This is a genomic window from Natronococcus sp. JC468 (genome assembly GCF_012163165.1).
In the GTDB taxonomy this organism is placed as follows: domain Archaea; phylum Halobacteriota; class Halobacteria; order Halobacteriales; family Natrialbaceae; genus Natronococcus; species Natronococcus jeotgali.
The window spans coordinates 1-216,274 of sequence record NZ_JAAVUO010000001.1 but is presented as its reverse complement, the minus strand read 5'-3'; the positions used below and the strand labels follow the sequence as shown (position 1 = coordinate 216,274).

The 216,274-nt window shown below is 68.1% G+C and carries 230 protein-coding genes, 9 tRNA genes and 4 pseudogenes (1 of these 243 cut by a window edge); 118 read left to right on the top strand and 125 right to left on the bottom strand.

What is annotated here, in order from left to right; all coding sequences use genetic code 11:
• The 3 genes in view from GWG54_RS01205 to GWG54_RS01195 are tightly spaced (at most 5 nt apart) and all read right to left on the bottom strand, a layout consistent with a single transcriptional unit that may run on beyond the window.
• Positions 1-8: the 5' end (the start) of a translation initiation factor IF-2 subunit alpha gene (locus tag GWG54_RS01205; protein ID WP_167936033.1), read on the bottom strand. It extends 793 nt beyond the left edge of the window; 8 of the gene's 801 nt are visible here — the first part of the coding sequence; the start codon lies at positions 6-8; the stop codon falls past the left edge of the window.
• Positions 5-178, bottom strand: coding sequence for a 30S ribosomal protein S27e (locus GWG54_RS01200; protein WP_015319889.1), 174 nt, complete (start codon positions 176-178; stop codon positions 5-7). The genes GWG54_RS01205 and GWG54_RS01200 overlap by 4 nt, the downstream gene beginning before the upstream one ends.
• 5 nt (positions 179-183) lie before the next feature.
• Positions 184-465, bottom strand: a complete 282-nt coding sequence (locus tag GWG54_RS01195) for a 50S ribosomal protein L44e (protein WP_008427216.1) — start codon at positions 463-465, stop codon at positions 184-186.
• A 121-nt stretch (positions 466-586) separates the two neighbouring features.
• Here GWG54_RS01195 and GWG54_RS01190 point away from each other — a divergent pair, with 121 nt between their 5' ends.
• A complete protein-coding gene (locus GWG54_RS01190; protein ID WP_167936032.1) occupies positions 587-853 on the top strand; it encodes an HAH_0734 family protein in 267 nt (88 codons plus the stop codon).
• A 328-nt stretch (positions 854-1,181) separates the two neighbouring features.
• Positions 1,182-1,256: transfer RNA gene (locus GWG54_RS01185), tRNA-Met, on the top strand.
• Positions 1,257-1,531: 275 nt separating this feature from the next.
• Here GWG54_RS01185 and GWG54_RS01180 read toward each other — a convergent pair.
• From GWG54_RS01180 to GWG54_RS01130, 11 genes are all read right to left on the bottom strand, one after another.
• Positions 1,532-2,050, bottom strand: coding sequence for a hypothetical protein (locus tag GWG54_RS01180; RefSeq protein ID WP_167936031.1), 519 nt, complete (start codon positions 2,048-2,050; stop codon positions 1,532-1,534).
• 73 nt (positions 2,051-2,123) lie between these two features.
• Complete coding sequence (locus GWG54_RS01175) at positions 2,124-2,558, bottom strand: hypothetical protein (protein ID WP_167936030.1); 435 nt, start codon at positions 2,556-2,558, stop codon at positions 2,124-2,126.
• A 2-nt stretch (positions 2,559-2,560) separates the two neighbouring features.
• Complete coding sequence (locus tag GWG54_RS01170; protein WP_167936029.1) at positions 2,561-3,901, bottom strand: ABC transporter ATP-binding protein; 1,341 nt, start codon at positions 3,899-3,901, stop codon at positions 2,561-2,563.
• Positions 3,898-5,253: an ABC transporter ATP-binding protein gene (locus tag GWG54_RS01165; RefSeq protein WP_167936028.1), complete on the bottom strand. Its 1,356-nt coding sequence runs from the start codon at positions 5,251-5,253 to the stop codon at positions 3,898-3,900. Before GWG54_RS01165 ends, GWG54_RS01170 begins: the two co-directional genes overlap by 4 nt.
• Positions 5,253-6,989 (bottom strand): ABC transporter permease, encoded by a 1,737-nt coding sequence (locus tag GWG54_RS01160; protein WP_167936027.1) that lies wholly within the window; start codon positions 6,987-6,989, stop codon positions 5,253-5,255. The genes GWG54_RS01165 and GWG54_RS01160 overlap by 1 nt, the downstream gene beginning before the upstream one ends.
• Positions 6,986-8,044 carry an ABC transporter permease gene (locus GWG54_RS01155; protein WP_167936026.1) on the bottom strand — a complete coding sequence of 353 codons (1,059 nt, stop codon included), beginning with the start codon at positions 8,042-8,044 and terminating at the stop codon, positions 6,986-6,988. The genes GWG54_RS01160 and GWG54_RS01155 overlap by 4 nt, the downstream gene beginning before the upstream one ends.
• A 151-nt stretch (positions 8,045-8,195) precedes the next feature.
• Positions 8,196-9,980 carry an ABC transporter substrate-binding protein gene (locus GWG54_RS01150; RefSeq protein WP_167936025.1) on the bottom strand — a complete coding sequence of 595 codons (1,785 nt, stop codon included), beginning with the start codon at positions 9,978-9,980 and terminating at the stop codon, positions 8,196-8,198.
• Positions 9,981-10,336: 356 nt separating this feature from the next.
• Positions 10,337-10,903, bottom strand: a complete 567-nt coding sequence (gene hpt / locus GWG54_RS01145) for a hypoxanthine/guanine phosphoribosyltransferase (protein WP_008427226.1) — start codon at positions 10,901-10,903, stop codon at positions 10,337-10,339.
• Between the two features lie 150 nt (positions 10,904-11,053).
• A complete protein-coding gene (coaBC, locus tag GWG54_RS01140; RefSeq protein WP_167936024.1) occupies positions 11,054-12,268 on the bottom strand; it encodes a bifunctional phosphopantothenoylcysteine decarboxylase/phosphopantothenate--cysteine ligase CoaBC in 1,215 nt (404 codons plus the stop codon).
• 74 nt (positions 12,269-12,342) lie between these two features.
• Complete coding sequence (locus GWG54_RS01135; protein WP_167936023.1) at positions 12,343-14,478, bottom strand: IucA/IucC family protein; 2,136 nt, start codon at positions 14,476-14,478, stop codon at positions 12,343-12,345.
• A complete protein-coding gene (locus GWG54_RS01130; protein WP_167936022.1) occupies positions 14,475-15,218 on the bottom strand; it encodes an NAD(P)/FAD-dependent oxidoreductase in 744 nt (247 codons plus the stop codon). The genes GWG54_RS01135 and GWG54_RS01130 overlap by 4 nt, the downstream gene beginning before the upstream one ends.
• Positions 15,219-15,351: 133 nt before the next feature.
• On the opposite strand from GWG54_RS01130, the gene GWG54_RS01125 reads away from it, so the two are divergent.
• Entirely contained in the window at positions 15,352-15,873 is a 522-nt protein-coding gene (locus tag GWG54_RS01125; RefSeq protein WP_167936021.1) for an SRPBCC family protein, read from the top strand.
• 256 nt (positions 15,874-16,129) lie between these two features.
• Complete coding sequence (locus GWG54_RS01120; protein ID WP_167936020.1) at positions 16,130-16,591, top strand: response regulator; 462 nt, start codon at positions 16,130-16,132, stop codon at positions 16,589-16,591.
• A 30-nt stretch (positions 16,592-16,621) separates the two neighbouring features.
• Here the strand turns inward: GWG54_RS01120 and GWG54_RS01115 are convergent, their stop codons facing one another.
• Positions 16,622-17,689 (bottom strand): M42 family metallopeptidase, encoded by a 1,068-nt coding sequence (locus tag GWG54_RS01115; protein ID WP_167936019.1) that lies wholly within the window; start codon positions 17,687-17,689, stop codon positions 16,622-16,624.
• 166 nt (positions 17,690-17,855) lie between these two features.
• Here GWG54_RS01115 and GWG54_RS01110 point away from each other — a divergent pair, with 166 nt between their 5' ends.
• The 3 genes from GWG54_RS01110 (at position 17,856) to GWG54_RS01100 (ending at position 20,451) form a co-directional block, all read left to right on the top strand.
• On the top strand, positions 17,856-19,022 hold the full coding sequence (locus tag GWG54_RS01110; protein ID WP_167936018.1) for a beta-ketoacyl synthase N-terminal-like domain-containing protein: 1,167 nt from the start codon (positions 17,856-17,858) through the stop codon (positions 19,020-19,022).
• Positions 19,022-19,417, top strand: coding sequence for a Zn-ribbon domain-containing OB-fold protein (locus tag GWG54_RS01105; RefSeq protein WP_167936017.1), 396 nt, complete (start codon positions 19,022-19,024; stop codon positions 19,415-19,417). Before GWG54_RS01110 ends, GWG54_RS01105 begins: the two co-directional genes overlap by 1 nt.
• 179 nt (positions 19,418-19,596) lie before the next feature.
• Positions 19,597-20,451 carry an NAD+ synthase gene (locus tag GWG54_RS01100; RefSeq protein ID WP_167936016.1) on the top strand — a complete coding sequence of 285 codons (855 nt, stop codon included), beginning with the start codon at positions 19,597-19,599 and terminating at the stop codon, positions 20,449-20,451.
• Positions 20,452-20,524: 73 nt separating this feature from the next.
• Here the strand turns inward: GWG54_RS01100 and GWG54_RS01095 are convergent, their stop codons facing one another.
• The 3 genes from GWG54_RS01095 to GWG54_RS01085 are packed head-to-tail and all read right to left on the bottom strand — an operon-like array spanning position 20,525 to position 23,050.
• On the bottom strand, positions 20,525-21,514 hold the full coding sequence (locus tag GWG54_RS01095; RefSeq protein WP_167936015.1) for an alpha/beta fold hydrolase: 990 nt from the start codon (positions 21,512-21,514) through the stop codon (positions 20,525-20,527).
• Positions 21,515-21,560: 46 nt separating this feature from the next.
• On the bottom strand, positions 21,561-22,637 hold the full coding sequence (gene meaB, locus GWG54_RS01090) for a methylmalonyl Co-A mutase-associated GTPase MeaB (RefSeq protein ID WP_167936014.1): 1,077 nt from the start codon (positions 22,635-22,637) through the stop codon (positions 21,561-21,563).
• Positions 22,634-23,050 (bottom strand): cobalamin B12-binding domain-containing protein, encoded by a 417-nt coding sequence (locus GWG54_RS01085; protein ID WP_167936013.1) that lies wholly within the window; start codon positions 23,048-23,050, stop codon positions 22,634-22,636. Before GWG54_RS01085 ends, meaB begins: the two co-directional genes overlap by 4 nt.
• A gap of 231 nt (positions 23,051-23,281) precedes the next feature.
• Between GWG54_RS01085 and GWG54_RS01080 the strand changes: the two genes are divergently transcribed.
• The gene (locus GWG54_RS01080; RefSeq protein WP_049893227.1) at positions 23,282-23,953 is read left to right on the top strand and encodes an HD domain-containing protein; all 672 of its coding nucleotides are present in this window, start codon (positions 23,282-23,284) and stop codon (positions 23,951-23,953) included.
• Between the two features lie 41 nt (positions 23,954-23,994).
• On the opposite strand, the gene GWG54_RS01075 is transcribed toward GWG54_RS01080, so the two are convergent.
• Positions 23,995-24,669, bottom strand: coding sequence for a LysE family transporter (locus GWG54_RS01075; RefSeq protein WP_167936012.1), 675 nt, complete (start codon positions 24,667-24,669; stop codon positions 23,995-23,997).
• A gap of 50 nt (positions 24,670-24,719) precedes the next feature.
• Positions 24,720-25,022 (bottom strand): hypothetical protein, encoded by a 303-nt coding sequence (locus GWG54_RS01070; protein ID WP_167935825.1) that lies wholly within the window; start codon positions 25,020-25,022, stop codon positions 24,720-24,722.
• Between the two features lie 138 nt (positions 25,023-25,160).
• On the opposite strand from GWG54_RS01070, the gene GWG54_RS01065 reads away from it, so the two are divergent.
• Positions 25,161-25,793: a TlpA family protein disulfide reductase gene (locus GWG54_RS01065; protein WP_167936011.1), complete on the top strand. Its 633-nt coding sequence runs from the start codon at positions 25,161-25,163 to the stop codon at positions 25,791-25,793.
• Positions 25,794-25,901: 108 nt separating this feature from the next.
• Positions 25,902-26,573 (top strand): alkyl hydroperoxide reductase, encoded by a 672-nt coding sequence (locus GWG54_RS01060; protein ID WP_167936010.1) that lies wholly within the window; start codon positions 25,902-25,904, stop codon positions 26,571-26,573.
• Positions 26,574-26,606: 33 nt separating this feature from the next.
• Here GWG54_RS01060 and GWG54_RS01055 read toward each other — a convergent pair whose 3' ends face one another.
• Both GWG54_RS01055 and GWG54_RS01050 read right to left on the bottom strand, forming a co-directional pair.
• A complete protein-coding gene (locus tag GWG54_RS01055) occupies positions 26,607-29,135 on the bottom strand; it encodes a DNA topoisomerase I (protein ID WP_167936009.1) in 2,529 nt (842 codons plus the stop codon).
• A 207-nt stretch (positions 29,136-29,342) separates the two neighbouring features.
• The gene (locus GWG54_RS01050) at positions 29,343-33,167 is read right to left on the bottom strand and encodes a glycoside hydrolase family 97 catalytic domain-containing protein (RefSeq protein WP_167936008.1); all 3,825 of its coding nucleotides are present in this window, start codon (positions 33,165-33,167) and stop codon (positions 29,343-29,345) included.
• A 226-nt stretch (positions 33,168-33,393) separates the two neighbouring features.
• On the opposite strand from GWG54_RS01050, the gene GWG54_RS01045 reads away from it, so the two are divergent.
• From GWG54_RS01045 to GWG54_RS01030, 4 genes and pseudogenes are all read left to right on the top strand, one after another.
• Positions 33,394-34,323: a sulfide-dependent adenosine diphosphate thiazole synthase gene (locus GWG54_RS01045; protein ID WP_167936007.1), complete on the top strand. Its 930-nt coding sequence runs from the start codon at positions 33,394-33,396 to the stop codon at positions 34,321-34,323.
• A gap of 125 nt (positions 34,324-34,448) precedes the next feature.
• Positions 34,449-34,901, top strand: a pseudogene (locus GWG54_RS21255) (GAF domain-containing protein); the annotation flags it as partial.
• Between the two features lie 269 nt (positions 34,902-35,170).
• Positions 35,171-37,141 (top strand): annotated as a pseudogene (locus GWG54_RS01035) (PAS domain S-box protein); the annotation flags it as partial.
• A gap of 55 nt (positions 37,142-37,196) precedes the next feature.
• Complete coding sequence (locus tag GWG54_RS01030) at positions 37,197-38,087, top strand: NAD(P)-dependent oxidoreductase (RefSeq protein WP_167936004.1); 891 nt, start codon at positions 37,197-37,199, stop codon at positions 38,085-38,087.
• Positions 38,088-38,117: 30 nt separating this feature from the next.
• Here the strand turns inward: GWG54_RS01030 and GWG54_RS01025 are convergent, their stop codons facing one another.
• Positions 38,118-38,429, bottom strand: a complete 312-nt coding sequence (locus GWG54_RS01025) for a hypothetical protein (RefSeq protein WP_167936003.1) — start codon at positions 38,427-38,429, stop codon at positions 38,118-38,120.
• Positions 38,430-38,516: 87 nt separating this feature from the next.
• On the opposite strand from GWG54_RS01025, the gene GWG54_RS01020 reads away from it, so the two are divergent.
• Positions 38,517-39,284: a DUF7001 family protein gene (locus tag GWG54_RS01020; RefSeq protein WP_167936002.1), complete on the top strand. Its 768-nt coding sequence runs from the start codon at positions 38,517-38,519 to the stop codon at positions 39,282-39,284.
• A gap of 17 nt (positions 39,285-39,301) precedes the next feature.
• Here GWG54_RS01020 and GWG54_RS01015 read toward each other — a convergent pair whose 3' ends face one another.
• Entirely contained in the window at positions 39,302-42,361 is a 3,060-nt protein-coding gene (locus GWG54_RS01015; protein ID WP_167936001.1) for a PAS domain-containing protein, read from the bottom strand.
• Positions 42,362-42,489: 128 nt separating this feature from the next.
• On the opposite strand from GWG54_RS01015, the gene GWG54_RS01010 reads away from it, so the two are divergent.
• A complete protein-coding gene (locus GWG54_RS01010; RefSeq protein WP_167936087.1) occupies positions 42,490-42,900 on the top strand; it encodes a thioesterase family protein in 411 nt (136 codons plus the stop codon).
• Here GWG54_RS01010 and GWG54_RS01005 read toward each other — a convergent pair.
• Positions 42,897-43,583 carry a class I SAM-dependent methyltransferase gene (locus tag GWG54_RS01005; protein WP_167936000.1) on the bottom strand — a complete coding sequence of 229 codons (687 nt, stop codon included), beginning with the start codon at positions 43,581-43,583 and terminating at the stop codon, positions 42,897-42,899. The two genes, GWG54_RS01010 and GWG54_RS01005, sit on opposite strands and share 4 nt — an antisense overlap.
• 1 nt (position 43,584) lies before the next feature.
• Positions 43,585-44,484 carry a thiamine-phosphate synthase family protein gene (locus tag GWG54_RS01000; RefSeq protein ID WP_167935999.1) on the bottom strand — a complete coding sequence of 300 codons (900 nt, stop codon included), beginning with the start codon at positions 44,482-44,484 and terminating at the stop codon, positions 43,585-43,587.
• Positions 44,485-44,606: 122 nt separating this feature from the next.
• On the opposite strand from GWG54_RS01000, the gene GWG54_RS00995 reads away from it, so the two are divergent.
• Positions 44,607-44,960 (top strand): hypothetical protein, encoded by a 354-nt coding sequence (locus GWG54_RS00995; RefSeq protein ID WP_167935998.1) that lies wholly within the window; start codon positions 44,607-44,609, stop codon positions 44,958-44,960.
• Here the strand turns inward: GWG54_RS00995 and dcd are convergent.
• Positions 44,957-45,559, bottom strand: a complete 603-nt coding sequence (gene dcd / locus GWG54_RS00990; RefSeq protein ID WP_167935997.1) for a dCTP deaminase — start codon at positions 45,557-45,559, stop codon at positions 44,957-44,959. The two genes, GWG54_RS00995 and dcd, sit on opposite strands and share 4 nt — an antisense overlap.
• 104 nt (positions 45,560-45,663) lie before the next feature.
• Between dcd and pth2 the strand changes: the two genes are divergently transcribed.
• The 11 genes from pth2 to GWG54_RS00940 all read left to right on the top strand — a co-directional run bounded on the left by pth2 (position 45,664) and on the right by GWG54_RS00940 (position 51,292).
• Positions 45,664-46,002: a peptidyl-tRNA hydrolase Pth2 gene (gene pth2, locus GWG54_RS00985; RefSeq protein ID WP_167935996.1), complete on the top strand. Its 339-nt coding sequence runs from the start codon at positions 45,664-45,666 to the stop codon at positions 46,000-46,002.
• Between the two features lie 51 nt (positions 46,003-46,053).
• Positions 46,054-46,725, top strand: a complete 672-nt coding sequence (locus GWG54_RS00980) for an alpha/beta hydrolase (protein WP_167935995.1) — start codon at positions 46,054-46,056, stop codon at positions 46,723-46,725.
• Positions 46,726-46,803: 78 nt separating this feature from the next.
• Positions 46,804-46,932 carry a hypothetical protein gene (locus GWG54_RS21120; protein WP_280842081.1) on the top strand — a complete coding sequence of 43 codons (129 nt, stop codon included), beginning with the start codon at positions 46,804-46,806 and terminating at the stop codon, positions 46,930-46,932.
• Between the two features lie 82 nt (positions 46,933-47,014).
• Complete coding sequence (truD, locus tag GWG54_RS00975) at positions 47,015-48,439, top strand: tRNA pseudouridine(13) synthase TruD (RefSeq protein WP_167935994.1); 1,425 nt, start codon at positions 47,015-47,017, stop codon at positions 48,437-48,439.
• Between the two features lie 73 nt (positions 48,440-48,512).
• The gene (locus tag GWG54_RS00970; RefSeq protein ID WP_167935993.1) at positions 48,513-48,929 is read left to right on the top strand and encodes a zinc ribbon domain-containing protein; all 417 of its coding nucleotides are present in this window, start codon (positions 48,513-48,515) and stop codon (positions 48,927-48,929) included.
• Positions 48,930-48,977: 48 nt separating this feature from the next.
• Positions 48,978-49,706 (top strand): DUF2103 domain-containing protein, encoded by a 729-nt coding sequence (locus GWG54_RS00965; RefSeq protein WP_167935992.1) that lies wholly within the window; start codon positions 48,978-48,980, stop codon positions 49,704-49,706.
• A 121-nt stretch (positions 49,707-49,827) separates the two neighbouring features.
• Positions 49,828-50,034 (top strand): hypothetical protein, encoded by a 207-nt coding sequence (locus tag GWG54_RS00960; RefSeq protein ID WP_167935991.1) that lies wholly within the window; start codon positions 49,828-49,830, stop codon positions 50,032-50,034.
• A gap of 48 nt (positions 50,035-50,082) precedes the next feature.
• Positions 50,083-50,340, top strand: a complete 258-nt coding sequence (locus GWG54_RS00955; protein WP_049893229.1) for a 50S ribosomal protein L37 — start codon at positions 50,083-50,085, stop codon at positions 50,338-50,340.
• A gap of 20 nt (positions 50,341-50,360) precedes the next feature.
• Entirely contained in the window at positions 50,361-50,495 is a 135-nt protein-coding gene (locus GWG54_RS00950; RefSeq protein ID WP_008427306.1) for a DNA-directed RNA polymerase subunit P, read from the top strand.
• Between the two features lie 6 nt (positions 50,496-50,501).
• A complete protein-coding gene (locus GWG54_RS00945) occupies positions 50,502-50,774 on the top strand; it encodes a KEOPS complex subunit Pcc1 (RefSeq protein WP_167935990.1) in 273 nt (90 codons plus the stop codon).
• 47 nt (positions 50,775-50,821) lie between these two features.
• Positions 50,822-51,292, top strand: a complete 471-nt coding sequence (locus GWG54_RS00940) for a DUF2243 domain-containing protein (RefSeq protein WP_167935989.1) — start codon at positions 50,822-50,824, stop codon at positions 51,290-51,292.
• A gap of 23 nt (positions 51,293-51,315) precedes the next feature.
• On the opposite strand, the gene GWG54_RS00935 is transcribed toward GWG54_RS00940, so the two are convergent.
• Positions 51,316-52,419, bottom strand: coding sequence for a hypothetical protein (locus GWG54_RS00935; protein ID WP_167935988.1), 1,104 nt, complete (start codon positions 52,417-52,419; stop codon positions 51,316-51,318).
• Between the two features lie 119 nt (positions 52,420-52,538).
• Here GWG54_RS00935 and GWG54_RS00930 point away from each other — a divergent pair, with 119 nt between their 5' ends.
• Together GWG54_RS00930 and GWG54_RS00925 are read left to right on the top strand one after the other, a co-directional pair.
• Positions 52,539-52,940, top strand: a complete 402-nt coding sequence (locus GWG54_RS00930; protein ID WP_167935987.1) for a prefoldin subunit beta — start codon at positions 52,539-52,541, stop codon at positions 52,938-52,940.
• A complete protein-coding gene (locus GWG54_RS00925; RefSeq protein WP_167935986.1) occupies positions 52,941-53,189 on the top strand; it encodes a DUF3194 domain-containing protein in 249 nt (82 codons plus the stop codon).
• A gap of 158 nt (positions 53,190-53,347) precedes the next feature.
• On the opposite strand, the gene GWG54_RS21115 is transcribed toward GWG54_RS00925, so the two are convergent.
• The gene (locus GWG54_RS21115) at positions 53,348-53,470 is read right to left on the bottom strand and encodes a hypothetical protein (protein ID WP_280842080.1); all 123 of its coding nucleotides are present in this window, start codon (positions 53,468-53,470) and stop codon (positions 53,348-53,350) included.
• Positions 53,471-53,552: 82 nt separating this feature from the next.
• Here GWG54_RS21115 and GWG54_RS00920 point away from each other — a divergent pair, with 82 nt between their 5' ends.
• Positions 53,553-54,584, top strand: coding sequence for an LLM class flavin-dependent oxidoreductase (locus GWG54_RS00920; protein WP_167935985.1), 1,032 nt, complete (start codon positions 53,553-53,555; stop codon positions 54,582-54,584).
• 10 nt (positions 54,585-54,594) lie between these two features.
• Here the strand turns inward: GWG54_RS00920 and GWG54_RS00915 are convergent, their stop codons facing one another.
• The 3 genes from GWG54_RS00915 to GWG54_RS00905 all read right to left on the bottom strand — a co-directional run bounded on the left by GWG54_RS00915 (position 54,595) and on the right by GWG54_RS00905 (position 57,102).
• Positions 54,595-54,789: a hypothetical protein gene (locus tag GWG54_RS00915; protein WP_167935984.1), complete on the bottom strand. Its 195-nt coding sequence runs from the start codon at positions 54,787-54,789 to the stop codon at positions 54,595-54,597.
• A gap of 166 nt (positions 54,790-54,955) precedes the next feature.
• Positions 54,956-56,641, bottom strand: a complete 1,686-nt coding sequence (locus GWG54_RS00910; protein ID WP_167935983.1) for a bacterio-opsin activator domain-containing protein — start codon at positions 56,639-56,641, stop codon at positions 54,956-54,958.
• Complete coding sequence (locus GWG54_RS00905) at positions 56,638-57,102, bottom strand: response regulator (RefSeq protein WP_167935982.1); 465 nt, start codon at positions 57,100-57,102, stop codon at positions 56,638-56,640. The genes GWG54_RS00910 and GWG54_RS00905 overlap by 4 nt, the downstream gene beginning before the upstream one ends.
• 809 nt (positions 57,103-57,911) lie before the next feature.
• Here GWG54_RS00905 and GWG54_RS00900 point away from each other — a divergent pair.
• The 10 genes from GWG54_RS00900 (at position 57,912) to GWG54_RS00855 (ending at position 63,730) form a co-directional block, all read left to right on the top strand.
• A complete protein-coding gene (locus GWG54_RS00900; protein WP_167935981.1) occupies positions 57,912-58,298 on the top strand; it encodes a hypothetical protein in 387 nt (128 codons plus the stop codon).
• Between the two features lie 80 nt (positions 58,299-58,378).
• Positions 58,379-58,849, top strand: a complete 471-nt coding sequence (locus GWG54_RS00895; RefSeq protein ID WP_167935980.1) for a hypothetical protein — start codon at positions 58,379-58,381, stop codon at positions 58,847-58,849.
• A 45-nt stretch (positions 58,850-58,894) separates the two neighbouring features.
• Positions 58,895-59,998 (top strand): glycosyltransferase, encoded by a 1,104-nt coding sequence (locus GWG54_RS00890; protein ID WP_167935979.1) that lies wholly within the window; start codon positions 58,895-58,897, stop codon positions 59,996-59,998.
• 54 nt (positions 59,999-60,052) lie between these two features.
• Entirely contained in the window at positions 60,053-60,400 is a 348-nt protein-coding gene (locus GWG54_RS00885) for a hypothetical protein (protein ID WP_167935978.1), read from the top strand.
• A 118-nt stretch (positions 60,401-60,518) separates the two neighbouring features.
• Positions 60,519-60,797, top strand: a complete 279-nt coding sequence (locus GWG54_RS00880; RefSeq protein WP_167935977.1) for a ubiquitin-like small modifier protein 1 — start codon at positions 60,519-60,521, stop codon at positions 60,795-60,797.
• Positions 60,798-60,873: 76 nt separating this feature from the next.
• Entirely contained in the window at positions 60,874-61,638 is a 765-nt protein-coding gene (locus GWG54_RS00875; RefSeq protein ID WP_167935976.1) for an AzlC family ABC transporter permease, read from the top strand.
• The gene (locus tag GWG54_RS00870; protein ID WP_167935975.1) at positions 61,628-61,945 is read left to right on the top strand and encodes an AzlD domain-containing protein; all 318 of its coding nucleotides are present in this window, start codon (positions 61,628-61,630) and stop codon (positions 61,943-61,945) included. The genes GWG54_RS00875 and GWG54_RS00870 overlap by 11 nt, the downstream gene beginning before the upstream one ends.
• A gap of 44 nt (positions 61,946-61,989) precedes the next feature.
• Positions 61,990-62,256: a hypothetical protein gene (locus tag GWG54_RS00865; protein ID WP_008427342.1), complete on the top strand. Its 267-nt coding sequence runs from the start codon at positions 61,990-61,992 to the stop codon at positions 62,254-62,256.
• Positions 62,256-62,627 carry a hypothetical protein gene (locus GWG54_RS00860; RefSeq protein WP_167935974.1) on the top strand — a complete coding sequence of 124 codons (372 nt, stop codon included), beginning with the start codon at positions 62,256-62,258 and terminating at the stop codon, positions 62,625-62,627. Before GWG54_RS00865 ends, GWG54_RS00860 begins: the two co-directional genes overlap by 1 nt.
• A gap of 53 nt (positions 62,628-62,680) precedes the next feature.
• Positions 62,681-63,730: a sodium:calcium antiporter gene (locus GWG54_RS00855; RefSeq protein WP_167935973.1), complete on the top strand. Its 1,050-nt coding sequence runs from the start codon at positions 62,681-62,683 to the stop codon at positions 63,728-63,730.
• A 211-nt stretch (positions 63,731-63,941) separates the two neighbouring features.
• On the opposite strand, the gene GWG54_RS00850 is transcribed toward GWG54_RS00855, so the two are convergent.
• Together GWG54_RS00850 and GWG54_RS00845 are read right to left on the bottom strand one after the other, a co-directional pair.
• Positions 63,942-64,136, bottom strand: coding sequence for a DUF1328 family protein (locus GWG54_RS00850; RefSeq protein ID WP_167935972.1), 195 nt, complete (start codon positions 64,134-64,136; stop codon positions 63,942-63,944).
• A gap of 84 nt (positions 64,137-64,220) precedes the next feature.
• Positions 64,221-66,080: a bacterio-opsin activator domain-containing protein gene (locus tag GWG54_RS00845; RefSeq protein WP_167935971.1), complete on the bottom strand. Its 1,860-nt coding sequence runs from the start codon at positions 66,078-66,080 to the stop codon at positions 64,221-64,223.
• A gap of 120 nt (positions 66,081-66,200) precedes the next feature.
• Between GWG54_RS00845 and GWG54_RS00840 the strand changes: the two genes are divergently transcribed.
• Entirely contained in the window at positions 66,201-66,386 is a 186-nt protein-coding gene (locus GWG54_RS00840; RefSeq protein ID WP_167935970.1) for an HVO_0649 family zinc finger protein, read from the top strand.
• 165 nt (positions 66,387-66,551) lie between these two features.
• Complete coding sequence (locus tag GWG54_RS00835; RefSeq protein ID WP_167935969.1) at positions 66,552-67,652, top strand: archaeosine biosynthesis radical SAM protein RaSEA; 1,101 nt, start codon at positions 66,552-66,554, stop codon at positions 67,650-67,652.
• A gap of 4 nt (positions 67,653-67,656) precedes the next feature.
• On the opposite strand, the gene purQ is transcribed toward GWG54_RS00835, so the two are convergent.
• Together purQ and purS are read right to left on the bottom strand one after the other, a co-directional pair.
• Positions 67,657-68,337 (bottom strand): phosphoribosylformylglycinamidine synthase I, encoded by a 681-nt coding sequence (gene purQ / locus GWG54_RS00830; RefSeq protein ID WP_167935968.1) that lies wholly within the window; start codon positions 68,335-68,337, stop codon positions 67,657-67,659.
• A gap of 59 nt (positions 68,338-68,396) precedes the next feature.
• On the bottom strand, positions 68,397-68,648 hold the full coding sequence (gene purS, locus GWG54_RS00825) for a phosphoribosylformylglycinamidine synthase subunit PurS (protein ID WP_005554115.1): 252 nt from the start codon (positions 68,646-68,648) through the stop codon (positions 68,397-68,399).
• 507 nt (positions 68,649-69,155) lie between these two features.
• Between purS and GWG54_RS00820 the strand changes: the two genes are divergently transcribed.
• The gene (locus GWG54_RS00820) at positions 69,156-70,373 is read left to right on the top strand and encodes an orc1/cdc6 family replication initiation protein (RefSeq protein ID WP_167935967.1); all 1,218 of its coding nucleotides are present in this window, start codon (positions 69,156-69,158) and stop codon (positions 70,371-70,373) included.
• 423 nt (positions 70,374-70,796) lie between these two features.
• On the opposite strand, the gene GWG54_RS00815 is transcribed toward GWG54_RS00820, so the two are convergent.
• Positions 70,797-71,870 carry an ATP-binding protein gene (locus GWG54_RS00815; protein WP_167935966.1) on the bottom strand — a complete coding sequence of 358 codons (1,074 nt, stop codon included), beginning with the start codon at positions 71,868-71,870 and terminating at the stop codon, positions 70,797-70,799.
• 143 nt (positions 71,871-72,013) lie between these two features.
• On the opposite strand from GWG54_RS00815, the gene GWG54_RS00810 reads away from it, so the two are divergent.
• Entirely contained in the window at positions 72,014-72,217 is a 204-nt protein-coding gene (locus tag GWG54_RS00810; RefSeq protein WP_167935965.1) for a hypothetical protein, read from the top strand.
• A 123-nt stretch (positions 72,218-72,340) separates the two neighbouring features.
• On the opposite strand, the gene GWG54_RS00805 is transcribed toward GWG54_RS00810, so the two are convergent.
• Positions 72,341-73,657 (bottom strand): acetamidase/formamidase family protein, encoded by a 1,317-nt coding sequence (locus tag GWG54_RS00805; protein WP_167935964.1) that lies wholly within the window; start codon positions 73,655-73,657, stop codon positions 72,341-72,343.
• 198 nt (positions 73,658-73,855) lie between these two features.
• On the opposite strand from GWG54_RS00805, the gene GWG54_RS00800 reads away from it, so the two are divergent.
• Both GWG54_RS00800 and GWG54_RS00795 read left to right on the top strand, forming a co-directional pair.
• Positions 73,856-74,263, top strand: coding sequence for a DUF2267 domain-containing protein (locus GWG54_RS00800; RefSeq protein ID WP_167935963.1), 408 nt, complete (start codon positions 73,856-73,858; stop codon positions 74,261-74,263).
• Between the two features lie 69 nt (positions 74,264-74,332).
• Positions 74,333-74,500: a hypothetical protein gene (locus tag GWG54_RS00795; RefSeq protein WP_167935962.1), complete on the top strand. Its 168-nt coding sequence runs from the start codon at positions 74,333-74,335 to the stop codon at positions 74,498-74,500.
• Here GWG54_RS00795 and GWG54_RS00790 read toward each other — a convergent pair.
• Together GWG54_RS00790 and GWG54_RS00785 are read right to left on the bottom strand one after the other, a co-directional pair.
• Entirely contained in the window at positions 74,497-75,501 is a 1,005-nt protein-coding gene (locus GWG54_RS00790; RefSeq protein ID WP_167935961.1) for a formyltetrahydrofolate deformylase, read from the bottom strand. The genes GWG54_RS00795 and GWG54_RS00790 overlap by 4 nt on opposite strands.
• Before the next feature lie 242 nt (positions 75,502-75,743).
• Entirely contained in the window at positions 75,744-76,763 is a 1,020-nt protein-coding gene (locus tag GWG54_RS00785; protein ID WP_167935960.1) for a phosphoribosylaminoimidazolesuccinocarboxamide synthase, read from the bottom strand.
• A 183-nt stretch (positions 76,764-76,946) separates the two neighbouring features.
• Between GWG54_RS00785 and cofH the strand changes: the two genes are divergently transcribed.
• Together cofH and GWG54_RS00775 are read left to right on the top strand one after the other, a co-directional pair.
• Positions 76,947-78,320 carry a 7,8-didemethyl-8-hydroxy-5-deazariboflavin synthase subunit CofH gene (gene cofH / locus GWG54_RS00780; RefSeq protein ID WP_167935959.1) on the top strand — a complete coding sequence of 458 codons (1,374 nt, stop codon included), beginning with the start codon at positions 76,947-76,949 and terminating at the stop codon, positions 78,318-78,320.
• Positions 78,321-78,452: 132 nt separating this feature from the next.
• Positions 78,453-78,722 carry a hypothetical protein gene (locus GWG54_RS00775; protein WP_167935958.1) on the top strand — a complete coding sequence of 90 codons (270 nt, stop codon included), beginning with the start codon at positions 78,453-78,455 and terminating at the stop codon, positions 78,720-78,722.
• Between the two features lie 2 nt (positions 78,723-78,724).
• On the opposite strand, the gene GWG54_RS00770 is transcribed toward GWG54_RS00775, so the two are convergent.
• From GWG54_RS00770 to GWG54_RS00755, 4 genes are all read right to left on the bottom strand, one after another.
• Positions 78,725-78,967: a hypothetical protein gene (locus tag GWG54_RS00770; protein ID WP_167935957.1), complete on the bottom strand. Its 243-nt coding sequence runs from the start codon at positions 78,965-78,967 to the stop codon at positions 78,725-78,727.
• 221 nt (positions 78,968-79,188) lie between these two features.
• Positions 79,189-80,370, bottom strand: a complete 1,182-nt coding sequence (gene cofG, locus GWG54_RS00765) for a 7,8-didemethyl-8-hydroxy-5-deazariboflavin synthase subunit CofG (RefSeq protein ID WP_167935956.1) — start codon at positions 80,368-80,370, stop codon at positions 79,189-79,191.
• Positions 80,371-80,437: 67 nt separating this feature from the next.
• The gene (gene cofC, locus GWG54_RS00760) at positions 80,438-81,082 is read right to left on the bottom strand and encodes a 2-phospho-L-lactate guanylyltransferase (RefSeq protein WP_167935955.1); all 645 of its coding nucleotides are present in this window, start codon (positions 81,080-81,082) and stop codon (positions 80,438-80,440) included.
• Between the two features lie 102 nt (positions 81,083-81,184).
• Positions 81,185-82,090 carry a complex I NDUFA9 subunit family protein gene (locus GWG54_RS00755; protein WP_167935954.1) on the bottom strand — a complete coding sequence of 302 codons (906 nt, stop codon included), beginning with the start codon at positions 82,088-82,090 and terminating at the stop codon, positions 81,185-81,187.
• A gap of 106 nt (positions 82,091-82,196) precedes the next feature.
• On the opposite strand from GWG54_RS00755, the gene tmk reads away from it, so the two are divergent.
• Both tmk and GWG54_RS00745 read left to right on the top strand, forming a co-directional pair.
• On the top strand, positions 82,197-82,811 hold the full coding sequence (gene tmk, locus GWG54_RS00750; RefSeq protein WP_167935953.1) for a dTMP kinase: 615 nt from the start codon (positions 82,197-82,199) through the stop codon (positions 82,809-82,811).
• 84 nt (positions 82,812-82,895) lie between these two features.
• Complete coding sequence (locus tag GWG54_RS00745; protein ID WP_167935952.1) at positions 82,896-83,942, top strand: thiamine pyrophosphate-dependent dehydrogenase E1 component subunit alpha; 1,047 nt, start codon at positions 82,896-82,898, stop codon at positions 83,940-83,942.
• A 52-nt stretch (positions 83,943-83,994) separates the two neighbouring features.
• Here GWG54_RS00745 and GWG54_RS00740 read toward each other — a convergent pair whose 3' ends face one another.
• Positions 83,995-84,225, bottom strand: coding sequence for an Lrp/AsnC family transcriptional regulator (locus GWG54_RS00740; RefSeq protein ID WP_008427392.1), 231 nt, complete (start codon positions 84,223-84,225; stop codon positions 83,995-83,997).
• A 113-nt stretch (positions 84,226-84,338) separates the two neighbouring features.
• On the opposite strand from GWG54_RS00740, the gene GWG54_RS00735 reads away from it, so the two are divergent.
• Together GWG54_RS00735 and GWG54_RS00730 are read left to right on the top strand one after the other, a co-directional pair.
• Complete coding sequence (locus GWG54_RS00735; RefSeq protein ID WP_167935951.1) at positions 84,339-85,040, top strand: TrkA family potassium uptake protein; 702 nt, start codon at positions 84,339-84,341, stop codon at positions 85,038-85,040.
• Positions 85,040-85,270, top strand: a complete 231-nt coding sequence (locus tag GWG54_RS00730) for an Lrp/AsnC family transcriptional regulator (protein WP_008427396.1) — start codon at positions 85,040-85,042, stop codon at positions 85,268-85,270. Before GWG54_RS00735 ends, GWG54_RS00730 begins: the two co-directional genes overlap by 1 nt.
• Positions 85,271-85,355: 85 nt before the next feature.
• On the opposite strand, the gene GWG54_RS00725 is transcribed toward GWG54_RS00730, so the two are convergent.
• Together GWG54_RS00725 and GWG54_RS00720 are read right to left on the bottom strand one after the other, a co-directional pair.
• Positions 85,356-85,883, bottom strand: a complete 528-nt coding sequence (locus GWG54_RS00725; RefSeq protein WP_167935950.1) for a DUF5813 family protein — start codon at positions 85,881-85,883, stop codon at positions 85,356-85,358.
• 173 nt (positions 85,884-86,056) lie between these two features.
• On the bottom strand, positions 86,057-87,070 hold the full coding sequence (locus GWG54_RS00720) for a bifunctional oligoribonuclease/PAP phosphatase NrnA (RefSeq protein WP_167935949.1): 1,014 nt from the start codon (positions 87,068-87,070) through the stop codon (positions 86,057-86,059).
• Between the two features lie 140 nt (positions 87,071-87,210).
• Here GWG54_RS00720 and GWG54_RS00715 point away from each other — a divergent pair, with 140 nt between their 5' ends.
• Positions 87,211-87,840, top strand: a complete 630-nt coding sequence (locus GWG54_RS00715) for a TetR/AcrR family transcriptional regulator (protein ID WP_167935948.1) — start codon at positions 87,211-87,213, stop codon at positions 87,838-87,840.
• A 45-nt stretch (positions 87,841-87,885) separates the two neighbouring features.
• Here GWG54_RS00715 and GWG54_RS00710 read toward each other — a convergent pair whose 3' ends face one another.
• The 5 genes and pseudogenes from GWG54_RS00710 to gpmI all read right to left on the bottom strand — a co-directional run bounded on the left by GWG54_RS00710 (position 87,886) and on the right by gpmI (position 94,600).
• Complete coding sequence (locus tag GWG54_RS00710; protein WP_167935947.1) at positions 87,886-88,644, bottom strand: dimethylallyltranstransferase / geranyltranstransferase; 759 nt, start codon at positions 88,642-88,644, stop codon at positions 87,886-87,888.
• A 138-nt stretch (positions 88,645-88,782) separates the two neighbouring features.
• A complete protein-coding gene (locus GWG54_RS00705; protein ID WP_167935946.1) occupies positions 88,783-90,066 on the bottom strand; it encodes an O-acetylhomoserine aminocarboxypropyltransferase/cysteine synthase family protein in 1,284 nt (427 codons plus the stop codon).
• 198 nt (positions 90,067-90,264) lie between these two features.
• Positions 90,265-92,271 (bottom strand): annotated as a pseudogene (locus tag GWG54_RS00700) (alkaline phosphatase PhoX); the annotation flags it as partial.
• 244 nt (positions 92,272-92,515) lie between these two features.
• Positions 92,516-92,938, bottom strand: a complete 423-nt coding sequence (locus GWG54_RS00695) for a hypothetical protein (RefSeq protein ID WP_167935944.1) — start codon at positions 92,936-92,938, stop codon at positions 92,516-92,518.
• 87 nt (positions 92,939-93,025) lie between these two features.
• The gene (gene gpmI / locus GWG54_RS00690) at positions 93,026-94,600 is read right to left on the bottom strand and encodes a 2,3-bisphosphoglycerate-independent phosphoglycerate mutase (protein ID WP_167935943.1); all 1,575 of its coding nucleotides are present in this window, start codon (positions 94,598-94,600) and stop codon (positions 93,026-93,028) included.
• A 100-nt stretch (positions 94,601-94,700) separates the two neighbouring features.
• Between gpmI and GWG54_RS00685 the strand changes: the two genes are divergently transcribed.
• Positions 94,701-95,972: a DNA double-strand break repair nuclease NurA gene (locus GWG54_RS00685; RefSeq protein ID WP_167935942.1), complete on the top strand. Its 1,272-nt coding sequence runs from the start codon at positions 94,701-94,703 to the stop codon at positions 95,970-95,972.
• Here the strand turns inward: GWG54_RS00685 and GWG54_RS00680 are convergent.
• Positions 95,969-96,298: a hypothetical protein gene (locus tag GWG54_RS00680; RefSeq protein ID WP_167935941.1), complete on the bottom strand. Its 330-nt coding sequence runs from the start codon at positions 96,296-96,298 to the stop codon at positions 95,969-95,971. The genes GWG54_RS00685 and GWG54_RS00680 overlap by 4 nt on opposite strands.
• A 336-nt stretch (positions 96,299-96,634) precedes the next feature.
• Here GWG54_RS00680 and GWG54_RS00675 point away from each other — a divergent pair, with 336 nt between their 5' ends.
• Positions 96,635-97,117 carry a hypothetical protein gene (locus GWG54_RS00675; protein ID WP_312854242.1) on the top strand — a complete coding sequence of 161 codons (483 nt, stop codon included), beginning with the start codon at positions 96,635-96,637 and terminating at the stop codon, positions 97,115-97,117.
• 91 nt (positions 97,118-97,208) lie between these two features.
• Positions 97,209-99,017 (top strand): ATP-binding protein, encoded by a 1,809-nt coding sequence (locus GWG54_RS00670; protein WP_167935940.1) that lies wholly within the window; start codon positions 97,209-97,211, stop codon positions 99,015-99,017.
• Between the two features lie 27 nt (positions 99,018-99,044).
• On the opposite strand, the gene GWG54_RS00665 is transcribed toward GWG54_RS00670, so the two are convergent.
• On the bottom strand, positions 99,045-99,650 hold the full coding sequence (locus GWG54_RS00665) for an alpha/beta hydrolase (RefSeq protein ID WP_167935939.1): 606 nt from the start codon (positions 99,648-99,650) through the stop codon (positions 99,045-99,047).
• A gap of 100 nt (positions 99,651-99,750) precedes the next feature.
• On the opposite strand from GWG54_RS00665, the gene GWG54_RS00660 reads away from it, so the two are divergent.
• Entirely contained in the window at positions 99,751-100,569 is an 819-nt protein-coding gene (locus tag GWG54_RS00660; RefSeq protein ID WP_167935938.1) for a PspA/IM30 family protein, read from the top strand.
• 78 nt (positions 100,570-100,647) lie between these two features.
• Positions 100,648-100,983: a hypothetical protein gene (locus GWG54_RS00655; RefSeq protein ID WP_167935937.1), complete on the top strand. Its 336-nt coding sequence runs from the start codon at positions 100,648-100,650 to the stop codon at positions 100,981-100,983.
• A 16-nt stretch (positions 100,984-100,999) separates the two neighbouring features.
• Here GWG54_RS00655 and GWG54_RS00650 read toward each other — a convergent pair whose 3' ends face one another.
• Together GWG54_RS00650 and GWG54_RS00645 are read right to left on the bottom strand one after the other, a co-directional pair.
• Complete coding sequence (locus GWG54_RS00650; RefSeq protein ID WP_167935936.1) at positions 101,000-101,509, bottom strand: FxLYD domain-containing protein; 510 nt, start codon at positions 101,507-101,509, stop codon at positions 101,000-101,002.
• Positions 101,510-101,620: 111 nt separating this feature from the next.
• Positions 101,621-102,196: an HPP family protein gene (locus tag GWG54_RS00645; protein WP_167936086.1), complete on the bottom strand. Its 576-nt coding sequence runs from the start codon at positions 102,194-102,196 to the stop codon at positions 101,621-101,623.
• Between the two features lie 133 nt (positions 102,197-102,329).
• On the opposite strand from GWG54_RS00645, the gene GWG54_RS00640 reads away from it, so the two are divergent.
• The 4 genes from GWG54_RS00640 to GWG54_RS00625 all read left to right on the top strand — a co-directional run bounded on the left by GWG54_RS00640 (position 102,330) and on the right by GWG54_RS00625 (position 105,748).
• The gene (locus GWG54_RS00640) at positions 102,330-102,881 is read left to right on the top strand and encodes a halocyanin (protein ID WP_167935935.1); all 552 of its coding nucleotides are present in this window, start codon (positions 102,330-102,332) and stop codon (positions 102,879-102,881) included.
• A gap of 161 nt (positions 102,882-103,042) precedes the next feature.
• Positions 103,043-104,116, top strand: coding sequence for a hypothetical protein (locus GWG54_RS00635; protein WP_167935934.1), 1,074 nt, complete (start codon positions 103,043-103,045; stop codon positions 104,114-104,116).
• Between the two features lie 96 nt (positions 104,117-104,212).
• Positions 104,213-105,250, top strand: coding sequence for a hypothetical protein (locus tag GWG54_RS00630; protein ID WP_167935933.1), 1,038 nt, complete (start codon positions 104,213-104,215; stop codon positions 105,248-105,250).
• A gap of 48 nt (positions 105,251-105,298) precedes the next feature.
• Positions 105,299-105,748, top strand: a complete 450-nt coding sequence (locus tag GWG54_RS00625) for an AAA family ATPase (protein WP_167935932.1) — start codon at positions 105,299-105,301, stop codon at positions 105,746-105,748.
• Between the two features lie 12 nt (positions 105,749-105,760).
• On the opposite strand, the gene GWG54_RS00620 is transcribed toward GWG54_RS00625, so the two are convergent.
• Entirely contained in the window at positions 105,761-106,687 is a 927-nt protein-coding gene (locus tag GWG54_RS00620) for a hypothetical protein (RefSeq protein WP_167935931.1), read from the bottom strand.
• 149 nt (positions 106,688-106,836) lie between these two features.
• Between GWG54_RS00620 and GWG54_RS00615 the strand changes: the two genes are divergently transcribed.
• On the top strand, positions 106,837-107,610 hold the full coding sequence (locus GWG54_RS00615; RefSeq protein ID WP_167935930.1) for a sulfite exporter TauE/SafE family protein: 774 nt from the start codon (positions 106,837-106,839) through the stop codon (positions 107,608-107,610).
• Positions 107,611-107,613: 3 nt separating this feature from the next.
• Here GWG54_RS00615 and GWG54_RS00610 read toward each other — a convergent pair whose 3' ends face one another.
• The 5 genes from GWG54_RS00610 to GWG54_RS00590 all read right to left on the bottom strand — a co-directional run bounded on the left by GWG54_RS00610 (position 107,614) and on the right by GWG54_RS00590 (position 111,884).
• Positions 107,614-108,654 (bottom strand): dipeptide epimerase, encoded by a 1,041-nt coding sequence (locus GWG54_RS00610; RefSeq protein ID WP_167935929.1) that lies wholly within the window; start codon positions 108,652-108,654, stop codon positions 107,614-107,616.
• Complete coding sequence (locus GWG54_RS00605) at positions 108,651-109,667, bottom strand: DUF1611 domain-containing protein (protein ID WP_167935928.1); 1,017 nt, start codon at positions 109,665-109,667, stop codon at positions 108,651-108,653. Before GWG54_RS00605 ends, GWG54_RS00610 begins: the two co-directional genes overlap by 4 nt.
• Before the next feature lie 97 nt (positions 109,668-109,764).
• Positions 109,765-110,478 (bottom strand): uridine kinase, encoded by a 714-nt coding sequence (gene udk, locus GWG54_RS00600; protein WP_167935927.1) that lies wholly within the window; start codon positions 110,476-110,478, stop codon positions 109,765-109,767.
• An 81-nt stretch (positions 110,479-110,559) separates the two neighbouring features.
• The gene (locus GWG54_RS00595) at positions 110,560-111,471 is read right to left on the bottom strand and encodes a Vms1/Ankzf1 family peptidyl-tRNA hydrolase (protein WP_167935926.1); all 912 of its coding nucleotides are present in this window, start codon (positions 111,469-111,471) and stop codon (positions 110,560-110,562) included.
• A 29-nt stretch (positions 111,472-111,500) separates the two neighbouring features.
• Complete coding sequence (locus tag GWG54_RS00590; protein ID WP_167935925.1) at positions 111,501-111,884, bottom strand: DUF5802 family protein; 384 nt, start codon at positions 111,882-111,884, stop codon at positions 111,501-111,503.
• 388 nt (positions 111,885-112,272) lie between these two features.
• On the opposite strand from GWG54_RS00590, the gene GWG54_RS00585 reads away from it, so the two are divergent.
• The 3 genes from GWG54_RS00585 (at position 112,273) to GWG54_RS00575 (ending at position 115,009) form a co-directional block, all read left to right on the top strand.
• A complete protein-coding gene (locus GWG54_RS00585; protein ID WP_167935924.1) occupies positions 112,273-112,902 on the top strand; it encodes a hypothetical protein in 630 nt (209 codons plus the stop codon).
• A 66-nt stretch (positions 112,903-112,968) separates the two neighbouring features.
• Positions 112,969-113,637 carry a metalloregulator ArsR/SmtB family transcription factor gene (locus GWG54_RS00580; protein ID WP_167935923.1) on the top strand — a complete coding sequence of 223 codons (669 nt, stop codon included), beginning with the start codon at positions 112,969-112,971 and terminating at the stop codon, positions 113,635-113,637.
• Between the two features lie 211 nt (positions 113,638-113,848).
• Positions 113,849-115,009 (top strand): VIT1/CCC1 transporter family protein, encoded by a 1,161-nt coding sequence (locus tag GWG54_RS00575; RefSeq protein ID WP_209438196.1) that lies wholly within the window; start codon positions 113,849-113,851, stop codon positions 115,007-115,009.
• Between the two features lie 35 nt (positions 115,010-115,044).
• Here the strand turns inward: GWG54_RS00575 and GWG54_RS00570 are convergent, their stop codons facing one another.
• Both GWG54_RS00570 and GWG54_RS00565 read right to left on the bottom strand, forming a co-directional pair.
• Positions 115,045-115,524, bottom strand: a complete 480-nt coding sequence (locus tag GWG54_RS00570) for a hypothetical protein (RefSeq protein WP_312854241.1) — start codon at positions 115,522-115,524, stop codon at positions 115,045-115,047.
• A 312-nt stretch (positions 115,525-115,836) separates the two neighbouring features.
• Positions 115,837-116,394: a DUF456 domain-containing protein gene (locus GWG54_RS00565; RefSeq protein WP_167935922.1), complete on the bottom strand. Its 558-nt coding sequence runs from the start codon at positions 116,392-116,394 to the stop codon at positions 115,837-115,839.
• Positions 116,395-116,517: 123 nt separating this feature from the next.
• Between GWG54_RS00565 and GWG54_RS00560 the strand changes: the two genes are divergently transcribed.
• The 3 genes from GWG54_RS00560 (at position 116,518) to GWG54_RS00550 (ending at position 118,970) form a co-directional block, all read left to right on the top strand.
• Positions 116,518-116,715, top strand: coding sequence for a hypothetical protein (locus tag GWG54_RS00560; RefSeq protein ID WP_167935824.1), 198 nt, complete (start codon positions 116,518-116,520; stop codon positions 116,713-116,715).
• A gap of 76 nt (positions 116,716-116,791) precedes the next feature.
• Positions 116,792-118,039: a Glu-tRNA(Gln) amidotransferase subunit GatD gene (gatD, locus tag GWG54_RS00555; protein ID WP_167935921.1), complete on the top strand. Its 1,248-nt coding sequence runs from the start codon at positions 116,792-116,794 to the stop codon at positions 118,037-118,039.
• A gap of 1 nt (position 118,040) precedes the next feature.
• Positions 118,041-118,970, top strand: a complete 930-nt coding sequence (locus tag GWG54_RS00550; protein ID WP_167935920.1) for a GNAT family N-acetyltransferase — start codon at positions 118,041-118,043, stop codon at positions 118,968-118,970.
• A 36-nt stretch (positions 118,971-119,006) separates the two neighbouring features.
• Here the strand turns inward: GWG54_RS00550 and GWG54_RS00545 are convergent, their stop codons facing one another.
• Genes GWG54_RS00545 through GWG54_RS00530 form a run of 4 tightly spaced genes read right to left on the bottom strand, consistent with a single transcriptional unit; the run spans position 119,007 to position 122,260 of the window.
• On the bottom strand, positions 119,007-119,528 hold the full coding sequence (locus tag GWG54_RS00545; protein ID WP_167935919.1) for a GNAT family N-acetyltransferase: 522 nt from the start codon (positions 119,526-119,528) through the stop codon (positions 119,007-119,009).
• The gene (locus tag GWG54_RS00540) at positions 119,528-119,806 is read right to left on the bottom strand and encodes a ubiquitin-like small modifier protein 1 (RefSeq protein WP_167935918.1); all 279 of its coding nucleotides are present in this window, start codon (positions 119,804-119,806) and stop codon (positions 119,528-119,530) included. The genes GWG54_RS00545 and GWG54_RS00540 overlap by 1 nt, the downstream gene beginning before the upstream one ends.
• Positions 119,807-119,837: 31 nt before the next feature.
• Positions 119,838-120,986 carry a TrkA C-terminal domain-containing protein gene (locus GWG54_RS00535; protein WP_167935917.1) on the bottom strand — a complete coding sequence of 383 codons (1,149 nt, stop codon included), beginning with the start codon at positions 120,984-120,986 and terminating at the stop codon, positions 119,838-119,840.
• On the bottom strand, positions 120,983-122,260 hold the full coding sequence (locus GWG54_RS00530) for a potassium transporter TrkA (protein ID WP_167935916.1): 1,278 nt from the start codon (positions 122,258-122,260) through the stop codon (positions 120,983-120,985). Before GWG54_RS00530 ends, GWG54_RS00535 begins: the two co-directional genes overlap by 4 nt.
• A gap of 153 nt (positions 122,261-122,413) precedes the next feature.
• Between GWG54_RS00530 and GWG54_RS00525 the strand changes: the two genes are divergently transcribed.
• On the top strand, positions 122,414-123,613 hold the full coding sequence (locus GWG54_RS00525; protein ID WP_167935915.1) for an NAD-binding protein: 1,200 nt from the start codon (positions 122,414-122,416) through the stop codon (positions 123,611-123,613).
• 36 nt (positions 123,614-123,649) lie between these two features.
• Here GWG54_RS00525 and GWG54_RS00520 read toward each other — a convergent pair whose 3' ends face one another.
• Positions 123,650-125,068, bottom strand: a complete 1,419-nt coding sequence (locus tag GWG54_RS00520) for an HPP family protein (RefSeq protein ID WP_167935914.1) — start codon at positions 125,066-125,068, stop codon at positions 123,650-123,652.
• A 68-nt stretch (positions 125,069-125,136) separates the two neighbouring features.
• On the bottom strand, positions 125,137-125,772 hold the full coding sequence (gene deoC, locus GWG54_RS00515; RefSeq protein ID WP_167935913.1) for a deoxyribose-phosphate aldolase: 636 nt from the start codon (positions 125,770-125,772) through the stop codon (positions 125,137-125,139).
• Between the two features lie 70 nt (positions 125,773-125,842).
• Here deoC and GWG54_RS00510 point away from each other — a divergent pair, with 70 nt between their 5' ends.
• From GWG54_RS00510 to GWG54_RS00485, 6 genes are all read left to right on the top strand, one after another.
• Positions 125,843-126,823, top strand: coding sequence for a ribose 1,5-bisphosphate isomerase (locus GWG54_RS00510; protein WP_167935912.1), 981 nt, complete (start codon positions 125,843-125,845; stop codon positions 126,821-126,823).
• Positions 126,824-126,889: 66 nt separating this feature from the next.
• Entirely contained in the window at positions 126,890-127,705 is an 816-nt protein-coding gene (locus GWG54_RS00505) for a DUF63 family protein (protein WP_167935911.1), read from the top strand.
• A 37-nt stretch (positions 127,706-127,742) separates the two neighbouring features.
• Positions 127,743-128,639, top strand: coding sequence for a carbohydrate kinase family protein (locus tag GWG54_RS00500; RefSeq protein ID WP_167935910.1), 897 nt, complete (start codon positions 127,743-127,745; stop codon positions 128,637-128,639).
• 185 nt (positions 128,640-128,824) lie between these two features.
• A complete protein-coding gene (locus GWG54_RS00495) occupies positions 128,825-129,121 on the top strand; it encodes a HalOD1 output domain-containing protein (protein ID WP_167935909.1) in 297 nt (98 codons plus the stop codon).
• A gap of 108 nt (positions 129,122-129,229) precedes the next feature.
• Positions 129,230-129,958: a nucleoside phosphorylase gene (locus GWG54_RS00490; RefSeq protein WP_167935908.1), complete on the top strand. Its 729-nt coding sequence runs from the start codon at positions 129,230-129,232 to the stop codon at positions 129,956-129,958.
• A gap of 111 nt (positions 129,959-130,069) precedes the next feature.
• Entirely contained in the window at positions 130,070-130,663 is a 594-nt protein-coding gene (locus GWG54_RS00485) for an amphi-Trp domain-containing protein (protein WP_167935907.1), read from the top strand.
• Between the two features lie 42 nt (positions 130,664-130,705).
• On the opposite strand, the gene GWG54_RS00480 is transcribed toward GWG54_RS00485, so the two are convergent.
• Entirely contained in the window at positions 130,706-131,431 is a 726-nt protein-coding gene (locus GWG54_RS00480; RefSeq protein ID WP_167935906.1) for a DUF547 domain-containing protein, read from the bottom strand.
• Positions 131,432-131,546: 115 nt separating this feature from the next.
• On the opposite strand from GWG54_RS00480, the gene GWG54_RS00475 reads away from it, so the two are divergent.
• The gene (locus tag GWG54_RS00475; protein ID WP_167935905.1) at positions 131,547-132,563 is read left to right on the top strand and encodes an AI-2E family transporter; all 1,017 of its coding nucleotides are present in this window, start codon (positions 131,547-131,549) and stop codon (positions 132,561-132,563) included.
• A gap of 58 nt (positions 132,564-132,621) precedes the next feature.
• On the opposite strand, the gene GWG54_RS00470 is transcribed toward GWG54_RS00475, so the two are convergent.
• Positions 132,622-133,671, bottom strand: a complete 1,050-nt coding sequence (locus GWG54_RS00470) for an SDR family oxidoreductase (protein ID WP_167936083.1) — start codon at positions 133,669-133,671, stop codon at positions 132,622-132,624.
• Between the two features lie 148 nt (positions 133,672-133,819).
• Here GWG54_RS00470 and GWG54_RS00465 point away from each other — a divergent pair, with 148 nt between their 5' ends.
• Both GWG54_RS00465 and GWG54_RS00460 read left to right on the top strand, forming a co-directional pair.
• On the top strand, positions 133,820-135,073 hold the full coding sequence (locus GWG54_RS00465) for a tRNA (N(6)-L-threonylcarbamoyladenosine(37)-C(2))-methylthiotransferase (protein WP_167935904.1): 1,254 nt from the start codon (positions 133,820-133,822) through the stop codon (positions 135,071-135,073).
• A gap of 44 nt (positions 135,074-135,117) precedes the next feature.
• Complete coding sequence (locus GWG54_RS00460; protein ID WP_167935903.1) at positions 135,118-135,354, top strand: glutathione S-transferase N-terminal domain-containing protein; 237 nt, start codon at positions 135,118-135,120, stop codon at positions 135,352-135,354.
• Positions 135,355-135,373: 19 nt separating this feature from the next.
• Here the strand turns inward: GWG54_RS00460 and GWG54_RS00455 are convergent, their stop codons facing one another.
• From GWG54_RS00455 to GWG54_RS00445, 3 genes are all read right to left on the bottom strand, one after another.
• The gene (locus GWG54_RS00455) at positions 135,374-135,784 is read right to left on the bottom strand and encodes a cupin domain-containing protein (protein WP_167935902.1); all 411 of its coding nucleotides are present in this window, start codon (positions 135,782-135,784) and stop codon (positions 135,374-135,376) included.
• A gap of 102 nt (positions 135,785-135,886) precedes the next feature.
• Positions 135,887-136,753 carry a mechanosensitive ion channel family protein gene (locus GWG54_RS00450; RefSeq protein WP_167935901.1) on the bottom strand — a complete coding sequence of 289 codons (867 nt, stop codon included), beginning with the start codon at positions 136,751-136,753 and terminating at the stop codon, positions 135,887-135,889.
• A 76-nt stretch (positions 136,754-136,829) separates the two neighbouring features.
• Positions 136,830-137,366 carry an HIT domain-containing protein gene (locus tag GWG54_RS00445; protein WP_167935900.1) on the bottom strand — a complete coding sequence of 179 codons (537 nt, stop codon included), beginning with the start codon at positions 137,364-137,366 and terminating at the stop codon, positions 136,830-136,832.
• Positions 137,367-137,615: 249 nt separating this feature from the next.
• Here GWG54_RS00445 and GWG54_RS00440 point away from each other — a divergent pair, with 249 nt between their 5' ends.
• Positions 137,616-137,816 carry a hypothetical protein gene (locus GWG54_RS00440; protein ID WP_167935899.1) on the top strand — a complete coding sequence of 67 codons (201 nt, stop codon included), beginning with the start codon at positions 137,616-137,618 and terminating at the stop codon, positions 137,814-137,816.
• Here the strand turns inward: GWG54_RS00440 and map are convergent.
• On the bottom strand, positions 137,813-138,709 hold the full coding sequence (gene map, locus GWG54_RS00435) for a type II methionyl aminopeptidase (protein WP_167935898.1): 897 nt from the start codon (positions 138,707-138,709) through the stop codon (positions 137,813-137,815). The genes GWG54_RS00440 and map overlap by 4 nt on opposite strands.
• Before the next feature lie 227 nt (positions 138,710-138,936).
• Entirely contained in the window at positions 138,937-139,902 is a 966-nt protein-coding gene (locus tag GWG54_RS00430) for an isoaspartyl peptidase/L-asparaginase (protein ID WP_167935897.1), read from the bottom strand.
• Between the two features lie 288 nt (positions 139,903-140,190).
• On the opposite strand from GWG54_RS00430, the gene icd reads away from it, so the two are divergent.
• The 3 genes from icd (at position 140,191) to GWG54_RS00415 (ending at position 143,640) form a co-directional block, all read left to right on the top strand.
• Positions 140,191-141,453 (top strand): isocitrate dehydrogenase (NADP(+)), encoded by a 1,263-nt coding sequence (gene icd / locus GWG54_RS00425; protein WP_167935896.1) that lies wholly within the window; start codon positions 140,191-140,193, stop codon positions 141,451-141,453.
• Between the two features lie 576 nt (positions 141,454-142,029).
• Positions 142,030-143,130, top strand: a complete 1,101-nt coding sequence (locus GWG54_RS00420) for a polysaccharide deacetylase family protein (RefSeq protein ID WP_312854240.1) — start codon at positions 142,030-142,032, stop codon at positions 143,128-143,130.
• 81 nt (positions 143,131-143,211) lie between these two features.
• Complete coding sequence (locus GWG54_RS00415; protein ID WP_167935895.1) at positions 143,212-143,640, top strand: GNAT family N-acetyltransferase; 429 nt, start codon at positions 143,212-143,214, stop codon at positions 143,638-143,640.
• A gap of 18 nt (positions 143,641-143,658) precedes the next feature.
• Here GWG54_RS00415 and GWG54_RS00410 read toward each other — a convergent pair whose 3' ends face one another.
• Both GWG54_RS00410 and GWG54_RS00405 read right to left on the bottom strand, forming a co-directional pair.
• The gene (locus GWG54_RS00410; RefSeq protein WP_167935894.1) at positions 143,659-145,038 is read right to left on the bottom strand and encodes an NRAMP family divalent metal transporter; all 1,380 of its coding nucleotides are present in this window, start codon (positions 145,036-145,038) and stop codon (positions 143,659-143,661) included.
• Positions 145,039-145,119: 81 nt separating this feature from the next.
• Positions 145,120-145,458 (bottom strand): cupin domain-containing protein, encoded by a 339-nt coding sequence (locus tag GWG54_RS00405; RefSeq protein WP_167935893.1) that lies wholly within the window; start codon positions 145,456-145,458, stop codon positions 145,120-145,122.
• A gap of 105 nt (positions 145,459-145,563) precedes the next feature.
• On the opposite strand from GWG54_RS00405, the gene GWG54_RS00400 reads away from it, so the two are divergent.
• Positions 145,564-146,088, top strand: coding sequence for a DUF5817 domain-containing protein (locus GWG54_RS00400; protein ID WP_167935892.1), 525 nt, complete (start codon positions 145,564-145,566; stop codon positions 146,086-146,088).
• A gap of 117 nt (positions 146,089-146,205) precedes the next feature.
• Here GWG54_RS00400 and GWG54_RS00395 read toward each other — a convergent pair whose 3' ends face one another.
• The 3 genes from GWG54_RS00395 to GWG54_RS00385 all read right to left on the bottom strand — a co-directional run bounded on the left by GWG54_RS00395 (position 146,206) and on the right by GWG54_RS00385 (position 148,693).
• Positions 146,206-146,886, bottom strand: a complete 681-nt coding sequence (locus GWG54_RS00395; protein WP_167935891.1) for a TrkA family potassium uptake protein — start codon at positions 146,884-146,886, stop codon at positions 146,206-146,208.
• A 136-nt stretch (positions 146,887-147,022) separates the two neighbouring features.
• Complete coding sequence (gene hmgA / locus GWG54_RS00390; protein WP_167935890.1) at positions 147,023-148,249, bottom strand: hydroxymethylglutaryl-CoA reductase (NADPH); 1,227 nt, start codon at positions 148,247-148,249, stop codon at positions 147,023-147,025.
• A gap of 48 nt (positions 148,250-148,297) precedes the next feature.
• Positions 148,298-148,693: a hypothetical protein gene (locus GWG54_RS00385; protein ID WP_167935889.1), complete on the bottom strand. Its 396-nt coding sequence runs from the start codon at positions 148,691-148,693 to the stop codon at positions 148,298-148,300.
• 117 nt (positions 148,694-148,810) lie between these two features.
• Here GWG54_RS00385 and GWG54_RS00380 point away from each other — a divergent pair, with 117 nt between their 5' ends.
• The 5 genes from GWG54_RS00380 to GWG54_RS00360 all read left to right on the top strand — a co-directional run bounded on the left by GWG54_RS00380 (position 148,811) and on the right by GWG54_RS00360 (position 156,962).
• Complete coding sequence (locus GWG54_RS00380) at positions 148,811-150,379, top strand: amidohydrolase (RefSeq protein ID WP_167935888.1); 1,569 nt, start codon at positions 148,811-148,813, stop codon at positions 150,377-150,379.
• Between the two features lie 153 nt (positions 150,380-150,532).
• The gene (locus GWG54_RS00375) at positions 150,533-151,510 is read left to right on the top strand and encodes an LLM class flavin-dependent oxidoreductase (protein ID WP_167935887.1); all 978 of its coding nucleotides are present in this window, start codon (positions 150,533-150,535) and stop codon (positions 151,508-151,510) included.
• A 64-nt stretch (positions 151,511-151,574) separates the two neighbouring features.
• On the top strand, positions 151,575-152,255 hold the full coding sequence (locus GWG54_RS00370; RefSeq protein WP_167935886.1) for an RNA 2'-phosphotransferase: 681 nt from the start codon (positions 151,575-151,577) through the stop codon (positions 152,253-152,255).
• A gap of 69 nt (positions 152,256-152,324) precedes the next feature.
• Positions 152,325-153,818 (top strand): aldehyde dehydrogenase family protein, encoded by a 1,494-nt coding sequence (locus tag GWG54_RS00365; RefSeq protein ID WP_167935885.1) that lies wholly within the window; start codon positions 152,325-152,327, stop codon positions 153,816-153,818.
• Positions 153,819-153,887: 69 nt separating this feature from the next.
• Positions 153,888-156,962, top strand: a complete 3,075-nt coding sequence (locus GWG54_RS00360; RefSeq protein WP_167935884.1) for a PAS domain S-box protein — start codon at positions 153,888-153,890, stop codon at positions 156,960-156,962.
• A gap of 272 nt (positions 156,963-157,234) precedes the next feature.
• Here GWG54_RS00360 and GWG54_RS00355 read toward each other — a convergent pair.
• The 5 genes from GWG54_RS00355 to GWG54_RS00335 all read right to left on the bottom strand — a co-directional run bounded on the left by GWG54_RS00355 (position 157,235) and on the right by GWG54_RS00335 (position 160,576).
• Positions 157,235-157,318, bottom strand: a tRNA-Leu gene (locus tag GWG54_RS00355).
• A gap of 76 nt (positions 157,319-157,394) precedes the next feature.
• Positions 157,395-158,513 (bottom strand): AI-2E family transporter, encoded by a 1,119-nt coding sequence (locus GWG54_RS00350; protein ID WP_167935883.1) that lies wholly within the window; start codon positions 158,511-158,513, stop codon positions 157,395-157,397.
• An 81-nt stretch (positions 158,514-158,594) separates the two neighbouring features.
• Positions 158,595-158,933 (bottom strand): ferredoxin, encoded by a 339-nt coding sequence (locus GWG54_RS00345; protein WP_167935882.1) that lies wholly within the window; start codon positions 158,931-158,933, stop codon positions 158,595-158,597.
• Positions 158,934-158,965: 32 nt separating this feature from the next.
• Positions 158,966-159,925 carry an oxidoreductase gene (locus GWG54_RS00340; RefSeq protein WP_167935881.1) on the bottom strand — a complete coding sequence of 320 codons (960 nt, stop codon included), beginning with the start codon at positions 159,923-159,925 and terminating at the stop codon, positions 158,966-158,968.
• 132 nt (positions 159,926-160,057) lie between these two features.
• Positions 160,058-160,576 (bottom strand): peptidylprolyl isomerase, encoded by a 519-nt coding sequence (locus GWG54_RS00335; RefSeq protein WP_167935880.1) that lies wholly within the window; start codon positions 160,574-160,576, stop codon positions 160,058-160,060.
• A 99-nt stretch (positions 160,577-160,675) separates the two neighbouring features.
• Here GWG54_RS00335 and GWG54_RS00330 point away from each other — a divergent pair, with 99 nt between their 5' ends.
• Positions 160,676-161,647, top strand: coding sequence for a succinylglutamate desuccinylase/aspartoacylase family protein (locus GWG54_RS00330; RefSeq protein WP_167935879.1), 972 nt, complete (start codon positions 160,676-160,678; stop codon positions 161,645-161,647).
• Between the two features lie 34 nt (positions 161,648-161,681).
• Here the strand turns inward: GWG54_RS00330 and GWG54_RS00325 are convergent, their stop codons facing one another.
• The 5 genes from GWG54_RS00325 to GWG54_RS00305 all read right to left on the bottom strand — a co-directional run bounded on the left by GWG54_RS00325 (position 161,682) and on the right by GWG54_RS00305 (position 168,071).
• On the bottom strand, positions 161,682-162,443 hold the full coding sequence (locus tag GWG54_RS00325) for an SDR family NAD(P)-dependent oxidoreductase (protein WP_167935878.1): 762 nt from the start codon (positions 162,441-162,443) through the stop codon (positions 161,682-161,684).
• Between the two features lie 116 nt (positions 162,444-162,559).
• The gene (locus GWG54_RS00320; protein ID WP_312854243.1) at positions 162,560-162,868 is read right to left on the bottom strand and encodes a DUF5518 domain-containing protein; all 309 of its coding nucleotides are present in this window, start codon (positions 162,866-162,868) and stop codon (positions 162,560-162,562) included.
• A 256-nt stretch (positions 162,869-163,124) separates the two neighbouring features.
• Positions 163,125-164,192: an anthranilate phosphoribosyltransferase gene (locus tag GWG54_RS00315; RefSeq protein WP_167935877.1), complete on the bottom strand. Its 1,068-nt coding sequence runs from the start codon at positions 164,190-164,192 to the stop codon at positions 163,125-163,127.
• 160 nt (positions 164,193-164,352) lie between these two features.
• Entirely contained in the window at positions 164,353-164,787 is a 435-nt protein-coding gene (locus GWG54_RS00310) for a universal stress protein (protein ID WP_167935876.1), read from the bottom strand.
• 53 nt (positions 164,788-164,840) lie between these two features.
• Positions 164,841-168,071 (bottom strand): FAD-binding and (Fe-S)-binding domain-containing protein, encoded by a 3,231-nt coding sequence (locus tag GWG54_RS00305; protein ID WP_167935875.1) that lies wholly within the window; start codon positions 168,069-168,071, stop codon positions 164,841-164,843.
• A gap of 695 nt (positions 168,072-168,766) precedes the next feature.
• On the opposite strand from GWG54_RS00305, the gene GWG54_RS00300 reads away from it, so the two are divergent.
• The gene (locus GWG54_RS00300) at positions 168,767-169,930 is read left to right on the top strand and encodes an acyl-CoA dehydrogenase family protein (protein ID WP_167935874.1); all 1,164 of its coding nucleotides are present in this window, start codon (positions 168,767-168,769) and stop codon (positions 169,928-169,930) included.
• A gap of 64 nt (positions 169,931-169,994) precedes the next feature.
• Here the strand turns inward: GWG54_RS00300 and GWG54_RS00295 are convergent, their stop codons facing one another.
• Both GWG54_RS00295 and rdfA read right to left on the bottom strand, forming a co-directional pair.
• Entirely contained in the window at positions 169,995-171,959 is a 1,965-nt protein-coding gene (locus GWG54_RS00295; protein WP_167935873.1) for an archaea-specific SMC-related protein, read from the bottom strand.
• Between the two features lie 70 nt (positions 171,960-172,029).
• Positions 172,030-172,656, bottom strand: a complete 627-nt coding sequence (rdfA, locus tag GWG54_RS00290; protein WP_167935872.1) for a rod-determining factor RdfA — start codon at positions 172,654-172,656, stop codon at positions 172,030-172,032.
• Positions 172,657-173,096: 440 nt separating this feature from the next.
• On the opposite strand from rdfA, the gene GWG54_RS00285 reads away from it, so the two are divergent.
• Complete coding sequence (locus tag GWG54_RS00285; RefSeq protein ID WP_167935871.1) at positions 173,097-173,438, top strand: hypothetical protein; 342 nt, start codon at positions 173,097-173,099, stop codon at positions 173,436-173,438.
• Positions 173,439-173,546: 108 nt separating this feature from the next.
• Here the strand turns inward: GWG54_RS00285 and GWG54_RS21250 are convergent, their stop codons facing one another.
• Both GWG54_RS21250 and GWG54_RS00275 read right to left on the bottom strand, forming a co-directional pair.
• Positions 173,547-174,224, bottom strand: a complete 678-nt coding sequence (locus GWG54_RS21250; RefSeq protein WP_167935870.1) for a DUF502 domain-containing protein — start codon at positions 174,222-174,224, stop codon at positions 173,547-173,549.
• A 61-nt stretch (positions 174,225-174,285) separates the two neighbouring features.
• Positions 174,286-174,951: a peptide-methionine (S)-S-oxide reductase MsrA gene (locus GWG54_RS00275; RefSeq protein WP_167935869.1), complete on the bottom strand. Its 666-nt coding sequence runs from the start codon at positions 174,949-174,951 to the stop codon at positions 174,286-174,288.
• Between the two features lie 115 nt (positions 174,952-175,066).
• Here GWG54_RS00275 and GWG54_RS00270 point away from each other — a divergent pair, with 115 nt between their 5' ends.
• Entirely contained in the window at positions 175,067-175,966 is a 900-nt protein-coding gene (locus GWG54_RS00270; RefSeq protein ID WP_167935868.1) for a polysaccharide deacetylase, read from the top strand.
• 33 nt (positions 175,967-175,999) lie between these two features.
• Here the strand turns inward: GWG54_RS00270 and GWG54_RS00265 are convergent, their stop codons facing one another.
• From GWG54_RS00265 to GWG54_RS00245, 5 genes are all read right to left on the bottom strand, one after another.
• Positions 176,000-177,202, bottom strand: coding sequence for a carboxylate--amine ligase (locus GWG54_RS00265; RefSeq protein WP_167935867.1), 1,203 nt, complete (start codon positions 177,200-177,202; stop codon positions 176,000-176,002).
• Positions 177,195-179,105 carry an asparagine synthase-related protein gene (locus GWG54_RS00260; protein ID WP_167935866.1) on the bottom strand — a complete coding sequence of 637 codons (1,911 nt, stop codon included), beginning with the start codon at positions 179,103-179,105 and terminating at the stop codon, positions 177,195-177,197. The genes GWG54_RS00265 and GWG54_RS00260 overlap by 8 nt, the downstream gene beginning before the upstream one ends.
• A gap of 362 nt (positions 179,106-179,467) precedes the next feature.
• Entirely contained in the window at positions 179,468-179,716 is a 249-nt protein-coding gene (locus GWG54_RS00255; protein WP_167935865.1) for a hypothetical protein, read from the bottom strand.
• Between the two features lie 393 nt (positions 179,717-180,109).
• Positions 180,110-180,183, bottom strand: a tRNA-Ile gene (locus tag GWG54_RS00250).
• 68 nt (positions 180,184-180,251) lie between these two features.
• Complete coding sequence (locus GWG54_RS00245; protein ID WP_167935864.1) at positions 180,252-180,839, bottom strand: FxsA family protein; 588 nt, start codon at positions 180,837-180,839, stop codon at positions 180,252-180,254.
• 106 nt (positions 180,840-180,945) lie between these two features.
• On the opposite strand from GWG54_RS00245, the gene GWG54_RS00240 reads away from it, so the two are divergent.
• Both GWG54_RS00240 and GWG54_RS00235 read left to right on the top strand, forming a co-directional pair.
• A complete protein-coding gene (locus tag GWG54_RS00240) occupies positions 180,946-182,586 on the top strand; it encodes a DUF255 domain-containing protein (RefSeq protein WP_167935863.1) in 1,641 nt (546 codons plus the stop codon).
• A gap of 79 nt (positions 182,587-182,665) precedes the next feature.
• Positions 182,666-183,469, top strand: a complete 804-nt coding sequence (locus GWG54_RS00235) for a TrmB family transcriptional regulator (protein WP_167935862.1) — start codon at positions 182,666-182,668, stop codon at positions 183,467-183,469.
• On the opposite strand, the gene mptA is transcribed toward GWG54_RS00235, so the two are convergent.
• Positions 183,466-184,392 (bottom strand): GTP cyclohydrolase MptA, encoded by a 927-nt coding sequence (gene mptA / locus GWG54_RS00230; protein ID WP_167935861.1) that lies wholly within the window; start codon positions 184,390-184,392, stop codon positions 183,466-183,468. The two genes, GWG54_RS00235 and mptA, sit on opposite strands and share 4 nt — an antisense overlap.
• 265 nt (positions 184,393-184,657) lie before the next feature.
• Here mptA and GWG54_RS00225 point away from each other — a divergent pair, with 265 nt between their 5' ends.
• The 3 genes from GWG54_RS00225 to GWG54_RS00215 all read left to right on the top strand — a co-directional run bounded on the left by GWG54_RS00225 (position 184,658) and on the right by GWG54_RS00215 (position 187,433).
• On the top strand, positions 184,658-185,578 hold the full coding sequence (locus GWG54_RS00225) for a DNA polymerase beta superfamily protein (protein WP_167935860.1): 921 nt from the start codon (positions 184,658-184,660) through the stop codon (positions 185,576-185,578).
• Between the two features lie 394 nt (positions 185,579-185,972).
• Entirely contained in the window at positions 185,973-186,749 is a 777-nt protein-coding gene (locus tag GWG54_RS00220) for a DNA-directed RNA polymerase subunit epsilon (protein WP_167935859.1), read from the top strand.
• A gap of 51 nt (positions 186,750-186,800) precedes the next feature.
• Entirely contained in the window at positions 186,801-187,433 is a 633-nt protein-coding gene (locus GWG54_RS00215) for a DsbA family protein (RefSeq protein ID WP_167935858.1), read from the top strand.
• Here GWG54_RS00215 and GWG54_RS00210 read toward each other — a convergent pair whose 3' ends face one another.
• Positions 187,434-188,258 (bottom strand): NAD(+)/NADH kinase, encoded by an 825-nt coding sequence (locus tag GWG54_RS00210; protein WP_167935857.1) that lies wholly within the window; start codon positions 188,256-188,258, stop codon positions 187,434-187,436.
• 117 nt (positions 188,259-188,375) lie between these two features.
• Here GWG54_RS00210 and GWG54_RS00205 point away from each other — a divergent pair, with 117 nt between their 5' ends.
• Positions 188,376-188,621, top strand: coding sequence for an amphi-Trp domain-containing protein (locus GWG54_RS00205; protein WP_167935856.1), 246 nt, complete (start codon positions 188,376-188,378; stop codon positions 188,619-188,621).
• Positions 188,622-188,795: 174 nt separating this feature from the next.
• Here GWG54_RS00205 and GWG54_RS00200 read toward each other — a convergent pair.
• A tRNA-Gly gene (locus GWG54_RS00200) sits at positions 188,796-188,866 on the bottom strand.
• Between the two features lie 258 nt (positions 188,867-189,124).
• On the opposite strand from GWG54_RS00200, the gene GWG54_RS00195 reads away from it, so the two are divergent.
• A complete protein-coding gene (locus tag GWG54_RS00195; RefSeq protein WP_167935855.1) occupies positions 189,125-189,919 on the top strand; it encodes an NAD+ synthase in 795 nt (264 codons plus the stop codon).
• A 13-nt stretch (positions 189,920-189,932) separates the two neighbouring features.
• Here the strand turns inward: GWG54_RS00195 and GWG54_RS00190 are convergent, their stop codons facing one another.
• A complete protein-coding gene (locus GWG54_RS00190; RefSeq protein ID WP_167935854.1) occupies positions 189,933-190,460 on the bottom strand; it encodes a GNAT family N-acetyltransferase in 528 nt (175 codons plus the stop codon).
• A gap of 67 nt (positions 190,461-190,527) precedes the next feature.
• Positions 190,528-191,226 (bottom strand): enoyl-CoA hydratase/isomerase family protein, encoded by a 699-nt coding sequence (locus GWG54_RS00185; protein WP_167935853.1) that lies wholly within the window; start codon positions 191,224-191,226, stop codon positions 190,528-190,530.
• Positions 191,227-191,286: 60 nt separating this feature from the next.
• Between GWG54_RS00185 and GWG54_RS00180 the strand changes: the two genes are divergently transcribed.
• The 4 genes from GWG54_RS00180 (at position 191,287) to GWG54_RS00165 (ending at position 192,899) form a co-directional block, all read left to right on the top strand.
• Positions 191,287-191,964, top strand: a complete 678-nt coding sequence (locus GWG54_RS00180; RefSeq protein ID WP_167935852.1) for a hypothetical protein — start codon at positions 191,287-191,289, stop codon at positions 191,962-191,964.
• A gap of 74 nt (positions 191,965-192,038) precedes the next feature.
• Positions 192,039-192,110 (top strand) — tRNA-Thr (locus tag GWG54_RS00175).
• A gap of 161 nt (positions 192,111-192,271) precedes the next feature.
• Positions 192,272-192,343, top strand: a tRNA-Thr gene (locus tag GWG54_RS00170).
• 139 nt (positions 192,344-192,482) lie between these two features.
• Positions 192,483-192,899 carry a universal stress protein gene (locus GWG54_RS00165; RefSeq protein ID WP_167935851.1) on the top strand — a complete coding sequence of 139 codons (417 nt, stop codon included), beginning with the start codon at positions 192,483-192,485 and terminating at the stop codon, positions 192,897-192,899.
• Positions 192,900-193,189: 290 nt separating this feature from the next.
• Here GWG54_RS00165 and GWG54_RS00160 read toward each other — a convergent pair whose 3' ends face one another.
• From GWG54_RS00160 to GWG54_RS00150, 3 genes are all read right to left on the bottom strand, one after another.
• On the bottom strand, positions 193,190-193,504 hold the full coding sequence (locus tag GWG54_RS00160) for a hypothetical protein (RefSeq protein WP_167935850.1): 315 nt from the start codon (positions 193,502-193,504) through the stop codon (positions 193,190-193,192).
• A gap of 49 nt (positions 193,505-193,553) precedes the next feature.
• Positions 193,554-195,050: an amidase gene (locus GWG54_RS00155; protein ID WP_167935849.1), complete on the bottom strand. Its 1,497-nt coding sequence runs from the start codon at positions 195,048-195,050 to the stop codon at positions 193,554-193,556.
• Positions 195,051-195,166: 116 nt separating this feature from the next.
• On the bottom strand, positions 195,167-195,406 hold the full coding sequence (locus GWG54_RS00150; RefSeq protein ID WP_167935848.1) for a PRC-barrel domain-containing protein: 240 nt from the start codon (positions 195,404-195,406) through the stop codon (positions 195,167-195,169).
• A gap of 140 nt (positions 195,407-195,546) precedes the next feature.
• Here GWG54_RS00150 and GWG54_RS00145 point away from each other — a divergent pair, with 140 nt between their 5' ends.
• Positions 195,547-195,816 (top strand): CDGSH iron-sulfur domain-containing protein, encoded by a 270-nt coding sequence (locus GWG54_RS00145; protein WP_167935847.1) that lies wholly within the window; start codon positions 195,547-195,549, stop codon positions 195,814-195,816.
• Positions 195,817-195,831: 15 nt separating this feature from the next.
• Here the strand turns inward: GWG54_RS00145 and GWG54_RS00140 are convergent, their stop codons facing one another.
• Positions 195,832-196,146, bottom strand: a complete 315-nt coding sequence (locus GWG54_RS00140) for a hypothetical protein (protein ID WP_167935846.1) — start codon at positions 196,144-196,146, stop codon at positions 195,832-195,834.
• A gap of 48 nt (positions 196,147-196,194) precedes the next feature.
• Positions 196,195-196,947, bottom strand: coding sequence for an SDR family oxidoreductase (locus GWG54_RS00135; protein WP_167935845.1), 753 nt, complete (start codon positions 196,945-196,947; stop codon positions 196,195-196,197).
• Between the two features lie 160 nt (positions 196,948-197,107).
• Between GWG54_RS00135 and GWG54_RS00130 the strand changes: the two genes are divergently transcribed.
• The 4 genes from GWG54_RS00130 (at position 197,108) to GWG54_RS00115 (ending at position 200,592) form a co-directional block, all read left to right on the top strand.
• A complete protein-coding gene (locus GWG54_RS00130) occupies positions 197,108-198,355 on the top strand; it encodes a sulfite oxidase (RefSeq protein WP_167935844.1) in 1,248 nt (415 codons plus the stop codon).
• A 102-nt stretch (positions 198,356-198,457) separates the two neighbouring features.
• The gene (locus tag GWG54_RS00125; protein ID WP_167935843.1) at positions 198,458-199,387 is read left to right on the top strand and encodes a replication factor A; all 930 of its coding nucleotides are present in this window, start codon (positions 198,458-198,460) and stop codon (positions 199,385-199,387) included.
• On the top strand, positions 199,388-200,023 hold the full coding sequence (locus tag GWG54_RS00120) for an RPA family protein (RefSeq protein ID WP_167935842.1): 636 nt from the start codon (positions 199,388-199,390) through the stop codon (positions 200,021-200,023). It abuts the gene before it with no gap.
• Between the two features lie 161 nt (positions 200,024-200,184).
• Positions 200,185-200,592, top strand: a complete 408-nt coding sequence (locus GWG54_RS00115) for a ribbon-helix-helix protein, CopG family (RefSeq protein ID WP_167935841.1) — start codon at positions 200,185-200,187, stop codon at positions 200,590-200,592.
• Here the strand turns inward: GWG54_RS00115 and GWG54_RS00110 are convergent, their stop codons facing one another.
• Positions 200,593-201,048, bottom strand: coding sequence for a DUF5814 domain-containing protein (locus GWG54_RS00110; RefSeq protein WP_167935840.1), 456 nt, complete (start codon positions 201,046-201,048; stop codon positions 200,593-200,595). It lies immediately after the preceding gene.
• Positions 201,049-201,510: 462 nt separating this feature from the next.
• On the opposite strand from GWG54_RS00110, the gene GWG54_RS00105 reads away from it, so the two are divergent.
• Positions 201,511-201,582: transfer RNA gene (locus GWG54_RS00105), tRNA-His, on the top strand.
• A gap of 454 nt (positions 201,583-202,036) precedes the next feature.
• Here the strand turns inward: GWG54_RS00105 and GWG54_RS00100 are convergent.
• The 4 genes and pseudogenes from GWG54_RS00100 to GWG54_RS00085 all read right to left on the bottom strand — a co-directional run.
• Positions 202,037-202,204: pseudogene (locus GWG54_RS00100) on the bottom strand (cupin); the annotation flags it as partial.
• 31 nt (positions 202,205-202,235) lie between these two features.
• A complete protein-coding gene (locus GWG54_RS00095) occupies positions 202,236-203,081 on the bottom strand; it encodes an aldo/keto reductase (RefSeq protein WP_167935839.1) in 846 nt (281 codons plus the stop codon).
• 146 nt (positions 203,082-203,227) lie between these two features.
• Positions 203,228-203,617 carry a hypothetical protein gene (locus GWG54_RS00090; protein ID WP_167935838.1) on the bottom strand — a complete coding sequence of 130 codons (390 nt, stop codon included), beginning with the start codon at positions 203,615-203,617 and terminating at the stop codon, positions 203,228-203,230.
• Between the two features lie 207 nt (positions 203,618-203,824).
• Positions 203,825-203,898, bottom strand: a tRNA-Phe gene (locus tag GWG54_RS00085).
• A 212-nt stretch (positions 203,899-204,110) separates the two neighbouring features.
• Between GWG54_RS00085 and GWG54_RS00080 the strand changes: the two genes are divergently transcribed.
• Entirely contained in the window at positions 204,111-204,557 is a 447-nt protein-coding gene (locus GWG54_RS00080; RefSeq protein WP_008421671.1) for a hypothetical protein, read from the top strand.
• Positions 204,558-204,742: 185 nt separating this feature from the next.
• On the opposite strand, the gene GWG54_RS00075 is transcribed toward GWG54_RS00080, so the two are convergent.
• Together GWG54_RS00075 and GWG54_RS00070 are read right to left on the bottom strand one after the other, a co-directional pair.
• A complete protein-coding gene (locus tag GWG54_RS00075) occupies positions 204,743-205,333 on the bottom strand; it encodes a universal stress protein (RefSeq protein ID WP_245242719.1) in 591 nt (196 codons plus the stop codon).
• A gap of 174 nt (positions 205,334-205,507) precedes the next feature.
• Positions 205,508-205,581: transfer RNA gene (locus GWG54_RS00070), tRNA-Val, on the bottom strand.
• Between the two features lie 60 nt (positions 205,582-205,641).
• On the opposite strand from GWG54_RS00070, the gene GWG54_RS00065 reads away from it, so the two are divergent.
• Together GWG54_RS00065 and GWG54_RS00060 are read left to right on the top strand one after the other, a co-directional pair.
• On the top strand, positions 205,642-206,139 hold the full coding sequence (locus GWG54_RS00065) for a DUF192 domain-containing protein (protein WP_167935837.1): 498 nt from the start codon (positions 205,642-205,644) through the stop codon (positions 206,137-206,139).
• Between the two features lie 60 nt (positions 206,140-206,199).
• Complete coding sequence (locus tag GWG54_RS00060; protein WP_167935836.1) at positions 206,200-208,143, top strand: ABC transporter ATP-binding protein; 1,944 nt, start codon at positions 206,200-206,202, stop codon at positions 208,141-208,143.
• Here GWG54_RS00060 and GWG54_RS00055 read toward each other — a convergent pair.
• Positions 208,140-208,484, bottom strand: coding sequence for a hypothetical protein (locus tag GWG54_RS00055; RefSeq protein ID WP_167935835.1), 345 nt, complete (start codon positions 208,482-208,484; stop codon positions 208,140-208,142). The genes GWG54_RS00060 and GWG54_RS00055 overlap by 4 nt on opposite strands.
• A gap of 114 nt (positions 208,485-208,598) precedes the next feature.
• Between GWG54_RS00055 and GWG54_RS00050 the strand changes: the two genes are divergently transcribed.
• Positions 208,599-209,336 carry a creatininase family protein gene (locus tag GWG54_RS00050; protein ID WP_167935834.1) on the top strand — a complete coding sequence of 246 codons (738 nt, stop codon included), beginning with the start codon at positions 208,599-208,601 and terminating at the stop codon, positions 209,334-209,336.
• 27 nt (positions 209,337-209,363) lie between these two features.
• Here the strand turns inward: GWG54_RS00050 and GWG54_RS00045 are convergent, their stop codons facing one another.
• Both GWG54_RS00045 and GWG54_RS00040 read right to left on the bottom strand, forming a co-directional pair.
• Complete coding sequence (locus tag GWG54_RS00045) at positions 209,364-209,873, bottom strand: DUF5790 family protein (protein ID WP_167935833.1); 510 nt, start codon at positions 209,871-209,873, stop codon at positions 209,364-209,366.
• A 128-nt stretch (positions 209,874-210,001) separates the two neighbouring features.
• Entirely contained in the window at positions 210,002-210,364 is a 363-nt protein-coding gene (locus tag GWG54_RS00040) for a dihydroneopterin aldolase family protein (RefSeq protein ID WP_167935832.1), read from the bottom strand.
• A gap of 93 nt (positions 210,365-210,457) precedes the next feature.
• Between GWG54_RS00040 and azf the strand changes: the two genes are divergently transcribed.
• The gene (gene azf, locus GWG54_RS00035) at positions 210,458-211,216 is read left to right on the top strand and encodes an NAD-dependent glucose-6-phosphate dehydrogenase Azf (protein WP_167935831.1); all 759 of its coding nucleotides are present in this window, start codon (positions 210,458-210,460) and stop codon (positions 211,214-211,216) included.
• Here the strand turns inward: azf and GWG54_RS00030 are convergent, their stop codons facing one another.
• The 3 genes from GWG54_RS00030 to GWG54_RS00020 all read right to left on the bottom strand — a co-directional run bounded on the left by GWG54_RS00030 (position 211,217) and on the right by GWG54_RS00020 (position 213,979).
• Positions 211,217-211,834 carry a DUF309 domain-containing protein gene (locus GWG54_RS00030; protein WP_167935830.1) on the bottom strand — a complete coding sequence of 206 codons (618 nt, stop codon included), beginning with the start codon at positions 211,832-211,834 and terminating at the stop codon, positions 211,217-211,219.
• Between the two features lie 273 nt (positions 211,835-212,107).
• Complete coding sequence (locus GWG54_RS00025) at positions 212,108-213,208, bottom strand: aminopeptidase (RefSeq protein ID WP_167935829.1); 1,101 nt, start codon at positions 213,206-213,208, stop codon at positions 212,108-212,110.
• 51 nt (positions 213,209-213,259) lie between these two features.
• Positions 213,260-213,979: a queuosine precursor transporter gene (locus tag GWG54_RS00020; RefSeq protein WP_167935828.1), complete on the bottom strand. Its 720-nt coding sequence runs from the start codon at positions 213,977-213,979 to the stop codon at positions 213,260-213,262.
• 412 nt (positions 213,980-214,391) lie between these two features.
• On the opposite strand from GWG54_RS00020, the gene GWG54_RS00015 reads away from it, so the two are divergent.
• A complete protein-coding gene (locus tag GWG54_RS00015) occupies positions 214,392-214,667 on the top strand; it encodes a PadR family transcriptional regulator (RefSeq protein ID WP_008421659.1) in 276 nt (91 codons plus the stop codon).
• Positions 214,668-214,832: 165 nt separating this feature from the next.
• A complete protein-coding gene (locus GWG54_RS00010; RefSeq protein ID WP_167935827.1) occupies positions 214,833-215,390 on the top strand; it encodes a type 1 glutamine amidotransferase domain-containing protein in 558 nt (185 codons plus the stop codon).
• Position 215,391: 1 nt separating this feature from the next.
• On the opposite strand, the gene GWG54_RS00005 is transcribed toward GWG54_RS00010, so the two are convergent.
• The gene (locus tag GWG54_RS00005) at positions 215,392-215,856 is read right to left on the bottom strand and encodes a type IV pilin (RefSeq protein ID WP_167935826.1); all 465 of its coding nucleotides are present in this window, start codon (positions 215,854-215,856) and stop codon (positions 215,392-215,394) included.
• Between the last annotated feature and the right edge of the window lie 418 nt (positions 215,857-216,274).

Here is a 216,274-nt window from a genome sequence, read left to right as displayed (position 1 = left end):
TATTTCATCGTGACTCGACTGTTTCGAGGATCTCGTGGTCGATTTCGGCCTTGCCGCCGGTCGGTCGCGCCAGCGTCGTCCCGCAAACGGCGCAGGCGACCTCCGAGGAGGCCTTGCCGAAGACCGTCTGTTCGTTCTCGCAGTCACCGCAGCGGACCGAGTAGAAGTTTCCTGCCATTGTGATCACTCCTGGAACTCGATTCGGCCGGCGCGCCATCCCTCGCGGAGGTGGGCCTTACCGCACTCGTTGCAGCGGTACTTGAGGTCGGTCTTCTTGGTGGGCTTTTCGCCGCCGGGAACCTTCGAGAAGCGACCGGAGTTGCCGATCGTCGCGGTGTTGCGCCGGGTGCGGCGAGCGTCCCACTTCATGCCCGAGGACCGACCGGTTCGGGACTTCTCGACCTCGTGCTCGTGGTGTTCGTTGCAGTGCGGACAGTACGTATTGAATCGGCGTGGCATCTGCATCGTTATCTCACTTGGCGTGGCCTACGGCAGCGCCGTTTAAAACCCGTTTGGTTCGTCCTCGTCGTCGGGCGGTCCCTCGACCTTCGAAGCGTTTAATCCCCTCTCGCGTAAACCTTCCCGCATGAAGCGTCTCATCATCCACGGGGATCCCGGCATCCGGAAGGGGGCCATCGTCGACTACGACGGGACCGAGGTGGTGTGTTTCGCCGTCAGCCGTAACGGCGAGTGGCACGGCCCCGACGAGGTTCAGCTGTGGTGTACCGTCGGCGTCGAATCGGAGTTCGAGGACTTCGAGAAGCGAAACTTCACGCCCCACTTTCTCGACGTCGACCGCGTCGACGCCGAAGACGTCGAGGTCGTCCGTCCGAAGGCCGACCTCGAGGTCTGAGCCTCGAGCCGCGGCGATCCCCCGTTCTGATCAGCCACGAGTCCCGACTCCGACGGCGACAGTCCCCGTCGAGGCGCTTCGAACGCGGGCCGACGCTTGCTCTCGGCGAGCCGGTTCGCCGCGCTCTGGCAACCGGCGACGCATCGACCCTCGAGCGACGGCTCCGACGTCCGCTACTCGAGGACGGGCTCTCCGAACGGACGGCAGCTCGTTCGGGACCGGACTCGAGGGCCACCGTGCCCAGACGGCCCGCACGAGTCGACGACAGAAACCCACATACGGCGTCCGAATCACAACCCTTAACTAGCGGACCGCGTTACGAGGAAGTAGCGGGATGGGATAGCCAGGAGATTCCGGCGGGCTCATAACCCGCAGACCGGTAGTTCAAATCTACCTCCCGCTACTTCTCAGGGATTCGACGACGAACGACGAGCACGGCGAGAAGCGAGTCCGGAATCCCCGAAAGCCGTACAGAGTAGATTTGAACCGAGGTAGTCACAGCGTCCGAGCGAAGCGAGGACGACCGTCTCCCTGCGGTTCCACACCTCCCTGCCGTTATTTTCGAGGGGCTCGACGACGGCCCACGAGACGGAACGAAGCGGATCCGGAACCCCGAAGAGCGTTCCTCCCACCCGCTACCGTTCGGGTGTCTCGACGGGAAGCGAGCGTCGCTCGGCCCTAGGCGTCGGGAAGCAGCGGTTCGTACTCCTCGTGTTCGAACGAGCCGAGGTTGGTGCCGTCGATCGTCTTCCAGTGCGTGTAGAGGACGCCCTCGTCCCTGGCGGCGGTGATCATCCCGCGTGCGAGCGCCAGGTCGTACCGCCCGGCGATCAGGATCGATCGCTCGGCGGACGGATCGATGAGTTCCGTGACCAGGTACACGTAGCCGCCGATCGAGGCGCCGTAGGCCAGATACTCGGTGAACGCTTCCTCGTCGTAGGTCTCGGCGAACTTGTCGGCGTCGTTGTCGGGAACGACGTGCACCAGTCCGAATCGGTCCGGGTCGCCCGTATCGCGACTCACGGTGTCGGTCTGTGCGGCCCGGACGGTGAGGACGTCCCACCCGTCGTCGCGGCGCTGTCGGGCAATCGCGTCCATGTCCTCGAGGGTCTGTTTCCAGGCCTCGGTCTGGGCACCCGTGGGATCGCGTCGGCGTTCGGTTCGCGGGTCGCGGGCGCGCGCGTCATCATTCTTCATATGCTATCGTCCTTCATATGCTATCGTCCGAGGGAAGGCGGTTAACTTTTTTCCGAAGCGTCCTGGCGAGCTCTCAGGCGACGCCGAAGACGACCTCCATCAGCAACGACAGCAACAGAACCAGCAGTCCCCCGAGTAACAGCTTGCCCGCGGTCGACAGCCGTCGTTCGGGACGAGGCGGCGCGGTCCACCTGGCGGGAGGCAGCGCTCGAGCGACCGTCTGAAACCGCGTCGGCGGGCCGCCGGCCGTCGGATCGCCTCGCGTCCGGGGATCGGCGTCGACGTCGTCGGGCGAGGACGGCCAGAGCCGAACCGTTCCGTAAGCCAGGAGGAGCCACCCGATCAGAAAGAGGAGCGTCTTCGCGCGGACGAGTCCCCCGCCTGTCGCGACGCTGAGCACGAGGCTTCCCGCCCCGGCGAACAGCGCCACGGCGAGGGCGTAGGCGAGGCCGTCGGCCCAGATCCGGCCCCGTCGGCGCAGTCGGTCCCTCGAGTCGGCGTCCGGCATCGCTACCGGTGGCGCCGGTCGAGGACCGCACCGGGAGAGCGGTACCCCTCGTCGTGGCGGTGACAGTAGCTGCGGTGTTCGCCGTCGCCGGTCGAGTAGTACTCGGGCGTCTCGGCCTCGCAGACGCTCCCGAAGGCGTCGTGGTACACCGCGAGCGCCTCGTCCTCGTCGCGGTTTCGGGCGTGGGTCTCGATCTCGTCGAGGGCGGACTGCACGTCCGGCGGAACCTCGAGGTCGCCGAACAGGTCGTCGTACAGCTCCTCGATCGAGCCGAAGCGAGTGTCCTTGCCCACGGCGGCGCGGACGCGCTCTCGCACCGACAGCTCCGCGCGTTTGCGCTCGCTGAGGGTGTTTTTCAGCGCGTTGAGGCGAGTCCACAGCTCGTCGTCGAGCGCCCGGAACTCCTCGGGGCGGATCCGGGTCGGACACCGCGTGCTGAACGGACACCCCGACGGCGGATACCGCGGGTTCGGCGGCGTTCCGTGGAGCGTGATCCGCTCCCGGTCGCTTGTCGGGTCGGGTTCGGGGATCGCCGACAGCAGGGAGTGGGTGTAGGGGTTCGAGGGGTTCGCGAACAGCTCCTCGGTCGGGCCGATCTCCATGACGTTGCCGAGGTACATCACGGCGACGCGGTCGCAGATGTGTCTGACTACCGAGAGGTCGTGCGCGATAAAGAGGTACGTCAGCCCGAACTCGTCCTGGAGGTCCTCGAGCAGGTTGATGATCTCGGCCTGCACGGAGACGTCCAGCGCCGAGACTGGCTCGTCGAGCACGACGAAATCCGGCTCGAGCGAGAGCGTCCGGGCGATGCTGATCCGCTGGCGCTGGCCCCCGGAGAACTGGTGGGGGTAGCGGTAGTAGTGTTCGCGCTGGAGGCCGACGGTGGCCAGCAGCTCCTTGACCCGCTGGCGCCGTTCGCGCGGGGTCTTCCAGTCGTGCACGTCGAGGGGCTCGCGGACGATCTCGCCGATCGTCATCCGGTCGTTGAGGCTCGACTCGGGATCCTGGAACACCATCTGGGCGTTCCGACGCCACTCCTGAAGTTCCGACCCGTCGAGTTTCGTGACGTCGACGCCGTCGAATAGGACGTCCCCGGCCGTCGCCTCCTCGAGCTGGAGGAGCGTCCGACCGAGGGTCGTCTTCCCGCAGCCGGATTCGCCGACGAGGCCGAGCGTCTCGCCGCGGCGAATGTCGAAGCTCACGCCGTCGACGGCCTTGACCGGCGTCCCGCCGAGCAGCCCGCCCTCGTCGTAGTAGGTCTTGAGGTTCCGGACGGAGATCATCGCGTCCTCGTCGCTATCGGTCGATACGTCGGCGTCCGAGTGGATCGTTTGCTGGCTCATTCGGTATCGCCTCGAGTTTCGGTATCGGCCCGGCGTCGGTGTCTGGCGACCGCCTCCGCGGTCGGCAGCTCCTCGGGGTAGAGCAGACAGGCCGCGGTGTGATCGGTCGCACCCTCCTCGACGGGGACGGAAGCGGGGTGGACCGCCTCGCAGTCGTCGAACGCCTTCGGGCACCGCGGCGCGAACCGACAGTGAGTCGCCGGCTGGTTCGGCGTCGGCACGTTCCCCTCGATGGTCTGCAGTCGATCGCCCTCCTGGCGTCCCGGGATCGACTGCAACAGCCCCCGGGTGTAGGGGTGTTTCGGATCCGCGAACAGGTCGTTCACGCCCGCGGTCTCGACGACCTCGCCGGCGTACATGACGTTCACGCGGTGGCTGATCTCCGCAATGACGCCCATGTCGTGGGTGATGAACATCATCGCGAGGTCTCGCTCCTCCTGCAGTTCCGCGAGCAGGTCGAGGATCTGGGCCTGGATCGTGACGTCCAGCGCTGTCGTCGGCTCGTCGCAGATCAACAGCTCCGGCTCGCAGGCCAGCGCCATCGCGATCACCGCCCGCTGGCGCATCCCGCCGGAGAACTGGTGGGGGTACTCGTTGACCCGCCGTCTGGCGTCGGGAATGCCGACGTCCTCGAGCAGTTCGGCGGCCTCGCGGGTCGCGGCCTCGCCGCGAAGCCCCTGGTGGAGACGAAGCGCCTCCTTGATCTGGTTGCCGACGGTGTAGACGGGATTGAGGCTCGTCAGCGGATCCTGAAACACCATCGCGATCCGTCCGCCGCGCATGCGCCGCTGGGCCTCGTCGTCGAGCCGCGTGAGCTCGACGAACCCGTCCGCGATCGAGGACGGCGACTCCGGGGAGCCGTCCGTGACGAACACGCAGTCGTCGTCGCCGACGCCGAGGGCGTCGCCGTAGCCCGCCGCCACGACGTCCTCGAGGGGCACGTCGTCGGCCCGCTCGTAGCCGAGGTCGGTCGGGCGGACGTCGACGGCCGCCCGGGCGAAGAAGTCGTTCGGATCGTACTCGGCTCGCAGCGACTCGAGGTCGACCGTTCGGTTCGGGAACGCCTCGGCGTACTCCCGGACGGTCTCGACGTGGCCGAATCGGATGCTGCTGCCCTGGAGGATCCGGCCGGGCGAGTCGATCAGCCCCATGATCGAGCGGGCGGTCACGCTCTTGCCCGAACCGCTCTCGCCGACGATGCCGACCGTCTCGCCGGGTCGGATGTCGAAGCTGACGTCGTCGACGGCCCGGATCGTCTCCTTCTCGGTGAAGAAGGCGGTCTGCAGGTTCCGGACCTCGAGGATCGGTTCGTCGCGTTCGGCCGTGATTCGGGGAGATTGTTCCAGAGACATCATCCACCACCTCCTGCCGCCGCGGCACCGGTGTCGTCCGTGTTGGCGTCGCCGGCGGCGGCCTCGGGATCGATCGCGTCGCGAAGCCCGTCGCCCAGGGCGTTGAACGCGGTGACCACGAGGACGATGACGAGACCGGGGATCGTCGCGACGTGCCACGACGACGTGGAGACGAACGACTGGCCGTCGCTGACGAGTCGGCCCCACTCGGGGGTGGGAGCGTTGATACCCAGCCCGAGGAACGAGAGAGCGGCGGTGAAGATGATCACGCCGCCGAGGAGCAACGAGCCGTAGATCATGATGTACCCCGCGATGTACGGGGCCATGTGTTTTCGCATCGTGTTCGCCGGCGTCTGCCCGTAGCTCTTGGCGGCGTCGACCCACTCCTCCTCGGCGACCTGGAGCGAGGGGCCGCGGATCGACCGCCACATGCCGGGCCAGTAGACGAACGCGAATATCAGCCCGAGGAGGACGCCGCCGTTGAGCGGTTCCGCGAGCACGTGGTTCCCCTGGTCGAAAATCACCGACAGCATCATCACGAGGAGGAACGCGGGGATCGAGATGATCGAGTCGCTGGCGATCACCGTCAGCACGTCGACGATCCCCTTGTAGTACGCCGTCAGCAGCGACATCGTGACGGCGATCAGCCCGCCGAGACCGATGGCCAGCAGGCCGATGACGAGCGAGGTCTGGGCGCCGTACGCGAGGTGGGTGAGCATGTCCTGTCCGTTCGGCGTCGTTCCCAGCGGCGCCCAGCGGTCGTACTCGTCGTAGCTCATCGGGCCGACCGTGTTCTGCCCGTCCGACTGGGTGTCGAGGTTCGCGTTTCCGATCGTCGTCGTGGCGACCTCGCCGTCCTCGAGGTACTCCACCTCGTAGGAGTACGGCGAGTAGATGTTCTCCTCGGCGGGGACCGGGCTGACGGCGGGCGCCCAGAGCGCCGTCGCGATGAACAGCACGACGACGACCAGTCCGAACAGCCCCCAGTAGTGGCCGCGAAACCGATCGAACGTGTCGTCGCGCGGCGTCCAGTCGACCTGTCGGTACTGGGTCCGGAAGATCTCGTACCCCTTCCAGACCCACCCGATCAGGGCGAGGGCGTACCCGTAGACCAGGAGGACGCGAATTCCCCACGCGACCGCGGGCGAGAGGCCGAGGAACGTTCCCTCCCAGCCGCCGTCGGGCGTTCGGTGGCCCCGGTTCGAGACGACTTCGTGGTCGGTGATCGTCGGGAGCGACGACAGCAGGTCGAACGGAGCCGCAGCCGCGGTTCGAACGAGCCCCCCGACGGGCGTAAACACGAACAGGACGGCGAGGACGGCCAGAGCGGCCGTCACCGCCGCCCGCTCGAGGAGGGCCATCGTTCGAGGACTCGCGCCGAAGTCGAACCGATCCGCGGCGCTCCAGGGCGCGAGCCCCACGAGCAACGAGGCCACGCCGAACAACAACAGCAGCGACAGCGCGTCGCCGACGAGGTACTCGGCGATCGGAACCGTCGCGTCGGCGACGTTGCCGCCGATCCAGCGCGGGATCCCGGCGATCACGCTGACGGCGAACCCGACGGCCGAACCGAGACCGATGATCCACCCCGCGATCCGGCCCAGCTCGAGCGCGAGCAGGACGGCCGCACCCGCGAGCCAGAAGAGGGCGGGACCCGGGTTCTCGGCGATTCGTTCGCGAAGTACGGTCTCTTCGGAATTCGGTTCCCCCGTCTCGGACGTGATGCTCGTGCTCATCGTTCGTACCCCACTCGCGGGTCGATGATCGTGTACAGGAAGTCCTGGACGATGTTCAGGAAGATGATGATCAGCGTGAAGATAAACAGCAACGCGCCGGCCAGGGGAAGATCACCCTGCACCATCGCGCGGAAGAAGATCCTGCCGAGACCGTTGATGTTGAATATCGACTCGACGATGACCGAGCCGCCGATCAGCAGGAACGCCTCGTTGGTGATGACCGGAACCAGCGGGATGAGCGCGTTTCGGAAGACGTGTTTCCAGACGATAGCGCGACTCTTCAGTCCCTTCGCCCTGGCGGTCTCGACGTAGTTCGAGTTGATCGTCTCGAGGATCGCCGTCCGTCCGATGCGCAACTCGGCCGCCATCGAGGCCGAGCCGAGAACCAGCGCCGGTGGCAGGATCAGCTTGACGTCGACGGCGAGGGCGCTCCAGTCGACCCCGGTCGGGAACGGGACGGCGCCGAACGAGTTCGACCAGGAGAGAAAGTCCAGGCTCGGCGTCCCGGTGATGCTCCTGATCTCCGGGCCGAAGGTGTACCAGTCGAAGCCGAACCACCCGCCGCCCTGGGTCTGGCGCAACACGGCGAGCAGGATGATACACAGCCAGAAGTTCGGCATCGCCTGCCAGAGGATGCCGCTGACGGAGGCGGTGTAGTCGCTCCAGCTGTTGGGTCGAAGCCCCGCGTAGAACCCGAGCGGGATGCCGATGAATAGCGGAAGCAGGATGGCCCAGAAGCCGAGCCAGAGCGTCGGTGGCCCCGAGTTCATCACGATCGTCGTCACTTCCCAGTCGGCGTACACGACCCAGGACTGGCCCAGGTCGAGAACCAGGAAGTCGGTGACGAAATCGACGTACTGCTCCCAGAGGGGGTCGTTGAGGCCGAGTCGCTCCCGCATTCGTGCGGCCTCCGCGCCGGACGCCTCGGGACCGAGCCTCGCGGCGACGGGATCGACCGGTCCCATCCGCAACAGGACGAAGATGAACGTCATGACCAGAAACAGGACCGGGATCGACAGCAGCAGTCGTCGGAAGAAGTAGCCCCACCGGCTCATGGCGCATCACTAGCAATTCTAAACACGTTTCGAGTATGAGTTCCCATTCTTACACTCACCGTTGATTTTCTAACGGAATCTAAATATTTCGCTTCGGACCGTCCGCAGAACGGACGATCGGTCGGACTGTTCGTCGTACGGAGCCGATCCGTCAGGCTTCCTCGTCCAAGTTGGCCTGCCAGTCGAGGTAGTACCCGGTCGCCGAGTTCGGCATCTCGGAGGTGTTGGTGTTTTTCGGCTCGAACCCGAAGTGACCGTACGCGACGTCCGGCCAGCTCCAGACCCACCCCAGCGAGTACATCTCGAGGTCGCCGTCCTCGCCGCGGTCCTGCAGCGTCGAGAACTGCGTGGAGTTGTTGTTGATCTCGACGGGGAGGTCGCCGAGCTTCTGGCGGATCAGTTCGGCCATCTCGGCGTACTCGGGGGCGGACTCGTAGGTGGCGGCCGTCATCTCGAACGGATCGTCCGAGGTGTAGTCCGTCTCCTCGAGGACCTCTCGAGCGCCCTCGATGTCGGTCTCGTTGACGCCGTAGGGCCACTCGTCGACCCACTGGTCGTAGCCGTCGTCGCCGGTCGGCCACATCCGCGGCGGGGTGAAGCTGAAGGCCTCGAACCCGCGCTCGGAGAGGACGTCCTGGATGAGTTCCTCGTGGTTGACGACGTACGCGATCGCCTGCCGGACCGGGCGGGGGACGTTCGTGACGTTGAACGCGAAGTAGTACGTCCCCAGCTCGGGGACCGCGAGGTAGTTCGTCTCCTCGTCGTTCTCGAAGGGACCGTAGGTGCCGACCTCCCGTCCCATGTCGTCCTCCTCGGCGTCGATCAGCTCGGGATCGTACTGCGAGGTCGGGATGTCGAAGACGTCCGCGTTCTGCTCCATCGCGTAGGTGAACCGCGACTCGGGGTCCTCGTTGATCTCCCAGTGGACCGACTCGACGCTCGCGGCGGTGCCGTGGTAGTTATCGTTGCGGACGACCCGCATCTCCTCGCCCGGCGTGAACTCGTCGAACTGGAAGGGACCGGTCCCGTTGGCCATCCCGGTGCGGAACTCGTCGTGGTCGACCTCGCCATCGTACCCCTCGACGTCGCCGACGATACCCTCGGGAACGATGGCGAACCCGTCGTAGGTGAGGACGTCGAGCACCGCCGGGTTGGGTTCCCGGAGAGTCAGCTCGACGGTCCGGTCGTCGACGGCCTCGACCCCGATCGAGTCGGGGGCGACGCCGCCGTCCTCGCCCTCCTCGTACTCGATGCCCAGCCCCAGCGGCGTGTCGAGGATGAAGTTCGCTCGTTCGCTGTACTCCGATTCGGCGAGTCGGCGGAACGAGTAGACGACGTCGTCGGCCGTCAGCTCCTGGCCGTCGTGGAACTGGACGCCCTCCTTGAGCGTGAACGTCCACGTCTGGCTGTCCTCGGAGGTCTCGACCCCCTCGATGAGCTGGTTTTCGACCTCGGCGACCCCGTCCGGGTAGTGGGTCAGGGTCTCGTAGAGCTGGGTGATGACCACGCCCGACGCGGTGTCGGTCGACATGATCGGGTCCAGCTCGTCGAAGCTGCTGTTGAGGAGGTTCAGCTCGCTGTCGCCCTCGAGTTCGACTTCGTTGAACTGCTGGTGGTGGCTCCCGAGTGCGCCGTGTTCGGGGATATCGACGTAGTCGTACCAGAAGCGTTCGCCCTTGCTGTGGTACAGCGGGAGCAGGACCATGTCGTCCCGGACGGCCTCTTCGATCTCGACGTAGGCCTCGTTGCGCGTCTCCTCGGCGTCGGGACCGGGATTGTCGACGACGGTCTGCCAGGCGGCCTGGGCCTTGTCCGCGTGTTCGCTGACCTCGTAGTCGCTACTGCCACCGTTGTCGTCGTCCCCGTTCTCGTCCCCGAGAAGGGCCGAGCATCCAGCGAGTCCGACCGTCGCGCTTCCCCCAAGAAGCCCGAGCATCTTCCGTCGCGACCGATCTACACCTTGGTTATCCGAACTATCGGACATAGGTACCTATTCCCAAACCAGAATCATATATCTGTCGACCAACGCGGGAGAGCGGTCGCCCCACCGACCGCCGCTGGCGGGACGTGAACTCGTGTCGTTGCACCATGATCTTTCATGTGGAAAGCTAATATATATATGTATTGTTTCGTGACGACGCAATACTTACCCCGTCCACTTCGACGGTCTCGATCCGGGTAGCCGTCCAGAAGGGGAGCAATTCCGGGACGGTCGTTGGAGAGCGTCCGACCTCCCGTGAAACAATAGAGAACGTGACTGGAGTTGTCTCGGGGCGGATCGCCCCGCGTAACTTAATCTCCCTCTTCGTCGACGATGACGACCTCGCCGTCGACGACGTCGACGTTGATCAGCGTCTTGACGTCGTAGCCGGCGTCGGCGACCTTGTTCTCGCCGCCGGCCTTCTTGATCACCGCGACCGTGTCGATGACCTCCGCGCCGATCTCGTCGAGCGCCTCGAGCACCGCCGCCAGCGTCCCGCCCGTCGAGAGCACGTCGTCGAGCACGAGGACGCGTTCGCCCTCACGGACGTCGTTGATGTACATCTCGTTCTCCGAGTAGCCCGTCTCCTGGAAGATCGCGACCTCGTCGTCGAGGCCGTACTGCCGTTTCCGGATGACCGTCAGGGGGATGTCGGTCATCAGCGACACCGCGGTCGAGATGTGGATCCCCATCGCCGCGGGCGTGACGATCCGGTCGACGTCCTCGAGGTCGGCCTTCCGGATGATACGGATGACGATCTCGCGAAGCAGGCCGGGATCGAGCTTCGGGACGCCGTCGCTGATCGGGTGGACGAAGTAGTGGTAGCCGTCTTTCTCGATGATCGGCGCCTCGAGGAGCGACCGCTTCAACTGGTCCATGTCGTGGGTCGGACGGTGGGCGAGTAAAAGTTGACGATACGCGACGGACTCGAGACCGATATCGGGCCGTTTCGGGCCTCTCCGGCCGAGATCGGCCACTGTGACCGAACCGCACGTCGCGACGAGTCCGGAGCCGACCCAACCCGACGGTCAGGTGGCGGGATCGGCGTCCCCGAGTTCGACCGCGAGCGCGTCGGCGACCTCGACGGCCAGCCCCGTCTTGGAACCCTCGTAGGCCCGCGCCGCGTCGTCCTCGACCAGCAGCGCACGGGTTCGATCCGATCCCATGACGCTCGCGTCGTTCGCGACCACGAAGGCGAGGTCGGCCCGCTCGAGGGTCTCCCTGGCGCGGTCGACCATCGCCTCGTCGTCGCCGGACGTCTCGGTCTTGAAGCCGACGATCGACAGGTCGGGACGATCGGCGCGGATCTCGTCGATGAGCTTCGGCGTCGGCTCGAGCTCCAGGGTCAGCTCTCGTCCGGAGCGGATCTTCTCGGGGCTGGACTCGAGAGTGTAGTCGCCGATGGCGGCGACCGAGACCAGGGCGTCGGCGTCCTCGCAGGCCGCCGCCGTCGCCCCGAGCATCTCGCTCGCGCTTTCAACCCGGCGAACGTCGATCCCGGGGATCGACTCCCAGTCCGAGCCGCCGCCCGCCTCGAGCGCGTGCGGGCCGACGACGCCGTGGACCAGCGTCACGTCGGCGCCCCGGACCGCACAGGCCCTGGCGACGGCCCGGCCCATCTTCCCCGACGAGCGGTTCGTTAGCACCCGAACCGGGTCGATCGCCTCGCTGGTCGCGCCGCTGGTGACGACGACGCGGCGGTCCGCGAGCGGGCGGGTTCCGGCCGCGCGAGCGACGCTCGCGGCGATCGCGTCTTCGCTCGCGATCTTGGCTTTCCCCTCCTCGAGCCGGGGCTCGACGAAGTCGACGCCCCACGCCTCGACGGTGTCGATCGCCTCGAGGACGCCGGGGTGGTCGTACATCGGCTCGTGCATCGCGGGAGCGATCACGACCGGGGTATCGGCGCCGAGCGCCGTCGTCGCGCAGGTCGTCACGGGCGTGTCGTCGACCGCGCCCGCGATCTTGCCGACGGTGTTCGCCGTCGCCGGCGCGATCAGCAAGACGTCGGCCCACCCCTCGTAGCCACAGAGCTCGACGTGCTCGACACTGCCAGTGATCTCGGTGACGACGTCGTTCTCGGTGGCGAACTCGACGGCCCAGGGGTGGACGATTCCCCGAGCACTGTCGGTCATCACCCCGCGAACCGCGGCGCCACGGCGCCGCAGCTCGTGGGCCAGCTCGACCGTCTTGACGGCTGCGATCGACCCCGTCACTCCGAGCGCGACGTTGACTCCCTCGAGCATGTGACAGATACTCGCTCCCGGTGCGTGTTAAGCGTAGCGAGGCGTCACGACGGGATCGCGGGCACGGCCCCGACTCACGGCACGATTCGGTCCCGGCCCGCCGCAGCGAGCGGGTTCGAGATCTCGCTGGTCACGTACTCGTGGCGCTTGCCCCGCAGGCGCATCGCGGTCAGGGCCTTGTGAGCCGTCGGCTGCTCGAGCAGCGCCGCCCGATCGCGGTCGAGTCGCGCCGACGGAGCCGCGTCCTCGGCCCGCAGCCCCTCGAAGGCCCGATCGCACCGCTCGCGGACCAGGGTCCAGCAGTCCCGTTCGTCGACGGGGGTTTCGCGGGCGACCGTCGCGACGAGCTCCGCCAGGTGGTTCTGGAAGAGCGCGTAGTAGAGCTTCCGGTAGAGGGCCGTCTCGTCGGCGGCGTCGACGTCCGAGTCGGGGTAGGGATCGACCGCGAGCCCGCGGTCGGCGAGACGATCCCCCGAAACCCGAATGCCACCGAGGTCCCGAACCAGCGTCGCGACCGGTTCGGGGCCGTCGAAGACGACCAGGCTGTTCTGGAGGTGGCTCTCGAGGGCCACGCCGTACGCCGAGAGCAGGCGCAGCTGCTCGGGGACGACGACCGCGACGTAGCGCTCGAGGAAGGCACGCGCCGCGTCGGCGACGGTCGCCGCGCCGATCCGCTCGCCGTAGCGCTCGAGCAGCTCGCGGACGAGCGGGCGCCCGGTCGTCGGGACGTCGGCGACGAGGCTCGAGGCGACCACGGGAACGCCGTCCTCGGGGACGAGCGGGTGCGCGGACGGGTTCTTCCGCAGTAGCCCGGAGAGGTGACGCGCGTCGTCGAACGCCTCGCCCTCGGGGTGGGGGCCGCCGGGCGGGGAGTAGCAGGTCGCCGCCGGCTCGGCGAGCAGCCCCAGCTCGTCGAGCGACTCCCGGCGCTCGATCGCGCGAACGACGTCGGTCACCTGCGGGCCGTTCGTCACGGCGTGGGGCGAGAGAGTTCGCACGACGTTGGTGGTCTGGACGGGGATCGCGAGCTTGAGGTGGGGCAGCGGGCCGTCGGCGGTGCGATCGGTCGCGTAGGGGACGACCGTTCGGAGGTTGAGCTGGGGCGTCGCCGGCGTCGCGTAGTCGGGGATCGGGACGACCCGTCCGTCCTCGATCGGGTCGGCGTAGCGGTCCGGGATCGTCCGGTGGAACTGCATCGGGTGGACGGGGACGACGGCGTACTCCTCGCCGGCCCGCCCCGCGGGAACGGCCCGTTCGAGCGCGCCTTCGAGACCGTCGAACGTCGCGTACAGGCGGTCGGTCAGCCGACCGCGCTCGCTCTCCGACGCTTCCGCGCGGGTCTCGAGGGCGTACTCCCGGTCGACGCCGACGAACCGCAGATCGATCCGCTCGGTGAACTCGGGCGCGTACGCCAGCCCGTCGGCGGCGGTCATCCCGCGTCGGATCTTGCCGGCGGGGTGGAACGGGTGGCCGTCGGTGACGATCCGCTCGAAGGCGGTCGCGGCGTCGGCGCTCGGGACGCCCCTCGCGAGGGCCTCGAGCGGCGACTCGACCGCAGGATCGACCCGCTGGTCGATCTCCCCCGCGAGGACGGGCGTCGCCAGCCGCGCCAGCGCGAGGTTGGCGACGCTTTCCGCGAGCTCGGCGCGGATCCGCTCGGCCTGGTCGGCGTCGACGAACACGCCCTCGCCGGAGAGCAACGGGACGAGGTCGACGGGATGGGCGAGTCTCCCGCCGTTCTCGCCGTCCCGTCCCGCAGCCGTCGAGGACCACCGGTACGTCGGGCCGACGAACCGGAACCGGTCGTAGCCGTGTCTCGCCGCGATCGGCGCGATCAGCGCCGTCTTCGAGGACGGAAACGGGAGCACCGCGAGGCGACGACAGCCGTCGGGGTCGACGAGCGATCGGAGCCGATCCCCGGTCAGCGCCTCGAGGGGCGACGGCGCGTCGGGAACGGCGGGGTTCGCCGGATCGACGAACGCGGAGTCGGGAAGTCCCGTCGGACGCCCGCGAAGCAGCCCGCGAACGAGCCGACGACAGATCTCCCGGCGCGCGTCCGGAAGCGCCGCGAGGTATGCCGCCTCCGCCGGCGTCCCGAGGTCGTGCTCGTGCGTTCGCGCGTACGCGGTCGCGGCGCCGAGAGTCTCTCGCTCCGCGCTCGTTCGAAGGCGTATCGGCTTGCCGTCGACCCGACGGCGACGGGAACTCACGATCGGTCCCGCTCGACGCTCGGGTGCATCGTCGGGCGCTCCGCCAGCGGCTCTGAGAGCGCCTCGAGCATCGTCTCCCGGGCCCGCTCGTCGCGTCGCCGCCGTTCCTCGTCGTCGATCTCCTCGCAGCCCGGCGGCACCTCGCGGCCCCGCCCCGTGAAGTAGCCCTCGGGGACGACCCAGTCCTGGTAGAAGTTGACGTCGGCGTCGTGGATCACCGCGAAACCGACCTTCGCGCCGTGGCCGGCCGCGACGATCGCCTGGTGGGGCTCGCCGGCGATCCGGCCCGCCGCGTAGATGCCGTCGACGGCGGTTCGGCCGCCCTCGTCGACGCTGACGAAGTGTTTGTTCCCGCGCTGGATCCGACCGACGTCCAGCGGAACGAGGTAGTCGCTGTCGGCCCAGGAGGCCGCGATCACCCGCCGGGCCTCGAGGGGCTCCCCGCCGTCGGTTTCGAGGACGAACCCCGCCTCGAGGTTGTCCTCCGCGACGGGTTCGACGCCCGTCACTCGGCCGAGCTCGAATGTCGCGCCCGCGTTCCGGGCCTGTTCGCGGGTGAGCTGCAGGTACCGACGGGCGTCGATACCGTCCGGAAACCCGGGGTAGTTCTCGAGGCTGGCGTTGCGCGCGAGGATCGACTCGCCCCCGTCGACGACGAGGGTGTCGAGTCCCGCACGGGCGGTAAGGATCGACGCGGCGAGGCCGGCGACGCCCCCGCCGACGATACAGACGTCTCGCATGGATCGGCGTTGTCCTCCCGGGGTATAGAAGATTGCCACGCAGTCCTCGGTTGCCGGACTCCGGCGCGGTCGGTCGCGACGCGCGATCCCCCGAATGGGAATCCTTACTACCGATCCCCGTCTTAGCCAGCCCGTGGACAGGATCCTGCTCAGCACGGTCGCATACCGCCCCCCGGAGGAGGTGTTCCCGTACGTCCGGTCGTTCGTCGACTACCCGCGGTACACCGACCACCTGCGGGAGGTGCGCGTCCGCGGCGACGGCGACGTCGGCTCGGTCTACGACCTCGAGCTCGCCTGGTGGAAGCTCAACTACACCGCCCGATCGAAGGTGACGGCGATCGAGGCGCCCGAGTCGCTGCAGTGGCACCTGCTCAACGACGTCGACGCTCGCGGCGAGTGGCGCGTCGAACCCGAACCCGAGTCGGCGCCCGCCGAGGCCAAAGCCGCCAGCCGGATCTACTTCGACGCGACCTACGATCCCCACTCGGCCGACGAGAACGCGCTCGCGTTGCCCCGGTTCGTCTCGCTTGACTGGGTCGTCCGGAAGGTCGAGCCCAAACTGCTCAACGAGGCCGAGACCGTCGTCGAGCGACTGGTCGCCGACATCGAGGGCCGGCGACGCGACGTGGAGCTTACGGTCCACGAGATGCCCTGACCGCACCGAATACGCCGGGCGTCCACTGCGGGTTCGGAGACGTCGAAAGCCCGACGGCGATCCCGGTGTGCGTTTCGAAGCCCGCAAGGGCACATAAAGACGTTACATAGGTAGCCCGCATGCTCTGGGAGACCGGTCTGTTTCGCTCGAGTATGGGACGAGCAAGCGAGCGACGGCCGGAGTCGGACGTGCTGCGTATTTCACCCGAAAAGCTGTCGGTAACCGCCGTGAGCTCGCCGCCCGCACTCGAGGAGCGATGACCGACGACGGGACCTCGGAACGTGCCGCCTCCCCCGAGGAGGTCGACATCCTGCTGGTCGAGGACAACCCCGGAGACGTTCGCTTGCTTCAGGAAGCGCTCGCAGTCACCGACATTCCACACCGGCTCCACGTCGTCACTGACGGCGACGAGGCCATCGAGTTCGTTTACCGATGCGGCGAACACGCCGATTCCCCCCAGCCCGATCTGGTCTTACTGGACCTGAACCTTCCGCACACGGACGGCCACGAAGTGTTGAACGAGCTCAAGACCGATCCGGAGCACAGCCGACTCCCGATCATCGTGCTCTCGAGTTCGAACGAGGAGGGGGACGTCCGGCGGGCCTACGCCGCCGGCGCCAACGCCTACCTGACGAAACCGATCGAGCCCGACGAACTCGTCGAGCGCGTCGAGCTGATCGAGACGTTCTGGTTCTCGCTCGCGCAGCTCCCCGACTGAACGACGGTTCCGGGACCGGTACGGTCCGTCTCAGAGGGCGTACTCGTGGTCGCCGTCCTCGGTCTCGAGGAACGCCTCGAGGAGGTCGATCGTCGCCGCGACGTCGTCGACGTGGGCGGTCTCGGTGACGGTGTGTAGATAGCGCGTCGGGACCGAGATGGCACCGACGGGTTTCGCGCCGGCGGTGTTCTGGAAGCCCGCGGTGTCGGTGCCGCCCGCGGGCAGGATCTCGAGCTGGTGGTCGATGTCGCGTTCCTCGGCGACGGCCCGCATCCGGCGGTGGACCTTCGGGTTCGTGATGACGCTCGAATCCTTGAGCTTGATCGCGGTCCCCTCGCCGAGTTCGGTGACGTAGTCGCCGTCGTCGAACTCGGGGAGGTCGTTGGCGACGGTGACGTCGAGCGCGACCGCGAGGTCGGGATCGACGTCGACGCCCAGGGCGTTGGCGCCCCGCAGCCCGACCTCTTCCTGAACCGTCGCACAGAAGTGAATCGTCGCGTCGGGGGCCTCGAGCCGGCGCGCGGCCTCGAGCATCGCGAACAGACAGACCCGGTCGTCTAAGGCCTTCCCCGTGATCGTCTCGCCGACGCGTTCGGTGGTCTGGGCCATCGTGACCAGATCGCCCCGCGAGATCCGTTCGTCGGCCTCCTCGTAGGGGAGGCCGACGTCGACGGCGACGTCCTCGACCTCGGGAGTCTTCTCCCGTTCCTCCTCGTCCAGGGTGTGAGGCGGCGGGGAGCCGATCACGCCCGGTACGTCGCCGTCGTCGGTGTGGATCGTCACCCGCTGGGCCTTGAGGACGCGGGCGTCCCACCCGCCCAAGGCGTCGAGTTCGACGAAGCCGAACTCCCCGTCCTCGCCGCGGACGTTCCGGACCATGAACCCGATCTCGTCCATGTGGGCCGCGACGGCGACCGAGTACTCCGATCCTCCCTCGAGCGTTCCCACCACGTTGCCCATCGCGTCGATTCGGACGCGATCGACGCTGTCTTCCAGTTCCTCGACGACGAGTTCGCGCACGCGGTCCTCGTAGCCGGGGACGCCGCTGGTCTCGGTCAGTTCCTCGAGAAGTTCGGTGTCGAACGGAACGGAACCCATGCTCGAACGTGCGACCGAATCGGTGATAAGCGCGCGGAAACCGCTCGACGCACGGCGTCGAATTTGAACTCGGAACGGAATAAATCTCCCGTTTCGACGCTCCCGCGCCGTCGACGTTGAGATATTAACCGCGGGGTATTAACCGATCCGTCTACAAGGGGTGTGTATGTCTGACGTACGTGTCGCAGGTGCCGGGCTGACCCCGTTCGGTCACAGCCCCGATCGGACGAGCCGGGACCTCTTCGCGGAGGCGACCGTTGCCGCCTTCGAAGAAAGCGGCGTCCCCAGAGGGGACGTCGACGCACTGTTGTACGGCAACTTCATGGGAGAGCTCTCCGAGCACCAGGGCCACCACGGCCCGCTGATGGCAGAGGCCGCGGGGATCCAGGCGCCGGCGACCCGCTACGAGTCGGCGTGTGCCTCGAGCGGGACCGCCGTTCGTGACGCCGTCATGCGGATCCGCAACGGCGAGGACGACGTCGTCCTCGTCGGGGGCGCAGAGCGGATGACCAACCTCGGCACCGCGGGCGCGACCGAGGCCTTAGCGATCGCGGCCGACGATCTCTGGGAAGTACGGGCGGGCATGACCTTCCCCGGCGCGTACGCGCTGATGGCCCAGGCGTACTTCGACGAGTACGGCGGCGAACACGAGGATCTCGCCCACATCGCGGTGAAGAACCACGAGAACGCCCTGTCCAACGAGAAGGCCCAGTACCAGAGCGCGATCGAGATCGAGGACGTCCTCGAGGCGCCCCCAGTTTCGGAGCCGCTCGGACTGTACGACTCCTGTCCGATCTCCGACGGCGCCGCCGCGGCCGTGCTGGTCAGCGAGGCCTACGCCGAGGAGCACGGCCTTGACGCCCCGATCTCGATCTCGGGGACGGGACAGGGCGGCGACCGGATGGCCTTACACGACCGCGAGTACCTCGCCCGCTCGCCCGCCGCCCGCGAGGCCGGCGCGGAGGCCTACGCCGACGCGGGCGTCGACGCGGCCGACGTCGACGTCGCCGAGGTCCATGACTGCTTTACGATCGCGGAGGTGCTGGCGCTCGAGGCGCTCGACCTCGAGCCGGTCGGCGAGGGGATCTCGGCAGCCCGGGACGGCCGAACCACGGCCGACGGCGAGACGCCGATCAACCTCTCGGGCGGGCTGAAGGCCAAGGGCCACCCCGTCGGCGCGACGGGCGTCTCCCAGATCGCCGAGCTCACCGACCTGCTTTCGGGCGCCCACCCCAACAGCGAGTTCGTCTCGGACGCGACGACCGGGGTCGCGCACAACGCGGGCGGAACGGTCGCCAGTGCCACGGTTCACGTCCTGGAGGTGAACGAGTGATGGCTGACGACGGTTCCGAGGTTCAGGACGCAGGCTTCGACGAGTGGCTCGACGCCGCCGAGGAGGGCGCGGCCTACTGTCTCGAGTGTCCCGAGGGCCACGCCTCGCTGCCGCCCCGCCGGGTCTGTCCGGACTGCGGCGCGACCGACCTCGAGGAGACCGCCCTGCCCGACAGCGGCGAGATCGAGACGTTCACCGTCACCCACGTCCCGACGCCCGCCTTCGAGGAGGACGCCCCCTACGCGACGGCCGTCGCCGCCTTCGGTCCCGTCCGGCTCACCGGCCAGGTCGTCGACGTCGACCTCGAGACCGTCGAGACCGGGCTCGAGGTCGAACTCGAGATCGCGGTCTCGGAGACGACCGGCGAGCGCGTCCTCGGGTTCGGTTCGGTTTAATCAGGTCGCCGGCCCCGGCCGTACCGCGCCGTCACCCGGGTACTCGCCCGATCCGACTCGAGACGGATCGCCGCGCGGATCGGGAATGATAGTTCACTCGAAATCGGGCAGATTAGCCCCTGATCTGCGAGCGAAAGCGCATAGCTTTTCAGTCACACGCCCGGGTATTCGGTACTCACATGGAAGACCGCTACGAGCAGACGCAGGACGAGATCAACCCCGTAGACCTCCGGTTTTCGAAGGACGAGATGGAGGAACAGGTCGATCACCTGCTCGAGTTCATCCGGGACCGCGTCGACGCGATGGACGCCGACGGCGCGGAGATCGCCCTCTCGGGCGGCATCGACAGCACGGCGACGGCCTACCTCGCCGCCGAGGCGCTGGGCGCCGACAACGTTCACGGCGTGCTCCTCCCCAAGGAGGTCAACCAGGATGAGAACATGAGCGACGCCGAACGCGTCGCCGAAGAGCTGGGCATCGACTACGACGTGATCGGGATCGACTCGATCATGGAGGAAGTCTTAGCGCAGGGCGACGCCCAGACCGAGAACCCCTCCGAGGACGAGTGGGAGGGCCGCTACGTCGGCAACACCAGCGCCCGCGTCCGGATGACGCTGATCTACCTGCTGGCCAACCGCGAGAACCGGATCGTCCTCGGCACCGGGAACCGCGCCGAACTCGCGACCGGGTACGTGACGAAGTACGGCGACGGCGGTGTCGACTGTAACCCGCTTGCCAACCTCTACAAACAGCAGGTCCGACAGGTCGCGGCCCACATGGGCGTCGACGAGTCGGTCGTCCAGAAGACGCCGACCGGGGGAATGGTCGACTACGGCACCGACGAAGAGGAGATGGGCATGAGCTACGACACGCTCGACGCCGTCCTCGCGTTCTACGTCGACGGCAACCTCCCCGCGTCGGTGACGGCCAGGCTGACCGACACTTCGGTCGAGGCGGTCGAGCGCATCCAGGAGTTCCACGACGAAAGCGCCCACAAGCGGTCGCCGCCTGCGGAACCGGAGCCGCTGTTCTGAGGTCTTCTCGTCTCGAGTCGCATCCTCGACTTCGCACTCGACAGCAGTGGCGTCCTCGCGCGTCGGTCGTCCGTCAGGTTTCGAGATCGGAGTCCGAACCGACCCCGGAGCTCGAGCCGACGTCGGAGTCGACGCCGAGTTCGCCCTCGAGCAGCTCGGTCGTCAGGTACTCGACGAACTTCTCGGGGTGTTCGGCGTGGGGGAGCTGGGTCGCGTAGTCGATGACGACCAGGTCCAGGTCCGCCGCGTCGGCGAGGGTTCGTCCCTCCCGCAGCGGGACGAGCTCGGCGTCCCGTCCCCAGACGAGCGTGGTCGGCGTCTCGAGGGCGGCGAGTTCGGTCTGGAGGTCGAAGTCGGGATCGAGCGTCCCCGAGGCGAAGGAGGCGGGCGCGTAGCGAGCGCCGGGCTGGTGGGCGCTCGTCCAGGCGTACTCGACCTCCTCGTCGATCCGATCGGGGTCGTAGTAGCCGTCCCGGTCGTAGAAGTACCGGATCGAGGGCTTGCTCGCCAGCAGGTTAAAGAGGGTCGTCCCGACCACGGGCGAGCGGATCAGGGTGCGCAGCCACGGTCGCTCGTCGCCGGTGTCGGCGGTCGGTCCGATCAGGACGAGGTGGGCGAACTCGCTCTCGTCGGCGGCGTCGACGGCGAAGGCCCCGGTCAGCGAGGACGCGACGACGATCGGCTCGTCGGTGACGTCGGCCGCGAAATCGCGGATGAAATCGGCGTACAGTCCCGCGGAGTAGACCAGCGGCGGGCGCTCCGAGCGCCCGAATCCGGGCAGGTCGACCGCGACGACGCGGTAGTTCTCGGCCAGCCGTTCGACGATCGGCTCGAACTCGTAGCTGCTGGCGCCGGCGTGGATCCCGTGGAGCAGCAACATCTCTTCGTCGTCGGGGTCGCCGGCGACGGTGTAGCTCGCCTCCATCCCGCGCCAGCGGTAGGTGCGTTCGATCCCGGCGAGCCGGTGGTCGAACTCGCTGGCGCGGCGTTTCAAGAGCCGATTCCCGAGCGCGGCCGCCCCGACGGTGCCGAGGAGACCTCCGAGAACTGTTCGGATTCGCATACGGACCCGTACCGCGGCGAACGCCTTAGACCTGCGGTCGGCACGGCTACGGGTTCCGGGTCTCGAGCTCCTCGAGGCAGTCCGCGACCGGCGCGAGCACCTCGGCGGAGATCGTGTAGGGGTCGGTCTCGCCGTCGGCGACCGCGGTCGCCAGCTCGTCGATCCCGCCGGCGTCCTCGAGTTCGTCCTCGAGCATCGCGTGGACGTCCTCCCGGAGCAGCGTTCGGATCTCCTCGGCGTAGCGCTGGCGGGCCTTCTCCGCGCGGGCGCCCGAACCGACGAGGAACTCCCGGTGGGCCGCGAGCTCGTCGATAAAGTCGTCGACGCCCGTGCCGTCGGTGGCGACGGTCTCGACGATAGGCGTGGTCCACGTCTCGCGGTCGTCCCCAGTCGACTCCTGGGCCGCGACCGCGGAGCCGCCGCCGTCGCTCCCCGCACCGGGGCCGTGGTGGCCACCCCCGCCGAAGCCGCCGCCGGAGTCGAGCTCGATCATCTCCCGGAGTTCCTGGACGGTGCGGTCGGCGCCCGGACGGTCGGCCTTGTTGACGACGAAGACGTCCGCGATCTCTAAGATGCCCGCCTTCAGCGTCTGGACGTCGTCGCCCGATCCCGGAGGAACGAGCACGGCGACCGTGTCGGCGGTGCGGACGATGTCGATCTCGTTTTGCCCGGCGCCGACGGTCTCGATGATAATCTTGTCCTTCCCGAAGGCGTCCATCGCCTTGACGGCGTCCGCCGTCGCCGTCGAGAGTCCGCCCAGGGTGCCGCGAGCGCTCATCGAGCGCACGAAGACGTCCATGTCGCCGACCGTCGACGCCATCCGGATGCGATCGCCGAGCACCGCCCCGCCCGTAAACGGCGAGGACGGATCGATGGCGATGACGCCGACGGTCTCGCCGCGCTCGCGGTAGGTCTCGGCGAGCTTGTCGACCAGCGTCGACTTCCCCGCGCCGGGGCTGCCGGTGATTCCGATGACCTCGGCCTCGCCCGTGTGGGCGTACAGCTCGGAGATCAGCTCCCGGTAGCCCGGCGAGCGGTTCTCGATCCGCGAGATGACCCGCGCCAGCGCCCGGTGTCTCCCCTCGAGCAGCTCCGCCAGCAGCGTCTCGTCGTCGTCGTTCATCGGTCGGGCGCGTTCTCGCGGACGAACTCGATGGTCTCTTCGATCGACGTCCCGGGGCCGAAGATGGCCGAGACGCCCTGCGCTTCGAGTTCGGGGCGGTCCTCCTCGGGGATCACGCCGCCGACGAGCACGAGGGTGTCCTCTGCGGCACCGTACTCCTCGAGGCCGTCCATGATCTTCGGGACGAGCGTGTCGTGAGCGCCCGAGAGGATCGAGATCCCCAGTACGTCGACGTCCTCCTGGACCGCCGCCTGAACGATCTCCTCGGGGGCCTTGTGCAGCCCCGAGTAGATCACCTCGAACCCGGCGTCGCGGAACGCGCGCGCGATCACGTGCGCGCCGCGGTCGTGGCCGTCGAGGCCGACCTTCGCAACCAGACACCGGATCGACTCCTGCTCCTGTTCGCTGCTCATACCCACACCTTCCCGATCCGACTGTTTGACTTTAACGGAAGTTCCTGCAGATTTCGCCGCCCGTCCCGTCAGCGACTCGTGCGGCTCGAAAATCGGACCGCCGGGCCGACGCCGAGCGCGACGGAATCCGAGGCCGTGGCAACAATTAGCATTCGAAACCAAAGGCCTAAGAGCGAAACCGGCTTACATTCACCCAATGACTATCGTACATCTATTGCGGAGGGATCTCTCATGGGCGTTGAAATAAAAGAAACCAGAGTAACCGACGCCGAGTTCGAGGAGATGCGGGAGTTCGTCTTCGAGTATCTCGCCGCCAGCGTCGAGAAAGAGGAGGAGGGCGGTCGGATGCGCTGGTACCCCTGGCACTCCGCGGAGTACCGGCACAACCACATCCTCAACGTCGTCGACCTCGCCGAGGAGATCGCGCGCAAGGAGGGTGCCGACGTCGACATCACCCGCGTCGCCGCGGTCTTTCACGACGTCGCCAAACTCGAGACCGACCAGGATCTCCACCCCGAAGCCGGCGCCCGCGTCGCCCGGGAGTACCTCGAGTCCCGCGCGGAGTTCCCCGACTCGTTTATCGACCAGGTGTGTCGCGCCGTCGAGCAACACGCCTACCAGGGCGACCTGACCGACCTCTCCCTCGAGACCCAGTGTCTCATCGAGGCCGACCTGCTCGACAAGATCGGCGCCAACGGCACCGCCCTCATGCTGTTGCGGATGGGCTACGAGGCCCGGACCCACATGGACACCGACGAGATGGTCGACCGCGTCCTCGAGCGCGGGTACGACGCCGCCTCGCGGGTACAGAGCGACACCGCCGAGGGGATCGCCCACCAGCGGCTCAAGCGCGTCAAGTGGTTCCGCGAGTGGCTCGAGGACGAGATCGCGGCGATGGGCTGACACGGCGGCGACCGCCGGAGCCAGGTTCCGCGCGTCGCGAGTCAGACGATACCCGCCGCCCCCACCGCGAGGAAGACGACGCCAAAGCCCGCCAGGACCAGCGCGCTGCCCGCGGCGACGATCGGCGCCAGCGCGTCGACGCGCCGTCCGGCCGACACCAGTCCGGCAGGGTAGGCGACGATCCAGAGTGCGATCCCGCCGAAGAAGCCGACGAGCAGCGCCGGCGACCCGGTCTCGACGACGAGCGCTCCCTCGAGCGCGGCGCCGACGGCCGGGACGTGCGCGAGCACGTCCAGCGTCCCCGGCCGCAACAGGCCGACGCCGGCGGTGAGCCAGAACCCGATCTGGTAGGGGTTAGTCAGCGACAGCGCGAACGTCTTGCGGAATCCGGTCGACGCTCCGCGGCCGCCGTCGGTGAAGGAGTTCGCGGCCCGGGCCTCCCGCACCGCGCCGACGGCGAAGTAACACATGAGCACCCCGCCGAACAGGTAGAGGACGGGACGGGCCAGCGGGTAGCGGTCGATCACCGCGACGACGCCGGCCAGCGTCAGGACGAAAAAGAGGACGTCGGCCAGCATCGCGCCCAGTCCCGCGCGAAATCCGGCCGTCCACCCGCGGACGACGCTCTCCTCGGCGATAATCGCGTTCATCGGGCCGGGGGGCGCCGCGAGCGCGATGCCGAAGACGACCCCGGCGAGGACGGTTGCGACTGACACGGTCTGGTCTCGAATCCGCGGCCGACCGTGAAAAGCGTCGCGTTCGACGGTTACTCGAGGGCGCCGGGAACGATCCGGCAACCGCACGGCGAGGCCACTCCGTCGGTCGGTCCGGTCAGGGTCACCGTCGCGATCGACCGCCCGCAGACGGGACAGTCGGGAAGTGTCGACGCCGCGTCCGGTCCGTCTCGGGTCATCGTCGGCCCCGTTCCGGCGCGGTCGGTCGCCGCGGAGGTGGCCTCGAGCGCGTCGTGGGATCGCGTATCATGGCTGGAAGCGGGCCCACTCGGAGTCGGACTTGAGTCGGCACTCGGTCCGACGTTCGCCCGCAGCGGGTTATTTCTACTGGCCATTATCAGCGGTTGGGGCTCGCCGACGCGAACCGACCGCCCCTCGGTTCTTTGTCGTCGACGTGGTACGGACGGTATGGATAGACGCCGCAACCGCGCGCCGACGGCCGGCATCGACCGACGGAATCGGACGGAGGATCGATGGGAGTGAAACGGCGCCCCCTGCTCGCGCTCGGCTGTTCGAGCGCGCTCGTCGGCTGTCTCGACGGCGGCGGAAACGACGGGGAGGCCGGCGGCGACGCGGCGCCGAACGGAGACGCCGCGTCACCCCCGTTCGAGTTGCGGACGGTCGACGCGCCGGGCAGCGAGGACGGCGAGGCGACCGTTCCGGGCGCGGGGCAGGTGACGTTTCTCAACCCGACGCGGACGCTGTGTCCCACCAGCGAGGGGCTGATCGGAACGATCGGCGACGCCAGAGCCGAACTCGAGTCCCGGTACGAGGTCGGCCCGGACGGCGACGTCCGGTTCGTCTCGCTGGTCGACCCCCGATCCGGTCCCGACCCCACCCCCGAAGAGCTGGGCGAGTGGTGGGTCGAACACGGCGGCGAGTGGACGATCGGCATCGACGAGGAGGGTTCGATCAACGACCACTACGAGGTCAGCGGGTTTCCGACGGTGCTAGCCCTCGACGCCGACGGCGAGGCCCACTGGCGCGACACCGGCGGCACCGGCTCGAGCAACATGGTCGACGGGATCGAGCGCGCGCTCGAGGCCGAGCCCGAAACGCCGGCTCCTCGAACCGAGGACGACGGCGCGAACGGGTCGGCGGACTGACCGAACCGGAGAACCCTTTTCGGTCCGACCCGTAGGGAGGCGTATGAACTCGGATCGCGTCCGTCGACCGATCGCGGGCCGCGCTCGCTCTCGAGGGGTGACCGCCCGGTGAGACGACGCGACGTCGTCGCCGGGATCGGCAGTCTCGGCGCGCTCGCGGGCGCGGGGTCGGTCGTGCGCTACGGCCTCCCGTCGATCGACGGCGGTACGGCCGCCGCGGACGACGACGAGGACGAGGAGGTCGAGGAGTGGCCGATGGAGGTCGAGACGATCGAGGCCCGGGGGAGCGAGGCGGGAACGATGACCGTTCCCTCCGAGAACGTCATGGTGCTCATGTTCTTCGTCAACGGCTGTGGCAACTGCCAGGCCCAGACGGGACGGGTCGCCGACGCCAGGGCTCAACTCCGGGACGATCACGGCGATGCGGTCAGCTTCCTGTCGCTGACCTACGACTCCAGAGAACAGATTCCGCCCGACGAGCTCCGCGAGTGGTGGGAGACCCACGGCGGGAACGGCTACCTGAGCTACGACGCCGCCGATCCGATGCACGAGTACGCCGCGGTCGGCTACCCCGTCACGATCGTCATCGACCCCGACGGCGAGGAACACTGGCGGGACACGGGGATCACCGACGGCAGCCGGATCGTCTCGGCGGTCGAGGACGCGCTCGAGGCGACGGCGGCCGACGCGGAAAACGAATCCGCCGAGAACGGGACGGACGGAGCGGGCGAACCCGGCGCCGACGGGACCGGGGAAAACGGCTCCGACGGCACGAACTGATCGCCTCGAGCGATCGAGCGAAGCGAGCCGCGGCTACGCCTCGGCCTGCCAGCTGCGGACGCGGTCGGCGCTGACGCCGTCGACGTCGTCGGCGACCGCGTCGGGATCGGCGTCGGTCAGGTCCTCGAGGCTCTCGATACCCGCGTCCTCGAGCTTCGCGGCGGTCTTGGCCCCGACGCCCTCGAGGCTCTCGAGGTCGGAGCCGTTCTCGCGGGCCTGGAACTCCCGGTAGTTACAGATCGGACACCCGAGCTCCCAGGGCTCGTCGCCGCTGTGGACCACGAGTTCGGGGAGGTCGTGGTCGTCGCAGCGCTCGTCGGTGACCTCGATCTCGCCGCGGCGGGGCAGGGGCAGCGAGTACTCGCAGTCGGGGTAGCGCGTACAGCCCACGAGCCGGGAGCCGCTCCGGAGGGTCTTGACCGCGAGCTCCCCGCCGTGCTCGTCGCCGCAGTCCGGGCACTCGCCCAGAACGGGCCCCTCGCCGGCCTCGTCGGCCTTACACAGCGGACAGCCGTGGACGAACGTCTGACGGCCCGCGAGCATCTTCACCCCGTTGAGCCCGTGTTCGTCGCACTCCGCGTCCATGATCAGCGGCTTGCCCGTCGAGGGCAGCGGCAGCGTGTACTCGCAGTCGGGGTAGCCGTCGCAGCCGATGAAGTAGGAGCCGTGGCGGCTCTGGCGCACGAGCAGGTCCTCGCCGCAGTCGGGACAGGGACCCAGGCGCTTGTCGTCTTTCAGCGACTTGCGGAGGTGATCGCCGATCTCCTCGCGCGAATCCGCGAGGTTCGCGAAGATCTCCTCGAGCATCTCCCGGGACTCGTCGGTCACGTCCTCGAGGTCGGCCTCGCCGGAGGCGATGGCGTCCATGTCGGCCTCGAGCTGGGCAGTCATCCCCTCGCTGACGACCCGATCGGCGTAGTTCTCGGCGGCGTCGACGACCGCCATCGCCAGTCTGGTCGGGCGCGGCGGATCGCTCTCGATGTAGCCGCGGTCGTAGAGTTTCTCGAGCGTGTTGTGGCGGGTCGACTTCGTTCCGAGCCCGAGATCTTCCATCGTCTCGATCAGCCGCGACTGGCCGTACCGGCGGGGTGGCTGGGTCTCCTTTTCCTCGCACTCGATGTCCTCGATCGTTAGCCGTTCACCGGTCTCGACGTCGGGGACGTAGTTCTCCGAGGTGTTGAAGTACGGGTAGACGTCGTGATAGCCCGGCTCGACCAGGCGCTTGCCGTTTGCCTTCAGGCGGGCGTCGTCGACCTCGGCAACGACCTTGAGGTGTTCCCACTCCGCGGGGTCGGCGACGGTCGCGTAGAACCGGCGGACGACCAGCTCGTAGAGCTCCCACTCGTCGTCGTCGACGTCTCCGCCGCGGGTCGGAATCTCGCCCGTCGGGTGGATCGGCGGGTGGTCGGTCGTCTCCTCGTCGCCCTCCGTCGGGCGGATCTCGTCGGCCTCGAGCAGCGAGTCGGCCGAGTCGCCAAGCGTCGAGTGGCCGACGAACGCCTCGAGCAGCTCCTCGGGATCGAGGTCGTCGGGGTAGACGGTGTTGTCGGTTCGGGGGTAGGTGATGTAGCCGGCGGTGTAGAGGTCCTCGGCGATCGACATCGCCCGCTTGGCCGAGTAGCCGATCGCGCTGGCCGCGCGGATGAACTGGGTCGTGTTGAACGGGGCGGGCGGGTCGTCGGTGCGGGTGCGGCGGTTGACGTCGACGACCGTCGCCGCGTCGCGACTCGAGAGGGTCTCGTAGACCTCGTCGGCGCGGGCCTCCTCCCAGACGCGCTCGGCCTCGTTGTCGTCCTCGTCGCGGTAGAAGTACTGGGCCTCGAAGGTCGTCTCGTCGTCTCGCGGTTGCTCACCGCTCGACGTTTCCGAGGCGTGTTGCGCCTCGCTCTTTTTCAGGTCGGCGAACAGCTCCCAGTAGGTCTCGGGATCGAACGCCTCGATCTCCCGCTCGCGGTCGACGATCAGCTTCAGCGTCGGCGACTGGACCCGCCCGACCGAGATGAAGTCGTCCCCGAGCTGGCCGGCCGATAGCGAGAGGAATCGCGTGAGCGCGGCGCCCCAGATCAGGTCGATGATCTGGCGGGCCTCGCCCGCGGCCGCGAGGTCGAAATCGAGGTCGTCGGGCTCCTCGAAGGCGCTTTTGACCTCGTTCTCGGTGATCGAGGAAAAGCGCACTCGGCGGATGGGGACGTCCGCGTCGACCTCACGGACGATGTCGTACGCTTCCTTCCCGATGAGCTCGCCCTCGCGGTCGTAGTCGGTCGCGATCGCGACCCGTTCGGCTCGGCGCGCGAGGATCCGCAGGGTGGCGACGATGTCCTCTTTCGTCGCGGTCTTTTCGACCTCCGCGTCGATGAGCTCGACGGGCTCGACGTTCCGCCAGTCCGAGTACTCCGCGGGGAAGTCGACGCCGACGACGTGGCCCGACAGCCCCACGCAGCGCTTGCCGCCCCACTCGTAGACGTTGACGCCGTTCTCGCGAGTCGAGTCGTAGGTGCCGCCGGAGAGGATGTCGGCGATCCGTCGAGCGGCGTTGTCCTTCTCGGTGATTATCAGTTCCACCGCCGATCACCTCGCGGCTCGAGCGACGGCTCCGGAGCGACGGTCGCGGTCATGATCGCCCGGTACGGCTGAGGATCTGATAACGCTTTCGGCGAAACCCGCAGCCAGCGCGGGTGTGCGTGCGATACGCGGGCGTTTGCGCTCGCGCGCGAGGAGGTGTCCGGTTCGCCGCGCGCCGGCGAACGAGTCCGGTGCGGCGACCTCGCGCTACAGCGGCGTGAACGGGAGCGACGCCGTCGACTCCGCGTCGTAGTCGAGGGCCGTCGATTGGTCGACGTCGGGCGGCGTCAGCACGTCGACGATCCGCGGGGCGTTCCCGACCGCCCCCTCGCGCGCACCGCCGAAGACGAACGGGCCGCGTTCGGGTTCGACCGGCCGGAAGACCCCGCGGTCCTCGGAGCCGACGACCGGGACGACCTCGGCGTTCTCGAGGTCGAATCCGCCGCCGAGGGCCGCCTTTTCGACCGACAGGATCGCCGTCCCCTCGTCGAAATCGACGAGCGTGTCCGGCGATCCCAGGTCGTTGCCGTCGGCGTCGACGACCGACGAGCCGAAGCCGCTGGCGGCGACGCGGTAGTGCCACTCGGCGTCGAACGCGACGGTGAGTTGCAGGTCGCCGAGTTCGGTCGTCCGCCCGCCCTCGAGGGACGGATCGCGGAGGTAGACCGCGAAGTAGTGGGGCGAGAACTCGCCGCCGAAGGTGTCGTAGAGTTCGTCGACCTCGAATACGAGGCGGTACTCGCGCTCCGTCTCGTAGACGGCGAACGACTGCAGGTCGAACGCGCCCTCGCGGAAGTCGTCGCTGGTCGGATACGTGTACTCGCCGGGGCCGTGGTCGTCCCCGCTCGGATCGTCGAACTCGGCGACGAGGTCGCCGGGCGAAACGGTGACGGTGGCCGACTCGAGGACGCGTTCGCTGTCGGGGTCGCGCAGGACGACCTCGTAGTCGCCGGGCGTCGTGATCGCGTACCCGAACTCGACGGTCTCGTCGGACGCCCCGGGCGGGAGGCGGACGTTGTCGAGGGCCGCGCGGTCGCCGTCGACCTCGATCGCGACCGTCGTCCCGCCGACGAACGCGCCGTCGTTGGCGCCCGTCGCCGTGACGAACGGGTCGCCGAGCGTCGCCTCCTCGTCGATGGCGTACTCGAGGTCCTGGGTCGGACGCTCGTAGGTCGGGAGGTCGCGGCGTTCCCGGCCCTCGGCGGGGCGCAGCCGGATCGCCGTCCCGCCGCTGCGGGCCATCGACGCGAGGATCGTCGTGCTCGGATCGACGACCGCCTCGTCGATCCTGACGGTTTCGGGGTCGGCCTCGTAGCCGCCGCCGATCCCGTCCGAGTAGAGCTCCGCGACGTACTTCGGACCGCGGGGACCCTTCCTGCGGCCCGCCTCGCCGGACTCGCCCGGCGCGAGGAACTCGAGCGGAACGTCGACCGCGCGTCCGCCCTCGTCGGTCATCGCGCCGACGTACCACTCCTCGCCCGCTCGCCGAGCGGTGACGGTGTAGTCGCCGACGGCGGCGTCGACGACGACCGTCTCGTCCCAGCCGGCCGCGGGAACGGACTCGAGGAACGCGAACTCGGGTTTCGCGTCGACGTTCTCGTTCTCGGGCGTGTAGCCCTCGTACTCGGCCGGAACCGGGGACGGTTCGCCGGCTTCGGTCACCCCGATCGTGTTGAGGTTGAACCCGCCGACGTCGCCCTCGAACGCGTCGCCCGAGTCGTCGTAGTGGAGTTCGATCGCGACCTCGTTGTCACCCTCTGCGAGGTCGATCTCCGTCGTGAACACCTCCCACCGGTCCCAGTAGTCGGTGAACTCGGGCGAGACGGTCGTCGTCTCGTCGTTGACCCGAAGCGTCGCCCGCGGCGCGCCGGCCTCGAGGACGCGCTCGGCGTTGTCCTCGGCGTCGGCCGCGTAGCGCAGGTGGAGGTCGTACGTGCCGGCGTCGACGTCGCGGACGGTAAACGAGACGGACGAGCCGGAGGGAACGCGGTTCGGGTCGACCGCGACGTAGTTCGTTCCGAAGGCGTTTCGCCACTCGTCGAGGGTGACGAAGCCGTCGACGTCGCCCGAAGGGGCCTGCAGACACTCGCCGACCTCGAGGGTCTCGTCGACGTAGGCTTCCATTCGATCGGCGGCCATCTGCAGTCCGCTCAGATACGTCGGGTACATCGCGAGCTGTTTCGCTCGCGTCGTCTGGACCCGATCACCGCGGTCGTCGGTGAACGTGAGATCGAAGATGCCGGGCTGAAAGCTAACCGGGCCGGCCAGGTTGCGGGTGAACGGCAGCGTGACGTGGTGGGACGGGTCGAGGGTCGAACTGAGCTGATCGAAGCCGTCGAACTCCTGGGCTCGCACGACCTCCCGGTTGGCGACGTTCGGATAGGTCCGGAGCTCGCCGGTCGGCTTGATCCCCTCGTGGATCTCGAGGAGCTGGCGGTTGGCCGCGGCCGCCTCGATGACCAGCCGGTGGTGGTTGACCGCCAGCTGGTTGTGCTGGTTGTGGGTCGGCTCGGAGCCGTCACCCTCGATACCCAGCCCCGAATCGGAGACGTAGCCGTTCTTGATCGAGTGGATGCCCACGTCCTCGTACTGGGCGAAGATATCGTCCTCGAGTATCTGCTCCTCGTAGTTCGGCAGTGCCCCAGCCGTCTCGTTGTGCATCGTCATCTCGACGTCGCTCTCGAGCGAGCGCCCGTACTCGGTGACCTCGCGGACGTCGAAGTCGGGATAGGAGTCGTCGACGCCGAACTCGAGGCCGGTCCCGTCGCCGGGGTAGGTGTCCCACCCCTGGTTCCACCCCTCGACGAGGACGCTATCGATACCGTTTCGATCCGCGAACCGCATGTACCGCTTCATCCGCTCGGTTCGGGCGCCGTGTACGTAGCCCGCCGGATCCTCGCCGGCGTCCGCGAGTTCCTCGTCGGACCGGTACTCCCAGTTGGCCGACCCCGCGATCATGGTCCACCAGATGCCGACGTACTTCCGGGGTTCGATCCAGCTCGTGTCGGGCTCGCCGTCGACGGTCGGAAGGACCGATTCGTCGAGCTCGGGGCTCAGAAGCGGAATCAGCTGGGATTCGATCAGGTCGCCGGGCCGCCGACCGATCTGGATCGTCCGCCAGGGCGTCGCCGTCGGCAGCTCGAGCGACGCCTTCGTCCCGTCCGGCAGCGGCGTCAGCTCCGTCGCGAACGTCGTCCCTCCGTCGTCGGATCGGGGCGCGAGCGTCGCGGCGGCGTAGTCCTCCAGGTCGGCCTCGTGAACGCTCAGGTAGGCGTCGTCGTCCGTCCGGACGGTAAGGGGCGTGTGCGCCCCGCGTTCCATCGACGTCCCCGTCGGTCGGGTCTCCCGCTCGCCGCCCGGAACCTCGCTGAGGGGCGTCTCGGCGTACTCCTGTTCGAACCGCGGGTTGGTGACCTCGTTGTCGATCCACCAGGCGGTGTAGTCCCCGGCGAAGGCGACCTCGGTGTTCTCCGAGGTGACGACGGCCCGCTCTCGGTTGCCCTCGAAGCTCTCGTCGAGGACCGTCCGCAGTCCCACGCCGTCGTCGAACGCCCGGATCTCGAGGTTCGCCGACCGACCCGGGCCCTCCGTCTCGGTCAGGCCGACGACCAGGGACTCGTAGGGCGCGCGAACCTCGTCGAACGCTCCCCAGACCGGGTCCCACGCCTCGGTCGCGGACTCGCGCTCGGTACCGGTGACCTCGAGGGCGGCGCCGTCGCCGTCCTCGCCCGCGCCGAACGTCGGCTGGTTTCGAAAGTCGAACCCGATCGCCGAGGGTTCGACGTAGGTCGTCCCGTCGACGGCGATCTCGTAGGCGGGGACGCCGTCCGAGGCGTCGACGGTGATCGAGATCGATCCGTCGGGCGAGGTGACCCGCTGGACGGGGCCGTCGTCGTCGTTCGCCACTCGAGCGGCGGCCCCGTCCGGAACGGTCCGGACGTACGCCGCGGCGGCCAGCGCGCCCGCCGCCCCGGTCAGGAACGCCCGTCGGTCAGAAGGGAACAACGATTGTTGTGATCGTTTCTCACGCATTGTACTCGCCCTTCTCATCTATTATTATAAATGTGGGTGCTTGATAGAATGGGGCGCGAGCGGCGACGGACGAGGTCGGCGAAACGACCGCGCTCGCGGCCCAACGACGCTCTACGGCGTTCGACCACGTCAGCGGCGAGGTCCTCGCCCGCCGCGAAGCCTCGGATATCAGCTACCGAACAGCTCCCGGTACGCTTTTCACTACTCGATGTTACCACCTAGTTGTATGAGCGAGTTCGATCAGTTCAGCGACGTCGGCGAAGCGGACGTCACGCGCGCGATCGGCCAGGAGTGGACCGAGGAGTTCATGGACTTCTCGGACTCAGACGTCATCGTCGTCGGCGGGGGTCCCTCCGGGCTCACCGCCGCGAAGGAGCTCTCCGAGCGCGGGATCAAAACGATGGTCGTCGAGAAGAACAACTACCTCGGCGGGGGGTTCTGGCTCGGCGGGTTCCTGATGAACAAGGTCACCGTGCGCGATCCCGCCCAGGGGATCCTCGAGGAGCTCGAGGTCTCCTACACGGAGTCCCAGGACAGCGAGGACCTCTACGTGGCGAACGGCCCCGAGGCCTGTTCGGGGCTGATCAAGGCCGCCTGCGACGCGGGCGCGAAGATGCAGAACATGACCGAGTTCACGGACATCGTCATCCGCGAGGACCACGCGGTCTCGGGGATCGTGATGAACTGGACGCCCGTCCACGCGCTGCCCCGCGAGATCACCTGCGTCGACCCCATCGCCGTCGAGGCCGACCTGGTCGTCGACGCGACGGGCCACGACGCGATGGCCGTCAAGAAACTCGACGAACGGGGCGTCCTCGACGCGCCCGGTATCGGCGACGCCGAGGCTCGAGCAACGGGGATGGACCAGACCGGCGACGACAGCTACGGCGCGCCGGGCCACGACTCGCCGGGCCACGACTCGATGTGGGTCGGCAAGAGCGAGGACGCCGTCGTCGAGCACACCGGACTCGTCCACGACGGGCTGATCGCGACGGGGATGGCCACGGCGACGACCTACGGGCTGCCGCGCATGGGGCCGACGTTCGGCGCCATGCTCGTCTCGGGCAAGCGCGCGGCCCAGGAGGCCATCGACGAACTCGGCGTCGACGCCGACCCCGTCGACGTGACCTCGCGGACGACGCCGGCCGACGACTGAGACGGAGCGCCGTCCGCTACCGTCTTTCGTCCGTCGTCGGGCGCTCGTCGTCCGATGACGGTCGGAACCGCGGTGATCCGAACGGCACAGATTTTATATTTCGGGTACGGTTACCGTAGACGAGAATGGAGTCGCCCTCGCCGAGCGGTCCCGACGTCCGCACGCAAACGCGGCGACAGGAGATCGTCGCCGACCTCGGACAGCGAGCGCTCGAGACGGACGATCTCGAGGCGCTGCTGGACGAGGCGACGGACGCCCTCGTCGAGGGGCTCGCGATCGAACGCGCGGCCGTCCTCGAGCGCCGCCCCGCCGGCGAGGCGCTGCTCCGGGCGGGCGTCGGCTGGCGGGACGGGCTGGTCGGCTCGGCGACGGTTCCGGCGGGCGCCGAGACGTTCGTCGGCGAGGCGCTTCGACGCGAGGAGCCGTTCCTCCTCGAGGACGGCCGCGGCGAGAGCCGCGTCGATCGTCCCGAACTGTTCGTCGATCACGGCGTCGTCGGCGGGATCGGCGTCCGGATCGGCCCCGCCGAGGAGCCATGGGGCGTGCTGGGGGCGTACGCGACCGATCCCCGGTCGTTCTCCACCCACGACGCCAGCTTCGTCCGCAGCGTCGCGGCCGTCCTCGGATCGGCGATCGAGAACGGCCGGACCCGCCGGCAGTTCGAGGACACCTACGGTCGCATCTCGGACGCGTTTTTCGCGCTCGACGAGGACTGGGAGTTCACCTACCTCAACGAGCGGGCCCACGAGCTGATCAATCCCGACGGCCGGGAGCTCGTCGGTCGGAACGTCTGGGAGGCGTTCTCCGCGGCCCTCGAACGGCAGTTCAAACCGAAGACGAGCGGGCGATGTACGAACAGGAGACCGTCTCGTTCGAGGAGTACTACCCGGAACCGCTGGACAGCTGGTTCGAGGTGCGAGCCTACCCCTCCGAGACGGGGCTGTCGGTGTACTTCCGCGACGTCACCGAGCGCACGGAACGCGAGCGCGACCTCGAGCTGTTTCGCACGCTGCTGGACCACTCGAACGATATCGTCCTGGTTATCGATTCGGAGACGGGACGGCTCCTCGACGCCAACGAGACGGCCTGTCGTCGCCTTGGCTACGACCGAAACGAGCTGCTCGAGCTCGCGGTCCCCGATATCGAGCGGCGGTTCGCCGACGTCGAGGCGTGGCGCGACCACGTCGCGGACGTCGCCGTCGCGGACGGCATGACGATCGAGGGGGTTCACGAGCGGGCCGACGGAACGACTTACCCCGCGGAGGTCAACGTCAGCTACGTCGGCGTCGACGACGGCTACATGATCGCCGTCGCCCGCGACATCACCGACCGCAGGCGACGCGAGCGACGGCTCAGGGAGTCCCAGCAGCAGTACCGAACCCTCGCCGAGAACGTCCCCAACGGGATCGTGACGCTGTTCGACGACGACCTGCGGTACACGCTCGCGGCGGGACGAACCTTCGACACGCTGCCGGTGTCGCCGACCGAGATCGAGGGTCGGTCCGTCCGGGAGGCCTGGCCCGACGGGGTCGCCCGGAGCCTCGAGGGGGCCTTCCGGACTGCCCTCGAGGGCGACTCCCGGGAGGTCGAACTCGAGTACGCCGACCGGGAGTGGATCGTCCACGTCGTCCCGATCACCGACGGCGACGGCGGCGTCTTCGGCGGGATGACCATCGCCCAGGACATCACCGAGCGCAAGGAGCGGGAGCGTCAGCTCCGAATGCGCGAGCGACGGCTCTCGACGCTGATCGCCAACGTCCCCGGAATGGTCTACCGCTGCGAGGACGAGCGCGGCTGGCCGATGACGTTCGTCAGCGACGCCTGCGAGGACCTCACCGGGTACGACCCCGACGCCCTCGAGAGCGGCGAAGTGAGCTGGGGCGAGGACGTGATGGTCGAGGCCGACCGCGAGCAGCTGTGGGACGCGGTCCACGAACGGGCGTCGAAGGGCGAACCGTTCTCCGAGACCTACCGCATCGAGACCGCCGCCGGCGACCGTCGGTGGGTCAGGGACTACGGTCGAGCGCTCTTCGACGACGAGGGCGAAATCATCGACGTCGAGGGGATCATCGCGGACGTCACCGACCGAAAACGCCTCGAGGAACAGCTCAAGGAGCGACGCCGTCAGCTCGAGGCGTCGAACGAGCGCTTAGAGCAGTTCGCCTACGCAGTCAGTCACGACCTCCAGGAGCCCCTGCGGATGATTACCAGCTACCTCGGATTGATCGAGAGCCGCTACGGCGACGAGCTCGACGCCGACGGCGAGGAGTTCCTCGAGTTCGCGGTCGACGGGGCCGAGCGCATGCGGACGATGATCGACGGCCTGCTGGCGTACGCCCGGGTCGAGACCCAGGGCGAGCCGTTCGAACCCGTCGCCCTCGACGCGGTCGTCGACGACGTCCTCGCGGACCTGCAGCTCCGGATCGAGGAGAGCGACGCCGAACTCGAGATCGAACCGCTCCCGCGGGTCCGCGGGGACGCGGATCAGCTCCGGCAGGTGTTCCAGAACCTCCTCGAGAACGCGATCACCTACAGCGGGGACGAACCGCCCCGGATCCACGTCGACGCGGACCGACGGGACGACGAGTGGGCCGTCTCGGTCGGCGACGAGGGGATCGGGATCGATCCCGAGGACCAGGATCGGATCTTCCAGGTGTTCGACCGCCTTCACTCCGCCGAGGAGTACGAGGGGACGGGCATCGGGCTGGCGCTGTGTCGACGCGTCGTCGAGCGCCACGACGGCGAGATCGCCGTCGACTCCGAGCCCGGCGAGGGGGCGACGTTTACGATTATGCTGCCCGCGATCGGCGGCGAGTGAGCGCGCTCGAGCGGGAATCCCCACGGTTTTTCCCTGCGGCCGACTCGACTCGAGCATGCGCGTCGTCGTCACCGGTGCGACCGGCGGTATCGGAAGCTGGATCGTCGATCACCTCGCGGGCGAGGACCACGAGGTCCTCGGCGTCGACCTCGAACGTCCGCCCGGCGAGCGGAAGAACGCCGCCTTTCTCGCGGGCGATCTGACCGACCAGGGAACCGCCTGGGAACTGATCGACACCGCGGATCCCGACGCTGTCGTCCACTGCGCGGGAATCCCGGCGATGGGGATCCGTTCGGGCGGCGAGACCTTCGAGACGAACGTTCTCAGCACCTACCACGTCCTCGAGGCCGCCGGGCGAGCGAACGCGGAGGTCGTCTGGACCTCGAGCGAGAGCACCTACGGGATGCCCTTTGCGGCGACGCCCCCGCTGCCGGAGTACCTGCCGATCGACGAGGCCCACCCCAAGCGCCCGGAGGATCCCTACGGCACCTCGAAGCTCGTCGGCGAACTGATCGCCGAACGGACGGTCCGGGCGTTCGACGTCCCCATGACGTCGATCCGCCCCTCGTGGGTGAGCTACCCCGGCAGTCGGCAACTCGCCGAGGTTCGCGAGGCGTTCGACCCCGAGACGGCCGATCGGAGCGGGAACTACTGGTCGTACGTCGACGTCCGCGACCTGGCCTCGCTGGTCGAGGCCGCCCTCGAGGCCGACCGCGAGGGCCACGAGGCCTACCTCGCGGTCGCGGCGGAGAACTACCTCGGCAGACCCACCGCGGAGATGATCGAGGCGGTGTTCGGCGACCTGCCCGCCGACTGTGCGCTCGAGGGCGAGGAGTCGGCGTTTACGACGGCGAAAGCCCGCGAGGAGCTCGGCTGGGAGCCCGAGCACACCTGGCGGGAGGCGGAACAGGAGCCCTCCCACGCCCCGTCGTTTCTGGACGGCTGACGCGAGGGCGAGCCCGATCGCTCGAGACGGCTACCGGGGACTGGACCGTCCGGTTCGGCGGTCGTCGTCGCCCGCGTCTTGGTCGTCGCGGTCGTCGCGGCCATCGCCTTCGGCGGGTGGTCGCTCGTCGTCGTAGACGTCGACGTGGTGGACCGCGCTCGGCGAGAGCAGGCGATCGCCCTCGAGCTCGAGCCAACCGTTGGCGTGGACGACCACCGGTCCCTCGTAGAGGGGCTCGTCGCTCTCGCGGTCCTCGTAGACGACGGCCTCGTGGTAGGCTCGCGTGAGAGGGTTCAACCCGTCGGAGAGGATCGATTCGTTCGAAACCGGCGGTGGAAACATATCCGGAACGTGACCGAGAGACGACATAAATCGATCGGCGGTCGCGGGACCGTAACTGATTCACTCCGTGGTACGACTAGGTAATACATGGTCGAGCAGATTCTGTGCTACCGGGCGCCGACGACGGTCGTCGACGTGGACGCGATCGCGGACTGGCTCGAGGACCGCGTCGAGGCGTCGGTGTCGGTCCGGGATCGGTTTCTCGACGTCCACCGCGACGGGAAACTCGCCGAACGGTTCGCCGAGGCGCGGGTCACCTCGCCGTACGACCGCGAGACCGGGAACACGATGCTGGGAACGGTCCGCTACGAGGAACGCGCCCTCGAGCGCCCCGAGAGCGAGGGGGGCGTGCTCTACGACGGCAAGCAGGTCCAGCGGGCGTTAAACAGCGCGCTGCCGCCCGAGGAGCGCGGACTCGAGACGCTGCACGTCGCCGTCCTCGATCGGGCGATCGGGACCTGGGGCGACCACGACGGGCGCTGGCACAAGCGGGTGAGCATCCTCGGCCAGCCGGCGCTGCTCTCCGTGCCGGGGCTCTACGAGGCGCCCGCCAAGCCCGAGGAATACTACAAGGAGAAACAGCGCCACTCGCTGCTGTCGGGCGACGCCCCGCCACGGGAGGTCCTCGAGAACCGCGTCGAGGGCGAGTTCCTGGTCGAGAACGACCCGCGGACGACCGAGGCGCTGAAGGGGTACGCGCTGCAGGCGTCCGACTTCCTCGAGACGGGCGAGCCGTTTTGCGACCGCGAGGGGTGTCGGCTCTTCGACGCCCACTACCACGGGGACCTGATCGCGGCCCAGCTCCGCGAGCCCGAGTTCTGCAGCGAGCACGCGCGGCGGTACGACCGGGCGTGAGCCGGACTCGCGGTCCGCTACTCGGCCGCGGGAAGGGTAAACGTGAACGTCGTTCCCTCGTCGGGCTCGGAGTCGACGGTGATCTCGCCGCCGTGGCGCTCGACGACGCGCCGACACAGCGCCAGCCCGATCCCCGTCCCGTCGTGTTCGTCGCGGCTGTGGAGTCGCTGGAACACCTCGAAGACGCGCTCCTGTTGCTCGGGATCGATGCCGATTCCCTCGTCCCGGACCGCGATCCGCCACCTCGAGCCGTCGCGCTCGGCGTCGATTCGGACCCGCGGGGGGTCGTCGCCGCTGTACTCGATCGCGTTCTCGAGCAGGTTCTGAAACACCTGCCGGAGTTGCCCCTCGTCGCCCTCGATCCGGGGCAGCGACGCGGTCGTGATCTCGGCGCCGCTCTCCTCGATCCGGAGCCGGAGATCGGCGAGGACGTCCTCGAGGACGGCGTCCAGATCCACGGGTTCGAAGGGGTCGCCCTGTGTTTCGACCCGGGAGTACGCCAGCAGGCCGTCGATCATCTCGCGCATCCGTTCGGCGCCGTCGACCGCGTACTCGATGAACTCCTCGCCGTCCGCGTCGAGTTCCTCGGCGTACCGGTCCTCGAGGAGCTGAAGGTAGCTGGTAATCATCCGCAACGGCTCTTGGAGGTCGTGACTCGCCGCGTACGCGAACTGCTCTAACCGCTCGTTCGAGGCCTCGAGCTTGCGCTGGTACTCCCGGCGCTCGGTCACGTCCTGGACGACGAGCATCCCTTGCCGGGCCGAGCCGGTCGTTCTGACGGGGATCGTGTGCGCCCACAGCTCCCGCCCGGCGTAGCTCACCTCGAACGTGTTCTCCTCGCCCTCGAGCGCGGCCTCGAAGTACGGCTCGACGGTTTCGACGATCTCGTCGGGATAGCGCTCGTAGATCGTTTTCCCGACTGCACTCTCCCGATCGATGCCGAGGTCGGCGATGAGGTTGCCGCCGGCGGCCGTATACCGCAGGTCGTCGTCGAACAGCGCGACGACGCCGTTCGGGAAGTTCTCGGCGAGGGTCCGGTACCGTTGCTCGCTCTCCTCGAGCCTGCGGCGATACCCCCGACGTTCGGTGACGTCCGTCTGCGTGAGCACCCCGCGGACGACTTCGCCGCTCTCGTCCGTGATGGGCATCCCGTGAACGAGCACCGTACGTCGCTCCCCGTCGGCGGCCTCGATCTCGATAACGTCGGGATCGAGGATGGTCTCGCCCTCGAGGACGCGGCTCATCGTCCACTCCTCGGGCTCGATCGGCTCGCCGGTGTCGGCCCACCAGCCGTCGTAGCGCTCGTAGTCGGCGACGGTCTCGGCGTCGAAGACGTCGCCGCCCCAGATCTCCGCGGCGGCGTCGTTGGCCTCGACCAGCCGTCCATCGGCCTCCGCGACCACGACCCCGACCGGGAGCACCTCGAACAGCGTCTCGAGCTGGCGCCGTTGCTCCGCGAGTTGGCGCTCGACCCGCTTTCGTTCCGTAATGTCGACCAGCGCGCCGGGGAACGTAACCGGGTTTCCGTCGGCGTCGCACTCGACGCGGCCGCGGGCGACCACCCACCGGAACTCGCCGTCGGCGTCGCGGACGCGGTACTCCGCCTCGTACTCCCCGCAGCTCTCGAGGGCGGCCTCGATCCTGCGTTCGACCCGCTCGCGGTCGTCCTCGTGGATCGAGTCGACGAACGCCTCGAGGGCTACCCCTTCCCGGGCCGCGTCGGGATCGATTCCGAACTGCTGTGCGAACGCGGCGCCCGTGACGAGTCGATCGTCCACGACGTGCCACTCCCACGTGCCGACCGCACCCGCCTCCGTCGCTGCCTCGAGCTGGGCCTTCGCCTCTCGGAGGGACCGTTCGCGGTCCCGCCGATCGGTGACGTCCTGGGCCATCGCCATCCCGGAGACGACGCTCTCGTCGTCGGTCACCGGAACCGTATGGACTCGCCAGTTCCGACCCGCGTACTCGAGTTCGACCGTGCTCTCCGCCCCCTCGAGCGTCGCCCGCAGCTTCGGCTCCAGCGCGTCGGCGACGGCTCCGTCCCCGATCTCCCGGACGTGTTTCCCCTCGAGGTCGTCGGCCTCTATCGGGAGGTTCTCGAACGCCCGGCCGGCCGCGAGCGCGAACTCGAGGTCGTCGTCGAACAGCGCGACGATCCCGTTCGGGAACGACTCGGCCAGCGTCCGGTAGCGCCGTTCGGAGCGCTCGAGGTCGCGCTCGCGTTCCGTGCGCTCGGTGACGTCGCGGAAGTACACCGACAGCCCCGTCTCGGAGGGGTAGGCTCGCACCTCGAACCAGCTGTCCAGCGGCTCCGGATAGTACTCCTCGAACGTGACCGCTTCCGCCTCGGCCATCGCGTGCTCGTAGCGGGGTTTGAACTCCCGGCGCTCCGCCTCCGGGAACGCCGCCCAGACGGGTTTCCCGAGCAGCTGCCGGCCGTCGGGGTTGATCAGCTCCTCGGCGCGGTCGTTGAGGTAGGTGAACTCCCAGTCCTCGTCGAGCGCGAAAAAGGCGTCCGAGATTCGACCGTGGATCTCCTCGAGTTCGGAGCGCCGGTGCTCGCTCTCGATCGCCGACGCCAGCACGTTCGCGACGCTTTTGACGAAGTTCGCGTCGTAGGGCGTGAACGCGCGCGTCTCGGTTGCGTGCACGCCCAGCACCCCCCACGGCTCCTCGGGCGAGCCGACGACGACGCTGATCCCGCTGACGACGCCGTGGTCGACGAGCAGGTCGGGACCCGAAAAGCGCTCCTCGCCGCGCAGGTCGTCGACGACGACGGGCTCCTCCGACAGCAGCGTGTACCCCGCCTGCGAGTCCGTATCGGTGGGGACTGTCGCCGAGCCGATCAGTCCCGCCCGCCAGCCGACGCCCGCTCTGAGCACGAGCGCGTCGTCGGAACGCAGTTCGAGCACCTTCGCGTACTCGGCCTCGAGCGTGTCGGCGACGGCGGTCGACGCCTCCCGGAACAGCCGATCAAGGTCGTCCGCCTCGAGCGCGCGCTGACCGAGGTCGGCGACGACCTCCTGCTGTCGTATCCGACGCCGGAGCGCCGCGTCCGTCTCGGGAGCCGAATCCATGATAACCTCGCTACTAGCGTGGTGTGCGTAAGCCCTTCTATTTGCGGCCTCCCCGATCCCGCCGACGATCGGTCGCGGTGCCCGCACGAACCGGTGTCTACTTCTATCCGACTCCTGAAAAACCGACGATGAGCGAGGAGTTTACGAGGGAGGTCCCCGTCCGGTTCCGCGATCTCGACCCGCTGAACCACGTCAACCACGCCGTCTACGCGAGCTACCTCGAGTCGGTCCGGATCGACTACATCGAGGCGGTGCTGGGCCAGCGGCTGCGCGAGCTGTCGTTCGTGATCGCGAACCTTGAGCTCTCCTACCGACGGCCGATCGAGTACGGCGACGAGCCCGTCGTCGCGCTGTGGGTGACCGACCTCGGTGAGACGAGCTGTACGATGGCTTACGAGATCCGGGTCGACAGCGAGGTCGCCGCGACCGCCGAGACCGTGATGGTCCACACCGACGGCGAGACCGGAAAACCGGCGCCGATCGACGAGGACGTCCGCGAACGGATCCGCGAGTACGAGGGGCTCGAAACGCCGACCTAAGCGCCGTCGCCGATTCTGCCACCTGTCAGCCGAACGACGCCGAAGATGTGCGTCTCGTCGGCGACCGCCCGCGATCGCTCCCGGAGCCTGGCGTGGGCCGCGTCGATCTTCGCGTCGAGGCGCAGGTGGGGGTCGTCGTCGTAGCGCAGCTTCGTCGTCGGCGGCGTCGACAGGACGACGATCGCCCGGAAGACGGCGTTGACGGGCGGGGCGTACCACGCGTCGCTCCGAGCGGCGTTGGCCAGTACGACGTGGCCGTCGGGACCGACGAGGTCGCACCAGTCGTCGACCGCCCCCGCGGGGTCCTCGAGCATGCCGACGACGAACGTCGCGAGGACGGCGTCGACGTCTCCGCGGACGGGCGGTCGGGTCGCGTCGCCGCGGACGACGTGGACGTTGTCGTACGCCGCGGTGAGCTCGCGGGCCCGCTCGAGGACCGGTCCGGTGAAGTCGATCCCGATCACGGTCCCCTCGGGACCGACCTGCTCCCGGAGGGAGGGGAGGTTCGCGCCCGTGCCACAGCCCATCTCGACGACGGTGTCCCCGGGCTCGAGCCGGCAGGCGGCCGCGGCCCGCCGACGGAGCGCCGGGACGCCGGGCGTTCGGCGCGCGATCAGGTCGTAGAGCCGGGCCCAGCGGCCGTAGAACTCCCGTGCGTCCTCGCCGCTCGTGCTCGCCGACATGTTAGAGGAGCGCCCGGACGCTGTCGGCGACCGACTCCGCGTCGGACCCGAGCACGTAGATCAGCGGTTCGATTCCCATCCCGCCGGTCTGGTAGAGCACCGTCGCCGACGGCTGGTCGTCGATGGCCGCGCCGACGCTTTCGTCGACGTCCCCCGACTCGTCGAACTCGGCGGTGACGTGGCCCCGCTCGGACAGTTCCTCGAGCAGGTCCGGGTCGTAGGCGACGTTGATCGCCGCCGCGGCGTCGGACCCGTGGTGACGCGCCGAGAGCAACACCGTCGCGACGTGCTCGGAGACGCCGAACTCCGGGCTCGTGGGGACCGTCGCCCGCCCCTTCACGTCGAAGATCCGGCCCGGGACGCCCGCGACGTCGTCGACGCCCTCGGCGTCGGGCGTGCAGGCGACGAGGTTCGAGCCGACCGCGGGGATCAGGGTCGCAAAGCCGCTGGCGTTCTCGAGGATGCCCAGCCCGCGCCGCAGCGAGGACAGCACCCGCTCGCTGGTCCGGAGCTCGCTCTCGGGGTCGTGCACCCGGAAACTCGAGCCGTGGTCGGCCAGCTCGGGGACGGCCTCCTCGTGGAGCTGGGCGAGCAGGTCGCTGCCGCCCTCGAGCTCGCGGATCAGCACCTCAGTCTCGATTAGCGCCTGCACGGGCGTCATGTCGCCGTCGGCCAGTCCCTCGCCGAGCTCGTCGACGAGGGCGGTGACCCGCTCGTCGTCGGCGATGCGGTCGTTGACCGTCACGTCCCCGTGGGCGTACTTCGAGACGGCGCTCTGACTGATCCCCAGCACCGTCGCGACCTCGCTCTGGGTGAGTCCCCGCTCCCGGAGCTCGCCGGCCAGCAGCGAGCGGAAGGTCGGCAGGAACTCGTCGACGACGATCTCTTCGACGAATTGCATCTCGTGAGTGGGCAGACGCGCGCCGCGGAAATAACTTCCCAGGTCGGTCGACGGACGATCGACGAGACCGACGGCGCCGCGTCGCGGACGATTTATCCCGTCGTCGACGAAACCCTCACCCGATGACCGACCAATCCATCGGGCTCGTGATCGGTTCCGGGGTCGCGACGTTCCTGATCGTCGGCGTCGCCGTCGGCGAACTCCTCGGCCACCAGTTCGGCATCACCCCGCTCGTCGGGGTCCCCGTCGGCGGACTCGCCGGCGCCGTCGCGGTCGCCAGCGTCGCGACCGGGCTCGCCGAGTCGACTCCGCCCCGCCAGCGCCGGCTGACCGGGGGGTTCGCCGGGTTCACGATCGGGTTCGCGATCGGCACCGCGCTGGCTGGCGCCGTCCTCAGCTTCGATCTCAGCTCGGCGGTCGCGATCGGCGCGGCCGTCGGGATCGTGCTGGGGGTCGTCGCCGCCGATCGGGTCTAGTCCTCGCGCTCGAGCTGGTCGCCGCCGAACTCGTCGTCGCTCTGGATGCGCGAGGCCTGGGGGCCGCGCTGATCCTGATACTTCGAGCCCCGGTCGCTCCCGTAGGGTCGTTCCGCAGCCGTTTTGAGTTCGGTGAAGGTGAGCTGGGAGATCCGCATTCCGGGGGTCAGGGCGACGGGCGCGGTCCCGAGGTTCGAGAGCTCGAGGGTGATCTGCCCGCGGTACCCGGGGTCGCAAAGCCCCGCTGTGGCATGGACTACCACAGCAAGTCGTCCCAGAGAAGAGCGACCCTCGACGTGAGCGATCAGGTCGGCGGGGATCTCGACGCGTTCGTGGGTCGTCCCCAGCACGAAATCGCCCGGATGGAGGATAAAGTCGTCGCCGTCGTCGACGACAGTCTCGGTGACGTACTCGTCGACCTCGTGTTCGGCGTCGGGGTGGATACAGGAGATGTTCGTCCGCTGGAACTCGAGGAACTCCCGGCCCAGTCGCAGGTCGACGCTGGCGGGCTGGATCTGCAGTTCGGGATCGTCGAGGGGGTCGACGACGAGGTCGCCGTCCTCGAGGCGTCTGAGAATATCGGCGTCGGAGAGGATCATAGGCGAGCCGACGAACGGTGTGGGTGTAAACGGTTCGACTTCGGTCGACTCGAGGGACGCGGGCTTTCGCCGCGGCTATAGGGATCGGTCCCGTTCGCTCGGGTATGAAACAGGCCATCGTCGCCCGTACGGACATCGGAATGGGACAGGGGAAACTCGCCGCGCAGGTCGCCCACGCCTCCTTATCGGCTTACGAGAAGGCCGACAAGCGAACCCGCGATCGGTGGAAGTCGGGCGGCCAGAAGAAGGTCGTCCTCAAAGGGGAGAGCGAACGACAGCTCCACGAGCTCTCCGAAATCGCGGAGAGTCGCGGCCTGCCCAACGCCGTGATCCGCGACGCGGGTCACACCCAGCTCGAGTCGGGTACCGTCACCGCGCTGGCGGTCGGGCCGGGCGACGAGGACGTCGTCGACCGCGTCACGGGCGAACTTTCCCTGTTCTGACTGGATCGCCGGCTCGAAAACCCCTTTTCGGCTGGAGCCCGTCGATCGGGTATGACCGACGACCCCCACGGCGGACAACCGATCGAGCGGGCCGGGGCCGACCTCGAGGAGGCAGCTGCGGCGGTCGTCCTCGTCCACGGCCGCGGCGCCCGAGCGCGAGGCATGCTCGGGATCGCCGACGAGATCGGCCGCGACGACGTCGCCTACCTCGCCCCGCAGGCGGCACGACGGACCTGGTACCCCGAGTCCTTTCTCGCCGAGATCGAGTCGAACCAGCCCCACCTCGAGTCGGCGCTCGGGCTGCTCGAGGACGTCCTCGAGGAGGTGACGACCGACGACGGCGACGGGAGCGTCCCCCTCGAACGGACGGTGGTGCTCGGGTTCTCCCAGGGCGGCTGTCTCGCGACGGAGTACGCCGCCCGGAACGCCGACCGCTACGGCGGCGTCGTCGCCCTGAGCGGCGGCCTGATCGGGCCCGAGGGGACGCCGCGGGAGTACGAGGGCTCGATGGACGGGACGCCCGTCTTCGTGGGCTGTGGCGATCGGGACCCCCACATCCCCGTCGAGCGCGTCGCGGAGACCGCCCGCGTCTTCGAGGACCTCGAGGCCGACGTCGAGAAACGGATCTACGAGGGCGTCGGCCACACGGTGCTCGCGGACGAACTCGAGTACGTCCGCGGGCTCGTCGCCGACGTCGCCGGGCGACCTGGTACGGACGGTTAGTTTCTTATATACCAACTGCTGATCCAAAACAACGGGGTGCGGTATTGATCACTGCAGGGGCGGTAGGTACCGGAAACGATGAACGCTCGGTGTCCGGAGTGCAGCGACGGTCTGGGAGAGCTGGTCGGAAAGAGACGGGACGACGGCGACGTCTCGGCGGACTTCGAGTGTCCGGGCTGTGGCCACGAGTGGAACGTTACGCTGTAGCGGCCCGGGAATCGGCGGCTGCATCGCCGGCCCTTGAGAACGAACCGATTTATCCGCGGCGTTCGAACCGTCGTCAACGAGCATGCGCCCAGCCCACCCTACAGAGCAGGCCGTCGGGATCGACCGCTACGTCAGCGACGCCGACGGCGTCGGCGGCCGCCTCCGCACCGCGGACGACCACTTCCGCGTGCGCGAACTCGAGCGCTTCGACACCGAGTCCCTCGAGGCTTCGACCGACGCCTACCCTCACCTCGTCTTCCGGGCGACGCTGCGGGGGTGGGACACGAACGACTTCGCCTCCCGCGTTTCGGACGCACTGGGGATCTCCCGCGAGCGCGTGAACTGGGCGGGCACGAAGGACAAGTACGCCGTGACCACCCAGCTGTTCTCGGTCTACGGCGCCGAACCGGCGGACCTGCCCGACGTCGACGGCGCAGACCTCGAGGTGCTGGGTCGGGCGGGACGGAACCTCGAGTTCGGCGACCTGGCGGGCAACGGCTTCGAGATCGTCGTCGGCGACCCGGAGCGCCCGGAAAACGCCGAGACGATCACCGACGAGTTGTGCGAGTTCGGCGGGCTCGAGGGCCGACGGGACGGAGACGGGGGCGAGGAGACGGCGACGCCGATCGGCGTCCCCAACTTCTTCGGCCAGCAGCGGTTCGGCAGCCGGCGCCCGGTCACTCACAAGGTGGGCCTCGAGATCGTCCGCGAGAACTGGGAGGGCGCCGTGATGGCCTACCTGGGGAACCCAACCGACGCGGAGCCCGAGGGGACGCAGGAAGCGCGGGCGTTCGTCGACCGCGAACTCCGACGGAGTTCGGATTCTTCGAGCGGGGAGCGACGCGACCCGGGAGAGGAGACGAGAGACTGGCAGGCGGCCCTCGAGCGGATCCCGAACCGCCTGCGCTACGAGCGCTCGATGTGTCACGCGCTGGCCGAGTGCGACGGGGAACCCGGTCCCGAGGAGTTCCGGACGGCCCTCGAGCGGGTGCCCTCGAACCTCCAGCGGCTGTTCGTCCACGCCGCGCAGTCCTACGCCTTCAACCGAATGCTGAGCGAGCGCCTCGAGCGCGGGCTCCCGTTCGATCGGCCCGTCGCGGGCGACGTCGTCTGCTTCTCCGATTCGGACGCTCCCGACGAACTCGTACTCCCCGACACCGATCGCCTCCAGCGGGTCGACGAGCGTCGCGTCGACGCCGTTACCCGCCACTGCGAGCGCGGCCGAGCGTTCGTCACCGCGCCGCTGGTCGGCACCGACACGGAACTGGCCGACGGCGAGCAAGGCGAGATCGAACGCGACGTGCTCGAGGAACTGGCCCTCGAGCCCGGGGACTTCGACCTGCCGGGGGAGTTCCACTCGACGGGAACCCGCCGGGCGATCCTGGTTCGGACGGACCTGGGGCTCGAGCGCGAGCCGCTGACGCTTTCCTTTTCCCTGCCGAAGGGGTCGTATGCGACGGTCGTCGCGCGGGAGTACCTGAAGGTCGATCCCGTCGACCTGGGCTGACTCCTCGACGGCCCCGCCGGAATCGGCCGGTCGCGCCTGACAGGCTTTTGTCCGCTCGAGCCCTCCCTCGAGTATGCGAAGCGAACGCCTGCAGCGGGAGATCGACGACCTCGTCGCGCGGGGGTGGACGATCGAGGACGAGGGCCGAGACAGGGTCGTCATGGTCGACCGGGAGTTCGGATCGGTCGGCTCCCACGTCCTGGTCGCGGTCCTGACGATCTGGTGGACGATGGGGATCGGGAACGTCCTCTGGGGGGCGTACAACTACGTCGCGAACTCCCGGCGCCAGGTCCTCTGGGAGGGGCGAACTCGGTGTCCGTCCTGCGGGGCCGACGCCGGCGAGGACGCGGCCTACTGTCCGTCCTGCGGGACCGACCTCGAGACCGCGGCGGCGGAGCCCGGACCGACGTGTCCGAACTGCGGGGCGGTCGCCGACGAGGGGGCGCGGTACTGTCGGGCCTGCGGAACCGAGCTGCCCGCCGGGTCGTAGGCTGGGCGAAAACGCGGCCGTTTTACACGCGCCCCGCGAACCGCGGGTATGGAGTGTCGCCACTGTGGCTCGCCCCTCGAGAAACCCGGCGACTTCTGTCTGCGCTGTCGGGAGGAGAACACCGCGGCAATCGTGCTCGAGGCGGACCGCGAGCGGGCGACGCTGACGATGCTAGCCGAGGAGGACGCCGACGATCCCGTGATCGCCGAGACGACGATCACCACCACGCCCGAAGACGGCGAGAACGAGGTCGTCGAACTGCGGAACTTCGCGGGGCTGCTGGCCGACGAGATCCGACGCAAGCGTCCCGACGAGGTCTACGCCGGCGGCGAACGGGACGTCGTGCGCGCGGTCAGACGCGACGTCCACCACCCCTTCTACCGGATCGACGACGACGATGCCGTCGAGGCGGTCCTCGAGCGCCGGGGGAATCGGGCGCTCGAGGTCGTCGAGACCCCGCCCGCCGAGAAGATCGGCGGCAGCCACTCGACGCTGATCGGCGGCCGAACCGGGATGCGGGCGATCCGAACCGTCGCGGGCCACCCCCACGTCAAGAAGGTCATCCCGGGGCCGATCGACGCGGGCGGGAAGGGCTCGCAGTCGGGGCTGCGAGCGAAGGTGACCCGCGCCGACGACGGCGGCAACGTCCGGATGCTCATCCGGAACGGCTCGAGCGTTCAGGAAAACAGGATCGTCACGACCGCCCCGAACCGGGAACTCGGCGAGCGGATCCGCGCCGATCTCAACGACGTCCTGACCGACGCGGAGTTTCAGTGAGCGCTCGCATCCCTCGTTCGGCCCTCGAGTAGGGAGATCAGTGTCGTCGCTCCGAGGAAGCGACAGGCGCTGCTGGTTCTCGGGCCCTTATCAGGGCGAGTGTAATTAGATATAATTAGCCATGCTCGAGCGAGCCGATGCGGTCCTGGCTGCGATCCCGCTGCTCGCGGTGAGCGGTCTCGCCCTCCGGACGGCGATCGCGGTTTCGGGGGTCGGAACGGGACTCCTCGCCGCGCCGCTGGCCCCGGTCGGTCCGTTCGCGGCGCTCGCGTTCGTCTTTCGCGAACTGGTCGCCGGCCCCGTCGCCGAGCGCTCCGCGGACGAGTAGTCGCGACTCAACAGGTTTAAGAATCCAGTAGCGATAGGTAGCGGTACTATGGGTAATCAAGAAGTCGGCAGCGCGGGCCGTTTTGGCGCACGCTACGGTCGCGTCGCTCGGCGCCGCGTCAGCGAGATCGAAGACGACATGGAAAACGCCGAGGTCGACGGGGACAGCGTCACCCGCGTCGGTACCGGCATCTGGAAGAACGAGGAAACCGGCGAGGTCTTCACCGGCGGCGCCTTCCGACCGGAGACCCCCGCGGGTCGCACCGTTCAGCGCTCGATTCGCGCCGCGCTGGCCGAGGACGAATAACGCCCTCTCGCTCGCTACGCATGAGTTACAAGTGCTCCCGCTGTAAACGCGACGTCCAGCTCGACGAGTACGGCGGCGTTCGGTGCCCCTACTGCGGCCACCGCGTCCTCCTGAAGGAACGCAGCCGCGACGTCAAGGAAGTCGGCGTCCGGTAGCGAACCGTGGCCGCCCACGGCGCGACTCTCGAGTTCGAGTACGACGGGCCGGCTCGAGCCCGCATCGTCGCCGACTCGGTCGCCCGCGAGGTCGGCGAGATCGACGACGAGCGCTCGAAGACGGCGATCGGTCGCGAGGACGCCGTCGTTCGCATTGAGATCGAGGCCGCCGATCCGGTCGCGCTCCGCGCGGCGTTGAACACCTGGCTCTCGCTGATCGACGTCGCCGAACGGGCCGCGGACGTCGGCGACGGAATCGGCCGGAAGACGGGAACGTAGCAGTCGTCGGCCGATTACTTTTCACCGCGGTCCTCGAGGACGCTACTATGAGCGACGCGCGACGCCGCCTCCTGCTGGCGGGCGGAACGATCGGGTTCGGGTTCGGCGCCGCCATCGACACGGTGGTCTTTCACCTAACCTTTCAGACCCACCACCTCCTCTCGGGGTTCTACGATCCGTACAGCCTCGACGGCCTGCGGACGAACGTGATGTTCGACGGGCTGTTTCTGGTGTCGAACTTCGCGATCATGATCGTCGGCTTCGCCCTGCTCTGGCGACTCGTCAACGGCGCCGACCGTCGGTTCTCGACGCGGTCCCTCGCGGGGGCGATCGTCGTCGGAGCGGGCGTGTTCAACGTCTTCGACGGGGTCGTCGACCACTACGTGCTCGACTTGCACAACGTCGTCCACGGCACCGAGGCGTGGAATCCGCCGTGGGTCGTCATAAGCGTCGTCATGCTCGCCGTCGGATACGTCTTGCTCCGGGGCGCGGACGACTATGCGGCCCGAACCGGCTGATCGCGCTCGCCGCCAACCGTCGACTACTCGAGGGCGACTCCGACCGTCGCGGGCTCGAGGTCGAAAAACGCCGTCTCGTACCCCTCGTGGCGCGAGAGCTGCGGCGCCGCGTCGACGATCACGGCCAGTTTCGGGGCGGCCTCGAGAACCGTTCGGTCGACCGCGGCGCCGTAGTGGTGGCCGCGATCGGCCTCGAGACGCTCTTCGAGAGCCGTCCGCTCCCCGAACTCCGCTTCCCGAACCGGCGCGACCGACAGCCCCGCAAACGGGACCGAGAACCCGTTGTATCGGGTGCGTGCGGTCGCGACGACGTCGGCCTCGCCGCCCGGCCCGTCGACGCCGACGCCGAACTCGAGGTCGCCGCTGCGGGCGGTACCGAGCCACGCGTCGACGGTATCCTCGAGCGCCGGTTCTCGGCCGTCCCCGTGGCCGTCAGCGCCGCCGTGATCGCCGTGGTCGTCGCGGCCGTGCCCCGACCCGCGATCGTGGGCCATCGGCTCGACTGCGCCCGGCTCGCCGCGGCCCTCGTCCTCGTCGATCAGCCGGCGCCCGAGCGACTCGATCTCCGCGGCCGCGTACTCGAACTCGACGTCGACGGTCCGGGACCGCTCGAGGCGGTCGGCGATCGCGCCGGCGGTTTCGACCCTCGTCGGTTCGATCCGGACCGTCGCGACGTGGGGACCGTCCTCGCCGAGCGCGGCGTTGTCGCCGTAGTGAAACCCCATCCGCTGGGAGAGCATCGGCCAGAGGGTGCGCTCCTCGACCAGCTCCCCGCGGCTGCGGATCGTCGTCGACACCGACGTCGGAACCGCGAGTCCGGTCTCGAGATCGGTGACCGTCGCCATCAGGTGGACGGCGTGGTGGTCCCGAACGTCCGCGCGCGCCCGTTCCGCGTCGGTCACCGTCCAGAAGGAATGCGGCTGGGTCGCCGTCAGCGTCACCGCCAGGCCGTCGGCGGTCGCGGTCCCGAAGGTGGCCATCTCGTCGACCTTCGGGGGGACGTAGACTCCCTCGGGAGGGTCGACGACGAGCTCGCGCCAGGCGTCCTCGCGCTCGAGGGCGTCGAGACAGCCCGCCGACAGCGACAGCGAGAGGGCGCCGGCCGTGAGCACGTCTCGGCGTCGCATTGCCGGACACAGGCCGACGGGCGGGATAGGCGTCACGGTTGCAGCCTCAACGGAGCGCGTCGGTTCGCGATCGAACGACAAAGCTTGGCTTTATCAGTCCGGAGGGCGACGGTCGAGACATGCAAGGAAACCTGCCGCCGGAAGCACAGGAGAAGATCGAGCAGCTCCAGGGTCTTCAGGAGACCGCACAGGAAGTCGCCGTCCAGAAACAGCAGGCCGAGACCAACCTCGAGGAGGCCGAGAGCGCCCTCGACGAGCTCGACAACATCGACGAGGACACCACGATGTACCGAAACGTCGGCGAGCTGTTCGTCGAGACCGACTACGACACGGCCGAGGACGACCTCGAGGAGAAGGTCGACTCCCTCGAGATCCGCCTCGAGACCCTCGAGAAGCAGGAGGAGCGCGTCCAGGAGCAGTTCGAGGGCCTACAGGACGAGCTCGAGGAGCTGCTCGGCGGCGCGGGCGGCGGCATGGGCGGCCCGGCCGGTCCGGGCGGTCCCGGCGCCGGCGGCGCGTAAATGCCAAACGAGGAGCCGACCGACGAGGAGATCGTCCAGACCGCCTCCGACGCGGCGGAGGGGCTGATCTTCTCCCGGTACAAACAGTCCAACGTCCGCGACTGCGACGTCACGGTCAGCTTCGAGGACGGCGTCCTCGAGGTCGACGTCTACCTCAACGCTCCCGAGGGCGCGGCCGACCCCGATCAGGTCGCCGACGACGCGGCCCTCGCCGCGCGCGAGGCCGTCGACGAGCTGTTCGCGGAGTGACGTTCGGACCGATTCTTTCGACCGTCGAACCGGCACAGCGCCCCGCTTCGCGCGATCCGTGCCACCTCACCGCACGTCCAACCGAGTAGCGGGTCGCCTGCGAACGGCCGCGTTCGCCGACCGCCGTCCTCGCGCGTAGCCGCGGGCACGGCGCCTCCTCAACGGCCCGGACACGCCTTCAGCAGGTGCTCGCGGTAGATCGGCGCGGGAACGCGCGAGCCGCAGCACTCGCACTCGAGTCGCTCCGCGTCGGGGCGGTCGGCGTCGGGTCGGTCTGCCACGGGCGGTCGTACCCGCTCCGGGACGGTAGTCGTTTCGCCGCCGACCGAACGGTTATTCAGCCCGCGTCCCCGACCGTCCGTCGTGAACCTCTCGATCGTCGATCTGGCGCCCGTACGGGACGGGGAGAGCGCGACCGAAGCCTACGAGCACACGACCGAACTCGCTCGAGTCGCCGAGGAGCTGGGCTACGAGCGGTTCTGGGTGGCCGAACACCACGGGCTGGCCGACTCGATCGCCAGCACCACGCCCGAGGTGCTGATCGCCCACCTCGCCGCCAACACCGACGAGATCCGGGTGGGCTCCGGGACGGTCCTGTTGAACCACTACAGCCCGTTCAAGGTCGCCGAGACGTTCGCCTCGCTGGACGGGCTGGCGCCCGGCCGGGTCGACCTCGGGCTGGGTCGCGCGACGGGGATGCCCGAAGTCGACCGCGCGCTCGGCACCGAGCGCAGAAAGCGCAACCCCGACCGGGATCACGCCGAGAAGATCGAGGCCGCCGCGAGCCACCTCTACGACGGCTTCGAGGCGGGCCACCCCTACGCCGACATCCAGCTTCCGCGTTCGGACGGCGACGTCCCCGAGATCTGGGTGCTCGGCTCGAGCCCCTCGAGCGCCGAGATCGCCGGCGAGCTCGGGCTGCGGTACTGTTTCGCGGCGTTCATCCGACCACAGCTCGCCGAACGGGCCTTCGAGGTCTATCGAAACACCTTCGAGCCCTCCGCGTTCGGCGCCGGTCCCGACGAGCCGACGGGGATGCTCGCGGTAAACGCCGTCTGTGCGGAAACCGACGAGGAGGCGGCTCGCCTCCGCTCGACGGCCGAAGCCTCGTACAAGCGGATGCAACGCGGGGTCGTCGGCTCGTTGCCGCCGGTCGAGGAGGCCATCGACGAACTCGGCGGCGTTCCCGAGCCGACGCCGAACCCGCTCCCGGACGGTGAGTGGCCTCGCTCGATTTCGGGGAGTCCGGAGACGATGCGGGACCTGCTCGAGGGGCTCACCGACCGGGTCGGCGTCGACGACGTGATCGTCCAGAACCTCATCGCGGACCACGACGCGGTGCTCCGATCGCACGAGCTGCTCGCGGAGGCGGCCGCCCTCGAGAACGCGGGCTGAGCGGGCGGCGTTACCAGTGGGCCAGCACGTTGAACAGGTCGACGCCGACCGCGAACGGTAGCAGTACCAGCGTCGCCGCGTACACGAGTCCGACCAGCAAGGTATCCCGGGTGCTTCGATCCGGGAAATCGTCGGACGACAGCGAGTAGTGCACCGCGCTGAGCAGCTTCGTCGTTTCTTCGAACACCTGTTCGGTTCTGTTCATCGTCGGCGCTCACCCCCGTGACGGGATCTCATAACGACACTCACGACGGTATCGACGGTCGATCAAGATAACTGTATCTATTACAGTGCGGATTCCCGAGAGAACTCCCGCAGTTCGGATCCGCCGACGGAGCGCACCGCGAGGGGGTCGAACCGCGGCCGCGAGATCACTCGCCGAAGACGGAATCGAAGAACTTCCGCTCGGAGGTCCGCAGGTGCTGGTTGAATGTCGCGGGCGAGATACCGAGGCGGTCGGCGATCTCCTCGCCGGTGCTCTCGCGGGGCCAGTCGAAGTAGCCCGCGAAGTAGGCCGTCTCGAGGGCGGCGCGCTGTTTCTCCGTGAGGTCGCTCTCGAGGACCGACTCCGAACCCGACTCCGAGCGGTCGCCGCGCTCGGTCGTCCGCTGGGCGAGGTAGGTGACGTCGGAGCGGTGTTCCTTGAGCAATTCGATCATCTGGCGGGTGTCCCGGCCGCGGGGGAGTTCGACGACGAACCGGAACTCCCCGTCGTCGATCGTCGCCGACTCGACCCGGCCGCCGTGGGTGGCGATCGTCTCGAACAGCGAGACGGCGGTGGGGGCGACGAGTTCGAACTCGAAGTAGTTCTTCCGGGCCGAGAGGACCCGCGCCTCGTCGAGTCCGTCGGTCTCCTCGATCGTCTCGAGGAACGTCTCCTGGTCGACGTCGGTCGCCGACCCGTAGACCAGCAGCGTCTCGTCGCCGTGGATCATCCGGTCGAACCGGATCGTACACGACTCGGCCGTCGAGAGGGCGATGAGTTCGGGGGCCATCTCCTCGATGCGGAACTCGAGTTCGATGACGGCGTCGCTGACCAGCGCGTCCTTGCGCTCGATGGCGGTGATCGCGTGAGCGATGACGTCGCCGATCCGCGAGAGGATCGTCGCCTCGGCGTCGGTAAACGAGCGGGGCGACTCCGAGTAGACGTTCAACACGCCGTAGACGAGGTCCTCGTGGACGATCGGGATCGCGATCGACGACCGGTAGCCCCGGTCGCTCGCGGCGTCGCGCCAGGGGTCGAACGTCTCGTCGGTCCGGGTGTCGTCGGCGACCTGAACCTCGCCAGTTCGGATCGCGGTCCCGGCCGGGCCCTGCCCTTGCTCGTCGTCCTGGTCGGCGGAGACCTCGATCTCCTCGAGGTAGCCGTCCTCGACGCCGGCCGCCGCCGCCGGTTCGATCCGGTCGCTACCGGGGTTGACGCTGCCGAGCCAGGCGAACCGGTAGCCGTCGTCCTCGACGAGGCGGTCGCAGACCTCCTGTTCGAGCTCCGCGCGAGTCTCGGTCGTGATCACCGCGTGGGTGATGTCGTTGCCGATCCGGTTGAGCCGGTTGAGCGCCTCGAGCTGTTCGCGCTGGCGGCGGCGCTGTCGTTCCTGGTGGGCCCGCTCGATCGCGTGGTGGATCGTCCGGATCAGCAACTCGTCGGTGACCTCGTCCTTGACGAGGAAGTCCTGGGCGCCGCTTTGAATCGCCTGCACGCCGACCTCCTGGTCGCTGACGCCGGTGAAGACGACGATCGGTGCCTCGGCGGCGACGTCGCTGACCGTCTCGAGGGTGTCGAGCCCGCGGCTGTCCGGAAGGTTGAGATCGAGCAGGACGAGATCGGGCGGCGAGGACGACAGCGTCTCGAGGCCGTCCTCGAGGCGATCCTCGTGGATCACCGTCGGCGCCTGGCTCGTCGACTCGTCGGGGTTGACCCGCTGGGTGAGTTCGGTCGCGTCCCGGAGCATCTCCTGGATCAGCCGGGCGTCGCCGGGGTTGTCCTCGATCAACAGCAACTCGAGGGTGCCGCCGACGTCGGCGTCGTCGGCCGCTCCGGAGACGGCGTCGTTCATCGGTCGTCACCCTCCGGCGGGAGCCGAACCACGGAGAACCAGAACTTCTCGAAGGCCCGGACGGTCTCGATGAACTCGTCGGGATCGACCGGTTTCGTCAGGTAGGCGTTGGCGTGGAGCTCGTAGGATCTGGCGATGTCCTCCTCGGCTCGCGAACTCGTCAGGACGATCACCGGGATCGACTGCAGTTCGGGGTCGTCCTTGAGCTCGGCGAGGACCTCCTCGCCATCCTTGCGCGGGAGATTGAGATCGAGCAAGATGAGATCGGGTCGCGGGGCGTCCTCGTACTCGCCTCGCTGGTGGAGAAAATCCAACGCGTCGCTCCCGTCCGAAACGGTGTGCAGGTCGTTGTCGATCCGACCCTGCTTGAACGCCTCTCGGGTAAGACGGACGTCGCCCGGATTGTCCTCGACCAGGAGCAGCTGGGCCGGTTCGGGAGTGTACTGTCCTGACTCGCTCATTGCCGTTCGGTTCGTGCTCGACGGTCGTCTCTGCTTCGGTTTCGCGGGGGGAGGGCTCGATCCGACGCGGCCCGCGAGGACCAGCGCCGGTCGGCGTCCGGCGTCGCGGAACCCGCCGCGAGACTGCGGCGGGCACAACTGTTCGGAGACAAGGTTACCTGTCCCGTTATCGGTGGAGACAGATATACGTGCGGGCTGCATGGGCGCATCCACCCGCGTTCGAAACCGGGCGCACTCGTCGGCCACACCTGGACCGGTCGGGAGCGCGGTCGTCGCGGCGACGGCGAGACCGAGAACCGGTTCCGTATCGTGGGATGCGATGTATCGCCGTCTCGAGACCCGACCGGACCGTCGGGTGCAACCGTGCCGTCGCTGCACACGGGCCGGGGCGGAAACCCGACGTTCCTCGCTCGCGTCGCCTCGGTCGCCACCCGGGAGTCGACGCTCTCGAGGTCCGGGCTCGTCGGGGATCACGAACAGCGCGGGTGCGGAACCTGCTTCGATCACGGCGAGGAGGACCCCTCCGGCGGCGCTGCGATTTGGCAACGCACGCACCCACGATCCGAGACGGAACGGAGAGTGCGGGTTCCGAACCCGTCGGGGCTCGCGGCCGGTTTCGATCGCGAGAGACGAACGGCGGGCGGCGTCGCTGAAAGCGCGACTCGAGAACGACCCGCGCTCGGTAGCTCGAGAGAGATAAATCATACACCGCGATAGCAAACGTAACGCCGGTTCGACGGGAACCCGTCGAGGGAGCGGCCACGGTGTCGGCTAGTGGTTTCATACCGGTCCCGTTCGTACGGTCGCCCATGGACGAGATCTCACTCGGCGTACCGGAACCGCTGCTCGACCGACTCCCGGAGGAGGACGACGCCGCCGCGGCCGATATGCAGGAGGCGGTTGGCGGGTGGGAGCAACAGCTCAACCGCGTCCTCGAGGAGTCCGCGGACGAACGCGAGGCCGCGGGCCGCGTCCTCGAGTCGATCGACCGCTTCGAGGAGCGCTACCGGACCTACGACGAACTGGTTCCCGAGCTGCGGGCGTGGGGACAGTCGCCGATCTACGCGATCGCGTGGCGGACGCTGTACGCCGACGTCGTCGCCCAACTGTACGAGCACGACGACCTCGGCGAGCACTTAGAACAGGAGCGAAACGCGCGGCTGGTCGAGGACGGAATTCGGCTGCAGGACCTCTAGGAAGGGCGGATCTCGCCCTCGAGCCCGCCTCGGCTGGGCGTCCCACAAGGGCTTTCACCCGGGCCTCGCTACCTGCAGGTGTGGCAGCGACCGACGACTCCCGCCAGCCGCTTGACCTGACGACGCGTCTCCGCCGCCGCGTGCTCCCGACCGTGCACCGCATCAAGGAGCCGCTGGGCGGGTTCGCGACCTGCACCCAACACCCCGACGAGTACGTCGGCACCGTCGACCGGACCGTCTCGGAGTTCCGGACGGATCTCGAGGCGATGTCGTTTACCCCCGAACCCGTCGCCTCGCTGAAGGTCCACCGCGACGGCCGCCTCTCGGCGGGCAGCTGGGTGCGTCGGCGGTCGCCGCTCTCGAGCCGGCAGCTCCACGTCGCCCTGTTCAGAGCGGGCGGCGAGCGCCTCGAGGTGTTCGCCCACAGCGAGTACTCCTGGCTTCGCCACCCCTACAGACACTACACCGCCGAGGGGTGGGATACCGAGGCCGGCGTTCGCCGGATGCGGTCGCTGCTGTCGGCCCGCGGCGTCGCCTTCTCGATCGAGTGACCGTCGGCGGAACCGATTTGTCCGCGGCCGGGAAACCCTCGCTCGATGGCCGACACCGTCGCCGCGTTCACGGACCTCTACCGTCCGACGGTAAACGGCGTCGCCTCGACCGTCGCGCTCTGGCGCGAGCGGTGGGGTCGTCGCCGGGGCTCGATGGACGTCGTCTTTCCCGAAACGGAGGGGTACGTTCCCGAGAGCGGGGAGTACGCGGTTCCGAGCGTCGAGGCGCCGCTGTACCCGCGGTACCGCCTCGGGCGCCCGATCGCTCCGGAGGGCGTTCCGGTTCCCGACGTCGTCCACGTTCACACTCCCTTTACCGTCGGCGTCGCGGGCGTTCGGTTCGCCCGGGCGAACGGCGTTCCCGTCGTCGCCTCCTACCACACGATCCTCGACGAGCGCGTCTCGGATCGGGTTCCTGACCTCCTGGTTGAACCGGGACGGCGGCTCTGCCGGGCCTACGAGCGGGCGTTTTTCGCCCGCGCCGACCGCGTCGTCGTGCCGACGTCGTTCGCCCGCCGCCACCTCCTCGAGTCGGTCGGCGCGGACGCCGACGTCGCCGTCGTCTCGAACGGGATCGACACCGACCGCTTCCGGCCGACCGACTCCGAACCCCTCCGGGACCGCTACGGGCTTCCCGACGGACCGCTGCTCGGTTACACGGGACGCCACGGCCCCGAGAAGCGACTCGAGGAGGCGCTCGACGCCGTCGCCGGGACCGACCACACCCTGGTGCTGGCCGGCGACGGTCCCGCCCGGGAGAACCTGGAGGCCCGCGCGGCGGAGACGAACGCCGACGTCCGCTTTCTCGGCTTCCTCGAGCACGCGGAGCTGCCGGCGTTCTATTCGGTCCTCGACGCGTTCGTCTTCCCGAGCCCGGTCGAAACCCAGGGGCTGGTCGCGCTCGAGGCGACGGCCTGCGGGACGCCCGTCGTGGCCGCTGACGCGGGCGCGCTCGTCGACAGCGTCATCGAGGGCGAGACGGGCTACCGCTACGAGCCGGGCGACCTCGAGGCGTTCCGGCGGGCGATCCGCCGAACGCTCGCCGAGAGCGATCGCCTGTCGGACCTCTGTCGGCGCCGTCGCGCGATGCTCTCGGTCGAACACTCCCTCGAGCAGCTGGCGCGGGTCTACGAGGACGTGCGTCGGTAATCGGTACGCGAACGCACCCCAAGCGTTCAAATCCCGTGGCTCGGTAGAACGGGTATGGAGTTCGCCGTCTCCCGACAGGGAACGACGCTCGTCACGTTGCACGGAGGAAGCGATACGACCGCCCGCGAGGACGCGGTCGCCCAGCTCGAGGAGACGTTCGAGTCGCTCGCGGCCGAGGGACCGCTCGTCGACTGGGCGATCGAGGACGCGACGGTCCGGGAACACCCGACCGCGCCGTTCGATCCGTACACGATCGCCGTCGCGTTCGACGTCGTCGTTACCGTGGAAGCGGCGGACGCCGAGGAGGCAGGCGAACGCGGCGCCGAGGCGATCGACGCGGCGCTTTCCGAGGCGGGGGTCGAGTCGGTCACCTACCGGTCCTCACCGACGGCGTCGGCCTGAGAGGACCGCCGTCCCGGGTTCTCGACGCAGCCGCGATCCGGACCGCGGTCGCACCGGGACCGACGGAGACTGTCGGTGCGAGAGCCGGACTTATGGTCTCGGCCTCCGACCACCCCGTATGGAACTCGATCTGCGATTCTTCGCAACCTTTCGCGAGGCGGTCGGCCAGAAGGAGCGGACGTCCTCGTTCGAGAACGGGGCGACGGTCGGCGACGTCTTGGGCGAACTCGAGTCCGAGTACGACGGCCTCGAGGGACAGTTGCTCGAGGACGGGGCGATCCGCCCCCAGCTGAGCGTGTTGAAAAACGGCCGCGACGTCGTTCACATGGACGGTCCCGACACCGACCTCGAGGACGGCGATACGCTGTCGGTGTTCCCCCCGGTCGCCGGGGGGTGACCGACCCGACGCGGCCGGGAAATCGGGGACGGTTTCGAGAGGGACTTATACGCCGTTCCCCGAGTCTCGAGTGGTGATGGAGACCGATTCCGAGACGGACTCGAGCGACGGCGACGCCGTCGGGAACGGCGACGCGGCCGGCGATCGCGGCGCCGAACCCGTGACCTTCGGCCGGGAGGGGATCCGCGAAGGGCTGATCACCTGCGTTCCCGTCGCCGTCGGCGTCGGCGGCTACGGGGTGGCCTTCGGCGTGCTTGCCGACCAGGTCGGGTTGAGCGTCGCCGAGGCCGCGCTGATGAGCGCCGTCGTCGTCGCCGGCGCCTCCCAGATCGTCGCCGTCGAGCTGTGGGCCGACCCGATTCCGATCGCCGCGATCGTGATCACGACGTTCGCGATCAACCTGCGGTACTCCCTGATGGGGGCGGCGCTCCAGCCCTGGTTCAAGCGGCTCTCGGCCGCGAAGGCCTACGGCAGTCTGTTTTTTATGGCCGACGAGAACTGGGCGCTGACGATGCGGGACTTCCGGGCGGGAAACAGGCGCGGCGCCTTCCTGCTCGGCAGCGGGATCGCGGTCTGGACCTTCTGGGTCGGCTCGACGGTCGTCGGCGTCCTCGCGGGCGGGGCGATCGGCGAGCCCGCACGGTACGGGTTCGACTTCGTCCTCGCGGCGGTGTTTCTCGCGCTCGCGGCCGAGCTCTGGGAGGGCCGCTCGTCGCTGGTCCCGTGGCTGGCGTCGCTTGGCACCGCGCTGGTCGCCGCCGAACTGTTCCCGGGTCGGTGGTACATCCTGCTGGGCGGGTTCGCCGCCGCGCTCGCGGAGGTGATCCGCCGTGGTCGGTGACGCGCTCTCGCTCGAGCCCGTCGTCGTCGGCGTCGTCCTCGCGATGGCGGTCGTCACCTACGCGACCAAGACCGGGGGGCTCTGGCTGCTCAATCGGATCGAGACGAGCGAGCGCCTCGAGGCCGCCCTCTCGGTGCTGCCCGGCGCGATCGTGATCGCCGTCCTCGGACCGGAGCTGGCGTCGGGCGGACCCGCCGAGTGGAGCGCGGGCGTCCTCGTGGTCGCGGTGATGTGGCGCACCGAGAGCATCCTGCTGGCGCTGTGTACGGGGGTCGCCTCGGTCGTTTTGCTCAGGGGACTACTCTGAACCGCGAGGATGCGTTTATTTTCCCGGCGGTCCAACGGAGGGGCATGGCAGAACGAACGCGGGTCGAGCGCTCCTTTCGGGGCATCTCCGAACGGCTCGCGAGGCGGTACCTGACGAACCTCGGCGGGGAGCGGGTCGACGAGGAGACCGTCTCGGGCGAGGGCTGGACGGCGACGCTCTCCTCCGAGACCGTCGGTATCGGCCCGTCGCTGACGCTGACGGAGGTGACGGTCGTCTTCGAGGGCGACCCCGACGCGCTCGACGGACTGATCGACGACTTCGCCCAGAAGGCGATGCGCGCGGGCGGCTGATGGCGGGGGAGCCGATCGAGGGGCAGATCCTGTTGCTCGCCGCCGCGAAGTCGAGCGTCACGCCGACCCGGCTTCCCGATCTGGTCGACGTCGCCCAGGAGCACCTGGCGGCCGAGCGCGAGCGCTACCGCCGCGAGTACGAGCGGCTGTACGACGACGGCGACCTCGAGGCCTTCGCCGTCGAGACGGGCCACTGGGCGGAGCTGGGCGCCGAACTCGGACTGGGCGACCGCGAGCTGTCGGCGGTCCGTCGGGCCCACGAGGAACAGCTGTTGCGCATCGGCCGACGCACCGACCGCGAGGACGAGTTCGAGACCGCCCTCGAGATCCGCGACCCGGTGGTGATCGGGACCGGGGCCGAGAGCGGGTAGCTCCGGGAGAACCAGTCGGCGAGTTAAGTGGGTCGACGCCGTACCGGTCGGTCATGACCGCGACCGGAGTCGGCGTCGGGCTCGCCGCCGCCCTGTTTCTCGTCGGCGTCGTGCTGGTGATCTGGTGCGTCGAGGTCTTCATCGAGGCGGTCGCCCGGAGCGCGGTCGCGTTCGGGATTTCCGGGTTCTTCCTCGCGGTCGTCCTCGCCGGGATCGACCTCGAGAACGCCGTGCTCGGGCTGACCGCGGCCGGGGTCGCGCTGCCCGATCTCGCCCTGGGGACGGTCTTCGGCGAGGCGCTGTTCGTCCTGACTGTCGCCGTCGGACTCGCGGGCCTGCTCGTCCCGTTCGAGCCGCGGGTCCCGCGGGCGTACCTGGGATTGCTGCTGGCCGTTCCGATCCCGGCGTTCGTGATGTCGCTGGACGGAACGATCGGTCGCACTCAAGGAGCAGTGCTCCTCGCGGCCTTCGTCCCGCTTTTGGCGGCGATCTTCTGGCGCGAGCGTGTGTCGGAGACGGCGTACCTGCTCTCGGGGGAGGTCGCGGAGGTTGTCGACCGGGAGGACCCGCACGCGGCCGATCTCGAGGCCAACGGCGGAGCGGGCGAGCGAGCGCGGGAAGCCGAGGACGGCGGGCTCGAGCTCCCCGACCTCGAGGACCGGAGCGGGCCGTTCGCGCTCGGGGTCGCAGCCCTGGCGACCGTCGGACTGACCGCCGGCTCGCTGCTGACGGTCGTCAGCGCGGAACGGCTCTTCGTCGCGGCCGGAATCTCGGGGCTCGCGTTCGGGGCGACTGTGCTGAGCTTCGTCGCCTCGATCGAGGAACTGGCGCTCACCCTCGAGCCGGTGCGGCGGGGGCAATCCCACCTCGCCGTGGGCAACGTCGTCGGGAGCACGGTCTTCTACCTGACCGCGAACGTCGGGCTGATCGCGCTCGTCCGGCCGATCGACGCCGGCGGGGCGGTGCTGACGGTTCACTGGCCAGCGCTCGCCGCGGGGCTGCTCGTCGTGACGGCGATGCTGGCGCGGGGTCGCGTGACCCGCGCCGGCGGCGCGGCGCTGCTCGGGCTCTACGTCCTCTACTGGATCCTCAACTACGTTTAGCGGCGAGCGGGGACGGCGCCTCAGTCCGTCAGGCGCCGTGGACGGAGTCCTCGAGCGCGCCGACGGCCTCGAGGTGAGACTGGCCGAGGGAGCGTCATATCCTCTCGGTGGCGACGAACTCGACGGTCTGGGTCTCGCCCTCCCCGCTGGCGAAGCTCGACCGAGCGTCGGTGTTGCACGCGGCGGTCTCCCCGCCGCTTGCGAACGTCGGTTACAGCAGGAGCGCGATCACCGCGAGGACGATGAAGATCAACACGAAGATGCGCGCGATCTCCATCGAGACGCCCGCGACGTCACCGGCGCCGACCGCGGCGGCGACGAGCGCGAGGACGAAGAAGACGACCGCCCAGTAGAGCCAGTCGACGCCGCCGAGCTGGAGCGGGACCGCGGTTGCGAGTTCGTGCATGTCAGCCCTTCCCACGGCGGTGCGCATAAACGTCGGTGCCGGCGCGTGCCGATTCGGGTCGGTCGCGCCTCGAGCGGACGGTTCTCACTCCTCGCCGAAGAACGCCCCACAGAGCTTGGCCTCCGCCCCGCGAAGGTGTTCGTGGAAGGTCGGCCGCGAGACGCCCATCGTCTGGGCGAGCTCCTCGCCGGTCGTCGGGCGGGGCCACTCGAAGTAGCCCGCGAGGTACGCGCGCTGTAACGCGGTGAACTGGCGGTCGGTGAGCGACTCCTCGAGCCGGGAGGCGAACTCCTGTCGGGACCGTCCCTCGCTCTCGCGCTGGCGGAAGGAGACGACGTCGGTGCCGTCGTACCGGTCCTCGATCGCCTCGACGACCGAGCGGACGTTCGCCGACCGGGGGATCTCGAGGGCGAGCCGGGCGCCGCCGTCCTCGCTCTCGATCGATCTAGTCCGGACCCCGCGCTCCGAGAGCCAGCCGACCGGGTCGGTGTCGTCGGAGAGTTCGATCAGGCAACTCCCCTCGTGTTCGACTACCACCTCGAGGGCGACGCCGGGGAGTTCGGCCGCGGCCGCCCGGAGCTCCTCGCCGGTCGCCCCCGCTGCCGTGAACAGCGACGCCGTGCCGTCGCCGGTTCGGTGGACCGAGCGGCGGTACTCGAGGCGGGCGTCCGTCGCCGCCGTCAGCGCGACCGGGGCGAAGGACGGGTCCGCGAGTTCGATCTCGACGGCGACGACGGCGTCGGTCGCGAGCGTACGGCTGGTCTCGCGGGCGTTGACGCCGCTGGCGACCGCGCGAGCGAGCGCCGAGAGGATCACCGACTCGCGGTCGTCGATCGCCCGGTCGCGGTCGGTACAGACCGTCAACACGCCGTAATCGATCCCGTTGTATCGCAGCGGGAACGAGGCGTGGGTGGTCTCCCGGTCGCTATCGACGGCGACGGCACCCGTCTCGAGGGCCGCCGGGGCGGTGTGGTCGTCCCCGACCGAGGACGCCTCGACGGAGACGCCGGCCCGTTCCCGGATCTCGATCGCCTCCGTCGCCGGATCTCGCTCGCCGATCCAGGCCCCCTCGTAGGCCTCCTCTGCGGCGATCCGCTCGCAGACCGCGGCCTCGAGCTCCGGGCGGGAGGTCGACCCCGCGACGACGTCGGTGACGTCCTGGATCAACCCCTCGACGCGCTCGAGGATGTACTCTAGCTCCTCGGTCCGGCGCTCGAGCTCGAGTTCGGCCTCCTTGCGGGCGGTGACGTCGTTCTGGAAGCCGACGTAGTGGGTGACCTCGCCCGCGTCGTTGCGAACCGGAGCGATCGTCACCTCGTTCCAGAAGGCGGTCCCGTCCTTGCGGTAGTTCGTGAGCTCGACCGTGACGGGTCGTTCCTCGTCGATCCCCGTGCGCATCTCGGCGACGGCTTCGGGATCGGACGCCTCGCCCTGCAGGATCCGACAGTTTCGACCGACGACGTCCTCGTAGTCGTAGCCCGTGATCTCCTCGTAGGCCTCGTTGATGTAGACCAGCGGGTTGTCCTCCCGGTTCGGATCGGAGATCGTGATCCCGACCGGCGCCTCGTTGATCGCCCGGTCCTTGACCGTTCGATCGCTGGCCGGCGGCTCCTGCTCGCCGAGTCGCTCGAACGCGAGCGTCGCCCCCTCCTCCCCGCGGTGGACCCGCACGTCGTACCCCGCGGTCTCGAGGGGGACGTGTCTCGCCGTTCCGACCGTCGTCTCCGTCAGCGCCGCCTCGATGGGGGCCCAGTGGGACCCGAGAACCGGTTCCGGCTCCCGCGGAAGGGTTCCCTCCGAGAGGTCGAACTCGTGTCGCGCGGCCTCGTTCGCGAACGTGATCGCTCCGTCCGCGACCGCGAGGACGGGGTCGACGAACCACTCGAGGGCGGCCGCAGCGGACGTCCCGCCCTCGGGCTCGTGAGTCTCGCTGACGCTGTCCATATTGAGTCGTACGAAGGCGACCCCTAAGAACCATGTCGTCGGAGCGGCCGAACGTGTAAGCGAGAACGTATAACCGAACCCGTAATGAACGTTATACCGTTCCGTGATAGATGTTGTCATATGTCAGTGTATCAGTCACCCTTCGAACGGCTGCGGGAGAAGTTCGACGACTCGGAGCTGAAGTGTCGACACTGCGGCTACCGCGACGACGGCGGCTGGAACGTCTCGACGAGCGGGGATCGGGTGCAGTACCGGTTCGTCTGCTCGTCGTGCGAGGCCGTCGAAACCAGGGAGATGCGACTCTAGCCCTCGAGTAACGTTCGTCGACTCGAGTCCCGAAAAAGAGCGGCGCCGCCAACTCGACGGGGTCGAGCCTTCCGAACGGGGCATCGTCGGCCCGCTCCCAGACGAACATCGTCGACCCGCTCCCAGACGAAGGCGCTTTAGGTGCCGGAGCGCTTTCCTTTCCCAATGAGTCACCCCACGCCCGACGTCTACGAGCAGGGCAAGGGCATGGACGCCCACAACCAGGTCATGCGCGAGATCCGCTCGCGCAAGGAGGCCAGCTACGACCCCCACGAGCCCACCCGCGTCTGGCTCGACGAGGACAACACCCCCGACGGCGTCAAGCGGAGTCTGACGATCATCTTGAACACCGGCGGCTGTCGGTGGGCCCGCGCCGGCGGCTGTACGATGTGTGGCTACGTCGCCGAGAGCGTCGACGGGGGAAGCGTGAGCCACGAGGCGCTGCTGGATCAGATCGACGTCTGTCTCGACCACGAGGCCGAAAACGGGGACGAGCCCGCCGACCTGATCAAGATCTACACCTCCGGGTCGTTCCTCGACGAGCGCGAGGTCGGCGCCCGCTCGCGGCGGGCGATCGCCGACACGTTCGCCGACCGCGAGCGGATGGTCGTCGAGTCGTTACCCGACTTCGTCGACCGCGAGAAGATCGCCGACTTCACCCGCCACGGCGTGGATACGGACGTCGCGATCGGGCTCGAGACGGCGACCGATCGGGTGCGCCACGACTGCGTGAACAAGTACTTCGACTTCGCGGACTTCGAGGACGCCTGCGCGGAGGCCGCGGCCGCGGACGCGGAGGCCGGCGGTGACGCCGACGCGGGGATCAAGGCCTACCTGCTGATGAAGCCGCCCTTCCTCACCGAGTCCGAAGCGGTCGCAGACATGATCTCCTCGATCGAGCGCTGCGCCGACGTCGAGGGCTGTCACACCGTCTCGATGAACCCCTGTAACGTCCAGCGCTACACCATGGTCGACGACCTCTACTTCGAGGACGGCTACCGGCCGCCGTGGCTCTGGTCGGTCGCACACGTCCTCCGCGAGATGGTCGACGTCGACGCCATCGTCGTCTCCGATCCCGTCGGCCACGGTTCCGATCGCGGTCCGCACAACTGCGGGGAGTGCGACGACCTCGTTCAGAAGGCGATCAAGGACTTCGACCTGCGCCAGGATCCCTCGGTGTTCGAGCAGGTCTCCTGCGAGTGTGAGCGAACCTGGGAAGTCGTGATGGAGCGCGAACGCAGCTTCAACCAGCCGCTGACGCGCTGACTCGCTAGGCCGTCTCGAACCCGCGCAACACGCCCTGTCCGTCCGTCGGGCCGACGTCGGGCAGCGTCGCGCGCTCGGGGTGGGGCATCAACACCGCGACGGTCTCGCGCTCGCCGAGGACGCCCGCGACGTTGTGCTTCGAGCCGTTCGGGTTCGCCGCGGCGCGTGGCTCGCCGTCGGCGTCGCAGTACCGGAACAGCACGCGCCCGTCGTTCTCGAGGGTCTCGAGGCGGTCGTCGTCGATCTCGTAGCGTCCCTCGCCGTGAGCGATGGGCACCTCGATGACCTCGCCTTCCTCGTAGGCGGCCGTCCAGGGCGTGTCCGCGCGCTCGACGCGCAGGTGGACGCGCTCGCACTGGAACCGGGCGCTCTCGTTCGTGGTGAACGCCCCCTCGGTGAGTCCGGACTCGCAGCCGATCTGGGCGCCGTTACAGATTCCCAACACCGGGGTGCCGGCGGCGGCCGCCTCCCGGACCTCGGCCACGATCGGCGAGCGCGCGGCCATCGCGCCCGCTCGCAGGTAGTCGCCGTACGAGAACCCACCCGGGAGGACGACCCCGGTCGCGTCGGCGGGAAGGCCGTCCTCGTGCCAGACGATCTCGGCGTCGATCCCGAGGTGGGCCAGCGCGCGTTCGGCGTCGCGGTCGCAGTTCGAGCCGCCGAATCTGACGATCGAGACCGTCACAGTCGCCACCCCACGGTGTTGCGACCGACGGTCTCGATCGTCGTAATAGAGACGGTCATCTACCGCTCGTCGACCTCCACGTCGTAGTCGTGGATGGTCGGGTTCGCGAGCAGTCGCTCGGCCATCTCGTCGGCCCGCTCCCGGGCGCCGTCTGCGGAGTCCGCCTCGAGGTCGATCTCGAAGCGGTCGGCCGAGCGCAGCGCCTCGAGTTCGAAACCGAGCCGCTCGAGGGCCTGTTTCGTGGTCTCGGCCTCGGGGTCGAGGACGCCGCGTTTGAGTCGAACCGTCACCGTCGCGGTGTAGGCCGTCATTACTCGATACCCCGCATCCGTGATCAAAAACGCTTTCGGCTTTCGTTCGGAATCCACGTTCGTGGATACTCGAGGGTCGGACGCGGGACCTGCGGATGGCGGACGCGGCGCCGACGGATGGGGTCGAGACCGCTGGCGGGCCGAGAGCTTGAGTCCGGAACTGAGAGTATCGGTTCTCCACCCCCTCCCCCCACTGTGTCCAGTGTCTTCGGGGGAAGGGACGGAGGGTCGATTACCGTTCGGCGTCTCGTAGCGTTCGACGACGCCGTCGCTGGTCGATTTGAAGGCCGTTCGGACGATACATTCACCAGATAATTAAAACCCCCTGTTTCTAGAGAACCGTCCGACCTCCACCCCCTCCCCTACCCTCGCCTCGTTTCGAGACACTGGACACAGTGGGGGGAGGGGGATGCGGGACGGCGGGCTGACAAAAGACACACTGGACGCACTGGACGCACTCGACACGGTGGCTTTATGACGGTCGACGGGCGTGCACGAAGTATCGGAATGGGATTGTTTCAGCCAGACACCGAGATCTTCCGGCACCGGGACGCGCTTCGCGAGGACTACCAGCCGGAGGAGATCATCGGTCGCGATCAGGAACTCCAGCAGTACATCTCCGCGCTGCAGCCGGTTATCAACGGCGACCAGCCCGCGAACGTCTTTCTGTACGGAAAAGCTGGCGTCGGCAAGACCGCCTGTACGCGCTATCTCCTCTCGGAACTCAAGGCGGACGCGACGGAGTACGGCGTCGATCTGACGACAGTTCGGACCAACTGCGAGGACCTGAACACCAGCTACCAGGTCGCGATCCAGCTGATCAACGAGCTTCGACCGCCCGACGACCAACTGAAGCCGACGGGGTACCCGCGGCGTCAGGTCAACGAGTGGCTCTGGGAGGAACTCGACGCGATCGGCGGTACTGTCGTCATCGTCCTCGACGAGGTCGATCACATCGAGGACGACTCGCTTCTCTACCAGATCCCGCGAGCCCGCGCGAACGGCAACCTCGAGGAGTCGAAGGTCGGGATCGTCGGCATCTCGAACGACTTCAAGTTCCGCGAGAGCCTGAGTTCGAAGGTGCAGTCGAGCCTCTGCGAGAAGGAGATCCAGTTCCCCGCCTACGACGCCAACGAGCTCCGGGCCATCCTTCGCCGGCGGGCTGAGGTCGCGTTCTACGACGACGTCGTGCCGACCGAGGTGATCGCGAAGTGTGCGGCCTTCGGCGCGAAAGACGCCGGCGACGCCCGCCAGAGTCTCGACCTGCTGATGGAGGCGGGCGACGTCGCCGTCGAGCGAGGGGTCGAGCGGATCACCGAGGCCCACGTCGACGAGGCGCGGGCGTCGCTCGAGCGGAGTCGTATCGTCGACGGCGTTGCGGGGCTTACCCAGCAGGGCCACCTCGTCCTCTACGCGCTGGTGATGCTCCACGAGGAGGGCGAGACGCCGACGCGAGCCCGCGCCATCCAGGACCGCTACGAGATCGTTTGCGACCGGGCCGCGGCCGACTCGCTGGTTCCGCGACGGATGCGGGATCACCTCAACGAGCTCGCGATGCTGGGGATCGCGAGCCGGGTTGAACGGAACAAGGGCGAGGTGGGCGGACGGTACTACGAGTACTCCCTCGATACGAACCCCGACCTGCTGCTCGAGGCGCTCGACGAGACGGTGGACGTAGTGGGAATGACCGAAGCGATCGAAAATCGTCTCGAGCGCGGCGCATGAAAAACCGTCTCGATTGCGGCACATGGAAAACCGTCTCGAGCGCAGTGTATGAAAAACCGTCTCGAGCGCGGCGCATGATCGATCCGCGTGCCGATCTCGGGCCGAATCGGCCCGAACCGTCGATCGGTCCCGAACGCGCGCTCGTCCGCTCGCTCGAGCTCGGACACTGGACGCAATGGGGAGGGAGGGAGCGTTCGAGATCGCTCGCGAACGGGTCGGGAGACACTGGACACCGCGGGGGCGGACCGGATTCGAACCGCTCGAGGCCGGACCCGAAGCACTGAACGCGATTTCCCCCGACACCGGACGCGGTACGATTTCCCAGGACACTGGACGTGGTGGGGTGTGTGCCTCGTTCTCGAGGACACCGGACGAAGTGGGGGGCGCCGGACGGGACCCTGACGTATCGATCGTCGACGATACTCAGGCGTCGGGTAGCGTCACGAAAAACGTCGATCCCTCGCCGGGCTCGGACTCGACCTCGACGGTGCCGCCGTGGCGCTCGGCGATGCGCCGACAGAGCGCGAGCCCGATCCCGGTCCCCTCGTACTCCTCGCGGCTGTGGAGCCGATCGAAGACGTCGAAGATCCGGTCTTGATCCTCCGGATCGATCCCGATCCCGTTGTCGCTGACCGCGACGATCCACTCGCCGTCGCTCTCCTCGGCCTCGACGCGGATCCGCGGAGGCTCCTCGCCCGAGTACTTGATCGCGTTCTCGAGCAGGTTCTGGAACAGGCGCCGGAGCTGGCTTCGATCGCCCTCGATCGTCGGCAGCGACTCGACCGTGAGCTCGCCGCCCTCGTCGTCGATCGCCACCTGAAGATCCGCGCTGACCTCCTCGAGAACCGTCTCGAGGTCGACGGGCGCGAACGGATCGCCCCGGGTCTCGACCCGGGAGTACTCGAGCAATCCCTCGATCATGTCCCGCATCCGCTCGGCGCCGTCGACGGCGAACTCGATGAACTCTCGGCCGTCGTCGTCGAGTTCGTCCTCGTAGCGGCGCTCGATCAGGCCGAGGTAGCTCGTAATCATCCGCAGCGGTTCCTGAAGGTCGTGGCTGACCGCGTAGGCGAACTGCTGGAGGCGCTCGTTGGACTCCTCGACGCGCCGTTCGTTCAGCTTGCGCTCGGTGATGTTCCAGTGGGAGACGATCGCGTACGGCTTGCCCTCGTAGGTCGTCCGCTTGACGCGCAGCTGAAACCACCGCTCGGAGTCCGGCGAGTGACAGGGGTACTCGAGCGTGAACCGTTCGCGCTCGCCCTCGAGCACCGCCCGGATTCCCTCGACCGTTCGATCGGCATACCGACTGTCGTTGTCCGCACAGCCCTCGAGGTAGTTGTCCCCGACGCTATCGACCGGCGGCTGGAGCTCGTTCTCCTCGGCGAAGGACTTCCACGCCTCGTTGGTGCCCAGGATCGTCCCCTCGCCGTCCAGAACCGCAATGTTCGGCGTGAGATTGTCGAGGACGTGCGACCCGAGCCCCTCGGATATCTCCATACGAACGAATCCGGCTGCGGGTGTAAATGCCGTTCGATCGTTCCGCTCTCCCGCCGAGACGACCGGGCACGGTCCGCGCCGGCGAGACCGGTCGCGAAGGACAACGCTCATGAGACCCGATACGAAACGGACGGCCGAGAGTAATGACCCTCGCCACAACCGGAGGACTCATCGCGGGCGTCGTCCCCTTCGGGATCACGACCGTGGTGATCGCGATGCTGGGGATATTCATGACCGCGATGGTGTTGCTCGCCGTCGCACCGCTGATCTCCGAGAACTGGACCGCACAGCTCGGCACCCCCTCGAGGAGCGACCGCGCGACCGTCGAGACCAACGAAGCCGATTGACCGCCGCGGAGGACTCGAGTTCGCGGCACCGAGGCCCGAGTTCGCAACGTCGGAGCTCGAGCCCGCGACGTCGGGAACCGCGTTCGGACTCGTCGTCCGTCCGACCACGGAGCCTTCGGCGCCCTACCGTTCGAGCCCGTCGTACCGGTCCCGGACCAGGTGAGCGATGCCGCGGTCCTCGAGGACGTCCATCGGCGCGAGCATATCGAGCTGGACGACGCCGGGCAGCCGACCGATCTGGACGCCGCCGGTGAACGTACACCGCGAGCGGACCTCGCCCTCGCTCATCTCGAGCAGCTTGCCGGCGCGGTCGAAGGCGTTCTCCGTCGCGTCGTTGATCGTCGCGCCCGTCCCGACGACCTGAATCGGGCCCATCTTCTCGAGCAGGTCGACGCCGTGGTCGTCGGCCAGGCCGCGTCCCGCCTCGATCTCGTCGTCGCTGTACGGTTTGCTGATGAACGGCAGGTCCTCCTCGTTGGGCAGGAGGATCGGGCCGTCGATCTCGAGACCCTTGATCACCTCGACGTCCATCTCGACCGTGCCGCTGACGTCGGTCGTGTGCAAGGAGAGTTCGCCGTCGCCCTGGTTGGCGTGGAGGTCGCCGACGTAGACGCCTGCGCCGTCGACCTTGACGGGGCAGATCAGCGTCGCGCCTGCCCGAACCTCGGGGATGTCCATGTGGCCGTCGGTGCGGGCCTCGAGGTCGGCCTCGCTCTCGAGCCCCCAGTCGTGGTCGGTCTCGAGCAGGAACTGGCCGAAGTCGCCCGCGTTGTGGGAATCGGGTAGCTCCACGGACGGCGTCGTCCCGACGTTGCCGACGAATGGTCTGAGCCGACCGAGCGTGCCCGGCATCTCCCCGGGCGCGTACAGCAGGATCGGGTGCTGCCGGGAGTTCTCGGGGATGTCCATCAGCTCCGCGGCGTCCTCGGCGAGGTCGTGTGCCGCGTCCTCGTCGACCGTGATCCCCACCGTGCGATCCTCGTCGAAGACGACGGTGTAGCCGTACTCGAAGCCGAAGGAGGAGGCGTTGGCGCCACACTCCGCACAGCGGATCGCGCCCTCGCCGGTGCCCTCGACGATCGATTCGGGCCACTCCGTCCCGCACTCCGGACAGCGGTGGTCGACGAACGGATCGTCGCCGAACGCCTCGGTTCGCTCGCGCATCGAGCCCGTACTCGTCGCAACGCTCGTCACCTCGACGTCGCGGATCGTCAGCGCGACGGCGTCGCCGACCTCGGCGTTCTCGACGCGGATCGGTCTGGTCACCTCGTGGCCGCCCCGGAACTCCGGCGTGATCATCGGCCCCCAACAGCCCGGCGGCGTGTACGTCTCGATCCGTCCGCCGTCGGCGACGGTGCCCGCCCACTCCTGGTCGGGGCCGACGAGCCCGAGCGTGTACTGGTCGACCGACAGCTCCTGTTGGACCTCTCGCTGTGCCATGAGTGTACGTATCTCATCGGAGCACATAAACGCCGCAGTGGCACGCGCGTCAGTACCCCCGAATCGACGGCCCTCGGCGTGACGATGGGGTCCGCCGACGCCGCCCTCGAGTCGCCGTTCGTCGACGGCGGGGGCGTCCGTCGAGTGCTTGCATCTGAGGGCCGAACCCCGATACCGCTCACCGTGTAACCCTCGTCCATGCAGGAAAACGAGTTCTACAGGCTCGTACAGGAGGCGAGTCACCTCGAGACGATCGATCGCGCGCAGGTCGCCACCGAGGCCGTCCTCAAGACGCTGGGCGAGGCCGTGACGGGCGGCGAGGCCGAGGACGTCGCCGCCCAGCTCCCCTCGGAGCTGGCCTCGATCGTCGAGGACGCCGATCACGACGGCACCGGGTACGACCGCGAGGAGTTCGTCGAACGCGTCAGCGAACACCTCCAGGGAACGGACGTCGAGGACGCCGACGCCGAGCAGTTCGCCGACGGAGTTACCGACGCCATCGCGGCCACGCTCACGCAGGGCGAGCTCCAGGACCTGAAGGCCCAGCTCGACGGCGACCTCCACCCGCTGTTCGAGGGCGTGGCGGTCGACCCGAGCGACGTCTAACGGTGATTGGGCCGGCCGATACCGCCGCAACGGGATCGTTCAAGTAACTGCATCCTATTTTGGGGATCGATGGCTGGTTCGAACGACGAGGGCGCGCCGGCGTGTCAGGCCTGCGAGGACCCGGTGACAGAAAACGGCGAGCGTCGGGTCGTAAGCGTCGTCGAGAACGGCGAGGCGGTCCACTACGAGTTCTGCAGCGTCGACTGTCGCGAGGCCTGGGGCGGGGCGCCGAACTAGTTCGCCGGCGGCTCGGGCTCGGTCTCTCGGTCGGCGTCCTCGCTTTCTGCGTCCGTCGCATCGTCGACGGCGTCGACGATTCCGTCGATCGGTCGGTCCGGCGTGAGCTCGTCCACCTCGTCGGGAAGTCCCAGCTGGTAGTCGTGTTCGCCCTCGCGGACGCTCGTCCGGCCGCGGTGGACCGAGACGTCGCCGTTCAGGTGGAGCCGAACCGCCTCGAGTAAGGCGTCGGCCTCGAGGGGCTGGCCGCGGCGTTTGATGTCTGCGAGGTCGGCGTCGTCGGGGACGTCGAACGCGCGCTGGGTGATGATCGGCCCCTGGTCGAGGTCGGTGGTCACGTAGTGGGCGGTGACGCCCGCGACGCGAACCCCCTCCTCGAGGGCCTGGCGGTAGGCCTCGGCGCCGGGGAAGGCGGGCAGCAGCGAGGGGTGGACGTTGATGATGCGGTCCTCGTAGCGAAAGACCACGTTCGGTCCGAGGATCCGCATGTACCGCGCGAGGACGATCAGGTCGACGTCGTACTCCGCCAGCACCTCGAGCAGCCGCTCCTCGTTTTGCTGGCCGTTCTCGTCGCCGACGTCGTGGAACGGAATCCCGTAGCGCTCGGCGAGGGGCTCGAGGTCGTTGTGGTTGCCGATGACCACGCCGATGTCGGCGCCGAGCTCGTCGTTCGTCCAGGCCTCGAACAGCGCCTCGAGGCAGTGGCTCTCGCTGGTTCCGAGCACCGCGATCCGCTGGGTCTCGCGGTCGGCGGGGAACCGGACCTGCACGTCGAGCCCGAGGTCCTCGCCGAGTTCGTGGAGATCCGCCCGGAGCGTCGCCTCGGTACAGACCATCTCCGCGGTGTCGACGGCGAGGGTCATCCGGAAGACGCCGTCCCGAACCGCCTGGTCTACGTCCTCGATGTTGGCTCCGCGCTCGAAGAGGAGGCTGGTCACGCGGGCGACCAGTCCGGTGTCGTCGTCTCCGATCACGGTGATCTCGGTCAGGTCGGTCGTCATCGCGGCCACCTCCGCTCGAGCGGTCGTCGAGTCATCGGTATCGGTTCCAGTTTCCGACCGGCTAAAAGCGCCGCGACTCGTCGTTCGTGATCGTTGCTGTCAGTTGTGTCGAGGACGGACGGTCGTCGACGACTGGCGCTCGAGCGCGGTCGCACCGATGTCGATCGCGCTCGTCGCTCCGGGTCGTCAGCCTGCTCGCGAGGACCGCGTCTTCGGTCGAGTTCGAAAGCGAAAAACGGCGTCTACAGCCCCTGCACCGAGCCGATCGCGCTCGAGAGCGGCGGCGCGTCGAAGACGTCCAGCCCGGTGTAGGTGTTGGTGCCGGCGCAGTACATGTTTCGAGCGGTCTTCAGGACGCGGTCGTCGAGCGGTTTCGGCTCGATATCACAGAGCGATTTCCAGTCGGCAATATCCTCCTGTTTCGCCCGGGCCTTCGCGGCCTCGACGGCCTGGACCCACTCGGGCTGGGTTCGCTTGTGGTACTGGCGAAGCACCTCCTTCGAGAGCTGGGTCGCCCCGTAGCTGAAGCGGTTCTCGTCGAACGTGCCGACGACGTCGGCGACACCGATATCGCCCTCGTAGTAGAGACACTCGATCTTGCCGTCCTGGTGGACCAGTTCGGTCTCGGCGGCCTGCTCGGTGATGACCGCGTTGACCTCGAGGGCCAGCTCCTCGAGCTCGTCGAGGTCGGCCTTGCCGGCGATCGCGTCGGCCTCCTCGCAGTCGAGCTGGCGGTCGGTCTCCTCGTACTTCGTGGTGAACTCGACGATCGGTTCCTCGAGGTCGACGGGTTCGTCGGGCCACGCCTCGAACTCGAGGCCGTGGTCGGCGGGCTCGGTGCGCCGACGCAGGCTCGAGCCGACGGGCACCCGGTTGCGAAAGACGATCTCGAGGGGGATCAGGTAGTTCTCGCCCGCGGCCTCGTGGTAGCTGTCGTAGTCGTACTCCAGGCCCTCGTTGGGCAGGTCGGGCACCTGGGTCAGGTCGATCGCCATCTGCCAGGGCGGACGGGAAGCCTCCTCGAGCGAGCACACCTCGCCGTTCTCGACGATGCCGCGGTAGTGGGTCGGGATCCCCGCGTCCTCGAGCAGCTCGAAGTTAAAGGCGCCCATCGTACAGAGGCTGGCGCCCTTGTCGGGGATCTGGTCGGGCATCTTCCCCCAGTCGAACACCGAGTAGTCGTCGGTAAAGACGAACGAGCCCGTTCCGAGGCTGTCGGCGGTGGCCTCCTCCTGGACGTGAAACTCCTTGACGCTCGTCATCCGAGACACCTCTGGGCAGCCGGGCGGCCGCGGTTCATGTATTAGTTGCGGAGGCCGGACGGTAAGAAGGTTTCAGTATCCGGCCGGCTCGGGGCGATCGGAGCCGAACCGCCACGGTTCTCTCGGCGCGGTCGCTCCCCGGGACCACCACCCTTTTCTCGCTGTACGGGCATCGATACGTCGATGGAGCGACCGGTGACCGAGGACGACCTCACGTTCGATCACGTTCCCGAGACCGACCAGTCCTTCGAGAACGCCCTCGCGAAGGCCCGCGACGGCGACCGCCTCTCGGTCGACGACGCGATCGAACTGCTGACGACGGGCACGGACAGCGAGGGGATCGACCGCCGACGCAAGGAGCGGGTGCTCGAGGCCGCCGACCGCCGCCGGGCCGAGGACGTCGGCGAGGAGGTCACCTTCGTCGCGAATCTGAACAACAACGTCACCACCGCCTGCAACGTGGGCTGTCTGTTCTGTAACTTCAAGGACGCCGCCCACACCTTCGAGAGCGAGTACGAAGCCGAGACGGCCGGGTTCACGAAGACGCCCGCCGACTCCCGCGAGATCGTTTCCGACGCGGTCGAACGGGGCATCTACGAGGTCACCTCCGTCTCCGGGCTCCACCCCGCGTTCGCGCTCGACGACGAACACCTCGAGATCCTCCGGGCGCATCCCGAACCCAAGGAAGTCAACTTCAAACCGCCCGAGCGGTACGAGACCGATCCCGGCACTTACGTCGACCAGCTCGCGGCGATGAGCGTCGACGGCGTCCACGTCCACTCGATGACTCCCGAGGAGGCCTACCACGCCCGCCGCGGGACCGACTGGTCCTACGAGGAGGTCTACCGCCGGCTGCACGAGGCCGGCCTCGATACCGTCCCCGGCACGGCCGCCGAGATCCTCGTCGACGAGGTCCGGGAGGTGATCTGCCCGGGCAAGATCGGCACCGACGGCTGGCTCGAGGCGATGGAGGCCGCCGCCGACGTCGGCCTCGGACTCACCGCGACGATCATGTACGGCCACGTCGAGAACGAGGCCCACCGCGCGATGCACCTGAAACGGGTCCGCGACCTGCAAGAGCGCGTCGACGGCGCGATCACGGAGTTCGTCCCCCTCTCCTTTATCCACCAGAACACCCCCCTCTTCGAGCACGACGTCGTCTCCGGCGGCGCGAGCACCGACGAGGACGAACTCCTGATCGCCGTCTCGAGACTGTTCCTCGACAACATCGACCATATCCAGTCCTCGTGGGTCAAGTACGGCGACCAGCAGGGCCTGAAGATGCTCTCCTGCGGCGCCGACGACTTCATGGGAACGATCCTCTCCGAGGAGATCACCAAGCGCGCGGGCGGCGAGTACGGCGAGTTCCGCTCGTTCGCCGACTACGTCGATCTGATCGAATCGATCGGTCGCGTTCCGGTCGAGCGCTCGACCGACTACGAGCAGCGGCGGATCGTCGACGGCGACGAGTCGCCGATCGGTCCCGAACTGGGGCCGAAGGCGGACGGCACGCCGCTGCTCACCCGAGACGAGCGGACGGTTCCCGCCGACGACTGATACGGATCGTCGTAACGTTTCACCGGCGATCACATAGACGGTACAGCGATCACGGCAAAGAATTACGACGGACCGCATGACCGCTCGAGAGCGTCGCGTACGCTTTTGGGTTCGCCGCGCGTGCTAACAGACGTGAATCACCTCGTTCCGTCCGGCGACGACGCCTGGCACCTGCCGAACCACGCCCACCTCGTCGTCTACGAGCCCGCGGACGGGCGCGGACTGCTCACTATCTACGACTGCGGAGCGACCCAGGGGCCGCCGAAGGCCCAGCTTCTGGGAACACTCGAGACCGTCGCGGCCGACGCCGCGACCGAACCGACCCCGACCGGTCGCGTCGTGAGTCTGCGCGAGGCGGCGACGCTCGAGCGGATCGGCGAGGATCGCTACCGGATCGCCTGATCTCACTTCGCGCCGCGGGCGACCCTCGGTTCCTCGCCCTCGCGCTCCTCGAGTTCCACCGACGGCTCCTCACCCGCCGTGCGGGCGACCGCGAGCGCGAGCGCGGCGACGCCGATCAGGACGATCGTACCGCCGAGGACGGAGACGAGCGAGAACCCGCCCGCGAAGAGGCTGCCGACGAGGATCGCTGCGCCGACGGCGAGGGCGAGAAGCGGTGCGCCGAACGCGATCGTGTCACTGTGCATACGACAAGTACGGCTCGAGAGAGCATATACCCCTCTCCGTCCGATCGGGTGCCTGTCACGTCTCGAGCCCGACGATCGGCCGATCCACACTCTGGTGCCACCATCGTGACGCGTACGAAGGAACCGGCGACTCCATCTCGACGCCCCCGTTGGCGAGCGGTCCGTGGCGCCGCCGGGAGCGGTCTTCTCCGGCGCCGACGGTTCCGGAGAGCGACGGAACGCTACTCGAGCGCCGTTCCCCGAAGCACGCGCCGATACCGCTGGCCCGTCGCGTCGTCGGCCTCGAGCGCCGCCCGGATCGTCGGCGAGATCCACTCGCGGTCGGCGTCCTCGTTCCGGCGGCCCGTCGCCCCCGCGGTTCCGTCGGCCGCCGCGCCGTCGAACCCCTCCGTTCGCAGGTCGCTGGGAAGGAATCGCTCGTAGACGGGCAGGCGCTCGTACAGCGGGATGCCCGCGTCGTCGGCGATCTCCTCGAGTTCGCGCAGGGCGGGCCAGCTGTAGTCGGGGTTGATGTGGTCGTCGGTGATCGGCGAGACCCCGCCCAGGTCGTCGACCCCGCAGTCGATCAGCTCGCGGGCCGGGGCGAGGTTAGGCGGTACCTGCACCGAGATTTCGTCAGGTAGGGCGACGCGGGCCATCGCCGTGGCTCGGCGCATCGTCTCGAGGGAGGGACTCCCGTCGGACCAGCGCTCGTTCTCGGCGACGGGCTGGACGATCACCTCTTGGACGTGGTCGTACCGCTCGTGCAGTTCCTGGATCGCGAGCAGGCTCTCCGCGCGGTCGCGCCAGTCCTCGCCGATTCCGACGAGGATCCCCGTCGTAAAGGCGACATCGAGTTTCCCGGCGTTCTCGATGGTTTGCAGGCGCTGGCCCGGTTCCTTCCGTCGGGGACCCGCGTGGGCGCCGACCTCGGCCGTCGTCTCGAGCATCACGCCCATGCTGGCGTTGACGTCCGCCACTGTCTCCATCTGCTCGAGCGTCTGGTCGCCCGGATTCGAGTGGGGGAGCAGGCCCTCCTCGAGGGCGACCTCGCAGGCCGCCCGCAGGTAGTCGTGGATCGAGTCGTACCCCCACGCCTCGAGCTGGGCGTGGATCTCGGCGTAGCGGTCGTCGGGGTCGTCGCCGAAGGTAAACAGCGCCTCCGTGCAGCCGGCGTCGGCGCCGCGTTCGCAGATTTCCCGGACCTCCTCGAGGGAGAGCAGCGAGGCCTCGCCGGGCGGGTCGAAGTACGTACAGTAGGTGCAGGTGTACCGACACGCCGTCGTCAGCGGGACGAAGACGTTCCGCGCGAAGGTCAGCTCCCGCGGCGCGGCGACGTCCTCGGGGGTAACCGCGAGCAGTCGCTCGACGGCCGCGTCGTCGATCTCGAGGGCGACGCCGTACTCGCTCGCGCCGGGGATCATCACCCGAAACTGTCGGTCCCGAGTACATAAGCACTTCACGTTGCCGCGGCCCGATCCGAGCCGGCCGTCAGTTCGAGGCCGCGTTCCCGGCTCGAGCGACGCCGACGCGTCCGCTCTCCGCGTCGAGCTCGAACCCCAGTTCCCGGAGGACGGCGGGGGCGCGGTCGGTGCCGTGGACGAGCACCTCGACGAGGTCGGCGGGCTCGTCGACGTCGGTCCCGAGCCGGAAGGAGTCGACGACCGCGAGGTCGGCCCCGATCTCGGCGGCGATCTCGCGGTGGTCGAGGAAGGAGCCGCCGTGGTAGTCCACCCAAAACTCGGGGTGGCGAACGACGAGGGCGTTGGTCCCCGCGCCGCGGCCGGGGGCGATCGCGACGTCCCCCGCGGCGGCGAACAGGTCCTCGAGCGCGTCGGGGGTCGCCAGCGCGAGGTCGGCCATCACGACGGCGACGGGGTCGTCCCCCCGGGCGGTCGGCAGTCGTGCGTTGACGGCCGGGGAGAGCGGGCGGTCGTCGACGACGACTCTCGCTCGCGGCGTCTCGAACGCCAGCGGCGCCGTCGAGAGGATCGTCGGCTCGCCGCCGGCGGCGTCGACCGCGGCCACGACGTCGCGCAGCATCGCCCGGGCGAACGCCGTCCGCTCGTCGGCCGAGAGGACGCTCTCGAGGCGGGTTTTGGGCGCGTCGGCGGCGAACGGAACGAGGACGCGCATTCGGCTACCGTTGCCCGCACGCGCCCAAAAGCGCGTCGGAGCCCGGCGGGGGGTCGTGATCGTGCCGAGGTCGGTCGCCCGGTTCTCGCGCCGTCGCTTCCCTCAGTTCGCCGTCGGCGCCTCGACCTCGAGCCCGAGGTGCTCCCGGAGCGTCCTCAGGTCCTCGAGTTCGACGCCGAAGGCGGTGACGTCGTTGTCCGCGAGGGTGTTGTCCATCTCGAGCGAGCGGGCCTGGTCGGGGCCGAAGGGGATGAACGGAACCGACTTCGCGGCCGTCAGCCCGAGCTTCGCGAGCTCCATCGGAATCGGGACGACGGTGACCGACTTCCCCTCGGCCTCGTAGGCCAGTTCGGTGACGTCGGCCAGCGTCGCGACCTGCGGGCCCGCGAACTCGTAGGTCTCGCCGACGCAGGCGTCGTCCTCGAGGACGTCGGCGAGCATCGGGACGAGATCCCCGATCCAGATCGGCTGGAACCGGGTCCTTCCGCCCCCGGGCAGTCCCGTCACGTACGGCGTCGTCAGCTCCTTCGTAAAGTCGACGAACTCGCCGCCCTCGCCGAAGACGACCGATGGACGGACGATCGTCCACTCGAGGTCGGACTCCCGGACGACCGTTTCGGCCTCGCCTTTCGCGCGGATGTACTCGGTCGCGCCGTCGGGGTCGGCCCCGAGCGCGCTCATCTGGAGGAACCGGTCGACGCCCCGTTCCTCGCAGGCCCGCACGAGGTTCTCGGTGCCGCGGAGGTGAACCTCCCGGTGGCTGGTCCCCTCCGGGGGCTCGTACAGCGGCGACAGCGAGACGAGGTTGACGACGGCGTCGTGGCCGTCGACTTCCTCGACGATCGAGTCGTAGGCGCTGGCGTCGCCCATCGCCTGGTCGATCCCCGGCGGGAGGTCGGCGTCGTCGGGGCTCCGCGAGAGTGCGGTCACGTCGTGGCCTCGCTCGTGGAGTTCCGTACAGAGGTGCGTTCCGATGAAACCCGTTCCGCCGGCGACGAGAACGTTCATACCACCACTAGGTCTCTCGACGGGCAAATAGGGGACGGCGACACTGTAAGGGTCGCCGGCCTCGCGGGTTCGTCAGAGCCATGTGTCCGCCCCGGCCAGTTCGAGTATGCTCGTGACCCTCGAGGGACTGGACGGGAGCGGGAAGACGACGGTCTGGGAGGCCTTGCGGGACGGCTACCCCGACGCGACGTTCACGACCGAACCCACCTCCGGCGAGACGGGGTCGTGGTACGGCGAGGCCGTCTACCGCTCGATCGCCGACGAGGACGCCGACCCGCTGGCCGAACTCTTCCTGTACACCGCCGACCACGCCGACCACCTCACGCGGGTGATCGAACCCGCCCTCGAGCGCGGCGACCTCGTCATCTCGGATCGCTACTCGGACTCCCGGTACGCCTACCAGGGGGCGACGCTGGCCGCGGACGGTCGGATCACCCGTCCCCTCGAGTACGTCGTCGGGATCCACAGCGCCTTTTCGATCGAGCCCGACCTGACGATCTACCTCGATATCGATCCGGAGACGGCCGCGGCTCGGGCGGGAGCGACCAACAAATTCGAGCGCGCCGAGTATCTCTCGAGGGTGCGGGACAACTACGAGCGCCTGATCGAGCGCGACCCCGACCGGTTCGTCCGGATCGACGCCACCCAGTCGCCGGAGGTCGTCCTCGAGCGCGTCGAGGACGCCCTCGAGAACCGGCTCGACGCCCGCGACGAGGACTGACAGCCTGCGGGAGCCGGGGACGGTATCGTCGCGGACGTCTCGGCCACCACAATCGCTTTCAGCGTCCCCTTCGAGGGAACGCGCATGCACCGCGTGATCGGCGAAACGTCCCTCGAGGAGAGTCGCGTCTCCGTCGAGGAGGCCCTCGAGATCTACCGCGACGTGGTTCGTGCGCGTCGGTTCGACGAGCGGGCGCTGGCCCTGCAACGGCGCGGCTGGATGAGCGGCTACCCGCCCTACAGGGGGCAGGAGGGCTCCCAGGTCGGGGCCGCACATGCCCTCGCGACCGAGGACTGGCTCGTGCCGACGTACCGATCGAACGCGATGCAACTCGCCCGCGGAGTTCCGATGAGCGACGTCCTGTTGTTCCGTCGCGGGTACCCCGAGTACGCCTCCGACCACGACCTGAACGTCTTTCCCCAGGCAGTGCCGATCGCGACCCAGATCCCCCACGCCGCGGGGCTGGGGATGGCCGCGAACTACGGCGACTCCGAGGAGGCGATCTGCTGTTATCTCGGCGACGGCGCCACGAGCGAGGGCGACTTCCACGAGGGGCTGAACTTCGCCGGCGTCTTCGAGGCGCCCGTCGTCTTCTTCTGTGAGAACAACGGGTGGGCGATCTCGACGCCCAGAGAGCGCCAGACCGCCAGCGACACCATCGCGCGGAAGGCCGAGGCCTACGGCTTCGAGGGGGTTCGGGTCGACGGCAACGACCCCCTCGCCGTGCGGGAGCTGGTCGCGGCCGCCCTCGAGCGCGCCCGCGAGGGCCGCCCCGTCCTCGTCGAGAGCCTGACCTACCGCCAGGGCGCCCACACGACCAGCGACGACCCCTCGCAGTACCGCGACGAGCCCGCGGAGCTGCCCGACTGGCGCACGGCCGACCCCCTCGAGCGCTACGGCTCGTTCCTCCGCGAGGAGGGGGTCCTCGACGACGACGCCGTCGCGGAGATCGAGGACGAGGTCGAGGCGGAACTCGAGGCGGCCGTCGAGATAGCCGAGTCGACGCCCGAACCCGAGCCGGGGGAGGTGTTCGACCCGGTCTACGCGGAGCCGACGCCCCGGCTCGCCGAGCAGCGGGCGCGTCTCGAGGAATTCGCCGCCCGCGAGGACGGACGCGACCTCGAGCGTTGAACCCGCGGCGTGACGGTCCCGGCGTGAGGGCGATCGGCTCCGCGGATCGCGGTCAGTCCATCGCGATGTAGGTCTTCGTGTCGGTCACGCCCTCGAGACCCTGCACGTCCGAGGAGACGGCCTTGAGGATCTCGTAGACCTCCTCGGTGTCGACCTCGGCGATGATGTCGTAGTTGCCCGCGACGATGTGGGCCTCGGCGACCGACCCGAGCCCCCGGATCGACTCGAGCAACCCCTCGGACTTTCCGGCGGCCGTCTTCACCATGATGAAGGCGTGAACCATCTCTCGCCGGTGTGGTACTCCGTGCCACGACTAAAGCCTTGCGTCGGCACCCGCCCGAGTGGTATGGGTAACCAGGGCAAACTTATTGGCGGGGGCGGGCGTACCCTCCGCTCATGCGGTTCGTGATCATCGGCGCCGGACGGGTCGGCCTGCGCACAGCGCGTGTCTTGCGCGAGGAGGGACACGAGGTGACCGTTATCGAGCGCGACGAGGCGACGGCACGGCGCGCTCGGAACGAGGAGTTTTCGGTCGTCGAGGGCGACGGCTCCCGCGAGACGGTCCTCGAGGAGGCCGGCGTCGGCGAGGCCGACGCGGTGGGCGCGCTGACAGGCGACATGAACGTCAACTTCACGGCCTGTATGATCGCCAAACACCACGGCTGTCGGACGGTCATGCGCATCGACGAGGCCTACCGTGAGGGGATCTACCGCAAGTACGCCGAGGAGGTCGACGAGATCGTCTACCCCGAGCGACTGGGCGCGATCGGCGCGAAAAACGCCCTGCTGGGCGGGACGATCCGGGCGATCGCCGACGTCGCCCCGAACCTTCAGATCGTCGAGCTCACCTTCACCGACGAGGCGCCGATCAACGGCTACTCGATCAGCGAGCTCGAGCTGCCGGCCGACGCGACCGTCATCGCGTTCGGCAAGCGCGACCGCCCGCTGGGGATCCCCTCCGAGGACGAGTCCCTCGAGACCGGCGATCGGGTCGTCGTGCTGGCGGATTACGAGGTGTTGAGCGAGGTCAGACAGCTGATCGTCGGCGAGCCGGCGACTCGCGCGGCGGCGAACGCGGGCGCGGGAGGTGTCAACTGATGGTTACGGCGTACGTCATGATCAAGGCGAACACGGGCGAGGCGGACCGACTCAAAAACAGCGTGCAGTCGATCGAGGGCGTCGAGGCGGCCCACATCGTCGCAGGCGACGTCGACATCATCGCGAAGGCGGCCGTCGACACTCCCGCCGCGGTCAAGAAGATCGCGGCGACGGAGATCCAGGGAATCAACGGCGTCGAGGACACCCAGACCTACATCGCGATGGATTGACGGCGCCGCGGCCGAACCGGCGCCGTCGGCTCTCCTCGCGGCGTTCGAGCGCAGCGTCGATCCCGCGCTCGCCGCGTCGCCGACGCTACATCGGCGTTCCGCCGCGCTCGCCGTCCTCCGCGGCCTCTCGGCCACGACTCTGGGCGTTCTCGAGCAGCGTCGCCGCGGGCCCGCGGTACTCGTAGCCGGGGATCAGCCCCTGGGCGTAGGTGCCCTCGACGTACTCGACCAGGGCCTTGGCGTCCGCGACGCCCTCGGCTGCGTCCCGGGCGACGTACTCCAGTGTTACCCGCACCGTCTCGCCGTCGCGGTCGACGGTCGGCTCCTCGCGGGCGTTCGTGTGCGCGACGGTGAAGGCGTCCGCGAGTCGCCGCTCGAGGGTCTCGAACCAGCCGTCCTCGACGACCTGGGCGACCGTCTCGTCGGCGACCGCCGCGTCCAGCGCGGGCAGCGAGACGGTAACGCGGAACCGTCCGTCGCCGTCGCCCTCCGCGTCGCTCGCGGTCGCCGTCGCCTCGAACACCGTCGTCGTCAGCTCGTAGCCGTCCTCGCTCTCGGCGAAAGCGTCGTGTCCCTCGAACTCGCGCTCGACGGATCGGGGAAGCTCACTCATTACCGACACGAACGGGTCTGGGCCGAAAGGGCGTTGCGCTTCGCGCGGGTCGGCGGCGGTTCGCTCGAGCGGTCGGCTCGGCGGTATCGAACCGGAAGCGGTCGCTTCGACCGCTCCCCGGGGCCGTAGCGTGGGGTTCTCGTCCCTCGAGGTTCCCGTCGCGGACTCGTCGCTCACGCGTCGGGGTCGGCGTCGTCCGCGATCGACTCGAGGAACCGACGACCGACGCGGTTCCGAATCCGGTCGACGAGCGCGGCCTCGTCCTGGGTCGCGTTGGCGACGTCGCCGAGGGGCAGCTTTCCCCCGGCCATGTCGTCGTGGCCGCCGACGTCGCCCCGATCGCCGAACAGGCGGGTGAGCGACGCGCCGAGATCGAGCTCCCGTCTGGTGGTTCGACCGCTAATGTGGATCTCGTCTCCGACGATACCGCTGACGAAGACGGTATCGACGCCGTCGACGTTGAGGAGGAGGTCGGCCCCCTGCGCGAGCGCGACCCTGTTCTCGAGGCGACCGATACAGGAGACCAGACAGGAGCCGCGCCGGGTCCGGTTGCGGATCACGTCGCCGAACGCGTCGACGCTGTCGGGCAGAAACGAGACGCCGTAGAGCTCGCGGAGCCGCTCCCCGTCCGCGCGCTCGTGGAGGGAGGCGGCGACCGCGTACTCCCGATCGGTCGGCTGGCGGTAGAAATCGAGCCGTTCGCGGTGGATACCGAACAGCAGCGCCGAGGCGATCCGCGGCGTGAACTCGATCCCCGACTCCAGGAAGTACTCGGCAAGGATCGTCGCCGTCGCGCCGTAGGACTCGCGAACGTCGACCGCGTCGGCCGGGATCGCCCCCTCCGAGGGGTGGTGATCGATCACGATGTCGATGGGTGTCTCCGCGGGAACCGAGTTGTGCTCGCCGGGGACGGAGTGGTCGACGAACGCGACCAGGTCGTTGGCCGCGAGCCTCGCGTCGCCGTAGCGACGGGGCGTGACGTCGAACAGTTCGACGAAGGCGCGGTTCTGCTGGTGGACGATCGACCCGCCGTACAGGATGTCGACGGTCTCGACCCCGCAGGTCCTCGCGAGCGACTCGAGCGCGATCGCCGACGCCAGCGAGTCCGGGTCCGGATCGTCGTGACAGACCACGGTGAGCGACGAGGCCGATCGCAGCCGGGTGAGCACCGCGGCGGCGTTCGACATACCCGGGAGTTGGCGCTACGGCAGTGTTAACAATTGTCGTCTGCTCGGTGAGAGTCACGGTGAGCGGGACCCGGCGAGACGTCGCCACAGGCGACCGAGAGATCCTGAAGTATTTAGGAACCATCGACGATTCGTTCGCTATGGGCGGAACCTCCGGTGGGAAACGGTCGACAACCCTCGGTGAGGACCTCGACGAGACGACCGCGGCGATCATGGATGCGGTCTACCGAGCGCTGTCGCGAAACGGGTACCCGGCGACGACGATGTCCGAGATCGCCGCGGAGTTCGAGAAGAGCAAGTCCCTGCTGTACTACCACTACGACAGCAAGGAGGAGATCCTGAACGACTTCTTCGCCCACCTCTGTGAGCATCTCGAGACGACGCTGGTCGAGGACCGCTACGACGACCCCCGCGAGCAGCTGCTGGCGCTGATCGACCGGCTGCTCCCCGCGGAGATGGACGACGAGGAACTCCGGTTCCGCCGGGCGTTTTTCGAGATCCGTTCGCAGGCCCCACACAACCAGTCCTATCACGAGCAGATCGAGCGCTCCGACGAGATCGTCCTCGAGGCGCTGACCGAGACGATCCGCCGCGGGGTCGAGGAGGGGCGGTTCGTCGACGTCGATCCGGAGCGGGAAGCCGAGTTGCTCTTCTCGACGAGCTACGGAATCATGGAGCGGGGCGTCACCCTCGAGGACCGAGGGATCATCGAACGGAACAGGGCGACGCTGCGCGACCGCATCGACCGCTGGCTGCTCGAGGAGGAGTGACGCCGTTCGCGGCCGACGCGTCGGAACGACCGGAGAAGCCCCGCCCTACGCGATCGGATCGGCCGGCTCCCGATCGAGGTGTGTCTCGAGCACCGCCGACAGCTGGTTGCGAACCGACGCTCGGGCGGCCGGTGGACACGCCTTGAGCAGCGGGTCGATCGGTCGGGATCGATCGGTCGAGTCCCGCGTCCGGTCGGTCGAGAGTCGGCTCTTGGGGCGGTGGCGCCGGACAGAGAAGCCGACCCTGCTACCCCGTCGGGCCAGCTCCCGACGCGAGTCGACGCCGGTAAGCAGTGCCGCGAGTTCGGCCGCACACCCGGTGAGCGCGCCGATTCGGCGCTCGTCGGCGGGATCGAGCGCGTCCGGGTCGATCCCGGACGCCGCGAGCAGCGACTGTCCCTCCTGGACCGACCGGGTCGCCTCGACGAGGGCGCCGAAACAGCGCTCGACCAGCACCGGCTCGGCGTCGAACTCGGTCGCCAGCTCGAACGCCTTCGACTCGAGGAGATCCCCCGCCAACACCCCCTCCGTCGGTAGCGTCCCGGACCGGCGAAACCGCTCGATTGCGCGTCGGTGGAGACGCGTCTGCAGGGAAATCAGCTCGAGCGACGCCGCCAGCGGGATGACGTCCTCGAGGGACCGATCGCAGTCGAACCCGTCGACCAGCGCCAGGAACACCTGGCCCCGGAACCGCGAACGGTCCGACTCGAGCGATTCCTCGGTGGCTCGATCGAACGCGTCTGGCAGGCGGGTTCGGAGCGCGCTCTCGATCGCCGCCCGTCGCCGCGCAATCGTTCGTCTCATGCGTATCCTCGGCGTCCGCTACCGGACTCGAACCCGAGTCCGCCTCCGTCCGGCGGAGGTGTCGGGATCGTACTGACTGAACGGTTGTTCAGGGCGCGTCATAAGCATTGTGGACGCTGGTACGCGCCCGGACTCGACTCAGACCGCCTCGATCGCCCGATCGAGATCGGCGATCACGTCCTCGACGTCCTCGATGCCGACCGAGAGGCGAACAAGGTCGTCGGTGACCCCGCTGGCGAGTTTCTCCTCTTCGGATAGCTGCTGGTGGGTCGTGCTCCCGGGGTGGATGATCAGGGTCTTCGCGTCGCCGACGTTCGCCAGCAGGCTCGTCAGCTCGACCTCGTTACAGACCGTCTCGGCCGCGTCGTACCCTCCCTCGAGCCCGAAGGTGATCATCCCGCCGTACCCGCCCTCGAGGTACTCGCTGGCGTTCCCGTGGGTCTCGTGGCTCTCGAGTCCCGGGTAGGTGACCCACGCGACGTCGGGGTGATCCTCGAGGTACTCCGCGACGGCCATCGCGTTCTCGCAGTGTTTCTCTATGCGCAGCGGGAGGGACTCGAGTTTCTGTAGCGTGACCCAGGCGTCGAACGGCGACTGCTGGTTGCCCAGGTCCCGCAGCCCGCGGGTGCGGGCGGCGATCGAGAACGCCTGCTCGCCGAACGTCTCGGAGAAGTTGACGCCGTGATAGGCGGGGTTGGGCTCGGTGAGTTCGGGGTAGTCGCCCTCCGGCCACGGGAACGAGCCGCCGTCGACGAGGACGCCGCCGACCGTCGAGCCCGCGCCGTGGAGCCACTTCGTCGTCGAGTTCCAGACGAGGTCGGCGCCGTGCTCGAGCGGGCGACACAGAGCGGGCGTCGCGAAGGTGTTGTCGACAAAGAGCGGGACGTCGTTCTCGTGGGCGATGTCCGCGATGCGCTCGAGGTCTGGGGTGACGAGCGCGGGGTTACCGATCGTCTCGAGGTGGACGAACGCGGTGTCGTCGTCGATCGCGTCGGCGTAGGCCTCGTAGTCCAGCGTGTCGACGAACTTCGTCTCGATGCCGCGTTTCGCGACGGTGTGGGTGAGGTAGGTGTAGGTGCCGCCGTACAGCGACGACGAGGAGACGATGTTGTCCCCGACGTCCGCGAGAATGAAGGTCGCCAGATCGAACGCGGCCATCCCCGACGACGTCGCGAGCGCACCGACCCCGCCCTCGAGGGCCGCGATGCGCTCCTCGAGCATCGCGTTGGTCGGGTTCATAATCCGCGAGTAGATGTTGCCGAACTCCTCGAGCCCGAACAGCGCGGCCGCGTGCTCGGTGTCCTCGAACTCGTAGGACGTTGTCTGGTAGATCGGCGGCGCCCGCGCGCCCGTGGTCGGGTCGGGTTCCTGGCCCGCGTGGACGCTGTTCGTGGCGAATCGTCGGTCGGAATCGTCTCCCATACCCGCCCCTTCTCAAGTCGAGGTGGTAAATTGCTAGCTCGAACGGGTTCGGCCGACGACCGTCGGCCGTCCGTTCACCGAACCCGACAGGGGGGGTACTGCAGTCGAGGCGACCGTCGGTTCGAGCGTGAGCCGGAACTCACGACCGCGGCTCGGGACTCAACACTCCCGTTCGCGGTCGGCGCTGCTGGAGCCTCGAGCCGCGGGGTCGTACACCCAGAGGGCGTCGTTGGGGTACGAGCGCCCGAAGCTTCCCTTGTCCTCGCAGAGCAACACGCGGCCGTCCTCGAGGACCAGCACGTTGTCGACGTTGATCAGCGAGGCGTCCTGCAGCGACTCCGGCGCGCTCGCGTTCGGGCCGACCACGGCGGGCTCGAGCCGGGAGACGTCGTAGTCGTCCTCGAGTTCGGCGCGGTAGACGACGCCGCTGTCGACCTCGTCGAACCGCAGGTCGCCGTACTCGTCGGTCATGGAACCGCCCAGCGACGAGATCCCGAAGTAGATGGGGTCGCCCGGCTCGGCCTCGTCGTGGGAGTCGATCCCCTCGGCCTTGTTGAACTCGACGCTGGCGCCGATCTCCTTGGCGGCTGCGCGGGTCTCGAGGAAGGGGACCCGACGGAGCTCCTCGTCGACGCCGTCGGGACCGCACCGCTCGTACTGGTCGGCCCACTCGACGACCTCCTCGTCGGTGATGTAGTCCTGATTGCCGTCGACGGCGACTCTCTCGTCGGCCTCCGCGAGGGCGGCCTCGAGGTCGTCCTCCCAGTCGGTCTCGGCGTGGGTCTCCAGGTAGTCGACTTGCGTGACGTCGTCGTAGTCGGCGATCCAGAACTCGACCTCGGCGTTGCTGGCGGTCCCGAGCGCGAGCCACTCGACCTCGAGGTCGGTGGCGCCGACGGGACCCTTCCCGACCGGGGTCGCCTGCATCGCGTACAGCGTCCCGCGGACGTCCGTCGGATCGTCGTACGACGGGATCGGCTCGTCGGCGACGAACTTGTAGATCCCCTTCGCGCCGCCGTCCGAGGCGAGGTAGACGGTGCGCTCGTCGGGCAGCACTTCGGGACACTCCCAGGCGGCCCGTCCGAAGACGTGGTGTTTGGCGGGCACCGGCTCGTCGGCGGTCGGCTCGGTGATCTCGATGATCTTCCCGTACCGGTAGCGGTTCGGGAACGCCTCGTCGCCGATGGGCTCGAGCGTGTCCTCGCCGTCGTCCTGGTCGACCGGGTCCGCGCCAAGGTGGTAGGCGAGCTTCTCGGTGCCGGTGTTGGCCCACAGCCCCATCGGCGTCCAGGCGTCGTCGCCGAAGATCTCCGCGAGGGCGTCCTCGAGGTCGGCGATGTTTGGACGGTTCCAGAACTCGCTGGCCCCGCGCAGCCCGACCCCGCTGCCCGCCTCGACGATCTCGCGGACGGTGTGGATCCCGTTGACCCGCGGGTGGCCGTACTCCTCCTCGGCCGACAGCGGCGTCTCCCAGGGGCTCAGGTCGCCGTAGCAGTTGATCTTCGTCCCGCCGATCTCGCGGAACGCGTCGGTGTTCTCGAGCTCCATCGCGTTCTCGGGGTCGGCCTCCCAGCGCCCGCTCTCGCGGCTGAGCGGGGTTCGGGTGATCGCGCCGGGGCGGGTCTCGTTGTTCGTAAAGAGGTAGCCCTCGGTTCCGTCCTCGTTCGTCGAGACGAAGAAGTTCATGTCGGTGACGCCGCCGACGCCCTCGTAGCTCTCGTCGACGACGTCGGCGACGTCCTCGCCGTCGGGCGTCTGGGGATGCCCGAACCGCTCGGTGCCGCCGTTTATCGGTTCGCCCTCCTGAACGAGCAGTCGGTACTCCCCCGCCGCCGAGAGCACCTTCCCCTGCTTCTCGGTCGTCCGCGGGGGCTCGAGGTCCTCGAACTCGTCGGTCTCCCCGTCGAACGTAAACTGGAAGTCGTCGAAGACGCCGACCCCGCCGCGGTCGAACGGTTCGGGGTTGTCCTCGCTGGGCGCCTGCAGGCTGTAGAGCAACTCCCCGGTCTCGAAGACGAACGGGCCCGTGACCTCGGCACCTCGAGCCGTCGTCGAGAACCGCGTGATGTCGCCGTCGACGTACGGCGCGTGAGGCGTCTCGTGCTCGTCGTCCCCCGCGGTCGCGCCCGCCGTTCCCAGCGCCCCGACTCCGAGCGCCGCCGCCGTCGACGATGCCATCAGCGTCCGCCTGGTGTATTCGACCATTGCGTTCGGTTCGGGTTTCCGTTATTATTTCAAGACTTATATGAGGGGACTAGCGTCTTACGGGTTCGTTCGGACCGAACCCGAGCCCTCTGTGCGGTACTGTCGGGTATATAGCTCGCCGTTCGGCCGAATCCTGACACCGATACGTCTCGACGGTCGACGCCGTCTTCGGCGTCACGGCCGGAGAATCGGCGCGCTACCCGGGGCCGTCTCGGACGCGAAAAGAAGCGGTCGTCGCGGCGCGCTACTCGAGGTCGGCCTCTTCGGCCCGCCGACGGATCTCCGCGGCCCGGTCGCGGACCCACGAGCAGTAGCGCTCGATCTCGGTCGGCGTCGCGCCGTAGAAGGAGGCGACCCAGTTGACGTCGGCCCAGGGCATGGTGTGGAGGTAGGCCGCGAGCGTGTCCTTCCCGGCCTGGACCACCTCCGGGGGGACGCCGCGGGTCCCGGTGTCGGCCTCGACGAACCCGTTGACGTCGAAGTAGACGTCGGCGTACAGGCGGGCGTCCTCGAGGTCGTCGAACGCGATCGTCGTGTGTTCGGGCGCGTCGAACCGGTACCGGGTATCGGTCTCCCCGTCCCCGTCGACTTCGATGATGCTGACGTCGAGGACGTAGGCGTCGACGACCGTGCTATCGGGTTCCGTCGGCGTGTCGGACGTAGCCATGGTCTCCGTTTCGACGGGGAACGGTCGAACTATTGAACGTTCATATGAGGGCTATAGTCCCCTCCCGAGCGGTTCGTAGCCGACCGGTCACTCGAGCAGGCTCTCGCCGGTCATCTCCGGTGGCTGGTCGAGCCCGATCAGCTCGAGGATCGTCGGGGCGATGTCGGCGAGGGTGCCCCCCTCCCGGACCGTCCGTCCGCCGCCGGTACCGTCCGGCGCGACGTAGACGAGCGGCACCTCGTTGTAGGTGTGGGCGGTGTGGGGCTCCGCCTCGGTGCCCATGTCGTCGGCATTGCCGTGGTCGGCAGTGACGAGGACGTGCGAGCCGGCCGCCTCGAGGGCGTCGACGAGCCGGCCCAGCTGGGTGTCGACGGCCTCGACGGCCTCGATCGCGGCCTCGTAGTCGCCCGTGTGGCCGACCATGTCGGGGTTGGCGTAGTTGAGCACGAGCACGTCCGGATCGTCGGACTCGACGGTGTCGATCGCCGTGTCGGTCACCTCGGGCGCGCTCATCTCGGGCTGCAGGTCGTAGGTCGGGACGTCCAGGCTCTCGACGATCTTCCGAACTTCGCCGTCGAACTCGATCTCCCGGCCCCCGTTGAGGAAGTAGGTGACGTGGGCGTACTTCTCGGATTCGGCGATCCGCAGCTGGGTCCTGCCGGCGTCGGCGAGCACCTCGCCCAGCACCTGTGCGGGCTGGTTCGGCGGGTAGGCGACGGGGAGGTCGAAGGTCTTGTCGTACTGGGTCAGCATCACGACCTCGGCGTCGGGCGGACTGGTCGGGAACTCGTCGGCCCAGTCCTCGCTGCGAATGTCCGCGAGCATCCGCGTGAGCTGTCGGGCGCGGTCGGAACGGAAGTTGAACCAGACGACCGAGTCGCCATCTTGCAGCGCAAGATGGCTGCCAGCTGAGCTGTGCGCAGCGCTGTCCCCGTCCTCGAGGGCGGGCTGGTCCGCGATAACGGTCGGCTCGACGAACTCGTCGGTCTCGCCGCGATCGTACGAGTCCTCGACCGCCTCGAGGGCCGAGGCGGCCTCGTAGTCGGCCTCGCGCTCGACGATCGCGTCGTAGGCCCGCTTGGTTCGCTCCCAGTTCTGGTCCCGGTCCATCGCGTAGTACCGCCCCGTAACGGTCGCCACGTCGCCGGTGCCGTGCTCGTCGACGACGTCCTCGAGTTCGGCCAGGTACTCCCGGCCCCCGGTCGGCGACGTGTCGCGGCCGTCGGTGATCGCGTGGGTGACCGCCTCGACCTCGCGGTCGCCGGCCAGTTCGATCAGCGCGTGGAGGTGTTCCTGGTCCGAGTGGACCCCGCCGTCGCTGACGAGGCCGACGAAGTGGACCCGACCGTTATTTTCTCGAGCGCGCTCGAAGGCGGACTCGATCGCGGCGTTCTCGCGAAAGGAGCCGTCGGCGATCGAGTCCGACACTCGAGTGTACTCCTGGTAGACGACCCGGCCGGCGCCGATGTTCAGGTGGCCGACCTCGCTGTTGCCCATCTGGCCGTCCGGCAGGCCGACCCGTCGGCCGGCGACCTCGAGCCGGCCGCTCGCGCCCGCGGTCGAGAGCCGGTCGAACGCCGGCGTCTCCGCGGCTTTCACTGCGTCGCGTCCCGTATCGTCGCCGAGCCCCCAGCCGTCGAGGATGATCAGCGCAGCGTCCATACTCGAGGGCTGCGTCGCCCGGCGTAACTACTTATCGCTGTCGGCCAACGTCGCGGCGCCGACCGCGGGATATTTGACAGTGGGGCGGAACGCCACTGGCATGACCCTCGATCCCGTCCACTTCGACGGCATCGCCCAGCTCGCGGGACGGATCGACCACGGCGCCGACGAGCGCGACCGCCGCGCGTTCGCCGAGACGGTCTGGGAGCAGTTCCTCGACCCGCTCCGCCAGGACGGACGGGTCGTCCTCGAGCCGATCGACGAGCAGTTCCGGCGGCTGGTCGACTGCGAGGACGTCGCCCTGATCGACCCCCCGTTCCCGACCGAACACGGCCTCGACGCGGGGACGATCAACCCGACGCCGTTCAAGAACGGCCTCGTCATCGACGTCGCCCAGGCGGCGATGAGCGCGACCCCCAGCGACCTCGAGCTCCACCGCTCGCGGACCGCCGTGATGACGGTTCACTCGAGCGACGCGACCGCCCGCGTCGAGAACGACGACTGGGACCGCTTCGACGAGGGGACGAGCAAGCGGCGGGTGATCCGGGTGGGCCGCCTCGATCGGTTCGCCGAGGGGATCGTCCACGCGCTGGCGCTCTATCTCGCCGAGAGCGAACACGCCCACGAGCACGCCGATGCGGTCTCTGACCTGCTCGTCCTCGACGGCCCGATCTACCCGCGCGGCCTGTTGCGCTGGGCCGACCAGCACCCCGACCTCGCCGACTTCCTGCTCGAGGATCCGCGACCGACGACGGTGCTCGAGAACTACGTCCGGCTGGTCGAGCGGTTCGTCGAGCGCGGGGTCCCCCTCGTGGGGTTCGTCAAGAATCCGGGGACGAAGGCACTCACCCGGGCGGTGCGGGAGACGACCGACGCGAGCGCCCCCTGGACCAACGACGCCGCGATGTTCACCCGCCTGCTCGAGCGCGGCGAGTACGTCGACGACGTCGACGGCGAACGCTGGGAGCGGGACACCTCGGCGCTAACCTACACGAACTGGTTTCGGTCGCGAGCCGGCGTCGATCGCCCCCTCTCCGCGGAGGGCGACGCGCTCGGGGTCGACCGCGAGCTCCCCCGCGAGGCCTACGAGGTCACCTTCTTCGTCGTCTACGATCCCCGCGACGACCTCCTCTATCGGATCGAGGCCCCCTACGCCGTTACCCGCGACCCGGAGACCCGCCAGCGGCTCGCTCGGCAACTGCTCCAGGACGTCGCTGTCGCCCACGGCCCGCCGACGATCGTCGGCAAGGCCGACGAGCTCGCCCGGATCAGCAACCCGGAGAAACGGTCGCTGCGCGAGACCCTCGAGGAGCGTTTCGAGACGAGCCGGGATCGCAGCTACGACGAGCACCGCTGGCTCGAGGAGGGTTAGGGCTCCCGTTCGACCTCGAGCTCGACCGACTCGGGATCGACGCCGATCCTGGCGAACTGCGTGCGAACGTGTTCTCTGGCCGCCTCGAGGGCCTGCTCGCGGGTGTCGAACCCGCGGGGCATCGGCGACTCGAAGGCGAGGTGCACCTCGCGGTCGTCGATAACCTGCACGCTGCCGCCGCTGTCGACCTCGTAGAACTCGTCGCAGACCCAGACGTACGCGGCGTCCTCGTCGGGTGCGCCCCGGAACGAGGGGGATCGCTCCCCGCGTTCGTACACCGTTCCGGTGAGCTCGGTTCCGCCTGCGCGACCGCGCACGATAAACATGTGTCAAACTACGGTGCCGAGACGCAAAAAATCCCCGCACGCGGCGGCCTTTCCCGTCGCGATCGTCCGAAACGACGGATCGAGACCGTCCCCGCGAACAACGCCGAGAAACGGGTTTTGGGTTTTCCGGCGTCGACGGACCGATTTGTCGGTCACTCCGAAAACATATCGGATCTATAACCCAAACTGTTTCGGGGCCGGGTTTATTCCTCCAGCAGTGCTACCGTTCGATAATGAGTTCGGACGCACAGGTCAGCGGCGACGCGTCACGAGGGGGGGGTAGCAGGGGTTTCTCAGGAGTGGTACGACGCCCTTCGCCATCCGAGACGACTGCACGTGCTTACGGCGCTCGAGGACGGCGCGTGCACCCTCGCGGAACTCGTCGACGCGGTCGCCTCGCGGGAGTCCGCCGATCGGGGAGCGACCCGAATCGAACTCGTCCACAACCACCTGCCGCGGCTGGCCGATCACGGAATCCTCGAGTGGGACGGCGAGACCGCCTCCCTCACTCTCGAGCGCTCGCCGCCGGTCGCAGAGCTCTCGGCGCTGCTCGAGGACGGCGACCCTGCCGGCGAGCGCACGCTCGAGGTCCTCGTCCACCCGGTCCGGACGCGGCTGTACGCCGTCCTCTCGGAGTTCGATCGTCCGATCTCGATCGAGGCGCTGGCCGGGGAGCTCGTCGATCGCGAGATCGGCTCGTTCACGGATCACTCGGCGGCGCGGCTCGCGCTCCACCACGTCCACCTCCCCGCGATGGTCGACGTCGGCGCCGTCGAGTTCGACCCCCGAACCGGGACAGTCCGGGGTCCGGGGCGGTAGTCGGCGACCGTTCGACAGACGCCCGAGTATTTTCCGAACCTGCTCACGCCGGAGGGAAACGCGTTTGTAGACGGCCCCTCATTGCCGTGTTATGACGGATCTGGGTGATTTCAGCGAGTTCGACGCCGGTGGGGACGCCGATTCGACGGCCGAATCGAGCGCGTCGCCGACCGAGAGGTCGACGGACGTCGACGGGTTCGAACCCGCGAACGTCGAACCGCGGGGCGAGGACGTCGGCATCGGAACGATCTGTGTCTCCCAGGGACTGCGCATCGCCGAGGACGAAGAGGAGACGTCGCTGCGAGCCTACGTCACCAGCGGCAACCGCTCGTCGGTCCGGATCGGCAGCTACCTGGTCGCGCCCTACCCCGACGGCGAGACGCTGTTCTGTCGGATCACTGGACTCGAGTACGCCCAGCAGTACCACGCCGACGACGCGACCGAGATCCACGCCCGCCGCGCGATGCGCCGGGACGACGTCGACGAGGCCGACTACAAGTTCGTCGCCTCGCTCGAGCCCGTCGCCGTCCTCTACGAGGAGGGCGGCGAGCTCAAACGGCGGATGACCGACCGCGTCCCCAAACCCCAGACGGTCGTCGGGCAGGCCAACGACACGGCCGAGATCAAGACGGGGCTGAAGATCCCCGAGGACGGCGTCTTCCTCGGGCACCTCTCGGTCGGTGGCGAGACGGTCCGCACCGCCGCTTCGCCGCCGACGATCGACTACCGACTGAAAGACGACTACGAGGCGGGCGATCCGCTGGTCTTCCGACACACCCTGGTCGCGGGCGGGACGGGGTCGGGGAAGACCCACGCCGCGAAGAACGTCCTTCGGCAGTACCTCGCCGACGAACGGCGGTATCCCATGGAAGACGGACGGACGGTCGGCCCGGCCGTCGTCCAGTTCGATCCGCAGGACGAGTACGCCCAGATGCACGACGACAACCCCGAACTGGACGGCGAGTTCGCCCGTCGGCTCGAGCGCGAGGGAGTCGCCCACGGCGGCGTCGACGATACGACCGCGTTCGTCCCGAAGGTGGGGGATTCGACGTACTCCGCGGGCCACCACCGCGCCGAGTGCGTCGAGTTCACCATCCCGTTCTCGATGGTCCACGACAACCCGTTCCTCGTCGCCGGCAGCGGGCTCAACGACAACCAGTACGGCGCGCTCGTGAGCGTCCTCCTGCCGCGGTTTCGACGGCAGTACGGCGCCGACGGCACCTACGAGGAGTTCACCTCGTTCCTGGACGACCCCGCCCTGCGCGAGGAGCTAGACGAGTCGGGGCGGGTCCACGAGGCCACCTTCGACGCCGTCCGGCGGCGCGTGCTCGGGTTCGGCCACGTCTTCGACCAGGACGCCCGCCCGATCACCGACCTCGTCCACGAGTTCGTCCGCCCCGGCGGACTGACCGTCGTGCCGACCTACCACGTCTCGGACTCGCGGGCGACCGAGACGGTCGTCCTCGCGCTGTCCTCGCTGTTGATCGACCAGAAGCTCTCGAACGACCCAACCTACGAGCGGATCAAGGAGACCCCCCTGATCCTGGGGATGGACGAGGCTCACAACTTCCTCACCGACGCCGACAGCGTCCAGGCGGGCAAGGTCATCTCGAAGTTCACCGAGGCCGCAAAGCAGGGCCGGAAGGAACGGCTCGGCCTCTTTCTCATCACGCAGGACCCCCAGGACATCGACGACGCCGTCTTCAAGCAGCTCAACACCACCGTCGTCCTCAACCTCGGCGACGAGGACGCGATCAAAAGCGTCAACATTCCCTCGAGCCTCGAGTCGAAGGTCCCCTACATGGAGAAAGGGCAGATGGTCGTCTACTCGCCGGACAACTCCGAGCCCGTCGAGCTGATCGGCCTGTCGAAGTGCGTGACCCGACACGGACGGGACTGACGGCCGCCCGCGCCGACGGACCGGGGGTCAGGCCGTCGCGAACCGCGCCACGAAGAACTCCCGAACGGCCCGGGCGATCTCCTCGCGCGTTCCCAGGAAGAAGTGATCCGCCGCCAGCCCGACGACCTCGTCGCCGCGCTCGCGGGCCCGCTCGAGAACGGGCTCCCAGTCGGCGGTCGTGTCGCGCTCGCCGTACACCACCAGCGCCGGGGCCTCGAGGGCGGCGAGCGCGGCGACCGCGTCGAGGTCCGGGCCGAGCGACGCGGTCGGCGCTAGCGCGGCCACGCCCGCGATCGGTCGCTCGAGGTCGGCGGCCGCCAGCAGCGCCTGGGAGGCCCCGAAGCTGTAGCCGAACAGCCCGACCTCGTCGTAGCGGTCGTCGGCCCACCGGACCGCGTTGCGGACGTCCTCGCGCTCGCCTCGGCCCTCGTCCCACGCGCCGTAGTCGAACCGCAGGCAGGCGATCCCCGCCTCGCGAAGCGCCTCGCTGGCGGCGACCAGTCGCTGGTCGCTGCGGGAGCCGCCGTGTTGGGGGTGGGGCGGGCAGGCGATCACGACGGACTCGGTCTCCGCGTCGGGCTCCTCGAGTCGACCCCGAACGTCGCGACCGCCGGGGATGGGGACGTCGCTCATCGGCGGCGGTTCGCCGCGGACGGTAATCAAGGCTGTTCACTCGATCGGCCGACTGTCGCTGATGTGATGTTTTTAAGGCCGGGGAACCATACGTAAGGACATGGGCATCCTCTCTCGGACCTCCTACGTCATCCGCTCGAAGATCAACTCGGTGCTCAACCGGGCCGAGGACCCGACCGAGACCCTCGACTACTCCTACGAGCAGATGCGCGACCAGCTCCAGCAGGTCAAACGCGGGATCGCCGACCTGACGACCCAGAAAAAGCGCCTGGAGATGCAAAAGAAGCGCCTCGAGGAAAACGTCGAGAAGCACAACGACCAGGCCCGTACGGCCGTCCAGCGCGACCGGGAGGACCTGGCCCGGCGCGCCCTCGAGAAGAAGAAGACGAAGATGACCCAGATCGAGGATCTGGAGGGGCAGATCTCGAAGCTCCAGAGCCAGCAGGACAACCTGATCGACCAGAAAAACGAGCTCCAGAACCGCATCGAGGAGTTCCGTACGAAAAAGGAGACGATGAAGGCCCGCCACGAGGCCGCCAAGGCCAGCTCGACGGTCTCGGAGGCGATGACCGCAACCGGAGAGGAGTTCGAGGACGTCGGCCGCGCCATCGAGCGCGCCGAGGAACAGACCGAGGACATGGAGGCCCGCGCGGCCGCGCTCGACGAGCTCCAGGAAAGCGGCGCGTTCGAGGACGTCCTCTCGGACAAGGACCAGATCGACCGCGAGCTCGAGGGCCTCTCGACCGACAGCGGCGTCGAGGCCGAACTCGAGACACTCAAGTCGGAGGTCGGCGGGGGGGACGTCGACGAGGCGGACGTCGCCGAGGCCGAGGAGGACGTCGAGGAACTCGAGGCACAGGTCGACGACGACGAGATCGACAGCGAACTCGAGGAGCTCCAGGAAGAGGAGAACTCGTAGGTCGACCGCGCCGACGGCGTTTTTTCGCGGCTGCAACTGGGGGGAACAGCTACCACCCAGCGCGTGATAGGGGTCCGTATGGTGGCAGACGTGGAATTCGACTCGCTCTCGCTGACCGAGCAGCTCGTTCTGGCGGCCGTCGCCGACGCCCACCGGAACGACGAAACACCGGCCCAGACCCACGAGATTCGCCGCACCTGTCGGACGCGGGCGGCCGACCTCGAGGGAGACCTCGTCGGGACCGTCACCGAGGCCGACGTGATGCGATCGCTGTATCGCCTCGAGGACGAGGGGGTCGTCGAGGAGGTCCGGCCCGACGAGCGCTCGCCGACGGGGAAAGGACGGCCGGCGTACGAGCTCGCCGGGAGCGCGGCGGCGGTCTACGAGGGGATCGCCGACCGGTTGATCGAGTAGCCGTCCGAGCGCGAGCCTACGACGCCGGCGTCCCGAGGACGGCGACGTCGTACTCGGCGATGTCGGACGGCGAGAGGAGCACGACGACCATAAACTGCCAGCGTTCGCCGGCGTCGAGGTCGCCGACGGTGTCGGTGTACAGTCCGAGCTGCTCGCCGCCGTCGGTGTAGAACCGGGCCCTGACCTCGGCGACCTCGACGCGTTCCTCGCGATCGTTCTCGACGGTCCCCTGGACGGTCGCGCCCCGGAAGCCGTCCTCGAGGACGAACTCGTGGGACGCGATCGAGAGCGAGTCCAGCGGCGTCACGTTCGTGTTCGGTTCGCTCTGAGCGATCTGTCCGGCCGCGGACGTTTCCGAGGCGTTCCGGCTCCCGTTGGTGACGTTGCCGACCTCGCCGCGCTCGTAGGTGGGGTTGCCGCTGCTGACGCCGTCGTCGTCGCCGAGACAGCCGGCGACGGAGGCCACAGCCCCGGTCCCGAGCGAGGCGAGCACGGCGCGTCGGTTCCGCCGCTGATCCCCGGTCATCGGTTCCCCCTCCGCAGAAGTCCATCCCGTCGGGGGGTGCTGCAGTCGATCATGGTAGCATCGACGGCGCGGCCGCATTTCAACGTGAGCCTTGCTCGGTCGAGTTCCGGACTACTCCGCTCGGGCGTCCCGCGGGACGAAGCCGAACCGCTGGGCCAGCGGCGAGATGACCCTGTCGTGGAGGTACCACAGGACGGCGACGGCCACGACGATGACTGCCGAGTCCGCGAGCCCGCCCATCAGCCCCAGCGCGATGATCAGGGTCGTCGCACACGCCGCGGCGTGGTTCGTCTTCGTCAGCAGCATCGTCGTCGTCGTCAGCATCATCGCCAGCGTTGCGCTCGCCCAGAGGTAGACGATTTCGACACTGAACGCGGGGTCGGGTCTGGCGAACACCACGTACGAGCTGGCCTGGTTGCCGACCAGCGCGTAGGCGATCAACCCGCCGACGACCGCGACGGTGTGCCCGCCGATGACGTGGTACGCGCCCTCCGCGCGGGGCTGTTCACCGGTCGCGATCAGGTACGCCGACGGTCCCAGGCTCGGGAACAGAAACGGTCGGCCGGTCGCGAGCGCGATTATCCCCAGCACGGTGAAGTGGAGAAACACGTTGACGGTCGCGCTGTACTCGTCTTTGAGATAGAAGTCGTTTTCAGACCCGTCGAGCTCGAAGTCTAACCCCAGCAACGTGAGCCGAACATTGCAGCGGATCACCAAAAGCGCACCCGCTGCAGATTCTTTCTATATCATACCACATGAACTAATGGTGGCTCCGGCCCGAGACCGGGCGCTTTAGCACCTCGACCTCCAAGCGTCTCCGATGAGCGGACGGCAGTCGACTCGTCGGCAGTTGCTGGCCGCCGGAGGAGCGGTGCTCTCGGCCGGCGTCGCGGGGTGTATCGAAGGCAAGCTCGGAGGCGACGATCCGCTGCTCGGCGATCCGAAACCGTACCTGGAGGTCGAACTGACCGACGGAGCGGACGGGGCCCGTATCGACCCCCCGATCGCCCACGTCGTCGCCGGCGGGACCGTCGAGTGGACCGCCGAGAGCGGCTCCCACGAGGTTGCCGCCTACCACCCCGAGACCCACGGCGACCAGCGGCGGCTGACCGACGGCGCCGATCCCTGGCGAAGCGCGGTCACCCCCTCGAGTCCGTTCGAGCGCGTCTTCGACGGCGAGGGTGTCTACGACTACGCGTGTCCGGCCCACGAGGACCGCGGCGCGGTCGGGACCGTCGTCGTCGACCTCCCGGCCCCCGAGAACGAGCCCGGCCTCGAGCACCCCTCGGAGGCGTACCCCGACGCGGCGAGCGAGGCGCTCGAGGCGTACAACGAACGGGTGCGGAGCGTGCTCGCCGACGCGCACGGCTAGGTCTCACCCCCGCGGGCCGACGGGGAGCCGGCCCCGATCCCGGCCTCGCCCTCGCTCGAGGGTCGGCGCCGCGAGCTTCTCTCGGGCCCGGACGGCGTCGTACGTCTTCGACGGGCCCTGCAAGGCGGTCCGTTTTCATCGCTCCTCTCGAACGCCCGAACATGGGGTCCGTCGACAGCGACGAGACGTTGGACTCGTACGGAACGGACGTCAACCACCAGAACAGCGCCGTTCGTCGAATCGTTGACTGGGTGTTGTTGCAGGGCAACCGCATCGTCATCACCGCCGCGCTCACCCTCGGCGTGTTCGCGCTCCTGGTGGGGCTGCGTAGCCTCGGCCTCGTCGCGTTCGTCAACAGTAACTCGCTCACGCGGATGGTCGGCGGCATGATCGCGGGAACGTTCTCGCTGATCACCCTCGTCGTCTCCGTCAACCAGATGATCCTCTCGCGGGAGTTTCGCTCGGCCGACGAGTTCCGGAACCGGCTGGAGGGAGTCATGGAGTTCCGACGGGATATCGAGGACGCGACGGGCGTTCCCGCCACCCCGGCGGCGCCGGCGGGACAGCTCGAGCTCCTCGTCGAGGAGATCGACTACCGGGCGGACCGAATCCGGGCGGCGGTCGCGGACGATCCCGACGGAACGGCCCGGAGACGGGTCGAGCGGTTCGTCTCGAGCGTGCAGGAGAGTACCGACCGAGCCGAGGCGACGCTCGATCGGGCGCGGTTCGGCTCGTTCAACGCCCTCTCGTCGGCGATGGGGTACGACGACGCCTGGCAGATCTACGCCGCGAGACACCTGCGCAACGACCACGGGGACGAGCTGTCGGACGCCACCCGCGAGGCGCTCGAGGAGCTGATCGAGTCGCTGAAGCTGTTCAACACCGGGCGAGAGCACTTCAAGACGACGTACCTGCAGCGGGAGCTGACCCGCCTCTCCCAGCTGACGATCCTGTTGGGGATCCCGGCGGTGCTGGCGGCGTTTCTCCTGGGACTGCTGTACGGCGGCCTCGGCGGGCCGACGGTCGGTCACTCCGCCGCGCCGATCGTCGTCAGCGGCCTGATCGCGGTCGTCTTCTCGCCGCTCGCGTTGCTGTCGGCGTACATCCTCCGGACGGCCACCGTCGCGCGCCGGACCGCCTCGATCGGCCCGATGCTCCCCCAGAAGAATCCCGACGAGGGACCGTTCGAGGTCGACAACGATCGGGACGCGCAAGTCGAAACCGATGCCGACTGAGACGGGTTACTGGAGGTCAGTTCCGGCGGGAACCCGACGCTGCTCGCCGCCGGCCGTACGTATTTCCCGGCCGTCGCCGTACCGCGGCACGAACCGATGAGCGACAGCGGTACCCAGCCCGCCGACACGGTGGTCGAACGGAGCTCGAACTCGAGATGGACGCTGTGGCTACTGCTGAACGGAAACCGGTGGTTCGTCACGATCCTGCTCGCCGCGTTCGCGTTCGTCGGACTGCTCGCGATCAGCCAGGTGAGCCCGGTCTCCCTACGGGGGCTGATGGGAACAAAGGAGCCGGTGCACTTCCTCTTCCAGGCGCTCGTCACCTCGCTGATCACCGGCGTCACGCTCGTCCTGACGATCAACCAGCTCGTCCTCTCCCAGGAGCTGGGCGCCGTCGACGACCAGCGCGAACGCCTCGAGGGCTCGCTCGAGTTCCACGAGGACGTCGAGGACGTGATCGACGCCCCGATCAGCCCGCCCGACCCGGCGTCGTTCCTGCAGGCGATCATCGACGCCTCGCAGGATCGGGCGCTCGAGTTCCGCGAGGCCGTCGCCGACGGTCACGACGAGGAGCTCGAGGAGCGCGTCGACGAGTTCGTCGACAACGTCGCGGGTCACGCCGACGCCGTCCACGAGCGGTTAGACGGCGCACAGTTCGGCACCTACGACGTCGTCAGGTTCGCGCTCGACTACAACTACTCCTGGAAGATCTTCCGCGCACGGCGGCTTCGGAACGCCTACGCCGATTCGTTTACCGACGAAGCCCGCGAGGCTCACGACCAGTTGCTCGAGTCGCTGAAGCTGTTCGGCCTCGCCCGCGAGCACTTCAAGACGCTGTACTTCCAGTGGGAACTGATCAACCTCTCGCGGGCGATCATGTACGTCTCGGTACCCGCGCTGGTCGTGGCGATATCGATGATCGCCTTCTTCGACGCCGGCGCGGTGATGGGCGCCGTCCTCGGGGTCGACGCCCTCGTCTGGGTCGTCGTCACGGCCGCGACGATCTCGCTTGTCCCCTTCCTCCTGCTGGTGGCGTTCGTCCTGCGGCTGGGGACGATGGCCAAGCGGACGCTGGCGATCGGCCCGTTCATCCTCCGAGAGTCGAACCGCGACGAGGAGATCGAGTGGGACTAATCGGCTCGAATCCGAGCACGTTACGTCGGCGAACCCGTACTCGCGGCCGTGATCGTCGTCATCTGCGGTCCGCCGGGGGCGGGTAAGACGACCGTCGCGACCCGCGTCGCCGACCACCTCGAGGCCCGCGGCGAGTCGGTCCGGCTGGTACACTCCGACGAGTTCTCGAGGCGTACCTACGAGCGCCTGTACGCGCGGGTCGCAGGGGGCCCGACCGACGCGATCCGCCTCGTCGACGGCACCTTCTACCGCCGCGAGTGGCAAGCGCGGTTCCGATCCCTCGGCGACGTTCGGTTCGTCCTCGTGACCGCGAGCCTCGAGACCTGCCTCGAGCGCAACCGCCGCCGCGAGGACGCGATCGACGAGCAGGGGGTCCACGTCGTCTACCGGGAGTTCGAGGCGCCCGAGGCGGATCTCGAGCTCGACACCGACGAGCTGTCGGCCACGGAGGCGAGCGAGCAGCTCCTCGAGGCGCTCGAGCGGTGGCGCTCGGCGTAGCGGGCTGGACGGTTACAGTCCGAGCCCGTCGGCCAGCGAGAACGACTCGGGGAGTCGATCCGGAACCGCCTCGTCGGGGAGCGCGTCCCAGCCGAGTTCGTCCTCGCCCGGCTGCGAGTTGGTCTCGAATCCCGGGTCGTCGGACGGTTCGCGCTCGCGGTACTCGGGCGGCGGTCCGTCGTGGGCGTAGACCCCCTCGGGGTGGTCGACCGTCCAGACGTGCAGCATGCAGGGCGTCCGGCAGGGGGGCGCCAGCTCGCCATCGCGGTAGGCGTCCTCGTAGACCGTCCGGTAGTACCACCAGGCGAGCCTGCCCGGCGTGCCGGCGTGGTAGTGCCACGGCGAGCAGCGGTCCGAATCGCCGTCGGGGTGATGGTCGTGGTCGTCGGGTCGATGACCGTCGTCGTCTTCGGGCGGCCCGTTCCAGCCGTCGTCGCCGGCCTCGTACACCGCCGGCGGGGAGATCGGCTCGTCGCCGCGGGTCGCGACGAACATCACGCCGATCGAGCGCCAGGAGTCGTCGTCGACCAGCACGGACTCCGGACGTTCCGGATCGAGGACGGCGTCGTCGCCGACGTACTCCGGATGCAGCCAGTGGGAGTAGCCGCCGTCGTCGCCGTCGAGGGTGTCGAAGTACGGCTTGAAACCGGCCTCGAGCAGGGCGCCCGCGTCGGGGTATCGGTCCTCGAGGGTGTCCGCGACGGCTTCCCGGAGCTCGATCGTGGCCGGGTGGTCGTCCGCACACCCCTCCATGCTCGAGCCTGCGCAGTGGCCCATGCTCGGTCGGAGCGTCGCGTCGGGACACCGCCCCGAGAGCATCCCTCGAGTGCCCTCGCCGGCGGCTTCCGCGGTACCGACGGTCGAGAGCGCGACGGTGCCCGCGCTGGTACGTAGCAGCCCTCGTCGCGAGACTCTCGGATCGCCATCGCTGTCTTCCATGGCAGAATTTCGCACGGGATGTGCCCTGTTAAACGATGTTGGCTGTCGCGGCGACTGTCGCCGATCCGAACTTGCGCGTTCCGAGGCGGTCGCGGCGGGACTCGATCCGGAGACGTTTCAGACGAGGCGATCGTACCCGACGAACCGAGATGATCCCCGTCCCGCTCGAGATCCTTCTCGCGTTGCTGCTCGTCGCCCTGCTGTCGGGCGTGGGCTGTACGACCGTCGGCGCGGGCGGGATCTTCGTGACGATCGCGCTCTACCTGCTGACGCCGCTGTCCTCGGCCGAGGTCGCGGGAACCGCCCACGTCCTGTTCGTCCTCGTCGGGGTGATCGGCGTCGTCGGCTACGCGCGTTCGGGCGAGCTGGTCGGCTCGGAGGGGCGGGCGCTGGCGACGGTGCTTGCCACCTCGGGTGTGCTCGGCGCGCTGGCCGGCACCGTCCTGAACGCGTTCGTCTCGCGGCGACTGTTCGGCGTCCTCCTGGGAGTTCTCCTCGTCTGTACCGGCGCCCTGCTTGCGTACCGGCGACTCCGGGGGCTGCCCTCGCTGGCGGCCGTCGACGCGAAGACGGGACGAGGACGGCTCGTCTTCGCGGGGGTCGGCCTCGCGCTGGGTACCGTCGCCGGCCTGGTCGGCGTCGGCGGCCCCGTCCTCGCGGTGCCGGCCCTCGTGTTGCTGGGCGTGCCGATGCTGGTGGCGCTAGGGATCGCGCAGCTCCAGGCGATCTTCATCTCGGGATTCGCCGTCGGCGGCTACTACCTGCAGGATTCCGTCTCGGTCGCGCTCGCGGGGCTGCTCGCGCTCCCGATCGTCGTCGGCGCCGTCGCGGGCTGGCTGGTCGCCCACCGGGTCGATCCCGCCCGGCTCGAGCTGGCCCTGGGGATCGTCCTCGTTCCGACCGGAATCTACCTGATGCTCTGAGCGCTACTCGAGGACGGCGCCCGTTCCGGCCCGCTCGAGTCCGGCGAGGTCGATCTCGCCGCCGGGCATCGCCACTCCCGAGTACGGGTCCTCGTCGAGCAGCAGCGAGCCGTCCAGGTCGGCGTAATCGAGCAGCGGCGCGAGGTGGCAGGCCGCGGCGATCGAGGCGTTGGACTCGGTCATGCAGCCACACATCACCTCGAGACCGTGGGCGCGAGCCGCGTGGATCATCCGTTTGGCCTCTCGCAGGCCGCCACACTTCATCAGCTTCAGGTTCGCGATGTCACAGCGGTCGGCGATCCGCGGGACGTCCTCGAGGGTGATACAGGACTCGTCGGCCGCGATCGGGAGCGCGGATCGCTCGTAGACGAACCGCAACCCCTCCGGATCCTCGGCGGCGACGGGCTGTTCGACGAACTCGAGGTCGAACTCGGCGAGGCGGTCGATCTTCGACACCGCCTCGCGGGGCGTCCAGGCCTCGTTGGCGTCGACGAACAGGTCGACGTCGGGCGCGACCGATCTGATCGTCCGGACGATCTCGACGTCGCGGTCGGTGCCGAGCTTGACCTTCAGGCGAGAGTGGCCCCGCTCGAGCGCGGTTTCGGTCTTCTCGCGCATCGTCTCGGGGTCGTCGAGCCCGATCGTGTAGGAGGTCTCGAGCGCCTCGTCGGGATCGAGTCCCCAATAGCGATACAGCGGCACGTCGAGGCGCTTGGCGACGAGATCGTGGACGGCGACGCTGACCGCACAGCGGGCCGCGGGATTTCGGTTGACCGTCTCGCGCATGCGGCGCTCGATCCGCGAGAGCTGGTGGGGGTCGCCGACGTCCTCGACGACCGCGAGCAGTTCCGGCAGCACCGCGGCGACGGTCTCGGGCGTCTCCCCGTAGTGGGGCGACGGTCCCGCACCGCCGACGCCGACGGTGCCCTCGTCGTCCTCGATTCGGACGGTGACGACCTCGGCTTCCGTCGCCGTTCCCCGCGAGATCCCGAAGGGGAACTCCAGCGGGAGGGTGTGGCGTTCGAACGCGGTCTCGAGGCTCATTCGAGCAGCGCCTCCAGCAGATCGTCGGTGCCGAAGCGGATCGGGTCGGCAGCGGGGGCGTCGATCGCGTCGGCGTACTCTCCGACCGCGTCCCGGGCCGCGTCGCCGTCCTCGAGACCCGAGGTATTGAGCGCGCCCGCGGTGACGGTCGCGTCCGAGACGGGGTCGGCGAGGTCCTCGTAGAGGTCGACGTAGCTCGGGATCGAGGGCAGGGAGAAGGACTCGTAGCCGTGGATCGCCTCCTTGCCCGCCTCGTGACAGAGCACGAGCTGGTCGGCCATCGAGCCGTGGAGGATGCCGCATGTGACCGCCGAGTAGGCGGGGTGGACGATGCTGCCCTGGCCCTCGACGAAGAGGTAGTCGTGCTCGTCGCCCTTCTCGAGGATCATCTCCTCGACCGCGCCCGCGGTGAAATCGGAGACGACGCGGTCGATCGGGTTGCCCCAGCCCTCGATCATGATCCCGGTCTGGCCCGTCGGGATCACGGCGGCGTCGTAGCCCGCGTCGCGGGCGTCCCGGGCCAGCTCCATCGAGACGGTCATCTTGCCGACCGAGCAGTCGGTGCCGACGGTGAGGACGACCTCGGCGTCGACGTCGCCGGCAGCGCCCTGGCTGACCGTCAGGTCCTCGTCGGGTTTGCGGACGTCCCACAGCTCGCAGTCGTTCTCCGCGGCGAGCGCCGCGAACTCCTCGTCCTCCTCGAGGAAGTAGTGCAGCCCCGAGATAACGTCACAGCCGCGCTCGAGGGCGGTGCGGACGTCGTCGCGCCAGCTCTCGTCGAAGCCGCCCCCGATGGGGGCGATCCCGATCAGCAGGGCGTCGACGTCCCCGACCTCGTCCATCCCCGCGACGATCGGGGCGTCCTGCACGTCGGGGACGTGATCGGCGACGCGGTCGCCGGCGCTGTCGCGGTCGAGGACGGCTTCGACGTCGTAGTCGGCGTATCGGAGCACTCCCAGTGCGGTCTTGGCACGACCAGGGAACTTCTCGTGGGCGAGGATCGCGATCTGCATACGGAGCCATCTGACGAGCGATCACTTAACCATAGAGATCTCGGCGGAGTAACTGGGGACTGACGACACCCCGTCGGGAACGCGGACGGTCGGCGTCTCAGTCGTCGGGACGGCTCGAGGACTCGACGTCGACCCGCGTCGGGCGGTCCTCGCCGACCTCGAGGGGGAACGCGCGGTCGTCGGCGTCGGGGTCGCCGGGGGAGAGTTCGGCTTCGACTTTCTCGACCAGCAGGTCGACGGCCATCCGGTTGGCTCCCTCGGGGATGATGATGTCGGCGTTTTTCTTCGTCGGGGCGACGAACTGCTCGTGCATCGGCTTGACCGTCTCGAGGTACTGGTCGATGACGCCCTCGAGGTCCCGACCGCGGTCGATGACGTCGCGTTCGATCCGCCGGAGGATGCGGACGTCGGCGTCGGTCATCACGTACACCTTCAGGTCGAGCATCTCGAGGACCTGCTCGTCGAACAGCGAGAGAATGCCCTCGAGGACGATCACGTCGGAGGGCTCGACCCGCACGTGCTCGTCCCTGCGGTTGTGGATCTCGAAGTCGTACTGGGGCATCTCGACGGGCTGGCCCATCAACAGACTGTCGAGTTGCTCGCGAAGCAGCTCCCACTCGAAGGCGTCGGGGTGGTCGTAGTTGACCTCGGCGCGCTCCTCGTACTCGAGGTGGGAGAGGTCCTCGTAGTAGTTGTCGAGCGGGATCCGCGTGACGGCCTCGCCGACCGTCTCGGCGACGGTTCTCGACACCGTCGTCTTTCCGGCGCCCGTGCCGCCGGCGATGCCGATGACGAACGACGGGATACTCATCACTCGAGTGTCGAACGGCGCAGTAATGAATGCCCTGATGTTCGCCCGGCTCGGCGGTCAGGACCGCCACGCACGCGGCGTTCAGACGACCGTCAGCGTCGTCGTCCAGAACGACCGACGGGCGTCCTCGAGGGCCGCCTTCGGATCGCCCGTAGCGTCGACGGCGGCGGTCGCCGCAGGCTCGAGGTCGGCCTCCTCGACGAGCGCGTCGACGACGCCCCGCTGGCCCACGACGTAGAGCCGTTCGACGTCCCGATCGGCGAGGGCGTCCCGGCAGCGCTCGAGGTGGTCGTCGATCTGGTCGTCGCGGATCCGTTCGAAGCGGGCTTGGGAGAACCCGCCCTTCGAGTGGTTGCCCTTGACGTCGCTGTCGAAGCCGCGGTAGTCGACGCGCTCGTCGCCCTCGTAGACGCCGAGCGCGAACAGGTCCGCCCGCACGAGCGCGAGGGCGTGGCGCCCCGTCGGCAGGAACCACTCCCGCTCGAGGTCGAACCGGTCGTCCCAGGTCGGTTCGAGGGCCGGGTCGACGGGCGACTCGAGCGCGACCGAGACGAGGCCGGCGTCGTCGATACAACACAGGCAGGGGGCGGCGTCCTCGAGCAGGGCGATCCGGTCGTCGAGTACGTCCGCGAGGACCTCGCGGACGGTGCCGGGGACCTCGTCGTCGACGCTCGCGGTGAGCGCCCCTTCCGAAGCCGTTCGGATCGACCGCAGCCGTTCGAGTGCCTCCTCGAGGCGGGCCCCGCGCAGGTCGACACGCCGGCGAACGGTCAGGCCGCCGTCGTCGGCCTCGACCCGTTCGAGCTCGCCCTCGAGCTGGGCGATGCGGTCCTCGAGGCGGTTCCGTTTCTCCTCGGCGTCCTGTCGGGCCGTCACCGCCGCCGATCGGCGCTCAGATTCGGCCTCGTAGCGCTCCCGCAACCGTTCGTTTGCCGCCTCGAGCTCGTCGATGCGCGCCTTCAGGGAGGCGCGGCCGAGCAACTCGTCAAGCATCCGACCGAACACGGGGAGCGGGAGTACTTCTAGGTTCCGGCGCCGGGATACTCACCGGGGTCGAAGTCGGTCGGATCCCAGCCGGCGAAGCTGAGCAACCGCTCGGCCTGTTCGCGGCGCGCGAGCAACACCTCCCGGAGCGACGGGGGGCTCCGAACGTCCGTGTTCTCGAGTACCGACTCGGGGAGGGCGAGCGTGTTCGCCGGCACCGACGAGTCGCCGTGCACCGGGAAGTGCTGGGACTCGAGTTTCATCACCAGCGGGGCGTCGAGCCGTTCGACGCCCTCGCCGGACGTGTACACCTCCTCGTTGAGTCGCTCGTGCTGTTCGTCGTGGATGAGGGCGCGGGGGTGGTCGGTCGGGGTGACGTAGAGGCGACCGAGGTAGTAGCTCCGGGAGAACACCTCGAACATGTCACTAGGTACCAGGGAACGAGGACGTATAACCTTTCGGCCGACGACGCCCATCGTGTCGGCAGCGCAATCGACAATCGGTCGTTTCCGACGGTCGGACGACCGGTCGCTCAGCCACAACAGTTCATAACGCCGACGATAAGCGCCGCGAAAACGGCCCCGATCGCGGGTAAGACTCGGGTTTTCGACGATGAACGGTTTGAACGATCGGGCAGGGAGGGGCTCGGGACGCGCCGTCGCCGACCACTCGTCGGACGCCTCCGGGCGCTGCAACGCCCCGGCTAAACTCGGCGTAAACCCCCGGCCAGTTTCGAACGGCGCGATCGGGGGCGTAAACGATCCGAACGAAGGTCCGATTTTTTAGGCCGATCGACGGTCGGGTACGGTGATGAACTCCGCACGGTCGGTTCCCCTCCTCGTTGCGATCCTCCTCGTCGGGCTGGCGGTCTCCCCGGTCGCCAGTGGGACGTTCGCCAGCGCCGGGGTCGACGACGCATCGAACGAACAGCGCGAGGCCGACGTCGAACGGGGTGTCACCGCCTTCATGCAGTCGAGCGCGGCGGACACCGCGACGACCGTCGAATCCGAGATGTTCGAAGCGAGGTACGAGGCCGCTGACGACGAAACCCGGGAGCGACTCGTCGACGAGCGGGTGGACGAGCTGGCGGCCCGGTACGAGACCCTCGAGCGCGAGCGCGAGCTACTCCGGGACCGGGGCGACGAGCTCTCGACCCCGCAGTACCAGGCCCGAATGACCCGGTTGACCGTCGAGATCGCGGCCCTGGAGCGCTCGATCGCACAGACGAAACCCGTCGCCGCCGACAACGAGGTCGGGGTCGATCGCCTCGAGTCCCTCGAGTCGGACGTTGCCGCCCTCGGCAGCGAACAGATCGCGGCCGTCGCGACCGAGGTCGTCGGCTTCGAGCGGTTCCTCGAGGCGGGCGATGAGAACGGGACCGCTGACTGGAACGAGAGCGGAACCGAAACGCCCCCGGTCGGTGAGGCAGACGCCGAGTAGCCGCGTTCCCGGAACGAGGGGGGAGAGGACACGCTTTTCAGCGACGGCGCACAACCTCTCGTACGAATGGACTCCGCCGCCCTGTTGGACCTTCTCGGAAACGAAAACCGGAGACGCATCCTCCGACTGCTCGCGAGAAAACCGTGCTACGTGACCGAGATCTCCGAGTACCTCGGCGTGAGTCCCAAGGCGGTGATCGAACACCTGCGCAAGCTCGAGGAGGCGGGGCTGATCGAGAGCCGCGTCGACGAGCAGCGCCGGAAGTACTTCCACATCGCGCGCAACCTCCGGCTGGAGGTGAGCCTCTCGCCGTACGGCTACGTCAGCAAGAGCGCCTACCCCGCCAACAGCAGCCTCGACATCGCGACCTGCCGCCACCTCGAGATCGACGTCTCCTGGAACGAAACCGACGACGTAGCGGAGCTGCTGGCGACCTTAGAGCAGCTCGAACAGCTCGAAAACGAGCTGTCGCTGGCCCAGCGGTGGGTCCAGCGCCAGGTCTGCGACGTGCTCGACCACATCTCCGAGTCGGTCGGCTCCGGCCCCGAGAGCCGGATCTACGCCGACGTCCTCTCGAGCGTCCGCTCCGAGCCCAAATCCGTCACCGAACTCGGCGAGGACGTCGACGCCCCCCGGGAGGTCGTCGCCGAGATCCTCGAGTTGCTGGCCGACGAGGGGATGGTCCGGCGGACGAGACGCGGCTGGGAACTGGTCTCCGAGTCCGAGGAGTCGTAGCGGATCGCCGAACGGTAGCGCGCTTTGTTCTCGAGAAACCCCGTGGAACACCCGCTTGATGTAGGTGGATGGGGTAACGCTGGAGAACGTAACCTATCCAGCTTCTGTCAGCAAGAACGTGCTGGACAGAGGATACGTTCGGTACACACGTGAGCTTCTCTCGTTACGAGTTAGGGACGGTTTTGTTGAACGGTCTGGCCTCTGCACTACTATGTCCGTTCACCACGAAGAAGACTTCCTGATGGGGAATCAAAAGACCATTTCGCGTTACCAGCAAAATCGTCAGGACGAGGTCGATAGCGCGGCAGTCTACCAGGCGATGGCCGAAGCAGAATCACATCCTCAGCTCACAGAGGTCTATCGGCGGTTAGCCGAGACAGAATCACAGCACGCTGATTTTTGGGCTGAGAAGCTTCGCGAAGAGGGAGTAGAGACATCCGATATCCAACCAATGGTCCGAGCCAGAACCCTTGCCTGGTTAGCTCGACGATTCGGTCCCGCTTTCATTCTGTCGACGATGCGAACCGGGGAATTAATCGGTGGGCAAGGCTATGCGTCGCAACCAGAGGCAAGGAGGAGCGGGCTCCATGTAGATGAGCGATCACACGATCGGCTGTTAGCAACTATAGAGGAGGTACCAGGGCGGGGAGCCGAAGGCAACGTTTTAGTCCGATTAGAGGGGCGACACCGTGCAACGAGTGGAAACGCTCTCCGAGCAGCGGTACTTGGTGCGAACGATGGACTCGTCTCCAACCTCAGTCTTGTAATGGGTGTCGCGGGTGCAGCGCTGCAATCAACGACGATTCTCATTACAGGGCTCGCGGGACTGATCGCCGGCGCAGGGTCGATGGCAATGGGCGAATGGCTCTCCGTACAGAGTTCCCGAGAGCTGTACCAACATCAGATCGAGGTCGAAGCCGAAGAACTCGCCGAAATCCCTGCCGAAGAGAAACAGGAGCTCGCACTCATCTATGAGGCCAAAGGAGTACCAAAAGAGCAGGCCGAGGTGTTGGCTGCACAATTGATTGCCGACGAAGAAACTGCACTCAACACGCTCGCTCGCGAAGAACTCGGAATCGATCCAGAGGAACTTGGCGGATCGGCGTGGGAAGCCGCTGGTGCGTCGTTCATTCTCTTCGCTCTCGGTGCGATCGTGCCTGTTCTTCCGTTTTTCTTCGTGACCGGGAGAGTGGCAGTTGGCGCAAGCCTGGCATTAAGTGCATTCGCTCTCTTTGTGATCGGTGCGGGAATCACGCTGCTGACCGGGCGAAATGTTTTGTATTCTGGGCTTAGGCAGGCCGGCATTGGACTCGGTGCAGCGATCCTGACATACGGGGTTGGCGGTCTTATTGGAGTGACAATTGCCGGGTGAGAGAGCAGCGCCTTCTGATACGGTCCTTGCAGTGTCTATCTTCCACGCCAACTCCAGAGAGCAAGCGCGATAAGCGCGATCGCAAGGACGGTAATAAGGAACCATTCTCCAATCTCCCAATAGTTAAACTCACGCGTAGTGACCCATTCTGTCTGTTCAATTAAAAACAATATAAGTAACAGAAGACCAAATAACGATGCAATTGCTACACCAATCCCTTCCCGGATTGCCCATTTGAACTCCTCAATATCTGCCTGGGTCGCCTCAGACGGAGATGGAGAAGCGTCAGATGTATCAGTCGATGGGGTAGCAGTACTGGTCCACGGCGTTCCAAGATACCCAACTACGTATGAGAGGACGACCGCAGCAACCATTACGATAGCAAACGTGAGAACTCCGGAAACCATGGTTGATGGTGCGAGCAGGACCGTAATAACAGCGGCACCAACAGTTGCTCCACTAAGCATCACCAGGAACCGTCTAAGTGGTGTATTCATAAGGATGCTGTAGTCCACACAACGCTATAATTCTATCATCAGAAGAACCAACTATTAGCATGAATAATATCCGTTTGTTCAATAATAACCCCACAGACTTTTTCAATTGCGTTGTATGACATATGAAAAGCCGACACCACTCACGTTCTATTAACTATGGCCAAGAAGAGAGACTGCTGGTGTATTTATATCAGGGAATAGTGTCGATATTTTGGCAGGGATCTCAGTAGTACGTTCGCACTCTCCGCGTAACGGTTCGAACGACTCGAGTGCGGATCGAACGACGCGTCCGTCCGACCGGTTTCGCTCGCTCGAGTTCTCCGAGCCCGCTCACTCGAGCTCTCGGAACAGTCCGTTCCGGAGGTCCCGGCCGAAGTAGTAGCCGACGAGACAGGCGACCAGTCCGGCGGCGACGCCGACGGCCAGCACCGCCCGTCCCGAGCCGGCGACCGCCAGCACCGCGTTGCTCGCCACCGCGGCGATCCCGCCGACGACGGCCCCGGCCGCGCCCACCTCGAGGTAGCGCCGCTTCGAGGTGGCGAGCCCGACCGCGAACGCGACGGCGAAGGTTCCGACGAGTTCGCCGGCGATCGGGACCGCCAGCCCGCCCGCGACGAGCCCGACGCCGAGCGCGGCCACGAGCGCGAGAAACCCCTTCGGCGAGAACCGCGCACCGAGCGAGGGGCGGGGAAGCGACGGCAGCCGCGACCGCGACGAGGCGTCCTCGGCCGTCCCCGCGTCCGTCGACGTCGCGGCGGACGCGTCCGCGCTCGAGTCGACCTCCGCGTTCGGCTCGGAGAGCAGCCGCTCCGTCTCCTCGAGGAGGTCGTCGGTCGACCGCTCCCCGCGATCGGTCGCCTCGGCGAACTCGTCCGAGCGATCGCTCATACGCGAGTGCAAGCTCCCCGACACCATGGCCTTTTCCCACGCGACGCTCCCGCCCCCGTTCACGCGTCGGATCGACGGCTCCGACGGGCGTTCTTTTTACTCTCGCCGACGTAGCGGGTGTCAGTGACTACCGAGCTGATCGTCTTCGGAATGCTCTCGATCGCTCTCGGGGGCGGACTGTTGTACGTCGGTCGCCACCTCTACCCGCGGCTCGATCTCTCCCGCGACGACCTGCGCACCGTTCGACTGCTGACGGCGATCATCGCCGGCGTGCTCGTGTTGATGGGGGTCGGGCTCGTCGCGGTCGGCCTGGCGACGTAGCCGTCCCGTTTCGGCGCCGCCGTCGCCCTGACGGCGAAAGCGTGCCTTCAAGTCCAGCGCCGCGCAACGAGGGCACATGAACCCAGGCGACCGCGTTCGCGTCGATCGCGCGGACCGCAGCTACGAGGGCGTCCTGTTGCCCTCCAGCACCGACGAACAGTTCGTGGTGAAACTCGAGGGCGGGTACAACGTCGGGGTCGACCGCGAGGCCGCCGCGGTCGAGGTCCTCGAGGAGGACGTCTACGAGATCGACGGCTCGGCCGAGGAGGGCGAGGACGGCTCGACCGTCGAGTTCGACGAGGAGCTGCCGACGATCGCGCTGATCTCTACGGGAGGGACGATCGCCTCGACGGTCGACTACCGCACCGGGGCGGTGACGGCGCAGTTCGACGCCGAGGACGTCCTCCGCGCCGTGCCCGACCTGGCGGGCCGGGCGAACTACCGCGGACGGGTCGTCGCTAACATCCTCTCGGAGAACATGGAGCCCCCGATCTGGCAGGACCTCGCCGAGGCCGTCCGCAAGGAGATCGAGGCGGGCGCCGACGGCGTCGTCGTCATGCACGGCACCGACACGATGCAGTACTCCGCCTCCGCGCTCGCGTTCATGCTCGAGACGCCGGTCCCGATCGTCTTCACGGGCAGCCAGCGCTCGGCGGATCGGCCGTCCTCCGATAACGTGATGAACGCCGTCTGCGCCGTCGAGGCCGCCAAGAGCGACTGCGCCGAGGTCCTGGTCTGCATGCACGCCACCGAGAGCGACGACGTCTGCGCGCTCCACCGGGGGACTCGAGTGCGGAAGAACCACACCTCCCGGCGGGACGCCTTCGAGACGGTCGGCGCCGAGCCGCTCGGCAAGGTCGACTACGAGACGGAGGAGGTCACCTTCGGACGCGAGCATCAGGAACGCGGGGGGGTGGACCTCGCGCTCGAGTCCTCCCTCGAGGACGACGTCGAACTGCTGAAGTTCACGCCCGGGATGGATCCCGCCTTCCTCGACGTCGCCGCGGGCAGCGAGGGACTGGTCCTCGAAGGGACCGGACTGGGCCACGTTCACACCGATCTGATCCCCCGCATCGAGGAGCTGATCGAAGACGGGACGACCGTCGTCATGACCAGCCAGTGTCTGGAGGGGCGGGTCTGCGACCGCGTCTACGACACGGGTCGGGACCTGCTCGAGGCGGGCGTGATCGAGGCCGGCGACACCCTGCCTGGCACCGCGAAGGTCAAGCTGATGTGGGCGCTCGAGAACGCCGACTCGGTTCCGGAGGCGATGGAGACGTCGCTGGCTGGCGAACTGCAGGCGCGGTCGACTCCCTGGAACTGAGATGGCGCTCGGGATCGAGATCCGACGGGCGACCCACGACGATTACGAGGGCGTCAGATCCTTCACCGAGGACCTCTGGGCGGATCGGGGCGGCGACTACATCCCCGAGATCTACCACGAGTGGCTCGAGGACGACGACGAGCCGAAGAAGACGTTCCTCGCGGACGCCGGCGACGAGGTCGCGGGGATCGTCCAGGCGGCGATGGTCTCGCCCGACGAGGCCTGGTTCCAGGGAATGCGGATCAACCCCGACTACCGGCGCCGAGGGCTGAGCGGTCGGCTCAACGAGGCCTGCTTCGAGTGGGCCCGCGAGCGGGGGGCGACCGTCGGCCGGGTCATGATCTTCTCGTGGAACGCCGCCTCGCTGGGCGCCGCCCGAACGAGCGGGATGGAGCCGATAACGGAGTTTCGCTTCGCCCACCCCGAGCCCGATCCGGACCGTCGGCGTCCGGACCCGGTCTCGAGCGATCCGGCGGCAGCCTGGCGCTACTGGACCCACAGCGACGCCCGCGATCACCTCCGGGGGCTCGGCCTCGCCCCCGAGGAGACGTGGGCGGTGCGCGAACTCGACCGCGAGGACTTCGAGCGCTTCGCCGACGAGACGGCCGTCTTCGCCGTCGCTCGCGAATCGGGGACGGCGGGCGCCTCCGTCCGGATTCGAAGCACCGACCGCGAGACCGACGACGGCGGGACCGAGACGTGGGCCGAGTACGGCGTCGCCGCCTGGGACGACGTCGACGCGGCGCGGTCGCTGTTCGGCGCGATCGCCCGGGACGCCGCCGAGATCGGCGCGGATCGGACCCGCGTGCTGCTCCCCGAAACCGCCGAGTACGTCAGCGATGCCTCCTACGCGGGGGCGCCGATCGCCGAGGAGCCCGACTTCGTCCTCGGGATCGACCTCGCGTCGGGAGGCGGCGAGAGCGGGGAGTAACGGTCGCGACTCGGGGACGGCTCGAGCGCGGCGCGGTCACGCGTCCTCGACTGCGACCGCCATCCGACGGCGGACCGTCTCGAAGCCGCGCTTCTCGTAGAAGGCGATCGCGCGCTCGTTGTCGACGTCGACCTCGAGCGCGAGCTCCCCGCAGCCGACCGCTCGCGCCCGTTCGGCGGCGCGCTCGAGCAGGTCGTCGGCCAGCCCCGTTCCCCGGTACGGCTCGCGAACGTAGATATCGCCGACGACCAGCCGATCGGGGCGGTCGAAGACGGACGGACACTCGTCGACGTCGGTCGCGACGAACCCCGCGAGGACGTCGTTTTCCGCCCCGTCCGTTTCGGGGCCGTCGGCTCCCGGGTCGTCGACGGCGAGCCACGTCCGGTGGCCGTCGGTCGCGAGGCGCTCGCGGCGAAACGGGACCTCCTCGGCGACGAGGTCGTCCTCCGCGAGCGCGTGATCGTCGACGATCGCCTCGAGGTCGCGGTGGTAGGGCAGCCACAGTTGCCTGACGAAGCGGCGAACGGCGTCGTCGGCGCCGAGACGGCGAAGCTCCATCAGCCGCCGCTGACGGGGGGAAACAGCGCCAGCTCGTCGTCCGCCTCGAGGTCGGTCTCGAGGCCCCGTTCCTCGACGAGGACGTTCGTTCCGTTGCGCAACACGTTGATCTGGGAGCGCAACTCGCCGTCCTCGAGCACGCGGTCCTCGAGTTCGGGTCGATCCTCGAGGAGCTCCTCGAGGGCGTCGCCGACGGTGTCGCCGGCCCCGGCCTCGACCGCGACGCGTTTGTCGCCCGCCCGCTCGGCGAGATCCGCGAACAGCTTCCACTCGGTCATGGGTGGCGCTATCCGCGCCGCGGGCAAGTAGCTACCGCTCCGGGAGCCGGCGCAGGGCGTCCGGACGGCCGAGGACGTGCGCGACGTCGCCGGCCGCGAGACGGTCCCCCTCCCCCGGCAGCGCGAGGACGTCGCCGTCCCGCTCGATCGCGAGCACGAGGGCCGGCAGCGAGCCGACCGCGGCGCCCTCGAGCGCGCCGCCGGCGTCGACGGGGACCGCGGCGACGGTCTCGTCGGCCGCCCGGAGCGCGGAGACGAGCTCCCGCTCGGCGTCGGCCGTTTCCGGCAGCGTGACCAGCCGGTGGTCGGCGTCGCTCCCGAGCGCCCGAGCGTCCTCGCGGTCGAGCGCGACGGTCGCGACGTCGGCCGCCGTCCCCCGCAACTCGCCGTCCGCGACGCGTCGGTAGTCGTCTCCCGCTCGGGCCCAGATCCGGACGGCGTCGCCCGGCGCGGCGTCGGCGGCGGGATCGCCGCGAACCGCGACGGCGACCCTGCCCGGCGCCAGCGTGGGCCCGATCCCCGTCGGGCGGCTCCCCAGCGCGAGGTACTCGACCTCGCCGTCGGCCGCGAGGTCGACGTCGACGTGGCCGACCCCGTAGTCGCGCTCGAGGCGGGTCGCGAGCCGATCGCGGAGCTGATCGACGGTCAACCCCCGCGGAAAGCGGAGGGTCTGCCCGGCGAGGGCGGCCTTCGTCGCCGCGTCGACGGGGTCGTGGCCGTCGGCGTCCTCGATCGACTCGGGAAGCTCCACGGCGATCACGCGGCCGACCGACCGCACGAGCTGTCCCACGTCGTCGATCGTCCCCGGGGCGACGCCCGCGAACGCGCTCCGGGCGAGGCGATCCCCGATGCGACGACCGCCGTCGGCCGCGATCGCGCTGCCGACGAACGCGGCGACGGTGTAGATCGCGGTCTCGGTCTCGAGTAGCGGCGTCGTGCCGAGGATCGCGTCCTGCAGCGCCGTCTTCGTGTTCAGCCAGACCGCGACGGCGGTCACGCCGATCAGGATCCCGATCCCCTCGGCCAGCTCGTCGGCGCTGTACCACCGAAAGAGGGCGGCCGCGGTCCCGGCCGTGCCGAACGCCAGGAGGGCGAACCCGAGGAGCCGAACGAGGGCGTCGAACAGCGCGTCGGCGAGGAGTTCGGTCCGGGCGGCCTGTTCGACGACGGGCTCGATCACGGGCGATCACCGCGACTCGAGTCGTCGGTCTCCGGGTCGGCTCCGCCCGCGGGCGCCCGTTCGGGAGCGACGACAAACGCCTCGTCGCCCGGCTCGAGCGGGCCGTCGAGACCGGGCGCGAACCGCCAGGGCTGGCCGCGCCCGTCCCCGCCGCGCTCGCGGTCGCGAACCGCGAGCACCGCCCCCTCCGACGGGTCGATCGCGTCCGGCGGGCCGAGCGCGTCGGGGGCGACGCGTCGGACCGCGTAGCCGGCCCGCTTGAGCAACGCGAGCGCCTCGAGGTCCCGGTTCGTCCCGCGCGAGCGAACGACCAGCCGAGGCGTCTCCGCCCGGAGCAGCGGTCGCACGCCGCCGTCGTCGACGACGACGGTGACGCGGCCGCTTCCGCCGGCGCTCGCCCTCGCGCCCCCGGTCGCGGCGCCGTCGTCGTCCGCGGGTGCCGCTCCCGGCTCTCCGTCGCCGGACGACGTTTCGGCGACGGCGTCGTCCCCGCCGGGGTCGGTCTCGCGCTCGCCGTCGAGGTCGGTCCCGACGCTCAGCACCGTCCCCGGGACCGACCGCGCGGCGGTTTGAACGGTCACGTCGTCCCCTCGAGCTAGCCCCGTCGGAACCAGCGCTGCGATCGACACGGCGCGTTTCCCGTCGGGCACCCGACGCGAGAGGCCGCCGACGGGCGGCGCCGCGGTGATCGACGCGCGGGCCCGTTCGTCGAGCGAGACGGCGACGTCCGCGAGGTCGTGGTCGGTTCGTAGCCGCTCCTCGAGCCGGCGCTCAAGCTCCGAGAGCGGCAGGTCCGCCGGGAGCCGCCAGGAGCCGTCCTCGAGCGCCGCGCGGACGGACGACGGGAGCGGCGGGTACCCCTCCATATCGCGGATCTCGCCGGTCGGTCGGATCGTGACCCGCCCGGCGGCCCCGACGAACTCGATCACGTCGGCCGAGAGGGTGCGTCGGCGGAGCCGGGAGAGCGAGAGCCGCCGGGGAAGCTCGGCGCCGAGCCTGTCGCCCTGGTTGTGTGCGTACAGCGCGAGCATCAGGACGACCAGCACCGCGACCAGCAGTCGGGGAGACTGGGCGATGGTCGGTTCGACGAGTCCCAGCAGGCCGCCCTGCACGCTGGCGATCGACAGCGCCAGGACGAGAACGCCGAAGCCGGGAAGCGACACGCCCGTGACGTACCGGACGAGAAACCCCAGCCCGCCCGCGACGAACGCGGGGACGATCCCGGTCAGGAGGCCGAGGTAGAGCCCGAGCAGTACTTCGACCGGAAGCGACATTACCGGCCGATCGGCGGGAGCCGTTAAACAGGTACCGGCTCGCCCCGGACCCGGCCGGGACGACGAGCGATCGCCGACGAACGGGTCGGGAGCGGATCCCGTCGACGGGCGCAAACGACGGCGCTTAAGCCGTCCCGCCCCGGACCGACGGTCATGGTCGGCGCGCGCATCGTGGATCGACTGCCCGACAACTGGCGCTGGGTCGTGACGACGCGGGCGTCGGTCGTCCTCGCGTTGCTGATCGCCCTGCTCTCGGTCGCGACCGGAATCGTCAGGATCGATCAGCAGGCCGCCGACTTCGGTCCCCTCGCGCCCCACGTCCCGGTCGCCGTCCAGGACGCCGTCGGTTTCACCGGCGCCCTGACGGGGTTTCTCATGGTCGGCAGCGCGCTCGCGCTGCGGCGACGGCTGCGAGCCGGCTGGTGGGCGACGGTGTTGTTGTTGCCGCTGACGGCGATCCAGGGCCTCCTGCAGGCGAGCCCGTACTCGCTACCGCTGGTCATGCTCTCGGCGTGTGCCCTGCCGACCCTGTTGCTCACCCGGCGACAGTTCGACCGCTCGCTCTCGCTGACGACGACCCAGATCGCGGCGGGGGCAGCGCTGGTCGGCGTCCAGGCCTACGGGACCTTCGGCGCCTACGCCCTGCGCGAGCAGTTCGACGGGATCGACCACCTGCTCGATGCCTTCTACTTTACGCTGATCACCTCGAGCACGGTCGGCTACGGCGACATCGGCCCCGCCACCGAGGTGGCGATCCTCTTTACGATGTCCGTCGTCGTGCTGGGGGTCGCCAGCTTCGGTATCGCCGTCGGGGCGCTGGTCGGGCCCGCGATCCAGGCGCGCATCTCGAAGACCCTCGGCATCATGACAGACTCAGAACTCGACCTGCTGGACGACCACATCCTCGTGCTCGGCTACGGGGACCTGACCGAACCGATCGTCGACGAACTCCACGAGGCGGGCCGACAGTTCCTGGTGGTCACCCGGGACCCCGAGGCCGCGAGCGCGCTCGCCAACCGCGACATCCGCGTGCTGACGGCCAACCCGAGCGACGAGGACCCCCTCCGGCGGGCCCGGATCGAAAGCGCTCGGGCGGTCCTCGTCGCGACAGACGACGACGCCCAGGACGCGCTGGCGGTGCTGACCGCCCGCGAGCTCCGACCCGACGTCCGGATCGTCACCGCTGCCACGGACCGCGAGAACAGCCGCAAGCTCGAGCGCGCCGGCGCGGACGACGTGATCAGCCTCTCGGAGCTGGGCGGCCACCTGCTGGTCCGCTCGGCGCTGGGCGAGGACGAGTCTCCGATCGTCTCGCGGCTGCTCGAGGACGAGCAGCCGTCGGGTGCGAACTGACCCGACGGCGTCCGCATCGATCGGGTCCGACGCCAGCTACCGACGGCGACCGCGGTGGACGATGGCAACGTCGCTCTCGAGGTCCCCGAGTTTGCGAAACGTCGGCGGCGAGACGAACCGCGAGGCGGTCGACCGGTCGGTACTCGAGCCGATGAAGACCACGTCGTACCGGGACGCGACCCGCGAGAGGTAGTCCTCGACCGGTTCCGTGACGACGTGGGTCTCGAAGGGGCCGGAGAAGGCGTCGACGAGGTCCGCGAGCGTGGTCTCGGCACTCCGTCGGTGCGACTCGTGATCGATACAGGTGGAGACGCTGACCGGCCGCCGGGAGTCGGCGATGCGCAACGCGAAGTCGACCATCGCGCGGGCAGTGTCGCCGGCGCCCCGGACCGCGACGAGACTCCGACGCCACCGGCTGCGCCCGTCGCTCGAGCGGAAGGCGATGACGTCGATCTCGCTGTCGAACAGGCCCGTAATGAACGCCGAGAGCCCGCCCCGGTCGCTCTCGGCGTAGGGGGCGACGATGAGATCGCAGTTGTTCTCCCGTGCGGTCCGGAGAACGAGCCCCGACGAGCCGCGGTCGCCGGCCGCGACGACGACCTCGCAGGGGACGTCGTACGCGGCCTCAAGGTCGGCCGCGAGGGATTCGGCGGTTCGCACCGCGTCGTCGGCGCGCTCGAGAGGTGCCGCGTCGGCCTGGCCGGGGTCGCCGCTCTCGACGGGGTCGCCGTCGCGTCGTTCGCTCGCCTCGGAGACGACGTCGAAGAGGACGACCTTCCCGGCCTCGTGGGCGCCGGCGAGCGCGGCGGCGAAGCGTGCGACCGGTTCCGCGTCCGGGCCGCCCACCGGGACGAGCACGTGGTCGTCGCCCTGGGTCGTCTGGTAGAGGTACTGCGCTCGCGCCTCGTAGACGCGGTCGCGCCAGACGACGAACGCGGCCGCGACGAACGAACTCGAGACGGCGATCCCGAGCACGTACGCCAGCTGGGCGTTTCCGGTGACCAGCACGAGCAGCGCGGTCGAGAACGCCGTCGGCTCCTCGAGGTCCAGTGCCCAGGTGGCGGTCCCGGTCAGGAAGACGCCGAGCGCCGCGCCCGTCGCGCTGACCCCGTCGCCCGCGGTCGCGACCGACGCGACGGCGAGCCAGCCACAGAGCGCGCCGACGGTCATCCCGCCGACGAACTTCCCCGGCGTGGAGTACCGACCCTCGGGGTCGGCAAAGAGCGTGTACGTCCCGGACGCCAGGGGCGGAAAGAGGAGAAACGAGACGGCGGCCGTCGCGTTCGAGAGCCACGTCACCGCGGCGATCAGCAGGGGAACGAACACGACCACCGAGAAGTGCAGGAGGCTCCCGGTGCGTTCGATCCACCGCAAGAACGCGTCGAGTTCGCGCCGTTCCAGTCGCCGCAGCCGGTTCGCGAACGCGCGGGCCCGGGCCCGCAGCCTCTCGAGCATGGGATCCGTTCACTGGGGGAAGACGAAAGCCGTTTGGATCGGCACTCCTCTCGAGGATCTCGACGGGGCTACTCCGGCGCCCCCTGGAGGATCGCGACGCCGCTCGAGGCGCCGATGCGCTCGGCGCCGGCCTCGAGCATCGCCATCGCCTCCTCGTAGCTGCCGACGCCGCCGCTTGCCTTGACCGGGAGGTACTCGCTCATCAGTTCGACGTCCGCGACTGTGGCGCCCCCGTCGGCGAAGCCCGTCGAGGTCTTGACCATCGCCGCGTCGGCCTCGAGGGCGGCCTCGCAGGCGCTGCGTTTCTGCTCGTCGGTCAGCAGCGCCGTCTCGACGATCACCTTCACCGGGATCGGGACGGCGGCGACGAGTTCGGCGAGCTCGTCCGCGACGGCCTCGCGCTGGCCCGCCTCGAGACGGCCGACGTTGATGACGACGTCGAGCTCGTCGGCGCCGGCCTTCCAGGCGAGGACCCCCTCCCGGCGTTTCACGTCGGGGTCGTTCTGGCCGTGGGGGAACCCGATCACGGTCGCGAGGGTGACCTCGGGCGCGTAGTCGGCGGCGTGGCCGACGGCGTACGGCGGGATGCAAGCGTTCATGCCGTAGTCGGCGGCGTCGTCGAGGACGGCCTCGACGTCGGCGATCGTCGTCTCGGGGCCGAGGACGGTGTGGTCGATCAGCGGCGCGAGTTCGTCGCGGTCCATACCGGACCGACTCGCCGAACGGTCAAAAATCCGTCCGATCCCTTATTTGGGTCCGGGGGCTACTCCCCCTATGGTCGAGGACCAGCCCGACGTCGCGGCCGTCGTCGAGGCGACGGCCGACGACATCGCGACGATGGAGATCCGCGGCGCGGCGGCGATCGGCGACGCCGCGGCGGAGGCGCTCGCTACCCAGGCCGAGCGCTCGGAGGCGGCGACCCCCGCGGCGTTTCGCGACCAGCTTCGCGCCGCGGCCAGGGAACTGTACGAGACCCGGCCGACGGCGGTGAGCCTGCCCAACGCGCTCCGGTACGTCCTCCGAGGGATCGAGGGCGAGACCGTCGAGGAGCTCCGGGAGTCGACGATCGCCAGCGCCGAGACGTTCCGGACCGACCTCGAGCAGGCCCAGGAACGACTCGGCGAGGTCGGCGCGAACCGCCTGCGGGACGGCGACGTGGTGATGACCCACTGCCACTCGACGGACGCGCTGGCCTGCGTGGAGGCGGCCCTGGACGCGGGCAAGCACGTCGAGGCGATCGTCAAGGAGACCCGGCCCCGAAAGCAGGGTCACATCACGGCCGAACAGCTCCGGGAGTGGGACGTGCCCGTGACCCTGATCGTCGACAACGCGGCGCGGCGCTACCTGGACGACGCCGACCACGTGCTGGTCGGCGCCGACAGCATCGCGGCCGACGGGAGCGTCATCAACAAGATCGGGACCAGCGGGCTGGCGGTCAACGCCCGCGAACGGGGTGTCCCGGTGATGGTCGCCGCTCAGACGATCAAGCTCCACCCCGACACGATGACGGGCCACACCGTCGAGATCGAGATGCGCGACGAGTCGGAGGTGCTCTCGGAGACGGAGTACGCCGACATCGCCGGCGGCGACCGGGCCGACGACGGCCTCGCCGTCGAGAACCCCGCGTTCGACGTCACGCCGCCGCGTCACGTCGACGCGATCGTCACCGAGCGCGGCCAGTTCCCGCCCGAGAGCATCGTCACGCTCATGCGGGAGCTGTTCGGCGAGACGACCGGCGAGCCCTGGGAGGTCTGACGGCGGCGACGCCCTCGAGCGCACCGGATCGGAAACGGTTAGTCGCTGCTGTGTGCCAACTCGGATATGGTGCTTCCCGAGGGGTTCGCGCTCCCGCCCTGGCAGCTGCTCGTCCCGCTCGCGCTGGCGGCCGTCGGCGTCGGCGCGGCGCTGCGGTCGCTGGACCCTCGCGTGACCGATCGGACGGTGCTCGCCTTTGCCCCCTGGATGGTGTTCGGCTCGAGCCTGCACGTCCTCCACCGCCTCGAGGCCTATCCCGCGGACGTCGCCGTGCTCTTCGGCACGCCCGGCGTCTACGTCGTGACTGGGATCGTCGCCGGCGCCGTCTGGATCGGGGGGATCGCCCTCGAGCGAACCGGGCTCGGGATCCCGAGCGAAGCCCCCGTCGCCCTCCTCGGCACCGTCGGGTTCGTCGGTGCCGCGGCCGCCGCCGTCGCCGTCCAGGGCGGGTTCGGCGACGTCTTCTGGCCGCTGCTGTCGGTGGGTCTGGCGGCGCTCGTGACCGCCGTCGCCTGGGCCCTCCTCGAGCGTCGGTACGCGGAGGTCGCCGCCGTCACCGGCGCGACGGGCGCGCTGGTCGTCTTCGGCCACGCCCTCGACGGGACCTCGACGGCGATCGGCTACGACGTCCTCGGCGCCAGCGAGGAGGTCCCCCTCTCGACGGCGATCCTCGAGGTCGGCCGGGCCCTGCCGACCGCGGAGTACGTCGGCGGGGGGTGGCTGTTCGTCCTCGTGAAGGTCGCGCTGGCGCTGGTCATCGTCGGCCTGTTCCGGGAGTACATCGAGGACGCGCCCCGACAGGGCCGGACGCTGCTGGCGCTGCTCGCCGCGATCGGGCTCGGCCCCGGCGCGCACAACGTGGTGCTCTTTCTCGTTACCTAGATTTTTTGCACCCGACGCCCTCTGTTGAACGTCTGCTATGGTTACGGTCCTCACTGCGGGACACGTCAACTGGGACGTGACACTGCGAATCGATCGGTTCCCGGTCGCCGACGGCGAGGCGTCGATCCGTTCCCAGCGCCAGTCCGGCGGCGGCAGCGCCGCGAACGTCGCCGCGACGCTCGCCGGACTCGAGGTCGACGTCGGCCTCATCGGGAGCGTCGGCGACGACGACAACGGACTGCTGGCCCGCCGCGAACTCGAGGAGATCGGCGTCTCGATCGACGGCGTACGGATCGTCGAGGACGCCGAGACGGCGGTGAAGTACCTGCTGGTCGAGGACGGCGGGGAGGTCGCCGTGCTGGGCAACGACGGCGTCAACGAGGCCGTCGGGCCCGCAGACCTCGAGCCCGAGCGGATCCGGGCGGCGAGTCACGTCCACCTGACGAGCCAGCGCCCCGACACCGCCGCCGAGATCGCGACGACCGCCAGCGAGGCCGGCGTCACCGTCAGCTTCGACCCGGGACGGCGGCTGGGCGATCGGGACTACGGCGACGCGCTCGCGCTCGCGGACGTGCTCTTTCTCAACGACCGCGAGGCCGAGGCGATGCTCGAAGCGGAGTACAGCACCTCGCACGTCGAGGACCGCCTCGTCGTCGTCAAACACGGCGCCGACGGCGCCCTCCTCCACGCGCCCGACGGCGATCACGTTCACCCCGGGTTCGAGGTCGAAACGGTCGATACCGCCGGCGCCGGCGACGCCTTCGCGGCCGGCTTCATCGCGACGCTGCTCGAGGGCGAGCGCGACGGCGAACGCGACCTCGATCGGGCCCTCGAGTACGCCAACGCCTGCGGCGCGCTGACGGCCGGGCGCGAGGGCGCGCGCAACGTTCCGTCGGCGGCCGAAGTTACGGCGTTTCTCAGGGAGCGCCACTGACGGGATGATTTATGATGCCGGGTATGATAGAACGCAGATAGGTGTCTGACTCACGAATGACGGTCGACTGACGAGCGGACGACGTTCACGTACGGCGGTTCTCACGGGCTGTTTCCCGGCGGTACCTATTTGTCGAGCGCCGTTGGCCAGGCGTCTAGGGAGTCACGGCGACGTGACTGAGAGACATGAACGAACGAACGACAAACACCCCCTCTGGATGCGAGTTCGGTCAGCGCGTCCAGTACGACCGAGACGACAACGAGCCGCCGAGTATCGCCGTCGCGACGGCGCTCGCGACGTACCACGGCGAGGACGTCACCGACTCCAGCGTTCGGCTGTACGATTACATCGATCCCGAAGCGCTCGACTCGCTGTTCGTTCGCACCTACAAGGGCGGCGAACGATCGAACGGAACCGTCGTCTTCGACGTCGGCGAGGCGACGGTCACCGTGCGCCGAGACCGCGTCGAGGTGACCGGGTAACGACCGATCGGCCGCTCGAGCGTCGACGGGGAGATCCGGGGGTGGTCTCGACGGCCGCGCGGAGTCGGCCTCGAACCTTTTTTCTCGTCGCCCGCGGAACGCGAGCCCATGGCAACGCAACCGCACCTGCTGGTCGAGGAGGGAGACCTGACGGACGTCGCGCTCATCCCGGGCGATCCGGGGCGAGTCGATCGGATCGCCGATCACTGCGACGAGGCCGAGACCGTCGCCGAGAACCGCGAGTACAAGATCGTCAACGCCACCTACGGCGACCGCGAGCTGACGATCTGCTCGACGGGGATCGGCTGTCCCTCCGCGGCGATCGCCGTCGAGGAGCTGGCCAACGTCGGCGTCGAGACGTTCATCCGCGTCGGCACGACGGGCGCGCTCCAGTCCGACATCGAGATCGGCGACATGATCGTCGCGACCGGGGCCGCGAAAAACGAGGGGACCTCGAAGCGCTACGAGGATGCCGAGTACCCCGCCGTCCCCGATTACGACGTGCTCTCCTCGCTGGTCGAGTCGGCCGAAGCGAACGGCGAAGACGTTCACGTCGGCCCGATCGTCTCCGACGACGCCTACTACGCCGAGACCGACGACCACGTCGCCGACTGGGAGGACGCGGGCCTGCTCTGCGTCGAGATGGAGGCCGCCGCGGTCTTCACGCTGGCCCGTCGGCGCGGGCTCAACGCGGGCGCGATCTGTACCGTCGACGGCAACCTCGTCGAGGGCACCCAGAAGGGAACCGACACCGAGGACGACGAACTCCCCGAGAAAGCGAAAAACAACGTGGGGCGAGCGATCGACATCGCGCTCGAGGCGACGACGGAGCTGTAGTCGGTACCGATCGCGACGGCTTTCGGCTCCCGATATCGGCCTTTCGACTCCAGCCACCGAACCGACGACCGCCGGCGAAAACGCTACTCCGACGGGCGTCGTACGGACCGTATGGCAGACACGTCGTTCGAACTCGAGCGCGCCTACGACCGAGGGGATCTGGCCGCCGTCTTCCGCGAGTTCGCGGACGCCCTCGAGGCCGAGACCGCGGTCGAACTGCACACGCCGGAACGACACCTCCGCGTCGACGTCCCCCCGCGAGTCGTCGCCGAACTCGAGGTCGAACACGAGGACGCGGTAACGGAACTCGAGTTCGACCTCGAGTGGGACGACCCCGAGGGGACCAGCGTTCGCGTCTCGGACGCCGAACCGGAGGGCGACCCGGAGACCGACGACGCCGGAACGGAGGCCGATCCGGCGGCAGCGACGATGCCGCCCGAGGCAGTCGCCGGGGACGCAACGTCGGACGCGGCCGACGGGGAGCGTACGGACCCGACGACGCCGGAATCCGAGCGACGGAGTCGCTTCGAGATCTACCGGGACCGGGCCGACGAGTGGCGCTGGCGGCTGGTTCACTGGAACGGGAACATCATCGCCGATGGCGGCGAGGGGTACGCCTCCCGGTCGAACGCCGAACGGGCGGCGCGGGGCGTCATGCGGAACGCGCCGACCGCGCGGATCGAACGCCGGGACGAGGACGCGTAGGGGCGGCCCCGCGTCCCCGATCCGGAGCCGAAGGCGCGGCGATCAGTCGTCGACGAGCTCCTCGAGCTCGAGGCGGTCGCGACTGGCGGGGCGTTCGTACTCGAGCGAGGGCGACGCTTCCTCCGGGATCGCGTCGTACGTCCGCAGGAAGGCGAGAACGCCCCGTCCGCCGCCGAAGTCGCCGCGGTACCGACGGAAGAGCCGCGGCACGGTTGCGCGGTCGTCCTCGGGGTCGTAGCTGACGGTTTCCTCGAGGTACCAGCGGATCGCGATGTCGAGGTCCTCGTCGACGTCGGTCCCCGAGTAGACGGCGATCGGCGGACAGCGGTCGCCGCCGCGGCTCAGCGCGAAGTGGATCCGGGGATCGCACTCGGCGAGCCGAAATCGGCGCTCGAACCGCGACGGGAACGGCCGCGGCACGTACCCGAGGCCCCAGGGGTGTTTCGACCGCCGAAGCATGCCGTGTTGAATGTCGTTGAGGCTCAGCCAGACGCCGCCAACGGGGATCCGATCCCGGGCGAAGAACCGCCAGCGGTCGACGGGGCCGCCCTCGAGGAGCTCGGGTGACTCCTCGAGGAGCAACTGGGCGTAGGCATTGTAACAGTTGAGCCAGAACGCGAGCCGTCGCTCGCGACTCGAGAGCGCTCGCTCGAGCCGGGACCGCTCGAGCGTCGCCAGGCGCGTTCGCAACCCCTCGGGGTCGCCCTCGGTCTTGACCGTGTAAAGAAGATCGGCGGATAGCGAGAGGGGATCGAGCTGGGTCGACATCCGGGTGTGGCTTGGCGAAGCAGCTTCTTGAAGCCGTGTTGCGACTGGCTACGACACTCCGTCCTCGGAATATGTCGGGTTCGGATTTATCGTTCCGACGAGTGATACACGAACCGTGAATCGTAGCAAGGGGTATCTCCTCGTTCTCGTCACGTTGTTCGCGTTCCTCAGCTGGCAGCTCATCGCGCCGTTTCTCCAGTACGTGCTCCTGGCGGTGTTGCTCGGGTTCGTCCTCTTTCCGCTCCAGGAGCGCCTCGAGAAGCGGGTCTCGCCGACGATCGCCGCGTTCTCGCTGATCCTGCTGGCGATCGTGGGCTTTATCGTCCCGTTCGCCCTCGTCGTCGCGGTGGCGGCCGGGGACGCGACGGCGATCGTCCAGAACGTCGACCAGGAGTCGCTGCAACTCTCCGTGGTCGAGAGCTGGATCGCGGAGCAGACAGGGATGAACGTCGACCTCGCCTCGCGGCTCTCGGACGCCGCACAGCAGGCCGGATCGGTCGCCCTCGAGCAGGCGACGACGTGGTTCGGCACGGTCACCCACGCGCTGGTCGGGTTCGGACTGGCGCTGTTCCTGCTGTACTACTTCCTCAGGGACGGGACGAAGCTGCTGGACTGGATTCGGAGCGTGACGCCGCTACCGGCCGACGTGCAGGACGACCTCTACCGCGAGCTCGACGAGGTCATGTGGGCAGTGCTGGCCGGCCACGTGCTGATCGCGATGATCCAGGGCGCCATCGCCGGGATCGGACTGTTCGCGGTCGGCATCCCGAACGCCGCCTTCTGGACGTTCATCATGATCGTGCTCGGGCTGATCCCGCTGATCGGGACGTTTCTGGTCTGGGGGCCCGCCGTCGGCTACCTCCTCGTGACCGGCGAGCCGATCCTGGCCGTGGCGCTGCTCGTCTACAGCACGGTCATCGTCGGCATCTCCGACGACTACCTTCGGCCCGTCGTCGTCGACCGCTACGCCGAGATCAGCCCCGCCGTGATCCTGATCGGGGTCCTCGGCGGCGTCTACGCGTTCGGCGTCATGGGGCTGTTCTTCGGCCCGGTCGTCGTCGGCGCGTTCATCGCCGTCGTCGAGGTCGTCGACGACAACTACGAGCGACTCGAGGAGTCGGACCCGACGTAGACGACGTCGACACCTCGGTCGGAGCCCGAACGGCGTCGGCAAGCCCGTGTCGAACGCGCTACCGGTCCCCGCCCCGAAGGACTCTGTACCCCGCGTACGCGAGCCCGACGAGCCCGACCCCGAGCGTCGCCGTTCCGGGCGTGCGTCCGTGCTGTCGCAGCCTGGTGTAGAGACTCGACTCCGCGACGTACCCCTCGTAGTCGCCGCGTTCCTCGAGGTTGCCGGCGGGCTCCTCGAGTCCGCTCTCGGCGTCCGGCCGCCGCGGCTCGTCCGTGCGCTGCTGGGGGCCGAAGACGGCCTTCATCAGCGTATCCATCAGCTCCGGCGCGTACGTCCCGAGCAGCGTGAACCCCTTCCCCCCGCCGCCGACGGTGACCTCCCGCTGGGGGTGTTCCGCGGCGTGGAGAATCGCCCGCGCGACCGCGTCGGGCGCGTACACCGGCGCCGGTATCGTCGCCGCCTCGTCCATGTAGTTTTCGGCGTGTTGCGGATAGGGCGTGTCGATCGCGGCCGGCTTGACCAGCGTCACGTTCACGGGCCTGTCCGCGTCCTCGAGTTCCATCCGCAGGGCGTCGGTGAAGGCCTTGACCGAGTGTTTCGACGCCGAGTAGCTGCCCTGGAGGGTAATCGACCGATCGGAGACGATGCTGCCGACGTTGATTATCGTCCCGCCCGCTTCGAGGACATCGAGGGCCTCGAGCGAGCCGTACAGCAGCCCCCAGACGTTGGTGTCGAACTGCTCGCGCATCCGTTCGACGGGAATCTCCTCGAGGCGGCCGTAGATCGAGACCGCGGCGCCGTTGATCCAGGTGTCGACGCCGCCGTACGTTTCCTCGGCAACGCGGGCGATCTCGCGGACGTCCTCGCGGTCGCCGACGTCGGCGACGACGTACGTCGCGTCGCCGCCGTCGCTCTCGATTTCAGCGACGGCCTCGCGCAGGGCGTCCTCGCTGCGGGCCGCCAGGACGACCCGCGCGCCCCGCTCGGCAGCCGTCCGCGCGGTCGTCAGCCCGATCCCCGAGGACGCGCCGGTGATCACGATCACCTGCTCCTCGAGCGGTTTCGGTTCGGTCTCGGTCTCTCGTCCGCCGGTGAGTCGTCGAAGCATCGGTACCGTCCCAACGAGGACGATTGGTTTGCGCTCGAGGCCTGTATGCGCGTGCACGGCGTCGCTCGAGCGCCGCGTCGGGGACTGACGAGACCGACCCCGATCCGTCGGGCTTTTGGCTCGCGGGATCCGAACGGTGGTAACGACGATGGCCCGGTATCACATCGAGACGTACGGCTGCACGTCGAATCGCGGTGAGAGCCGCGAGATCGAGCGACGGCTCCGCGACGCGGGCCACCACCGGGTCGAGGGCCCCGACGAGGCCGACGTGGCCATTCTGAACACCTGCACGGTCGTCGAGAAGACCGAGCGCAACATGCTCCGACGGGCCGAGGAGCTGGCCGACGAGACCGCCGACCTCTACATCACGGGCTGTATGGCCCTGGCCCAGGGCGAGGAGTTCGCCGGTGCCGGCGTCGACGGCGAAGTGCTTCACTGGGACGAGGTACCCGAGGCGGTCACGAACGGCGAGTGTCCGACGACGACCCCCGACGCCGAGCCGATCCTGGACGGCGTCGTCGGCATCCTCCCGATCGCGCGGGGGTGTATGTCCGACTGCTCGTACTGTATCACCAAGCGCGCGACGGGCAAGATCGACTCCCCTTCGATCGAGGAGAACGTCCGCAAGGCCGAGGCCCTGCTCCACGCCGGGGCGAAGGAGATCCGCATCACCGGCCAGGACACCGGCGTCTACGGCTGGGACGAGGGCGAGCGCAAGCTCCACCGCCTGCTCGAGGAGATCTGTGCCCTCGAGGGGGACTTTCGGGTGCGCGTGGGGATGGCCAACCCGAAGGGCGTCCACGGCATCCGCGAGGAGCTCGCCGACGTCTTCGCCGCGAACGACGAGCTGTACGACTTCCTGCACGCACCCGTCCAGTCCGGTTCGGACGACGTGCTCGGCGACATGCGCCGCCAGCACCAGGTCTCCGAGTACCTCGAGGTGATCGAGACCTTCGACGAGGCGCTGGAGTACTGGACGCTGTCGACGGACTTCATCGTCGGCTTCCCGACGGAGACCGATCACGACCACGCCCAGTCGATGGCGCTGCTCCGGGAGACCCGCCCCGAGAAGGTAAACGTCACCCGCTTCTCGAAGCGCCCCGGTACCGACGCCGCCGAGATGAAGGGACTGGGCGGGACGATCAAGAAGGAGCGCTCGAAGGAGATGAGCGCGGCCAAGCGCGAGATCGTCGGCGAGGCCCACGAGGCGATGGTCGGCGAGGTCCGCGAGGATTGCCTGGTCGTCGAGGAGGGCACCGCCGAGTCGGTGAAGTGTCGGGACTCGGCGTACAGACAGCTCATCGTCCAGAACGCCGGCGACTACGGCCTCGAGCCGGGCGACTTCGTCGACCTCGAGGTCACCGCCCACGAGACGATGTACGCCTTCGGCGAGCCCGTCTGACCCGTCACCGACGCTTTTCCCGTCCCCGTCCGTACCCCCAGGCGATGCTCGAACTCTACCGACTCGAGGGCTGTCCGTACTGCGAAACCGTCGCCGACCGTCTCGAGGAACTCGATATCGACCACGAGAGCGTCTGGGTCGAGGCGCTCCACTCCGAGCGCGACGAGGTAAAGCGGGTCTCGGGCCAGCGCGGGGTTCCCGTCCTCGTCGACGAGCGCCGCGGCGTGACGATGGCCGAGTCCGAACGCATCCTGGAGTTCCTCGAGTCGACGTACGCCTGAACCGCGACCCAGGCGCCCGTCACTCGCTCTCGCCGTCGAACTCGTCGGGGTCCCGTCCGGGGTCCTCGACGTTCGGCGCGCCGACCGCGAGGACGATCCCCTCTCCGTCGCCGACGTTGCGGTGGCCGTGGCCGACCTCGGGTCTCGCCAGCCAGAACGCGCCGGCCTCGACCTCGCGGCGCTCGGTCTCGCCCGCACGACCGAGCGTTAGCTCGAACTCCCCCTCGAGGGCGAAGTACAGCTCCTCCTGCTCGGCGTGGGCGTGGTACCGGATCTCCTCGCCGGGCTCGAAGTACCAGAGCTTGAGCTGGACGTGCTCGCTCGGGAGGAAGTCGTCGATCGCCCGCATCTGCAGGTCCGAGGGCACCTCGTCGATCTCCGAGAGGTCGGTCAGCGGGACGTCGTCGGTGTGAACCACCTCGTACTCCATAGCGTGCCCGTTCGGGACGGGGAGGGGAAAAGCGTCCGGTCGACCGGTCCGGCTTGCTGGTTCTCCAGCGCGCGAGACCGACGGGCGAACCGGTGCGCTCGGTTACGGCTCGGGGTCGGCCGGAGTCGTCCTCGAGACGACGCCGATCTCGCCTGCGATCTCCTGGGGGCCCGTCCGTCCGAGATCGACGCCGGCATCCTCGAGGCGGGCGACGACCTCGCGGGCGTACTCCGAGCGGACGCGGCCGTAGGTCACGCGGTCCGGGTCGCCGATCCACAGCGAGGCGACGACCTCGACGGTCTCGTCGAGCTCCGTGATCCGGACGGTCGGCTCGGGTCGCTCGAGGACGTCCGGGTGATCCGCCGCGGCGTCCGCGAGGATCCGCGCGACGGCGTCGAGGTCGTCGTCGTAGTCGACCCGTACCGGAACCGTCAGGCGGAGCCGACCGTTGAGAACGATGTTCGTCACCGCGTTCGCAGTCAGCTCGGAGTTGGGAACCGCGATCACCTCGTCGTCGAAGGTGCGGACCCGGGTCGATCGGAACCGGATGTCCCTGATGACGCCCTCCCGGTCGTTCCAGCGGATCCAGTCGCCGATGTTGAACGTGGGATCGGTGACGATGAAGACGCCGCTGACCAGGTTCCCGACCACGTCCTGGGCCGCGAAGCCGAGCGCGACGGTCGCGCCGGCGACGAGGATCGCCATCCGATCGAGGAGGAACTCGAGGCCGGCCACCCAGAGCCCGACCGCGACCGCGACCGCGATCACGCCGGCGGCGGCGAGTCGCTCGATCCCCTCCTGGAGGGTGCGCTCGGTCCCCCGGTAGTCGAGCGCGAGCCCGAGCAGCGGCAGTCCGCCGAACCGCCCGCCGGCGTACACCAGCGCGAACGTCACCAGGAAGGTCCCGAAGTTGTCGAGCAGCGAGAGGTACGCGCCGAACAGTTCGTCGAGCGAGGTCAACCCCGGCACGGGGACGGGTTCGGTCCCGTCCCCGACAAGCGTTCGGCCGGCACTCGCGGCGACGGGACCTCGAGTGAGAGCCGTGTTACTCGACGACGACGGCGCCGCCGTCCTCGGGGACCGTGGCCCCCTCCTGGTCGGCGAAGGCCTCGCGGACGCGGTCGTAGGTGTCCTCGAGGGCCTCGACGATCACGGAGGTGTCGCCGATGACGGGCATGAAGTTGGTGTCGCCCTCCCAGCGCGGGACGACGTGGGTGTGGAGGTGGTCGTCGATCGATCCGCCCGCGCCGTCGCCCAGGTTGAGCCCGGCGTTGAACCCGTCGGGCTCGAGGGCCGTCTCGAGGGCGTCGAAGGTGCGTTGTTTCAGCCGGGCGTGATCGAGCAACTGTTCGTCGTCGAGGTCGCCGTACTCGCCGGTGTGCGCGTCGGGGATGACCATCGCGTGACCGGGGTTGTACGGGTAGTTGTTCAGCAGGACGAACGCGCGCTCGCTGCGTGCGACGACCAGGTTCTCCCGGTCGGCGTCGTCCTCGGTGAACGCACAGAACACGCAGCCGTCGTCGGGACGCTCCTCGTCGCGTCTGACCCACTCGATCCGCCACGGGGCGAACACTTGCCTCATACCGCAGTCCACTCGAGGGATCCCTATAGGCGGATCGGACGACGACGAGCGCCGTTCGAGCGTCGAACCACGGCCTCGCGGTTGTATGACGATCCCGGTCCGCGATAGCCGTTCGGACGAGTCCCGCGTCGGCGAGCGCCGTCGGGCGATCTCTGCGGCTCGTTCGGACTCGTTCATCGAATCCAACACATCAGCTTACTTTTCGAAACGATGCGGAGGTTTAAGATGTGCTGCGAGAATGGAAGCGTAATGGCAACGACAGACGACTCGTTCAACGGGCTGACCGAACACTGCCAGAACTGCGGCCTCGAGACGCCCCACGAAGTGACGGTCCAGCTCCGAACCGAGAGCCGCAAGGAGGAGAACGCGCAGTTCTCGCGTGAGCCCTACCGCGTCGCCGAGTGCAAGCGCTGTGGCGCGCGGACGAGCCAGCGGATGAACAACGCCTAGGCCGTCGTCACTTCGCAGCCGTCCTCGGTGACGATGACGGTGTGTTCTTTCTGACTCACCAGCTGGCCCTCGTCCTCCTTGAGCACCGGGTAGCCGTGGATGATGTCGTTGCGCTTGAGCCTGCGCAGCGCCATCTCCGGACGGCTCGTCTCGAGCCAGCGCGTCGCGAACGGGAGCGTCCGGAACTCCTCGGTAATCTGCTCGAGGGCCTTGCGAGCGTCCCGATTCCGGACCGACCCCTCCCGCTCGAGGGCGAAGATCTCCTCGCTGGCGCCCTCGGTGACCTTCCCGCCGCCGTCGGTCGCGAACGGCTCGATCGCGACGACGTCGCCGACCTCCAGGGTCGTCCCCTGGGAGACCGCCCGGTTCGGAATCGTCGGGCTGGTGTGTTGCTCCCAGTGGCCCAGCCCGTGGCCCGTGAGGTTGACGACCGGGTTGAAGCCGTAGCCGTCGATGACGTCTTCGATCTCCGCGCCGATCTCGCCGGTCTCGACGCCCGGTTCGATCACGTCGATCGCGGCCTCCAGCGCCTGTTCGGGTGCCTCGGCGAGCTCGGGATTGCCCGAGAGGTCGACGGTGATCGCGGTGTCGGCGAGCCAGCCGTCGACGTGGACGCCGATGTCGAGGTTGATCATCTCCTCGCCGAACGTCGACTCGTCGCCGATCTCGGGGGTCGCGTGGGCGGCCTCCTCGTCGATCGAGATGTTGACCGGAAACGCCGGGTTACCGCCGAGTTCCCGAATGCGATCCTCGGCGTACTCGGCGACCTCGAGGTGGCTCGCACCGACCTCGACGCGCTCTGCGGTCTCTGTGCGCACCTGCGAGAGGATCTCTCCGGCCTCGCGGAGCTTCTCGTACTTCTCGGACTCGAAGTCCACCTCGGATTCGGCCATGTAACGGAGTTGTACCGGTCGGCAAAAAGAGGTTCCGTCTCTCCCCGATTCAGGCCGATGAGGATCGAAGCGACGTTACGGACCGTTTCCCGACGAAACGGTCGCGGCCGTTTTCCCCGTCGAACGCCTCGGCTCGGGTGGCGTGAGAGACGCCAGTTTCGGGCACGGACGACGTGGCGCCTCGGGGCCGAGGTTCCCCGGCGGGGACGAGGACAGCCCCGAGGCGTTCACGCCGACCGATCGGTCGCCCGCGCCGTCTGCATCCCGTCGCTGTTGTAGGCCGATCCCAGCCGCCCCCGCGCGTCGATCGCGATGACGCCGGCAGTCGAACCGGTGAGTTCGGCGAACTCCTCGATCCCGAGCGCCGCGGCCGCGTCGGCGTCGAGGCCGCGTTCGACGTGGCCGGCGACCCGTCGCGAGAGGATCGTGCGCGCGATGTCCTCGCCGGCGCCGGTCGCGCTGACCGCCGCCGAGGGACAGCAGTAAAAGCCCGAGCCGACCTGCGGGACGTCGCCGACGCGGCCGGCGAGCGCGAGCCAGCGCCCGCCCGTCGAGGTCGCCGCGGCGAGGCGCTCGCCGTCGACGGCGACCGCGCCGACGGTGTCGTGATCCCGCGGAGCACCGTCCGTCGAACCTCGTCCGACGGTGTCGCGATCGGAGTCACCCGCGGTCGCGTCCGTCGTGCCCTTCCCGTCGCGCCCGTCGGGATCCGTCCGTCCGTACCGCTCGCGGATCCACTCGAGTTCGCTTCGCGGACCGCCGGAGGGCGGCTCGAGCTCGTCCCACCGCTCGCGCGTGCGCTCGACCCAGAGGTCGACGTCCGTCTCGATCCCGTAGGCGTCGGCCAGCGAGACGGCGTGCTCGCCCGAGACGAGGCCGTGGGGCGTCTCCGCCATCACGAGCCGGGCGACCTCGACGGCCCGCTCGACGCCGGGCATCGAACAGGCCGCCCCGACCGACCGATCGTCGGTCATGATCCCCGCGTCAGTGCGGATCTCGCCGTCGCTCTGGACGGCGCTGCCGACCCCCGCGTTGAACCGCGGCGAGGACTCGAGGACGCCGATCGCGGTCGTCACGGCCTCGGTCGGCGTCGATCGGTCGGCGCCGGTTTCGGCGGCTCGCTCGAGGACGGCCCGTCTCGCGTCGGGCGCTTTCGGCGCGGCGCCGGCGCCCCCGTGGACGAGTAGCTGCATACCCTCCGTTGGCGAGGCCACCGGGGTAACGGTTTCGCCGCGGAGAACCGCGCCGAGTCCGGGGTCCGGTGGCGATCGCGGGACGGCGCCGTCGCTGTTCGTCGCATACGGCTTCGACAGCCGACGAACGGATATATAACGATCGAAACTGTGTTTTAACGGTGTGAGGGGTCTACGGACGGATTCTTCCACGATTGGGATGAACCGCGCCCCCACCGCCGGAAATTCGACGCAACATCGGCGGAAATGGGAGGTCTTTTACCCTCATCGGAGCACGGTACAGACGAGATGAGTTACGACAAGATCGAGGTCCCCGAGGACGGGGAAAAGATCACGCTGAAGGAGGGAACCGAGGACGAACTCGAGGTCCCCGAGAACCCGATCATCCCGATTATCTACGGCGACGGCGTCGGCAGCGACGTCGGCCCCGCGGCCCAGCAGGTGCTCGAGGCCGCCGCGGAAGCGACCGGTCGCGAGATCAACTGGATGCGCGTCTACGCCGGCGAGTCCGCCCGCGAGAAGTACGACGAGAACCTCCCCAACGAGACCGTCGAGGCGATCAAGGAACACCGCGTCGCGATCAAGGGCCCGCTGACGACCCCCGTCGGCGCCGGCTTCCGCTCGCTGAACGTCGGGCTTCGCAAGCTGCTCGATCTCTACGCGAACGTCCGACCGACCTACCACCTCGACGGCGTCCCGTCGCCGGTCTCCGAGCCCGAGCAGATGGACATGGTCACCTTCCGTGAGAACACGGAGGACGTCTACGCCGGCATCGAGTGGGAGGCAGGCTCCGACGAGGTCGAGCAGGTCAAGGAGTTCGTCGAGGACGACATGGGCGAGGACGACGTCATCCACGACGGCCCCGTCGGTATCGGCGTCAAGCCGATCACGGAGTTCGGCACCAAGCGACTCGTCCGCCGCGCCATCGACTACGCCCTCGAGCACGACCGGGACTCGGTCACGCTGGTCCACAAGGGCAACATTATGAAGTTCACCGAGGGCCAGTTCCGCGACTGGGGCTACGAGGTCGCCGAGGAGGAGTACGGCGACGAGGTCATCACCGAGGACACCCTCTGGGAGGAGCAGGACGGCGAGGTCGACGACGACACGCTCGTCGTCAACGACCGCATCGCCGACAACATGCTCCAGCAGCTGCTGACCCGCACCGACCAGTACGACGTCATCGCGACGATGAACTTAAACGGGGACTACCTCTCCGACGCCGCCGGCGCCCAGATCGGCGGCCTCGGCATCGCGCCCGGCGCCAACTTCGGCGACGGCCGCCTGCTGGCCGAACCCGTCCACGGCTCCGCGCCCAAGTACGAGGGCCAGGACAAGGTCAACCCGACCGCGATGATCCTCTCGGGTCGCATGATGCTCGAGTACCTCGGCTGGACCGACGCCGCCGACCTCGTTCGCGACGCCGTCGAGGAGACCATCTCCTCGGGCAAAGTCACCTACGACCTCGAGCGCCAGCTCGAGGACGCCGAGAAACTCGCTACCAGCGAGTTCGCCGACGAGGTCGTCGACAACCTCGAGAAGCTGTCGTAGAGCGCTTTCGAGCAGTCGGAGCGCTTCGCCGAACCGATCGTATCGGGGCGCTCACCTGAACGGCGCTCCGGGGGATCGGAACGCGGCGCGTTCCGACGCCGACTGTTTCGGACCGTCTCTCGAACCGGGAGACGACCTCGAGCGAAGCGTTCTTGTATCGAATAGTTTCAGCTGACGAAACAATAGCAGCCGACAGCGGCGAGACGATTTCGGAGCGACCTGTCTGCACCCCCTGCTATCGTTCTCGGTATCGTCTCCAGTTTCTGCCGTATGCCGTCGATACGGGTCGATATCGACAGTATCTGTCCGAACTGAAACGTGCGGTGAATGGTTACTTATCCAGGTAGTAAGCCGATTCCATGAGTTAAACCATCGGTAACAGCTGGATTACAAAGTACCGCAGTAAGGTGCGCTGATTCGGGTGTGTAATGTTAGAAAATATATCTTACTCGGCGGATGCTGGCAGGCACTGCAGTTCGCGTGCGGACAAACGGATCGAAAGCGCCGTCCGCAACGTCGGTGGCTCTCCGACTGACTGTCGAACTCGTCGGTATTCGACCGGGGAGGTGCAGTAGAGTGCGCCGCCGCCGAGTTCTCATCGCCGGCGTTCCGGCCGCAATCGGCGCGTACGGACTCACGGGACGAAGCGACGACGAATCGGACCGCGGTCGGCGAGAACGGGACTCGACCGAGCGTGGCCACGGCACCGGTTCGGGGCCGTCCGACGAAGACGGCCCCGGCGAAGATGATCCAGACGAGACGGAGGGGAGCAACGAGCCCGGTCGCGAGGAAGGGGAGGAGTCGGTACTCGAGGACAGCGAGGGGATGGTCGTGTTCACCTACGACGACAGCCCGCTCGAGGACTACACGCTCACCTACGAGGTCCACCGGGAGTACGGCGTTCCCGGCTGTACGGCGGCCTGCCCCGGCCACATGGAGGAGCGAAACGGGTACCTCGATCCCGCCCAGCTCCGGGAGATGCAGGACGACGGCTGGGGAGTCCTATCGCACACCTACCGCCACCGCGCGCTCGGCCACATCGGCCTGACCGAGCCCGCCCGCAAGGGCGACGACCGCATCTACGTCCAGGTGAACCGTCACGGAGCCATCGAGGACGACCCGCTCGTGATCTTCGACGAGGAAACCGAGACCACCGCCACCGCCGTCGGCCGGGGTAGCGACTCGAGCGGGGAGTACGTCGAACTCGCGGAACCGATCGCCGAGACCGTCGGCCAGTCGGGGTATGTCAGATATCCCGGGTCGTTCATGCGCGAGGTCCTCGAGCGAACGGACGACCGCCTCGAGTCGTGGGGGCTGGAGGTGACGGGCTTCGTCTATCCGTACGGACGGTCCGAGGGTCTCGCCGAGGAGATCGTCCGCGAGCGCTATCCCGCGGTCGCGAACCACCGCTACGGCCGGGGTCACAACGAGCTGGCAGGGCTGGATCCGACGGCGATGCATCGGATGTACGTCGAGACCGACACGGCTACCGAGGACGACGTCGACGCGTTCATGGAAACCGCCGTCGAGAAGGACGTTCTCGCGATCGTCGGCGGTCACTCCCAGTACGACACCCTCACCGAGGATCGGCTTCGCTACACCATCGAGGCCGCCCTCGAGCACGACCTCGCGATCGTGACGATCGAGGAGGCCCTCGCGAGGCTGGAGGCGCTGTAGCCGCTCGGCGATCGTCGGCCGCGAGCCGTCGAAGCGTCCGTACCGTAACGCTCTCGAGTCGCGTCGCCGTACCTGCCGCCCATGATCGAGACCCGCGTCGTCGAGTCCGACGCCGAGCGCGAGGACGCCCTCGCCGTTCGCCACGCGGTGTTCGTCGAGGAACAGGGCGTCGACGAGGACCTCGAGTACGACGACCACGACTCCGAGGCCGTCCACGTCGTCGCCTACGACGGGAACGAGCCCGTCGGGGCCGCGCGGCTGCGCGAACTCGAGGACGGCGTCGGCAAGGTCGAGCGCGTGGCCGTCCTCGAACCGCGACGCGGCGAGGGGATCGGTCGGGAGCTGATGGCCCGTCTCGAGGAACGGGCGCGAGCGGACGGCTTCGACGAACTGAAACTCCACTCCCAGACGCACGCGGCCGACTTCTACGGGGATCTGGAGTACGACCGATACGGCGAGCCGTTCGAGGAGGCCGGCATTCCCCACGTGCGGATGCGGAAAGAGCTGTAACTGCGAGCGGCCCCATCGCTACCCCGAACGGGCGCGGAGCCGACCTCGAACCGCGGTCCCGACGAGCCCGAGGATCGCCAGCGACATCGCCGCGGCGAAGGCGACGACGAACAGCGCGGTCGGGTCGCCCGCGGACGCCGCCGGCAGCTCCTCGAGGACGAACTCGACCGCCAGTACGACCGCGACCGCAAAGAGGGCGAGCCCGCCGACATTCTCGAGGAGCGAGTTCGTCTCGCCGACGGCGTCGCGATCGTTCAGCAAGACGAGGATGGCTGCGAGCGCGAAGGGGGTCCCGACGAGACCGAAGGCGAGCACGAGCACGAGCAGTTCGAAGAAAGCGCCCTCGAGGAACGCGCCGACTGCCGAGGCGAGCGCGACGGCGACGAGCGCACCCCGGTAGCGCGGGTCGTCGACGGACTGTTCCCAGCCGAACTTGTCGGCCAGCAGGTACGGCGGGACGATCGTGTTCCCGCCTAGCGTCGAGACCGCCGCGCCCCACAGCCCCAGCAGGAACAGCCAGGTCGCGTGTTCGCCCGCGATCGGGCCAAGCGCCCGCGCGGCCTGAATCTCGTCGATCGTCGCGGGGTCGGCGACCCCCGGCAGCACGCTCGCCGCGACCAGAAAGATCGCGAGGCTGAAGATCCCGAAGGCGACGAGCATCGAGCTGACGACGTCGAACCGGGCGATCCCGCGGTCGCGCTCGGTCCACCCTCGAGCGCGCATCGTGTAACTCTGCATCGTCAGCAGCGTGATGTGGACCGCACCGCCCAGCACCCCCGCGGCGACGACCGCCCCGCCAACGTCGGCCGGCATCGAGGGAACCAGTCCGGCCGCGGCCTCGATCGGGTCGATCGGGACGACGAAGGCCGAGGCGACGAACGCGAGCACCACGAGCGAGACGAGCAGCTTCGCGCCGAGTTCCGCAACACGGTAGCCCCCGCCCGCGAGCCCCAGCGCGAGGACGAGCGCCCAGGCGACGCCCCAGAGTCGTGGATCGGCCAGGGCGGCGACGCCCGCCGTGCCGACGATCGTCGCGCTGACCTCAGCCAGCGTCTTCATGATTACCAGCTGTGCGAGCCCGGCCGCGAGGACGGCGTCGATCACGAGCACCCAGGCCCAGCCGGAGCCCAGGCGGTCCTCGACGACGGCGACGATCCCCGCCTCGGTGAGCAGCCCCAGTCGCATCGCGAGGTACTGGCCGACGGTCCCCAGGATCGCCGAGAGGACGACGACCCACAGCAGCGTGTAGCCGAAGCTCGCGCCCGCGACGAGCAGGCTGACCATCGTCGCCGGCCCCGCGGCGATCGCGCCCGCGAGCCAGGTCGGCCCCAGTCGCTCGAGGTAGCCGATCACGCGTCCGATTCCCCACCGATCCGACGATCGCGTCTCCGTTCCCATCGGTCTTCCTTGCGCTGAGAGGGATAAAACTCCGTGGTATTCGTCGGTGGATGGCCGGCAGGCAACGGGACGGTCGCGTCGTTAGTCCTGCCAGGTCGGGTTCTCGCGGGGTGGGCTGAAGATGTCGACGCCCCGAACTGTCTCGTCGCCGCGGTTCTCGGCGGCGTGGGCCTGCTCGCCCGGAATCGCGTAGGCGTCGCCCGGCCCGCAGACGATCTCCTCGTCCTGGATCCGGAAGGTCAGTTCGCCCTCGTAGATGAATCCGGTCTGCTCGTGGGGGTGGCTGTGCTCCTCGACGGTCGCGCCGGACTCGACCTCGAAGTGCTGGACGTTCATCTCCTCGGCGCCGGCCATCAGCGCGAGGTGGACGCCGTCGGCCGCTTCCGAGGTCTCGAGGTCGGACAGGGAAACGCGTTCCATACGTTCCGAGAGGCGAGGGCGGTGCTAATAGTACTACGCCTCAACGACCACTTTCGCTCCGCGTGCCGAACCTTGAACTACGGGGCCGTCCCACCTCGAGCTAGCATGTACGCCGTCGTCGGCTGCAGCGAGTGCTCGCACCTCTGGATGATCGAGGGCCGCTCCGAGACCACGCAGTGTCCCCGCTGTGGCTCACGGAAGGCCTACGAGCGGCGCAAGAAGTTCGTCGAGACCGACGACGCCGACCACGCCCGCGACGTCCGCGCCTCGATGCTCGCGAACCGCCAGGGGGAGGGCGAGGCCTTCGCGAAGCTGGATTCCTTTTCCGAACTCGAGCGCGATGTCGCCGACGGCGTCGTCGACGACGAGACCTACCTCGAGGAGTCGGGACTCGACGCGGACGAACTCGCGGCCGCGGGCGAGCGCGATCCCCGAGGAACGACGAACAGCGGCAGCAAGAAGGAGATCGTCGAGCGCGCGCTCGCGGAGCTCGAACGCCCGACCGCCGAGGAGGTCGCCGACTACGCGGGCGAGCACGGCGTGTCTGCCGAGTACGTTCGGGACGCGCTCGAGAAGCTCACGAGGCGCGGCGAGGTCAGCGAGAGCCGCGGGCGGTACCGACGTCTCTGAGTGCAGTGTGCGGGGTACCCGTCGCTCACCGCCAGGACGGCTCCGTCGCGGTCGCGACGGTCCGGACTCGAGAGCGATCGCTGCCGCGATAGTCCGTCCCGCCCGCTGATTGTCGCCTCAGGGGCCACCGCCGACCGTCCTGACCGTTCCCGAGAGGAGTTCGACGACCTCGCCGAAGTCGTCGGGATCGACGGCGACGATGTACTGGCAACCCGGCTCGAGGACGGTCTCGGCTCCGGCGACGGTGCTCGCGTCGGCGTCGGTGATGACGAGACAGCCGTCGGGGAGGGGTGCGTCGGCGAGGGTCTCTCCGGCCAGCGGGGCGTCGGTCCCTACCTCTACCCGAACGATCTCGATATCGCCGGTCACGGCGTTGAACACGCGGGGCGCGTTGCCGACGATCTCGTTCGCGATGAGCCGCGCGCCGGCCGCCTCGGGGTAGACGACGCTGTCGACTAACTCGCCGTACTCGTGTCTGGACTCGGTGTCGGTCCGCAACACCGTGTAGATCGACTCGTTCATCCGCCGGGCGGCCAGACAGACTGCCAGGTTCGTCGCGCCGTCCTCGGTGAGCGCGGCGATCACGTCGCTGGCTTCCGGGTCGGCCTCCCGGAGCACGGGCGGTAACGTCGCGTCGGCCTCGATCACGGTCGGAAAGTGGTCGTCGATCTCCGCACAGCGGGACGGGTCCCGCTCGATCACGACCACCTCGTGGCCGTAGCCGTCGAGCAGCCGGCCCGCGCGGTAGCCGACGCGTCCACCGCCGACGATGATCACGCGCAACGGATCTGTAGCCATGCGATCCACCTCACCTCACGTTCGCGTTCCGCTCTATTAGTGGTGTGGTATCATATACCAACCTCCGAGCATCTTATCGGACGCGAACCGACCGTCTCGCCACCGTCGCTTCGATCGGACGGTTCGGACGCCGAGGCTACCGTCCGAGGTCCTCGTGGGCGCTCGCGAGGTGATTCGACGCCAGCGCCGCGAGCAGGGAGAGCTCGCCCGCCAGCGCGGCGACGGCGATGATCTCGGCCAGGGCGTCGGCGTTCGAGCCCGCGGGATCGCCCCCGCCCCGGAGCCCGAGGACGTCGAGGGCCTCCGACTGGGTGGGCAGCTTGGTTCCCCCGCCAACGGTGCCGACCTCGAGGGAGGCCAGCGAGACGGAGGCGTAGAGGTCGGCGGCGCCGTCCTCCGCGTTCCGGGCGTCCATCGTCGTGATCGCGTTCGCGCCCTCGACGACCTGGGCCTCGTCCTGTCCCGTCGCGAGGAACGCGGCGCCGACGACGTTGGCGGCGTGGGCGTTAAAGCCCAGGCTGCCGGCCTTGGCGCTGCCCACGAGGTTCTTTCGGGTGTTGGCCTCGACGATGGCCTCGGCGGTGGTGTGGAGACGGTCTTCGACGAGGTCGCCGGGAATTACGACGTCCGCCGTCACGGAGCGCCCCCGCCCCTCGACGGCGTTGATCGCGGCGGGCTTCTTATCGGAGCAGAGGTTCCCCGAGAGCGCGACCAGCGAGGCCGGCGTCTCGCTCTCGACGACCTCGCAGGCCGCCTCGGTTGCGATCGTGGCCATGTTCATCCCCATCGCGTCCTTCGTGTCGTAGGCGAATCGCAGGTAGACCGAGTCGCCGACGACGTACGGTTCGATTCCCAGGAGCTCGCCGTGACTCGTCGTGGACTCCGCCGCATCGCGAAGCGCCTCGAGGTTGTCCTCGACCCACTCGACGGTCTCGGCAGCCTCGGCGACGCCGTCGACCCGAAACACGGGGGCGCGGGTCATCCCGTTTTTCGTGACGCGGGCGTCGGCGCCGCCCGCCGAGCGGATCGCCGAGAGGCCGCGGTTGACCGACGCCAGCAAGGCACCCTCGGTGGTCGCCAGCGGCAGGTAGCGCTCGCCGTCGACGGCCCCCCCCGAGACGGCGACGGGGCCGACGACGCCCAGCGGCACCTGGGCCGCGCCGATCATGTTCTCGATGTTCGGCTCCGCTCGTTCGGCCGGGAACGCGTAGTCGCCGACCGCCTCGAGGTCGGCGTCGGTCTCGCGCTCGAGGAGCAGGCGGCGGGCCTCCGCTGCGGCGTCGAAGTCGGCCTCGTCCTCGAGTTCGTGGATGCGAAGCTCCCCCTCCTGGACCCTGTCGGCGAGAGACGCGGGATCTGTCATGGTGGGGCCAACACGCGGCCCGGTCCTAAGGATTGCTGATCGACTCGACTACGGCCGGGACGCGGCGTCGCCGCTGGCGTCGTCGTTCCCGATCGATTCCCGGTAGGCCGCCCGGATCTCGCGCCGGCAGACGACCAGCAGCGCGATCCCCGCGGCGCCGAACAGGAGCAGCGACGGCGTTCCGGTCGGGGCCACGACGAACCCGATCGCGAACAGCCCCGCGAGGACGGCGGCGACCCCGAGCCTGGTCCGGGGCGCGACCTCGTCGTCGGTTCGCGCGAGGTACAGCTGCGGGAGGACGATCGCGACGGCGAACGCGAGCGCGGCGAGCGGGCCGTCGCCGACCGGGACGCCGAACGTTCCCTCGAGGACGGAGAGTCCGGCGAGGACGAGCACGAACAGCCCGAACGCGGCCAGGATCGCCCGGTTCTCTCGGCTCGACATGCGAGCGTCTTCGCTCCCGGGCCACTACTAGTTTCTGGCCTGATACGACGGGATTCGCGGGACGGCCGCGAGACGACGACCACTACCGTTTTCGTCCTCGCGTGTGGGATCTTACCCATGACCGAGGCCGCAGATCTGGTGGTGACGAACGCGCGGATATACACGCTCGCGGGCGAGAGCGACGGGGAACCCGACCCCGAGGAGGCCCTGGCCGTCCGGGACGGCGAGGTCGTCCGCGTCGGCGACGCGTACGAGATCGAGTTCCTCGAGGGCGTCGAGACCGAGCGAATCGACTGCGAGGGTCGGGTCGTCCTCCCGGGCTTTATCGACGCCCACACCCACGTCGAGAACGCGGGCCGGTACCTGGTTCACGCCGACCTCTCGGGCGCCGACGACGCCGCGGCGTGTCTCGGGCGCCTCGCCGAGCGAGAAGCGGAGACCAAGTCGGGATGGGTACAGGGCTTCGGCTACGACGAGAGCGAGTGGGACGGCGACGGAGCGTACCTCACCCGCGAACAGCTCGATCGGGTGAGCGAGAACCGCCCCGTCGTCGCCCTGCGGGTCGACATGCACGCCGCGTCGCTGAACTCGGTCGCCCTCGAGGAACTCGCCGACGAACTCCCCGAGGGCGACGTCCGCCGCGAGGACGGCGAGCCGACCGGCGTCGTCATCGAGGACGCCGCAGAGCGGGTCCGCGAGCACATCGCCCCCGGCTACGACGAGACCCGGGAGCTGGTCGCGGCGGGCCTCGAGCGCGCGGCCGCGAAGGGCGTGACGGCCGTCCACGACATGGTTCGCAACTCCCGCTCGCCGCGGGTCTACCGCGACCTCGCGGCCGCGGGCGAGTTGCCGGTACGGGTGCGGATCAACTACTGGGCCGACCACCTCGAGAGCGCGGTCGAGGTCGGACTCGCGACGAACGCGGGCGGCGACCGGGTGCGGACGGGCGCGATCAAGACCTACACCGACGGCAGCATCGGCGCGCGGACGGCGAAGCTGTTCGAGCCATACGAGTCCGACGGGAGCGAGGCGGAGCCCGACCCGGAGGACGACGGGGAATGGGTCATCACGCCCGACGAACTCGAGGGCATCGTCGAGCGAGCCGACGGCGCGGGCTTTCAGGTGACCGCCCACGCCATCGGCGACGAGGCGATCGAGGAGGCCCTGTCGGCGCTCGAGGCGACCGACGATCCCGCAGGGTCGCGCCACCGAATCGAACACGTCGAGCTGGCGACCGACGACCAGCTCGAGCGACTCGCCGAATCGGGGATCGTCGCCTCGATGCAACCGAACTTCCACCAGTGGGCCGGGGACGGCGGGCTCTACGATCAGCGACTCGGCACCGAGCGTCGGAAGCGGACGAACCGCTTTCGGGACGTGCTCGAGCGCGGAATCGACCTCGCGTTCGGCTCCGATTGCATGCCGCTAGATCCCCTGCTGGGAATCGACTACGCCGTGAACGCGCCGACCGAAGCCCAGCGCCTCTCCGTCACCGAGGCGATCCGCGCCTACACCCGTGGCTCCGCTTACGCCGGGTTCGACGAGGACCGACTGGGAACGCTCGAGGTCGGCAAACGGGCCGATATCGTCGTCCTCGAGGACTCGCCGTGGGCGCAGCCGGAGCGAATCGACGAGATCGACGTGGCGACGACGGTGGTCGACGGCGAGGTCGTCTTCGAGAACTGAGGGGGCCGGAACGCCTCACCTCGAGAGCCAGTACCGGTGGTGCTCTCTGTCGGCGATACTGCGCGTTGTTCTGAGCCCGACGGGACGACGCCGCGCGAGCTCGAGTGCGAGGCGGCACCGACGCTTTTGTCCCCGCCCGTCGTCGGGTCGCCCATGGACACGGGACTGCTGACGACGAGCACCGACGAGCTCGCGGAGGCCGACGTCGCCGTCCGCGCCGAGGAACTGGGATACGACGACGTCTGGCTGCCCGAGCTGTGGGGCGAGAGCGGCGTCGTCCGGGCGACCGAGATCGCGACCCGAACCAACGAGCTCGGGATCGCATCGGCGATTCTGAACGTCTACTCGCGCTCGCCGGCCGTCCTCGCGATGACCGCGGCCTCGCTGCAGCGGGTCTCGGACGGCCGGTTCACGCTCGGGGTCGGCACGAGCACGAGGAAGTCCGTCGAGGACCTCCACGGCGAGAGCTTCGACCGTCCCGTGCGTCGCGCCCACGAGACGATCGAACTCGTCCGCGCGTTCACCGCGGGGGAGGGACGGGTCGACTACGACGGCGAACTGCTCGCGGCGAGCGAGTTTCCCTCCCTCGAGGCGCCGACGCCGATCTACCACGCGGGACTGGGGCCGGTGAACCGACGGGTCGTCGGTCGGCTCGCCGACGGCTGGATCCCGCACAACATCCCCTTCTCGCGGCTCGAGGACGCCTTTGAGGAGGTCGCGGAGGCGGCCCGGGAACGGGACCGCGATCCCCAGGAGATCACGGTCGCGCCGTACGTCCCCGCGGCCGTCAGCGAGGACCTCGATGCGGCTCGAGACGCGATCCGCGGCCACCTCGCCTACTACGTCGGCAGCGGCGAGGGGTACCGACGGGCCGTCGGTTCGGCGTACCCCGACGAGGCGGCGCGGATCGCCGAGGCCTGGCGGGAGGGAGAACGGGGGGCAGCCGCGGACGCCGTCACCGACGAGATGATCGCCGACCTCGGTGTCGCGGGGACGCCCGCGGACGCCCGGGAGCGCCTCGAGTCCCTCGTCGCCGACACCGTCATCGACTACCCGATCGTCGTCGTCCCCGAGCCCGCCTCGAGCGCGGTGACGGAGCTGACGATCGAGACGCTCGCGCCCGATCGGTAGCGGACCGAAGGCGGGCCGTGACGGTCGGGAGAGAGCTTTCCCTCTCGAGTGTCTCCCTTCGAGCGTGACCGAGCCGATTCGAAACTGTCCGGACCACGGACCGTTCGCGACGGACGACGATCGGTGTCCTCGCTGCGGCGACGAGGGCGAGACGCTCCTTTCGGGAGATCGACGACGTCGCCTCTCGAAGTACGCGAGCGGCGCCCTGCGACACTTCCCCGAGGACGCCGGCCTCGAGCTCGACGAGCGGGGGTGGGCGAGCCTCGAGGCGCTGGTCGATGCCGTCGAACGGACGTACGACTGGGCGGGTGCCGAGCACGTCGCGGCCGTGATCGCGACCGATCCGAAGGGGCGGTTCGAACGAACTGGCAGTGACGGCGACGACGGGAGCGGCGACCGCGTCCGTGCGGCCTACGGCCACTCCGTCGACGTCGACCTCGAGCCGACCGACGCGCCCGTCCCCGACGAGCTCTACCACGGCACCGACCCGTCGAACCTCGCGTCGATCCGCGAGTCGGGCCTGCGGCCGATGTCCCGCCAGCACGTCCACCTCTCGGTGAGTCCCGAGGCCGCCCGCCGCGTCGGGCGTCGCCACGCGAGCGATCCCGTCGTCCTCGTCGTCGACGCCGCGGAGATGCTCGCGGACGGGCGTCGGATCGCGAAACGCGGCCGCGAGACGTACACGACGGACCGGGTACCGCCGGCGTACCTCGAGGGCGGCGACGAACCGGTCGGCGATCGCTGACGGCGAGCCGCGAGCGACGTTGCAGGTGCGGGTCGGTGGCTTATCCGCGCCACCGGGATAGGGTCGGGTATGACGGAGCTTCCCCTCGAACCCGACGCTGGCTGGAACACGCTCTACCTCGGCGGCGAGTGGGTCGATCCCGGCGACCGGGAGTCGATCGCCGTCGAGAACCCCTACACCCGCGAGCAGATCGCGAGCGTTCCCGCCGGCACGACCGACGACGTCGACCGGGCGTACGAGCGGGCCCGCGAGGCCCAGCGGTCCTGGACCGAGCAGCCGCCCCAGCGGCGGGCCGGACTGGTGACGGCCGCCCTCGAGTACGTCGGCGAGCACCGCGAGGCGATCACCGAGCTGCTCGCCGTCGAGTCCGGCAGCGCGCCCGTCAAGGCCGACGCCGAGATCCGGACCGCCCGCGGGATGATGCAGGAGGCGGCGAGTTTTCCGTTCCGGATGAAAGGCGAGCACGCGGAGTCGGTCACGCCGGGCAAGGAAAACGTCGTCGAGCGTCGACCCGTCGGCGTCGTCGGCGTCATCTCGCCGTGGAACTTCCCGCTGCACCTGTCGATGCGGGCCGTCGCGCCGGCGCTTGCCGCGGGCAACGGCGTCGTCCTCAAACCGGCCTCGAACACGCCGATCACCGGCGGCCTGTTGCTCGCGCGGATCTTCGAGGCGGCCGGCGTCCCCGAGGGACTGCTGAGCGTCGTCCCCGGCCGGGGCTCGGAAATCGGCGACGCGATCGCGGGTCACGACGTCCCCCGCGTCGTCGCCTTTACGGGGTCGACGCCGGTCGGCCAGGGCGTCGGCGAGCGGGCCGCGGGCAACAACGCGTTGCCGGCGCTGGAACTGGGCGGGAACAACGTCCACGTCGTCACCGAGCACGCCGACCTCGAGCGAGCCGTCGACGGCGGCGTCTTCGGCTCCTTCCTCCACCAGGGCCAGGCCTGCATCTCGATCAACCGCCACCTCGTCCACGAGTCGGTCTACGACGAGTACGTCGACGCACTGGCCGACCGGGCCGCGAGCCTGCCGACGGGCGACCCGACCGACGAGGAGACGATTATCGGGCCGATCATCGACGAGAGCCAGCGCGACGAGATCCTCGAGCTCGTCGCGGAGACCGTCGAGGCGGGCGCGACCCTCGAGGCGGGCGGCGAGACGGCCGCAATCGACGGCGTCGACGACTCGCTGATCGTCGAGCCGACAGTCCTCTCGGGGGTCGACAACGACGCGGCCGCCGCGTCCAACGAACACTTCGGCCCCGTCGCCCCCGTGATTCCGTACGCCGACGACGAGGAGGCGATCGAGCTGGCCAACGACACGATCCACGGCCTGTCGGGGTCGGTCCACGGCGAGGACCTCGAGCAGGCCCGGCGGATCGCCGACGGGATCGACACCGGGATGGTCCACATCAACGACCAGCCGATCAACGACGAGCCCCACGTCCCCTTCGGCGGGGTGAAACAGTCGGGGCTGGGACGGTACAACGGCGAGTCCATCCTCGAGGAGCTGACGACGACGAAGTGGGTCTCGATCCAGCGCGAGCCCCGGGAGTATCCCTTCTAGCGGGCGCTCGTCGGGGCGCCGTCGGCAGCTGACGGGAAATTTATCCGTTTCAATAGCCACTACGCGGACATGAGTACGCGAGCGGATTCCGACGAGGGGGGAGGGGTGTTCTGGCGGCGTTCCGACGGCGACGCGGCGCTCGAGCGGTACCGAACCCTCGTCGGGACGATCGACGACGGACTCTACCAACTCGACGGCGACGGGACCTTCGTCGCGGTCAACGATGCGATCGTCGGCCTGACGGGCTACGCGCGCGACGAGCTCCTAGGGGCGCACGTCTCGCTGATTCTGGCCGACGGCGATGCGTCCGCGATCGAAACCACGGTAGCGGATCGACGCGCCGGCGCGAGCGACGACCCCGCGACGTTCGAGCTGGGGCTCCAAGCGGCCGGCGGCGAAACCGTGCCGTGTGAACTCCGCGTCGCTCCGCTCGGGAGCGTCGGCGATCGCCGGGGGACGATCGGCGTGGTACGGGATCGCACCGGACAGAAACGGCGGCTGGACTCGTTCGAGCCGTCGGACGCGCCGCCGAACACCGTCGCCGACGTCCTCGACGAGGTCGACATCGGCGCGTTCGTCCTCGACGACGAGTTCGATATCGCGTGGGCCGACGAGACCGTCGCACGGTACTTCGGGCTGGATCGGGACGCGATCGTCAGCCGCGACAAACGGACCCTGGTGGAGGAGACGACGAAACACGTCGTGGCGGAACCCGACCGATTCGCGGAGACGGTGACGGCGACCTACGACGACAACGGCTCCGTCGAGCGCTTCGAGTGTCGGATCACGCCGGGCGAGGACCGCGAGGAACGGTGGCTCGAGCACTACAGCAAACCGATCGAGTCGGGCCGCTACGCCGGCGGACGGATCGAGCTCTACTACGACATCACCGACAGGAAACGCTCGGAGAGCGCCCTCCGGGAGAGCCGCGAGGAGTTTCGCTCGCTGGTCGACTCGATCGAGGAGTACGCGATCTTCCGGCTGGATCCCGAGGGGCGCGTGATCAGCTGGAACGCGGGCGCCGAGCGGATCAAAGGGTACGACCCCGAGGCGATCCTCGGCGAGCACTTCTCGGTCTTTTACACCCAGGAGGCCCGCGCGGCGGGCGTTCCGGAGCGAAACCTCGAGCGAGCGACCGAGCGCGGCTCGGTCGAGGACGAGGGGTGGCGCGTCCGCGCGGACGGATCGCAGTTCTGGGCGAACGTCACCATCTCCCCGATTCGGGACGCCGACGGCACTCACCGGGGCTACCTGAAGGTAACCCGGGACATGACCGAGCGACGGAAGCGCGAGCGACGGCTCGAGAGCGAACTCGAGGGCGTGTTCGGCAGGATCTCCGACGCGTTCTACGCGGTCGACGAGGAGTTCCGGTTCACCCACGTCAACGACCGCGCCGAGGACCTCCTCCAGCACTCCGAGGACGAACTGCTCGGCGAGCGCCTCTGGGACGTGTTCCCGTCGGCCGCCGAACTCGACGAGGTCTGGAACGCGTTCCACACGGCGCGGGAGACCCAGGAGGCGACCAGCTACGAGCTCTACTACGATACGCTCGGGTTCTGGGTCGAGGCGAACCTCTACCCGTCCGAAACCGGGATCTCGGTCTATTTCCGGGACGTCACAGAACGCAAGGAACGCGAGCGGTACCTCGAGGACGCCAAGGAGCAACTCGAGGCCGCGACCGAGGCCGGCGCGGTCGGGACCTGGGAGTGGGACGTCACCGAGGACGCGCTCGTCGCCGGCGCCTCCTTCGCGCGAACGTTCGGCCTCGATCCGGAGCGCGCGCGTGAGGGGCTCCCGCTCGAGCGAGTGCTGTCGTCGGTCCACGAGAACGACCGCGACCGCGTCGCGGCGCGGATCGAGGACGCCCTCGAGAGCTGCGGCGAGTACGAAGCGGAGTACCGCGTTCGCGACGCCGACGGCGAGATCCGCTGGGTCTTCGCTCGCGGCCACGTCGAGTGCGACGAGGCGGGCGACGCCGAGACGTTCCCGGGCGCGCTCACCGACATCACGGAGCGCAAGCGGGCCGAGCTCGAGGCCGAGAACCAGCGCCGGCAACTCGAGACGCTCTTCCGGGTGTTGCCCGTCGGCGCCGTCGTCGCGGACGCGGACGGGTCGCTGGTCAGAGCCAACGCCGCGGCCCGGGAGATCTGGGGCGGGGACGTCTTCGACGCCGAGTCCGTCGACGAGTACGAGAAGTACGACGCCGTCTGGGCGGACTCCGGCGACCCCGTCGAGCCCGAGGAATGGACGATGTCGCAAGTCCTCCGGGGCGAGGAGGTGACGGAGCCGAACGTCTACGAGATCCGGACGTTCGACGGACAACGGCGGATCATCATGGAACACGGAATGCCCGTCAGGGACAGCCGCGGCGACGTGCGCCGCGCGGTCGTGACGCTCACCGACGTCACCGAGCGCCGGGAGTACCGCCGAAAGCTCGAGGAGACGATCGAACAGCTCGAGACCTCGAACGAACGGCTCGAACACTTCGCGTACGCGGCCAGCCACGACCTCCAGGAGCCCCTGCGGATGGTCTCGAGCTACCTCCGGCTGCTCGAGGACCGCTACGGCGACGCCTTCGACGCCGACGGCGAGGAGTTTCTGGCGTTCGCCCTCGACGGCGCGGATCGGATGCGGAACATGATCGACGGGCTGCTCGAGTACTCCCGCGTCGAAACCCAGGGGAGCCCCCTCGAGCCGACCGACCTCGAGGACATCGTCGAGGACGTTCGCGCCGACCTGCAGTTCCGGATCGAGGAGAGCGGTGCCGACGTGACGGTCGATCGGCTCCCCCGGGTCGAGGGCGACGCCGACCAGTTGCGGCAGGTGTTCCAGAACCTGCTCGAGAACGCGATCGAGTACAGCGGCGACGAGCCGCCGACGATTCGCGTCGACGCCGAGCGGCGAGGCGATCGGTGGTCGGTCGCGGTCCACGACGAGGGGATCGGCATCGACCCCGACGACCAGGACCGCGTGTTCGAGGTCTTCCAGCGGCTCCACGGCCGTGGCGAGCACGAGGGGATGGGGATCGGACTCGCGCTGTGTCAGCGGATCGTCGAGCGCCACGGCGGCGAGATCGCCGTCGACTCCGAACCCGGCGAGGGGGCGACGTTCTCGGTGACGCTACCCGCGGTCGACGAGACGTAGCGGTCGATCGGGATCCGCCGTGGCGCTCGAGTCGGGCTCCCGGGAGTCGAACCGCGCGAAGACGGGTGCTCGCTACGCACGCACTCGCTTGTGATTCTTTCCGTGCAAATCTTCGATTCGAACGCCGTTGCTCGCGAGTTGCTCGCAGCAGAAATGCGAGGGAAGGGATTTGAACCACGCCCGAGAACCTGCTCGCTCCGCTCGCAGAACCTCGGTCTGATTCGAATCCCACAGTTCGATTCCCGCTGCTCGCGAGTTGCTCGCAGCAGAAATGCGAGGGAAGGGATTTGAACCCTCGGACCCCTACGGGAGCGGGTCTTAAGCCCACCGCCGTTGGCCTGCTTGGCTACCCTCGCGCGGAACGCACTCGAGGCTACTCGTCGTCTCGGGATGTGCGTTTCGGTGTCCGTCGAGACGCGACCGCCCCGCGGCTCACTCGTCGGGCCCGCCGTTGTTCGCGTCGGCCACCGCCCGTTTCTCCGATTCGGCGCCGACCGTCCCCTCGAGGTGGCCGTCGACGGCGGGCTCCCCGGAGTGCGCCCGCGCGAAGCAGTCGAAGGTGAGCTTCGCGCCGCCGAGGACGACCGGACCGACGAACAGCCCGACGGCGCCGAAGGCGATGAGCCCGCCGAAGATGCCGACGACGACGATGGTGGAGTTGAACGCGTCGGTGTGACCGATCAGCGCGGGTCGGAGATACGTATCCGAGAAGGTGATGAGCAGCCCGTAGACGGCGACCGCGGCGCCGGCGGTCGGCCGTCCGACCGCAACGAGGTAGCCCGCGGCCGGAATCCAGACCCCGAACGCCCCGACCAGCGGCAACAGGGTGAGCACGAACGTCGCGACGGTCAGGAAGATGACGGCGGGGACCCCGGCGACCAGGAGGCCGACACCCAGCAATACCGCCTGAATGGCCGCGACGGCCGCGTTCCCGACGACCGAGGCCCACATGAGGTCGTCCAGTCCCGCACAGAGTTCGTTGACGATCCGATCGTCGACGGGCACGACCCACTTGGTCCACGCGACGACCCGCTCGCCGTCCCGCAACAGACCGAAGAGGACGAACAGCGTGACGGTCAGTCCGATGAACAGGCCCGGCAGGCTGCCGACGAAATCGAGCGCTCCCGTCGCGACCTGCTGGAGGGCCGTGGCGATTCGATCCTGGTTCGACTCGTACAGCGAGACGGGATCGACGGGGAGGTCCTCGGTACCGAGAACCTCCTGGACCGTTCCGACGTCGAACTGTCCCTCCCTGATCGCGGGAACCACCCCGAGGGCCTGTCGGACGGCGATCGTGACGACGTACACCAACGGAATCAACACGACGAGCAGCGTCGCCACCACCATGACGAACGCCGCGATCGTCGGTCTGAGGTAGTTCTCGAGGCGGCGCTGAAGGGGGTAGAGCACGTACGCGAGAACGAGACCGAACAGCACGTACTGAATGTAGGGGACGAGAACGAGCAGCGCGAGGACGCCGCTCAGTAGCGTGATCGCGATCAGTCCGCGCTGCTCGAGATCCCAGTCCGAGAGGTAGCTCCCGTCTGCCATGCGTGGTCGTTCACGCGGCCGCGGGATTAGTCCACTGCTGGAACCGCGCCGACTCGGCGGTTCCGCGGCCGCATCGCCGCCTCACCAGTCGACGCTCAACGTGCCGTCGCCCCGCGGATCCGGGGCGAGCTCCTCGTCGGTGCGACGGTCGATCACGTGGATGCAGCCCTCGCCTTTCTTCGCCGGACAGACCTCCGCGGCCCGGAGGTTGTGCTCGAGGTCGTCCTCCCCGAAGAAGTACGCTTCCGGCCGAGCGATCCCCGTGGCGATCGACAGCTCCCAGTTGTCGCTGACCTCGGCGCACTTGCCCGCGCCGAAGCACCTGTTCGCCTCGAAGACGAGCTTGTACGGTTTCTCCTCGACCGGGGGTGCGTCCGCCGAGCCGACGTCGCTCGCGCGTTTGATCTCGTCGTCGCTCATGTCGAAGTCGTTCGGCCGCGTCGGCTTTCGCGTTACGGTCGCGCGCTCGGGTCGGGGACGTCGGTCGGTCGTGGCAGCTCGTAGCTCACGCCCGTCAGCTCCCGCGAAACCGCCCACAGCCGGCGGGCGGTCTCCTCGTCGTACGATCGGTCCGAGGAGGCCTGCCGCTCGGGGGACCCGCGCATGTTTCCGAGCCCGCCGGGACCGTAGTAGGCGCCGCCCTCGACCTCGGGGGCGGTCGCGGCGTACAGCGTCGGTAACGCGCCCGCCGCCGCGGACTGGGCGACCACCGCGTTCATGAGCTTCATCGCCGCCAGCCGGAGCCGGCTCCCCTGCCGTTCGGGACCGCGAAACTGCAGGTTCGTGTTCGCGTAGCCCGGATGGACCGCCACGCTGTCGGCGTTCAGCCCGGCCGTGAGGAAGCGTCGCTCGAGTTCGTAGGCGAACAGCACGTTCGCCAGCTTCGACTGGGCGTAGGCGCCCCACGGATCGTAGGCGCGCTCGCCGTGGAGGTCGTCGAAGTCGATCTCGCCGCGCTCGTGGACCCCGCTCGAGACGGTGACGACCCGCGCGGGCTGGTCGCTGTCGGTCGCCAGGTTCTCGAGCAAGAGCCCGGTAAGCGCGAAGTGACCGAGGTGGTTGACGCCGAACTGCGTCTCGAACCCGTCGGCGGTTTCGCTCCGCGGGATCGCCATCACGCCGGCGTTGTTGATCAGCACGTCGACCGACTCGTCGAGTCGGTCCGCGAACGAACGGATCGACTCGAGGTCGCCCAGGTCGCAGGCCTCGACGCGGAGGTCGGCCTCGGGCGCGTCGTACCGGACGTCACGGGCCGCCCGCTCGCCCCGATCCGCGCTCCGGCAGGCCATGATCACCCGTGCGCCGTTGCGCGCGAGCTCGCGGGTCGCCTCGAGGCCGATCCCGCTGTTGGCGCCGGTTACGACGATCGTCCGTTCGCTCTGGTCGGGAACGTCCGCAGCCGTCCAGCTCATACGACAGTCAGGAAGCCGACCCCCCTAAGCGTAGCCGTTGCATCGTTTGGCCGCGGACCGTCGGAGGTCGGTGCGACCGAAGCGACGGCCGGGTGCGTCGACGCGTCCGCGACGGGACGTGGTCGGCGGCGCCTACTCGTAGTCGACCGACACCGACTCGAGGACGACGTCCTCGCGGGGTCGGTCGTTGGCGTCGGTCTCGACGTTGCCGATCGCTTCGACGACGTCCATCCCGTCAGTGACTTTCCCGAAGACGGCGTGGCGGTCGTCGAGGTGAGGCTGGGCGTCCAGCGTGATGAAAAACTGCGACCCGTTCGTGTCGGGTCCGGAGTTGGCCATCGAGAGGACCCCGGCGTCGTCGTGGCGCAGCTCCTCGTGGAACTCGTCGTCGAACTGGTAGCCGGGGCCGCCCCGACCCGTCTCGGTCGGGTCCCCGCCCTGGATCATGAACCCGTCGATGATGCGGTGAAAGAGCACGTCGTCGTACAGCGGTTCGCCCTCGACCTCCTCGCCCGTCTCGGGGTCGGTCCACTCCTGACCGCCCGTCGCGAGTCCGACGAAGTTGTCGACGGTGCGGGGCGCGCGCTCGTCGTAGAGTTCGACCTCGATGTCGCCCTTGCTGGTGTGCAGGGTCGCAGTAACGTTGCTCATACCTCGACCGACGGTCGGACGGGTGAAAACGGTAGTGGTCTCGGAACGGTGTGGCCGCCTGCCGCAGGTACATACCGCCCGACGTGGTACGGGACGGCCATGACCGCGGGAACGCACACGAGCGAGGAGGTGACGCTCGCGCGGCTGCCGTCGGGCGTTGAGATCACGACGACGGTCCACAGCTACGAGGGCGACGACGACGGGCCGACGCTGTACGTCCAGGCCGCCCAGCACGGCCGCGAGATAAACGGCACCGAGACGCTGCGACGCTTTCACGAGCGGCTCCCACTCGAGTCGCTGTCGGGGCGGATCGTCGCCGTCCCGGTCGCGAACCCGCTCACCTTCGATCGGGTCTCGTACACGACGCCGGAGATCATCGACAGCGTCAACCCGAACATGAACCGGGTGTGGCCCGGCGACGCCGACGGCAGCCTCCACCAGCGCATGGCGGCCCGCCTCTGGGAGTACGTCGAGGGCGCCGACGCCGTCGTCGACCTCCACACCGGGAGTCCCGACATGCTCCCCCACGTCGTCTTCCTCGAGGGCGACGAGGAGTCCCGCGCGCTGGCCGAGGCGTTCGGCACCGACCTCCTGCTCTCGGAGGAGGCCGACGACGACGCGAGCGAGGAGTGGCACCGCCGCGGGTTCGCCGGGAAGCTCCGGGTCGCGGCCGCAAACGAGGGGATCCCCGCGATCACGCCCGAGCTGGCACACAACAAACAGATCCTCGAGGACGCCGTCGAGATCGGCGTCGACGGACTGTGCGACGTCTGTCGCCAGCTCGGGATGCTCCCGGGCGAGGTCCCCGACCGCGAACAGACCCTCGCCAGGAACCACCTCGGCCAGGTCGTCGCCGACGAGTCGGGGCTGTTCCGTCCGGAGCCGAGCCTCGAGGTCGGTCGGCCGGTCGCCGCGGGCGATCCGCTGGGGACGGTGTACGATCCGACCACCTACGAGCCACTCCAGTCGGCGACCGCGAACCGCGGGGGGCTGCTCTACACGCTCACCCGCGAGTCGACCGTCGCGGCCGGCGACAAGCTCGCGAGCGTCGCCCTGATCCGCGAGGAGTGAGCGGCGACGCGGTCCGGGTTTCGGTTCGGACCGCCTAGCAGGTCGAGAACCCGCCGTCGACGACCAGTCCGTGGCCGCTGACGAAGGAAGCCTCGTCGCTCGCGAGAAACAGGATCGCGTCGGCGACCTCCTCGGGTTCGGCGAGGCGCTTGAGCGGGTACTCCTCGGCCATCGCCTCGCGGGCCGCCTCGGGGTCGTCCCGTCCGGCGAGGTACTGCTCGAGCAACGCGGTGTCGGTAAAGCCCGGACAGACGGTGTTCGCGCGCACCCCGTACGGACCCGCCTCGGCGGCGATCGCCCGCGTCAGGTTCAACACGGCGCCCTTGCTCAGCGAGTAGGCCGCCTGTTTGGGCAGCCCGAGGATGCTCGCCAGCGAGCCGACGTTGACGATCGCGCCCTCGCCGCGGTCTTTCATGTGGGGCAGTGCGGCGTGACAGCCGTTCCAGACGCCCTTGACGTTGACGTCGATAACGAAATCCCGCATCGAGTCGGCGGTGTCCTCGAGGCGCGACGAGGGATGGCCCGTGCCCGCGTTGTTGACGAGGACGTCGAGGCCGTAAGACTCGTCGACGGCGTCGACGACCGCGTGGAACGCCTCGCCGTCGGTGACGTCTAACTCGTGGAACTCCGCCTCGGCGCCGTCCGCGGCGAGGTCGTCCGCGACCGCCTCCCCCCCGTCGCCGTCGACGTCAGTGACGATCACCCTGGCCCCCTCCTCGGCGAACCGCTCCGCCGTCGACCGTCCGATTCCCGACGCCGCTCCGGTGATGAGAGCCGTCTCGTTCTCGAGTCGCATACCACGACCCTCGAAGGGAAACTATATAAAATCGTTCGTGATCTCGGCAGATTTTCGAGCAGCGTTAGACGAAATCGCTCGGGGACGAACCGGTGGTAACGAATGCCGGGACGATCTCAGAACTCGCTTTCGACGTAGACGCCGATAGTACCGCCGAGGGCGCTCAGCCCGACGGTGTACACCGCCGCAAAGAGAAGTCCGAACAGCCCTACGAGACCCAACGCGGGCGACGTTGGACCGAATCCGAGGACGAAAAGCAACGCGAACCCGACGAAAAGCACCGGCACGAGCGCGACCAGTCCGGCGAGCGCGCCGACTCTCAGTCCGCCGTCGGTATCGCCCCCCTCGAGGTAGCCGGCGACGGCGCCCCCGAGCACCGGCGACAGCGGAACGAACGAGAGGACGACTCCGACGACGCCGCCGATGACGGCGTTGAGCGCGGTGCTCGAGCCGCGCCCGGAATCCTGTTCGCCGACCGGCGGCGGGGTCGAGTTCTCGAGCGACGGCGGCGGATCGTTCGGAGCCGTACGCCAACCAATACACGATAGTTGATATATCTGACTGTCAGATCTTCGTAATGGGCAGAACGATTACCGACGAGGACGCCGATCGCCACGTTCCGACCGTCAGCGGGCTCGACCGTGACGGCTCCTCGTGAGAATCCGAAGGGAACCCCTCGACTCAGAACTCGCGTAGCTCCTCGAGCACCGCCTGCGCGCTGCCGTCGGCGATGGCGTCGCGGGCCCGCTCGAGGCCGTCCTCGAGGCTGTCGACGTCCCGGCGGGCGTACATCCTGAAGGCGCCGTTGAGCGCGACGGCGTCGGCGAACTGGTCGTCGCGCTCCCCGGCCAGCACGTCCTCGGTGATCGCCGCGGAGTCGGCGGCGACGTCGTCGACTGCCAGATCCTCGCTTTCCATCTCCATGCCGTACTCGGCGGTCTCGATCTCGTAGTCCTCCAGTTCTTCGCCGGCGTTCCACTCGGCGACCTTCGTGTATCCCGGCCGGATGTCGTCGTACCCCTCCATGCCCTGGAAGAAGATCGCTCTCGAGAACTCGAGTCGCTCGCTCTCTGCCATGAGGTCGGTCAGCTTCTTCGCGAACGCGAGGTGGTAAAAGGAGCCGAGGTGGACGTCGGCCTCGGCGGGGTTGGCGATCGTCTCGATCGTGTTGACGAACGTTCGGACGCCCATCTCGTCGCGTCGTTCGAAGAGGTCGTCGATCCCGGGGTTGAACGCGGGCTGGTAGTAGAAGCCGAACCCGGTCTCGTCGACCATCTCGGCGCTGGCTCCGGGCTCGAGATCGGTGCGAACGCCCAGTTCGTCCAGCACGTGTTTGTACGCCGTCTCCTTCTGGGTCGGAACGCCGTCCCCGGAGTGGACGACGACGGGCGTGCCGGCCGCGGCGGCGACGACGCCGGCGCCGACGCCGAGCAGCGCGGAGGTGTGCTTGCCGTCGTAGTTCGCGCCGCAGTCGACGGGATCGCACTCGGGTGCGGCCGTACGCACCGACTCCTCGCGCATGACGTCGGCGTACGCCGCCAGCTCCTCGGGGGTGTTTCGCTTCCAGCGGTTCGCGAGCCAGAACGCGCCCAGCGTCGTCTCCTCGGGCTCGCCCGCGAGGATCCGCCGGAGCGCCTCGCGGGCCTGCTCGCGGGTCATGTCGTCGGCCGACTTTGGTCCCGAACCGACGACCTCGGTCAGCAGCCGCTTGAGCGGCCACTCGCCGAACGTATCGGATGACTGAGTCATAGGCCGTCGTTGGCCAAGCGGGCGCAAAAGAGTCCCGTTTCCGGCGCTTTTTCGGGGCCGTCTCCGACGCCGGACGACGCGGTCGGGGCCGGAACGGACCTCGCTCTCGAGGCGGTTTCGCGGTCCATAGCCGTCCCGAAGGCCGGCTCAGCGAGCCGTCTCAGCGAACGATCGTCACCGGGACCGGGGAGCGCCGGGTCACGCTCTCGGCGACGCTGCCCAGCAGGACGCGGCTTGCTCCCGAGCGGCCGTGGCTGCCCATGACGATCCCGTCGACGTCGTGCTCGTCCGCGTAGTCGACGATCGAGCGGGCGACCGCCCCCGTGACCCACTCCGTCTCGAGTTCGACCCCCCGTTCGGCGGCCGTCTCGCGGGCCTCCTCGAGGAGCGCCTCCGCCTGCCGCTCGTAGTTCTCTTCGATCCGCTCGTAGTCGGCCGTGATGCTGCCCTCGATCCCGGTCGCCGCGTAGAACTTTCGCGGGTCGATGACGTGTATCGCCGTGATCGTCGCGTCCGAGTGGGTCTCGAGGGCGTACTCGAGGGCCTCGGTCGACCGCTCCGAGTCGTCGATCGGAACCAGCACGCTGGAAACCATAGCGAGACCTACGGGAACCAGCGCCATAAACGGATTCCCCGGGGTCGAGGGGACTACTCGAGCGCGGCGTCGACGAGTTCGATCGGCGTCGGGGGCTCCTCGACGTCCCCGTCGCGGTTCTGCAGCTGGGTGCGACAGGAGGCGCCGGGCGCGACCACCCGCTCGCCGGGGCTGGCCTCGACCTGGTCGTAGAGGATCGACGCGATGGCGTCGCTCATCGAGCCGTGTTCGGCCTCGTAACCGAAGCTGCCGGCCATCCCGCAGCAACCCGAGTCGAGGGGGTCGACGGCGTAGCCGGCTCGCCGGAGGACGCCGACGGCGTGGTGATCTTTCGCCGTCGCCTTCTGGTGGCAGTGGCCGTGGTAGGTCAGCGACTCGTCGGGGGCGTCGAACGCGAGCCGTTCGTCCAGCCGGAACGTATCGAGGTACTCGCAGACTCCGTAGCTCGCCTCCGCCAGGGTTCGGGCGTCCTCGTCGGAGAGCAAGTCGAGGTAGTCCGACTGGAGCATGACCGCGTCCGAGGGCTCGATCACGACGACGTCCCAGCCGTCCTCGACCAGCGGCGCCAGCGCACGGACGTTCTCGCGGGCGGTCGCCTCGGCCCGCTCGAGAAAGCCTTTCGAGAACGCGGGCCGACCCGTATCGTCGAGGTCGTCGGGCACCTTCACGGGGACGCCCGCGGCTTCGAGAACGCGCACGGCGGCTTTGCCCGCCTCGGGGTGGCTGTAGGTGGTGTAGGGGTCGGGGTAGACGATCGCCTTTCGGTCGGCATCGCGCTCGGGCGCGCGCGAACCGTCCGTCCGCTCGCGGGACTGGGTCCCGTTCGCGCGAGCCGCGGAATCCGTCGGCTCCCTCGTCGCTTGCGCTTCCAGCGCTCGCTTTTTCGAGGTGGCCGCGCCGCCTCGCTCTTCGAACCAGTCCCGGAACGTCATCGGACGGAACGACGGCAGCGGCCGATCGGCGTCGATTCCGATCGTCGCCTCGAGGAGCGCCCGGGCGCCGGGAAGCTTCGGGGCCGCCGTCGAGAGCAGCGGGAGCCTCGAGCCCCACCGCGAGAGGGTGGCGACGTTCGCGAAGAGTCGATCCCGCAGCGACGAGCCGTTTCGCTCGTGGTACTCGTGGGTGACCTCCGCTTTGAGTTTGGCCATGTCGACCTCGCTCGGACAGTCGATCGCACACCCCTTGCAGCCGATACAGAGGTCCATCACCTCCTCGACGAACTCGTCGGAGAAGGCCTCGCCCGGATCGAGGTCGCCGCTCATCGCCTGCCGAAGCGCGTTCGCCCGCCCGCGGGTGCTCGTGATCTCCTCCTCGCTCGCCCGGAAGGTCGGACACATCACGCCGCCCGTCGTGGACTGCTCGCCCCGACAGCCGCCACAGCCGTGGCAGAGTTCGACCATCCCCTGGAAGCCGTTGTCGTTGTCCCACTCGAGGGTGGGCTCGAAGCCGGGTTCGAACGCGTAGTCGGGGCCGAACCGGTGGTGCTCGGTCATGTCGGTGGGGTCGTCGTCGCGGAAGACGACCTGACCGGGATTCAGGAGCCAGTCGGGGTCGAACGCCGTCTTCACCTCCTGGAAGGTCTCCCACAGCTCCTCGCCGTACAGTTTCCGGTTCCACTGGGTGCGCGCGCGGCCGTCGCCGTGCTCGCCCGAGACCGAGCCGTCGTACTCGACGACCAGATCCGTGACGGCGTCGGCGATCGACGCCATCTCCTCGAGCCCTGCCTCGGTCTTCGTGTCGATCAGCGGGCGGATGTGGAGGACGCCGGGCCCGGCGTGGGCGTAGAAGCTGGCGTAGGTGTCGTGGTCCTCGAGTACGGCCTGGAAGTCCGCGACGAACGCCGGGAGGTTCTCGGGGGGGACGGCGGTGTCCTCGAGGAACGCGATGTGCTTCTCGTCGGTCGTTCGCGAGAGCAGGATCGGGAGCCCGGACTTGCGGAGCTTCCAGATCTGGCTCCGGCTCTCGGCGTCGTGAGCTTCGATCGCGTCGAACGCCCGGACCGCCTCGTCAGCGACGACCCGCTCCGCTTCGGGGTCGGCGTCGCCGACGGGATCAACCGACGGGCAGCGATCGGCCAGCAGGTTCGCGACCCGCCGTTCGCCGTTGGCCGCGTCCTCGGCGTAGAACTCGACGATGAGGACGGCACCGGTCCCCTCGGGGAGCATCTCGGTGACGGGCGCGAACTCGGCGGTCCCTCGGGCGAGGTCGATCAGCACGTCGTCGATGACCTCGACCGCGGCCGCGTCGTGGTCGACGATCGCCGCCACGTCGTCCATCGCCTCGAGGACGGTGTCGTAGGCGAGCAGCGTCATGCTCTTCGTCTCGGGAACGGGCTCGAGCGAGACCGTCGCCTCGGTGACGATCGCGAGGGTTCCCTCGCTGCCACAGAGGAGTTTCGCGAGGTTGACGGTTCCGCCCTCGGCATCGGGCTCGCCGACGCTCCGAGTCGCGCCCCGTGCGTCCTCGCTCACGGCGTCGCCGTTCGCGTGCGCCGAGGCGCCTCGCGCCTCGCTGACCAACCAGTCCAGGTTGTACCCCGAGACGTTGCGCTTGAGGTCGGGGTACGTCTCCTCGATCAGGTCGCCCCGCTCCTCGAGGATCCGCGCGACCGCGGCGTAGATCGCCGACTCGAGGTCGTCGCCGTCAGCGAGGTTGGGCAGGTCCTCGATGGCGACCTCACCGAACCGCGTGCGGGTGCCGTCCGCGAGGACGACCTCCACCTCCTCGACGTAGGCGTCGGTCTTGCCGTACTGCAGGGAGTGGGCGCCCGTCGAGTTGTTCCCGATCGCGCCGCCCAGCGCGCTCTTGTCGCCCCAGGCGGGGTCGGGCGCGAACTTCAGTCCGTGGGGCTCGAGGGTCTCGTTGAGCGTCTCGAGGTAGATTCCGGGCTGGGCGGTCGCCCGACGGGTGTCGGGATCGACATCGACGACGCCGTCCATGTAGAGCGTGAAATCGAGCACGACGGCCTCGTTGACCGTCTGACCCGCGAGGCTCGTCCCGCCGCCCCGCGGGAGCACCGGGATTCCCCGTTCGGCGCAGTACTCGACGGTTGCGGCGACGTCGTCGGCCGAACGCGGAAAGACGACCGCGATGGGCGTCACCTCGTAGACGCTCGCGTCGGTCGCGTACAGCTCCCGCGAGTACGAATCGGCGCGCACGTCGCCCCCGACGAGACGGCCGATGTCCTCGACCAGCGCCGGCCGATCGACGTCGTCGCTCCGGTAGTCGTAGTCGGCTCTCGGATCGTCGGCCGGATCCGACCGGGAGGGTGGCGTCGTCGTCATTGGCGGGTCCGGAGTTCGTCCACACCGGGCGTTCCTGTCGCGATACCCGACCGATCGCCGAGAACCGCAGGGGGACGGTCACCGCCGCGCTCGAGGGAGAGTCCAACGGTCATCGTCCGTCCATGAGGGGACGCCGCATATAGATGCTGGGCTAGAGGACGGTGTTTCGTCGGCGCCGACGGGGGATGTCGGCGGCTTCGGCTACGAGCGCGAGGTGCGCCACCCGATCGATCCCGAGTCGCAGTCGATCGCCGGAAGTGTCGGTCTGCGTAGATAATGCGGAATTCGAGAGGTCTATCGGTCGACGATCGTCGGCGTTCGGAGCCTCGCCCGTCGCGTGTCCTTCGGAGCGATCGAACGCGGCGTTCGAGCGAATGATCGACCGTTTCGGGTTTCCGCCCGAAATCGCCCGCTCGAAATTGTGCGCTATCGTGAGAGTATCTACTACGTTCTACTCCTCGAACCGTACGCTTGTCCGACATACCACGGGAACCGTTCGAAACGGATCGAAGCCGACCGTCGAGGCCGGCCTCGCGGATCGCGCGGTGTTCGTCCTGTGAGCATCGTACGCCGGACGAGTCACCTCGAAAACGCTGTAACTTCGGTCGGGGAGGAGCGTCCCGTCGAGTACGGGGATCGGGTGTGGTCTGGGTGCGCACCACAATACCTAATGCGGGGTTCGCGTACTATCCACTATGCTGGATTTCGTACAGCTCGAGGCCGATCTCGATCGGGAGGAGCGGATGATCCGGGACACGGCCCGAGAGTTCGTCGAGGAACGCGTCAAACCCGACATCGGCGACCACTTCGAGGCGGGCACCTTCCCGAAAGAGCTCATCCCGAAGATGGGCGAACTCGGCTTCTACGCGCCGAACCTCGAGGGGTACGGCTCGCCGAACGTCTCGGAGACGGCGTACGGACTCCTCATGCAGGAGCTCGAGGCGGGCGACTCGGGGCTGCGCTCGATGGCCTCGGTCCAGGGCGCGCTCGTGATGTATCCGATCCACGCCTACGGCAGCGAGGCCCAGAAGGAGGAGTGGCTGCCCGCACTGGGTGAGGGCGAGGCCGTGGGCTGTTTCGGCCTGACCGAGCCCGAACACGGGTCGAACCCCTCGGCGATGGAGACCACCGCCGAGAGAGACGGCGACGGCTACGTCCTGAACGGCTCGAAGACCTGGATCACGAACGCGCCGATCGCCGACGTCGCGGTCGTCTGGGCGCGGGATCGCTCGAGCGAGGACGACCCCGTCCGCGGGTTCCTGGTCGAGACCGATCGGGACGGCGTCTCGACGAACAAATTAACCGAAAAGCTCTCCCTTCGCGCGTCGATCACCGGCGAGATCGGACTCAACGACGTTCGGATCCCCGAGGAGAACGTCCTATCGGGAGTGTCGGGGATGAAGGGGCCGCTGTCGTGTCTCACGCAGGCCCGGTTCGGGATCGCCTGGGGTGCGGTCGGGGCCGCCCGCGATTGTTTCGAGGAGGCCCGGGCCTACGCCACCGAACGCGAGCAGTTCGGCGGGCCGATCGGTCGCTTCCAGCTTCAACAGGAGAAGCTCGCCGAGATGGCAACCCAGATCACCCTGGCCCAGCTGCTGGCCTACCGGCTCGCCGACCTCAAGGAACGGGGAGAGATGCGCCCAAAGCACGTCTCGATGGCGAAGCGCAACAACGTCCGGACGGCCCGCGACCAGTCGCGGGTCGCTCGCGAGATGCTCGGCGGCAACGGGATCACGACCGACTACTCGCCGATGCGCCACATGGCGAACATGGAGACGGTCTACACCTACGAGGGGACCCACGACATCCACACGCTCGTCCTCGGCGAGGAGCTGACTGGCTTCCAGGCGTTCACGTAGCGGTGGCGATCCGCGGCGACCGAGGCGCCCATCGCCGAAAACGGCGTCCGCTCGAGCCGTCCCGTTAGATCTCGGTGACGACGTCGTGGCTCTGTGCGAGCTGCTCGGCGTCCTCGTCGAGCAGGGCGACGACGAGGTAGGGTGCGTACGACTCGAAGTACTCGACCAGCGCCGTGATCCGCTCGGCGTCGATCGCCTCAAGCGAGTCCAGCAGCATGAACGGCACCGTCTCGTAGACGTCGTGGACGAGGTATCCCGCCAGCGCGAACACCAGTCCCGTCACCTCGCGTTCGCTCTCGCTTAAGTGCTCGATCGCGTCCTCGTAGGCCGCCCCCTCCTCGGTGCTGCGGACGATCTTCAGGTCGAACGAGGACCGCGAGACCTTCCGGCGGCCCTCGCGGACCTCGCGGGTGGTGCGGTCGATCCAGATCCGATCGAGGTTGGCGTAGCCCAGCGTCTCGAGGAGGTTCTCCATGTGTTCGTTGAACGCCTCGACGGCGTCCTCCTCGATCCGGTCGATCCGGGTGCGCAGGTCGGTCAGCTCCTCGGTCGTCTCCTCGCGGCGGCTCTCGAGGCCCTCGCGTTCGTCGAGTCGCTCCTCGACGTCGGCGATCTCCTCCTCGATCTCGTCGCGCTCGCGCTCCTTGCGCTCGAGTTCGAACTCGAGCTGGTTGACCTCGCGGTGTTGCTCGAGGACGTCCTCGGAGCCGTCGCTCTCGAGGTCGTCGATCTCGCCCTCGAGGTCCTCGATCTCCTCGGTCAGGGACTCGCGGTCGTCGGCGAGGTCGTCGATCCTGTCGCGTCGGCGCTCGATCTCGTCGTCGATCGAGTCGAGGCGACGGGTGGCGCTTTCGTACTCCGTTCGGTTCTCGTCGACCTCGGCGCGGGTCGCCCGCTTCTCGTCGAGCTCGTCGTCGATCGACGACCGCTCCTCGAGGCGGTCCTGGTGGACCGACCGGAGCTGATCGAGCGTGGACTCGATCTGTTCGGTCGCGACCGACGAACCGCAGGTCCAGCAGGTGACCGTCTCCGAGTCGTCGTCGGCCAGCAGCTGGTCGGTGACGGCGCCGTCGGTTCGGTGCTCGTCGGTTTCGAGGAACTCGCCGGCCTCCTCGAGCAGCCGCTCGTTGAACTGGATCGTCCGCTGGAGCTGCGAGATCTCCTCGTTGAGGTCGTCCTTCTGGGCCTGCAGCGAGTCGATCTCTGCCTCCAGCCGACCGATATCGACGTCCTCGCCCGTCGAGAGCGCCTCGAGCCGGGCCTCGACCTCCTCGCGCTCGTCCTCGAGGGCCTCGATGCTCTCGCGCTCGGTGTCGATCCGATTCCGGGTGCGCTCGAGCTCCGACCGCGTCTCGCGTAGCTCGTCGAGTTTCGTCTCGAGCTCGGAGCGCTCCTCGCGGCGCGTCTCGACGTCGACGTTGGTCGCCTCGAGTCGCTCCTCGGCCTCCTCGAGTTCCTCGCGGAGCGAGTCGATCTCGTTGCTCGCTCGCGTCCGCTTGGCCTCGAGGTCGGGGAGGCGGTCCTCGAGCTGGTCGAGTTCGGCGAGTTCGTCGTCGATGCGTTGCTTTCGCTGCTCGAGCTGCTGGATTTCGGCCTTGATCGCCTCGGTGTCGACCGGTCGCATGATCAGCTCCCGGAGCTCGTCGCCTCGGGCGACGGCCCGGCGCGCCTCGTTGGACTCGAGCAGGAACGCGAACAGGTCCGCGATCTCCGGGTCATCGAGGTACGGGTCGCCGTCGGTGACGACGGTCCCGTTTCGCCGGTGGAGGGTCTGACGGTACGTCTCGTCGCCGAACTCGAGAATGGCCTCGCCCTCCTCCGCGTCGGCTTTGAGACTCGCCCGGTCGCTGCCGAGCGCGGCCATGATCCCCTGGAGCAGCGACGTTCTGTTGGTCGCGTTTCGCCCGGAGAGCACGGTGATTCCCCGCTGGAACGAGACGCTCGTCTCCTCGATACCGCCGATATTGCTTACCGAGAGCGTCGCCCGGTCCGGAGTCTCCCGATCCGATACGTTCTGGCTCGTTTTCATACGGTCGGGTAGCGCGGCCGAACGGATAGGTATTGTCCATTCACCTCCCATCTACCGGCGTTCGCGACCGTCAGCCGGAACAACCGCAGGACCCCTCCTCGAGGAGTTCACGGACCGTGTACTGCTGTTGACACTCCTCGCAGGTGACGGTCACGGAGACGAGGACGTCGAACTCGCCGATGTCGATGACGTCGTTGCGCCGAAGCTGTGCGATCGTGTCTCCCGTCACCGCCTCGGTTCGGTTCTGGAGCGCGCCGAGTTTCTCCTCGGCTCGCTCGAGCCGTTCCTCGTCGCTCGGCGTCGCCAGCGACGCGTCGAGGCACTTGGTGAGGTGGTTGTAGACGGTCTGGTGGGAGACGAAATCGGACTCGACGTCCTCGACGGGAACGCCGTCGCGCTCGAGCTCGTTGCGGGTCTGCACCCGCGTCCCGCTCGTGACGTCGTCGTCGCTGAGCAGCCGGTAGGTGTTCTCGATCTCGCCGTCCTTGTACGAGACGCCCGCGTCCTCGAAGGCGGCCTCGAGGATCCGCCGATTGACGATTCGCGCGAGCTCCCGCGTGCTGTACTGTTCGTCGCCCGTTCCGGTCCAGTACGAGACGAGGTCGTCGTCGAGTCCCGAAAGCGCGTACTCGTCAGCGACGCGTCCGAGCTTACAACACGTCTCGCTCCGGCCGGTCGAACCCTCGCGGTTAGCCATTGCTACAGCGATAGGTGTAGCCGGCAAAAAGGGTTCCGAGACCACACCCCATTTACATAGGTATGTCCGTAAGCCAGTCGCGACGCCGCTCGAGAAATACCAGTATCTAGTATAGATAGGTTTCAATATGTATACGGGCAGTACGGTAGCGAAGTACCGCCAGTACGCGATCAACTGCCGAACTAATAAGATATCGTTAAGTATAGGTATTTATTGATGTGTTAATAGGGAGAAGTAAGCCGTAACGACGGTGTAGACGAACTCGAGGTGTGTCCCCGTTACGGTTTCTGCATCGACAGAATATGCCGTCCGTTTCACATTCTATAAACTATCTGGTGGATAAGGTATCTGCTCTGGAATAATATATGTCTCGATCGGCGACGACCGAAGCGATCCGGTCGATCCGCGATTTTATATCCGAACCCGCGTCCAACCGGGGTATGACAGCGCCACGAAACCTGTCACGACGAACCGCACTCACGACGATCGGCGCGCTGGCGGCCGTTCCCGCCCTCGGAACGGGCGCCGTCGGCGCGTGTTCGGCGTCGGCCTCGAGCGAGGGCGCTCAGCGGTACGTTGGCGTCGTCGATCGGATCGTCGACGGCCGACACGTCGTCGTCCTGCTCGAAGATGGCAATCGGGTGGTCGACCAGCTGGTCGTCGACGTCGACGAGTTCGACGAGATCGCCCCGCGCGATATCCTGCTGGTCATCCTCGAGGACGGGGAACTGGCGCGGTACCGACACCTCCCGGAGAAACCCGCAAGCACCGGACGGGCCTGATCGATCGCGACTCGCGGGGAGCCGGACCCGGGATCGGCCGACCCGGCGGGAGCCGCGGCGCTCGACCCATACGCGTCCCGGAGCGAGTCGCGGTTGCGGTCGCGGATCTCAGTGATCCGATCGCCGTTTCGAACGGGCGCCCTCGTCGGAGCGACCGGTATCGGTTTTCTCGTCCCCGCCGAACCCCGCGCTGATGATCCGCGTCAGCGCCGACTCGGTGCTCTCCTCGAGCTCCGTGAGGTCGTCGGGATCGGCCTCGAGGATGAACCCGGTCGAGACGTTCGGCGACGTCGGCAGGAACAGCAACACGCGACCGTCCTCGGTGCGCTGACCGGTCTTGAACGCGGTCATCCGGACCCCGCGCCAGAGCTCGAGTTTGACCGGGCCCTGCACCGACTCGGATCCGAACGTCACTTCGGTCGCCGTCTTCGAGGCGTTGTAAACGAGTCGCAGCCCCGGAACGCGGTTCGCGGCGCGGTCGAGCCAGGCCTCGAACAGCTCTCCGATCGTCGTTCGTGCGAGATAACCGAGCAGGTACATCGAGGCGCAGACGATCGAGAGCACGACGGCAGCGCGCATCAGTCCCGCCGCGACCTCGCGGGTGCGCTCGCCGACCCCGGGGAGGAACGGCTCGAGCGCGGCCGCGTCGAGCACCATCGTCGGAACGAACGTCGAGACGAACGAGTAGAGCACGTACACGAGAAACGCCGTGACGAGGATCGGAGCGACGACGACGAACCCCCGTCCGAAATCCCGCTGCCACGAACTCGAATCCGATCCTTCCACACGCACCGGTAGGCGTCTTCCCCTATGAATAGGTTTAGATCGGCTTCGAGGACGGCTGGATTCACCGCCACCGTCGGAGCTCCGCGAGGATCGGCGTCGGGAGATCCAGGGCGGCGAGCAACGCGTCGTACCGGCTCCGATCGACGTGGCCGGCCGCGAACCCGTTGAGTCGGGCGACGACCGTCGAATTGACGAACGCTTCGCCGTACAGCGTCTCGAGTTCGTCGCCGACGATCGGCCGCGAGCGGAGTTCGTACTTCTGATGGAACGGCTCGGCCGCGTGGAACGCCTCGAGGAGTTCGACGTCGGTGGCCGGCGATCGACCGGTGCGCTCGGCGATCGCGTCTCGATCCCGCCGGGCGAGCTCGTACTGCTCGTCGTCGTGGGCGAGGACGACGCTTCGGTACTGCCGTTTCGACGCCGCCGAGTGCCAGTCGTGGCTCGCCCGGAACGTCTCGAGGAGCTCCTCGTAGGAGACGATCTCGGGGTCGTAGGCGACCCGGACGACCTCGGTGTGATCACCCAGCGCGAAGTAGGTCGGGTCTGGCTCGGTCCCGCCCGCGTAGCCGACCCGGGTTCGGGCGACGCCCTCGAGCGCGCCGAAGCGGGCGTCGGGCCCCCAGAAACAGCCCGCCCCGAATGTCGCCGTCTCGGTCCCGTTCGGGAGGTCGAGCGGTGCGTCCTCGAGCAGGGCCGGCTCGTCGGCCGTAGACTCCGTCGGTTCCATACCGGCTCTTGGCTCCGAGCGTGATGGGGCTGTCGCCGTCCGCCGGATGGCTCCGCGTTCGTCGGCACGTGCAGCCCCTAGTTCCTTCCCCCTCGTCGGTGGCTCTCCGGACGTTATGGGAACAGTTGACGTTGCGATCGGCGTCGATGCGGACTGCGTCGCCGGCTGGCTCGGCTCCTACGGCGGCGAGGACTCGCCCGCGGACCTCTCTCGAGGCCTGTCGGCCGGCAACGAGGGGATCCCCCGAATGCTCGAGCTGTTCGAGGAGCAAGACATCGAGACGTCGTGGTACGTCCCCGGGCACACGATCGAGACCTTCCGCGACGAGATCGAGGCGGTCGCGGCCGCGGGCCACGAGCTCGGGGTCCACGGCTACTCCCACGAGAACCCGACGGACCTCTCGAGGGAACAGGAAGACGAGATCCTCGAGGTCTCGATCGAGCTGATCGAGGACGTCACCGGCTCGGAGCCCGTCGGCCACCGCGCCAGCTGGTGGGAGTTCAGCGAGAACACGCCGGAGCTGGTCGAGAAACACGGCTTCGAGTACGATAGCAGCCTGATGGAACGGGAGTTCGAGCCGGGCTGGATGCGAAAGGGCGACAGCTGGGAGAAGATCGACTACGACAAGAGCCCGGAGGCGTGGATGGAGCCGTACCGGTACGGCGAGGAGACCGACGTCGTCGAGATCCCGATCAGCTGGTACCGCGACGACATCCCGCCGATGCTGTTCATCAAGCAGCCGGTCTACCACGCCGGCTACAAGGACCCCGAGATGATGTACGAGCAGTACTACAAACGCCAGTTCGACTACCTCTACAACCGCCGGGGCGCGGGCATCTACACGTTCACGATCCATCCCGACCTCCACGGGCTGCCCCACATGATCCCGCTGTTCGAGGAGTTCATCCAGTACGTCAAGGGCCACGAGAACGCCCGCTTCGTCACCCTCGAGACGGTCGCCGAGACGTTCAGGGACGATCCCTCGATCTACGAGAGCGAGAGTAACTACGTCTGAGCGACTCCCGGTTCGGTTCCACTCCGAGGGCGGTCAGTCGAGTCGTCGCCCGAGGGCGTCCCCGACCTCGTTGCGGACCTGCCGGACGATCGGCATCGGATCGTCGCGGTGGAGGAAGTCGAACGATCGGTCCTCGATGCACGATCTGGCGATCTCGCCGGCGCGACCCGGGAGCGAGGGCCGTTCGACGAACGGCGACTTCTCACGGGCGACGCTGACGAGGTGTTCGAGCTCGCCGTAGAGGTAGTGGGTGCTGACGCCGGTCTCGTAGCCGGGCTCGATCAGCTCGCTGCGGCCCGTCGCGGCGAGCCAGTACCAGGCCGGGAAGTCGGCGCCCGCCTCGACCGCACACGCCAGCGACTGCCACATCCGCGGGTTGATCTCGACGATCGAGAACTCGCCGGTCTCGGCGTCCTCGATGTACTCGATGCAGGCCAGCCCGTGCCACTCGAGTTCGTCGAGGATCGCCCGCCCGGCTTCCTCGAGTTCGGGGATGTGGACCGACTCGCGGTAGACCCCGCCGCTGCCGGTGTAGGAGTCGCCACGGAGCTGGCGGTGCTGGAAGGTGCCCAGCGCCTCGCCGTGGTCGTACAGCGCGCCGAAGACGTACTCGCCGGCACCCTCGACGTACTCCTGGACGATCGGCTCGTGGCCCATCTTTTCGATCAGCGCGTCCGTATCGGGCGCCTCGCCGGGTGCGATGTGCTCGACGGATTTGGCGATCTTCGAGTCCTCGAGTTCGAACTCCTCGAGGTAGGCGTCGGTCAACAGGTTGTACCGGGACTTGACGATCCGGTTGTCGCTCCAGTCCTCGACCTCGGTGAGCAGTTGGGTCTCCGGGATCGCCACGCCGGCGTCGGTCGCGATCTCCGCGAGGCGCTTGCGGTCGTGGACGTTCCGGAGCGTCTCCATTTGCGGCACGACGAGGTCGACGTGGCGATCGAACGCCTCGTAGTCCCGCGAGAGGATGTACGTGTCGTGCGGGCGGTGCGGGACGATGGTTCGGACGTCCGGACGGGCGGCCAGTCCGAGCAGCGCGTCCCTGTAGGCCGGCAGATTACTCGGCGGCGGCACGAGGACGGACTCGTCGCAGTACCGCGAGGCCGTAACGCTCAGGTCGGTGTCGTCGACCGCGGCGATCGTGTAGACGTCTTTCGACCCGAGCGAACGGATCGAGGCGTACCCGTGGGGGTACCGGGAGGCGGTGACGACGACCGCGTCGCGATCGTCACTCAACGTCGATCACCTGCGACTGTCGGGAGAGCGGATCGATCATCTCCGTTCCGTTCGACTCGGTAGCGTCGGTAAGGTACTCCGTTACAGGCATCGTTAACACCGTCAGTAGCGTGTAGAGTTCGCCGACACGATCCTCGTCGTGGCAGTGAGTCTGATACAGCCGTCGGATCGCGTCGGCGTCGGGGCCGGGGAACGCGTCGGCCAGATGACCCCGGTGGTCGAGAACTTCGTCCGTGAACTCGAACGAGCGAAGCAGCTCCGCGTCGTCCAACCAGGGCCCGTCGGTCAAGTACGGCTTCGGGGGAGTCCGATTGGTGACGTGCTTGCGCCAGAACTCAAGGAAGTGTTCGCCGGCGTACTCGACCGGGAACGACCGCGAGATCGAGACGCCGGTGCTGGCGTGTGGGATCGCGGCGAGCTCGGGGTCCAGACGGGTAACCGCCTGACCGACGAGATCCCGTCGAAGGCGGTATCGGGACGGCATCGACAGCGAGATATCCAGGAGCCGATTGTCGAGAAACGGCGACCGATAGGGGAGCATCCGGCGGAGGTCGCTGTGGAACCGCATATCGTCGTCGTTCGAGAGCGGATAACAGCTGCCGTAGTAGACCAGATCCTCGAGCGACTCGTAGGTCACGCCGTGGTGGACGATCCGGTCGCCGTCCCGGTAGATGTTCGACTCGAGGATCGTCCGGAGATCGGTCGGCAGATCGAAATTGTCGTGGGCGCGCTCGAGCAGGAGGTCGACGTACTCGTCGACGGTTTCGATCGGACGTTCGATCGGTACCATCATCGAACCGAGCGGTCCCAGCGAGAGCTTCGGCGACGGGACGCTGTACCCGCCGAACAGCGAGTCGCTGTACAGCCCCGACAGCAGCCCGTCGACCCGGTCGGTGATCTGGAACTCGAACCCGCTCGTGTAGGGCTGACTGAACCAGCCGTTGAAGGAGTCGGCCCACCGGTTCCGCTCGAGGGCGCCGATGCGGTACTCCGGTCCTCGCTCGAGCATCTCGAACTCCGCCCCGGCCGCGAGGGCCACTCGCTCGGCGATGCGGGCTTCGCGGTTCATCCAGTCGTTCATGTGGAACGCGGTCGCGTTCTCGAGGACCGACAGGGCGAGCCGGGAGTCGCTGCCTCCCGACAGCAAGACGCCGTACTCGTGGCCGTCGTGGGTCCACTCGTCGACGACGGTCCGGAATCGGTCGGCGAACTCCTCGACGAACCACTCGAAGGACTCGTCGCGGGGCTGGTACCGGGGTCGCCAGTACTGTTCGGTCCGGACCGATCCGTCGCCGAGCGCGATCGAGGTGATCGTCCCTGGCTCGAGCTTCTCGACACCCTCGAGGGGCGTCTTCACGCCGAAGGTGCGCCGAAAGGCGAGGTACTCGTGGAGGTACGCCGGGTGGAACGCGGTGTCGACGTTCGGATGGTACGGAATCAACTGGACGTTCGTCGAGAAGACGATGGAGCCGTCGTCGGTTCGCGTCCAGTAGACTGGAACCGTGCCGAACCGGTCGGTACAGAGCGCGAAGCGCTGCCTCGCTCGATCGTAGAGCAACAGCGTGTAGTTCCCGTTGAGCCCCTCGAGGAACTCGAATCCTGTTCGCTCGTACATCGAGAGGCAGTACCGGGCCGGGTCGACGTCGGCCGGGCGGGACTCGTACCCGCCGGACTGGCCCGTTTCGGCGGGATCGTACCCGTAGACGTCCCCGAGAAGCCAACAGCGAACCGACTCGCTCTCGGCATCCGCCGTCTCGCCCGACGAGTGACACGCGGCGGGGTCGGTGGCGACCGCGACGTGGTCGGTCGCGTATCGGATCCCCGACTCGGACGGAAGCCACTCCTCGAACACCCCCCCGGACAGCGATCCGTCGGCACGGATTTCACCGTGCGTATACACCACGAGAGATCACCTCGACTCCGGATCGGCGACACCCGCTCGGCCGATCGGTCGTCGTCGATACGTACAGACTGGCAACATCACAGTCGGGAGAAATCTATTCTGGCTGTTTATTATAGCGTCGGTAAAGACTGCCCGCCGAGGGACAACGCGGGTATGGATCGGCCTAACTATTCCGAAATCGGACAGGTACGAAAACCGACCTTCGAACGCGGCTTAATCGGAAGTTAAGGGAGCCAACGCGGGAACGACCGGTCCTCGCGAGACGGAACTGTTTCACCAGCGGGCGAAACGGATTCGTATCGGCAATCGTCGGCGTTGTACCGAAGGCGTCGGCCCGGTGATCGGTCGGGCCGACACCGCGGTCACTCCCGTTCGCCGTCGGTAGCGAGATCCGTTCCCTCCCCGATCGGCCCCGCCCGGAACTCGAGGGCGCCCCCGTCCGGGATTCGTTCGGCGACGGTCTCGGTGTCCTCGAGGAGCCGAACGGTGCCGTCCCGACGATAGAACGCGACCGCATCGTCGGGGACGTTCGCGAACTTCCGCACTGCTGCGACCGTCGTCTTCTTTCCAACCACCATCTCCTCCCCATCGACGATCACGGTTCGCGGCATACGTGGTGTACGCACACTGTCATTTAATACGTTTCTATAAGCTGTCATTACCGTCAGACGGAGCGAGCGGTCGGTCCGGCGCCGGGAGTTCGCCGTTTTCGATCCCGCGGCGACGGGAGAGGGGCTGCTGGATCCGAGACGGGTCGCGTTCGGATCCCGATCTCGAGGTGTGAACGTTGGAGTGAGGGGTTCTCGTACGGCTCACCGCTGACGAACGGGTAGCAAAACTGGGAGCGCTACGCCCGCGTCCTTCGGCGTTGGAAGGGGATCAGAAAACGAGTGTGTCGCTCGGATTCGAGCCACGCGAACGGCTCGCGGTGCTCGCCGTTTCCTATTTCAAATCCGAGTTGGATTCCATACTCGTGGCTCACGACGTTGTTCGCCACGAGAACATGGGCCAACTCGGATTTGAACCGAGAGCCTCCACCTTATCAGAGTGGCGCTCAACCTAATTGAGCTATTGGCCCGCGACCGCATCTGTCCGTTGTGCGCTGGGATGGTTAAGTGTTTCTTTCTGGAAGGGCCGTGAGAATCGCTACCGGGCGTAGGGATCCTCGTCGTCGACGTCGGCGTCGTCGGTTCGCTCGTCACCGAACTCGACCGTGTACGACTCGTCGCTGTCGACGGAGTAGTCGTCCTCGCCGAGGTCGTAGGTACCGCCGTCGGACCACCGAGCCCGCGCCTCGTCTTCGTCGGCGCTTCCGCCGGGGAATCCGAACGTCCAGACGTTCCCGCTCGCGAAGCCGCCCGCCTTTTTGTCCGCGTACGGAACGATCACGTAGCGTTTGAGCGCTGCCCGAATCGGGACCCGGGTCACCGGAACGACCAGCAAGAACCCGATCAGGTCGGTGACCAGGCCCGGGGTGAGCAGGAACGCGCCCGAGGCGATCAGGAAGCCGCCGTCGAGCAACTCGTTCGTCGGCGGCCGCCCCTCGGCGAGCGAGCGTTGCATCTTTCCGATCGTCCGCCGTCCCTCCGCTCTGACGAGCAGCATACCGACGAGACCGGTCAGAACGACCAGCAGTACCATCGGCACCCAGCCGATGTAGGCGGTCGCGACGAACCCGAGGAGTATCGCATCGAGAAACGGGATCAGCAGCAACGCGAGGATCCACCGGAGCATACTCCGATATAGCCGGCGACGGGTGAAAACCCTTTACACTCCGCGCCCGTCCGCGGTGCGAGTCCCCGAACGAAGCGCTTACCCTGCCGACGCCCGGACGATCGGTATGAACGATTCGACGCGCGTCGAGTGGCGCGAGTGGGGTCAGGACGCCTTCGACGAGGCCGAGTCGGAAGCGGTTCCGGTCCTGTGTGCGCTGACCGCGACGTGGTGCGATCACTGCCACGAGATGGACGCCGAGACCTACGCCGAGCCCCGGATCGCGGCGCACGTCAACGACGGATTCGTCCCGGTGCGAGTCGACGTCGACCGCAACCCGCGCGTGCGCGATCGGTACAACATGGGCGGATTTCCGTCGACGGTCTTCCTGGCACCCGACGGAACCGTCCTGACCGGATCCGGATACCTCGGTCCGGACGGGATGCGCCAGGTCCTCGACAGCGTCCGGACGATGTGGCAGACCAAAGGAAGCGGCGCCGCCCGCGTCCCGCGGCCACTCAGAGAGGACGAGCCGCCGGCCGGGGAGCTCTCGAGCGATATCGAATCGTCGATGCTCGGCCGACTCGAGGAGGCCTACGACGAGGTCGCTGGGGGGTGGGGGACCGAACCGAAGTTCCCGCTGCCCGACGCCCTCGAGTTCGCGCTCAAGCGGAACCGCGAGATGGCGCTTCGGTCGTTCGACGCCGTCGGGGCGAACCTGTTAGACGAGTACGACGGCGGGTTCTACCGGTTCGCGACCGATCGCGACTGGTCGGGCCTGCAACACGAGAAGCTGCTCGACTCCAACGGCGCGCTCGTGCGCGCGTTCGCGAACGCCTACCTCCTGACGGGGAAATCCGAGTACCGCGAGCCCGCCGAGCGCACCGTCGAGTTCCTGACGACGACGCTGTGGAACGGCGACGCAGAGGCGTTCGCGAACAGCCAGGCCCCCGGAGACCCCGAGAGCCACGGTCTCGAGCCGACCGAGCGCGCGGCGGCCGACGAGCCGCCCGTCGACGACGGCGTCTTCGCCGGTCCGAACGCGCTGGCGATCGAGGGACTGCTTACCTTCTCCGCCTACACCGACGATCAGCGGGCGCGGCGGTACGCCGAGCGCGCGCTCTCGACGCTGCGGGCCGACCTGCTCGAGGACGGGATCGTCAGGCACCAACTCGAGCCCGAGCGCGGAGCCGACGACCAGCCGACGCCGCTGCTCTCGAACCAGGCCCGCGTCCTCGGCGCGTTGACGACGACCGCGAGCACCCTCGAGACCGACGCCCTCGCGGAGGCCGCGGCGGTCGCCGACGCGACGATCGAGCGACTCCGCGACGGCGACTCCTTCGTCGACAGCGCGGGCGAGGGCGTCGGGCTCTGCGATCGACCGCTGCGGCCCCTGGACGCGAACGTCGCCCTCGCCGACGGGCTGCTCGAGCTGGCGGTGCTTTCCGGCGAGGATCGATACCGAACGGTCGCCCGAGAGACGCTCGAGGACTTCGCCGGCGCCAGCGACCGTTTCGGCGTCCAGGTCGCCCGATACGGAACGGTCGCGGCACGACTGCTCGAGGGACCGCTCGCGATCCGAATCGGCGACGAGCCCGGATCGGATCTCCATCGCGCGGCGCTGCGGCTCGCGGACCACGAGAAGGTCGTCGTCCCCGCCGCCGACCTCGAGGCAGGGACCGCACGCGTCGAGCACGGCGACCGACGCTCCGACCCCGCCGAAACTCCCGAGCAGTTGAGCGAGCGGGTGGGGGAAATTCTCGACTAACGCGCGGGGTTCACCCCGCGTGTCGAGCGACGGTCAAACCACCACAGTGTTTTTGTTTCTCGGGTGAGCCGTTACGAGTATGGCCAGTCTCAGGGATCTCGGGCTCTCCGAGTACGAGGCTCGAGCGTACCGGGCGTTGCTCAATACCGGGCCCACAACGGCGAAGGAGTTGTCGCGCGCGAGCGACGTCCCGATGGGACGGATCTACGACGTCCTCAATAGCATCGAGCAGTACAACCTCGTCCGCAGCCAGACCGCGAGCCGCCCGAAAAAGTACGTCGCCGTCGAACCCGCGACCGCGCTGGATCGCCTCCTCGAGGACAAGAAACGCGAACTCGACGAGAAGGCCGACCAGTACGAGTCGATCGTCGACGATCTGGCCGACGAGCTCGACGCGGCCGACCCCGTCGAGGAACAGTTCTGGACCGCCGCGGTCGGCCCCGAGGAGACGATCGACCTGCTGCTCGAGCGGCTGGCGGCCGCAGACGACCACATCGTGATGGTCGCCGCGGATCCGGTCCCCGAACGGGACATGCAGGCCGTCAGCGAAGACGTCCTCGCCCAGCTCGAGGACGCCCTGGATCGGGGCGTCTCGGTCGACATCCTGATGACGCGGAACATGGTCGACTCCCTCTCGGAGAAGGTCGGGGCGCGCTACCAGAGCGCGCTACAGAGCCGCGACGACTTCCACGTCCGCACGAACGACGACGTGACGGGATCGTTCAACATCATCGACGGCGTCGAGATCTGTATCCAGGTACCGAACCCGCTGTCGTCGGGCGACGCGTTCGGAATGATCGACCTGAAGGATCCGGAGTTCGCCGCGAACGTCCACGGCGAGTTCGCCCCGCGGTGGGAGGAAGCGAAGCCGCTTGCGTTCTAGTCGTCGACTTCCGATCGGAGCTGATCCAGTTCGACGACGCGCTCGGCGTGGGCGTTGTGCTGGTGGATCGACTCGTCGTTGGACTGTTTCATCGTGATCACTGCGTCGTCGGGCAGGTGGTCGAACTCCTCGACGACGCCCTCGGCCATCGAGCGCACGCAGTCCTCGACGAACTTCGCGTCGGCGTGGGCCGCGTAGGTCATGTGGTCCTCGTCGGGTCGCTTCGCGAGGTTGTAGATCCGGGCGCTCATCGAATCCCGCGCGATGTCGATGATGTCGTTCAGGTCGACGTCCGGATCGCCGTCGGACTCGACGGTCAGGGTCGCGTGCCCGCGCTGGGAATGGCCCGGCTGTGGGACTTCCTCCAGAAACGTGGTGATCGTCTCCTCCTCGACGCCCAGGTCCTCGAGGGTCTGTTTCGCGCGCGCGGCGGACATCCCTTGCGAGCAGGGACAGACGGTCATTCCGACGACCTCGGCGCCGATCTCCTCGCGGGTGCCCTCCTCCGTAGCGGTCGCGGACGCGATAATATCGACGGTGTGTTGGGTCTCGCGGTCGCTGGCGGGGGTCTGCTCGCGGCGCATGAACTCGGCTTCCATCGTGACCTCCGCGCGGGAGGTGTACTCGTGTTTCCCGAGCAGCCGTTCGGCGACCTCGCCGCAGACCTCCTCGACGCGGTAGGCCTCGTCGCGGGTCGCGTCCTCGAGAATTTCGTCGATGACCTCCATGTTTCGGCTCATGTCCGCGCCCTTGCGCCACGACGGGAGGTCGACGAAGACCTCGAACTCGGCCGTGAGGACGATCGGACGTTTCTCTTCGCGAGCGATCTTGACGAGTTTCTCGACGCCGGTGACGCCGACCTGGCTCAGGCCGACGGTGACGTCGGGCGAGGACGCCTGGACGTCCGGGAGCTGTTGACTCATTGGCCGTATTCGGGGTAGCGTGCGATTCAACCTTTCGGAAGCGAGAGCGAGATTCGCTCGCACGGCGTCCCGATAGCCGACGAAGCCGTTCATCGCGGTCGGATCGTGTGGCCACGGGACTGTCCCGCTCTTTCTTTAAGTGCTTCTGGCAACAAGGTAGAGCTATGACGGGAAGCCGGGCGTTCTACCGTTCTCAGTTCCACTACAGCTGCGCGTCTCGAACGACCTCGAGAGCCGAGAACTCAGGGGTCGACACACGGTAACGATGGCATCGATCCCCACACACGTACGCGAGACGATCGATTCACAGCTCGACGAGATCGAACGCTCTCGAGAGGTGTCGATCGTCCTGGCGGTCGCCCGCGGGAGTCGCGCCTGGGGCGCGGCGGGACCCGACAGTGACTACGACGTCGGGTTCGTCTACGCGCCGACGGATCTCCGACGGTACGCCCACCTCCGTGGGGTCGACGAGGTCGTCCTCGAGGAGCGCGAGGAGTTCGAGTACCAGGGCTGGGACGTCCGCAAGTTCGCGGCGCTGCTAGCTGACTCGAACGACGGCGCGATCGACCTCCTGCGGAGCCCGATCCGGTACCGAACGCGCTACGACCCTGGTGCGCTCGAGGCCTACGTCGAACGGACATACAACCCGATCGACCTCTACCACGCCTGGCGCGGGATCGCGGCGACCAACTACCGCAAGTACCTCTCGAGACACCTGGTCCGGAGCGACGACGAGCGCTTCCCGATCCTCGAGCGCCGCGACGGAAAGTACGTCGTCGAGACCGAAGACGGGACGGCGATCGTCGCCGCGGACGACAAGCGGTTCGCCGAGACGGGGACGCGACCGACGGTCAAGCGGAACCTGACCGTTATCCGCGCCGCGATGGCCGCACGATACCTGAAGACGACGGGCGAGCGCGGCGACCACGAACTGCCCGCTCTCGAGTTCGGGAGCTTCCTCGAGGAGCAGGCGCCCGCGATCTTCGACGAGGAACGGATCGACCGCTCCCGGGACCTCCTCGAGCGCAAGCGCGCGGGCGAGGGAAGCGTCCGGATCGGCGCCGCGGTCGATCGCGCGTTCGCCCACCCGCCCGAGCGGATCGATCCGGCGGTCCACGCTCGAGACGGCCCCGATCGTGCTCGACTGGACGAGTACGTCGACGAGTTGATCGCGGCGAGTCGGTGACGCGAGTCACCGTCCTCGATTTAAATGTCTCTGGTCACAAGATAGAGATACGACGGGAGATCGTTGCCTCTCGAGTTTCTAACCCGGTAGCTGTGGGTCTCCGATCGAAACCGGGTGTGCGTCTCTCGGCCTTTAAGTGATTTTGGTCACAAGGAGAAGCTACGACGGGAGGTCATTCGTTCTTCGGTACTGCACCCCCTCTGCTCGAGCGACTGCTCTCTTCGGGAGGACGACGCAGGGGGGACGTCCGCTCTTTAAGGAATTCTGGCCACAAGGTAGAGATACGAAGGGCTTTTCGCGGCGGATCGCACCGTTCCCACCGGGGACACAGTAGCATCTCGACTCCGGTGAAACGAGCAAGTCTTTTTCCGTCTCCCGGTCTGAGCGACACACGATGTACGACGACGGTGTTGACTCCGGGCCAGCCCTCCGGCAGGAGTCCGACCCCGACGGCCTCGAGGGGAATCGTCGCCTCGAGACGCGCCCCGGTTCCGGGGCGCTCTCCCGGGCGGACGTCCAGCGGGACTCGACCGTCCGTCAGTGGGGCGTCGTCACGCCGAGTGCGACCGTTATCGGGCGCGCGGAGTCGCCCGACGAGGAGCTCTCCGAGAGCGTTCGCCGACTCCACGACGAGCAACACGGCGCGACGCCGGGCTACAGCGAGCGCGCGCACCGACTCGATCGGCTGCGGACGACGCAGGCGCTGTGCAACGCCCTCGATCTGACCCCCTGGCAGCGGGATCTGGCGCTGGGCGTGATGGACGAGATCGATCTGACCGAGTTCGGCAGCCAACGTGCGATCCCGAAGGTCGCGCTGGTGGTGATCCGCCACGTCGTCGACGTCGACCGCCGCGCGTACTTCGGCCTCGACGACGTCGACGTCTCCGAGCTCTCACCCAATCGGATGGACGAGCTGTTCGGCCAGTACCGCGCCCACGACATCACCGACGAGGAGGCCTTCAGACGCCTCGCCGCCGATCACGGACTCGACACGACGAGCCTGAACCGGCTGCGGCGCGTGTTGAAGTCCCAGCTCGAGGACGAGCTTCCCGCCTACGGCCGCAACCCCTACCGGGATCCGAACCTCCCGAGCCTCGAGGACCGAGTCGACGAGAACTCGTCCGACACGAACCGAAGCGACGCGCCCGACGATCCGAACGCCGGGGAGTGAGTCGAGCGCTCGGAGCCGTCGTCTTTTCCGTCGCGGGTCCCTACCGCAACCATGTCCGAGACCGAAACCGTCGACCGACTCACGATCTACGCCGACTACGTCTGTCCGTTCTGTTACCTGGGGAAGCGCTCGTTCGAGCGGTACCGCGACGATCGCGAGACGCCACTCGAGGTGGAGTGGCACCCGTTCGACCTCCGTTCGGGGAAGCGAAACGCGGACGGCTCGATCGATCACGCGGTCGACGACGGGAAGGACGACGACTACTACGAACAGGCTCGCGAGAACGTCCGCCGACTTCAGGAGAAGTACGGCGTCGAGATGGACCAGGAGATCGCCATCGAGGTCGACTCGCTGAACGCCCAGCTCGCCTCCTGGCACGTCTCGGAGAGCGACCCCGACCGGTGGGCGACCTTCGACGCGGCGATCTACGAGGCGCTCTGGCAGGACGGGCGGGATATCGGCGATCCGGACGTGCTGGCGGCGATCGCCGAGGAGATCGGCCTCGCCCCCGGGGAGATCCGTGACGCGATCGACGACGAGGGGCTCCGGGCGGAGCTCGAGGAGCTGTTCGACGACGCTCGACGGCAGGGCGTTACCGGGGTTCCGACGTTCGTCCACGAGGGCCGCGCCGCTCGCGGCGCGGTGCCGCCCGAACAGCTCGAGCGCCTCCTCGAGGGGGAGTAGCTACTCGAGTTTCTCGAGCGCCTCGAAGAAGTTCGCCCGCGGTCCGGCGAGCGTGACGGGTTCGTCCGCGACCGAGACGTCGACGGTCGCCGGCGGCTCGAGCTCCCGCCGGTTTCGCCCGTCGCTGATCGCGTAGGCGGTTTCGGCGTCCGCGACCGAGAGCTCGATCTCGGCGTCGCGGTCGACGACCAGCGGCGGCATTGCCTCGGTCGCCGCCATCTGGTTGACGATCAGCGCGTCGGCTCCGGGGCGAACGAGCGGACCGCCCTCGCCGAGGTTGTACGCCGTCGACCCCGTCGGCGTGGCGACGAGAACCCCGTCGGCGTGGCCCTCGGCGTAGCGCTCGCCGTCGACCCGGATTTCGATCGTCGCGCCCCCGCCGTGGCCCCGCCGGGGGCCGTGGACGACGACCTCGTTGAGCGCCGGCTCGAGGGCCCACCCCTCGCCTTCGGCCCGGAGTCGATCGAGTCGACGACCGTCGACGGCGCCGTCCGCCCGGACCGAGTCGACGACGTCGGCGACGACGGGGACGGCGTCCCCGGGATCGACGGCGTTGAGAAAGCCGACTTCCCCGAGGTTGATGCCGAGGATCGGCGTCCTCCCCACCTCGCGAGCGACGAACAGCAACGTTCCGTCGCCGCCGATGCTGACGACCAACTCGCGACTCGCCATCGACGCGACCGGGACGCCGTCCTCGTCGATCGCGGCGCCGGTCGACTCGTCGACGACGACGGTCGCGTTCTCGAGGGAGTCGATCAGCGTCGCGGCGAGTGCCTGTGCCCGCTCGTTGTCGCGCTGGGCGACGATTCCGACGGCGACGTCCATCGTGGTCGCATACCGGCCCGCGGGTGAAAAGGCCACCCGTCTCCGTCCGAGTGCGAGGTCCCTGCGGGATGCGATCGCAGCCCACACTTTCTTTCGGAATCGGGGCTAGCTACGGGTATGGCCGAACGGACGACCAACGACGAAGTGCTGAGCCGAAGCGAACTCGCCGACTACCTCTCGGAGCTCTCCCGGCGGTTCGACGAGGGCGAGAGCGGGGTCGACGTCCCCGTCGGAAACAAGACCGTCTCGCTCGGTAACTCCGAGGACGTCTCGGTCTCGGTCGACGTCGTAGAACGCTCCTCTCGGCTACGGGGCGACCGCGAGACGGTAACGGTGACGATGAGCTGGAAACCCGACTCGTAGCCCGATCGAACGCGTTCGGGCGACGCGACGCACCTGCATGCAGTCGACGGACGGACGCCGCGAGGTACTACCGGTGTGGAAGCCGCGGGCTCGCGGAGAACCGAGACGGCGTGGGATCGATGGTTCGAGATCGGGGAGGAGGGGATACCCTCGTCGGATTCGATCCGCCAAAAGTGCGCGGTCCGGGATTTGAACCCGGGCTAGCTGCGTGGGAGGCAGCTGTCCTACCGCTGGACCAACCGCGCTCCGTATCCGGAGTTTCCGTTCTACGAAGTTAAGGTCACCGTTTCCCGCGGGACGCTACACTCCCGGCCGTGAGCGGCCCGCCGATCCGCTGCGGACGCCCGACCGATCTCTCCGAGCCCCGAGCGAGGGTCCTTTCCCCCTCGCGCTTCGGAGGAGGCGAACGCGCTCTGACTCGAGCGACGATCGAAACCGACCGAACGTCCACGTTGCGTCGTTCAGGGGAGCCTATTAGGTCCGTCCTTCCGTACCTCCGTTCGATGCTCGATCTTCGGTTTTCCGACGCGGAGCTGGACGAACGGCGCGATCACATCACGAACTTCGTTCGCGAGCAGGTCGAAGGCGCGGGAACCGACGGGGCGGTCCTCGGGCTCTCGGGCGGGATCGACAGCACGCTCGTCGCCCACCTCGCGGTCGACGCCCTCGGCGTCGAGGGCGTTCACGGGCTCGTCCTCCCGGCGCGGGTCAGCGGCGACGACAACATGAGCGACGCCGAACGCGTTGCCCGCGAGCTCGGGATGAGCTACGACGTGATCGAGATCGAACCGATCGTCGACTCGCTACTCGGCGCCTACCCCGAGGCCGAGGGCGACCGAACCGCGGTCGGAAACGCTCGAGCCCGCGTCCGGGCGGTGCTGAACTACCTCGTCGCGAACCACGAGAGCCGACTCGTACTCGGCACCGGTAACCGCAGCGAGGCCGCGGTCGGCTACTTCACGAAGTACGGCGACGGCGCCGTCGACTGCCACCCGATCGGGAACCTCTACAAGGCCCAGGTCCGCCAGCTCGCTCGCCACGTCGGCGTCCCCGAGGATCTGGCGGCGAAACCCGCGACGGCGGAGCTCTGGGAGGACCAGACCGACGAAGACGAGATGGGATTCGACTACGAGACGCTCGATACGATCCTCGCCAGCCACGTCGATGGCCCGCTGTCGGCCGACGTGACGGCCCGCGAGCACGGTATCGACGTCGAGACCGTCGAGACGGTCCGACGGATGTACGAGCGCAGCGCGCACAAGCGCCGGGCCCCGCCGTCGCCGGACCCCCTCGAGTAGCGCCCGGTCTCGCCTACCGCCACTCCTCCTCGAGGAGCCCGTACCAGTGGGTATCCCGGTACTCGCCGTCGACGAACGCGGCGTCGCGGTGGACGCCCTCCTCGGAGAACCCGACCGACTCGAGGAGTCGCTTCGAGCCGTCGTTGAACCCGTAGACGCGGGCGGCGAGGCGGTGGAGTCCGAGCTGGTCGAACCCGTGGCCGACGACGAGCTCTACGGCCTCGGTTCCGTACCCCCGGCGCTGGTGGGCCGGCGCGATCCAGTAGCCCAGCTCGGCGCCGGCCGACTGCCAGTCGATCGCGTCGAGGCCGACCGTCCCCACGGGGGTCGCGTCGGCGACCACCAGGAGGTGGATCGCGTCGTCCGAGCAGACGACGTCGTCGTAAAACGCCCGCTCCTGCTCGGCGTTGAGCGGCATCGAGCGCCCGATCGGCCGTCGGATCGCGGGATCGTTGACCTGGGCCTGGAGGAACTCGAGGTCTTCCTCCTCGATCGTGCGCAGCGTGACGTCGTCGCCGGTCAAAAACGCGGGTCCGGGCATCTACCCGACACCTCCACGGCGGGCGAAAAAAGCGGTTCGGCCGTCCGCGATCCGATCCCGGTCCCCGCTACTCGAGCAGTTCTCCGAGCTCCGGAGCGTGTGTCTCCGCCAGCTCGCCGAAGGCCTCGACCTCCCGTCGCTCCTGGGTCGCGCGGTCGGCGTCGTCGCGCACCCGTCGTTTCAGGACGGCGAGCGCGTCGGTCTCGGTGGCCGCGAGCTCCTCGGCGACCGTCCGGGGGCGGTCCTCGAGCCGCGAGAGCAGCCCCATTCGGAGCGCCTCCTCGGCGCCGACGACCCGCCCGGTACAGGCGAGCTCCAGGGCGGCGCCCTCGCCGACGATCCGGGGCAGCCGGACGGTGCCACCCCAGGCGCCGAACAGCCCGAACGTGACCCCCGGTTCGCCGTAGCTCGAGTCGGGGGTCCCGACCCGGAGGTCACAGGCCAGCGCGAGCTCGAGGCCGCCGCCGCGGGCGGGGCCGTCGATCTCCGCGACGACGACGGGATCGGCGTCCTCGATCGTCCGGGCGACGCGCTGGCCGAGCCGGGCGAACCCCTCGGCCTCTTCCCGGTCGAGTTCGGCGACCGCCTCGAGGTCGGCGCCGGCGCAAAACGCCGGGCCGGCGCCCCGGAGCGCGAGCACCGGTTCGTCGGCGTCGGCGACCGCCCGCTCGAGGGCCTCGAGTCCGGCGACGGTCAGGGCGTTGCGTCGGTCCGGCCTGTCGATCGTGATCGTGCGGATCGGTCCCTCGCTGTCGACGTCGATCATGTGAGGAGTGTACCGGGCGTTTCCAAAGGTCTTTGCCTCCTCCCTCGTAACGGCCCTATGATGGAACAGGCGGACAGCTGTCGGCGTGCGGCCCTCGAGGCCGTCACGGACGTCGAGCCCCCGGCGCTACACGAGTTCATCGAATCCACGCTCGAGAGCGCGTCGATGCTCCCCGGCGCGCTCACCCTCGAGAGCGCCCGCGCGGTCGACTCGAGCGACCCGATCGGTCGGGACGACGGGATCGTCACGCACGCCGCCGGCGTACAGCTCATCTACGAGGGGCTCCGACTCACCCGCTCGCTGGCCCACGAGGAACCCTGGTCCGACGCGGAGACCGACGCCGACGGCGACCTCGAGGTCCTCGCGGCCGACATCCTCGTCGCCCGCGGCTTCTACCTGCTGGCCCGGACCGACGCCGCGGACAAGGCGGTCCGAACCGTCCAGGCGTTCGGCCGCGACCAGACCCACCGACTCGAGAGCCGTGAGGGCTCCGACCCCGCGGCGACCCGCGATACGAACCTCGAGCGGGACGTCCTCGAGCTGGCGGTCTGTGCCGGCGCCGCGGCCGTCGACGAGGGCCCGTCCCCGTCGCTGCTCGAGACCGCCGACGAGATCGCCGCGGCCGCCGACACGTCGTTTCCCGCGGTCAAGCGGTCGGCGATCGGTACCGACCCGCTCTCGGAGCACTCGCTCGAGGAGTCGCCGACCGATCGCGCGACATCGGTCACCGACAGCTGATCGCGACACAGCGACCCACGCCTGCTGGCGAATCGAAACCCCTAAAGTGGACTCGGCGTAACGAACGAGTGCGCGCCTGGGTAGCTTAGCGGTAAAGCGCGTCCTTGGTAAGGACGAGACCCCGGATTCAAATTCCGGCCTAGGCTCTCACCGAATTCTGCCGTTCGGCGCTTCGTCCTCGAGCGAGAGCCGTCGATACGGGAACAGCGGCGACGTCTCGAGGGCGACCTGCGTGGTTCGACCGCCGACGCTCGCGAGACGGGTTTCGAAAGGGATAAATTCGCCTCGGACGAACCCCGAATTACGCGCCTGGGTAGCTTAGCGGTAAAGCGCGTCCTTGGTAAGGACGAGAGCCCGGGTTCAAATCCCGGCCTAGGCTCTCCCCGTTTTTCGAACTCGAGAGCCGTCGCTCCGATCACAGCCGACCTCGAGGGACACCCCTGCCCAGACTCGAGTCTCCTCCCAGCGCTCGAGAACCGGCGCCTTCGTATATGTACCGGGCGGTGGAAGTCGCTACTATGAACGTCCTCGTTCCCCTCGACGACTCCGAGCCGGCGCTGGCGGCCCTCGAGCACGCCCTCGAGACGTTTCCGGAGGCCGAGATCACGGTGTTGCACGTCGTGAACCCGTCGGTCTCCGCGTACCAGACCGAGGCGCCGTACAACTTCCCGCGAGCGGTCGAGCTCGAGGAGGAGAAGGCGGAGTCGCTGTTCGAGAGAGCCCGGGAGATCGCAGCGGATCACGAGGGGGGACTCGAGACCGCGACGATGGTCGGCTCCCCGCCCCGCGGGATCGTCGAGTTCGCGAACGAGCACGACGTCGATCAGATCGTGCTCGGAAGCCACGGACGGTCCGGCGTCTCCCGGGTCCTGCTGGGAAGCGTGGCGGAACAGGTCGTTCGCCGCGCGCGGGTTCCGGTGACGGTCGTTCGGTGATCCGGGAGCGCGAGCCGAACGCCCTATCGGTATCGCCGGTTCCCGCGAGCCGGGAATCGGGTAGCAGTTCAGTACCGCCGAGCACTCAGTCCCGATCGATGGAAACGAACGAACTCCTCGACGGGGAAGCGCTGACCGGAAAACACGCGGCGATCGTGTTCGCCCTCTGGCTCGGGTTCGTGGTCGTCGGCGCCCTTCTCCTTACGTTCGTGGTGTGAGCGCGTCGAACACGAGGTCGTTTCGACGGGTACCGCCTCCGAGCGGGCTGATTGCGGGAGACCGCTCCGAACTTACTTCTCGCCGGCGAACCGTCGGAACGCGACGTAGAGGACGGCGACCAGAACGAGAAGGACCGTCAGACTCCGCGCCGTCCTCGCGAGGGCGCCCGTTCCGGACGTCTCGGGTTCGGTTTCGGTCGACTCCTCGTCGGCCGTCTCGCCCTCGAGGACGGCGTCCGATTCCGCGGTCGGTTCCTCGAGCGCGCCCTCGACACCCTCGAGGATCGGCTCCCGCAGCGGCGTCGTCATGGCGGCCCGGACCGCCTCGCGGACGAGTAGCTGCACGAGTTCGTGCTCCAGATCGAGTTCCTCCATCGCGGGTTTCATTGCGACGGACGGTTCGACGGACAGTCGGATAACTGTTGTCGGTGCCGTCTCAGGCCTCGAGCGCGCGGGCCGCGTTCAACGCCGTGGCGTCGTCGAACCGGGAGCCGACGAGCATCAGTCCGACCGGGAGCCCGTCGACCTCGCCGGCAGGGACGCTGACGCCGGGGTGGCCGGTTCGGTTGAACGGCGTCGCGTTGTGGACGATGTCGGTCTCCCGCAGGCGGTCGTACTGGTCCCGTTCGGGCTCGCGTTCTGGGGGTTTCGTCACCGCCGTTGGCATCGCCAGCAGGTCGTACTCCTCGAGGACGGCGTCGTATCGCTCGGTCAGGTCGACGACGAGGTTCATCGCGCGAGCGTAGTACCGCGAGTGGTACTCGGTGTTGGTGTACGAGCCCATGAGCAACAGCAGCTTGAGCCGCGGCGGGAAGTCGTCGCTCTGTGCGCGCCGGAACTTGCCGAAGGACTCGACCCACGAACGGTCGTACCACGCCTTCCAGCCGTGGCCGAGCGCCTCGCCGGAGATCGCGTCGAGCAACCCCTCCGAGGTACAGACGTCGTGGATGTCCTTCGCGTCGAGGTGCATCGGGACCGAAACCTCCTCGACGGTCGCACCCAGCGCCTCGAGGCGATCGATCGAGTTCCGCGCTGTCTCGAGGACGTCTTCGTCGGCACCCTCGCGGTCGAACCCCTCCTCGAGGATGCCGACAGAGAGGTCGGAGACGTCGCCGTCCAGTCGCTCTTCATACTGTTCGACGGGAACCGGACTGTGACTTCGCAGATCCCGCTCGTTGCTCCCCGCGATCGCCGTGAGGGTGCGTGCGACGCTTTCGACGTCGGGCCCCATCGGTCCCGGGTGGTCGATCGCGTGCTCGATACCGATACAGCCCGTGTAGGGCACGAGGCCGTAGGTGGGCTTGTGGCCGACGATCCCGCAGAACGCCGCGGGGACGCGGACGCTGCCGCCCTGATCGGAGCCGATCGCGACGTCGACCTCGCCTCTCGCGACCGCGACCGCGCTCCCGCCGCTCGAGCCGCCCGCGAGGTAGTCGTCGTTGTGGGGGTTCAGGACGGGACCGAACGCGCTGTGGCCCGTCGAGGTCATCGCCATGTCGTCCATGTTGGTCTTGCCGACGACGTCGGCGCCGGCTTCCAGCAGCCGGGTCGTGACGGTCGCGTCGCGGTTCGGGACGTAGCCCTCGACGACGGTGGAGCCACAGGTCATCTCCACGCCCGCGACCGAGACGTTGTCCTTGATTCCGACCTCCCAACCCTCGAGCGGTCCGCCGTCGTCGCCCGCGACGAAACACTGGGTCACCCAGGCGTTGTGCGGGTCCTCCTCGCTCGTGACGCGCCGGCCGGCGTTTCGCGTCCGGTCTTCGGTGCCGCCGAGACGGGGCTCGGGGTCGTAGGACATGACCGTCTCGTAGGACTCGACTTTCCGCTCGGCCATCTCGACGAAGAACGCGAGCTCCTCGTCGGTGAGGTCCAGAAACAGTTCCTCCCCCAGTTCCGCGAGAGCGTCTTCCGTCGGTACCCGCAGTGGCATGGACGAACAATCGCCCGTTCGCTAGAAGTGTACCGCGGTGGCACGCGCAAGTCCCGTCGCGGCTCGCCGCCGAGACGCCGTCGCGCAGGGGCCAACAGCGGGCCCGAGCCGCAGCGTCAGAGGCGCTTCAGTCGGATCTCGCGATCGGTAACCGCCTCGACGTTGCTCTCGTCGATCGGGTAGGCCTCCTCGTCGGCGTCGCCCCACCCGAGCCGGGATTTCACCGCGTCCGTGATGCCCGGGTCGGGATCGACGTACGCGGTTCCCGCGTCGACCTCGGAGACGATGCCGATCTGATCGCCGTTGGCGTTGACGACGTCCTTTCCTTCGTCGCTCGCCGTGAACGTTGCGCACATACGTCACGTACGAGAGCACCTACCCCGGAATAGCCACCGCAGGAGACTGCAGGGGAGTCCTGAACGTCTCGCTCCGGAACCGGTCGCGGTCGAACGGAACCGACGGAACGCTTTCTACCCTCGAGTCCGCATCGAAACCGATGACGCGACTCGTCGAACTCGAAGCGAACGGTCCGCGAAAGCTCGAGCCGTCCGACATCGACGACCAGAAGGGCGACGTCGCGGTCTGTCGGTGCGGGCTCTCGGAATCGTTTCCGTTCTGTGACGGCAGCCACCGACGAACCGTCGACGAGGAGGAGGGGACGACGTACGTCTACGAGGACGGCGAACGATCGATCGTCGAGGAGGTCCTCACGCGGGAAGACGGGGCCGACGAGTCGGTCGACCGCGAGGACTCGAGCGGGAACTGATCGACGGCCCGTCGGCTACCGCCAGGTCTCGATCCGCCCCTCGCGGACGTCCTCGACGCAGCCCTCGCAGTCGGGGTGATCGGCCTCGTAACAGGCCGGACGGTACTCGTCGTCGAGCAGGGCCGCCCGCCGTTCGGCGTACCGCCGACAGACGATCTTCGCCCGGCCCCGCTCGTCGGTGGGCAGCCCGCGGGCGTTTCGCGCCGACCGGTAGGCATCGCGGGCCTCGTCGAGCTGGCCGTCGGTCGATCCGCGAAGCTCCGCGTACTGTTCGCCCGCCTCCCGGAGCTTCGTCCGGAGGAACCGCTCGAGTCGACGCCGATCCGACATCGTGATTCAGTTCGAAGGGCGGACACATAGTCCCGTCGCCGGACCGGGCTATAGCTCCTGTCGGGTCGGTCGGATCAGCAACTCGTTGATGTCGACGCGGGTCGGCTGGCCGACCGCGAAGCGGATCGACCGCGCCACGTCCTCGGGTTCCAACGGCGTCACGCCCTCGAGCATCTCGTCGATCATCTCCTTCTGCTCATCGTTGGGGATGTGCTCGGGAAGCTCGGTGTCGACGACGCCGGGTTCGACGGCGGTGACGCGGATATCCGAGTCGGCGACCTCCTCGCGGAGCGCCTCAGAAAAGGCCGTTACGCCGAACTTCGAGGCGTTGTATCCGCTCGAGCCCGCGTAGGCCTTCCGGCCGGCGACCGACGAGAGGTTGACGATGTCGCCGGCCCCCTGCTCCCGCATGACCCCGAGGGCCGCCTGGGAGGCGACCATTACGGCCTGGACGTTCAGGTCGAGCATCTGCTGCCAGTCGTCGGGATCCGCCGTCGCCACCGGCTCGAGCAGCATGACGCCCGCGTTGTTGACGAGCACGTCGAGTCCACCCAGCTCCGCGACGGTGGTATCGATCATCTCCCGTACCTGGGACTCCTCGGTGACGTCGGTCGGAACGACGAGGGCCTCCCCGCCGGCGGTCTCGATCTCATCGGCCAGCGACTCGAGGCGGTCCTCGCGACGGGCGGCCAACGCGACCGACGCGCCCGCGTCGGCGAGTTCGCGGGCCGTCGCCGCGCCGATTCCGGACGACGCGCCGGTTACAAGTGCGACCCTGTCGTCGAGTGAAGTAGTCGTCATCGAGTCCGACGAGGGGCCTCCGACTGAAGGGTTGCGGGGAGCCAGCAATCCGCCCGCGGTTCGCCGGACGGATGTGTCTCGAGGATCGCGCCGCAGGTCGGGCCGAACCTCGCGACTGATCAGGGGGAACCGTTTTTTCGACTCGTGTCCCATGGGATCTATGGGCACGGAACAGTCTCGAGCGAACCGACACGACGAGATCGAGGCGATCCTCGAGCGAAAGGGCGGCGTCGAGGAGGCACGCGACGACGCCGACAAGTACACCGTCGTCGGGGCAGCCGACAGGCGCACGTACGCGAACTGGCTGACGCCGATCGAGGAGCACTTCGTCTGCCACCGCAACGACATCCCGGAGGCCGACGAGGACGGCGAGTGGGCGATATCGCTGACAGGGTATCTCGAGGACGCGTACTCGGTCGCCGAGATCCGCGAAGAGTTCCCGACGGTCGCGGTCGCGCACACGATGGAGTGTGCGGGCAACGGCCGCGGCCAGCACCGTCCCGAAACCGGCAGCGTCCAGTGGGGGTACGAGGCCGCCGGCACCGCGGTCTGGTCGGGAACGCCGGTGAGCTCCGTGCTGCGCGGAGAACTCGAGGACGTCCCCGACGACGCGTGGCTCACGGCCGTCGGCGGCGATCCCGCGGACGGCGAGGACGTCTTCGCGCGCTCGATCCCGCTCTCGAAGGCGATCGACGACTGCATCCTCGCCTACGAGATGAACGGAGAGCCGTTGCCCCGCGAACACGGCTTTCCGATCCGACTGATCGTTCCCGGCTGGTACGGCGTCAACAGCGTCAAGTGGCTCGACGAGCTCCGCGTGATGGACGAGATGGTCACCGACGAGTCGCTGGATCGGCCGGGCGTCCACGACTACTGGCAGCAGGAGGCCTACCGGATCCACCCGAAAGGCGTCGAGCCCGAGGTCAACGAAACCGTCGAGCACGCCGACACCTGGGACCAGCTCGAGGACGGCGAGCCCGACCACCCCTACACGTTCGACCAGACGGTGATGTCGGTCATCGGCGAGCCCGACGGCGAGTCGGCCGTTACCGTCCCCGACGACGGAACGGTCGAGATCACGGGCGTCGCGTGGGCCGGCGACGACGACATCGCGAGCGTCGAGGTATCGACCGACGGCGGCGACAGCTGGGCCGAAGCGGAGCTGTTCGGCCCCGACTACGCGGGCGCGTGGCGGCTGTTCCGGTACGACTGGGAAGCGACGCCTGGCGAGTACGTGCTGGCCTCCCGTGCGACCGACGAGCGGGGACGGCGCCAGCCGATGCGTATCTCCAACCCGGACGCCTGGCGCGACGCCCTCGCGGACGACGAATTCCCCTGGAACGAGGGCGGGTACGCCGCAAACGCCGTGTTGCCGAACGCCCTCGAGCTCGAGGTCCGCTCGCCGTAATCGCCAGACGGGAACACTTTCGCTCCGGTGCCGGCAGTTTAAATACGATCGGGAGCGAACGTCGGTATGCCTCCCAGTGAAACGAAGAGGAGGCGTGACACAATGAGCGACGTACGACAGCACGCGGACGACATACACGACCAGTTTTCGGACCACATCGACGTCTCGGTCGACGACGTCGAGGATCGGCTGACGACGCTCGTCGACGAGTACAAGGTGCCGATCGACGAGGCGCGCCGGAGCGTCACCAACCACTACCTCGAGGAGGCCGGCTTAGAGCGCGAGGACCTCGCGGGCGGCTCGAGCGAGGCGGCCGAGATCGAGGACGTCGACGAACCGGAGCAGTGGATCGACCTCACGGCCAAGGTCATCGAGCTGTGGGAGCCCCGCAGCGACTCGGTCGCGCAGGTCGGCCTGCTCGGCGATCCCACGGGAACGATCAAGTTCACCAAGTGGGCCAAATCCGAGCTGCCGACGCTCGACGAGGGCGGCGTCTACGAACTTCGCAACGTCGTCACCGACGAGTACGAGGGCCGGTACTCGGTCAAGCTCAACTCGACGACCGTGATCGAGGAGCTCGACGAGGACATGGAGGTCGGCGACGACACCAGCGAGATCGAAGGCGCGCTCGTGGATATGCAAAGCGGCAGCGGGCTCATCAAGCGCTGTCCGAAAGAGGACTGCACCCGCGTCCTCCAGAACGGCCGCTGTAACGAACACGGCGAGGTCGAAGGCGAGTTCGACCTGCGCATCAAGGCCGTCGTCGACGACGGGCTCGACGCCCACGAGGTCATCTTCGACAAGGACGCCACCGAGAACCTGACCGGAATCAGTCTCGAGGAGGCCAAGGACATGGCGATGGACGCGCTGGATACGACCGTCGTCGCCGACGAGATCCGCGAGATGGTCGTCGGCACCTACTACCGTATCGAGGGCCCGACGTTCGGTCGCTACGTCCTGGCCGACGATGTCGAGGAACTCGACGGGCCAGCCGACGCCGAAGGGCTGCTGATCAAAGCGAGGTCGATGTAAATGTCTCAGGCAGAACTCACCCGCGAAGTCGCGCGTCGCGTCTTCGCCTCCGAATTCAACGACTCGACGTACACGTTCAAGGAAAGTGACGACGAACGCGCCCCCAACTACGCACTGCTGCCGACGGGCGACCGGGCCAACCGCGTGTTCGCAGTCGGGACGCTGACCGAGACCGAGGACGTCGGCGAGGACAGCGAGTACTGGCGGGGCCGCGTCGTCGATCCGACGGGGACGTTCTTCGTCTACGCCGGCCAGTACCAGCCCGAGGCCGCCTCCGTGCTTCGGGACACGGAGCCGCCGGCGTACGTCTCGGTTGTCGGCAAACCCCGGACATACGAGACCGAGGACGGGACGGTCAACGTCTCGATTCGCCCCGAGACGATCTCGATCGTCGACGAGGCGACCCGGGACCGCTGGGTCGTCGAAACCGCCGAGCGAACCCTCGATCGCATCGAGGAGTTCGAGGCCTGGCAGGACGAACAGGAGGCGCCGGAGAGCGGCTCGACGGCGCCGACCAACGAGTACGCCCAGATGGCCCGCGAGCGCTACGACTCGCCGGTCGAGAACTACCGCCGCGACGTGATCCAGGCCCTCGAGAGCCTCGAGAACGTCGAGGACGCGGAAGCGACGGCCTGATCGACCGGAGCGGTCTTTTTCGAGTCGACCGACACGCCTCGAGCGACGCCACTCGGGACGCCGACGCCGTCTCGTCGGCCACGCTTCCAGACGAGGGAGCGACGACGACCGATCCGTCGTCTGACGAATCGTTAAGTATCGCGGCCGACGACTACACTGCGATGGGCAACAAGAACAAGACGATCTCGTTTCGCGTGAGCGAGGACGCCTTCGAGGCGCTCCAGGAGATCGCCGAGGAACGGGACATCTCGTTGTCCGCGGTCTTTCGGGACTACGTCGAGCAGCTCGTCGACCACGACGGACGGGTCGCGGTCGTGCCCGAAGCCGACCTCGAGGACGGCGAACCTGGCGGCGGGGACGAAGACCTCGCCTTTCCGCCGACCGCCGAGGTGCCCAAGAGCTTCATCCGCGAGCACGAACGGCTCGAGCTCGAGGCCGACCACCTCCGCGAACAGTTAGACGAGTACAAGTCCTACGTCACCGAGCTCCAGGACCGCCTCGAGGACGAGGATGAGGTGCTCCTGCTGGACGACCTGGACGACGCCGACGATCCCTCGCAGCTGCGCTGATTACCTTGCGAGATCCCGCTTCGCCCGTCGAATCGCCTCGCGCGTTTCGTCGCTTCCCTCGACCTCTGCGAGTCCCTCCGCGGCCTCGAGCGTGCGGACGCCGCTGTCGAGAAAGGAGAGGACGTCCCCGGAGTAGGCGTAGACCATGTAGTCGTCGGTCATCACGTCGACGATGGCGTCGGGGCCCAGCCCCTGGGCGCGCAACTCGAGCAGGTACCTGACGAACTTCCGCTCGGGACAGCCGCAGTAGGGGTTGTTGTCGCAGGCGCAGTCGAGGAAGTCACTCGAGAAGTCGAGCACCCGCTCCTGGGTCGCCTCGTCGAGTTTCTCGAGGCCCTCGCCCTGAAAGAGGAGATCAAGCGTCGCCCCCTTGAACGCCCCCTTCGGGATATTGGTCTCGAGCTGGGAGGCGAGCTGGCGGTGGTTCTTGACGTAGATCTTGTCGGTGATGGCCACGCGTTGGCGGGCGTACGGGCGGGCGGCCGAAAAGCGTCTCGGTTGTGTGGTTCGGAGCGAGCGCGGTTCGGAACGAGCGCGGTTCGGAACGAGCGCGGTTCGGAACGAGCGCGGTTCGGAACGAGCGCGGTTCGGAACGAACGGAGTGAGTGAGAACCGCGGACGCGAACGGGGAGGCACGACCCGTGAGCGAACGGAGTGAGTGAGAACCGCGGACGCGAACGGGGAGGCACGACCCGTGAGCGAACGGAGTGAGTGAGAACCGCGGACGCGAACGGGGAGGCACGACCCGTGAGCGAACGGAGTGAGTGAGAACCGCACCCGTGAGAATCGCGAAAGACGAGCCTCGAGCCATACGCGGAGGCGTGACGGCCGAAAATGTACGACATGGAGTCGCACGCACCCGTCCTCGAGTCGTAACGTATTTCAGGCCAACCGCGTGTAGGAATAGGTGTAAGCGCGTCCGGGTTGGGGTAGTGGTTATCCTTCAGCCTTGTGGAGGCTGAGACGCGGGTTCGATTCTCGCACCCGGACCTTCTGTAGCGAACAACGTCGTGAGCCGCAGGTGTCGTCAGAGAATCGAACTACGGAAGACGCAGCCCGCGCAGCGAAGCGAGCAGGAACGTCTTCAGGTGGTTCGATTCTCGCACCCGAACTTCTGGTAACGAACTGAACGAAGCCCGGACGAGTCCTCGGAGAGTCGATCCAGGCTGACCTCCGCCTTCGAAAACAGCGGAAACCCACTGTTGGCCGCATACTTCCGGGACGAATATCGTTCGCTCCCTCCCTCGAGCCGACCACACGGGATCGCCACGCCCTCCCCAGCCGACTCGTTCGTTCGCGGGTCTTCGACCGCTCACTCACTCCTCCCTCGCGCGGTTTCGATCTGCAGTTCGCCGTCGGCTCACTGCAGTTCAGCACGCGCCACCGCGACCGCCCGGCAAGCAAAACGGAACCTCGTTCCCGAAACGGCGGCCGTTTCACGGCGTTACAGCGGCGCGCCGGCTACCACGAGCGTCGCTCGTTCGTCCCCGCGGTTGTGAATCTCTCGCGACTCCTCGGGGTCGAGCCGGATCGGGTCGCCGCCCTCGAGCGACACCGTCTCCTCACCGACGCTGCCCTCGACGACGTAGTACACCCCCTCCTGTCCGGGATCGACGACCGAAAAGACGCCGACGGCAGCTCGGTTACTCGAGGTCGGTGATCCGGGCGACCTCGTCGTCGGACAGCGAGAGCTGCGAGGCGGCGAGGTTCGACTCGAGGTGGTCGGGATCCGAAGTCCCCGGAATCGGGAGGATGACGTCGGATCGCTCGAGCAGCCACGCCAGCGCGACCTGGCGCCGGGTCGCGTCGTGTTCGTCGGCGACCTCGTCGAGGGCCTCGCCGTGGCTCTCGAGGTCGTCGCCGTCGATCGGCGCCCACGGGATGAACCCGATGTCGTACTCCTCGCAGGCCTCGAGGACGTCGGCCTCCGAGCGGTCGCCGACGTTGTACCGGTTCTGGACCGTCGCGACGTCGACGTGCTCGCGGGCCGTCTCGAGCTGGTCGACGGAAACGTTGCTCAGCCCGACCTGCTCGACGAGTCCCTCGTCTTTCAGTTCGGCGAACGCCTGAACGGAGTCCTCGAAGGGCGTGTCGGGATCGGGACGGTGGTACTGGTAGAGGTCGATGGTGTCGGTTCGGAGCCGATCGAGCGAGCACAGCACCTGGTTGCGGATGTAGTCGGGATCGCCGTGGTGGAGCCACTCGCCCTCCCGGTTGCGCAGCAGGCCCGCCTTCGAGGCGACCAGCACGTCGTCGGGATCGTCGAGCGCCTCGCCGATGAGCCGCTCGCTCACGCCGGGGCCGTAGGAGTCGGCGGTGTCGATGAAGTCGACCCCCCTATCGACGGCAGTCCGAACCAGCTCGCGGGCGGCGTCCTCGTCCTCCGGCGGGCCGATGATCTCCTCGCCGCAGAGTCGCATCGCCCCGAACCCGAGCCGGTGGACGGTCGTCGAACCGATCTCGAAGGTATCGCTTTCGTTCTGCGTCACAGACGTAGTACCCGAACCGGTCGGTTAACTGTTGAGCGTTGGTCTGCCGGCCGACTCGGCCAGTCGGGGCTCGGGGAACTCGCGCCGAGACCGACGCCGTCGATCACAGCTAAGCGTTGAACCGAACGCCCTCGCGAGTTCGCGCGTCAGAACTCCTCGGCGGTGTCGATGCCGACGACGACGCCGCGCTCGTCGGCGGCGAAGCGCTCGTCGGCGTCGACGGCGTCGGAAAACAGAAGCCGCGCCTGTTCGGTGTGGGCGGACGCAACCGCAGCGTCGACTTCGTCGTCGAAATCGAACGCTGCGAGCAGGTCGTCCCAGACGGATTCGGGCACGCGGTACGCTCGCGTTCCGTCGACGGTAACGTAATCGTACTCCCGCTCGAGTTCGGCGTGGCGGCCGATCAGCGTCGAGTGCAAGACGACGAGTGCGTCGGCGATCGCGTCCACGGTAGCGTCCGAGCGGTCCGCGGTTCGTTCGAGCGTCTCGTCGCTGATGGCCGATTCGCCGGTTTCGGACGACTGATCGTCGGACATACGCGGACGAGGGGACGCGACGGCTACCAGTGTTAGGCTTGCAGCCGTACGAGATCTCGAGCGGCGTCGGATTCGGCCGTCCCGACCTCGAGGAGTCGAACCGCCGTCGCCGCGAATGACGTACCCACTGCGCTCGCGGGAACGGGGACAGCTCGATCTTCAGTCGAGTGCGACAGCTCTTCGAATAGAAATCGTGTAAAAGCTGGATGCCGCCTCCCGGATTTGAACCGGGGACAGCTCGATCTTCAGTCGAGTGCTCTCCCAGTCTGAGCTAAGGCGGCTTACCTCTACCTCCGGCCATGATATAAAAAAGGATTTCGAATCGCGATCGGGAACCGTACGCCTCCGATCTCGGGTATCGGATTCCGGATAAGAGAACTGAACGAATAGTAATGGAGAGAATAACACCGAATATACCGTTCATTTACTGCTGTCTATTGGTTTTTCGGATATTCAAGACACCCTTTTCCGCGCCGGTAAGTAATAGTGTGTTATGGAATCGCTTGGCTCGGATCGGGACGAACAAGAACTGTCAGCAGACACTATCCTCGAGTTGCTGGCAAACCGCCGACGGCGGTACCTCCTGTACGCGTTGAGAGGACGGGAGGGGCCGATCGAGCTCTCGCGAGTGGCCGAACGGGTCGCCGGCTGGGAACACGACGTTCCTCCCGACGAGGTCGCCAAAAACGAGTACAAGAGCGTTTACGTCTCGTCGGTACAGTGTCACGTTCCGAAACTGGCCGATGCGGGCGTCGTCGATCACGACGAGGAGAACCACACGGTCGTCCTTTCGGACAACTTCGAGCAACTCGAGCCGTACCTCCGGATCGTCGTCAAGGACGAACCCGAGGACTCGACGCTCCACGCGGCGCTGGAGGCCGACTCCGGCGAGGGAATCCTGGGCCAGATCCGGGAGAACGTGGCGCGACTCAAGCAGTGATCCGCTTCTCTGGGCGCGCTACCCCGATCAACGGTCGGCTACACTCACCGAACGTCTCTGATCTCCGAGCCACGGGTCGTATCCGGCTTTCGCAGGAGACACCTCTTGCAGACGTCCGACGGACTCGAGGGCGCTCGAGCCGACTCAGGCGTCTGCCTCGGACGTGTCCCACAGAGACCGCGCGGTCACGCTTCGTTCATTACGGCGACGACCGGACAGTCCGCATCGAGCAACACCGACTGCGTTACGCTGCCGAACAACGCCTTCCCGACGGGCGAGCGCGAACGCCCGCCCACGACGACGTAGCTGGCATCCACGTCGTTTGCGTGCTCGATGATCTCTTTGGCAGGATCGCCGATACGACCGATCGCTTCGCTGGCGTCAGTGATCCCGTCGGATGCCTCCGTAACCAACCTCGCAGCGAGCGTTTCGACCTCGTCGGGCGACATCGAGTCGTCGACGTCTAACGACTTGTTAATGAGCGCTTTGTGACTCGATCCCTCGTAGACGAAGACCGCGTGGAGCGGTTCCTCGAACCGTTCCGCTAGCTTCCATCCCTCCTCGAGAACGTGTTTCGATCCGTCTTCGCCGTCGATCGCTGCTACGACAACCATGTGTGTGTGGTACACACTGTTTACAGATAAGTTCTGTTCATCCGAAAGCAACTTTCGGCGGTACGGCGGAGGCGAGTTGCACTCGTTCAGTGGAGCGGCTCGGATAAGACGAGCACGTACTGGGCGGAGAGGCTCGACGACGTCACGGAACAGCGTGCGCATCTCGACAGCCGACGTCGGCTGCCGTGGTCTGCAGTACCGCTTACGGTGAACGTGGGCTCGGGCGGGTTCGAACCACGCGAAGACGGGCGCTCACTGCGTTCGCACTGTGTCTTCTCTCGTTCAAAACCGCCCTCGATACAGTCTTGCTGCTCGTGATATTGCTCGCAGCAGGAATGGGCTCGGGCGGGTTCGAACCACCGACCTCGGCCTTGTAAGGGCCGCGTCATAACCAGCTAGACCACGAGCCCGCACCCGAACCCAGTGGCCCCGGCCGAATAACCTTTACTCTCTCGAGTCGGAGCGGGGATATGGCTCTCGAGCGGGTCTGGAAGGGGCTGCTCGTCGTTGCGGTGGTCGCTCTCGCCGCGGCGATGGTCGTCCAACTGGGCGTCGTCGCCACACCCTGGAGCGAGGACCAGGCCGAGGTTCAAGTGCTCGACGACGGCGGCGAGCCGACGGCCGTGGTCGACGTCGAAATCGCGGACACTCCCGCCGATCGGTACACCGGACTGAGCGATCACGACTCGCTCGCGGACGGCGAGGGGATGCTGTTCGTCCACGGGAGCGAGGACGAACGAACGTACGTGATGCGCGGGATGGACTTCGGAATCGACATCGTCTTCATCGGGGCCGACCGCGAGATCACGGCGATCCACAGCGCTCCCGAACCCGGCCCCGGCGAGGACGGCGGGAACCAGAGGTACACGGGCGACGGACGGTGGGTGCTCGAGGTGCCGATCGGCTACGCGGACGAAAACGGGATCGAAACCGGAGACGAGGTCGAGATCGAAACCGGGGACGGCTGACGAGGACCCGTTTCGATTCGTAGGGAACTCTTATTGCCGGCGGTCACGGAGACGAGTGCAATGAGCGGTATCGACTGGGAGGAAGACGACCCCTTCGAGGAACAACGGGAGCAGGTCGAGAGTCCGATGCGTCGGTTGATCTTCGATTTCGGTCGCCCCTACTGGTTTTCCGTGCTCGTCGGTCTCGTCTCGAGCGTTCTCGCTCGCGCGCTCGATTTGCTCCCCGCGCTGTTGCTCGCGGTCGCGATCGACTCGATCTTCGGCGATCGGGCGTTTCACGAACAGGTACCGCTCGTCGTGTTGCCGGAGTCGTGGCTGCCGACGACCCAGGTGGAGCAGTTCTGGTTCGTCGTCGTCGTAATCGCCGGCTCGTTCGCGTTCGGAGCGGTCTTTCACTGGTTGCGGAACTGGGGGTTCAACGCCTTCTCCCAGAGCGTGCAACACGACGTTCGGACCGCGACCTACGACAAGATGCAGCGTCTCGACATGGAGTTTTTCGCGAACAAACAGACCGGCGAGATGATGTCGGTACTCAGCAACGACGTCAACCAGCTCGAGCGGTTCCTCAACGAGGGGATGAACTCCGCGACGCGGCTGATCGTGATGGTCGTCGGGATCACCGGCCTGCTGTTCTGGCTCAACCCCCAGCTCGCGCTGGTGTCGCTGGCGCCGGTACCGCTGATCGCGATCTTCACCTACGTCTTCGTCAAGAAGATCCAGCCGAAGTACGCCGCCGTCCGCTCGTCGGTCGGGAAGGTCAACTCGCGGCTCGAGAACAACCTCGGCGGGATCAACGTGATCAAGTCTTCAAACACCGAGTCCTACGAATCCGACCGCGTCGACGACGTCTCGCGGAACTACTACGACAAGAACTGGGACGCCATCTGGCTCCGGATCAAGTTCTTCCCCGGGCTCCAGCTGATCTCCGGCATCGGGTTCGTCCTCACGTTTCTCGTCGGCGGCTACTGGGTCTTCTCGGGGAGCGCACCCGGACCCTTCTCCGGGACCCTCGAGACCGGCGTCTTCGTCGCCTTTATTATGTACACCCAGCAGCTGGTCTGGCCGATGGCCCAGTTCGGACAGGTGATCAACATGTACCAGCGTGCGGAGGCCTCGAGCGAGCGCATCTTCGGCCTGATGGACGAGGAGGGACGGATCGAGCGCGATCGGGACGCCGACGAACTCGAGGTGACCGAGGGACGCGTCGAGTACGACGAGGTCGCCTTCGGCTACGACGACAGCGAGCGCATCGTCGACGACGTCAGCTTCGAGGTCGAGGGTGGCGACACCGTCGCGCTGGTCGGCCCGACGGGGGCGGGGAAGTCGACCGTGCTCAAACTGCTGCTTCGGCTGTACGACGTCGACGGCGGCGCGATCCGGATCGACGGACAGGACGTCAGGAACGTCTCGCTGGCGAGCCTGCGTCGATCGATGGGGTACGTCGGCCAGGATTCGTTCCTGTTCTACGGCAGCGTCGAGGAGAACATCACCTACGGCACCTTCGACGCCGACCGCGAGGAGATCGTCCGCGCGGCCAAGGCCGCCGAGGCCCACGAGTTCATCCAGAACCTGCCAGACGGGTACGACACGATGGTCGGCGAGCGCGGCGTCAAGCTCTCGGGCGGGCAGCGCCAGCGCGTCGCCATCGCCCGCGCGGTGCTCAAGGATCCGGACATCCTCATCCTGGACGAGGCGACCAGCGATGTCGACACCGAGACCGAGATGCTCATCCAGCGCTCGCTCGACGAACTGACCGAAGACCGCACGACGTTCGCCATCGCCCATCGCCTCTCGACGATCAAGGACGCCGACCAGATCCTCGTCCTCGAGGACGGCCGGATCGTCGAGCGCGGTACGCACGGCGAACTGCTCGAGAACGACGGACTCTACGCGCACCTCTGGGGCGTACAGGCGGGCGAGATCGACGAGCTCCCCCAGGAATTCATCGAGCGAGCGCAGCGACGACAGGCCCGCACCGAGGTCGACGCGGACGCCGACGACTAGAACGACTCCTGTTCGCTCTGCCCGTCCTGGTCGGGCGCTCCCTCCTCCTGGCGCTGTTCACCGGTCGCGGGCGGGGTTCGGTCGCTGTAGTTCTTCCGACCGATCGCGTCGTCGCCGACCATGTTCATGATCGCCTGCTCGACCTCGTCGTAGGACTCGTACTCGTCCTCGTTGAGCGGCTCGAGCAACTCCTCGAGCGTGGCCGACTCCTCGCCCATGCCGACCTCCTGGTCGCCGTGTTTCTCGAGCAGTTCGTCCTGTCCGACGGGGTACTCGAGGCTCTGGAGCTCGTCCTCGACGTCGCTCAGATCGACTCCGAGTTCGCGGCTATCGTCACTCATGCTCGAACAGTACGCCACGCGCTGCAAACAAGTTGACCCTGCGTACGCCACGGCGGGCCCTCGAGCGCACCCGTCACCGGGAGTTTCATGCGTGCGGGCTCGGTTCGGTTCGGTATGCACCTCTCGGAGGCGACCTGGACGGAGGTACGGGAGCTGGAGACGGATCTCGCGGTCGTTCCCGTGGGTAGCACCGAACAACACGGGCCCCACGCGCCGCTCGGAACCGACGTGGTAACCGCCGAGGCGGTCGCCGACACGGCGCTCGAACGGATCGATCGAGGGGTCGTTCGGGCGCCCGCGATCCCCGTCGGAATCGCCGAGGAACACCGCCAGTTCGCGGGCACGATGTGGGTCTCGGAGGACACGTTCCGGAGCTACGTCCGGGAGTCCGTCGAGAGCCTCGCCCACCACGGCTTCGATCGGGTCGTGCTCGTGAACGGCCACGGCGGGAACATCGATGCGCTCCGGGAAGTCGGCGGTGGGCTAACCCGAAGCGGCGAGGCGTACGCCGTTCCGTACACCTGGTTCGAGGCAGTCGGCGACCACTCGAGCGACATGGGTCACGGCGGCCCCCTCGAGACGGCACTGGTTCGCCACCTCGACGCCGCACTCGTCCGCGAGGACCGACTCGAGGACGCTCGCGACGGCGCCGCCGACGGCTGGGGAGAGTGGACCAGTCACTCGAACCTGGCGTACGACTCCGCGGAGTTTACCGACAACGGCGTGGTCGGAGATCCGACCGACGGCAACGAACGGCGGGGTGAGGAACTGCTCGAGCTGGCGGCCGACGCCCTGGTTCGGCTCCTCGAGGCCGTCGCCGAGCGGGACGTCTCGCGACCCGAACGACGGTAGCCCTGTCGACGGACCGCACTCGAGTCGTTACTCCTCCGACTCCTCGGACGCTTCCGTTTCGTCGCCGGCTGGCGTCTGCTCGGCGTCTTCCTCGTCCGATTCGTCGGTCGCCTCCGGAGCTTCCTCCCCGTCGTCTTCGCTCTCGGCTTCGGCCTCCTGGAGCGCGCCGCGAAGCGACGGGATCGTCGAAGCGAGATCCCCGACCTGCTCGCCGGCCGCGGAGACGTCGGAGATCGTCTCCTCGAGCGACTCGATCTCGGCCTCGAGGTCGTCGGCGTCCTCGAAGGCGTCGGCGCGCTGGCCCATCGTGTACCACTTCTTGGCGTCACGGAGGTGGGCCTCGGCGTCGCCGGCGTCGAGCGCCGATTTGAGCCCGTTGAGCACGCCCAGCGCGTTCTCGGCGTCGGTCTCCCAGACGTCGTCGGCCGCCGGAAGCTCGCTCCAGGCTTGCGCGAGCGAGGACTCGACGTCCTCGCGCATCTCGCTGGCTGCTTCGCCGAACAGTTCCTCGTCGTCGCCGAGCGTCGCTTGGCTCATGTCACCACCTTCACCGGCGCCGTGGTTAAAAGGTAGCCCGAAAGTGAAAGTGAAAACCGGCACTGGTGGGCCGATACCGCCGAAACGGCGGTCGAACTTCGAAAGGAACGCCTTCCGAACGCGGCGAATCAGAGGGCGTCGCGGACCGACTCGAGTTGCATCAGCGGGTAGCCGTCCTCCATCTCCATTCGGCTGACGACCTCGTAGCCCTCGTAGTCGACGACGATCTCGACCTCGAGGAATCGACCCGTCAGCTCCGTATAATCGGCGGTCGACGCGTCGAGTTCGCGCTCGAGTTCCTCGCATCGGATCTCGACGGTCGCGTCGGTACAGTGGGGCTGGTTCTCGATCGCTTCCTCGATGGCCGTCTCGAGGCCGGCCGCGCTCTCGGGTGCGACGGGCGTTCCGGCGAACTGGTGGTACAGCGTCCCGAACTTGATCCCGGCCTCGAAACACGCCGCCTGCGCGTCCGTGGGCGTCGAATCGGTCATACGTGGTGGCTCGAGCCCGGACCGGAAGGCGGTTGCGGTACCGCGGACCCGAACCGCACGTTACTTACCGACGCTTTCCTTCACACCGAACGAATGGCACAGTCAGTCCTGTTAACGGGGGCTGCGGGGCGGGTCGGGCAGGCCATCCTCGGTGGCCTCGCCGACGACCACGAGTGGCGCCTGATGGATCGCGATCCGCCGACGGACGATCAACCCGGCGAGTTCGTCGTCGGCGATATCACCGACGAGGAGAGCGTTCGCGAGGCGATGGAGGGAATCGACGTCGTGATCCACCTCGCTGGCGACCCGCGTCCGGAAGCGCCGTGGGACAGCGTTCTGACGAACAACATCGACGGCACCCAGACCGTCTTCGAGGCGGCCGCGGACGCGGGTGTCGAGAAAGTCGCGTTCGCCTCCTCGAACCACGCCGTCGGCGCCTACGAGACCGACGAGCGCACGCCCGAGATGTACCGGTCGCACGACGACTACCTGCTCGACGGCACCGAACTGCCGCGACCGAGCAACCTCTACGGGGTCTCGAAGGCCGCCGGCGAATCGCTCGGACGGTACTACCACGACGAGTACGGGCTCTCGGTCGTCTGCGTTCGCATCGGAAATCTCACGCAGGGCCACCCGCCGATCGACTACGAACGCGGCCAGGCGATGTGGCTCTCCTATCGCGACTGTGCACACTTATTCGATTGCTGCATCCGATCCGACTACGGCTACGAGATCGTCTACGGCATCTCCGACAACGACCGCAAGTACTATTCGATCGATCGCGCCCGCGAGGTCCTCGGCTACGAACCGCAAGACAACTCTGCACATCACGACGACGATTCCTCCGCGTAGCTACTCGAACAGTCCGTCGACGTCCGCCTCGCGAGCCTGTCGCCGTTCTGCATGTTGAGATAATCGTCGGTAAACGAGACCGCGGTGGTCGTCCTCGCGGACGAAGTCGAACAGCAGCGAGATAAAGCGGCTCCCGTCGTTACCCGACTCGAGATCGCGCCGTGCGTACGTTCGGGCGCGATCGACCGGTTCGGGATCGAAACCGAGTTCCGCCGCCAGGACGACCGCCGCGAGCGCCGTCGCGTCGAAATCGAGTCCAGCGAGTCCCGGCGTTCGTCCCTCGTGTTCGATCGGCGGCGGCGGCCGACGCTCGAGGACCGACGGGTCGTCCGCGAGGGTCTCCAGCGCGCGTCGAATCGAATCGAGTCGAACGTCCCGGTAGTCGGCCGGCAGTCCAGACAGGTACTCGAGTGCGCTCTCGGCGAGTCCGACCGCACCCTCCCAGTTGTGGTTGCGGGCGTGGTAGACGGCGGCAGTAAACTGGATCAGCCCGTGGAGCAACGACTCGTCGTCGGTTCCGGGCTCGAGTTCGAGCCAGCGCTCCTCCCAGGCGTCGTGTGCCGCGTGGTAGTAGCCGTCGTTGTAGATCGCGACGCCGGCTCGGAGCCGATTGCGCATAGCTCGAGTTAGGACTCGAGAGGTGTCAACGTCACGAAAGCGGTGCGTTGCCGGATACGTTCCGCCTCCGGCGGGGCGGGCAGACAACTGTGACAAGCGGAGATCGGGACGTGCAGCGGTCGCCCCAACCGGTTACTTCCGCCACCGGTTATGGCGGTACTCGAAACGAACCGCGGGAGAGACCCTTATTATGCGGTCACTTCCGTCCCGATCTGGGAACAATAACGGTGCTAACTGGTTCCTAACGGCGGATAAGGAGGCGTTATGCGAGCGCTACTGACGTGCTTCGAATCCGTCCTCCCAGCGGAAGCTACCGTTTCGCTGGACGACCTCGCCGTCGATCTCGAGTCGGGACTCCTCGCCGACGTCGGCGATCAGGTCGACGTGAACTGCCGAATCGTTCCCCGACTCGCCGTCGGGCAGGCAGGCGTCGTAGGCCCGACCGAGGGCGAGGTGGACCGTCTCGCCCATCTTCTCGTCGAAGAGGATGTTGTCGGTGTAGCGATCGATGCCGCGGTTCATTCCGACGCCGAGTTCGCCGAGTCGGCGCGCCCCCGCGTCGGTCTCGAGGACGTCTCCGATTACCGCCGCACCCCGCTCGGCGTCGTGGTCGACGACCTCGCCGTCCTCGAACTCGAGGCGGACGTTCTCGACCGTCTCACCGCGGATCGTCATCGGGACGTCGAAGGTGACCTCGCCCTCGGTTCCGTACGGAGCGGTGAATACTTCGCCGCTGGGGAGGTTATGGGAGTCGTACGCGACCGAGGCCGCGCTGTTGACGGCGGTGCGACCGTCGATCCGCATCGTGAGGTCAGTCTCCTGTGAGACGATCCGTACCTCCGACCCGTCGTCGAACAGCGTCTTGAGCCGTCCCATCTCCTCGGCGAGGGATTCCCAGTCCCGGAGGATCGCGTCGTAGGCGAACTCCCGGTAGGCCTCGTAGCTCATGTTCGCCTGCTGGGCGAGCGATCGAGTCGGATGGACCGTCGACACCCAGCGCATGTCGTACCGCGCCTCGCGGACGGCCTTCCGGGCGCTGCGGTACTGCTGGCGGATCTCTCCCGGAACGTCAGCCGTCGCGCTCGTGTTCCGACCCCCGCCCAGCGAGAGGTAGACATCGGTCTCCTCGAGCAGCGCCTGCTCGTGTGCGGGTTCCTCGAACTCGCCGTCGTGAGCGTTGAGGTACGCGCGCGTAATCTCGCCGGACCCGTACGTCGCGAGCAGGTTCGCACCTCGCTCGCCCAGCTGCTCGGCGACGGCGACCGCCAGTTCGTGGGCGTCGGGGCCGACCGAGACGACCACGTCGTCGCCGGGCTCGACGCGGGCGCTCCAGTCGATCAGCACCGCGGCGTGTTCGCGGATGCGTTCGTCCATATCCGGGGCTCGCCTCCCGGCTACTAAATCCTCCCCGTTCGTGCCGATCGTTCACGAGGCGTGGATCTCCTCGGCGGTACCCGGTTCTCGCGAGCGAACCAGCGAGACGACGGCGTAGACGACCGGCGTGTCGAGCACCGCGATCGCGAGTTTGAGCAGGTACTGCCCGATCGCGAGCGCGAGCAGCGCCTCGAGCGGGAGCACCTCGCCGACGCCGAGGATGGCGGGCGCGAGGGCGAACGCGACCGAAACGAAGATGACGGTGTCGATCGCCTGGCTGGTGCCCGTCGAGGCGAGATTGCGTAGCCAGAGCTTCTCCCGGCCCGTCCGATTCCGGATTCGGTGAAAGAGCCAGACGTCCCAGTTCTGGCTGACGAGATAGGCAAGGAGACTCCCGAGGACGACGTTCGTCGAGGCGCCGAGCGCGGTCTCGAACGCGTCGGGGTCGACGCTCGTCTCGGCCGCGGGCGACACGATCGTCGACCAGACCAAGGCAAGCACCGCGAAGTTCAGCACGAACGCGACGTTGACCACGATCTGGGCCGCGCGGCGCCCGTACAGTTCGGTGTAACAGTCGCTCGCGAGAAACGTGAGCGCGTAGGCCAGCGCCGCGCCCGGCAGGACGAGTTCCGGACCGGTCACGGGAAGCGAAAGCGGAATATCGAACGCGAGCACCTTCGAGGCGGTTAGCTGGGCGGTAGCGAGCGCGGCGACGAACAGGCCGATCAACGAAACCTGCGCGACCGACGGCGTCGCAGGAGGGTCGTTCATGCCTGATCTCTCGAGTGGGGAAATTAAACGGTGACGTCTCGCCTCCCGTCCGGTCGTTTCGGGTTCGACGAGCGTTAGCGATAGCTACCGCCCCGCACACCGAATATATTCGGTACGGTTCTATTACTGTGAACAATCTCGGATATCGAACCATCTTCGACACCGATAAAACACTACTAACTGACTGTTTCGAAGGTCGAGATGGCGTATTCCGGAGCCTTAGCCGATATGTAGCGCATTCACTGGTAATCCGGATAAAGGCGGAAAGGCACTCGGTACCGATCGGTTACGGTACGTATAGATACCATCATACCAGTTGCAAACGGCCTAGTGTACCCCCAACCGCTGCAACGGACGTAATACGTGATTGATAACAAATAGAGTGTCTCTGGTATGGGTTGATAGGTAAAGTATGGACGATTTGACCGGCTTCCAGCGAGATCTCCTGTACGTCATCGCAGGGGCGGACCAGCCGTCCGGCCAGGACATCAAAGAAGAGATCGAGACCTACTACAGTAGCGACATCAACCACGGGCGACTGTACCCGAACCTCGACACCCTCGTCAACAAGGAACTCGTCGAGAAGGGAGAGCTCGATCGACGAACGAACTACTACGCGATCAGCGACGAGGGATACGAGGCGATCGAAGAACGCCGAGACTGGGAATCACAGTACGTCGACGTCTAGGGGATCCCCGCTGAGAGGGCGTGGGGCGGCAAGCGCTATTCCCGCCGTTTAGCATCCGCTGAAGCGATAGTATCGAGCCCGCCGGTTCTCCGATTCGACGCTCTAGTAACGCGGTTGCAACGGCAAGTGAAACGCTTCTGGGCACGGGAATCGACGCCGTTCGTAATGACCGATTCCAGCGACCTCGAGGGAACGACCGTGGGCGTGTTCCTGGCACCCGAAGGCAGCGAGGAGGCCGAGTTCACCGACCCGAGAGACGCCGTCACGGACGCCGGCGGGACCATCGACGTTCTCGGTTCGGAACTGGGCGAAGCCGAGACCGTCAACAACGACCTCGAGCCCGGCGGTAGCTACGAGATCGACAGAACGTTCGAAGACGCCGAAAACGAGTACGACGCGCTGATCGTCCCCGGGGGAACGGTCGGCGCCGACACCCTCCGAACCGACGACGACGCCGTCGATCTCCTCCGAGAGCACCTCTCGGCGGACAAACCCGTCGCCGTGATCTGTCACGGTCCGTGGCTGCTGGTCGAGGCCGACGTCGTCGACGGGCGGACGGTGACGTCCTACCACAGCCTCGAGACCGACGTCCGGAACGCCGGCGGCGAGTGGGTCGACGAGGAAGTCGTCGTCGACGACGGCGTAATCACCAGCCGTAACCCCGACGATCTCGACGCCTTCTGCGAAACGCTTCTGGAAGAGTTCTCGACGACCGACTCCTGAGCTACTCGGAACTCACGTCGCTACAGTCGTACTCCGCGTTGCCGATGACCGTCGAACCGCCGTCGTCGATCGAGGCCGTGACACTGACAGTCCCGGTTTCGCTCGACTCGAGCGTTTCATTGGCGGCGGTATTCGACGTTTGACAGGCGAGGGTCGCGGTTTCGCCCGCCCCGTCGATTTCGTTCACGGGATCCGTAACGTCGCCGACGATCTCCCAGTCGTCGGCGTTCCCTTCGGAGACGAGCGACACCGTCATCACGCCCTCGTCGGCGCCGAAATCGAACGATGCCGCGCCGGTCGCTTCCAGCGACTCCTCCATTCCGTCACCCATCTCCATGACGAATCCCGCGATCACGGCCGAGAGTACGACCGTCACCGCGACCATGAGGACGACGCCGATTACCGGCGAGACCGCTCGTTCGTCTTCGCTACTGCGTCGGTTCGATGTGAATTGGTTCGAATCCATATCTGTGGTGCGCGCCGGCGATCGTGACGCGACTCGAGCGCGGCGAGGCCGTTCTCACCGGTTCTGGCGCCGTCGACCGCCGATCGCGGTGTCGCCACCACTTACAGTCCCGATAGCTTATATAGTTCAGCGTCGGAAGCGGTTCGGCTCCGTTTCGGAGGAACGGTACGCGGGCGTTCTCGGTACAGTTCGGCGACCCGGATCGGCTTCGCGAGAACGCGTTTTGCCGTCGGAACCGACACCCGTCCTCGTGAGGGATCGACAAGCTCGTCCGACCGGTCAGAAAGCGGGTTTCGCCGCCGATAGCGAGTGGGGGAGACCGTCGTTCACCAGTAAGAATACATAGGTCGAATCGCAACGTCGACGCAATTAATGGACGACCACCAGTTCCTCGAGTCCGAGTGGGACTACTGTCTGG

What these genes read in the sequence shown, in the direction of transcription:
- GWG54_RS00005 (WP_167935826.1), bottom strand. Translation starts at nt 215,856, where the DNA reads ATGGATTCGAACCAATTCACATCGAACCGACGCAGTAGCGAAGACGAA.
- GWG54_RS00520 (WP_167935914.1), bottom strand. Translation starts at nt 125,068, where the DNA reads ATGCTCGAGAGGCTGCGGGCCCGGGCCCGCGCGTTCGCGAACCGGCTG.
- GWG54_RS00410 (WP_167935894.1), bottom strand. Translation starts at nt 145,038, where the DNA reads ATGGGAACGGAGACGCGATCGTCGGATCGGTGGGGAATCGGACGCGTG.
- GWG54_RS00875 (WP_167935976.1), top strand. Translation starts at nt 60,874, where the DNA reads ATGGAGACCGATTCCGAGACGGACTCGAGCGACGGCGACGCCGTCGGG.
- GWG54_RS00545 (WP_167935919.1), bottom strand. Translation starts at nt 119,528, where the DNA reads ATGGAGCTTCGCCGTCTCGGCGCCGACGACGCCGTTCGCCGCTTCGTC.
- GWG54_RS00615 (WP_167935930.1), top strand. Translation starts at nt 106,837, where the DNA reads ATGATCCCCGTCCCGCTCGAGATCCTTCTCGCGTTGCTGCTCGTCGCC.
- GWG54_RS00480 (WP_167935906.1), bottom strand. Translation starts at nt 131,431, where the DNA reads ATGTCGACCCAGCTCGATCCCCTCTCGCTATCCGCCGATCTTCTTTAC.
- GWG54_RS00495 (WP_167935909.1), top strand. Translation starts at nt 128,825, where the DNA reads ATGAACGAACGAACGACAAACACCCCCTCTGGATGCGAGTTCGGTCAG.
- GWG54_RS00795 (WP_167935962.1), top strand. Translation starts at nt 74,333, where the DNA reads ATGGCTGGTTCGAACGACGAGGGCGCGCCGGCGTGTCAGGCCTGCGAG.
- GWG54_RS00730 (WP_008427396.1), top strand. Translation starts at nt 85,040, where the DNA reads ATGGTTACGGCGTACGTCATGATCAAGGCGAACACGGGCGAGGCGGAC.
- cofC (WP_167935955.1), bottom strand. Translation starts at nt 81,082, where the DNA reads ATGCGCGTCCTCGTTCCGTTCGCCGCCGACGCGCCCAAAACCCGCCTC.
- GWG54_RS00745 (WP_167935952.1), top strand. Translation starts at nt 82,896, where the DNA reads ATGCACCGCGTGATCGGCGAAACGTCCCTCGAGGAGAGTCGCGTCTCC.
- GWG54_RS00445 (WP_167935900.1), bottom strand. Translation starts at nt 137,366, where the DNA reads ATGAGGCAAGTGTTCGCCCCGTGGCGGATCGAGTGGGTCAGACGCGAC.
- GWG54_RS00790 (WP_167935961.1), bottom strand. Translation starts at nt 75,501, where the DNA reads ATGACGACCGACCTGACCGAGATCACCGTGATCGGAGACGACGACACC.
- GWG54_RS00455 (WP_167935902.1), bottom strand. Translation starts at nt 135,784, where the DNA reads ATGGAGTACGAGGTGGTTCACACCGACGACGTCCCGCTGACCGACCTC.
- GWG54_RS00300 (WP_167935874.1), top strand. Translation starts at nt 168,767, where the DNA reads ATGCTGGATTTCGTACAGCTCGAGGCCGATCTCGATCGGGAGGAGCGG.
- GWG54_RS01110 (WP_167936018.1), top strand. Translation starts at nt 17,856, where the DNA reads ATGTCTGACGTACGTGTCGCAGGTGCCGGGCTGACCCCGTTCGGTCAC.
- GWG54_RS01115 (WP_167936019.1), bottom strand. Translation starts at nt 17,689, where the DNA reads ATGGGTTCCGTTCCGTTCGACACCGAACTTCTCGAGGAACTGACCGAG.
- GWG54_RS00060 (WP_167935836.1), top strand. Translation starts at nt 206,200, where the DNA reads ATGAGCGGTATCGACTGGGAGGAAGACGACCCCTTCGAGGAACAACGG.
- GWG54_RS00460 (WP_167935903.1), top strand. Translation starts at nt 135,118, where the DNA reads ATGCTCGAACTCTACCGACTCGAGGGCTGTCCGTACTGCGAAACCGTC.
- GWG54_RS00340 (WP_167935881.1), bottom strand. Translation starts at nt 159,925, where the DNA reads ATGAGCTGGACGGCTGCGGACGTTCCCGACCAGAGCGAACGGACGATC.
- GWG54_RS00080 (WP_008421671.1), top strand. Translation starts at nt 204,111, where the DNA reads ATGGAATCGCTTGGCTCGGATCGGGACGAACAAGAACTGTCAGCAGAC.
- GWG54_RS01010 (WP_167936087.1), top strand. Translation starts at nt 42,490, where the DNA reads ATGAGCGAGGAGTTTACGAGGGAGGTCCCCGTCCGGTTCCGCGATCTC.
- GWG54_RS00090 (WP_167935838.1), bottom strand. Translation starts at nt 203,617, where the DNA reads ATGTCCGACGATCAGTCGTCCGAAACCGGCGAATCGGCCATCAGCGAC.
- GWG54_RS00705 (WP_167935946.1), bottom strand. Translation starts at nt 90,066, where the DNA reads ATGGGAGACGATTCCGACCGACGATTCGCCACGAACAGCGTCCACGCG.
- GWG54_RS01000 (WP_167935999.1), bottom strand. Translation starts at nt 44,484, where the DNA reads ATGCAATTCGTCGAAGAGATCGTCGTCGACGAGTTCCTGCCGACCTTC.
- GWG54_RS00860 (WP_167935974.1), top strand. Translation starts at nt 62,256, where the DNA reads ATGGCGGGGGAGCCGATCGAGGGGCAGATCCTGTTGCTCGCCGCCGCG.
- deoC (WP_167935913.1), bottom strand. Translation starts at nt 125,772, where the DNA reads ATGGACCGCGACGAACTCGCGCCGCTGATCGACCACACCGTCCTCGGC.
- GWG54_RS01050 (WP_167936008.1), bottom strand. Translation starts at nt 33,167, where the DNA reads ATGCGTGAGAAACGATCACAACAATCGTTGTTCCCTTCTGACCGACGG.
- gatD (WP_167935921.1), top strand. Translation starts at nt 116,792, where the DNA reads ATGAACCCAGGCGACCGCGTTCGCGTCGATCGCGCGGACCGCAGCTAC.
- GWG54_RS00810 (WP_167935965.1), top strand. Translation starts at nt 72,014, where the DNA reads ATGACCCTCGCCACAACCGGAGGACTCATCGCGGGCGTCGTCCCCTTC.
- GWG54_RS00220 (WP_167935859.1), top strand. Translation starts at nt 185,973, where the DNA reads ATGTACGACGACGGTGTTGACTCCGGGCCAGCCCTCCGGCAGGAGTCC.
- azf (WP_167935831.1), top strand. Translation starts at nt 210,458, where the DNA reads ATGGCACAGTCAGTCCTGTTAACGGGGGCTGCGGGGCGGGTCGGGCAG.
- GWG54_RS00815 (WP_167935966.1), bottom strand. Translation starts at nt 71,870, where the DNA reads ATGGAGATATCCGAGGGGCTCGGGTCGCACGTCCTCGACAATCTCACG.
- udk (WP_167935927.1), bottom strand. Translation starts at nt 110,478, where the DNA reads ATGAGTATCCCGTCGTTCGTCATCGGCATCGCCGGCGGCACGGGCGCC.
- GWG54_RS00385 (WP_167935889.1), bottom strand. Translation starts at nt 148,693, where the DNA reads ATGTCGAGCCGAGAGAACCGGGCGATCCTGGCCGCGTTCGGGCTGTTC.
- GWG54_RS00880 (WP_167935977.1), top strand. Translation starts at nt 60,519, where the DNA reads ATGGAACTCGATCTGCGATTCTTCGCAACCTTTCGCGAGGCGGTCGGC.
- GWG54_RS01150 (WP_167936025.1), bottom strand. Translation starts at nt 9,980, where the DNA reads ATGCTCGGGCTTCTTGGGGGAAGCGCGACGGTCGGACTCGCTGGATGC.
- GWG54_RS00720 (WP_167935949.1), bottom strand. Translation starts at nt 87,070, where the DNA reads ATGTCGAACGCCGCCGCGGTGCTCACCCGGCTGCGATCGGCCTCGTCG.
- GWG54_RS00550 (WP_167935920.1), top strand. Translation starts at nt 118,041, where the DNA reads ATGGCGCTCGGGATCGAGATCCGACGGGCGACCCACGACGATTACGAG.
- GWG54_RS00785 (WP_167935960.1), bottom strand. Translation starts at nt 76,763, where the DNA reads ATGACGAGCGTCAAGGAGTTTCACGTCCAGGAGGAGGCCACCGCCGAC.
- GWG54_RS00360 (WP_167935884.1), top strand. Translation starts at nt 153,888, where the DNA reads ATGAGTACGCGAGCGGATTCCGACGAGGGGGGAGGGGTGTTCTGGCGG.
- GWG54_RS00135 (WP_167935845.1), bottom strand. Translation starts at nt 196,947, where the DNA reads ATGACGACTACTTCACTCGACGACAGGGTCGCACTTGTAACCGGCGCG.
- GWG54_RS01175 (WP_167936030.1), bottom strand. Translation starts at nt 2,558, where the DNA reads ATGCCGGACGCCGACTCGAGGGACCGACTGCGCCGACGGGGCCGGATC.
- GWG54_RS00020 (WP_167935828.1), bottom strand. Translation starts at nt 213,979, where the DNA reads ATGAACGACCCTCCTGCGACGCCGTCGGTCGCGCAGGTTTCGTTGATC.
- GWG54_RS00685 (WP_167935942.1), top strand. Translation starts at nt 94,701, where the DNA reads ATGACCCTCGATCCCGTCCACTTCGACGGCATCGCCCAGCTCGCGGGA.
- GWG54_RS00955 (WP_049893229.1), top strand. Translation starts at nt 50,083, where the DNA reads ATGGGTAATCAAGAAGTCGGCAGCGCGGGCCGTTTTGGCGCACGCTAC.
- GWG54_RS00380 (WP_167935888.1), top strand. Translation starts at nt 148,811, where the DNA reads ATGACCGAGGCCGCAGATCTGGTGGTGACGAACGCGCGGATATACACG.
- GWG54_RS00950 (WP_008427306.1), top strand. Translation starts at nt 50,361, where the DNA reads ATGAGTTACAAGTGCTCCCGCTGTAAACGCGACGTCCAGCTCGACGAG.
- GWG54_RS00960 (WP_167935991.1), top strand. Translation starts at nt 49,828, where the DNA reads ATGCTCGAGCGAGCCGATGCGGTCCTGGCTGCGATCCCGCTGCTCGCG.
- GWG54_RS00335 (WP_167935880.1), bottom strand. Translation starts at nt 160,576, where the DNA reads ATGAGCAACGTTACTGCGACCCTGCACACCAGCAAGGGCGACATCGAG.
- GWG54_RS00635 (WP_167935934.1), top strand. Translation starts at nt 103,043, where the DNA reads ATGGGGTCCGTCGACAGCGACGAGACGTTGGACTCGTACGGAACGGAC.
- GWG54_RS00195 (WP_167935855.1), top strand. Translation starts at nt 189,125, where the DNA reads ATGCTCGATCTTCGGTTTTCCGACGCGGAGCTGGACGAACGGCGCGAT.
- GWG54_RS00525 (WP_167935915.1), top strand. Translation starts at nt 122,414, where the DNA reads ATGGTCGGCGCGCGCATCGTGGATCGACTGCCCGACAACTGGCGCTGG.
- GWG54_RS00075 (WP_245242719.1), bottom strand. Translation starts at nt 205,333, where the DNA reads ATGCGCACGCTGTTCCGTGACGTCGTCGAGCCTCTCCGCCCAGTACGT.
- GWG54_RS01160 (WP_167936027.1), bottom strand. Translation starts at nt 6,989, where the DNA reads ATGAGCACGAGCATCACGTCCGAGACGGGGGAACCGAATTCCGAAGAG.
- GWG54_RS00190 (WP_167935854.1), bottom strand. Translation starts at nt 190,460, where the DNA reads ATGCCCGGACCCGCGTTTTTGACCGGCGACGACGTCACGCTGCGCACG.
- GWG54_RS00565 (WP_167935922.1), bottom strand. Translation starts at nt 116,394, where the DNA reads ATGAGCGATCGCTCGGACGAGTTCGCCGAGGCGACCGATCGCGGGGAG.
- icd (WP_167935896.1), top strand. Translation starts at nt 140,191, where the DNA reads ATGAGTTACGACAAGATCGAGGTCCCCGAGGACGGGGAAAAGATCACG.
- GWG54_RS00530 (WP_167935916.1), bottom strand. Translation starts at nt 122,260, where the DNA reads ATGTCGCTTCCGGTCGAAGTACTGCTCGGGCTCTACCTCGGCCTCCTG.
- GWG54_RS00590 (WP_167935925.1), bottom strand. Translation starts at nt 111,884, where the DNA reads ATGTTCGAGGTGTTCTCCCGGAGCTACTACCTCGGTCGCCTCTACGTC.
- GWG54_RS00055 (WP_167935835.1), bottom strand. Translation starts at nt 208,484, where the DNA reads ATGAGTGACGATAGCCGCGAACTCGGAGTCGATCTGAGCGACGTCGAG.
- GWG54_RS00065 (WP_167935837.1), top strand. Translation starts at nt 205,642, where the DNA reads ATGGCTCTCGAGCGGGTCTGGAAGGGGCTGCTCGTCGTTGCGGTGGTC.
- GWG54_RS00040 (WP_167935832.1), bottom strand. Translation starts at nt 210,364, where the DNA reads ATGACCGATTCGACGCCCACGGACGCGCAGGCGGCGTGTTTCGAGGCC.
- GWG54_RS01095 (WP_167936015.1), bottom strand. Translation starts at nt 21,514, where the DNA reads ATGCGAATCCGAACAGTTCTCGGAGGTCTCCTCGGCACCGTCGGGGCG.
- GWG54_RS01025 (WP_167936003.1), bottom strand. Translation starts at nt 38,429, where the DNA reads ATGTTTCCACCGCCGGTTTCGAACGAATCGATCCTCTCCGACGGGTTG.
- GWG54_RS00415 (WP_167935895.1), top strand. Translation starts at nt 143,212, where the DNA reads ATGATCGAGACCCGCGTCGTCGAGTCCGACGCCGAGCGCGAGGACGCC.
- GWG54_RS01045 (WP_167936007.1), top strand. Translation starts at nt 33,394, where the DNA reads ATGAGCGAGTTCGATCAGTTCAGCGACGTCGGCGAAGCGGACGTCACG.
- GWG54_RS00580 (WP_167935923.1), top strand. Translation starts at nt 112,969, where the DNA reads ATGGACTCCGCCGCCCTGTTGGACCTTCTCGGAAACGAAAACCGGAGA.
- GWG54_RS00275 (WP_167935869.1), bottom strand. Translation starts at nt 174,951, where the DNA reads ATGGAACCGACGGAGTCTACGGCCGACGAGCCGGCCCTGCTCGAGGAC.
- GWG54_RS01080 (WP_049893227.1), top strand. Translation starts at nt 23,282, where the DNA reads ATGGGCGTTGAAATAAAAGAAACCAGAGTAACCGACGCCGAGTTCGAG.
- GWG54_RS00350 (WP_167935883.1), bottom strand. Translation starts at nt 158,513, where the DNA reads ATGGCAGACGGGAGCTACCTCTCGGACTGGGATCTCGAGCAGCGCGGA.
- GWG54_RS00695 (WP_167935944.1), bottom strand. Translation starts at nt 92,938, where the DNA reads ATGGCTACGTCCGACACGCCGACGGAACCCGATAGCACGGTCGTCGAC.
- cofG (WP_167935956.1), bottom strand. Translation starts at nt 80,370, where the DNA reads ATGATCCCCGGCGCGAGCGAGTACGGCGTCGCCCTCGAGATCGACGAC.
- GWG54_RS00240 (WP_167935863.1), top strand. Translation starts at nt 180,946, where the DNA reads ATGAACGATTCGACGCGCGTCGAGTGGCGCGAGTGGGGTCAGGACGCC.
- GWG54_RS00490 (WP_167935908.1), top strand. Translation starts at nt 129,230, where the DNA reads ATGGCAACGCAACCGCACCTGCTGGTCGAGGAGGGAGACCTGACGGAC.
- GWG54_RS00375 (WP_167935887.1), top strand. Translation starts at nt 150,533, where the DNA reads ATGGACACGGGACTGCTGACGACGAGCACCGACGAGCTCGCGGAGGCC.
- GWG54_RS00605 (WP_167935928.1), bottom strand. Translation starts at nt 109,667, where the DNA reads ATGCAGATCGCGATCCTCGCCCACGAGAAGTTCCCTGGTCGTGCCAAG.
- GWG54_RS00185 (WP_167935853.1), bottom strand. Translation starts at nt 191,226, where the DNA reads ATGATCGACGTCGACAGCGAGGGACCGATCCGCACGATCACGATCGAC.
- GWG54_RS01105 (WP_167936017.1), top strand. Translation starts at nt 19,022, where the DNA reads ATGGCTGACGACGGTTCCGAGGTTCAGGACGCAGGCTTCGACGAGTGG.
- GWG54_RS00660 (WP_167935938.1), top strand. Translation starts at nt 99,751, where the DNA reads ATGGGCATCCTCTCTCGGACCTCCTACGTCATCCGCTCGAAGATCAAC.
- mptA (WP_167935861.1), bottom strand. Translation starts at nt 184,392, where the DNA reads ATGAGTCAACAGCTCCCGGACGTCCAGGCGTCCTCGCCCGACGTCACC.
- GWG54_RS00940 (WP_167935989.1), top strand. Translation starts at nt 50,822, where the DNA reads ATGAGCGACGCGCGACGCCGCCTCCTGCTGGCGGGCGGAACGATCGGG.
- GWG54_RS00305 (WP_167935875.1), bottom strand. Translation starts at nt 168,071, where the DNA reads ATGACGACGACGCCACCCTCCCGGTCGGATCCGGCCGACGATCCGAGA.
- GWG54_RS00165 (WP_167935851.1), top strand. Translation starts at nt 192,483, where the DNA reads ATGAACGTCCTCGTTCCCCTCGACGACTCCGAGCCGGCGCTGGCGGCC.
- GWG54_RS00440 (WP_167935899.1), top strand. Translation starts at nt 137,616, where the DNA reads ATGGCAACGACAGACGACTCGTTCAACGGGCTGACCGAACACTGCCAG.
- GWG54_RS00805 (WP_167935964.1), bottom strand. Translation starts at nt 73,657, where the DNA reads ATGGCACAGCGAGAGGTCCAACAGGAGCTGTCGGTCGACCAGTACACG.
- map (WP_167935898.1), bottom strand. Translation starts at nt 138,709, where the DNA reads ATGGCCGAATCCGAGGTGGACTTCGAGTCCGAGAAGTACGAGAAGCTC.
- GWG54_RS00245 (WP_167935864.1), bottom strand. Translation starts at nt 180,839, where the DNA reads ATGCTCCGGTGGATCCTCGCGTTGCTGCTGATCCCGTTTCTCGATGCG.
- GWG54_RS01180 (WP_167936031.1), bottom strand. Translation starts at nt 2,050, where the DNA reads ATGAAGAATGATGACGCGCGCGCCCGCGACCCGCGAACCGAACGCCGA.
- GWG54_RS00025 (WP_167935829.1), bottom strand. Translation starts at nt 213,208, where the DNA reads ATGGACGAACGCATCCGCGAACACGCCGCGGTGCTGATCGACTGGAGC.
- GWG54_RS01070 (WP_167935825.1), bottom strand. Translation starts at nt 25,022, where the DNA reads ATGGCCAGTAGAAATAACCCGCTGCGGGCGAACGTCGGACCGAGTGCC.
- rdfA (WP_167935872.1), bottom strand. Translation starts at nt 172,656, where the DNA reads ATGGCTAACCGCGAGGGTTCGACCGGCCGGAGCGAGACGTGTTGTAAG.
- GWG54_RS00120 (WP_167935842.1), top strand. Translation starts at nt 199,388, where the DNA reads ATGTCTCAGGCAGAACTCACCCGCGAAGTCGCGCGTCGCGTCTTCGCC.
- GWG54_RS00160 (WP_167935850.1), bottom strand. Translation starts at nt 193,504, where the DNA reads ATGAAACCCGCGATGGAGGAACTCGATCTGGAGCACGAACTCGTGCAG.
- GWG54_RS00910 (WP_167935983.1), bottom strand. Translation starts at nt 56,641, where the DNA reads ATGAACGACGCCGTCTCCGGAGCGGCCGACGACGCCGACGTCGGCGGC.
- GWG54_RS00735 (WP_167935951.1), top strand. Translation starts at nt 84,339, where the DNA reads ATGCGGTTCGTGATCATCGGCGCCGGACGGGTCGGCCTGCGCACAGCG.
- GWG54_RS00585 (WP_167935924.1), top strand. Translation starts at nt 112,273, where the DNA reads ATGAACTCCGCACGGTCGGTTCCCCTCCTCGTTGCGATCCTCCTCGTC.
- GWG54_RS01120 (WP_167936020.1), top strand. Translation starts at nt 16,130, where the DNA reads ATGACCGACGACGGGACCTCGGAACGTGCCGCCTCCCCCGAGGAGGTC.
- hpt (WP_008427226.1), bottom strand. Translation starts at nt 10,903, where the DNA reads ATGGACCAGTTGAAGCGGTCGCTCCTCGAGGCGCCGATCATCGAGAAA.
- GWG54_RS00285 (WP_167935871.1), top strand. Translation starts at nt 173,097, where the DNA reads ATGACAGCGCCACGAAACCTGTCACGACGAACCGCACTCACGACGATC.
- GWG54_RS00575 (WP_209438196.1), top strand. Translation starts at nt 113,849, where the DNA reads ATGTCCGTTCACCACGAAGAAGACTTCCTGATGGGGAATCAAAAGACC.
- GWG54_RS00470 (WP_167936083.1), bottom strand. Translation starts at nt 133,671, where the DNA reads ATGCTTCGACGACTCACCGGCGGACGAGAGACCGAGACCGAACCGAAA.
- GWG54_RS00970 (WP_167935993.1), top strand. Translation starts at nt 48,513, where the DNA reads ATGCGAAGCGAACGCCTGCAGCGGGAGATCGACGACCTCGTCGCGCGG.
- GWG54_RS00710 (WP_167935947.1), bottom strand. Translation starts at nt 88,644, where the DNA reads ATGAGACGAACGATTGCGCGGCGACGGGCGGCGATCGAGAGCGCGCTC.
- GWG54_RS00345 (WP_167935882.1), bottom strand. Translation starts at nt 158,933, where the DNA reads ATGAGCGACGACGAGATCAAACGCGCGAGCGACGTCGGCTCGGCGGAC.
- GWG54_RS00845 (WP_167935971.1), bottom strand. Translation starts at nt 66,080, where the DNA reads ATGGACAGCGTCAGCGAGACTCACGAGCCCGAGGGCGGGACGTCCGCT.
- GWG54_RS00215 (WP_167935858.1), top strand. Translation starts at nt 186,801, where the DNA reads ATGTCCGAGACCGAAACCGTCGACCGACTCACGATCTACGCCGACTAC.
- GWG54_RS00655 (WP_167935937.1), top strand. Translation starts at nt 100,648, where the DNA reads ATGGTGGCAGACGTGGAATTCGACTCGCTCTCGCTGACCGAGCAGCTC.
- GWG54_RS00665 (WP_167935939.1), bottom strand. Translation starts at nt 99,650, where the DNA reads ATGAGCGACGTCCCCATCCCCGGCGGTCGCGACGTTCGGGGTCGACTC.
- GWG54_RS00505 (WP_167935911.1), top strand. Translation starts at nt 126,890, where the DNA reads ATGGTGCTTCCCGAGGGGTTCGCGCTCCCGCCCTGGCAGCTGCTCGTC.
- GWG54_RS00620 (WP_167935931.1), bottom strand. Translation starts at nt 106,687, where the DNA reads ATGGAAGACAGCGATGGCGATCCGAGAGTCTCGCGACGAGGGCTGCTA.
- GWG54_RS01130 (WP_167936022.1), bottom strand. Translation starts at nt 15,218, where the DNA reads ATGCGAGACGTCTGTATCGTCGGCGGGGGCGTCGCCGGCCTCGCCGCG.
- coaBC (WP_167936024.1), bottom strand. Translation starts at nt 12,268, where the DNA reads ATGCTCGAGGGAGTCAACGTCGCGCTCGGAGTGACGGGGTCGATCGCA.
- GWG54_RS00180 (WP_167935852.1), top strand. Translation starts at nt 191,287, where the DNA reads ATGGAACAGGCGGACAGCTGTCGGCGTGCGGCCCTCGAGGCCGTCACG.
- GWG54_RS00150 (WP_167935848.1), bottom strand. Translation starts at nt 195,406, where the DNA reads ATGTGCGCAACGTTCACGGCGAGCGACGAAGGAAAGGACGTCGTCAAC.
- GWG54_RS00045 (WP_167935833.1), bottom strand. Translation starts at nt 209,873, where the DNA reads ATGAGCCAAGCGACGCTCGGCGACGACGAGGAACTGTTCGGCGAAGCA.
- GWG54_RS00295 (WP_167935873.1), bottom strand. Translation starts at nt 171,959, where the DNA reads ATGAAAACGAGCCAGAACGTATCGGATCGGGAGACTCCGGACCGGGCG.
- GWG54_RS00595 (WP_167935926.1), bottom strand. Translation starts at nt 111,471, where the DNA reads ATGCTTGACGAGTTGCTCGGCCGCGCCTCCCTGAAGGCGCGCATCGAC.
- GWG54_RS00405 (WP_167935893.1), bottom strand. Translation starts at nt 145,458, where the DNA reads ATGGAACGCGTTTCCCTGTCCGACCTCGAGACCTCGGAAGCGGCCGAC.
- GWG54_RS00905 (WP_167935982.1), bottom strand. Translation starts at nt 57,102, where the DNA reads ATGAGCGAGTCAGGACAGTACACTCCCGAACCGGCCCAGCTGCTCCTG.
- GWG54_RS00500 (WP_167935910.1), top strand. Translation starts at nt 127,743, where the DNA reads ATGGTTACGGTCCTCACTGCGGGACACGTCAACTGGGACGTGACACTG.
- GWG54_RS00430 (WP_167935897.1), bottom strand. Translation starts at nt 139,902, where the DNA reads ATGCAGCTACTCGTCCACGGGGGCGCCGGCGCCGCGCCGAAAGCGCCC.
- GWG54_RS00680 (WP_167935941.1), bottom strand. Translation starts at nt 96,298, where the DNA reads ATGTTTATCGTGCGCGGTCGCGCAGGCGGAACCGAGCTCACCGGAACG.
- GWG54_RS00670 (WP_167935940.1), top strand. Translation starts at nt 97,209, where the DNA reads ATGACGGATCTGGGTGATTTCAGCGAGTTCGACGCCGGTGGGGACGCC.
- GWG54_RS00865 (WP_008427342.1), top strand. Translation starts at nt 61,990, where the DNA reads ATGGCAGAACGAACGCGGGTCGAGCGCTCCTTTCGGGGCATCTCCGAA.
- GWG54_RS01065 (WP_167936011.1), top strand. Translation starts at nt 25,161, where the DNA reads ATGGGAGTGAAACGGCGCCCCCTGCTCGCGCTCGGCTGTTCGAGCGCG.
- GWG54_RS00980 (WP_167935995.1), top strand. Translation starts at nt 46,054, where the DNA reads ATGACCGACGACCCCCACGGCGGACAACCGATCGAGCGGGCCGGGGCC.
- GWG54_RS00540 (WP_167935918.1), bottom strand. Translation starts at nt 119,806, where the DNA reads ATGACCGAGTGGAAGCTGTTCGCGGATCTCGCCGAGCGGGCGGGCGAC.
- GWG54_RS00930 (WP_167935987.1), top strand. Translation starts at nt 52,539, where the DNA reads ATGCAAGGAAACCTGCCGCCGGAAGCACAGGAGAAGATCGAGCAGCTC.
- GWG54_RS00030 (WP_167935830.1), bottom strand. Translation starts at nt 211,834, where the DNA reads ATGCGCAATCGGCTCCGAGCCGGCGTCGCGATCTACAACGACGGCTAC.
- GWG54_RS00995 (WP_167935998.1), top strand. Translation starts at nt 44,607, where the DNA reads ATGACCGACCAATCCATCGGGCTCGTGATCGGTTCCGGGGTCGCGACG.
- GWG54_RS00640 (WP_167935935.1), top strand. Translation starts at nt 102,330, where the DNA reads ATGAGCGGACGGCAGTCGACTCGTCGGCAGTTGCTGGCCGCCGGAGGA.
- GWG54_RS00395 (WP_167935891.1), bottom strand. Translation starts at nt 146,886, where the DNA reads ATGGCTACAGATCCGTTGCGCGTGATCATCGTCGGCGGTGGACGCGTC.
- GWG54_RS00235 (WP_167935862.1), top strand. Translation starts at nt 182,666, where the DNA reads ATGGCCAGTCTCAGGGATCTCGGGCTCTCCGAGTACGAGGCTCGAGCG.
- purS (WP_005554115.1), bottom strand. Translation starts at nt 68,648, where the DNA reads ATGACGGCCTACACCGCGACGGTGACGGTTCGACTCAAACGCGGCGTC.
- GWG54_RS00715 (WP_167935948.1), top strand. Translation starts at nt 87,211, where the DNA reads ATGGGCGGAACCTCCGGTGGGAAACGGTCGACAACCCTCGGTGAGGAC.
- GWG54_RS01030 (WP_167936004.1), top strand. Translation starts at nt 37,197, where the DNA reads ATGCGCGTCGTCGTCACCGGTGCGACCGGCGGTATCGGAAGCTGGATC.
- GWG54_RS00315 (WP_167935877.1), bottom strand. Translation starts at nt 164,192, where the DNA reads ATGACTCAGTCATCCGATACGTTCGGCGAGTGGCCGCTCAAGCGGCTG.
- meaB (WP_167936014.1), bottom strand. Translation starts at nt 22,637, where the DNA reads ATGAACGACGACGACGAGACGCTGCTGGCGGAGCTGCTCGAGGGGAGA.
- GWG54_RS01165 (WP_167936028.1), bottom strand. Translation starts at nt 5,253, where the DNA reads ATGTCTCTGGAACAATCTCCCCGAATCACGGCCGAACGCGACGAACCG.
- GWG54_RS00740 (WP_008427392.1), bottom strand. Translation starts at nt 84,225, where the DNA reads ATGGTTCACGCCTTCATCATGGTGAAGACGGCCGCCGGAAAGTCCGAG.
- GWG54_RS00965 (WP_167935992.1), top strand. Translation starts at nt 48,978, where the DNA reads ATGGAGTGTCGCCACTGTGGCTCGCCCCTCGAGAAACCCGGCGACTTC.
- GWG54_RS00130 (WP_167935844.1), top strand. Translation starts at nt 197,108, where the DNA reads ATGGGCACGGAACAGTCTCGAGCGAACCGACACGACGAGATCGAGGCG.
- GWG54_RS01015 (WP_167936001.1), bottom strand. Translation starts at nt 42,361, where the DNA reads ATGGATTCGGCTCCCGAGACGGACGCGGCGCTCCGGCGTCGGATACGA.
- GWG54_RS00925 (WP_167935986.1), top strand. Translation starts at nt 52,941, where the DNA reads ATGCCAAACGAGGAGCCGACCGACGAGGAGATCGTCCAGACCGCCTCC.
- GWG54_RS01100 (WP_167936016.1), top strand. Translation starts at nt 19,597, where the DNA reads ATGGAAGACCGCTACGAGCAGACGCAGGACGAGATCAACCCCGTAGAC.
- GWG54_RS00125 (WP_167935843.1), top strand. Translation starts at nt 198,458, where the DNA reads ATGAGCGACGTACGACAGCACGCGGACGACATACACGACCAGTTTTCG.
- GWG54_RS00270 (WP_167935868.1), top strand. Translation starts at nt 175,067, where the DNA reads ATGGGAACAGTTGACGTTGCGATCGGCGTCGATGCGGACTGCGTCGCC.
- GWG54_RS00255 (WP_167935865.1), bottom strand. Translation starts at nt 179,716, where the DNA reads ATGCCGCGAACCGTGATCGTCGATGGGGAGGAGATGGTGGTTGGAAAG.
- pth2 (WP_167935996.1), top strand. Translation starts at nt 45,664, where the DNA reads ATGAAACAGGCCATCGTCGCCCGTACGGACATCGGAATGGGACAGGGG.
- GWG54_RS01085 (WP_167936013.1), bottom strand. Translation starts at nt 23,050, where the DNA reads ATGAGCAGCGAACAGGAGCAGGAGTCGATCCGGTGTCTGGTTGCGAAG.
- GWG54_RS01200 (WP_015319889.1), bottom strand. Translation starts at nt 178, where the DNA reads ATGGCAGGAAACTTCTACTCGGTCCGCTGCGGTGACTGCGAGAACGAA.
- GWG54_RS00400 (WP_167935892.1), top strand. Translation starts at nt 145,564, where the DNA reads ATGTACGCCGTCGTCGGCTGCAGCGAGTGCTCGCACCTCTGGATGATC.
- GWG54_RS00155 (WP_167935849.1), bottom strand. Translation starts at nt 195,050, where the DNA reads ATGCCACTGCGGGTACCGACGGAAGACGCTCTCGCGGAACTGGGGGAG.
- gpmI (WP_167935943.1), bottom strand. Translation starts at nt 94,600, where the DNA reads ATGGACGCTGCGCTGATCATCCTCGACGGCTGGGGGCTCGGCGACGAT.
- GWG54_RS01020 (WP_167936002.1), top strand. Translation starts at nt 38,517, where the DNA reads ATGGTCGAGCAGATTCTGTGCTACCGGGCGCCGACGACGGTCGTCGAC.
- GWG54_RS01005 (WP_167936000.1), bottom strand. Translation starts at nt 43,583, where the DNA reads ATGTCGGCGAGCACGAGCGGCGAGGACGCACGGGAGTTCTACGGCCGC.
- GWG54_RS00145 (WP_167935847.1), top strand. Translation starts at nt 195,547, where the DNA reads ATGACGCGACTCGTCGAACTCGAAGCGAACGGTCCGCGAAAGCTCGAG.
- GWG54_RS00755 (WP_167935954.1), bottom strand. Translation starts at nt 82,090, where the DNA reads ATGAACGTTCTCGTCGCCGGCGGAACGGGTTTCATCGGAACGCACCTC.
- GWG54_RS00890 (WP_167935979.1), top strand. Translation starts at nt 58,895, where the DNA reads ATGGCCGACACCGTCGCCGCGTTCACGGACCTCTACCGTCCGACGGTA.
- GWG54_RS00885 (WP_167935978.1), top strand. Translation starts at nt 60,053, where the DNA reads ATGGAGTTCGCCGTCTCCCGACAGGGAACGACGCTCGTCACGTTGCAC.
- GWG54_RS00015 (WP_008421659.1), top strand. Translation starts at nt 214,392, where the DNA reads ATGGACGATTTGACCGGCTTCCAGCGAGATCTCCTGTACGTCATCGCA.
- GWG54_RS00770 (WP_167935957.1), bottom strand. Translation starts at nt 78,967, where the DNA reads ATGCACAGTGACACGATCGCGTTCGGCGCACCGCTTCTCGCCCTCGCC.
- GWG54_RS01195 (WP_008427216.1), bottom strand. Translation starts at nt 465, where the DNA reads ATGCAGATGCCACGCCGATTCAATACGTACTGTCCGCACTGCAACGAA.
- GWG54_RS00915 (WP_167935984.1), bottom strand. Translation starts at nt 54,789, where the DNA reads ATGAACAGAACCGAACAGGTGTTCGAAGAAACGACGAAGCTGCTCAGC.
- GWG54_RS00900 (WP_167935981.1), top strand. Translation starts at nt 57,912, where the DNA reads ATGGACGAGATCTCACTCGGCGTACCGGAACCGCTGCTCGACCGACTC.
- GWG54_RS01190 (WP_167936032.1), top strand. Translation starts at nt 587, where the DNA reads ATGAAGCGTCTCATCATCCACGGGGATCCCGGCATCCGGAAGGGGGCC.
- GWG54_RS00365 (WP_167935885.1), top strand. Translation starts at nt 152,325, where the DNA reads ATGACGGAGCTTCCCCTCGAACCCGACGCTGGCTGGAACACGCTCTAC.
- GWG54_RS00325 (WP_167935878.1), bottom strand. Translation starts at nt 162,443, where the DNA reads ATGCGACTCGAGAACGAGACGGCTCTCATCACCGGAGCGGCGTCGGGA.
- truD (WP_167935994.1), top strand. Translation starts at nt 47,015, where the DNA reads ATGCGCCCAGCCCACCCTACAGAGCAGGCCGTCGGGATCGACCGCTAC.
- GWG54_RS00840 (WP_167935970.1), top strand. Translation starts at nt 66,201, where the DNA reads ATGTCAGTGTATCAGTCACCCTTCGAACGGCTGCGGGAGAAGTTCGAC.
- GWG54_RS00630 (WP_167935933.1), top strand. Translation starts at nt 104,213, where the DNA reads ATGAGCGACAGCGGTACCCAGCCCGCCGACACGGTGGTCGAACGGAGC.
- GWG54_RS00610 (WP_167935929.1), bottom strand. Translation starts at nt 108,654, where the DNA reads ATGAGCCTCGAGACCGCGTTCGAACGCCACACCCTCCCGCTGGAGTTC.
- GWG54_RS00935 (WP_167935988.1), bottom strand. Translation starts at nt 52,419, where the DNA reads ATGCGACGCCGAGACGTGCTCACGGCCGGCGCCCTCTCGCTGTCGCTG.
- tmk (WP_167935953.1), top strand. Translation starts at nt 82,197, where the DNA reads ATGCTCGTGACCCTCGAGGGACTGGACGGGAGCGGGAAGACGACGGTC.
- GWG54_RS00010 (WP_167935827.1), top strand. Translation starts at nt 214,833, where the DNA reads ATGACCGATTCCAGCGACCTCGAGGGAACGACCGTGGGCGTGTTCCTG.
- GWG54_RS00485 (WP_167935907.1), top strand. Translation starts at nt 130,070, where the DNA reads ATGGCAGACACGTCGTTCGAACTCGAGCGCGCCTACGACCGAGGGGAT.
- GWG54_RS00225 (WP_167935860.1), top strand. Translation starts at nt 184,658, where the DNA reads ATGGCATCGATCCCCACACACGTACGCGAGACGATCGATTCACAGCTC.
- GWG54_RS00510 (WP_167935912.1), top strand. Translation starts at nt 125,843, where the DNA reads ATGGTCGAGGACCAGCCCGACGTCGCGGCCGTCGTCGAGGCGACGGCC.
- dcd (WP_167935997.1), bottom strand. Translation starts at nt 45,559, where the DNA reads ATGATCCTCTCCGACGCCGATATTCTCAGACGCCTCGAGGACGGCGAC.
- GWG54_RS01170 (WP_167936029.1), bottom strand. Translation starts at nt 3,901, where the DNA reads ATGAGCCAGCAAACGATCCACTCGGACGCCGACGTATCGACCGATAGC.
- GWG54_RS00115 (WP_167935841.1), top strand. Translation starts at nt 200,185, where the DNA reads ATGGGCAACAAGAACAAGACGATCTCGTTTCGCGTGAGCGAGGACGCC.
- GWG54_RS00205 (WP_167935856.1), top strand. Translation starts at nt 188,376, where the DNA reads ATGGCCGAACGGACGACCAACGACGAAGTGCTGAGCCGAAGCGAACTC.
- GWG54_RS00140 (WP_167935846.1), bottom strand. Translation starts at nt 196,146, where the DNA reads ATGTCGGATCGGCGTCGACTCGAGCGGTTCCTCCGGACGAAGCTCCGG.
- GWG54_RS21120 (WP_280842081.1), top strand. Translation starts at nt 46,804, where the DNA reads ATGAACGCTCGGTGTCCGGAGTGCAGCGACGGTCTGGGAGAGCTGGTC.
- cofH (WP_167935959.1), top strand. Translation starts at nt 76,947, where the DNA reads ATGGAGCGACCGGTGACCGAGGACGACCTCACGTTCGATCACGTTCCC.
- GWG54_RS01155 (WP_167936026.1), bottom strand. Translation starts at nt 8,044, where the DNA reads ATGAGCCGGTGGGGCTACTTCTTCCGACGACTGCTGCTGTCGATCCCG.
- GWG54_RS00330 (WP_167935879.1), top strand. Translation starts at nt 160,676, where the DNA reads ATGACCGCGGGAACGCACACGAGCGAGGAGGTGACGCTCGCGCGGCTG.
- GWG54_RS00725 (WP_167935950.1), bottom strand. Translation starts at nt 85,883, where the DNA reads ATGAGTGAGCTTCCCCGATCCGTCGAGCGCGAGTTCGAGGGACACGAC.
- GWG54_RS00855 (WP_167935973.1), top strand. Translation starts at nt 62,681, where the DNA reads ATGACCGCGACCGGAGTCGGCGTCGGGCTCGCCGCCGCCCTGTTTCTC.
- GWG54_RS00050 (WP_167935834.1), top strand. Translation starts at nt 208,599, where the DNA reads ATGCACCTCTCGGAGGCGACCTGGACGGAGGTACGGGAGCTGGAGACG.
- GWG54_RS00465 (WP_167935904.1), top strand. Translation starts at nt 133,820, where the DNA reads ATGGCCCGGTATCACATCGAGACGTACGGCTGCACGTCGAATCGCGGT.
- GWG54_RS00835 (WP_167935969.1), top strand. Translation starts at nt 66,552, where the DNA reads ATGAGTCACCCCACGCCCGACGTCTACGAGCAGGGCAAGGGCATGGAC.
- GWG54_RS00210 (WP_167935857.1), bottom strand. Translation starts at nt 188,258, where the DNA reads ATGGACGTCGCCGTCGGAATCGTCGCCCAGCGCGACAACGAGCGGGCA.
- GWG54_RS00650 (WP_167935936.1), bottom strand. Translation starts at nt 101,509, where the DNA reads ATGACCGGGGATCAGCGGCGGAACCGACGCGCCGTGCTCGCCTCGCTC.
- GWG54_RS00800 (WP_167935963.1), top strand. Translation starts at nt 73,856, where the DNA reads ATGCAGGAAAACGAGTTCTACAGGCTCGTACAGGAGGCGAGTCACCTC.
- GWG54_RS00820 (WP_167935967.1), top strand. Translation starts at nt 69,156, where the DNA reads ATGGGATTGTTTCAGCCAGACACCGAGATCTTCCGGCACCGGGACGCG.
- GWG54_RS00310 (WP_167935876.1), bottom strand. Translation starts at nt 164,787, where the DNA reads ATGGTTTCCAGCGTGCTGGTTCCGATCGACGACTCGGAGCGGTCGACC.
- GWG54_RS00850 (WP_167935972.1), bottom strand. Translation starts at nt 64,136, where the DNA reads ATGCACGAACTCGCAACCGCGGTCCCGCTCCAGCTCGGCGGCGTCGAC.
- hmgA (WP_167935890.1), bottom strand. Translation starts at nt 148,249, where the DNA reads ATGACAGATCCCGCGTCTCTCGCCGACAGGGTCCAGGAGGGGGAGCTT.